At 67.9% G+C, this 227,820-nt stretch carries 209 protein-coding genes, 3 tRNA genes and 1 pseudogene (2 of these 213 running past the window's edge); 104 read left to right on the forward strand and 109 right to left on the reverse strand.

Annotation, left to right across the window (positions count from 1 at the left end):
* Positions 1-771 carry the 5' portion of a hypothetical protein gene (locus tag VEC57_03600; protein HYB98199.1) on the reverse strand. It extends 702 nt beyond the left edge of the window, so the window shows 771 of its 1,473 coding nt (coding positions 1-771); it begins with the start codon at positions 769-771; its stop codon lies off the left edge, out of view.
* Positions 772-962: 191 nt separating this feature from the next.
* Between VEC57_03600 and VEC57_03605 the strand changes: the two genes are divergently transcribed.
* The 3 genes from VEC57_03605 (at position 963) to VEC57_03615 (ending at position 3,812) form a co-directional block, all read left to right on the forward strand.
* On the forward strand, positions 963-2,060 hold the full coding sequence (locus VEC57_03605) for an O-antigen ligase family protein (protein HYB98200.1): 1,098 nt from the start codon (positions 963-965) through the stop codon (positions 2,058-2,060).
* A 4-nt stretch (positions 2,061-2,064) separates the two neighbouring features.
* Positions 2,065-2,838, forward strand: coding sequence for a CpsB/CapC family capsule biosynthesis tyrosine phosphatase (locus VEC57_03610; GenBank protein HYB98201.1), 774 nt, complete (start codon positions 2,065-2,067; stop codon positions 2,836-2,838).
* Between the two features lie 146 nt (positions 2,839-2,984).
* Positions 2,985-3,812 carry a class I SAM-dependent methyltransferase gene (locus VEC57_03615; protein ID HYB98202.1) on the forward strand — a complete coding sequence of 276 codons (828 nt, stop codon included), beginning with the start codon at positions 2,985-2,987 and terminating at the stop codon, positions 3,810-3,812.
* On the opposite strand, the gene VEC57_03620 is transcribed toward VEC57_03615, so the two are convergent.
* The 4 genes from VEC57_03620 to VEC57_03635 form a co-directional block, all read right to left on the reverse strand.
* Positions 3,809-5,077 carry a tetratricopeptide repeat protein gene (locus tag VEC57_03620; protein HYB98203.1) on the reverse strand — a complete coding sequence of 423 codons (1,269 nt, stop codon included), beginning with the start codon at positions 5,075-5,077 and terminating at the stop codon, positions 3,809-3,811. The two genes, VEC57_03615 and VEC57_03620, sit on opposite strands and share 4 nt — an antisense overlap.
* A gap of 10 nt (positions 5,078-5,087) precedes the next feature.
* Entirely contained in the window at positions 5,088-7,463 is a 2,376-nt protein-coding gene (locus tag VEC57_03625; protein HYB98204.1) for a polysaccharide biosynthesis tyrosine autokinase, read from the reverse strand.
* A gap of 43 nt (positions 7,464-7,506) precedes the next feature.
* Positions 7,507-8,523 (reverse strand): SLBB domain-containing protein, encoded by a 1,017-nt coding sequence (locus VEC57_03630; protein ID HYB98205.1) that lies wholly within the window; start codon positions 8,521-8,523, stop codon positions 7,507-7,509.
* A 110-nt stretch (positions 8,524-8,633) separates the two neighbouring features.
* Positions 8,634-9,404 (reverse strand): hypothetical protein, encoded by a 771-nt coding sequence (locus tag VEC57_03635; protein HYB98206.1) that lies wholly within the window; start codon positions 9,402-9,404, stop codon positions 8,634-8,636.
* Positions 9,405-9,667: 263 nt separating this feature from the next.
* Here VEC57_03635 and kdsB point away from each other — a divergent pair, with 263 nt between their 5' ends.
* The 14 genes from kdsB (at position 9,668) to ahcY (ending at position 22,566) form a co-directional block, all read left to right on the forward strand.
* Positions 9,668-10,432, forward strand: a complete 765-nt coding sequence (kdsB, locus tag VEC57_03640; protein ID HYB98207.1) for a 3-deoxy-manno-octulosonate cytidylyltransferase — start codon at positions 9,668-9,670, stop codon at positions 10,430-10,432.
* Positions 10,433-10,510: 78 nt separating this feature from the next.
* A complete protein-coding gene (locus tag VEC57_03645; protein HYB98208.1) occupies positions 10,511-12,184 on the forward strand; it encodes a CTP synthase in 1,674 nt (557 codons plus the stop codon).
* The gene (gene kdsA / locus VEC57_03650; GenBank protein HYB98209.1) at positions 12,177-13,034 is read left to right on the forward strand and encodes a 3-deoxy-8-phosphooctulonate synthase; all 858 of its coding nucleotides are present in this window, start codon (positions 12,177-12,179) and stop codon (positions 13,032-13,034) included. The genes VEC57_03645 and kdsA overlap by 8 nt, the downstream gene beginning before the upstream one ends.
* Entirely contained in the window at positions 13,031-14,011 is a 981-nt protein-coding gene (locus VEC57_03655; GenBank protein ID HYB98210.1) for a KpsF/GutQ family sugar-phosphate isomerase, read from the forward strand. The genes kdsA and VEC57_03655 overlap by 4 nt, the downstream gene beginning before the upstream one ends.
* An 8-nt stretch (positions 14,012-14,019) precedes the next feature.
* On the forward strand, positions 14,020-14,607 hold the full coding sequence (gene lptC, locus VEC57_03660; GenBank protein ID HYB98211.1) for an LPS export ABC transporter periplasmic protein LptC: 588 nt from the start codon (positions 14,020-14,022) through the stop codon (positions 14,605-14,607).
* Positions 14,604-15,305, forward strand: a complete 702-nt coding sequence (locus VEC57_03665; GenBank protein ID HYB98212.1) for an LptA/OstA family protein — start codon at positions 14,604-14,606, stop codon at positions 15,303-15,305. The genes lptC and VEC57_03665 overlap by 4 nt, the downstream gene beginning before the upstream one ends.
* On the forward strand, positions 15,302-16,066 hold the full coding sequence (gene lptB, locus VEC57_03670) for an LPS export ABC transporter ATP-binding protein (GenBank protein ID HYB98213.1): 765 nt from the start codon (positions 15,302-15,304) through the stop codon (positions 16,064-16,066). Before VEC57_03665 ends, lptB begins: the two co-directional genes overlap by 4 nt.
* A gap of 113 nt (positions 16,067-16,179) precedes the next feature.
* On the forward strand, positions 16,180-17,658 hold the full coding sequence (rpoN, locus tag VEC57_03675; GenBank protein HYB98214.1) for an RNA polymerase factor sigma-54: 1,479 nt from the start codon (positions 16,180-16,182) through the stop codon (positions 17,656-17,658).
* Positions 17,659-17,697: 39 nt separating this feature from the next.
* Positions 17,698-18,249: a ribosome-associated translation inhibitor RaiA gene (gene raiA, locus VEC57_03680; protein ID HYB98215.1), complete on the forward strand. Its 552-nt coding sequence runs from the start codon at positions 17,698-17,700 to the stop codon at positions 18,247-18,249.
* Between the two features lie 8 nt (positions 18,250-18,257).
* Positions 18,258-18,731, forward strand: coding sequence for a PTS sugar transporter subunit IIA (locus tag VEC57_03685; GenBank protein ID HYB98216.1), 474 nt, complete (start codon positions 18,258-18,260; stop codon positions 18,729-18,731).
* Positions 18,728-19,666, forward strand: a complete 939-nt coding sequence (gene rapZ, locus VEC57_03690) for an RNase adapter RapZ (protein ID HYB98217.1) — start codon at positions 18,728-18,730, stop codon at positions 19,664-19,666. Before VEC57_03685 ends, rapZ begins: the two co-directional genes overlap by 4 nt.
* Positions 19,667-19,673: 7 nt before the next feature.
* The gene (locus VEC57_03695; protein ID HYB98218.1) at positions 19,674-19,943 is read left to right on the forward strand and encodes an HPr family phosphocarrier protein; all 270 of its coding nucleotides are present in this window, start codon (positions 19,674-19,676) and stop codon (positions 19,941-19,943) included.
* Positions 19,944-19,987: 44 nt separating this feature from the next.
* Positions 19,988-21,145, forward strand: a complete 1,158-nt coding sequence (gene metK, locus VEC57_03700) for a methionine adenosyltransferase (GenBank protein HYB98219.1) — start codon at positions 19,988-19,990, stop codon at positions 21,143-21,145.
* A gap of 107 nt (positions 21,146-21,252) precedes the next feature.
* On the forward strand, positions 21,253-22,566 hold the full coding sequence (ahcY, locus tag VEC57_03705; protein HYB98220.1) for an adenosylhomocysteinase: 1,314 nt from the start codon (positions 21,253-21,255) through the stop codon (positions 22,564-22,566).
* Between the two features lie 79 nt (positions 22,567-22,645).
* Here the strand turns inward: ahcY and VEC57_03710 are convergent, their stop codons facing one another.
* The gene (locus tag VEC57_03710; GenBank protein ID HYB98221.1) at positions 22,646-24,262 is read right to left on the reverse strand and encodes a phosphotransferase family protein; all 1,617 of its coding nucleotides are present in this window, start codon (positions 24,260-24,262) and stop codon (positions 22,646-22,648) included.
* Positions 24,263-24,421: 159 nt separating this feature from the next.
* Between VEC57_03710 and VEC57_03715 the strand changes: the two genes are divergently transcribed.
* Positions 24,422-25,360 (forward strand): VOC family protein, encoded by a 939-nt coding sequence (locus VEC57_03715; GenBank protein HYB98222.1) that lies wholly within the window; start codon positions 24,422-24,424, stop codon positions 25,358-25,360.
* 90 nt (positions 25,361-25,450) lie between these two features.
* On the opposite strand, the gene VEC57_03720 is transcribed toward VEC57_03715, so the two are convergent.
* The 4 genes from VEC57_03720 to VEC57_03735 form a co-directional block, all read right to left on the reverse strand.
* Positions 25,451-26,071 carry a Fe-Mn family superoxide dismutase gene (locus VEC57_03720; GenBank protein ID HYB98223.1) on the reverse strand — a complete coding sequence of 207 codons (621 nt, stop codon included), beginning with the start codon at positions 26,069-26,071 and terminating at the stop codon, positions 25,451-25,453.
* 182 nt (positions 26,072-26,253) lie between these two features.
* The gene (locus VEC57_03725) at positions 26,254-27,495 is read right to left on the reverse strand and encodes a chromate transporter (protein HYB98224.1); all 1,242 of its coding nucleotides are present in this window, start codon (positions 27,493-27,495) and stop codon (positions 26,254-26,256) included.
* The gene (locus VEC57_03730; protein ID HYB98225.1) at positions 27,495-27,701 is read right to left on the reverse strand and encodes a chromate resistance protein ChrB domain-containing protein; all 207 of its coding nucleotides are present in this window, start codon (positions 27,699-27,701) and stop codon (positions 27,495-27,497) included. The genes VEC57_03725 and VEC57_03730 overlap by 1 nt, the downstream gene beginning before the upstream one ends.
* A gap of 149 nt (positions 27,702-27,850) precedes the next feature.
* Positions 27,851-27,927 (reverse strand) — tRNA-Val (locus VEC57_03735).
* Between the two features lie 247 nt (positions 27,928-28,174).
* On the opposite strand from VEC57_03735, the gene VEC57_03740 reads away from it, so the two are divergent.
* Both VEC57_03740 and VEC57_03745 read left to right on the forward strand, forming a co-directional pair.
* Positions 28,175-30,766, forward strand: a complete 2,592-nt coding sequence (locus VEC57_03740) for an ATP-binding protein (protein HYB98226.1) — start codon at positions 28,175-28,177, stop codon at positions 30,764-30,766.
* A gap of 54 nt (positions 30,767-30,820) precedes the next feature.
* A complete protein-coding gene (locus VEC57_03745) occupies positions 30,821-31,621 on the forward strand; it encodes an enoyl-CoA hydratase/isomerase family protein (protein HYB98227.1) in 801 nt (266 codons plus the stop codon).
* Between the two features lie 54 nt (positions 31,622-31,675).
* Here VEC57_03745 and hemQ read toward each other — a convergent pair whose 3' ends face one another.
* Positions 31,676-32,557 (reverse strand): hydrogen peroxide-dependent heme synthase, encoded by an 882-nt coding sequence (gene hemQ / locus VEC57_03750; GenBank protein ID HYB98228.1) that lies wholly within the window; start codon positions 32,555-32,557, stop codon positions 31,676-31,678.
* Positions 32,558-32,731: 174 nt separating this feature from the next.
* Here hemQ and VEC57_03755 point away from each other — a divergent pair, with 174 nt between their 5' ends.
* Complete coding sequence (locus tag VEC57_03755) at positions 32,732-33,106, forward strand: hypothetical protein (protein HYB98229.1); 375 nt, start codon at positions 32,732-32,734, stop codon at positions 33,104-33,106.
* A 172-nt stretch (positions 33,107-33,278) separates the two neighbouring features.
* Here the strand turns inward: VEC57_03755 and VEC57_03760 are convergent, their stop codons facing one another.
* The 4 genes from VEC57_03760 to infA form a co-directional block, all read right to left on the reverse strand.
* The gene (locus tag VEC57_03760; protein HYB98230.1) at positions 33,279-34,817 is read right to left on the reverse strand and encodes a HAMP domain-containing sensor histidine kinase; all 1,539 of its coding nucleotides are present in this window, start codon (positions 34,815-34,817) and stop codon (positions 33,279-33,281) included.
* A gap of 15 nt (positions 34,818-34,832) precedes the next feature.
* Positions 34,833-35,708, reverse strand: coding sequence for a hypothetical protein (locus VEC57_03765; GenBank protein HYB98231.1), 876 nt, complete (start codon positions 35,706-35,708; stop codon positions 34,833-34,835).
* A gap of 55 nt (positions 35,709-35,763) precedes the next feature.
* A tRNA-Gln gene (locus VEC57_03770) sits at positions 35,764-35,839 on the reverse strand.
* Positions 35,840-35,948: 109 nt separating this feature from the next.
* Positions 35,949-36,170, reverse strand: a complete 222-nt coding sequence (infA, locus tag VEC57_03775; protein HYB98232.1) for a translation initiation factor IF-1 — start codon at positions 36,168-36,170, stop codon at positions 35,949-35,951.
* A 148-nt stretch (positions 36,171-36,318) separates the two neighbouring features.
* On the opposite strand from infA, the gene VEC57_03780 reads away from it, so the two are divergent.
* The gene (locus VEC57_03780) at positions 36,319-37,101 is read left to right on the forward strand and encodes an enoyl-CoA hydratase-related protein (protein HYB98233.1); all 783 of its coding nucleotides are present in this window, start codon (positions 36,319-36,321) and stop codon (positions 37,099-37,101) included.
* A 178-nt stretch (positions 37,102-37,279) separates the two neighbouring features.
* A complete protein-coding gene (locus VEC57_03785; GenBank protein HYB98234.1) occupies positions 37,280-37,462 on the forward strand; it encodes a hypothetical protein in 183 nt (60 codons plus the stop codon).
* A gap of 57 nt (positions 37,463-37,519) precedes the next feature.
* On the opposite strand, the gene VEC57_03790 is transcribed toward VEC57_03785, so the two are convergent.
* Positions 37,520-38,101, reverse strand: coding sequence for a hypothetical protein (locus VEC57_03790; GenBank protein ID HYB98235.1), 582 nt, complete (start codon positions 38,099-38,101; stop codon positions 37,520-37,522).
* Between the two features lie 6 nt (positions 38,102-38,107).
* A complete protein-coding gene (locus VEC57_03795) occupies positions 38,108-38,362 on the reverse strand; it encodes a hypothetical protein (GenBank protein HYB98236.1) in 255 nt (84 codons plus the stop codon).
* 105 nt (positions 38,363-38,467) lie between these two features.
* Between VEC57_03795 and VEC57_03800 the strand changes: the two genes are divergently transcribed.
* The gene (locus tag VEC57_03800) at positions 38,468-39,865 is read left to right on the forward strand and encodes a TldD/PmbA family protein (GenBank protein ID HYB98237.1); all 1,398 of its coding nucleotides are present in this window, start codon (positions 38,468-38,470) and stop codon (positions 39,863-39,865) included.
* A 51-nt stretch (positions 39,866-39,916) separates the two neighbouring features.
* Entirely contained in the window at positions 39,917-41,272 is a 1,356-nt protein-coding gene (locus VEC57_03805; protein HYB98238.1) for a metallopeptidase TldD-related protein, read from the forward strand.
* Positions 41,273-41,306: 34 nt separating this feature from the next.
* On the opposite strand, the gene VEC57_03810 is transcribed toward VEC57_03805, so the two are convergent.
* Complete coding sequence (locus tag VEC57_03810; protein HYB98239.1) at positions 41,307-43,310, reverse strand: sulfatase-like hydrolase/transferase; 2,004 nt, start codon at positions 43,308-43,310, stop codon at positions 41,307-41,309.
* A 118-nt stretch (positions 43,311-43,428) separates the two neighbouring features.
* Here VEC57_03810 and VEC57_03815 point away from each other — a divergent pair, with 118 nt between their 5' ends.
* Both VEC57_03815 and VEC57_03820 read left to right on the forward strand, forming a co-directional pair.
* A complete protein-coding gene (locus VEC57_03815) occupies positions 43,429-45,447 on the forward strand; it encodes a hydantoinase/oxoprolinase family protein (protein HYB98240.1) in 2,019 nt (672 codons plus the stop codon).
* Positions 45,444-47,129, forward strand: a complete 1,686-nt coding sequence (locus VEC57_03820; GenBank protein HYB98241.1) for a hydantoinase B/oxoprolinase family protein — start codon at positions 45,444-45,446, stop codon at positions 47,127-47,129. Before VEC57_03815 ends, VEC57_03820 begins: the two co-directional genes overlap by 4 nt.
* Positions 47,130-47,256: 127 nt before the next feature.
* Here VEC57_03820 and VEC57_03825 read toward each other — a convergent pair whose 3' ends face one another.
* The 5 genes from VEC57_03825 to VEC57_03845 all read right to left on the reverse strand — a co-directional run bounded on the left by VEC57_03825 (position 47,257) and on the right by VEC57_03845 (position 50,490).
* Positions 47,257-47,727 (reverse strand): hypothetical protein, encoded by a 471-nt coding sequence (locus VEC57_03825; protein ID HYB98242.1) that lies wholly within the window; start codon positions 47,725-47,727, stop codon positions 47,257-47,259.
* 237 nt (positions 47,728-47,964) lie between these two features.
* The gene (locus VEC57_03830) at positions 47,965-48,243 is read right to left on the reverse strand and encodes a zinc ribbon domain-containing protein (GenBank protein ID HYB98243.1); all 279 of its coding nucleotides are present in this window, start codon (positions 48,241-48,243) and stop codon (positions 47,965-47,967) included.
* A gap of 134 nt (positions 48,244-48,377) precedes the next feature.
* Positions 48,378-49,187: a pyrroline-5-carboxylate reductase gene (proC, locus tag VEC57_03835; protein ID HYB98244.1), complete on the reverse strand. Its 810-nt coding sequence runs from the start codon at positions 49,185-49,187 to the stop codon at positions 48,378-48,380.
* 20 nt (positions 49,188-49,207) lie between these two features.
* Complete coding sequence (locus tag VEC57_03840; GenBank protein HYB98245.1) at positions 49,208-49,912, reverse strand: YggS family pyridoxal phosphate-dependent enzyme; 705 nt, start codon at positions 49,910-49,912, stop codon at positions 49,208-49,210.
* Positions 49,909-50,490 (reverse strand): Maf family protein, encoded by a 582-nt coding sequence (locus VEC57_03845; protein ID HYB98246.1) that lies wholly within the window; start codon positions 50,488-50,490, stop codon positions 49,909-49,911. The genes VEC57_03840 and VEC57_03845 overlap by 4 nt, the downstream gene beginning before the upstream one ends.
* 42 nt (positions 50,491-50,532) lie before the next feature.
* On the opposite strand from VEC57_03845, the gene VEC57_03850 reads away from it, so the two are divergent.
* Positions 50,533-52,704, forward strand: a complete 2,172-nt coding sequence (locus VEC57_03850) for a lytic transglycosylase domain-containing protein (protein HYB98247.1) — start codon at positions 50,533-50,535, stop codon at positions 52,702-52,704.
* 37 nt (positions 52,705-52,741) lie between these two features.
* Here the strand turns inward: VEC57_03850 and VEC57_03855 are convergent, their stop codons facing one another.
* The 3 genes from VEC57_03855 to VEC57_03865 all read right to left on the reverse strand — a co-directional run bounded on the left by VEC57_03855 (position 52,742) and on the right by VEC57_03865 (position 56,368).
* Positions 52,742-54,199: a Mur ligase family protein gene (locus VEC57_03855; protein HYB98248.1), complete on the reverse strand. Its 1,458-nt coding sequence runs from the start codon at positions 54,197-54,199 to the stop codon at positions 52,742-52,744.
* 85 nt (positions 54,200-54,284) lie between these two features.
* Entirely contained in the window at positions 54,285-55,442 is a 1,158-nt protein-coding gene (locus tag VEC57_03860) for a serine hydrolase domain-containing protein (GenBank protein ID HYB98249.1), read from the reverse strand.
* On the reverse strand, positions 55,439-56,368 hold the full coding sequence (locus tag VEC57_03865) for an LD-carboxypeptidase (protein HYB98250.1): 930 nt from the start codon (positions 56,366-56,368) through the stop codon (positions 55,439-55,441). Before VEC57_03865 ends, VEC57_03860 begins: the two co-directional genes overlap by 4 nt.
* A 94-nt stretch (positions 56,369-56,462) precedes the next feature.
* Between VEC57_03865 and VEC57_03870 the strand changes: the two genes are divergently transcribed.
* From VEC57_03870 to VEC57_03920, 11 genes are all read left to right on the forward strand, one after another.
* Complete coding sequence (locus VEC57_03870) at positions 56,463-56,735, forward strand: hypothetical protein (GenBank protein ID HYB98251.1); 273 nt, start codon at positions 56,463-56,465, stop codon at positions 56,733-56,735.
* Positions 56,736-56,751: 16 nt separating this feature from the next.
* Positions 56,752-57,027 (forward strand): DUF507 family protein, encoded by a 276-nt coding sequence (locus VEC57_03875; GenBank protein HYB98252.1) that lies wholly within the window; start codon positions 56,752-56,754, stop codon positions 57,025-57,027.
* Positions 57,028-57,205: 178 nt separating this feature from the next.
* Positions 57,206-57,493, forward strand: coding sequence for a co-chaperone GroES (gene groES / locus VEC57_03880; protein HYB98253.1), 288 nt, complete (start codon positions 57,206-57,208; stop codon positions 57,491-57,493).
* Between the two features lie 37 nt (positions 57,494-57,530).
* Complete coding sequence (gene groL, locus VEC57_03885) at positions 57,531-59,171, forward strand: chaperonin GroEL (GenBank protein ID HYB98254.1); 1,641 nt, start codon at positions 57,531-57,533, stop codon at positions 59,169-59,171.
* Positions 59,172-59,359: 188 nt separating this feature from the next.
* Entirely contained in the window at positions 59,360-59,605 is a 246-nt protein-coding gene (rpsP, locus tag VEC57_03890) for a 30S ribosomal protein S16 (GenBank protein ID HYB98255.1), read from the forward strand.
* Positions 59,533-59,853 (forward strand): KH domain-containing protein, encoded by a 321-nt coding sequence (locus VEC57_03895; GenBank protein ID HYB98256.1) that lies wholly within the window; start codon positions 59,533-59,535, stop codon positions 59,851-59,853. Before rpsP ends, VEC57_03895 begins: the two co-directional genes overlap by 73 nt.
* Before the next feature lie 46 nt (positions 59,854-59,899).
* Positions 59,900-60,484, forward strand: a complete 585-nt coding sequence (gene rimM, locus VEC57_03900; GenBank protein ID HYB98257.1) for a ribosome maturation factor RimM — start codon at positions 59,900-59,902, stop codon at positions 60,482-60,484.
* The gene (gene trmD, locus VEC57_03905; protein HYB98258.1) at positions 60,481-61,167 is read left to right on the forward strand and encodes a tRNA (guanosine(37)-N1)-methyltransferase TrmD; all 687 of its coding nucleotides are present in this window, start codon (positions 60,481-60,483) and stop codon (positions 61,165-61,167) included. The genes rimM and trmD overlap by 4 nt, the downstream gene beginning before the upstream one ends.
* A gap of 4 nt (positions 61,168-61,171) precedes the next feature.
* Positions 61,172-61,735, forward strand: coding sequence for an RNA methyltransferase (locus tag VEC57_03910; GenBank protein HYB98259.1), 564 nt, complete (start codon positions 61,172-61,174; stop codon positions 61,733-61,735).
* A 35-nt stretch (positions 61,736-61,770) separates the two neighbouring features.
* Entirely contained in the window at positions 61,771-62,118 is a 348-nt protein-coding gene (gene rplS / locus VEC57_03915) for a 50S ribosomal protein L19 (protein ID HYB98260.1), read from the forward strand.
* 38 nt (positions 62,119-62,156) lie between these two features.
* The gene (locus tag VEC57_03920) at positions 62,157-62,921 is read left to right on the forward strand and encodes an endonuclease/exonuclease/phosphatase family protein (protein HYB98261.1); all 765 of its coding nucleotides are present in this window, start codon (positions 62,157-62,159) and stop codon (positions 62,919-62,921) included.
* On the opposite strand, the gene VEC57_03925 is transcribed toward VEC57_03920, so the two are convergent.
* The 9 genes from VEC57_03925 to VEC57_03965 form a co-directional block, all read right to left on the reverse strand.
* Positions 62,889-64,991, reverse strand: coding sequence for a VTT domain-containing protein (locus tag VEC57_03925; protein ID HYB98262.1), 2,103 nt, complete (start codon positions 64,989-64,991; stop codon positions 62,889-62,891). The two genes, VEC57_03920 and VEC57_03925, sit on opposite strands and share 33 nt — an antisense overlap.
* A 154-nt stretch (positions 64,992-65,145) precedes the next feature.
* Complete coding sequence (locus VEC57_03930; GenBank protein HYB98263.1) at positions 65,146-67,827, reverse strand: hypothetical protein; 2,682 nt, start codon at positions 67,825-67,827, stop codon at positions 65,146-65,148.
* 117 nt (positions 67,828-67,944) lie between these two features.
* Complete coding sequence (locus VEC57_03935; GenBank protein HYB98264.1) at positions 67,945-68,970, reverse strand: dipeptide ABC transporter ATP-binding protein; 1,026 nt, start codon at positions 68,968-68,970, stop codon at positions 67,945-67,947.
* The gene (locus VEC57_03940; protein ID HYB98265.1) at positions 68,967-69,956 is read right to left on the reverse strand and encodes an ABC transporter ATP-binding protein; all 990 of its coding nucleotides are present in this window, start codon (positions 69,954-69,956) and stop codon (positions 68,967-68,969) included. The genes VEC57_03935 and VEC57_03940 overlap by 4 nt, the downstream gene beginning before the upstream one ends.
* 43 nt (positions 69,957-69,999) lie before the next feature.
* Positions 70,000-70,830: an ABC transporter permease gene (locus VEC57_03945; GenBank protein ID HYB98266.1), complete on the reverse strand. Its 831-nt coding sequence runs from the start codon at positions 70,828-70,830 to the stop codon at positions 70,000-70,002.
* Positions 70,827-71,801 carry an ABC transporter permease gene (locus tag VEC57_03950; GenBank protein ID HYB98267.1) on the reverse strand — a complete coding sequence of 325 codons (975 nt, stop codon included), beginning with the start codon at positions 71,799-71,801 and terminating at the stop codon, positions 70,827-70,829. Before VEC57_03950 ends, VEC57_03945 begins: the two co-directional genes overlap by 4 nt.
* Positions 71,802-71,805: 4 nt before the next feature.
* Positions 71,806-73,452: a peptide-binding protein gene (locus VEC57_03955; GenBank protein HYB98268.1), complete on the reverse strand. Its 1,647-nt coding sequence runs from the start codon at positions 73,450-73,452 to the stop codon at positions 71,806-71,808.
* Positions 73,445-74,206 (reverse strand): DUF4292 domain-containing protein, encoded by a 762-nt coding sequence (locus tag VEC57_03960; GenBank protein ID HYB98269.1) that lies wholly within the window; start codon positions 74,204-74,206, stop codon positions 73,445-73,447. The genes VEC57_03955 and VEC57_03960 overlap by 8 nt, the downstream gene beginning before the upstream one ends.
* Positions 74,207-74,243: 37 nt before the next feature.
* Positions 74,244-76,067 (reverse strand): tetratricopeptide repeat protein, encoded by a 1,824-nt coding sequence (locus VEC57_03965; protein HYB98270.1) that lies wholly within the window; start codon positions 76,065-76,067, stop codon positions 74,244-74,246.
* A 97-nt stretch (positions 76,068-76,164) separates the two neighbouring features.
* Here VEC57_03965 and VEC57_03970 point away from each other — a divergent pair, with 97 nt between their 5' ends.
* Entirely contained in the window at positions 76,165-76,950 is a 786-nt protein-coding gene (locus VEC57_03970; protein HYB98271.1) for a hypothetical protein, read from the forward strand.
* Between the two features lie 7 nt (positions 76,951-76,957).
* Here the strand turns inward: VEC57_03970 and VEC57_03975 are convergent, their stop codons facing one another.
* The 4 genes from VEC57_03975 to VEC57_03990 form a co-directional block, all read right to left on the reverse strand.
* Positions 76,958-78,919, reverse strand: coding sequence for a DUF3300 domain-containing protein (locus VEC57_03975; GenBank protein ID HYB98272.1), 1,962 nt, complete (start codon positions 78,917-78,919; stop codon positions 76,958-76,960).
* A 119-nt stretch (positions 78,920-79,038) separates the two neighbouring features.
* Positions 79,039-79,512 carry a molybdenum cofactor biosynthesis protein MoaE gene (locus tag VEC57_03980; GenBank protein HYB98273.1) on the reverse strand — a complete coding sequence of 158 codons (474 nt, stop codon included), beginning with the start codon at positions 79,510-79,512 and terminating at the stop codon, positions 79,039-79,041.
* 3 nt (positions 79,513-79,515) lie between these two features.
* Positions 79,516-79,767: a molybdopterin converting factor subunit 1 gene (gene moaD / locus VEC57_03985; protein HYB98274.1), complete on the reverse strand. Its 252-nt coding sequence runs from the start codon at positions 79,765-79,767 to the stop codon at positions 79,516-79,518.
* Between the two features lie 10 nt (positions 79,768-79,777).
* Positions 79,778-80,293: a molybdenum cofactor biosynthesis protein B gene (locus VEC57_03990; GenBank protein HYB98275.1), complete on the reverse strand. Its 516-nt coding sequence runs from the start codon at positions 80,291-80,293 to the stop codon at positions 79,778-79,780.
* 103 nt (positions 80,294-80,396) lie between these two features.
* Between VEC57_03990 and miaB the strand changes: the two genes are divergently transcribed.
* The gene (gene miaB, locus VEC57_03995) at positions 80,397-81,740 is read left to right on the forward strand and encodes a tRNA (N6-isopentenyl adenosine(37)-C2)-methylthiotransferase MiaB (protein HYB98276.1); all 1,344 of its coding nucleotides are present in this window, start codon (positions 80,397-80,399) and stop codon (positions 81,738-81,740) included.
* 129 nt (positions 81,741-81,869) lie between these two features.
* Here miaB and VEC57_04000 read toward each other — a convergent pair whose 3' ends face one another.
* From VEC57_04000 to VEC57_04015, 4 genes are all read right to left on the reverse strand, one after another.
* Complete coding sequence (locus tag VEC57_04000; protein HYB98277.1) at positions 81,870-82,274, reverse strand: hypothetical protein; 405 nt, start codon at positions 82,272-82,274, stop codon at positions 81,870-81,872.
* A 342-nt stretch (positions 82,275-82,616) separates the two neighbouring features.
* Positions 82,617-83,372, reverse strand: a complete 756-nt coding sequence (locus VEC57_04005; GenBank protein HYB98278.1) for an alpha/beta hydrolase — start codon at positions 83,370-83,372, stop codon at positions 82,617-82,619.
* Positions 83,363-83,842 (reverse strand): Mov34/MPN/PAD-1 family protein, encoded by a 480-nt coding sequence (locus VEC57_04010; protein HYB98279.1) that lies wholly within the window; start codon positions 83,840-83,842, stop codon positions 83,363-83,365. Before VEC57_04010 ends, VEC57_04005 begins: the two co-directional genes overlap by 10 nt.
* Positions 83,843-83,984: 142 nt before the next feature.
* Positions 83,985-84,920, reverse strand: a complete 936-nt coding sequence (locus VEC57_04015; GenBank protein ID HYB98280.1) for a 2-dehydropantoate 2-reductase — start codon at positions 84,918-84,920, stop codon at positions 83,985-83,987.
* A 116-nt stretch (positions 84,921-85,036) separates the two neighbouring features.
* Here VEC57_04015 and VEC57_04020 point away from each other — a divergent pair, with 116 nt between their 5' ends.
* Positions 85,037-87,079: a hypothetical protein gene (locus tag VEC57_04020; GenBank protein ID HYB98281.1), complete on the forward strand. Its 2,043-nt coding sequence runs from the start codon at positions 85,037-85,039 to the stop codon at positions 87,077-87,079.
* Here the strand turns inward: VEC57_04020 and VEC57_04025 are convergent.
* Entirely contained in the window at positions 87,060-88,082 is a 1,023-nt protein-coding gene (locus VEC57_04025; protein HYB98282.1) for a lysylphosphatidylglycerol synthase transmembrane domain-containing protein, read from the reverse strand. The genes VEC57_04020 and VEC57_04025 overlap by 20 nt on opposite strands.
* Positions 88,083-88,252: 170 nt before the next feature.
* Here VEC57_04025 and VEC57_04030 point away from each other — a divergent pair, with 170 nt between their 5' ends.
* The 3 genes and pseudogenes from VEC57_04030 (at position 88,253) to VEC57_04040 (ending at position 89,861) form a co-directional block, all read left to right on the forward strand.
* Complete coding sequence (locus VEC57_04030) at positions 88,253-88,534, forward strand: hypothetical protein (protein HYB98283.1); 282 nt, start codon at positions 88,253-88,255, stop codon at positions 88,532-88,534.
* 12 nt (positions 88,535-88,546) lie between these two features.
* Positions 88,547-88,969: pseudogene (locus VEC57_04035) on the forward strand (thioredoxin domain-containing protein).
* Positions 88,970-89,096: 127 nt separating this feature from the next.
* Positions 89,097-89,861, forward strand: a complete 765-nt coding sequence (locus VEC57_04040; GenBank protein ID HYB98284.1) for a thioredoxin domain-containing protein — start codon at positions 89,097-89,099, stop codon at positions 89,859-89,861.
* Positions 89,862-89,979: 118 nt separating this feature from the next.
* Here the strand turns inward: VEC57_04040 and VEC57_04045 are convergent, their stop codons facing one another.
* Positions 89,980-91,191: a lysylphosphatidylglycerol synthase transmembrane domain-containing protein gene (locus VEC57_04045; protein ID HYB98285.1), complete on the reverse strand. Its 1,212-nt coding sequence runs from the start codon at positions 91,189-91,191 to the stop codon at positions 89,980-89,982.
* 184 nt (positions 91,192-91,375) lie between these two features.
* On the opposite strand from VEC57_04045, the gene VEC57_04050 reads away from it, so the two are divergent.
* From VEC57_04050 to VEC57_04065, 4 genes are all read left to right on the forward strand, one after another.
* Complete coding sequence (locus VEC57_04050; GenBank protein HYB98286.1) at positions 91,376-91,663, forward strand: DUF1330 domain-containing protein; 288 nt, start codon at positions 91,376-91,378, stop codon at positions 91,661-91,663.
* Positions 91,664-91,772: 109 nt separating this feature from the next.
* Positions 91,773-93,164 (forward strand): tetratricopeptide repeat protein, encoded by a 1,392-nt coding sequence (locus VEC57_04055; GenBank protein ID HYB98287.1) that lies wholly within the window; start codon positions 91,773-91,775, stop codon positions 93,162-93,164.
* Complete coding sequence (locus tag VEC57_04060) at positions 93,164-93,964, forward strand: CbbQ/NirQ/NorQ/GpvN family protein (GenBank protein ID HYB98288.1); 801 nt, start codon at positions 93,164-93,166, stop codon at positions 93,962-93,964. Before VEC57_04055 ends, VEC57_04060 begins: the two co-directional genes overlap by 1 nt.
* A 2-nt stretch (positions 93,965-93,966) precedes the next feature.
* On the forward strand, positions 93,967-97,128 hold the full coding sequence (locus tag VEC57_04065) for a VWA domain-containing protein (protein ID HYB98289.1): 3,162 nt from the start codon (positions 93,967-93,969) through the stop codon (positions 97,126-97,128).
* A 50-nt stretch (positions 97,129-97,178) separates the two neighbouring features.
* Here VEC57_04065 and nth read toward each other — a convergent pair whose 3' ends face one another.
* Positions 97,179-97,907, reverse strand: a complete 729-nt coding sequence (gene nth / locus VEC57_04070; GenBank protein HYB98290.1) for an endonuclease III — start codon at positions 97,905-97,907, stop codon at positions 97,179-97,181.
* Positions 97,908-97,993: 86 nt separating this feature from the next.
* On the opposite strand from nth, the gene VEC57_04075 reads away from it, so the two are divergent.
* From VEC57_04075 to VEC57_04095, 5 genes are all read left to right on the forward strand, one after another.
* Complete coding sequence (locus VEC57_04075; GenBank protein HYB98291.1) at positions 97,994-98,992, forward strand: Gfo/Idh/MocA family oxidoreductase; 999 nt, start codon at positions 97,994-97,996, stop codon at positions 98,990-98,992.
* A gap of 224 nt (positions 98,993-99,216) precedes the next feature.
* On the forward strand, positions 99,217-100,122 hold the full coding sequence (locus VEC57_04080) for a hypothetical protein (protein ID HYB98292.1): 906 nt from the start codon (positions 99,217-99,219) through the stop codon (positions 100,120-100,122).
* A complete protein-coding gene (locus tag VEC57_04085; protein HYB98293.1) occupies positions 100,119-100,664 on the forward strand; it encodes an NUDIX hydrolase in 546 nt (181 codons plus the stop codon). Before VEC57_04080 ends, VEC57_04085 begins: the two co-directional genes overlap by 4 nt.
* A 4-nt stretch (positions 100,665-100,668) precedes the next feature.
* On the forward strand, positions 100,669-102,165 hold the full coding sequence (locus tag VEC57_04090; GenBank protein ID HYB98294.1) for a DASS family sodium-coupled anion symporter: 1,497 nt from the start codon (positions 100,669-100,671) through the stop codon (positions 102,163-102,165).
* A 6-nt stretch (positions 102,166-102,171) separates the two neighbouring features.
* Entirely contained in the window at positions 102,172-102,600 is a 429-nt protein-coding gene (locus VEC57_04095) for a VOC family protein (protein HYB98295.1), read from the forward strand.
* A 16-nt stretch (positions 102,601-102,616) separates the two neighbouring features.
* Here VEC57_04095 and VEC57_04100 read toward each other — a convergent pair whose 3' ends face one another.
* Entirely contained in the window at positions 102,617-103,633 is a 1,017-nt protein-coding gene (locus VEC57_04100) for an MBL fold metallo-hydrolase (protein HYB98296.1), read from the reverse strand.
* Positions 103,618-103,977 carry a hypothetical protein gene (locus VEC57_04105; protein ID HYB98297.1) on the reverse strand — a complete coding sequence of 120 codons (360 nt, stop codon included), beginning with the start codon at positions 103,975-103,977 and terminating at the stop codon, positions 103,618-103,620. The genes VEC57_04100 and VEC57_04105 overlap by 16 nt, the downstream gene beginning before the upstream one ends.
* Positions 103,978-104,100: 123 nt before the next feature.
* On the opposite strand from VEC57_04105, the gene VEC57_04110 reads away from it, so the two are divergent.
* Together VEC57_04110 and mgtE are read left to right on the forward strand one after the other, a co-directional pair.
* The gene (locus tag VEC57_04110) at positions 104,101-105,870 is read left to right on the forward strand and encodes a glycosyltransferase family 39 protein (protein HYB98298.1); all 1,770 of its coding nucleotides are present in this window, start codon (positions 104,101-104,103) and stop codon (positions 105,868-105,870) included.
* Positions 105,833-107,185: a magnesium transporter gene (mgtE, locus tag VEC57_04115; GenBank protein ID HYB98299.1), complete on the forward strand. Its 1,353-nt coding sequence runs from the start codon at positions 105,833-105,835 to the stop codon at positions 107,183-107,185. The genes VEC57_04110 and mgtE overlap by 38 nt, the downstream gene beginning before the upstream one ends.
* Before the next feature lie 119 nt (positions 107,186-107,304).
* Here the strand turns inward: mgtE and VEC57_04120 are convergent, their stop codons facing one another.
* The 7 genes from VEC57_04120 to VEC57_04150 all read right to left on the reverse strand — a co-directional run bounded on the left by VEC57_04120 (position 107,305) and on the right by VEC57_04150 (position 114,725).
* Complete coding sequence (locus VEC57_04120) at positions 107,305-108,144, reverse strand: ChbG/HpnK family deacetylase (GenBank protein HYB98300.1); 840 nt, start codon at positions 108,142-108,144, stop codon at positions 107,305-107,307.
* A gap of 143 nt (positions 108,145-108,287) precedes the next feature.
* Entirely contained in the window at positions 108,288-110,126 is a 1,839-nt protein-coding gene (locus VEC57_04125; GenBank protein ID HYB98301.1) for an exonuclease domain-containing protein, read from the reverse strand.
* Between the two features lie 20 nt (positions 110,127-110,146).
* Positions 110,147-110,998 (reverse strand): 4Fe-4S dicluster domain-containing protein, encoded by an 852-nt coding sequence (locus tag VEC57_04130; protein ID HYB98302.1) that lies wholly within the window; start codon positions 110,996-110,998, stop codon positions 110,147-110,149.
* Positions 110,999-111,081: 83 nt separating this feature from the next.
* Positions 111,082-112,023, reverse strand: coding sequence for a hypothetical protein (locus tag VEC57_04135; protein ID HYB98303.1), 942 nt, complete (start codon positions 112,021-112,023; stop codon positions 111,082-111,084).
* A complete protein-coding gene (locus VEC57_04140) occupies positions 112,020-112,658 on the reverse strand; it encodes a CDP-alcohol phosphatidyltransferase family protein (GenBank protein ID HYB98304.1) in 639 nt (212 codons plus the stop codon). The genes VEC57_04135 and VEC57_04140 overlap by 4 nt, the downstream gene beginning before the upstream one ends.
* Positions 112,622-113,821, reverse strand: a complete 1,200-nt coding sequence (locus VEC57_04145; GenBank protein HYB98305.1) for a hypothetical protein — start codon at positions 113,819-113,821, stop codon at positions 112,622-112,624. The genes VEC57_04140 and VEC57_04145 overlap by 37 nt, the downstream gene beginning before the upstream one ends.
* A 130-nt stretch (positions 113,822-113,951) precedes the next feature.
* Positions 113,952-114,725 carry a Smr/MutS family protein gene (locus VEC57_04150; GenBank protein HYB98306.1) on the reverse strand — a complete coding sequence of 258 codons (774 nt, stop codon included), beginning with the start codon at positions 114,723-114,725 and terminating at the stop codon, positions 113,952-113,954.
* A 236-nt stretch (positions 114,726-114,961) separates the two neighbouring features.
* Between VEC57_04150 and VEC57_04155 the strand changes: the two genes are divergently transcribed.
* Positions 114,962-115,900 carry a TIGR03560 family F420-dependent LLM class oxidoreductase gene (locus tag VEC57_04155; GenBank protein ID HYB98307.1) on the forward strand — a complete coding sequence of 313 codons (939 nt, stop codon included), beginning with the start codon at positions 114,962-114,964 and terminating at the stop codon, positions 115,898-115,900.
* A 172-nt stretch (positions 115,901-116,072) separates the two neighbouring features.
* On the opposite strand, the gene VEC57_04160 is transcribed toward VEC57_04155, so the two are convergent.
* Positions 116,073-116,975, reverse strand: a complete 903-nt coding sequence (locus VEC57_04160) for a LysR family transcriptional regulator (GenBank protein ID HYB98308.1) — start codon at positions 116,973-116,975, stop codon at positions 116,073-116,075.
* A 248-nt stretch (positions 116,976-117,223) separates the two neighbouring features.
* Between VEC57_04160 and VEC57_04165 the strand changes: the two genes are divergently transcribed.
* From VEC57_04165 to VEC57_04175, 3 genes are all read left to right on the forward strand, one after another.
* A complete protein-coding gene (locus VEC57_04165; protein HYB98309.1) occupies positions 117,224-118,303 on the forward strand; it encodes a D-alanine--D-alanine ligase family protein in 1,080 nt (359 codons plus the stop codon).
* Between the two features lie 176 nt (positions 118,304-118,479).
* Positions 118,480-118,911: a hypothetical protein gene (locus VEC57_04170; GenBank protein ID HYB98310.1), complete on the forward strand. Its 432-nt coding sequence runs from the start codon at positions 118,480-118,482 to the stop codon at positions 118,909-118,911.
* Positions 118,912-118,994: 83 nt separating this feature from the next.
* Complete coding sequence (locus VEC57_04175) at positions 118,995-120,443, forward strand: hypothetical protein (protein ID HYB98311.1); 1,449 nt, start codon at positions 118,995-118,997, stop codon at positions 120,441-120,443.
* 52 nt (positions 120,444-120,495) lie between these two features.
* On the opposite strand, the gene VEC57_04180 is transcribed toward VEC57_04175, so the two are convergent.
* Together VEC57_04180 and coaE are read right to left on the reverse strand one after the other, a co-directional pair.
* Positions 120,496-122,046, reverse strand: coding sequence for an AMP-binding protein (locus VEC57_04180; GenBank protein HYB98312.1), 1,551 nt, complete (start codon positions 122,044-122,046; stop codon positions 120,496-120,498).
* A 7-nt stretch (positions 122,047-122,053) separates the two neighbouring features.
* Positions 122,054-122,674: a dephospho-CoA kinase gene (gene coaE / locus VEC57_04185; protein ID HYB98313.1), complete on the reverse strand. Its 621-nt coding sequence runs from the start codon at positions 122,672-122,674 to the stop codon at positions 122,054-122,056.
* A 129-nt stretch (positions 122,675-122,803) separates the two neighbouring features.
* On the opposite strand from coaE, the gene VEC57_04190 reads away from it, so the two are divergent.
* Positions 122,804-124,282, forward strand: coding sequence for a hypothetical protein (locus VEC57_04190; protein ID HYB98314.1), 1,479 nt, complete (start codon positions 122,804-122,806; stop codon positions 124,280-124,282).
* A gap of 1 nt (position 124,283) precedes the next feature.
* On the opposite strand, the gene gloB is transcribed toward VEC57_04190, so the two are convergent.
* The 5 genes from gloB to VEC57_04215 form a co-directional block, all read right to left on the reverse strand.
* Positions 124,284-125,066: a hydroxyacylglutathione hydrolase gene (gene gloB / locus VEC57_04195; protein ID HYB98315.1), complete on the reverse strand. Its 783-nt coding sequence runs from the start codon at positions 125,064-125,066 to the stop codon at positions 124,284-124,286.
* Between the two features lie 4 nt (positions 125,067-125,070).
* Positions 125,071-125,853, reverse strand: coding sequence for a hypothetical protein (locus tag VEC57_04200; GenBank protein HYB98316.1), 783 nt, complete (start codon positions 125,851-125,853; stop codon positions 125,071-125,073).
* A gap of 17 nt (positions 125,854-125,870) precedes the next feature.
* The gene (locus tag VEC57_04205; protein ID HYB98317.1) at positions 125,871-126,518 is read right to left on the reverse strand and encodes a hypothetical protein; all 648 of its coding nucleotides are present in this window, start codon (positions 126,516-126,518) and stop codon (positions 125,871-125,873) included.
* A gap of 138 nt (positions 126,519-126,656) precedes the next feature.
* Positions 126,657-127,394: an SIMPL domain-containing protein gene (locus VEC57_04210; GenBank protein ID HYB98318.1), complete on the reverse strand. Its 738-nt coding sequence runs from the start codon at positions 127,392-127,394 to the stop codon at positions 126,657-126,659.
* Entirely contained in the window at positions 127,391-128,002 is a 612-nt protein-coding gene (locus VEC57_04215; GenBank protein ID HYB98319.1) for an RlmE family RNA methyltransferase, read from the reverse strand. The genes VEC57_04210 and VEC57_04215 overlap by 4 nt, the downstream gene beginning before the upstream one ends.
* 70 nt (positions 128,003-128,072) lie before the next feature.
* Here VEC57_04215 and VEC57_04220 point away from each other — a divergent pair, with 70 nt between their 5' ends.
* Entirely contained in the window at positions 128,073-130,331 is a 2,259-nt protein-coding gene (locus tag VEC57_04220) for a UvrD-helicase domain-containing protein (GenBank protein ID HYB98320.1), read from the forward strand.
* Positions 130,332-130,398: 67 nt separating this feature from the next.
* Here the strand turns inward: VEC57_04220 and VEC57_04225 are convergent, their stop codons facing one another.
* The gene (locus VEC57_04225; protein HYB98321.1) at positions 130,399-130,698 is read right to left on the reverse strand and encodes a hypothetical protein; all 300 of its coding nucleotides are present in this window, start codon (positions 130,696-130,698) and stop codon (positions 130,399-130,401) included.
* Positions 130,699-130,832: 134 nt separating this feature from the next.
* On the opposite strand from VEC57_04225, the gene VEC57_04230 reads away from it, so the two are divergent.
* Entirely contained in the window at positions 130,833-131,681 is an 849-nt protein-coding gene (locus VEC57_04230; protein HYB98322.1) for a 2-oxo acid dehydrogenase subunit E2, read from the forward strand.
* Here the strand turns inward: VEC57_04230 and VEC57_04235 are convergent.
* A complete protein-coding gene (locus tag VEC57_04235; GenBank protein ID HYB98323.1) occupies positions 131,623-132,354 on the reverse strand; it encodes a polyphenol oxidase family protein in 732 nt (243 codons plus the stop codon). The genes VEC57_04230 and VEC57_04235 overlap by 59 nt on opposite strands.
* Before the next feature lie 118 nt (positions 132,355-132,472).
* Between VEC57_04235 and uvrA the strand changes: the two genes are divergently transcribed.
* Positions 132,473-135,235, forward strand: a complete 2,763-nt coding sequence (uvrA, locus tag VEC57_04240; GenBank protein HYB98324.1) for an excinuclease ABC subunit UvrA — start codon at positions 132,473-132,475, stop codon at positions 135,233-135,235.
* 113 nt (positions 135,236-135,348) lie between these two features.
* Entirely contained in the window at positions 135,349-136,083 is a 735-nt protein-coding gene (locus VEC57_04245) for an SDR family NAD(P)-dependent oxidoreductase (GenBank protein ID HYB98325.1), read from the forward strand.
* Between the two features lie 73 nt (positions 136,084-136,156).
* On the opposite strand, the gene VEC57_04250 is transcribed toward VEC57_04245, so the two are convergent.
* Positions 136,157-136,621, reverse strand: coding sequence for a dCMP deaminase family protein (locus VEC57_04250; GenBank protein ID HYB98326.1), 465 nt, complete (start codon positions 136,619-136,621; stop codon positions 136,157-136,159).
* Positions 136,622-136,682: 61 nt separating this feature from the next.
* Positions 136,683-137,387 carry a DUF4336 domain-containing protein gene (locus VEC57_04255; protein ID HYB98327.1) on the reverse strand — a complete coding sequence of 235 codons (705 nt, stop codon included), beginning with the start codon at positions 137,385-137,387 and terminating at the stop codon, positions 136,683-136,685.
* Positions 137,388-137,460: 73 nt separating this feature from the next.
* Between VEC57_04255 and VEC57_04260 the strand changes: the two genes are divergently transcribed.
* From VEC57_04260 to VEC57_04300, 9 genes are all read left to right on the forward strand, one after another.
* Positions 137,461-137,535, forward strand: a tRNA-Gly gene (locus VEC57_04260).
* Between the two features lie 22 nt (positions 137,536-137,557).
* Positions 137,558-138,424, forward strand: a complete 867-nt coding sequence (locus VEC57_04265; protein ID HYB98328.1) for a crotonase/enoyl-CoA hydratase family protein — start codon at positions 137,558-137,560, stop codon at positions 138,422-138,424.
* 310 nt (positions 138,425-138,734) lie between these two features.
* Positions 138,735-139,130 (forward strand): cytochrome c maturation protein CcmE, encoded by a 396-nt coding sequence (locus VEC57_04270; protein ID HYB98329.1) that lies wholly within the window; start codon positions 138,735-138,737, stop codon positions 139,128-139,130.
* A 4-nt stretch (positions 139,131-139,134) separates the two neighbouring features.
* Positions 139,135-141,123: a heme lyase CcmF/NrfE family subunit gene (locus VEC57_04275; GenBank protein ID HYB98330.1), complete on the forward strand. Its 1,989-nt coding sequence runs from the start codon at positions 139,135-139,137 to the stop codon at positions 141,121-141,123.
* Positions 141,120-141,602, forward strand: a complete 483-nt coding sequence (locus VEC57_04280) for a cytochrome c-type biogenesis protein CcmH (GenBank protein HYB98331.1) — start codon at positions 141,120-141,122, stop codon at positions 141,600-141,602. The genes VEC57_04275 and VEC57_04280 overlap by 4 nt, the downstream gene beginning before the upstream one ends.
* The gene (locus VEC57_04285) at positions 141,599-141,988 is read left to right on the forward strand and encodes a hypothetical protein (protein HYB98332.1); all 390 of its coding nucleotides are present in this window, start codon (positions 141,599-141,601) and stop codon (positions 141,986-141,988) included. The genes VEC57_04280 and VEC57_04285 overlap by 4 nt, the downstream gene beginning before the upstream one ends.
* 55 nt (positions 141,989-142,043) lie before the next feature.
* Positions 142,044-143,408 (forward strand): glutamate-cysteine ligase family protein, encoded by a 1,365-nt coding sequence (locus VEC57_04290; protein HYB98333.1) that lies wholly within the window; start codon positions 142,044-142,046, stop codon positions 143,406-143,408.
* Between the two features lie 18 nt (positions 143,409-143,426).
* On the forward strand, positions 143,427-144,227 hold the full coding sequence (locus VEC57_04295; protein ID HYB98334.1) for a hypothetical protein: 801 nt from the start codon (positions 143,427-143,429) through the stop codon (positions 144,225-144,227).
* A 183-nt stretch (positions 144,228-144,410) separates the two neighbouring features.
* A complete protein-coding gene (locus VEC57_04300; GenBank protein ID HYB98335.1) occupies positions 144,411-144,827 on the forward strand; it encodes a hypothetical protein in 417 nt (138 codons plus the stop codon).
* Between the two features lie 58 nt (positions 144,828-144,885).
* Here the strand turns inward: VEC57_04300 and VEC57_04305 are convergent, their stop codons facing one another.
* The 24 genes from VEC57_04305 to dnaA all read right to left on the reverse strand — a co-directional run bounded on the left by VEC57_04305 (position 144,886) and on the right by dnaA (position 172,829).
* Positions 144,886-145,869: a L,D-transpeptidase family protein gene (locus VEC57_04305; GenBank protein ID HYB98336.1), complete on the reverse strand. Its 984-nt coding sequence runs from the start codon at positions 145,867-145,869 to the stop codon at positions 144,886-144,888.
* Positions 145,870-145,905: 36 nt separating this feature from the next.
* The gene (locus VEC57_04310) at positions 145,906-147,963 is read right to left on the reverse strand and encodes a thioredoxin domain-containing protein (protein ID HYB98337.1); all 2,058 of its coding nucleotides are present in this window, start codon (positions 147,961-147,963) and stop codon (positions 145,906-145,908) included.
* Between the two features lie 80 nt (positions 147,964-148,043).
* Positions 148,044-148,436, reverse strand: a complete 393-nt coding sequence (gene atpC, locus VEC57_04315; protein HYB98338.1) for an ATP synthase F1 subunit epsilon — start codon at positions 148,434-148,436, stop codon at positions 148,044-148,046.
* Positions 148,437-148,438: 2 nt separating this feature from the next.
* Positions 148,439-149,845: a F0F1 ATP synthase subunit beta gene (gene atpD / locus VEC57_04320; GenBank protein ID HYB98339.1), complete on the reverse strand. Its 1,407-nt coding sequence runs from the start codon at positions 149,843-149,845 to the stop codon at positions 148,439-148,441.
* Positions 149,846-149,859: 14 nt separating this feature from the next.
* Positions 149,860-150,708 (reverse strand): ATP synthase F1 subunit gamma, encoded by an 849-nt coding sequence (atpG, locus tag VEC57_04325; protein HYB98340.1) that lies wholly within the window; start codon positions 150,706-150,708, stop codon positions 149,860-149,862.
* A gap of 6 nt (positions 150,709-150,714) precedes the next feature.
* A complete protein-coding gene (atpA, locus tag VEC57_04330) occupies positions 150,715-152,226 on the reverse strand; it encodes a F0F1 ATP synthase subunit alpha (GenBank protein ID HYB98341.1) in 1,512 nt (503 codons plus the stop codon).
* Between the two features lie 68 nt (positions 152,227-152,294).
* Entirely contained in the window at positions 152,295-152,828 is a 534-nt protein-coding gene (atpH, locus tag VEC57_04335) for an ATP synthase F1 subunit delta (GenBank protein ID HYB98342.1), read from the reverse strand.
* Positions 152,825-153,403, reverse strand: coding sequence for an ATP synthase F0 subunit B (locus VEC57_04340; protein ID HYB98343.1), 579 nt, complete (start codon positions 153,401-153,403; stop codon positions 152,825-152,827). Before VEC57_04340 ends, atpH begins: the two co-directional genes overlap by 4 nt.
* On the reverse strand, positions 153,400-153,837 hold the full coding sequence (locus VEC57_04345) for an ATP synthase F0 subunit B (protein ID HYB98344.1): 438 nt from the start codon (positions 153,835-153,837) through the stop codon (positions 153,400-153,402). The genes VEC57_04340 and VEC57_04345 overlap by 4 nt, the downstream gene beginning before the upstream one ends.
* 176 nt (positions 153,838-154,013) lie before the next feature.
* A complete protein-coding gene (locus tag VEC57_04350; protein ID HYB98345.1) occupies positions 154,014-154,895 on the reverse strand; it encodes a ParB/RepB/Spo0J family partition protein in 882 nt (293 codons plus the stop codon).
* On the reverse strand, positions 154,892-155,695 hold the full coding sequence (locus VEC57_04355) for a ParA family protein (protein HYB98346.1): 804 nt from the start codon (positions 155,693-155,695) through the stop codon (positions 154,892-154,894). Before VEC57_04355 ends, VEC57_04350 begins: the two co-directional genes overlap by 4 nt.
* 272 nt (positions 155,696-155,967) lie before the next feature.
* Positions 155,968-156,609 (reverse strand): 16S rRNA (guanine(527)-N(7))-methyltransferase RsmG, encoded by a 642-nt coding sequence (rsmG, locus tag VEC57_04360; GenBank protein HYB98347.1) that lies wholly within the window; start codon positions 156,607-156,609, stop codon positions 155,968-155,970.
* On the reverse strand, positions 156,606-158,468 hold the full coding sequence (gene mnmG, locus VEC57_04365; protein HYB98348.1) for a tRNA uridine-5-carboxymethylaminomethyl(34) synthesis enzyme MnmG: 1,863 nt from the start codon (positions 158,466-158,468) through the stop codon (positions 156,606-156,608). Before mnmG ends, rsmG begins: the two co-directional genes overlap by 4 nt.
* Before the next feature lie 22 nt (positions 158,469-158,490).
* Positions 158,491-159,843: a tRNA uridine-5-carboxymethylaminomethyl(34) synthesis GTPase MnmE gene (gene mnmE / locus VEC57_04370; protein ID HYB98349.1), complete on the reverse strand. Its 1,353-nt coding sequence runs from the start codon at positions 159,841-159,843 to the stop codon at positions 158,491-158,493.
* A 16-nt stretch (positions 159,844-159,859) separates the two neighbouring features.
* Entirely contained in the window at positions 159,860-161,359 is a 1,500-nt protein-coding gene (gene jag / locus VEC57_04375) for an RNA-binding cell elongation regulator Jag/EloR (protein HYB98350.1), read from the reverse strand.
* A gap of 9 nt (positions 161,360-161,368) precedes the next feature.
* Positions 161,369-162,961 carry a membrane protein insertase YidC gene (gene yidC, locus VEC57_04380; GenBank protein ID HYB98351.1) on the reverse strand — a complete coding sequence of 531 codons (1,593 nt, stop codon included), beginning with the start codon at positions 162,959-162,961 and terminating at the stop codon, positions 161,369-161,371.
* Positions 162,962-163,006: 45 nt separating this feature from the next.
* A complete protein-coding gene (gene yidD / locus VEC57_04385; protein ID HYB98352.1) occupies positions 163,007-163,249 on the reverse strand; it encodes a membrane protein insertion efficiency factor YidD in 243 nt (80 codons plus the stop codon).
* 4 nt (positions 163,250-163,253) lie between these two features.
* Positions 163,254-163,649, reverse strand: a complete 396-nt coding sequence (gene rnpA, locus VEC57_04390) for a ribonuclease P protein component (protein HYB98353.1) — start codon at positions 163,647-163,649, stop codon at positions 163,254-163,256.
* The gene (rpmH, locus tag VEC57_04395; protein HYB98354.1) at positions 163,612-163,773 is read right to left on the reverse strand and encodes a 50S ribosomal protein L34; all 162 of its coding nucleotides are present in this window, start codon (positions 163,771-163,773) and stop codon (positions 163,612-163,614) included. The genes rnpA and rpmH overlap by 38 nt, the downstream gene beginning before the upstream one ends.
* A gap of 136 nt (positions 163,774-163,909) precedes the next feature.
* Positions 163,910-164,911 (reverse strand): NAD(P)H-dependent glycerol-3-phosphate dehydrogenase, encoded by a 1,002-nt coding sequence (locus VEC57_04400; GenBank protein ID HYB98355.1) that lies wholly within the window; start codon positions 164,909-164,911, stop codon positions 163,910-163,912.
* A gap of 7 nt (positions 164,912-164,918) precedes the next feature.
* Positions 164,919-167,378, reverse strand: coding sequence for a DNA gyrase subunit A (gene gyrA / locus VEC57_04405; GenBank protein ID HYB98356.1), 2,460 nt, complete (start codon positions 167,376-167,378; stop codon positions 164,919-164,921).
* A 4-nt stretch (positions 167,379-167,382) separates the two neighbouring features.
* The gene (gene gyrB, locus VEC57_04410; protein HYB98357.1) at positions 167,383-169,839 is read right to left on the reverse strand and encodes a DNA topoisomerase (ATP-hydrolyzing) subunit B; all 2,457 of its coding nucleotides are present in this window, start codon (positions 169,837-169,839) and stop codon (positions 167,383-167,385) included.
* Between the two features lie 248 nt (positions 169,840-170,087).
* Positions 170,088-171,203, reverse strand: coding sequence for a DNA polymerase III subunit beta (gene dnaN, locus VEC57_04415; GenBank protein ID HYB98358.1), 1,116 nt, complete (start codon positions 171,201-171,203; stop codon positions 170,088-170,090).
* 288 nt (positions 171,204-171,491) lie between these two features.
* Positions 171,492-172,829 carry a chromosomal replication initiator protein DnaA gene (gene dnaA / locus VEC57_04420; GenBank protein ID HYB98359.1) on the reverse strand — a complete coding sequence of 446 codons (1,338 nt, stop codon included), beginning with the start codon at positions 172,827-172,829 and terminating at the stop codon, positions 171,492-171,494.
* A 322-nt stretch (positions 172,830-173,151) separates the two neighbouring features.
* Between dnaA and hemL the strand changes: the two genes are divergently transcribed.
* The 6 genes from hemL (at position 173,152) to VEC57_04450 (ending at position 176,901) form a co-directional block, all read left to right on the forward strand.
* A complete protein-coding gene (gene hemL, locus VEC57_04425; protein ID HYB98360.1) occupies positions 173,152-174,426 on the forward strand; it encodes a glutamate-1-semialdehyde 2,1-aminomutase in 1,275 nt (424 codons plus the stop codon).
* A 5-nt stretch (positions 174,427-174,431) separates the two neighbouring features.
* Positions 174,432-174,671 (forward strand): AtpZ/AtpI family protein, encoded by a 240-nt coding sequence (locus VEC57_04430; protein ID HYB98361.1) that lies wholly within the window; start codon positions 174,432-174,434, stop codon positions 174,669-174,671.
* Positions 174,671-175,078, forward strand: a complete 408-nt coding sequence (locus VEC57_04435) for a hypothetical protein (GenBank protein ID HYB98362.1) — start codon at positions 174,671-174,673, stop codon at positions 175,076-175,078. The genes VEC57_04430 and VEC57_04435 overlap by 1 nt, the downstream gene beginning before the upstream one ends.
* 15 nt (positions 175,079-175,093) lie before the next feature.
* Entirely contained in the window at positions 175,094-175,867 is a 774-nt protein-coding gene (atpB, locus tag VEC57_04440) for a F0F1 ATP synthase subunit A (protein HYB98363.1), read from the forward strand.
* A gap of 104 nt (positions 175,868-175,971) precedes the next feature.
* The gene (gene atpE / locus VEC57_04445) at positions 175,972-176,322 is read left to right on the forward strand and encodes an ATP synthase F0 subunit C (GenBank protein ID HYB98364.1); all 351 of its coding nucleotides are present in this window, start codon (positions 175,972-175,974) and stop codon (positions 176,320-176,322) included.
* Between the two features lie 105 nt (positions 176,323-176,427).
* Positions 176,428-176,901: a hypothetical protein gene (locus tag VEC57_04450; protein HYB98365.1), complete on the forward strand. Its 474-nt coding sequence runs from the start codon at positions 176,428-176,430 to the stop codon at positions 176,899-176,901.
* Between the two features lie 10 nt (positions 176,902-176,911).
* On the opposite strand, the gene pyrE is transcribed toward VEC57_04450, so the two are convergent.
* The 3 genes from pyrE to VEC57_04465 are packed head-to-tail and all read right to left on the reverse strand — an operon-like array spanning position 176,912 to position 179,509.
* Complete coding sequence (gene pyrE / locus VEC57_04455) at positions 176,912-177,469, reverse strand: orotate phosphoribosyltransferase (protein ID HYB98366.1); 558 nt, start codon at positions 177,467-177,469, stop codon at positions 176,912-176,914.
* Positions 177,466-178,359 (reverse strand): alpha/beta hydrolase, encoded by an 894-nt coding sequence (locus tag VEC57_04460; GenBank protein HYB98367.1) that lies wholly within the window; start codon positions 178,357-178,359, stop codon positions 177,466-177,468. Before VEC57_04460 ends, pyrE begins: the two co-directional genes overlap by 4 nt.
* Positions 178,360-178,366: 7 nt before the next feature.
* Complete coding sequence (locus VEC57_04465; GenBank protein HYB98368.1) at positions 178,367-179,509, reverse strand: acyl-CoA dehydrogenase family protein; 1,143 nt, start codon at positions 179,507-179,509, stop codon at positions 178,367-178,369.
* A 133-nt stretch (positions 179,510-179,642) separates the two neighbouring features.
* On the opposite strand from VEC57_04465, the gene VEC57_04470 reads away from it, so the two are divergent.
* Complete coding sequence (locus tag VEC57_04470) at positions 179,643-180,548, forward strand: peptidyl-prolyl cis-trans isomerase (GenBank protein HYB98369.1); 906 nt, start codon at positions 179,643-179,645, stop codon at positions 180,546-180,548.
* Positions 180,549-180,627: 79 nt separating this feature from the next.
* Positions 180,628-181,797 carry a HupE/UreJ family protein gene (locus VEC57_04475; GenBank protein ID HYB98370.1) on the forward strand — a complete coding sequence of 390 codons (1,170 nt, stop codon included), beginning with the start codon at positions 180,628-180,630 and terminating at the stop codon, positions 181,795-181,797.
* A gap of 68 nt (positions 181,798-181,865) precedes the next feature.
* Here the strand turns inward: VEC57_04475 and VEC57_04480 are convergent, their stop codons facing one another.
* Entirely contained in the window at positions 181,866-185,189 is a 3,324-nt protein-coding gene (locus VEC57_04480; protein ID HYB98371.1) for a penicillin acylase family protein, read from the reverse strand.
* Between the two features lie 380 nt (positions 185,190-185,569).
* On the opposite strand from VEC57_04480, the gene VEC57_04485 reads away from it, so the two are divergent.
* The 3 genes from VEC57_04485 to VEC57_04495 all read left to right on the forward strand — a co-directional run bounded on the left by VEC57_04485 (position 185,570) and on the right by VEC57_04495 (position 191,535).
* Positions 185,570-189,124, forward strand: coding sequence for a CehA/McbA family metallohydrolase (locus tag VEC57_04485; protein ID HYB98372.1), 3,555 nt, complete (start codon positions 185,570-185,572; stop codon positions 189,122-189,124).
* Between the two features lie 8 nt (positions 189,125-189,132).
* Complete coding sequence (locus VEC57_04490; GenBank protein HYB98373.1) at positions 189,133-190,524, forward strand: HEAT repeat domain-containing protein; 1,392 nt, start codon at positions 189,133-189,135, stop codon at positions 190,522-190,524.
* Positions 190,525-190,587: 63 nt separating this feature from the next.
* A complete protein-coding gene (locus tag VEC57_04495; protein ID HYB98374.1) occupies positions 190,588-191,535 on the forward strand; it encodes an alcohol dehydrogenase catalytic domain-containing protein in 948 nt (315 codons plus the stop codon).
* 9 nt (positions 191,536-191,544) lie between these two features.
* Here VEC57_04495 and VEC57_04500 read toward each other — a convergent pair whose 3' ends face one another.
* Positions 191,545-192,567: an adenylate cyclase regulatory domain-containing protein gene (locus VEC57_04500; protein ID HYB98375.1), complete on the reverse strand. Its 1,023-nt coding sequence runs from the start codon at positions 192,565-192,567 to the stop codon at positions 191,545-191,547.
* A gap of 186 nt (positions 192,568-192,753) precedes the next feature.
* Between VEC57_04500 and VEC57_04505 the strand changes: the two genes are divergently transcribed.
* The 3 genes from VEC57_04505 to VEC57_04515 all read left to right on the forward strand — a co-directional run bounded on the left by VEC57_04505 (position 192,754) and on the right by VEC57_04515 (position 196,275).
* On the forward strand, positions 192,754-193,944 hold the full coding sequence (locus VEC57_04505) for an acyl-CoA dehydrogenase family protein (GenBank protein HYB98376.1): 1,191 nt from the start codon (positions 192,754-192,756) through the stop codon (positions 193,942-193,944).
* A 227-nt stretch (positions 193,945-194,171) separates the two neighbouring features.
* The gene (locus tag VEC57_04510) at positions 194,172-195,200 is read left to right on the forward strand and encodes a M48 family metallopeptidase (GenBank protein ID HYB98377.1); all 1,029 of its coding nucleotides are present in this window, start codon (positions 194,172-194,174) and stop codon (positions 195,198-195,200) included.
* A gap of 268 nt (positions 195,201-195,468) precedes the next feature.
* The gene (locus tag VEC57_04515) at positions 195,469-196,275 is read left to right on the forward strand and encodes a Crp/Fnr family transcriptional regulator (GenBank protein HYB98378.1); all 807 of its coding nucleotides are present in this window, start codon (positions 195,469-195,471) and stop codon (positions 196,273-196,275) included.
* A 175-nt stretch (positions 196,276-196,450) separates the two neighbouring features.
* Here the strand turns inward: VEC57_04515 and VEC57_04520 are convergent, their stop codons facing one another.
* Entirely contained in the window at positions 196,451-196,843 is a 393-nt protein-coding gene (locus tag VEC57_04520) for a hypothetical protein (GenBank protein HYB98379.1), read from the reverse strand.
* A gap of 210 nt (positions 196,844-197,053) precedes the next feature.
* Complete coding sequence (locus tag VEC57_04525) at positions 197,054-197,833, reverse strand: MerR family transcriptional regulator (protein HYB98380.1); 780 nt, start codon at positions 197,831-197,833, stop codon at positions 197,054-197,056.
* 143 nt (positions 197,834-197,976) lie between these two features.
* Here VEC57_04525 and VEC57_04530 point away from each other — a divergent pair, with 143 nt between their 5' ends.
* Genes VEC57_04530 through VEC57_04545 form a run of 4 tightly spaced genes read left to right on the forward strand, consistent with a single transcriptional unit; the run spans position 197,977 to position 203,138 of the window.
* A complete protein-coding gene (locus VEC57_04530; GenBank protein ID HYB98381.1) occupies positions 197,977-199,608 on the forward strand; it encodes a glycerol-3-phosphate dehydrogenase/oxidase in 1,632 nt (543 codons plus the stop codon).
* A gap of 27 nt (positions 199,609-199,635) precedes the next feature.
* Entirely contained in the window at positions 199,636-201,036 is a 1,401-nt protein-coding gene (locus VEC57_04535) for an FAD-binding oxidoreductase (GenBank protein ID HYB98382.1), read from the forward strand.
* A gap of 9 nt (positions 201,037-201,045) precedes the next feature.
* On the forward strand, positions 201,046-202,494 hold the full coding sequence (locus VEC57_04540) for an FGGY family carbohydrate kinase (GenBank protein HYB98383.1): 1,449 nt from the start codon (positions 201,046-201,048) through the stop codon (positions 202,492-202,494).
* 23 nt (positions 202,495-202,517) lie between these two features.
* On the forward strand, positions 202,518-203,138 hold the full coding sequence (locus tag VEC57_04545) for an HAD family hydrolase (GenBank protein ID HYB98384.1): 621 nt from the start codon (positions 202,518-202,520) through the stop codon (positions 203,136-203,138).
* A gap of 3 nt (positions 203,139-203,141) precedes the next feature.
* Here VEC57_04545 and VEC57_04550 read toward each other — a convergent pair whose 3' ends face one another.
* Positions 203,142-204,401 (reverse strand): hypothetical protein, encoded by a 1,260-nt coding sequence (locus VEC57_04550; protein HYB98385.1) that lies wholly within the window; start codon positions 204,399-204,401, stop codon positions 203,142-203,144.
* Positions 204,398-205,450, reverse strand: coding sequence for an LOG family protein (locus VEC57_04555; protein ID HYB98386.1), 1,053 nt, complete (start codon positions 205,448-205,450; stop codon positions 204,398-204,400). Before VEC57_04555 ends, VEC57_04550 begins: the two co-directional genes overlap by 4 nt.
* Here VEC57_04555 and VEC57_04560 point away from each other — a divergent pair.
* From VEC57_04560 to VEC57_04570, 3 genes are read left to right on the forward strand one after another with little or no spacing between them, the layout of a single operon-like run.
* The gene (locus tag VEC57_04560) at positions 205,431-206,198 is read left to right on the forward strand and encodes a hypothetical protein (protein HYB98387.1); all 768 of its coding nucleotides are present in this window, start codon (positions 205,431-205,433) and stop codon (positions 206,196-206,198) included. The two genes, VEC57_04555 and VEC57_04560, sit on opposite strands and share 20 nt — an antisense overlap.
* A 20-nt stretch (positions 206,199-206,218) precedes the next feature.
* On the forward strand, positions 206,219-207,154 hold the full coding sequence (locus VEC57_04565) for a TonB family protein (GenBank protein HYB98388.1): 936 nt from the start codon (positions 206,219-206,221) through the stop codon (positions 207,152-207,154).
* A gap of 9 nt (positions 207,155-207,163) precedes the next feature.
* Positions 207,164-207,700 (forward strand): hypothetical protein, encoded by a 537-nt coding sequence (locus tag VEC57_04570; protein HYB98389.1) that lies wholly within the window; start codon positions 207,164-207,166, stop codon positions 207,698-207,700.
* A 21-nt stretch (positions 207,701-207,721) separates the two neighbouring features.
* Here the strand turns inward: VEC57_04570 and VEC57_04575 are convergent, their stop codons facing one another.
* From VEC57_04575 to VEC57_04605, 7 genes are all read right to left on the reverse strand, one after another.
* Positions 207,722-208,564, reverse strand: coding sequence for a hypothetical protein (locus tag VEC57_04575; GenBank protein HYB98390.1), 843 nt, complete (start codon positions 208,562-208,564; stop codon positions 207,722-207,724).
* 55 nt (positions 208,565-208,619) lie between these two features.
* A complete protein-coding gene (locus VEC57_04580) occupies positions 208,620-209,129 on the reverse strand; it encodes a methylated-DNA--[protein]-cysteine S-methyltransferase (GenBank protein HYB98391.1) in 510 nt (169 codons plus the stop codon).
* Positions 209,126-210,769 carry an AlkA N-terminal domain-containing protein gene (locus tag VEC57_04585; protein ID HYB98392.1) on the reverse strand — a complete coding sequence of 548 codons (1,644 nt, stop codon included), beginning with the start codon at positions 210,767-210,769 and terminating at the stop codon, positions 209,126-209,128. The genes VEC57_04580 and VEC57_04585 overlap by 4 nt, the downstream gene beginning before the upstream one ends.
* Before the next feature lie 92 nt (positions 210,770-210,861).
* On the reverse strand, positions 210,862-211,251 hold the full coding sequence (locus VEC57_04590) for an MAPEG family protein (GenBank protein ID HYB98393.1): 390 nt from the start codon (positions 211,249-211,251) through the stop codon (positions 210,862-210,864).
* A 120-nt stretch (positions 211,252-211,371) separates the two neighbouring features.
* A complete protein-coding gene (locus tag VEC57_04595; protein ID HYB98394.1) occupies positions 211,372-212,790 on the reverse strand; it encodes a (Fe-S)-binding protein in 1,419 nt (472 codons plus the stop codon).
* A 23-nt stretch (positions 212,791-212,813) separates the two neighbouring features.
* Complete coding sequence (locus tag VEC57_04600; protein ID HYB98395.1) at positions 212,814-214,082, reverse strand: FAD-binding oxidoreductase; 1,269 nt, start codon at positions 214,080-214,082, stop codon at positions 212,814-212,816.
* A gap of 61 nt (positions 214,083-214,143) precedes the next feature.
* On the reverse strand, positions 214,144-215,574 hold the full coding sequence (locus VEC57_04605) for an FAD-linked oxidase C-terminal domain-containing protein (GenBank protein HYB98396.1): 1,431 nt from the start codon (positions 215,572-215,574) through the stop codon (positions 214,144-214,146).
* A 126-nt stretch (positions 215,575-215,700) separates the two neighbouring features.
* Here VEC57_04605 and VEC57_04610 point away from each other — a divergent pair, with 126 nt between their 5' ends.
* Both VEC57_04610 and VEC57_04615 read left to right on the forward strand, forming a co-directional pair.
* A complete protein-coding gene (locus VEC57_04610; GenBank protein ID HYB98397.1) occupies positions 215,701-216,822 on the forward strand; it encodes an alanine--glyoxylate aminotransferase family protein in 1,122 nt (373 codons plus the stop codon).
* A 178-nt stretch (positions 216,823-217,000) separates the two neighbouring features.
* Positions 217,001-218,935 (forward strand): ATP-binding protein, encoded by a 1,935-nt coding sequence (locus tag VEC57_04615; GenBank protein HYB98398.1) that lies wholly within the window; start codon positions 217,001-217,003, stop codon positions 218,933-218,935.
* A 49-nt stretch (positions 218,936-218,984) separates the two neighbouring features.
* On the opposite strand, the gene VEC57_04620 is transcribed toward VEC57_04615, so the two are convergent.
* Together VEC57_04620 and VEC57_04625 are read right to left on the reverse strand one after the other, a co-directional pair.
* A complete protein-coding gene (locus tag VEC57_04620) occupies positions 218,985-219,989 on the reverse strand; it encodes a beta-propeller fold lactonase family protein (protein HYB98399.1) in 1,005 nt (334 codons plus the stop codon).
* A 21-nt stretch (positions 219,990-220,010) separates the two neighbouring features.
* Positions 220,011-220,994, reverse strand: a complete 984-nt coding sequence (locus VEC57_04625; protein ID HYB98400.1) for an LLM class flavin-dependent oxidoreductase — start codon at positions 220,992-220,994, stop codon at positions 220,011-220,013.
* Between the two features lie 113 nt (positions 220,995-221,107).
* On the opposite strand from VEC57_04625, the gene VEC57_04630 reads away from it, so the two are divergent.
* The 7 genes from VEC57_04630 to mauD form a co-directional block, all read left to right on the forward strand.
* Positions 221,108-222,238 carry an MltA domain-containing protein gene (locus VEC57_04630; protein HYB98401.1) on the forward strand — a complete coding sequence of 377 codons (1,131 nt, stop codon included), beginning with the start codon at positions 221,108-221,110 and terminating at the stop codon, positions 222,236-222,238.
* Positions 222,239-222,299: 61 nt separating this feature from the next.
* Positions 222,300-222,956 carry a TetR/AcrR family transcriptional regulator gene (locus VEC57_04635; protein ID HYB98402.1) on the forward strand — a complete coding sequence of 219 codons (657 nt, stop codon included), beginning with the start codon at positions 222,300-222,302 and terminating at the stop codon, positions 222,954-222,956.
* A gap of 9 nt (positions 222,957-222,965) precedes the next feature.
* Positions 222,966-224,042 carry a ferritin-like domain-containing protein gene (locus tag VEC57_04640; GenBank protein ID HYB98403.1) on the forward strand — a complete coding sequence of 359 codons (1,077 nt, stop codon included), beginning with the start codon at positions 222,966-222,968 and terminating at the stop codon, positions 224,040-224,042.
* A 126-nt stretch (positions 224,043-224,168) separates the two neighbouring features.
* Positions 224,169-225,602 (forward strand): aspartate aminotransferase family protein, encoded by a 1,434-nt coding sequence (locus VEC57_04645; GenBank protein ID HYB98404.1) that lies wholly within the window; start codon positions 224,169-224,171, stop codon positions 225,600-225,602.
* Between the two features lie 97 nt (positions 225,603-225,699).
* Entirely contained in the window at positions 225,700-226,956 is a 1,257-nt protein-coding gene (locus VEC57_04650; protein ID HYB98405.1) for an amine dehydrogenase large subunit, read from the forward strand.
* 7 nt (positions 226,957-226,963) lie between these two features.
* Positions 226,964-227,497 carry a MauE/DoxX family redox-associated membrane protein gene (locus VEC57_04655; GenBank protein ID HYB98406.1) on the forward strand — a complete coding sequence of 178 codons (534 nt, stop codon included), beginning with the start codon at positions 226,964-226,966 and terminating at the stop codon, positions 227,495-227,497.
* Positions 227,494-227,820: the 5' portion of a methylamine dehydrogenase accessory protein MauD gene (mauD, locus tag VEC57_04660; GenBank protein HYB98407.1), read on the forward strand. 288 nt of this gene lie beyond the right edge of the window; only the first 327 of its 615 coding nucleotides appear in the window; it begins with the start codon at positions 227,494-227,496; its stop codon lies off the right edge, out of view. The genes VEC57_04655 and mauD overlap by 4 nt, the downstream gene beginning before the upstream one ends.

A 227,820-nucleotide genomic window follows, 5' to 3' on the forward strand; every position in this document is an offset into this window, starting at 1 on the left:
GAGGCTGAAGAAAACGACGAGCGCAATTCTGCGCATGGCCCAAGGATCGGCCAGCGCTGCACCGACGACGGCAGCGAAGTACACACATTGTTCGTGGTAGATGTGCTTCAGGTCCACCATCCGCACGCCGAGTCGCCACAGACCGAGGATGACGACCATGACCACAGCGGCCAGCACCAGGACGACGGCGAGCCTTCGTTCCAGGTACCGTTTCTCCGTCGGCAAATACATGGCCATGTAGGATGGCAGGAACGGCAAGGCGCACAGCCCCCGGCCCAGGAATGAATCGGACAGCTCCGCGCCGTACTGGAAGATCGTGTAGACACTGCCGGCGATGACGAAAACGGCGAACGAGAGCACGGACAGGAAGGGAAGCGTCGCCAGCGGGAATCCCCGCGCACCGAGCCAGTAGAACGGTAGTGCGAGCGTCGCCAGGAACGCTGGAGCGTACTTGGCCGGCGCAAACCGCTGTAGTCCCCACTCGGTATCGGACGGGTCGACCGCGAAGGCCGTCGCAAGCACCAGCGCAGCCAGCAGCAGGTTGGTTCCGAAGCGCACCAGCGGCCGGCTCCGAATCGTGATCCGGATCGGCTTGACGCGCCTCATGACGTCGAACTGCCTGAGATCCGCGGAAACGGCAACACGGCCGCCTCGTCTTCTCGCGCGATCCCGCCTACGATGGGTCCGATGCGTGTCGATCGTTCTATGGCTACGCCGGTTCGATGAATCCTGCAGTGTCCGCCATACCGTGGCGCCGCTCCGCGCTGCCACTTCTCCTTGCCGCCTTCCTCGCAGCCACGTTTCTGGCTCTGGGCGCCAATTCGGATGTAGGCCGCAACTTCGTCACGGTTGGCTGCGGTGCATTAGCCGTCGCTGCCGTCACCGTCGCCGGACGCTACGCGACGGCTACGATCTCTCCTCCTTTCCTCGTACTCGCGTTCGCTCTGCCGATACAGGCGGTCGTGCAGACGATCGCCGCGTTGACGGGCGTCGTCTCGGACGATTTCGCACCGGTCGCGACACTGGCGGACGCGTCGGCACTGTACGTTGCCTATGCGCTGTTCCTGGTTGCGGCCCGCCTGGCTCTACCGACGCTGGGCGACGTGCGAACGATCGTGACCGCTTTGGTCACGCTCGGCCTGTTGGAAAGCGCCTACGGTGCGCTCAACCTGCTGGCGGGAAACGAATACCTGCTCGTGTTCAAGCGCCTCGCCTACCACGACTCGGCAACCGGGACGCTCGTCAACCGCAATCACTTCGCCTACGTTCTCGAGATGACGATTCCTCTCGCGGTCACCACCGCGATCGCTTCGCTGCCAGCGCGATACTCGGGGACTATCGCCGCTGCCGAAGAGAAGGCCAGGGCAGGCATCGTCATGGTCGCGGTCGCCGTCATGCTGCTGGCGTTGCTGCTCTCGCGCTCCCGCATGGGGCTCGCCAGCCTTGTCGCTGCCGCCGTCATGATGATCGGGTGCGAGCGGGTTCTCCGGCCGGCGGGCGTCTCGCCAAGTGCGTTAGCTGGCCGAGGCGCGGTGGCGATTCTGGTGGCAATCACGTCGGTCTTCGTCGCCGGCGTCGGCTTGGACGTCGCGATCGAGCGCTTCTCCCACGCGAGCTCGGACCTGGAAGTGGGCCGTCTGCCAATCTGGCGGGATAGCTGGCCGATGGCGCTGACGCATCCGTTGTTCGGGAGCGGCTTCGGCGGCTACGGTGAGTTGATCGCCTCCTATCGCGACGGGCCTTCGGGCTTCAGCTATGGCCATGCGCACAGCGATTATCTGGAGACGGCGATCGAGGGCGGCATCGTGGCGGTGCTGGTCGTGGCCGCGTGGATGACCTTCTTCGTCCGCCGCCTGGTGCGCGCTCTCCGTATGACCGTTTCGCCCGAACGTCGCATGATGATCGTAGCGGCCGCGACGGGGATCACCTCGGTCGCGCTGCACTCCACCCTGGACTTCGGCTTGCGCATTCCGGCCGTCGCGTTGACCCTGCTGCTGCTCGTCGCTGTCTTCCTCCGTCTGACGGACGGCGAGGAAGCGCGACCCGTTGTTCGTGCGTGAAACGATGATCGACCTCCATTGTCATCTGCTGCCTGGGATCGACGACGGTCCGCGGACCTGGGGGGAGTCCATCGATCTTTGCCGCGCGATGGTCGACGATGGCATCACCCGTGCCATCACGACGCCGCACCTGATCGACGGCGTGTACGAGAACACGCTGCAAGTGACGCGGCCGCTGGTAGCCGAGCTCCGACAGCGGCTTGGTGACAATGGCATTTGCCTGGATGTCGATGCGGCGGCGGAAATCGACATTTCCTCGCGCTTCGTTTCGGGCGACGGCTCCGACATACCCACCCTGTGCGGCACTGCCGCGCTGCTGGAGATGCCCGTCGCGGTCATCCCTCATGCCATGGAGCGAATCCTGTTCGCTGTGCGGTCACGGAGCCTGCTGCCGGTGCTGGCTCACCCCGAGCGCAATCACCTCGTGCAGGAGAATCCGGAGGTCGTGGCGTCGTGGGTTGAGTTGGGTGCCATCTTACAGCTCGACGCAGAATCTCTGCTCGGCCTCTGGGGCAAGAGCGCTCAGCGCTGCGCCGAGCAGCTGCTCATGAAAGGCATCGTCGGCGTGGTGGCAAGCGACTCCCATTCCTGCCGCAAGCGGCCGCCGCGCATGTCGGCGGCCGCGGCCAGGACTCGCGCACTGCTCGGAGATTTCGCATCGCATATGTTCACCGCCACTCCTGCCGCGATCCTCTCCGGACAATTCCGCGATCTGCCGAACCTGGAAAGGGATCCGGCACGATCCCGCTCGTTCTTCGGACGCTTGTGGAAGCGCTGAGGCCGGTGACGATCAAAACGTCATTGCAAAGTCTGCTCCCCGCGCTGGACGTCGTGCTGGCGCCGCTCGTAGCGCCCGCCGCAGTCTTGCTGCGACTCGTGCGGACCGCGGGGCTGCACCGCCTGCCGCTGTGCCGGCGAGTTCTCGTGAGCATCGGTCTGCTGCCGGTACGCCGGCACTATTACGAGCCGTTGTTCCATCCACGCGACCTTCGCGCGTCCTTCGACAGAGACCGGCCGCTGCCGGGCGTCGATCTGCGCGTTGACGAGCAGCTTTCGTTGCTGCGCGAGCTGCGCAGCACGAGGGAGGAGATCGCCGACCTCAGCGTGACTCCGACCACGGATCTGTCTTTCCACTTTGGCAATATTGCCTTCGAATCGGGCGACGCCGAGATATGGTATGCGGTCATCCGTCATCTCCGTCCGCGGACGATCATCGAGATCGGATCGGGATATTCGACGCGGCTCGCGGCGCGGGCAATCGAGCGCAACAGCCTCGACGATGCGTCCTACCGCTGCCGTCACGTGTGCATAGAGCCGTACGAGATGCCGTGGCTCGAGAAGCTGGGCGTAGAGGTGGTGCGCCGGCGGGTGGAAGACGTCGGAGCGGAATTCTTCGCTTCGCTGACGTCGGGCGACATTCTTTTCATCGATTCCTCGCACATCATCCGCCCGCAGGGGGACGTGCTGTTCGAGTTCCTCGAGCTTCTCCCGACGCTTTGTCCTGGCGTGGTCGTCCACGTTCACGACGTGTTCACACCCCGCGACTACCTCGAGCCGTGGGTGATCCAGCAGGTGCGGCTATGGAACGAGCAGTACCTTCTGGAGGCGTTCCTCACGCACAACGCGAATTGGGAGGTGATGCTGGCCCTGAACCACTTGCACCACCACCACTACGAGGAACTCGCCGGAGCGTGCCCCTTCCTGACTCGCGATCGCGAGCCGGGCTCCTTCTACATCCGCCGCGCTGCCTAGGAATTCGGGTCCTGGTTCCCACGGGCGGGTTCGAGCCGCACATCGTCCACCCACAGCTCGCCCCCGAGGAATTTGTTGGGCGCGCTCGTCGACTGTCTGGCGACGAGGATGCGCACGCCGTCGCAATCGTCCGGAACGCGGAAAGGGATTCGCACATCCGTCCACGGGGACGACAGCTTCCAGTCGGGAGTGGCCGCCCACAATGCGCAGGCGCCGTCGCGATTCCGCTGCGGTATGCCCCGCACCGCGAGCCTCGGTCCGCTGGCCGACGTGATGTGAGCGGCTTTCACTTTCGCGTGCAGGACGTAGCTGGCTCCCGGCGTCACGGGTACGTCCTGCCACATGCCTCCGAACTGCGGATTGGACTTGCCGTCGAATGCCAGCCGCAATGCACGCTTTCCTTCGGGACACCCGTCGCACTCCTCGATCGTTGCCGTGATGCCGTCGGCAGAATTGAGGTACCAGCCGAACGGTCGCACGTCATCGTCGGTCTCGAAGCCGCCGGCGATCACCGTGCCCGATGGAACAGCGGCAGTCTCGAAGAATACCGCCCACGCATCCGCGACGAAGCCTTCGGCGAGGAGGCGTTGCGCGTACGCCTTGCGCTGGTCCGCACCCTGGTCCGGAGCGTGGTGACGGTAACGCTCCCATACGACCTTCGCCTCCTCGACGGGTCGATTCATTCTGACAAAGGCGAAGTACGTACTCAGGGCCGAAGACTCGACGACGTGATCCAGCATGAAGCTCACGTCATAGATGCGATGCAGCATCGCGTAGAAATCGTGCAGGTCGTCGCTCATCCCGCGTTGAACGGCGCTGAATTCCCGGCCGGCGTCGGCGTGGCGGTCAAGTCGCGCGTACAGCGTTCCGGCACGCATCCGGATCGTCGTCTCGGAGCGGCCGAACCGGATTGCCTGCTCGATAGCCTCCGACGGATCCTGGCGGAGCGCCGCCTGTGCCTCTGCAAGGCCGATCCAGCACCGGCTGCACGCAGGGTACCTGGCGATGGCGGCGCGGTACTCGGTGATGGCCTCCGCGTGGCGACCGAGTCCCGACGCAACATCCGCCAGCTTCAATCGGTACCACCAATGCTCCGGCACGATCGCCGCCGCGCGCGACATTCCCTCAATGCGCTCGACTCCGGGGCGCGCGGACAGATAGGCCGCTGTCAGGCCGCGGCTGCCGTAGAGCATGCACAGAACTGCCGCCAGCACGACGGCGGAGCGTAGCGACCACTGGCCAGCGGCAGGGGTGGTCACGGACACGACCGGGGTTTCAGGCGGACGTACCGCTGCCCAAGCGTCCTACCTTGGCCTGATCCGCGCTGCTGTAAGGCACGCCGTAGTGGCTGCCGTACCCGTAGCCGTAGTAGCCACCGTAGTACGAGTAGCTCGAGCCGCGCGTCGAGACCTTGTTCAGGACCACGCCCAGCACCTTGGACTGCATGCGCAAGAGATATTCCGATGCATGCTTGAGCACGTGACGCGGAGTCGAGCCGGCTTGTGCCACCAGCAGACATGCGCCGCCTGCGCGATTCGCGAGCGTCGGTACGTCAGCGAAGCCGAGGGTCGGCGGCGCATCCAACAGGATGAGGTCGTAACGAGCCTCGAGCTCGTCCAGTAGCTCGGCGAGCAGGGGCGAGCCGAGAAGATCGACCGGATTGGGCGCGGGAGGCCCGCCCGTGATCACGTGCAAGCCTGGGTGACCGCTCTCGCGGATGATGTCTGCGAGCTGCGCGTTTCCCGTAAGGTAGCTGCTCGTCCCGGCGGCGTTGTCGAGGCCGAGCGCGTTATGGACGCGCGGCTTGCGCAAGTCGCAGTCCATCAACATGACGCGCTTGCCCATCTGGGCGAAAGCCAGCGCGAGATTGGTGGTAAGGCACGTTTTGCCTTCGCCTGGAGCCGAGCTCGTGACGAGGAGGCGCGTCGGCAGGCCGCCCGAAGCTGCGAGCATCAACGACGCTCTCAACGTACGCACAGCCTCGGCACCGGCCGATGTCGGCAGTACCGCAACCTGCCGATCCGGCGAATAGGTCGTCATAGCGGCCGTGTCTTCCGGGGCGGCAAAAACGGGAACGGCGGCCAGCGTGGCGAGCCTCGCGGCCCGTTCCACGTCCTCGGGACTCTTGACCGTATCGTCGAGGTACTCCTGCGACACCGCCACTCCGACTCCACCGAACAAGCCGACCACGAGCGCGAGCGCGAGATTGAGCGCGAGCAACGGACGGTGGTGCTTGAGCGGCACTTCCGCCTGGTCGAGCACCGTGATGTTGGAGGCGCGCATCGCTCCGGCGACCTCGATTTCCTTGTAGCGCGACAGCAGGTTCTCGTAGAGCTGCCGGTTGGTGTCGATGTCGCGCTTCATGATGTTGAACATGACCGACTTGGCCTCGAAGTCCGCGACTGCCGCCTGGTGCTCATCCAGGGTCTTGCGCAGATCCTTCTCGCGCTGTACCGCCGTCTGGTAGGCGCTGGCCACGCTGTTGACCAGTCCCTGCTCGGTCTCCTTGAGCTGCTTCTGCAGTGAGGCCACCTTCGCGGCCATGCTGCGGACGTCTGGAAACTCGTTGGAGAAAGTCTGGCGGAGCAGCGCGAGCTCGGCCTCGGCCTCGGACAACTGATCCTTGAGTGTCTTGAGCAGGGGGTTGTCGATGATTCCCGGCATGCTCGCGCGCATCGGCCCCTGGACCTGCAGGTGCTCCGCCTCCAGCCGGATTCGCTCCGCTTCGGCCTCGGTCACGCGCTTGCTCAGATCGTCCAGGCGATCACGCAGGACCTTATCCTCCTCTTCGATCGCGTAGATGTCCTTGCCCTTGGCAAACGCCTGCAGTGCCACCTCGGATTCCTCCAGGCGGCTCTTGGTGACGGTGAGTTGCTGCTCGATGAAGTCCTTCGCCGTGGCAGCCGAGCCGATGCTCTGGTCCATCGTCAGCTCGACGTACTGCTTGGCCATCGTCGATACGATCCGCTGCGCCAGCTTCGGGTCCTCCGCGATGTACGCGACCTCGACGAGGTAGGATTCCTCCTTCGGTGAAACGATGACGTTGCTGAGCAGAAGGTCGACGAGCATCTTGTGTTCGCGCTCTGCCGCAGTCTTCTCGTCCACCTGTTCGTCGGCGCTATCGTCCGGCAGCAGCGCGACGAGCCACTCCTTGAAGGAGCCCAGGGCGCCTTTTTCCTTCAGCTGAGGATTGAAGAGCGGCTCTTCCGCAAGGCGCAGCGCGTCGACCGTCCTGCTGGCAAGTGCGCGGCTGGAGAGCACCGAATACTGGGTCTGAAAAAAATCCTTGTAGGCTTGAACCTGGTTGATGCTCTGCTGGATGCTGGAGGCGAAGTCGACGATGTTCGGCCCGTTGGGCTGAATCTGCAGCACGGTCCGGGAGCGGTATGTCGGCGTGGCTGCGAGCGAGTAGATCAACGCCGTGACCAGGCATACGGTGGTTGCGGCGGCGATTGTCCATTTGCGACGCAGCAGGAAGTCGAGGTAATGGCGGTACGAGACCTCCTCCTCGACGACCATGTAGCTTTCGCCATAGCGGAAGGCATCTGGGGGGCCGGCTTGGTAGCCCCGCCAGGGGCCCGGAGGATCAGCGCCTGGGTTGACGGGCGGATCGTTCCGCGGCGTCAGGCTCCTTCCGTCGTTCCTGTCCATCGTCGTCAGCTCTCCATGTCCGGCGCGCGAGCCGTCCGCGAAATCAGAAGGTAGCGGCGCTCACGCCTACCCGGAAAAGTCCCATGAACTTGTCGACTACCAGCTTCGCGCCCGACATAGGAACCACGATCACATCGTCTGCGGTAACGACCATGTCGGGGGCCCGGCCGGCTTGGATCGCTGCGATATCGATCGCAATGGCCTCGCGCTCGCCATCGGGTCGTTTGCGATAAACCGTGGTTCCCGACGCCCGTGACAGGTCGAAGTCGACGCCACCGGCCACCACGAGCGCCTGTGTGACCGTCGTCTCCGTCAGGAGCGGGTAGGCGCCGGGTTTGTTGACCATGCCCTCGACGTAGAAGATGCCGGCCTTCGGCACGTTGATCACGTCACCGGGAACGAGTGACGGGTTCAGGCGCGCATCGCCGGTCTGTGCGAGTTGATCCAGATCGATCAGCACCGATTGCGCATCCTGGTTGCCGACGCGGGTCAGCCGCACCGAGCGACCGGCGTCCGGGTCTAAGCCGCCCGCCATTGCCAGTGCCTCGAGCAGAGTTTTTCTGCCGCGCAGTTCGAGCACTCCCGGCGTCTTGACGTTGCCGACGACGGAGACGCGAAAGCTGCGGTACTCCTGGATGTGGACCGTGATCTGCGGCTCGTGGATGAATCGCTTGTACTGGACCCGGAGCGCCTCCTCGAGCTCGATCGGATCGTAGCCCGCGGCCTGCGCTTTCCCGATGTAGGGCAACGTAATGAAGCCCGAATTGGATACGCGGGCCGTCACGACGCGAGGATCGCCTGCGGTGTCCTCGATATCGTAGAAGGTGACCTCGATCAGATCCTCCGGACCGATCTTGTACTCGCCCGAAACGTGAGCAGCCTGCGCCGCGAGGAGCTGAAGCGAATCGTTGAAATTGTCGATCTCGGTCTGCTTGACTGCCTCGTTCGACCGAGCCAGTGCCGTTCGTGGGTTTTGAGGTGCGCACCCGCCGCAGATGGCTGCAAGCAGCGCGATGGCGAGCGTGGATGCGAGTGGCCAGCGAGGCGTGGATCGAGGCATCGATATCAAACGACCTCCGGAACTAAGCCCACGGGAGTGCCACAAAAAAAAGCGCGCCGCCACCGTTCGTACAGTGGCGGCGCGCTGTGTCTGAATCAGCTTGCGCTTACTCAGTCGTTATCGCAGGGCGGGCTCGCGCAGTTGTCGTCGTCGTCGTCGTCGTCATCCAGCGTAGTCGCCAGCACCACCGCGGCCACGGCCGCCAGGGCCACGCCGCCGATGATCCAGACAGCGACCATGCCCTTCTTCTCTTCCTCGACGACGGGCTCGGCCGCCGGAGGGGGAGGAGGAGCCGGAAGCTCCTCGGGGCGCTCGGGCTCGCCGTAGGCGCCGGCGACCTTGACCGGCTCGTCGAGCCACACGCGCTCACCGGCCTTGACCTGAATCTGCTTGCCGCTGGCCATCGCGACCTGGAAGGTGCCGCTTTCGACAGTCAGCGTGGGGCGGCCCTGGATCGTGTCGACATAGCCGTCGGCGGCGCCGGTGGCCTTCACCTGCGCGTTGCCGGCCGCCACCTGCAGCGGCGAGGCCTCATTGACGTGGAAGGCGACCTTGCCCTTCTCGACGCCGACCACGGCGGCATCGGCGGTGCCCGTCGTGCGCACCTCGGCGCCCGAGTACATGCCGATGGTGCCCTGCGAGCCGAGGTCGGCGAGCACGTAACCCTGATCACCCGTTTTGATGCGATCACCCGCGAGAAGCGGACGGGTGGAAGAAACCTTGGACCATTCCTGCGAATCGGCCGCCACCCAGGCCGGGCCGGCCACCTTGACGGTTCCATACACGGACGCGCTCGCGCCCGCCGTCGGAACCTGCGCAGCCACCAGACTTGCCGAGAGAACGGAAGCCAGCGTGCGTTTCCAGAGAGCGTTCTTCTCCATCAACCTGTACTCCTTCATGAATCCGCCAAGCGCCACGAGAGGCTGCCTAGGACAATGGCGGCAGGCTAGGTCCCGTTCCCGCCCCCTCATTCGAACGATCAGGCGCAATCTAGCCCTGCATGGAAGACGGTGTCAAGGCGACCGCCCATATGGGAGGCGACGCAAAGCGCCTGATTTTTCCTGCCCAATGGCCGCTTTGACATGCCGGCGAGGCGGTCGCTATAGGCGTGTGCGTTCCCTCGGCCCACGCCGAGCACCCGTCCATGCTTTCATCGACCAACGACGTCGCGGTCGTCGTCATCCCAGCCCGGTACGGGTCGACGAGACTGCCGGGCAAGCCATTGGCCGATCTGGCCGGCCGCCCGCTGATCGAGCACGTCTGGGCGCGCGCTCGCATGGCCGCTCTGCCGCAGCGCGTCCTCATTGCCACCGACGACGCCCGCATCGCCCAGGCCATGCCCGAGGCCGCCGAGGTCGTCATGACCGCCGCGCACCATCGCAGCGGCAGCGATCGCGTGGCGGAGGTCGCCGCCACCCTCGACTGCGGGATCATCGTCAACGTCCAGGGAGATCTGCCCATGCTCGATCCGGCCCTGGTCGACGAGCTCATCGACTGCCTGCGCGCCGATCCCGAGCTCGGCCTGGCAACGGTGGCGGTGCCCATCGAGAGCGAGGAGGAATTCCGCAATCCCTCGGTGGTCAAGGTCGTCTGTGACGCGCGCGGGCGCGCGCTCTACTTCTCGCGCGCGCCAATCCCGCACCACCGCGACGATCCAGGCAGTTTTCGCGGCGCCTACCGCCACGTCGGCATCTACGCGTACCGCCGCGGCACCCTGCTCGGGTTCGCCGAGCTGGCGCCGACGCCGGCCGAGCAGGCCGAGAACCTGGAGCAACTGCGGGCGCTGGAGAACGGAATCGTCATCGGCGTGGTACGACGCGCCGCCGGCGTGCCGATCGAAGTGGACACACCCGAGGATCTGGCGACGGCGCGGCGCATGCTCGCGGCCACGGAGCCGAAAGGTGTATGAGGCCGAGCAGCATCGTCGTTGCGCGGCGCCTGCAGGGGCGCGCCCGACCGCCCCGAACGCGATGAGAGGATGACCATCATGAGCACGACGGAAGGCAGACCCACCAAATACATCTTCGTCACCGGCGGCGTGGTCTCGGCGCTCGGCAAGGGGTTGGCCTCGGCATCGATGGGCGCGCTGCTGGAGAGCTCGGGCCTGAAGGTCTCGATGCTCAAGATGGACCCGTACATCAACGTCGACCCGGGCACGATGAGCCCGTTCCAGCACGGCGAGGTCTACGTCACCGACGACGGCTACGAGGCCGACCTCGACCTCGGCCACTACGAGCGCTTCATCACCAACGGCATGGGACGGCGCAATAACGTCACCACCGGCAGCGTCTACTACGAGGTCATCAAGAAGGAACGCCGCGGCGATTATCTCGGCGCCACCGTGCAGGTGATCCCGCACATCACCGATGAGATCAAGAGCCGCATCCGCACCGCTGCCGAAGGGTGCGACATCCTGCTCGGCGAGGTCGGCGGCACCGTCGGCGACATCGAGAGCCTGCCCTTCCTCGAGGCAATCCGGCAGATGCGTGCCGAGGCCGGACACGACAACGTGCTGTTCGTGCACCTGACGCTGGTGCCGTACATCGGCGCCGCCGGCGAGATCAAGACCAAGCCCACGCAGCACAGCGTCAAGGAGCTGACGGGCCTCGGCATCCAGCCCGACATCCTGCTGCTGCGCTGCGACCGCCCGCTCTCGGACAGCGTCAAGGAGAAGGTCGCGTTGTTCTGCAACGTCGACAAGAAGTCGGTCATGGAGGCGCGCGACGTCGACAGCATCTACAAGCTGCCGCTGGCGCTGCAGGAGCAGGGCCTGCACAACCGCATCACCGAGAAGCTGCACATCTGGACCGGCGCACCCAAGCTGGTGGCGTGGGAGCGCGTGGTGCACACGCTCGAGAACCCGAAGGACCGCGTGCGCATCGCGATGGTCGGCAAGTACGCCAACCTCGCCGATTCGTACAAGTCACTGAACGAGTCGCTGACGCACGGCGGGCTGGCCAACGACTGCGCCGTCGACATCATCCACATCGATTCGGAAGAAGTGGAGACCAAGGGCATTCTCGCCGAAGTCGCCATGGCCGACGCCATCATGGTCCCGATGGGCTTCGGCCCGCGCGGCACCGAAGGAAAGATCGCGGCGGTGCGGTATGCGCGCGAGAACGGTGTGCCGTTTCTCGGCATCTGCTACGGCATGCAGATGGCGGTGATCGAGTTCGCCCGGCACGTCTGCGGCCTCGAGGGCGCGCACACGACCGAAGCGGACCCGAAGACACCGCATCCCGTGATCGACCTGATGGTCGCGCAGCAGGCGCTGGCCGACAAGGGCGGCACGATGCGACTTGGCGCCTATCCGTGCGCGATCAAGGAAGGCACGCTGGCGCACCGCACCTACGGCAAGCGCAAGATCAGCGAGCGCCACCGCCACCGCTACGAGTTCAACAACGCCTATCGCGAGGTGATCGAGAAGAAGGGCATGACGCTGTCTGGCACCTCACCCGACGGCAACCTGGTCGAGATGATCGAGATCCCGGCACATCCATGGTTCCTGGCCTGCCAGTTCCATCCCGAGTTCAAGAGCAAGCCGCTCGATCCGCACCCGATCTTCAAGGGCTTCATCCGCGCAGCCCTGCACCACAAGCAGCACCGCCGCGAGACGCCGCCGCTCAAGGGCCTTCGCGTCGTCGGCAGCACCGATGAGTGAAGTCCGGCCTTTCCGCATCGGCGATGGCGCGCGCTCGGTCGAAGTGGGCGCGGGCAGGCTCTTCCTGATCGCCGGCCCCTGCGTCATCGAATCGCGCGACTCGGTCATGCGGCATTCGTCGGCGCTCGCCGAAATCAGCGCGCAGGTGGGAGTGCCCATCATCTTCAAGGCCTCCTTCGACAAGGCCAACCGCACCTCGCACGCCTCTTTTCGCGGCATCGGCATGGAGGAGGGACTGAAGATCCTGGCCGAGGCGCGCGCGAGCAGCGGCTTGCCCGTGCTGACCGACGTGCACGAGACGTCGCAGTGCGCGCCCACCGCCGAGGCCGTCGACGTGCTGCAGATCCCGGCGCTGCTGTGCCGGCAGACCGACCTGGTGCAGGCGGCGGCGGCCACGGGCAAGGCCGTCAACATCAAGAAAGGGCAGTTCCTGGCGCCATGGGACATGAAGCACGCGCTCGGCAAGGCGCGCGAGGCCGAGCGTGGTGCGGACGCGTCGCGCATCATGCTGACCGAGCGCGGCGCGACGTTCGGCTACGGCAACCTGGTCAACGACTTCCGCTCGCTCGTGATCATGCGCGCCCTCGGCGCACCGGTGATCTTCGATGCCACGCACTCGGTGCAGCTTCCCGGCGCCGGCGGCGACAAGTCGGCCGGCGAGCGGCGCTTCATCGCGCCGCTGGCGCGCGCTGCCGTCGCGGTGGGCGTCGACGGCCTGTTCATGGAGTGCCACGAGAACCCCGACCAGGCCCTCAGCGACGGCCCCAACTCGCTGCCGCTGGCCGATCTCCCCGACCTTCTCCGCTCCCTTCTGCGCATCCACGAGGCGCGGCATGACGGCGCTCCATGAATAGGCGCAGCGATCCACAAACCGCGCTGGCCACGGCGCGCCGCGTTCTGTCGATCGAATGCCAGGCCCTGCAGGAGATGGGCGAGCGGCTGACCGAGGACTTCGCCCGCGCCGTCGATCTGATTCTCGCCTGCAACGGCCGCGTCGTGGTCACGGGCATGGGCAAGTCCGGCCAGATCTGCCGCAAGATCGCCGCAACGATGTCGTCGACCGGGACCTCCGCGTTCTTCCTGCACGCCGGCGAAGGCGTGCACGGAGACCTCGGCATGTTCGCTCGCGGCGACGTCTGCATCGCGATCTCCAACAGCGGCACGACGCAGGAGGTGCTCGCACTGCTGCCGGCGATCAAGCGCCTTGCGCTGCCGCTGATCGCGATCACCGGCGGCACCAGGTCGCCGCTGGCGCAGGCGGCCGACGTCGTCCTCGACGTCAGCGTGCGCATCGAAGCCTGCCCGATGAATCTGGCGCCGACGGCGAGCACCACCGCCACGCTGGCGATGGGGGATGCGCTGGCGGTGGCGGTGCTGGAAGCCAAGGGCTTCACCGAAAGCGATTTCGCGATGCTCCATCCGGGCGGCGCGCTCGGCCGCAAGCTCCTGCGCGTCGAAGAGGTCATGCACGCCGCCGACGCGATCGCGCTGGTGTCCGAGAGCATGCCGCTCCTGGAGACGCTGCGGCTGATCACCGAAGGCAAGCTGGGAACGGCCGGCGTGGTCGACGGACACGGCGCGCTGCTCGGCGTGATCACCGACGGCGACGTCCGCCGCGCCTTGCTGCGCCACGGCAACCTCGCCGACAAGACCGCCTGCGACGTCATGACGCGCAATCCCAAGACGGTGAAGGCCGCCGCGCTGGCCGAGGAAGCGCTGGCGACGATGGAGCGGCACTCGATCACCTCGCTCTTCATCCTCGACGGCGCGCGGCGTCCGGTCGGGCTGGTGCACCTGCACGACCTGCTCAAGGCCGGCGTGGCCTGAGTGATCGCATGAACCGTCGACTGTGGCGCTTCGTCCTGGCGGGGCTGCTCGTGGCGGGGCTCGTCGCCGTCGGACTATCGATGGGACGGCCCGGGCGCCTGGAGTCCGTGCTCGATGCGAGCCGTTTCACCGCCGAGGCGCTGCCGCAGCTGCTGCAGCGCATCCGCAACTTCCATCGCGTCATCACGCGCGAGGGGCGCAAGGTCCTGGAGGTCTCGGCGAGCGAAGCCAGCTACTACAAGAACGACAAGGCCATCGAGATCATCGAGCCCAAGGTCGTCTTCTACGAAGGCGGCGAGCGCGCCGGCGAGGTGGCGGCCGACAAGGGCCGTCTGTACCTGGACGGCACCGACGTCCAGGCGGTCGAGGTCATGGGCAAGGTGCGCTTCGAGCTGGGACGGCTGCGGCTGGAGGCCGAGAACCTTTCCTACGAGCGCGCGACCAATCGCATCCTGGTGCGCGGGCGCGCCGATCTCGAAGCGGCGGAGATGAGCCTGTCGGGTACAGACCTCACGATAGACATGGTAGAACGCCACGTCGTCATGAACGGAGACGTCAGCATGACCCTGCGCCCCCGCGACGGAGGCCAGGGGTGAGAAGGGTGCGCGACTTCGGCGCGAGCGCCCGCCGCGGCTCGCGCTCGTTGCGCGGGCGGCGGCTGCGCGGTTTCATGGTGCTTCTATCCGCTGCCGCTCTCGCAACCGTCACGGCGGGCGCGCGCGCGGAGAACGCGGTCAAGAACACGGACGAGGCGCTGTCGTCGATGGCGGGCGTGGCGCGCAACCTCAAGCTCGCCGACGTGCCCTCGCCCATCGACGTGACCGCCGACCGGCTCGAGTTCGATTACAACAAGGGGCTGCTGCTCTACTCCGGCAACGTCGAGGTCAAGCATGCGGGCGTCGTCATCAAGGCGCGCGACATCAGCGTCGCCTTCGAGCCGGAGGGCGAGCGCAGCCTGAAGAAGATCACCGCGCGCGGCAACGTCGAGGTGCTGCGCGAGGACGAGACCGCGCGCGGCGAGCTGGCCGAGTACGATCCGGCTGCCGGCACCATCGTCCTGTCGCAGAACGCGCGGCTCGGCAGCGGCAACAACGTGCTGTCGGGCGAGCGCGTGGTCGTCTACCTGAAGGAAGGTCGCGCCACGGTGCAGGGCGGCCCCGCCACCACGCCGGCCGGCAAGACGGCCGAGGGCGCCGCGCCTCCCGGCCGCGTACGAGTCGTGATCATGCCCGACGGCGGCGGCAAGAAGGGCGGCAAGGGCGAGGATTCCGCGCCCGCCGGGAAGAACCCGTGACCACCGCCGAAGCCGTCCATCCCGAGCACGCCGGCCAGGGCCAGGTCCTGCGCGCCGACGGCCTGCTCAAGCGCTACGGCGGCCGGGTGGTGGTCGATCATCTCTCGCTGCAGGTACGCCAGGGCGAGGTCGTGGGGCTCCTGGGGCCCAATGGCGCGGGCAAGACGACGACGTTCCACATGATGGTCGGCTTCGAGCGGCCCGAGGGCGGCTCGATCGTGCTCGGCGACCACGAGCTCTCCAGCATGCCGATGTACGAGCGTGCGCGTGCCGGCATCGGCTACCTGCCGCAGGAGCCCTCGGTGTTCCGGCGCCTGAGCGTCGAGGACAATCTCCTGGCAATCCTGGAGACCCTGGATCTGGACGAAGCGCAGCGCCGCGAGCGCCTCGAGGCGCTACTGGAGGAGCTCGGCGTCACGCACGTCCGCAAGACGATGGGCGCCGCCCTGTCCGGGGGCGAGCGACGCCGCGTCGAGATCGCTCGCGCTCTGGTGATCTCGCCGAAGTTCATGCTTCTGGACGAGCCGTTCGCCGGCGTCGATCCAATCGCCGTCCTCGACATCCAGACGATCATTGCGCAGCTCAAGAAGCGCGGGATCGGTGTGCTGATCACCGACCACAACGTCAGCGAGACGCTGCGGATCTGCGATCGCGCCTATATTCTCAACGAGGGCAAGGTGTTGGAGGAAGGTACGCCCGAGTACATCGCGTCGAGCCGCCGCGCTCGCGAGATTTATCTCGGAGAACGGTTCCGCCTCTAGCAGGAACCGTGCTAGGAACCGCGTAGCGGGATGAAGCTCGACACGTACGGCCGTGGTGGCCGTCGCAATCCAAGGTCGGGCAATCCCGGGACAGGATCCCAGACGTAGACGACATGGCTCTCGAGCAGCGCTTACAGCTCAAGCAGACCCTGCAGCTCAGGATGACGCCCCAGCTTCGGCAGGCGATCAAGATCCTGCAGCTTTCCCGTCCCGAGCTCGAGATCATGATCGCCGACGAGCTGTGCCAGAACCCGGTTCTGGAGGAGGCCGCCGAGGGCGTGCGCGAGCTGGAGCTGCGAACCGGCGACCTGGAGACCACCGAGAGCGAGGCCGCCGAGCTCCCCACTGCCGACCATGAGCCCGAGGCCGCGGCCGAAGTAGGCCAGGTCGACATCGACGAGTACCTGGACCGCTACAGCGCCGGCGACATCCACGGCTCGGTCGGCGCCGGCTCCGACCGCGACGACAACCGCGACCGCCTCTTCGAGAACGCCACCGCCCCGCACGACTCCCTTACCGAAGCGCTCCTGGATCAGCTCGGCCTGATCATGATGAACGATGAGGAGCGCCGCATCGCCACCATCATCGTCGGCAACCTCGACGAGGACGGCTACCTGGCCTGCACGATCGAGGAGCTGGCCTTTCTGGCCGAGGCCACGGTCGAGCAGGTCGAGGAGGCGCGCGAGATCGTCCAGGAGCTGGAGCCGCCCGGCTGCGGCAGCCGCGACCTGCGCGAATGTCTCCTGGTCCAGCTCAAGCTGATCGGCTACGAGCCCGACGACTACTGCGTCCTGGTCGTGGACCGGTACATGAAGGAGCTGGAGGCGCAGAAGTACGACCGGATCGCGCGCGACCTGGGAACCACCCAGCACGAGATCGTCGAGGCCCATCGCATCATCCGGTCGCTCAACCCGCGGCCGGGCCGCAATTTCGGCGCCTCCGAGACGCGCTACATCACGCCCGACGCCTACATCGTCAAGATCGGCGACGACTTCCAGGTCGCGCTCAACGACGAGGGCGTGCCCGCGCTGCAGGTCAACTCGCACTACAAGGAGATGCTCACCGGCAAGTCCGAGACCGGCCTCGGCGAAGCCAAGGGCTACCTGCAGGACAAGGTCCGCTCGGCGATGTGGTTGATCAAGTCGATCGAGCAGCGCCAGCGCACGCTGCGCAAGGTCGTCGAGAGCATCGTGCGCTTCCAGAAGGACTTCCTCATCCACGGCGTCAGCGAGCTGCGGCCGATGGTGCTCAAGGACGTGGCCGCCGACATCGGCATGCACGAGTCCACCGTCAGCCGCGCGACCTCGGGCAAGTACGTGCACACGCCGCAGGGACTGTTCGAGCTCAAATGGTTCTTCACGAGCAGCCTGCGCGCCACCGACGGAGGCGACGTCTCCTCCGAAAGCGTCAAGCAGAAGATCCTCACCATCCTGTCGCAGGAGGATCCGCGCTCACCCTTCAGCGATCAGTACATCTGCGAGCAACTGGCCAAGGAAAACGTTGACATCGCTCGCCGTACCGTGGCGAAATACCGCGAGAGCCTGGGAATTCTGCCTTCGTCCAGACGAAAGCGTCTCATCGCGCTCGATTGAGTCTCGACGGGAACCGATTGCAGCCAGCGAGGTGATAACGTGCAGATCTTGGTCACCTTCCGACACATGGACGCCAGCGATGCGCTGCGCACCTACGCAACCGAGAAGGTCGAGCGGGTTGCGAACAAGTACCTGAAGAACGCCGTCGAGGCGCACGTGATCCTGGAGGCGTCGGGCCACCGCAAGCGTTTTCAGGCCGAGATCAACATCCACGCTTCCAACTTCGACATCTCGGCCCATTCGGAATCCGATGACATGTACTCAGCCATCGACTTCGCCGTCGACAAGGTCGAGGCGCAGCTTCGCAAGCACAAGGACCGCATCAACGACCGCAAGGGCCGCGCCAGCGCGCCGGAGGCCGCCACCAACATCCCCGTAGATGTGCTAGGACCGCACGACGACGAGGGCGGGCCGCGCGTGATCGAGACCGACAGCATGCCGGCCAAGCCGCTGTCGGTGGAAGACGCGGTGTTGCAGCTCGATCTTTCGCACTCCGAGTTCCTGGTGTTCCGCAATTCGGCCACCAACAGCATCAGCGTCGTCTACCGCCGGCGCGACGGGAACTACGGCCTGATCGTGCCCAACAGCTGAGAAGCACGGTGCGGCTGGCGAGCATTCTTTCGCCGTCCTGCATCGTGCTCGACGTTGCCGGGGCCACCAAGCGCGAAATCCTCTCCAAGCTGGCGGCGCCGATCGCCGCCGATCGCGCCGACATCTCCTACGAGGATCTTCTCGACGCGCTGGTGCGGCGCGAGGAGGCCAGCAGCACGGCCATCGCCGACGGCATCGCGATCCCTCACGCCAAGATCACCACCGGCAACCAGGTGATCTGCTGCTTCGGCCGCTCGCGCGAGGGCGTCGAGTTCGAATCGGTGGATGGGCGGCCGACCACGCTGTTCTTCGTGCTGGTGTCGCCGGCGGCCGATCCTTCGCTGCACGTGCAGTGGCTTTCGCACATCGCGGGCCTGCTCAGCAACGGCGGCCTGCGCCGCCAGCTGCTCGAGGTGCGCTCGCCCGAGCAGGTGCTGGCGGCGCTCGAGGAGGAAGAGAGCGTGCGGGAGGCAAGGGCGTGAGCGCCGGCTCGGGCGACGAACGGGCGCACGAGGCGTCGCGGCCGCACGAGCGCGAGGCCGGCCGTCGTGCGGTCGAGGTCATCGTCGTCACCGGCATGTCCGGCTCGGGCCGCTCCACCGCCATCCATGCGCTCGAGGACCTCGGCACCTACTGCATCGACAACCTGCCCACGGCGCTGGTCTTCCAGTTCGTCGCGCTGTGCAGCGATGCGCGAGCCGGCAAGCCCAAGGTCGGCCTGGGCCTGGACGTGCGCGATGCCGCCTACGTCAAGAGCTGGCCAAGCGTGCGCCAGGCGCTCGAGAAGGCCGGCCATCGGGTAACCGTCGTCTACCTCGACGCTTCGGACGAGGTGCTGGTGAGGCGCTATTCGGAGACCCGGCGCGTGCATCCGCTGGCTGGCGGCCGCGACGTGCCCGAAGCCATTCGCGCCGAGCGCGAGATGCTCGCGCCGCTGGAGCGCACGGCCGACCTCGTCATCGACACCAGCGGTCTGACCGTGCACGAGCTCAAACGCCGGCTGCAGGAGTTCGCCGCCGGGACCGCCACCTATCGCGGGCCGGCGGTGACGCTCAAGAGCTTCGGCTTCAAGTACGGCACGTTGCCCGACGCCGACATGATCCTGGACGTGCGCTTCCTGCCCAATCCGCATTTCGTCGACGAGCTGCGGCCGCTGACGGGGCGCGACGAGAAGGTGGCCTGCTACGTTCTGGAGCCGGCCGTGGCCGGCGAGTATCTGGAACGGGTAATGAACTTGCTCGAATTCGTGCTACCTCATTACGGCGTGGAAGGTCGTCCCTACATGACGATAGGCCTGGGTTGCACGGGTGGGCGTCATCGCTCGGTGTGCATCGCCGAGGAGATCGGCCGCCGCCTTCGCCAGCGCGGCGTGGACGTCAGCGTGCGTCACCGCGACGCAGATAGGGAGGATCGGTAGGCCGGCGATGGGAACTGCTTCGGCGGAATTCGTGGTGAGCAATCAGCTCGGCCTGCACGTTCGTGCCGCGGCGATGGTCGTGCGCACCGTCACTCCGTTCCAGTCCACCATCACCATCCGCACCGACAGCGGCAGCGCCGATGCCCGCAGCGTGCTCGATCTGCTGACGCTCTCGGCCAACAAAGGCACCAAGGTGACGGTGGCTGCCGAAGGGCCCGATGCCGACGCCGCCGTGGCCGCTCTGGGCGACCTGATCATGCGCAACTTCGCGGAGTAGCGAACGTTTGACCCCCCTTCCCGTGCCCTGTAGCTAAGCCGGCCATGTCCGTGGACGAGTTCATTTTCACTTCGGAGTCCGTCTCCGAAGGCCATCCCGACAAAGTTTGCGATCAGATCTCCGACGCCGTCCTCGATGCGCATCTTGCCGGCGACCCTCACAGCCGCGTCGCTTGCGAAACGCTCGTCGCCACCGACCTCGTGGTGATGGCAGGCGAGATCACCAGCAAGCACGAAGTCGATTACGAGAAGATCGCACGCAGCGTCATCGCCGACATCGGCTACATCGACACCGACGGCTTCAAGGCCGACACCGCCGAAGTGATGATGCGCCTGGTTGCGCAGTCTCCCGACATCTCGCAGGGCGTCACCGTCGGCCAGGGCCTGCACGAGGAGCAGGGGGCTGGCGATCAGGGCCTCATGTTCGGTTACGCCTGCGATCAGACGACCGAGCTCATGCCGCTGCCGATCTCGCTCTCGCATCGCCTGGTCGCGCGCCTGGCCGAGCTGCGCCACAGCGGCAAGCTCGCCTACCTGCGCCCCGACGCGAAGTCGCAGGTCAGCATTCAGTATCGTGACGGCAGGCCCGCCCGCGTCGCCACCGTGGTCATCTCGACTCAGCACAAGGAGTCGGCGACTCTCGAGCAGATCACTGCCGACGTGCGCGAGCACGTCATCAAGCCGATCATCCCGCCCGAGCTGCTCGATTCCGACACCGTCTATCACGTCAATCCGACCGGCCGCTTCGTGGTCGGCGGCCCTTCGGGCGACTCGGGGCTGACGGGACGAAAGATCATCGTCGACACCTACGGCGGCTGGGGCCGTCACGGGGGCGGCGCGTTCTCGGGCAAGGACCCTTCCAAGGTCGACCGGTCGGCCGCGTACATGGCGCGCTATCTGGCCAAGAACGTCGTGGCCGCCGGCGCCGCCAGCGCCTGCGAGGTGCAGCTGGCGTACGCCATCGGCGTCGCGCAGCCGGTCTCGGTGCACGTCGATACGTTCGGCACCAGCCGTCAGGATCCCGCATCGATCGCGCAGAAGCTGCGCAACGAAGTGGACCTGCGGCCCGCTTCGATCATCGAGCGTTTCAAGCTCAAGCGACCGATTTATCGCAAGACGGCCGCCTACGGTCACTTCGGCCGGCCCGCCGTCGATGGCTTCTTCCCCTGGGAGAATCTGGATCTGGCAGCCAAGCTGGGCTGAGAAACTCACGACGGGCGGCGCGGCATGCGCGCCAAGGCGCGCGGCTGCCGCCCCGTTCCCTTTCACCTCGAAATCATCAACGGCCTTCGGGCCGATCGGAAGCAATCATGGCCAAAAACGCGGCACGAAACGGCTCGAAGAACGGAAAGAACGCTCCTTACGACATCAAGGACCCCAAGCTCGCACCCGAGGGCAAGAAACGGGTGGACTGGGCCGGGCGCGACATGCCCGTGCTCAATATGATCGCCGAGCGCTTCCGCAAGGAGAAGCCGCTCAAGGGCGCGAAGATGACGGCGTGCCTGCACGTGACGGCCGAGACCGCCAATCTGATGCGCACGCTCAAGGCCGGCGGCGCCGACGTGCTGCTGTGCGCTTCCAATCCGCTTTCGACCCAGGACGACGTGGCGGCCACGCTCAGCCTGGACGACAGGATCCCGACGTTTGCCATTCGCGGCGAGGACTCCAAGACCTACTACAGCCACCTCACGCGAGGCATCGAGCACGAGCCTAACCTGACCATGGACGATGGCGCCGACCTCGTCTCGCTGCTGCACACCTCGATGTCGCAGTACGCCGGCCGCGTCATCGCGTCGATGGAGGAAACCACCACCGGCGTCATTCGCCTCAAGGCGCTGGAGGCCGACGGCCGCCTGACAATTCCGGTGGTCGCGGTCAACGACGCCGACACCAAGCACCTCTTCGACAACCGTTACGGCACCGGACAGTCCACGATCGATGCCATCATCCGCGCCACGGACGTGCTGATGGCCGGCAAGGTCGTGGTCGTGGTGGGCTACGGCTGGTGCGGCCGCGGTGTGGCTGCGCGGGCGGCGGGATCGGGCGCCCAGGTCGTCGTGTGCGAAGTCGATCCGATGCGCGCGCTCGAGGCCGCAATGGACGGCTTCCGCGTCATGCCGATGGCCAAGGCTGCGAAGGAAGGCGATATCTTCGTCAGCGTCACCGGCGACATGCACACGGTGAACGAGAAGACGTTCCCGCTGATGAAGAACGGGGCGGTGGTCTGCAACGCCGGCCACTTCGACATCGAGATCGACGTCAAGGCGCTGACCCGCATGGCCAAGAAGATCAACCGCAACGTGCGCAACAACGTCGACGAGTACATCATCGACGGCGGCAAGAGCATCTTCCTGCTGGCCGAAGGGCGCCTGGTGAACCTGGCGGCCGCCGAGGGACATCCTGCCTCGGTGATGGACATGAGCTTTGCCACGCAGGCGCTGGCGGCCGAGTGGGCGTACAAGCAGGGCGCCAAGGGCAGGCTCGAGGTGAAGGTGCACAAGGTTCCGCGCGAGATCGAGGAGCAGGTCGCGTCGCTCAAGCTGGCCAGCATGGGCATTCAGTGCGACAAGCTCACGCCTGCGCAGAAGAAGTACCTGACAAGCTGGGAGCACGGGACGGAGTAGCTCACCGCAGCCATCGCTTCCTCGAATGAAACGCCCGGCGGCCTTCTGGCGCCGGGCGTTTTCGTTCCACCCGACGGCTCTACGGCCGTTGCCGGCTACCGCCCAGGCGCGCGGGATTGTCGATGGCCAGCTTCTCGTCGACGGTGGCGCGAAGATGAGCGAGGACCTGCTCGCGCCATGGGCCGGCGTCGGCGTGGCCGGCCTCGATGCGACGGCACAGCGCGAAAGACAGTTCACGCGCCATCGGGTCGTGGTCGCGAGGCTGATGCGGCTCGACGTCGTGCTGCAGCAGACTGGCCAGCCGCTGCGCCTGCGCCGCCGCATGATGCGGGCGCAGCGCGATCTCGCGCGCGACGATGCCGGCGACGTTGGCGCCAACCAGCGCCTTGAAGTGCGCGCTGCCCTCGAGCCTGCCGGCGAGCTCGTGCTTGAGGAAGGCGCCGAGCGCTTCGAGCAGCTCGATGGCGGAGGGCTCGTCGAGGATGCCGGATGGTGTGGCGGCGATGGCCAATGGCGCGGCGGCGGTCGCTGCCGGTGTGCCGCCGGGCTTGGCTGACGCTGCTCCCGCGGTGCGAACCTGCGTGTCGCCGATCTCCGCGGACGCCGCGCCGGCAGTGCGAGCCTGCGTGTCGCCGGTCGTCGCTTCGGCGAGATGCTCAGATGCAAGACCTGACCCCACTCCGAGGAGGTTGAGGATCTCGTCTTCCGTTTCCGCCAGGCGGCGGCCGATCGCGGCGAGCTCGACGTCGGGGTGCTTGCCGCCCTTGTGACGCTCCGCCTGCATGCGGCAGATGATGGCCCACTTCCAGTTGCCGAACAGTTCCCAGAACAGAAGGTGCGATGGCTCGACGTCCGCGCCGCCTTCCTCGCGATAGTGCGCCAGCAGCTCCTCGCGCGAGCACAGACCGCCAGCGGCCAGGTCGTCGTTGCCGAAGCGCCACGTGCGCACGCACAGCCAGCCGAGGTCCTCGACGGCATCGCCGACGTGCGCGAGCTCCCAATCCAGCACCGCCGTCAGCCCGCGCTCGTCGAACATCACGTTGCCGACACGGTAATCACCGTGCACGAGGGCAGGCCGCAGCACGCCCGGCGCATTCTGCTCGAGCCAGCGCGCGGTCAGCTGCAGCAGCGGGTAGGGATGATCGCAAGAGAAGGCCGCGAGGATCTGACGGTACTTGTCGATCTCGGCCATCGCGTAGCGGCGCGGATCCTGGCCCGACGGCTCGCGCGCGCGAAGGAACGCCAGTGAAGGCGCGGTCAGATCGACGTCATGAATGCGGGCGGCCTCGCGTGCGAGCTGGCGCGGCAGCACCGCTCGCGTCTGCGCATAGCGCTCGTCGCGCAGCAGGCGCCGTGCGATGGCCTCGCCCGTTACGAGGTCCATGACGAAAAAGGCGCCGCCGAGGCCTTCGGTCGCGTCACCGCACCAATGAACCGCAGGCACCGTGACTCCCGAGCGCGCTGCCGCCGCCAGCAGCACGAACTCCTCGCGCCGGTCGCTACGGACGGCGCCGCCGTCGGCGTCCAGACGCAGCACGAGCGTGCGGGGCGCGCGACCGTGCTGGCGCGCCTCGAACGAATAGACGCGGCACGAGGCGCCGCCGGCAAGCTGGCGGATCGAGCCGACCTCGACGGGCGCTGCTGAACGCCGGGTCAGAAAGGAAGCGAGAGCGCTGGACAGGGAGTGCTCGTCCACGTTGCGGCGACGAGGCGGAATCGCGCAGCGATAGCGGCCGAATGCGCGCGCAGCCTGCCTTGTCTTTGCGCTGGGTAAAGAGTTACATCCCGCCAGTCAACCATGTCGAGCGCGCCTGGACTTGCGCGCTCACAGCGATGATCGAGTTCCGTTCCGTCGATGAAGCTGCCGTTCTTCAAGTCGAAAAAGCGCAAGGAGCTGGAGCCGACGGCACCCGCCGCGCCTGCAGCCGACATTGCGCTTCGCAGCGAGCCGGCGCCGCCGCTTCCGGCATCGGACAAACCGAGAAAGCTTCCTGCCGAGCACGTCGTCGACTCCTTCGGCTATGCTCTGGCGGCCGTGCCATCGCTCGGGCCGACATCGAAAGCATGGCGCAAGCTGGGCTTCGAGGTGTCGGCGCCTTACGAGTGGCTTGGATGTCAGGCCGCGCACATCGACCTCGGCGGCGGCGGCGTGCGTTTCCTTGCCGCCGCCGATTCGGGCGCGGAGCCCACGGCGCTGGTCGAGCTGGTCCGCGCGCGTCTGGTGGTGGGCTCGGGACTGTTCGGCTGGACGTGGGCGTGCGCCGACCCGCACCGTTCGGCGCTGGCGGTGGCGCAGCTCGCCGAGAGCGACTTTCATGAAGGCTGCGAGGCGTGGGGCGAGCCGCTCGTGCAGATTCCGATGGAGCTGACGCCGGCTGCCGCGACCTGGCTCGAGAAGCAGACACCGCCGCCGGTACCCAAGCACGCCAACTGCGCCATCCGGCTCGATCATCTGGTGCTCAACGTCAGCGCGTCCAAGGCCGTGTCGCAGACGTACGAACGTCACTTCGGCTTGCGCTCCCGAACCGCGGCGATGAACGATCGCTACTACGCGTTCCTCAAGATCGGGCCGTCTCTTCTGGAAGTCGTCGGGCCCGCCAAGCCAGGCGCCGGCGCCGTCAGCGGCGGTCCGTGGGGACTCGCCTTCGGCAGCTCCGACCTCGACGCCACCATCGCCTATCTGCAGAAGGCGGGCGTGGAGTGTAAGCCCGGGCAGCGCGCAGTGCAGGGCGGGCGCATCGCCGGCATTCCCATCGCCATCGGCGGGATCAACCTGGCGTTCATGGGCGACTAGCCCGCTGCCTGCATCGAACGTCTTCCTGACAATGAAGCGCGAACACGCCGCCGCCGCCTCAGCCGGCGGATTGATCGCGATGATCAGCGGCTACGCCGGCGCACTCATTCGTCTGGCGACCTCTTCCCATCGGATATTGCGGAAGAACGCGTCGACGTAGCTCTTGGCGTCGGCGCCATAGTCGATGTGGTAGCTGTGCTCGTACATGTCCATGACGAGCAGTGGCCGTGCGCCGGCCGGGAAGTGCCCGTGGTCCCAGCTCCAGGCGTTGAACAGCGTGCCGGTGGCAGGATCACTGCAGAGAAACACCCAGCCCGAGCCGCCGCCGAGAGACATCCCCGTCAGACGGAAGTCCTTCTCCCAGGCCTGCAGGGATCCGAAGCTCTTCTGCAGCGACTCCGCCAGAGCGCCGGTGGCACCGCCCGATCCGCCGAGGTTGGCGAAGTACAGCTCGTGCAGCACCATCGAGTTGCGTGCAATGAGCTGCTCGCGCTTGAGTGAACCCATCTGAAACGGAGCGGCGTCGGCGGGAAGCTCGCGGATGCGCTGCTCGATCAGGTTCAGCCGCTTGACGGCGCCCCCGTAGTTGTTCTGGTGATGCGAAACGAGAAGGCGCTCCGACAGGCCTTCGATGCGTGCGGGATCGAAGGGCAGCGGCTTGATGACGTGCTCGGCGGGCGAAGGCGCGGCAGATGCGGCTTTTTCCGGCATGGCGGATTCTCCTTTGGTCGGGGGTCCGGTCACCGCGGCGGTCGCGGTCATGGCCATGAGGCGAAGCGTCTCCCTTCTCGTCATCGTCGTTGCTCCTTGTTCGATCGCGAGCGGCTGCGGGCGATCGGCGGAACGGGATGCCGGTGCTGGCGGCTTGTCGCGCATCGCCCCCGCCCGTGCAGCTACTGCATGACCATCGTGACGACGACGCCGAGGACCCCGGCGCCGACGATCAACAGCGGCTCGGACACGCCCTTGATGCGCGTGAGCGCGAGCAGGGTGCCGGCCGCGATCAGCAGCGTCGGCACGTCCACGATTGCGCGCCGTCCCAGCACCACGGCGGCGCCGGCGATGGCCCCTGCCGCGGCGGCCGTGACGCCGTCGACGAACGCGCGCACCCGCACGTCGTGGACCGCTCGCTTAAAGTAGCGCGCCGGAATGACCGTGAAGAGGTAGCACGGCAGAAACACCGCCACCGCGGCGATGGTGGCGCCGGCCAGACCGGCGACCAGATACCCGATGAACGCGACCGTGATCACCACGGGGCCAGGCGTGATCATTGCCACCGCCACGGCGTCCAGGAACTGGCGCTCGTTGAGCCATCCGAACTCGCTGACCACGCCTCCGTGCAGGAAAGGGATGATGGCCAGGCCGCTCCCGAAGACGAACGCTCCCGCTTCCGAGAAATACCAGGCGATCGTCCACAGCGTTCCTCCCGTGGCCTCGCCATGGATGCCCGAGAACAGCACGGGCCACGGCCAGATCGAGGCGGCTGTGGCAGCGTCGCGCATCGTCAGCGTGCGTGCGAGCGCGATGACACCGGCAGCGAGGAAGAACCAGACGATCTCGGACTCGGTGACGATGGTGGAGACGGCGCTGACGGTGAAGAGGATCCACAGCAGCCGGTCGCTGCCGAGCGTGCTTCTGGTGAGCTTCCACGCGCTGCGTCCGATGATGGCGATGACGGCGGCGCCGATCCCATAGAACGCGCCCTGCATCCAGGTCAGGCCGCCGTAGGCGACGTAGACGGCCGAGACCACCAGCACCATCAGGAACGAGGGCAGAACGAAGGCCAGCGCCACCAGCGATGCGCCGCGCACACCGTAGTCGATCCAGCCGAGATAGATCGCCAGCTGCGCCGCCAAAGGACCCGGTGCGAGCTGCGCCAGCGCCAGACCCTCCTTGTAATCCGCGATCGAGAACCAGCGGCGCGATTCGACGAGGTCTCGCTGCATGTAGCCGACCAGCGCAATGGGTCCGCCGAAGCCGGCGTAGCCGAGGTAGAGGAAGTAGGCGACCAGCTCGCGCAGCGTATAAGGCACGAGTTGCTCGCTGCGCGCGGCGCCGCCCCTGGCACCGGTGCCGTCCCCGCGAGCGCCCGCCGGCTCACCCTGCGCCGCTTCTTTGTGCGACAGGCCCGCCATCAGCGCTGCTCCGCTTCGAGGTAGGAGTGCAGCGCATCGAAGATCGCGCTGCCCTGCGCGAGGCGCGCTCCATCGGCGGCCGGCGCGTACCGCTCGGACTGCACGAAATGAAAGACCGCGCCGGAAGCGATGAAGCGCCGGATCAGCGATGCGCTGGCGATGCGATCGATGCGCCGCCAGCTCGCGGTAATCCTCTTCGCCGGCATGGTTGAAAATCTCCTCGAGCTCCGAGTCCGTCGTGCCCTCCAGGAGCGCGGCCTAGCACAGCGAAGCTTCGCCGCCCTCGGCGCGGATCTCGCGGACGATCCGCTCGAGATCCTCCCGGGCCTGGCGCAGAAAAGGTGACGGAGAGCGCTGGTGGTCGCACCTGGATTCGAACCAGGGACCTCCTGCATGTGAGGCAGGCGCTCTAACCAGCTGAGCTATGCGACCGTAGCGCCGTCTGCTAACCGCTTCGCCGGCCGAAGTCCACTCTCTGGACACCTCGTGGGGGCGTGCAACGACGCATTTTCCCGTTCTCGCCACGCCCGTACGAAGCGCGGCGTCTATCCGGCCTCGGCAAGGGCCGCTACAGTCATCATGGGCGAACGCCTTGCGGGCGGGGTGGCAAGCATCCCGTAAGGCCGAGGGACAAGCAGGCGACGTCGCGGATTGGAGGCCGTGGCCGCCGGCCGAAACGATGCTTGCGCCATACCATCAGGACCTCGCTGCGCCGCCGAAAGCGGCCAGCACCGAAGGCGAGGCGGCCGATGGAGAAGTCCACTCCGGCAGCGTCCCCACGAAGCTCGGGGAGCTGCGCCTCTTCCGAACGTTCCTGCTCCTCACCGCCGGCTTCGTCATCCTGAGCCTGCTGATACTGGGCTCGCACCTGAACGACTTTCCGGCGCTGCACGTCCTCCTCGATGCGTCCAACTTCGCGTTGCCGCTGCTGGCGGCCCTACTGCTGTACGAGATCGGCCGCCATTCCGGCGACGAGCTGCTGCCCGCGCTGGCCATGAGCTTCGGCACGTGTTCGTTGCTGCACCTTCTGCACCTGGCCAGTGGTCTCGAATGGTGGGGCTCCCTCGAGTGGATCGCCCAGTCGGCTGCGGTCCTGCGGCCGAAGATGTGGACGCCCTCTGCCTACTTCCTGCCTCTGGCGCTGATGATCGTCCTCGCCCGCGTGCGCAGCCCCCGCGAGTCGATGCGTGGTCTCGGCATCATCCTGGGCACCCTGGCGGTGGCACTGGTGGCGACGTTCTGGAACCTGGCGCCGTACGCGGAGCCGACGCTGTACGGAATGCACCGGCCGCTGCTGCTGGCCGTTCCCGTATTCTGGGCGCTGGTGGCGGTGCAGGCTTCGTGGCTGCGCCCCCACCATCCCATCTGGCAGGCTGTCCCGCTGATGGCGGTGCTCATGATCGTGGGCGAGGCAGTCATGCTCCGCTCCTCGGCGCCCAACGATTCGGCCGCGATGATCGGTCACACCGGCAGCGTCACCGCTTTCCTCCTCCTGCTCCTCGCCGCCATTCGCCTGGCGGCGATCGACACGCGCCGTCGCATCGAGGTGCAGAACGAGCTGCGCGCGCTGACGCAAACACTGGAGCGACGCGTTGCCATGCGCACTTCCGAGCTTCAGGCCAACCTCGCCGACCTCAAAGCGTACGAGCGTGCGCTGCAGCGCCAGGCGCGTTACGCGACGCTGCAGGCCGAGGTGCTTCTCGGCTTCGCGCGACGCGAGGAGCTGCGAGACATCCTCGTGCACATTGCATCGTCCGTGGCGCGCGAGCTGGACGTCGACGTTGCGCAGATCTGGACGCTCGAGCCGGGCAGCCAGGAGCTCGAGCTGCGCGCCCACGTCGGCACCGACGACATCACGACGGATCGTCTGTTGCCGCTGCGCAAGGCAGGCATCGCCACCATCGCAAGACGCGGTGAGCCGCTGTTCACCAATGAAGCCATCGGCGACGAGCGCATCGAGGAGCAGGAATGGTTGGCCAGGCACGGCTTCACCGCCTTCGCCGGATACCCGCTCGAGCTCGAGGGCGACGTCAAGGGCATCATCACCGTCTTTGCCAGACGCCGGCTGGAGGAGTCGGAGCTCGCGGCGCTGGAGTTCGCGGCGTCGGCCATCGCTCTCGGCATCGCGCACAAGCAGTATGAGCGCGAGCTGCCCGACCTCTACGACCACGCACCGTGCGGTTACCACTCACTGGACGAGAACGGCCTGATCGTGGCGATGAACGCGACCGAGCTGTCGTGGATCGGCTATACGCGAGAGGAGATCGTCGGCCGCAAGCGCTTCCCCGAGATCCTGACTCCCGACAGCCGCCGGACCTTCGCCAGGACGTTCCCACGCCTGAAGAAGACCGGCGTGGCCAGAGACGTCGAGTTCGAGCTGGTGCGCAAGGACGGCACCACGTTCCCGATCCTGCTCAACGCCACCGCCGTCGTCGACCGTCACGGCCGCTTCCTGGCGAGCCGTGCGATGACGTTCGACATCACCGAGCGCAAGCGGACCGAAGAGCGTACCGCCAAGCTCAATCACACGTTGGCGCGCCGCTCACGCGAGCTCGAGGAAGCCAACCGCGAGCTCGAGTCGTTCTCGTACACGGTGTCGCACGACCTGCGCGCTCCGCTGCGCCGCATCCGAGGCTTCGCGGAGCTGCTCAGGGAGGACGCAAAAGGCAAGCTCCCCGAAGCGATGCAGAAGTACGTGCAGGTCATCACCGAGAGCAGCGTGGAGATGGGAAAGCTCATCGACGACTTCCTGCAGTTTTCGCGCACGGGTCGCGCCGAGATGCGCGAAGGCCGCGTGGATCTCGGCGAACTCGTGCGCGAAGTCATCGGCGATTATGAGCTGCCGGCGCGCAAGCGGGGAGTGACGTGGCACGTTCAGCCGCTGCCGGAGGTGATCGGCGACCGCGGGCTGCTCAAGCAGGTCATCGCCAACCTCATCGACAATGCGCTGAAGTACTCGCGGGATCGAAGCGAGCCGCGCATCGAGATCGGCACCGCCGGCTCCGATTCCGGGCAGGTCGTCGTCTTCGTGCGTGACAACGGCGTGGGCTTTCGCATGGAGGAGGCTACGCGCCTGTTCGGCGTCTTCCAGCGCCTGCCCAATGCACACGACTACGAGGGCAACGGTGTCGGCCTGGCCACCGTCCAAAGGATCCTGCATCGCCACGGCGGCAGGATCTGGGCCGAGTCCGCCGAGAACGAAGGCGCGACCTTCTACTTCACGCTGCGCCCGGCCGGCGGAGCCGAAGCCGGCGCGGGCCGCCGTCAGTAGAACGCGCTTTGGCTCTGGCCGAAGCCTTGGGCATGTAGGCGAAAGGAGCCTGCCATGCCCGACAATCTCTTCGCCACCGACAACCTCCGCTTGACGCTGGATGCCGAGATCGCCGAGCTGACTCTGACGCGGCCGGCGCGCCTGAACGCGTTGTCGCCCGCTCTGGTCGACGACCTTCACGCGTGCGTCGACGTGCTCGCGCGCGAACGCCGTGCCCGTGTGGTCATTCTGACTGGCGAGGGCCGCGGCTTCTGCGCTGGTCTGGATCTGCAGGAGTACGGCAACTGGACCATCACCGAGGGCCTCGATTCGGTCGAAGGCGGCCTTGCCGTGCAGGAGCGCATCGCCAGCCTCATGCCGCGCATTCGCGAATTGCCGCAACCTTGGATCGCAGCCGTCAATGGCGCTGCGGCCGGCGGCGGACTGGCGCTGGCGCTGGCGTGCGACGTTCGCTACGCCGCACCGGCGGCGCGCTTCAGCGTTGCGTTCGTCAAGCTCGGGCTTTCGGGCTGCGACGTTGGCGTGTCCTTCCTGCTCCCGCGCGTGGTCGGCGCCGGCCACGCCTTCGAGATGAGCCTGACCGGACGGCTGATCGATGCCGAAGAGGCCCTGCGGATCGGCCTGGCGAACCGGCTCGTGGGTGAACAGGAGCTGCTGCCGGAATGCCAGCGCCTGGCCGAAGAGATCCGCGCCAATACCCGCTACGCGGTGGCGATGACGAAGCAGGTGCTCGACCGCAACATCGATGCAACCTCGCTGCGGGCGGCCATCGAGCTCGAGAACCGAACGCAGGTGCTCGGCACGCACGCCGCCTCCACGAGAGAGCGGATGATGAATTGGAAGCAGACGCGCTGAAGGATCGGCAGGTCTGGCGGCGACGGCATCGGCCGCCACCGTGCCCGCGGTGGATCAGTGCAGCCCCGGCCGGCGCTGCCTGGCATCGTCGGGCAGACGGCCTTCGAGCAGGTCCTCGACCGCCGGCGGGTCCACGCGTACGCCGACGTAGAAAGGCCCGAACTCGCCGAACCACGACGTGGTTGGATCGAAGCGCATCTCGTAGACGAGCTTCTTGAATGCGAGCGGGTCGTCGGCGTGCAGGCTGACGCCCCACTCCCAGTCGTCCAGCCCTACCGATCCGCCGATCACCTGCGTGACCTGCTCGGACCACTTGTGGCCGATCGAGCCGTGGCCGCGCATCATCGCACGGCGCTCGGCCAGTGGCAGCGCGTACCAGTTGACGCTCTCGCCGCGCCGCTTGCTCATGGGGTAGAAGCAGATGTAGCGCTGCGGCGGAATCGTGCGGAACAGACGCTCGTTCATCCGAGCCTTCTGCGTCTCCATCTCGCCGGTCAGCGCCTGGTCGTATTCGGTCGTGCCCGGCTTCAGCCCGCGCTCGGCCAGCCGGCGCGCCGCCATCGCCTGCACTTCGTACAGACTGACCTCGATCACGGAAAGGTAGGAGTAGGCCGGCGAAAGGAACTCGTAGAGGCGCAGCGTCCGCAGCGTCAGCTCGACCTCGTTGAGCGCGGCCGGGCTCTGGCGGTAGTGGCAGAAAAGCAGGTCGCCTTTCTGGGAGACCACGCTGTAGAGCTTGCTGTCGCCGCGGCCGGCCGCTTCCTGCACGTTGGCGGCCGCCGCCCGGCCCAGCCACGCGCTCGCCTCCTCGGCAATGGCCTTGCGCTCGGATTGTGACCGGGCACGCCAGCGCGGCCAGTTGAGCGCGTAGACGTCGTGGAGCGTGTACCAGCCTTCCAGTGTCTGCGGCGCTTCGACGGCAACGAATTCGGGCACGGGTCCTCCGTAGAAGCGCATTTGAACCCGATCCCGCGCCGCTGTCCAGGCGGTGCGGGCGCCTATGCGACCGGCTCTGTCGTTGGCAGTGCCGGCCTTGCCCGGCGACGCCGCCCTCGTCCATGCCGGCGCGATGGCCTTCTCTTTTTGCGATTCCGCTGCGATGCTGCGGTCGTGAGCGATCGCCGCAAGTTCCTCGTCGCTGCGATCGTCGCCGTCGTCGGCGCGATCGCCTTCGGCGCATTCAGCTTCCGCCGTGAGGTTGCCAGCATTCAGCGGCGCCAGGGGCTGCAGGCGGCCCAGTGCAGCACGCTGGTACGCGAGGCACGCGAGCTGGTGGACGAGGGCCGCGAGCTGGGCAGCCAAGGCGGCGACTACTGCCGGGCGCGTGATCGGATCGCGCAGGCGGTCTCGCGCATGCAGGAAGCCCAGCGGATCTGCCGTCAGGCTCTGGACCAGGACCCGATGCTGACCTCCGACGCCGCCATCGCACGCATGAAAGCGTCCCGTGCGGATCTGGCCGACAAGTGCACCAAGCAGGGACTCTGACCGCGCCTGCCGCCGGAGCATGGCTGCCAACACTGCGGCTGCGATGCGCAGGGCGAGCCCCGCTGGCGCTGATCGCGAACCGCACGGCCGCATCGGTGCGGGCTGAACGGACGCGGTCGGCCGCCGTCGTCACCGGGCCGGCGCCGGATCGAGGCGTCCCGTGCCGCGGAGGCTACGAGACCGCGGATGTCAGCGAGCGCTGCGCCGGCCGGCCGAGGGAGAAGTAGAACGTCGTACCCACGCCTTCGGCCGATTCGCACGAGATGTGCCCGCCGTGGCGCTCGACGATCTTGCGGACGTACGACAGTCCGATGCCTTCGCCGGGAGCGGCATCGACGCGGAACCGGCGGAACGGCAGGAATGCCTTGGCAGCCTGATCGGCCGACATGCCCATGCCGGTATCACGCACGAAGTACTGCAGCTCGCCATCGACGGAACGGCTGCCGATGACGATGGAGCGGCGTGCACCTTCACCCATGTACTTGATGGCGTTGTCGATGAGGTTGCGGAACACCGCTTCGACCTGCACGCGATCGCCCATGACGTCGGGCAGCTCCTCCACGCGTGCCTGGATCCCGCGCTCCCGGATCTGGTAACTCAACGAGTCGAGCACGCCCTGCACGAGCTTGGTCATCTCGAGCGGCTCGAAGTGATAATCGAGGCGGGCAACGCGCGAGAAATCGAGCAGGCGCTGCACCATGCGATTGAGCTTCTCGACACTGCGCACGCCGTCCTCGAGCGGCTTGGCGATGCGCTCCCCGCGCTCGTTCCAGCCGCCGTCGCTGCGCATGTGCTCGAGCTCCTCGAGCGCCATGTGCATGAAGCCGTACATCGCCGTCATCGGCGATCGCAGGTCGTGCGAGACCACGTGCACCATCTCTTCCATGTCGCGCGCCTGCGCGCTCAGCATCTCGTTCTCGACCTGCAGGCGCGTGGCCTCGCGCTCGCGACGCAGAGTGTGCACGTTCTCGGCAGCGATGCTGACGATCTGGGCGGCGGCGCCGAGCATCTTCAGATCCTCGGATGTGATGCTCGCCTGCCGCCGGAACGGCACGAGCAGATAGCCATAGCGGTCCTTGTCGGTGGCGATGCGCGTGACGGCCAGGGACTCGCGACGTCCGAGCAGCCGCTCGCATTCCTCTGCCAGCACGACGTCCCCGCCGTCGGCGTCGATGAGCACCACGTCCTCGTTCATGTCCTCGAGCGCAGGAATCGAGCTCGGGTTGACGCGCATCTGCCGGTCCAGCCCGAACAGCGAGTACGCTTCGTCGCCCGGAACGCGCAGCAGCCCGCAGCCGCGCTGCAGATTCGTCGAGTGGGCGAGCACGCCGAGCACGCGCCCGAGCATCGCGCCAGGCTCCAGGGCAAGGCTCGTGCTCGCGCTCATGCGCAGCAGCGCATTGGTCTGCCGCCACAGACGCGCGGTCGCGTCGGCCATGTCGTTGATGACCACCTGGTGGGCGAGCTCACGCTCGCATGCGGCCCAGCACAGTCGCATCGTCTCGGGCGTGGGGCCGCCGCAGCCATTGAGACGGCCTACTGGAACGCCGTCGGCGGTCAGGCGATGGCGGACTTCACTGGGACGATCGGGGCTGACGGTGCCGGCAAGGACGTTGCCGTCCTCGTCGTCGATGAAGAAGCTGACCTTTCCCTGCGAGGAGTCGGAGAAGTCGCGGAAGATCGCTTCGAAGGCGGACCAGCGGATGCGCATGACCGATCCACACCTTCAGGGACGATGCCAGAGCCCGTCGCGCAGGACCAGACGGTTGACGGCGCGGCCGGCCGGCTCGCTGGCCTCTCCGCTCGGATAGTCGGCATCGCCCGGGTAGAGGATCGTGATCGTCTCGCCGCACATCGTGATCTTCGGAAGGATACGTGGGATCGGTGCGCTGAGGAACGCCCCCAGTGCGTCCTCGACGCTGGTGTAAGCCGCCAGACTCTCGAGCGTGGCGATGGTGGGCGGCACCAGCTCGATCTCGCGGTCGCGATAACGCTGCAGAGCGCGCGACGGCGTGATCCATTCGCCTTCCGACGACTCCACCGCGCAGTGCTGCGCCAGCTGTCGTTCGGGGGCGCGGGCCAGGAAGAAGCGGGTGTCGAAGCGCTTCTTCTCTCGCTGCGGCGTGATCCAGTGGGCGAAGTAGCGGAGACCCGACACGTCCAGGCGCAGACCCTCGCGGCGCACCGCGTCCACGAATCCGCCGCGGCCGTGGCTCGATGCCTCGCGCGCGTCGCGCAGGCGCCTGGCTCGCTCGCTGCCGTCCTGCAGATCCACCCACTCGCCGGCCTCGTCGCGCGCGAGAAGAATGCCCGACTCCTCGAACAGCTCGCGCACCGCCGCCAGCAGCAGCGCGCACGATGTCGCAGGATCCTCATGCAGCCGATGCCCTGCTCCCATCTCCTCCACGCCCGCCAGCAGCTCGCGCGCCGCTTCGCTGCGATCGCCCTCGTCGACGGCGCCGCCGGGAAAGACGTGCGCGCCGCCGAGGAAACCCAGCCGGGAGTCACGGCGGACCATGAAGACCTCCACGCCCCGCTCCTGCTCGCGCAGAGCGAGGACGGTGGCGGCATCTCGAACGGCAGCGGAGGTGGGATCGGGCATTCGACGCGTCAGACGCGGACGCGATGGGTGGAAACGAGCGAACGGCGGCAGTGGGTGGCTGGGGAGGAAGGACTCGAACCTTCAATTCCCTGATCCAGAGTCAGGTGCCTTACCAATTTGGCCACTCCCCAGTGCGTTTTGCGGGTCCGGTCACCATCGCAAAACCGGACTTCGGAGTCTACCCGGAAGCCGCGACCACGAGCCCCGCCGGCGCGGCAGCGGATGCTCGAACCTCGCGCCTCAGTTGTTCTTTTCGCGCCAGGTGATGCGGCCGCGAGTCAGGTCGTACGGCGAGAGCTCCACCTTGACCTTGTCCCCCGGCAGGATGCGGATGTAGTACTTGCGCATCTTGCCCGAGATGTGGGCGAGCACGGTGTGGCCGTTCTCGAGCTTCACTCGGAAGAACGCGTTGGGCAGGCTCTCGACCACCTCGCCGTTCACCTCGATTCCGTCTTTGGCCATAGTCTCCTTTGCAGAACGCGCCGCTTGCCGCGGCGGAAGGCCGGCACGCTAGCAGCGCATCGGAACGCTCACAACCCAGGCAAAAACGCCGCGCCACGCCGTTTCGCGAGGCTGTTGTGACGGCAGGCCCTCGCCGCTAAGCGGAGGCATGGGCACCAGCGAGAACCTGCGAACCGAGGTCGACGGCACCATCGGCTGGCTGACCGTGGACCGACCCGAAAGCCGCGGCGCGATGACGCGGGCGATGTGGGAGGCGATGCCGGCGAAGCTCGCCGAGCTGGCAGGGGCAGCCGGCGTGCGACTGATCGTCGTGCGCGGCTCCGCGGGAGGGTTCATCGCCGGCGCCGACATCACCGAGTTCGAGAAGTACCGTTCCAATCCCGAGCTGGCGCGCAAGTACGATGAGGGCAGCACTGCCACTCTGGAAGCTCTGGCCACGCTTTCGGTGCCGAGCCTGGCCATGATCGATGGCGCCTGCGTCGGCGGCGGATCGCTCATCGCGTTCGGCTGCGATCTTCGCGTGGCTTCGGATCGCGCGTTTCTGGCGATCCCGGCCGGCCGCCTCGGCCTGGCATACCCGCCCCACGGGCTGGAGCGCCTGGTGGCGGTGGTCGGGGAGGCCGTTGCGCTCGACCTGCTGCTGACGGGCCGGCGCATTCCCGCGCCCGAGGCGCTCTCGCTCGGGATGATCCATCGCTGCTTCCCCGCAGCTTCGCTGGAGGCCGACACTCGAGCGTTGGCCGCCGAGGTCGCGCGCATGGCGCCCCTTGCGCTGCGATATGCGCGCCTGGCCGTGCGGCGGCGTCTGGAGAGCCGGCTGTCGGCGCAGGAGGTAGCCGGCCTGGTCGCCGACTGCTTTGCCAGCCGCGACTATCAGGAAGGCGTGACCGCCTTTCTGGAAAAGCGCGATCCCGTCTTCCGCGGCCGCTGAGCTTCCGGCAAACGCACCCGTCGCCGTACAGGCTCGAACCGTCTGGTTCACCCTTGTCCGAACGGCGGCCGGACCTGCTCGAGAAAGCGTTTGAAAAACGATGATTTACGCTCCGCGGCCGCGGGGCACGCGACTGGCTTTGTCACTGGCGTTCGCAACTACGCCAGGAGGCAACGCCATGAGCATTCGCACCAAGACCACCGACTCCAGCAGCAAGAACAGCACGCGCCTGGTCCTGACCGGCAAGCGCGTGGAGGGGACCTGGGTGATGGAGTCCAAGCTGCCGGTCCGGGTGCGCCGCAGCGACCTGAACGACGCCGTCGTCGTCGCCGACAATCGCCGCGTCCGGACCTTGCACTGAGACCGGCGACCTGAGCGTCGGGCGCCGCTTCGGAAGATGCGGCGTCCGGCCTCGCTCTCAAGCCCTCTGCCAGAGGTAGCGGCGGTTGACCACGATCGCGATCGCCACCGAGGCGACGCCCATCGTCAGGTTCCACACGTGCAGGCCTAGGACGGCGGGGGCAGCGCCGACCTCGTAGCTCTGCAAAGAGGCGACGAACGCGCCGCAGACCAGCAGCAGCAGGCCCAGCCAACGGTACAGCGACAGGCGCGTGCGCCATCCCCACATCGCATATGCCGATCCGACCGCCAGCAGCCACAGCGGCTGCACCAGCGCAGGCCGCCCCGTGGCGATCAGGAAGATGGTCCCGCCGAAGCCGATCAGCAGCAGCGGCGCCCACAGCCTGGCGGCAGGGAAGACGGCATCGCCGGCCGGACCGACCATCTTCGCCACGCGCCGCTCGTGCACGGCGCCGGCGATGAGACCGGCTGCGAAGAATGCGAGCGTGTAGCCGCCGGCGCTCAGCGGCGCCCATGCGGTGCCGGCTGCCATCGCATAGGAGGGAACGCTAAGAGCCATGTTGACGACGGCCCAGGTGGCCATGTTGTAGGCGCTGGTGCGAAGGAAGGGGTCGCGGCAGAAGGCCTCGGAGTCGAGCATGGTCGCTCAGGCCGGTGCGAAGCCGGTGACGCGGGTGCGCATCTTGCCGTCGAAAGGCACTTCCTCGGCCAGGTTGCGGCCGCCGCAGCGGGGACACGGGAAAAACGCCACATCCCCATCGCGCTCGGCAAGCTCGATCATGTTTCCGAGCAGGTAGCCTTCCTCCGTCTCTTCATAGGCGAGCAGCGCCCGGCACTCCTGCGAGCGGCAGCGCAGGACGTGGACCTTCACCTCTTTCTTCTTCGCCGGCGCCTCGCTCATCCGCGACGGTTAGCCGACGGCCGCGAGCCTGGCAACCGCGAGCGGACCCGCTCGAACGAGGAGATTGCAGGTAGACGCTGGGACGGTCCAGGTTAGAATCCTTCGATGACACAGGCTCTCGACATCCTTCGTGACATCGCGGCGGGGCAGGACGGCTTCGTCGAGCTCCGCTACCACGCCAAGACCTCGCGCAGCATCGGCGTCGACAAGGGAAAGGTGGAACGCTCACAGATCCGGCACCGCAAGGGCGTGGGCGTGCGAGTGTTCGAAGCGGGCGGATGGGGATTCGCCTCCACCGGCTCACTGGATGCGGCATCGATCCGGCGCGCGATCGACACCGCACGGGCCGGCGCGCGCTCGACCGCTCGAGCCGCCTCCCATTCGCTGACGCAGCTTCCACAATGCGAGCTGGCGCGCGGGGTCTTCGACCAGGAAGGCCTCGAGGATGTGGCGGTGCGCACGCTGGAAGAGAAGATCGGCATGGCCGCCGGCCTGGAAGCTCGCGTGCGCGGCGCATCCTCGGCGATCCGTTCGGCCAGCTGCACGTACAACGAGATCTTCGAGGAGAAGGCCATCGTCACCACCGACGGTGCCGCCGCCGCGTTTCGCCTGGTACGGCCCGAGCTGCGCGTGCAGGCGGTGGCCGAAAAGGATGGGCAGCTCTCGACCGGCAGCGAAGCCGTCGGCGCCACCGGCGGCTGGGACTGCCTCTTCCGCGGCGCCACCGGCGAAGCGCTTGCCGCGCGCGCCGCACGACTGGCGCAGGATCTGCTGTCCGCGCGCCATGCCGAAGGAGGACGCTCGGTCGTCATCCTGGCGCCGTCCATCGTGGGCCTTCTGGTGCACGAGGCGATCGGACACACGGTCGAAGCCGACTTCGTGCAGGCCGGCTCCGTCGCCGCCGGCAAGATCGGCCAGCGCGTGGCCAGCGAGCTGGTCACGCTGCGCGACAGCGGGGTCTCCGAGCACTACGTCGGCGCCGGCGGCACCATTCCCGTCGACGATGAAGGCGTCGTTGCCGGCCGCACCACCATCATCGAAAACGGCCGTCTCGTCTCCTACCTGCACAACCGCGAGAGCGCCGCGAAGTTCGGCGTCACGCCCACGGGCAACGCGCGCGCGTGGGAGTATTCGGACCAGCCGCTGATCCGCATGCGCAACACATACCTGGAGCCGGGCGACAAGAGCCTCGACGAGATCATCGCCGACACCGCCGACGGCTATCTGCTCGAAGGCCCGCGCAACGGCCAGGCGGACGCCACGGGTGAGTTCATGTTTGGCGTGCAGGAAGCCTACCGGATCAGGAACGGCAAGCTCGGCGAGCTGGTGCGAGGCATGACGCTGTCGGGCATCGCCTTCGACGTGCTCGGCACCGTCGATGCGGTCTCGCGCGACTTCCGCTGGGATCTCGGCGCCGGCTACTGCGGCAAGGGACAGCCGGCCAAGGTCGATGCCGGTGGGCCGTATGTCCGCTGCCGCGCTCTGCTAGGCGGCGAGCAGTAGGACGGGCGAGCAGTAGGACGAAGGAACGGCAGTCGCCAGCAAGGAGCATTCGTGAACGAGCGCACCCTTCTCGACATGTGCCACACGCTCGTGGAGCACGCGCGCAAGGCCGGTGCCGATCAGGCCGAGGCCGCCGCGGCCTGGCAGCATGTCGTCGAGACGCACGTCGAGAACGGCGTGCCGCACACGGTCCACAGTCGTGAGGAGACGAGCTTCGGCCTGCGGGTGATCGTCGGCAGCTCGCAGGGATTCGTCACGGCCAACGACGTCGAGCCCGACCTGCTCGCCGAGCGCGCCGCCGAAGCCGTCGCGCAGGCGCGAGTCACGCCCGCCGATCCGGCCGTGGGACTGCCCGAGTCGCGGCCGGTCGCACCCGTGCCGGGCCTGTACGATCCCGAAGTCGGCGACGTCGGCGCCGAGGAGACCGCGCGGCTGGCGGGAGAGATGCTCGCGCGAATTCGCGATCTCGACCCACGCGTGCGCGTCGACTCGGGCTCGGTCTCGGCCAGCGTCACGCTGGCTGCGCTGACTTCGACCAGCGGCATCGTGGTCAGCGAGGCCAGCTCGCTGATGGATGCCAGCGCGTTCGGCATGGCCGTGGACGGCGACGACGTGGCAAGCTTCGATTACGACAGCGCGATCGCACGCCGCGTGCGCGGCTTCGAAGACGAGATCGCCGAAGCGTGCGCGCGCTTCGTCTCCAAGTGCACGGCAGGCCTCGGCGCCGGGCGCGGCGAGAGCTTCCGCGGCCCCATCGTGCTGTCGCCCGAGGCAGTGGCCGAGTTCCTGCTGCCGACGCTGATCTCGGCGCTGACCGCCGATGCCGTGCGAAAGGGGCGCAGTCCGCTGGCCAATCGCATCGGCGGCTCGGTCGCCTCTCCTCTTCTGTCGCTCTGGGACGACGGGCGCGTGCCGGGCGGCGCCTCTTCCAGCGCATTCGATCGCGAGGGCCTGCCGACGGCGAGGCGCGCGCTGATCGCGTCCGGGATGCTGCAGGGCCTTCTCTACAACCATTACGAAGCGCGCGCGGCCGGCGGCGAGGCGCGCAGCACCGGCAATGCGGTCGGGTCGGTCACTTCGCTGCCGAGCGTGGGACCGCACCGCCTCGAGGTGGAGCCGGGCTCCACGGCGATGGATGCGCTCGTCGACGGCCATGAGCGGGCAGTGTGGGTCGGGCGCTACTCGGGCAGCACCAACGCGGTGACCGGCGATTTCTCGGGTGTGGTCAAGAACGGCTTCCTCATCGAAGCCGGAGAGCGCCGGCCGGTGCGCGAGGTCCTGATCGCCGGAAACGTCTTCGAGCTGCTCGGCAGGATCTCGGCGATCTCGCGCGAGCGCCGAGACGTCAGCGGCAGCGTGCTGGTCCCGGCGATGCGCGCCGAGGACGTCTCGATCACGGCGGGCTGAAGCGTCGCGCGCTCCGCGCCCCGATCCGCCGACCTTACTGCAGATAACCGAGCGACTGCAGGCGGCGCCGATTGATGGGGCTGAGGTTGGCCGGAGGCGCCGGTGCGACGCGCCGCAAGGAAGCATGATCCCGGACCGCATCGGCCAGCTCCTGAGCCCAGCGCGGTCCCCTGCCGGCCTGCATGAGATTGCGCGTCTCGCGCGGGTCCCTCGAAAGATCGTAGGCCTCGAGCGTGCCGGCGGCCGGATGGAAGATGACCTTGCGGTCCATCTCGCGCACCGCGAACGCCGGCGCACCCCAGTCGATGAGGCTGCCGTCGTCGAGCAACCGCAGCGGGCGCCGCGCCTCGATGAAACGCCTCGGCATCGCCGCCTCCTCGTCGCCCGTCAGAAGCGACGCGAACGAGCGTCCCTGCATCGACGCCGGCGCATCGATGTCGAGTAGCTCGAGCACCGTACGCGCGAGGTCGACGAGGCCGACCGCTGCGTGCGCCGCTCTGGCGCGGCCGATGCGCTCGTTGCGCAGGAGCAGAGGCACGCGCACCGCTTCCTCGTACAGATGCGTCCCATGGCCGCCGGCGCCGTGCTCGAAGAACTCCTCGCCATGGCCCGAGGTCAGCACGTAAAGCGACTCGTCCTGGACGGTGCGGCCGTCGAGGATGCCGAGCAGCTTGCCGAGCGCCTCGTCGGCGCTTCTGACCTGCTCGACCATCGAGGCCAGCTCGCGGCGGCGCGCGGACTCGCTGCGTACGTCGGCTCCGGTGTGCACGGGGCGCGTACGGTAGGTGTGCACGAACAGGAACAGCGGCTCCGCGCTGTGCTCGTCCAGATACGCGGCTGCGCGGGCCAGGGCGTCCGCGTTGGCCGGGGAAATGCGCTCGGTCTTGCCTTCGTCGTAGAGGTCGAACCCGCGCGCGAAGCCTGCCTCGGCCGCCAGCGCGCCGCCTTCGGTGAATGCGGCCGTGCGCCAGCCCCGCGCCTGCAGCACGCGCGCCAGCGTTTCCACCGATGACGACAGGCGGTGCCGTTCGTCGACGACTCCGTGCGCCGGCGGCGTCAGCCCCGTCAGCAGCGTCATGTGCGCAGGCAGCGTCGTCACCGACTGCGTCACCGCCTGCATCATGACGGCGCCGCTGCGGAAGAAGCGGTCGATGGCGGGAGTGGCATCGCCGCCCGAATAGAGGCCGACGCTGTTGACGCGAAGCGAATCCAGCGACACCAGCAGGAGCAGAGGGAACGCGCGCCGCTTCTCCTCGCGTTCGAGTTCGGCGGCGCCCCAGACCACGCCAGCTGCGGCATCGGTCTTGTCGGCGGGCCGGCTGCGGAACGCGAAGCGCACCCGACGACCAGCCACGTCGGAGACACTCTCGACCGCTTCCTTCCAATCGGTGCGGCCGGCGCCGGGTCGGACCCGGCGCCGGAAGATCGTCGCGGCCGGCCTGGATGGGTCGAGCTCATCGCGCGTCTCCACGACCAGATCCATCGGCGTGTCCTGCCGCTCATCGCCGCGCAGCGCGAACGAGAAGCGCAGCCGCGACCCGCGCGCCACCTCGACCGGCTGCGTGACGATCTCCTGCCAGTCCGAACCGTGCGCACCGCGCGCGTGAACCTCGGTGACCACGGGTCCTTCGGGCAGGTCGGGGAAAACGAACGTCTTTGCGACGAGCAGACCTTTGCCGGGCGTGTAGCGCAGCGTGCCACGCAGACTCATCCGCTTCCCGTCCTGCACGTAGACGTCGAGCTCGTGCGGCTGCGCCGCCATCGACTGCGGAAGGCGCGCCTGCACGAACAGCTGGCCCTCCTCATCCACCCATACCGTGCGTCGGGAGATTCCCATGCTGCCGGTGACTCCCAGCGTGTCGCGCTCGTCCTCATCCAACGGCTGGCGCGGCGCCGTCAGACGATGCCCGGTGGCCGGATCGACGGCGTGCAGCGGCTCGCGCCAGGTGTAACGGAACGTCTGCGCGGCCGGCGCAGGAGACGCGCCGACAAGACAGGCAGCGAGCATGGCGAGAAGTGCGGTGGCGATTGCAGGCATGCGGACCGCGCTGCGGCGGATGATTCAAACACGGCCGCGCGCGCGCGTCACATCGTGCTTGCGTGTCGGCCATCGCGCTGCAACAGTCCCGGCGCCGCCGGGTCGGGCGGCAGCCGGCATGAAGCGCGCGCGTCCCAGGCTGCTCGTCATCGGCGTCGATACCGGCGGCACCTTCACCGACATCGTCTATCGCGACGGCACGCGTGGCGGCCGCCTCAAGCTGCTTTCGACGCCGCAGGATCCCGCCGAGGCCGTGCTCGAGGGCTTGCGGCGGCTGTTCGGCCAGCGGCGCCCCGATCTGCTCACCTACGGAACCACCGTGGCCACCAACGCCATGCTCGAGCGCCGCGGTGCCCGAACGGCCCTCGTGACGACGGCCGGCTTCGAGGACGTCCTCGAGATCGGCCGCCAGGCACGGCCCGACCTCTATGATCTGGAGCCGCAGAAGCCCGAGCCGCTGGTCGAACGGGGCCTGCGGCTCGGCGCGGCCGAGCGCAGCCTCTTCGACGGGCGCGTGCTGCTCGCCCTGAGCCAGGCCGAGTGCCGCCGCATCGTCAGCGCGATTCGGGCGAGCAGGGCCGAGTCGGTGGCCGTCTGCTTCCTCCACTCGCACGTCTCGCCCGCGCACGAGCGCCGGATCGGACGGGCGCTGCGAGCGCTGCGCGTGCCCGTGACGCTGTCGCATGCGCTGTCGCCGGTGGCCGGCGAATACGAGCGTACGAGCACGGCGGTCGCCAATGCCTACGTGCAGCCGAAGGTGCAGGGCCACATCCGCGCGCTGGCGCGCGACAGCCGGGCAGCGACGTTCCGCGTGATGCAGTCCAACGGCGGAGCCGTCGGCGCCGCCACGGCTGCGCGCGAGCCGGTGCGAACGATGCTGTCCGGCCCGGCCGGCGGCGTCGCTGCCGCCGCCGAGGCCGCAAGGCGCGCCGGCATCGCACGCATCGTCACGCTCGACATGGGCGGCACATCCACCGACGTGGCGTTCGTGCAGGGCGAGCCGGCGCGGCGTGCAGTTACCGAGATCGGCGGCCTGCCGCTGCGCGTGCCGTGCCTCGACATTCACACGGTGGGCGCAGGCGGCGGCTCCATCGCGCGCGTCGACGAGGGCGGAGCGCTCGTGGTCGGGCCCGAGAGCGCCGGCGCCGACCCCGGCCCGGCCTGCTACGGCCGCGGCGACAGGGCCACCGTCACCGATGCCAACGTCGTGCTGGGGCGGCTTCCGGCGCAGCATTTCCTGGGCGGCACCATGCAACTCGATCTCGAGCGTGCCCGCCGTGCGGTCATGGCGGTGGCTGCGCGCATGAACGGGAGCAGGGGCCGCAGCAGGTCGACCGGCAGCGTCGTCGAGGAAGCGGCCGAAGGAATCGTCCGCGTGATCGAGGGCAACATGGAGCGCGCCATCCGCGTGATCACGGTGCAGCGCGGCGAGGACCCGCGCACGTGCACGCTCCTTCCCTTCGGCGGTGCGGCCGGTTTGCACGCCTGCGGCCTGTGCGAGCAGATCGGGTTCGCCGACATCTTCATTCCGCCCGATCCGGGGCTGCTGTCGGCGCACGGCGTTCTCGGCGGCCGCGTCATCGTCGATCGCATCGTCTCGCTGCATGCGGTCGATCCGCAGCTCGGATGGCTGCAGCGCAAGGCCGCGCCCGCCGAGGCCGCGGCGCGACGAGCGCTGGCGAATGAGGGATTCGGCGCTGGCGAGATCGGGGTGACCACGGTGGTGCGCGCGCGCTACCGCGGTCAGGCCATCGAGCTGGAAGTTCCGCTCGACCGGGAGCTGCGCCGGCGCTTCGACGCGCAGCATGCGGCGCGCTTTCACACGAGCGACGACACGCGCCCGCTGGAGGTGGTCGGGCTGCGCGTCACCGCCAGCAGCAGCGCGCGCCGACCTTTCGCGCCGCGTGCATCTGGCGCGGCAACGGCGCGTGCGGCGGCGCACGTGCAGGCGTTCGTGGACGGCCGCCCCTGTCAGGTGCCGCTGTTCGTGCGCGAACAGCTCGGCGCGGGCGCCACCATCGTCGGGCCCGCCGTCATCGCCGAATACAGCTCCACCACATACGTGGCGCCGCTGTGGCGTGCGCGTGTCGATGCGGCCGGTGCGCTGCGACTGTCGCGGCAGAGGAGGGTCCGATGAGAGGGCGCAGCGGAAACGCCCGCGGCGCAACGCAGCAGGGGCACGCGTTGTCCGCCGTCGATCTGGAGCTGTTTGCCAACCGCCTGATCGGCGTCACCGACGAGATGGGGGTCGTTCTGCAGTCGGCGGGACTCTCTCCCAACATCAAGGAGCGGCGAGATTTCTCGTGCGCGCTGTTCGACGCCGGAGGCGAGATGGTCGCGCACGCCGCGCACATCCCGGTGCACCTGGGGTCGACGCCGCTGGCCGTGCGGGCGGCGCTGGATCACGCATCCATGGCGCCGGGGGACATCGTCATCCTCAACGACCCCTACGCCGGCGGTACGCATCTGCCCGACGTCACGCTGGTAGCGCCGGTCTATCTTCCGGGCGGCGATCGCCCCTTCGCCTATGTCGCCGACCGCGCGCATCACGCCGACATCGGCGGCGGCAGCCCCGGCTCGATGGCGCTGGCCACCGACGTTCACCAGGAAGGCTTTCGCATGCCGCCGGTGCACCTGTGCCGCGGCGATCGCTACGTCGGCGACACGCTCTCGCTGTTTCTTGCCAACACGCGCGTCCCGGACGAACGGCTGGGCGATCTGGACGCGCAGGTCGCGGCCCTGCGAGCGGGCGCGGCGCGCACGCTCGACCTGGCGCGGCGCTTCGGTCCGGACGTCCTCACGCGCGCCATGCACGAGCTGCAGCGATACTCGCAGCGACTGATCGAGGCGCTGATCGCCGAGCTTCCGCGCGGACGCTTCCGCGCCGTCGACCATCTCGACGACGACGGGGCCGGCAGCCGCGACATCGCCATACGCGTCGAGCTCGAGCGGCGCGCGCGCGGGCTTCACTTCGATTTCACTGGCAGCTCGCCCCAGGTTCGCGGACCCGTCAACGCGAATCTTGCCGTCACCACCTCGGCCGTCTTCTATGCGATTGCGTGCGTAGCCGGCCGGCGGGTGCCCGCCAACAGCGGCATGATGGCACCGGTGACGATCAGCGCGCGCGAGGGCAGCGTCGTGCACTGCCGGTTTCCTGCAGCCGTGGCCGGCGGCAACGTGGAGACCTCCCAACGCATCGTCGACGTGGTGCTGCAGGCGTTCGCTCTCGCCCTGCCGGACCGCGTGCCGGCTTCCAGCTGCGGCACCATGAGCAACCTCGCGATGGGAGGCTTCGATTCGGTGCGCAGGCGCCACTTCTCCTACTACGAGACCGTCGGCGGCGGCGCCGGCGCCGGGCCGAGCCGCAACGGCGCGCACGCGCTGCAGACGCACATGACCAACACGTGGAACACGCCGGTCGAAGCGCTGGAGGCGTACTATCCGCTGCGGGTGACGCGCTATTCGGTGCGACGCGGATCGGGCGGACCCGGCCTGCACACCGGCGGCGAGGGCATCGTGCGCGAGGTCGAAGCGCTGACCGAGATGCGGGTGACGCTGCTCGCCGAGCGCCGCCGCCGGCGACCGCCGGGTCTGGCAGGCGGCGGCGGCGGCGCGCCTGGCCGCGATGCGGTGATTCGCGCCGGCGACAGCAGGCAGCGGGAAATCGAGGCAAAGAGCGAGTTGACGCTCGGGGCCGGCGATCGTGTGATCATCGAAACACCAGGCGGTGGCGGCTGGGGCGCCGGACGTGGGCGGAAAAAGAAAGGGCGTGAGACCTTGCGGAAGGTGTCACGCCCTTCTGCCCCAGGAGGAGAGTGAAGCGTTGACCGGACGCTTCACAGCGGGCACGGTCGGACGCGGCAGCCGAGGATGAAGAGGATGCCGCCGCGCCCAGTCGGTGGCCGTCGCTTCAGCGGCATGCGCGCGCCGCAGCGACGGCGAGTGATCAGGCCGCTTCCTGGACTTCCTTCGCCAGCTCGTCCAGCTTGCGCTCAATGGCGCTGATGCGGCGCTTGAGGCCGTCGAGGTCGCTTCGCTGCAGGACGCCGAGGTTCTTGAGGAGACGCTCGATCTGCCGCCGAGCTTCCTTCTCGATCTGGGTCAGCGCCTTCTGGCTGACGCTGGTGGTGTCCTTGCGCAGGGCCTTCACCTGCTTCTCCACGCTGCCGCGAAGATCGCTGACGCGTACTTCGACATCGGCGTAGACGTTGTCGACGGTCTTGGTGACGGTGCCGGAAAGCTCGCTGACGCGGTCAACGAGCACGTCGAGCTGGCGGCGGCCCTGCTCAGGCAGGTACCGGGTTGCTTCGCGCCGAACGCGCTCGACGGTGCGTTCGACGTCTTTTCGGATGCGGCCGACCCTCCTGGTCAGGTCGTCCATCATCGGAATGGTCGTCGCTTGTTTCTTCGTAGCCATGTCCTCTCCTCCTTTCGTTGATCCACCCGGATGAACCGGATGCATGGCCTTGCGTCGTTCCTCCCCGACGCCGCCACGACTCCTGCTTAACACGCCGCGTCAACATGTCAACGCAGCGCGGCACGAATTTGCGCGTCAGGAATTATTGGCATCACGACACGGGCTTGCCGCGGCCCAGTCGAAACCGGCGCGTGCGGTCACCGATGCGGAGCGGCGCCAGGAGACGGAGGGGGCGTATCAGTCGGCCGCGGCAGCAGCCTTGGCCGGAGCGGCGGATTCGGTTTTCGAGCCGCCATCACTGGAAGGGCTACTTTCTGCCGTTGCAGAGCCGTTGCCGCTCTTCTTCTGATACCCATCGGAGTACCAGCCACCGCCCTTCAGCTGAAAGGCGGCTGAGCTGATGAGCTTGGTGACCTTGGAGCGGCACTTGGGGCAGCGCGCAAGTGGAGAGTCCTTGATGGACTGGGTGAACTCGAACTCGCCGCACTTGGGACAAGCGTACTCGTAGATGGGCATTGCTCGGACTCCTCGGCTCGGCGCAGCATGGTCGGCCGGGCCGACAAAGCAGGCGGAACCTAGGCAGCGGCCTGCCGGTTGTCAACGCGGCGCGCCGCTTCTTCGAGCGCCGGCGCAGCGTCGCCGCGGCGGACTCACGACCTCGCCAACTCCACCGACCGCTTCGCGGCCGCACGAACCGCCGCCGCCACCGTGCCGGGCAGGTCCGCCTCTTCCAGAACCGCAAGCCCTGCCAGCGTCGTCCCGCCCGGGCTCGACACAGCCTTTCGCAGATCAGCCGGGTCCTGCCGGGTCTGGACCATCATCTCGGCGGCGCCGGCAATGGTGGCCAGCGTCAGCGAGCGCGCGAGCGAGGCCGACAGGCCGGCCTTCTGACCCGCCATCATCATCGCCTCGGCAAAACGGTAGACGTAGGCGGGGCCCGAGCCGCTCAGCGCCGTCACTGCGTGCATCGCCTTCTCGTCTTCGACGACGTGCGCTTCACCGACCGCCGCGAACAATCGACGCACCTTGGCCACGTCGGACGCCTTTGCCGACGGTCCTGCACACAAGACCGAGGCGCCCTTGCCGACCAGGCACGGCGTGTTCGGCATGACGCGAACGATGCGCGTCTCCTTCCCGAGCGCCTTCTGCAGGCGGCCGAGCGGAAATCCTGCGGCGATCGAAACGAACAGCTTCGTGCGCTCCGCCGCCGGCGCCAGCGCTTCCAGAACCTGCGGCAGGATCTGCGGCTTGACCGCCAGCACGACCACGTTGCTGGCCGCCACCACCTCCGCATTGTCCTCCGTCACCGGCACGCCGTAGCGCTTGCGCATGAACGAGCGCCGCTGCGCCACCGGCTCCGAGATCATCATCGCCGGCGCTTCGTGCCCGGCTGCCAGCAGCCCGCGTACCAGCGCCTCGGCCATGTTGCCGCCGCCGATGAAACCGATCGTGTCCGCCATCGAGTCCTCCTCTTACCGCGTCATCGAGCGCCGAACAGCGCCGTGCCGATCCGCACCATCGTCGCGCCCTCGGCGACGGCGTCTTCGAAGTCGCCGCTCATGCCCGCCGATATCTCGGTCATCGGCGCATGCTGCCATTGCAGCGCACGAAGGCGCTGCGCAAGTTCGCGCAACCGCGCGAACTGCGGCTGCGCCGGCCGCGCCGGGTCGGCCACTCCCATGACGCCGACGAATCGCACGCCCGGACAGGCGGCGGCCTGGCGCAGGAACGTCTCCGCATCGGAAGGATCGATCCCGCCGCGCACCGCCGCACCGCCGAGCTTGATCTGCAGAAGCAGGTCGGCCACCGGCGCTCCCTCGCCGGCCGCTCGCGAGACCGCACGCACCACGCTTAGCGAGTCGACCCCGTGAATGAACGCGAATGCACGCGCGGCACGCGCGGCCTTGTTCGATTGCAGGCGGCCGATCATGTGCCAGCGCAGTTCCGTGCCGCCGGCCCCCAAGGCGTCCGCCACGGCCTGCTGCTTGGCCATGGCCTCCTGGACGTAGTTCTCGCCGATGTCGGTCGCGCCCGCGAGCGCGGCGGCCACCACCGCTTCGGCCGGCAGCGTCTTGGTCACCGCGATCACGCGCACCTCGTCGGCGGTGCGGCCGCTGCGCCGTGCAGCGGCCTGCACGCGCGCGCGCACCTCGGTCCAATTCGCCGTAAGGGAACCGAAGCTCACGAGGTCGGGCTGATTCGCGCTCGCGCCAGCGCCCGCGAAACGGGCGCCATGGGCAGGCCGATGACGTTGTCGAGCGGACCGATGATGGCGCCGATGAAGCGGCGGCCCTGGCCCTGCGCGGCATAAGCGCCGGCCTTGTCCAGCGGCTCACCGGAGGCCGCATACGCCCGCGCCTCCTGCCAGCCGACCTCGCGCATGCGCACCGTCGATCGCGAAACGCCGCTCTCACCACCACCGGCATGCAGGACCGCCCACGCCGTCAGAACGTGATGATTGCGGCCCGACAGCGACATCAGCATCTGCGCCGCCTGCTCGGGCCCCGCGGGCTTGCCGAGGATCTGTTCGCCGACGACGACGGTGGTGTCGGCCGCCAGCACGACCGCCTCGCTGCCGCAGCGAGCCAGCACGGTGGCCGCCTTCTCGAGCGCCAGCCGCGTCGTCGCTTCGAGCGCGCGCTCCTGCTTGCTCATCGTCTCGTCGATGTCTGCAGGATCGATGACGAAGTCGTAACCTGCCTGGGTGAGCAGCTCACGCCGGCGCGGGGATGAGGACGCCAGCACGAGTCGCGACGCAAGCATCGCTGCATTCTTCGAGCCGCTGCGGTAAAGTCAACGACCTGCATGAAGACCAAGAGCCGCCGTCCCGCCCGCACACGCATCGCTTTGTGGACCTGCTTCTGCGCGCTCGGTGCATGCGGCGCCGGCGGCGAGGGAGCGGTCGCCGCGGAGGCGGGTCGCCCGGTCGTCCGCCTCGCGCAGGCGAGCACGGCGGCGGCGGAGAGCGTTTCCCCGCGCGCCGCCAGCAGCATTGCCAACGTGCAGCGATCCGAGCTCGGTCGCGCACTGGCCTTGATGGACACCGACGCTCCCGCGAGCGCGGCGGCGCTCGAGGCGCTGCAGGAGAAGCTGCCGTTCCTCGAGGACGTGCTGCTGTACTACGGAGCCGCCGCTCGCGCGCGCTTCGACAAGGTTGCCGCGCGCGAGCGCCTCGAGCGCTTTCTCGACAAGCATTCGTCCTCGGTGCTGGTGCCGGAGGCGGTCGAGATGCTGGCCGAGCTCCTGGAATCGCAGGAGGACGTCGAGCACGTGCTCGACTTGGCCGACCGCCACGGCCGCACGGGCAAGCCCGACCGCGGATCCGCCCGCGCGTGCCTGGCCGCCGGCCGCATGCTCGCCGCCGAGCAGCCGCAGGACGCCGTTTCGTACCTGGAATGCGCCCGCGCACGCGCGCCGATGAGCAGCATCGGGCGCAGCGCCTTCGAGGCCCTCAGCGCGATCCGCAAGAAGCACGCGCAGCTGCGTCCCACCTCCGAGGCCGCGATGATGGCCGAGGTGCGGCAGCTGGGGCGCGAAGGCCGCACCCAGGAACAGGCGCGCATGATCGAGGAGCTGCTGTCAGCCTACCCCTCGACCTCCCATCACACCGAAGCGGTGCTGGCGTACGCGCGCACCATCGTCGCCAGCACGGGCAAGCTGGCAGCGGCCGAATATCTGGACCGCCGCGTGGACGAAGCACGCAGCGACAACGCGCGCGCGCGGCTGCTGTACGAGGCGGCGACGTACCGGTGGAACGACAATCACGATGCGGCCGCGCGCGTCGGGTTCGAGCGCATGCTGGCGCTCGGCACCGGCATTCCCGAAGAGCAGCAGGCGCTGTACGCCATGGCTCGCATCGATGATGCGGCCGGCCGCAACGCGCAGGCCATCGACGCGTACGGCAAGGCCGCGGCGCGTGCGCACGGTGCGACCCGCGCCGAGAGCCTGTGGCGGCAGGGCTGGGTCGCCTATCGAGCGAAGGACTGGGCGCTGGCGGAGAAGTTCTATCGCGCGATGGCCGCATCGGCTGCACCCGGCTCCGAAGACGATGGCCGAGCCGAAGCGTTGTACTGGGGCGCCCGCTCGCTCGAGCGGCTGGGACGACGCGACGAGGCGATTGCCAACTACGAAGCGCTGCTCAGCGAGTTTCCGCTCGGCTACTACGCCTCCCTGGCGGAGAAGCGGCTTGGACGACGCATGCCGCTGACGCCGGTGGCCGAGCCCGAGGAGGCGACGCTCGGCTCGCTGCCGCGGGACGCCGACGCGGCGCTGCAGCGGGTCCAGACGCTGCGTCAGGCTGGCCTCGAGACGCTGGCCGCGCGCGATCTGCAGGCCCGCCTTGCCAGGTTCGACGGCAGGACGCGTGCAGCCCTGCTGCCCTCGCTCCAGCGCGTCGGCGCCTACGACACGGCGCTGCAGCTGGCCGCCGAGCTGCACAAGAAGGGCGACATCTCGCGCGAGCAGGCGCGGCCGTATCTCTATCCGCGCGCGCACGCGGAGATCGTCGAGCGCGAGGCCACTCGCGCCGGCATCGACCCGGTCATGGTCTACGCGCTCATGCGGCAGGAGTCTGCGTTCGCGCCGCAAGCTGTCTCCTCGGCCAATGCGCTCGGCCTGATGCAGCTGCTCGAGAGCACGGCCACGCGCGTGGCGAGCAAGCGCGGCATCAACCCGCCGGAACGCTCGGACCTGTTCGAGCCGGCGGTCAACATCCGCCTCGGCGTGGCCTACCTCGCCGAGCTGTCGCAGCAGTTCGCCGGCAATCCTCCGCTCATGCTGGCCGCCTACAATGCCGGCGAGAATGCGGCGCAGCGCTGGCAGAGCCTCGTGGCAGCGTGGGACGAGGACGAGATGATCGAGCAGATCTCGTATCGCGAGACGCGTGCGTACGTGAAGTCCGTGCTGCGCAACATGCGCAATTACCGGCGGCTGTATCCGGACGTCGCAGGGGGGCTGGCGCGCGGCGGACGCCGATAGCGGACCGACTGCTGCGTCCCGTGCGCTCAGGCCTGCATCATGCGGAAGCGGCGGCTGCGGGGGCGGATGCCTGCTCGGGCTCGAACGCCTTCAGCAGATTTCTCGGGAGGTTGCCGAACGCTCCGTTGGACATGCAGATGGCAACGTCGCCTGGGGCCAACTCGGTGGCGAGGCGGGCCAGGATCTCGTCGGGGCCCGCGGCAGTCCAGGCATGGATGCCGCGCGTGCGAAGGTCCTCGACGATGCGTGCCGTCGAGAGCATCTCGTGCTCGGCCAGAGGATCGTTGTCCTTGCGATAGACTTCGCTGATCGCGACGGCGTCGGCCTTGGCCAGCGCTTCGGTGAAGTCCTGCTGGAAGACGGCGCGGCGGCTGGTATTGGAGCGCGGCTCGAAGACGGCCACCAGCCTTCTTCCAGGAAAGCGGCCGCGGATCGCTTCCATCGTCATCGCCACGGCGGTGGGGTGATGAGCGAAATCGTCGACGACGGTGACGCCGCCCGCCTCGCCGACAATCTCCTGTCGGCGTGCCGCGCCGCGGTAGGAAGCCAGACCCTTCTCCATCGCAGAAGCGTCGACGCCGAGCTCGCGAGCCAGCGCATACACGGCCGTGGCGTTGAGCGCGTTCATCGAGCCGACCAGCGACAGGCGCAGACGTGCCTGCGGGCGGCCCTTCCAGCACGCGTCGAACGCGGTTCCGGCCGGCGTGACCTGAATGTTGCGCGGCTGCCAGCCGCCTTCGGCGCTCAGCCCGTAAGGGACGAAGCGATAGGTGCCCGCCTCGGCGATCGCTTCGAGCAGGTGCGGATAGTCGACGCAGCCGACCAGCGGCGCATCGCTCGGCAGAATGCCGGCCAGGCGCCGGAACGAGCTCTTGACGTGCTCGAGGTCCGTGTAGATGTCGGCGTGGTCGAACTCGACGCTCGTCAGGATGACGGCCGAAGGGTCGTAGTGCAGGAACTTGGGCCCCTTGTCGAAGTAGGCGGTGTCGTACTCATCGCCTTCGACGACGAAGAACTCGCCGTTGCCTGCCGATGTCAGCTTTCCGAGATCCCGGACCAGGCCGCCGACGAGATACCCCGGCTCCAGCCCGGCCACGTTCAGGCAATGCGCGAGCATCCCGGTGGTCGTCGTCTTGCCGTGAGTGCCGGCAATCACCAGCGAGCGCTTGCCGGCAAGGAAGAAGCGCTTGAGCGCGGCGGGAAAGGAGGTCTTCTCGATGCCCAGCGCCTCGACGGCCATCGCCTCCGGGTTGGTGCGCGGTACGGCGTTGCCGATGATCACGAGGTCGGGGCGCGGATCGAGGTTGGCTGCGCTGAACCCCAGCTTCACCTCGATGCCGGCATTGCGCAGCATGTCGCCCATGGGCGGATAGGCGGCGTTGTCCGATCCCGTCACACGCATGCCCGCATCGCGAAGCATGACGGCCATCGGCGCCATGCCGACGCCACAGATTGCGATCAGGTGTACGTGGCGAATCTGCTTCTCGTCGTTCATCTGCGAATCCATCCTCTCCGCCGCCTCACTCTTGGATGACCATTGCTGCGCGGTCAGCCGGTCGCCGCGCCGTCTCGTCCGCGCCTCACGCGCGGCTCTTCTTCCCCGCCCGCTCCGCGTCGACCGCCGCGAGGACCGCGTCGTGGAATCGCGGACGCAACGCGCGAATACCGCTCCCCGTTGTATCGGATGCGACGCGGTTCGTCAGCAACAGTACGTGCACTGCGCGACGCCGGTCGATCCAGACGGAGGTCCCGGTGTACCCGAGATGCCCCACGGCCTGAGCGGAGATCCTCGTTCCGGCCGAGCTCGCACCCGCGGATGGCGTGTCCCAGCCGAGCACCCACGTGCCGGGCTCGTCGGAGAACTGGCGTCGCCACGCATAGCGCACGACCCGCGCATCCAGAACGCGTCCGTGGTCGTAGCTGGCGTCGATCCATTCGCGCGCCAGCCTCTCGGCGGCTGAGACGGTCGCGAAGAGGCCGGCATGCGAGGTGATGCCGCCGAGCGCATAGGAGTTCTGATCCTGCACGACGCCGTGGACGAGGCGGCCGCGCCAGGCGCAGTGGCCGGTGGCAGCGGTTCGTTGCAGCGGCAGCGGAGAGCGGCCGGCGGCGGCGGCGGCCACGTCGACGTACCAGGCCTCGCCAACGCCGAGCGGCTCCAGCAGCATCTCCCTGGCCAGCACGTCGATTCGCTTCTCGGTCACACGCTCGAGCGCGCAGCCGAGAACGAGAAAGCCGATGTCGCTGTAGACGCTGCCGCTGCCGGGATCGCGCTCGAGCGGCTCCTGCAGGACTGCAGCAAGGATCTCTTCACGGCGCCGCGCGGCACCCGAAGCCGACGAGACGTCGGGCGCGAGGCCTTCGTAGAAGCGCCGATGTGCCGGCAGACCCGAGTCGTGCCGCAGAAGGTGGCGGATGGTGACGTTGCCGCGACGCGGGTCGTCGCTGCGCGCGAACTGCGGCACCAGATCGACGATGCGGTCGGTGAAGCGCAGCAGGCCGCGCTGTGCCAGCAGGATCGTGATTGCCGCCGTGATCAACGGCTTGGTCAACGACGCAAGGTCCCAGACCGTATCGATGCCCACCGCCGCGTCGGCGCCGGGAATCGCCAGAGTTCCGGTGGCATGCTCGAACACCGTTCCACGCCGGTCGCTCACTCTGGCGCACGCACCAGGAAAGACGCCGTCGCCAACGGCGGCATCCAGCATCGCCGCGACCTCGCACCAGAGCGCGCTCACGGACGCTCGAACGGCGACTCGAGCAGCGAAACTGCGGCACTCTTCACGCTCGCGTCGATCCCGACCATGCAGCCCATGGGCAGCACCGTATTGCCGGTGCCGTGGCCCGCATCCAGCCCCACCACCACCGGGCAATCCAGGCCGGCGACGGCCTCGAGCGCGATCTCGCGCAGGATATCTTCGCCCTGCCCGTCGTCGCAGTCGTGGAAGGAGCCGAGGACGATGCCGGCGACGTGGTCGAGCTTGCCGGCATTGCGGAGGTGGGTGAGCATGCGGTCGATGCGGTAGGGCTTCTCGGCCACGTCTTCGAGGAACAGTACCGCGCCGTCGGTGCGGACCTCGTAGGGCGTTCCCAGCGTCGTCACCAGAACCGACAGGCAGCCGCCGATCAGCGGGCCGCGCCCCGAGCCCGGCCGCCATGTCTGAAGGCGCTCACCGTCCCACCAGCCATCTTCGTCGAACAGCGCCGAGCGGAAGCGCTCCCGCTGCAGCGCGGTCAGCCGCGGAAGGTCGGCGCCAACCATGGGACCGTGGAAACACACCAGGCCGGCCTCGGCCACGAGGCGGCCGAGCAGCAACGTGACGTCGCTGAAACCGACGAAGATCTTGGGATGATCGGCGGCAACGGCCGCATCGAACAGGCCGTGCAGGCGCGAGGAGCCGTAGCCGCCGCGGACGCAAAAGATGGCCGCGACGTCGGTCCGCGCGAACAGCTGGCTCAGGTGGGCGGCGCGGGCGGAATCGGTTCCTGACAGGTACCGGACCGGCTCGGGCGGCGGGGGCGGCTCCACGCGAAGCCCCCAACCCTCCAGAATCGCGATGCCTCGTTCGAGGCAATCGGCGTCGGCAAAGCCCGCCGGCGCGGTCACCGCCACCGTGTCGCCCTGTCGTAGCGGGCGGGGTTTGCGCTGCGCGCGCACGGGCATTTCGCTCACGGGAGGAGCCGTTGTAACGGCCGTTCCCCAGGCGGTCAACGGGCCGGGTTGATCGCGTCGGCGACAAAATCCATGTTCTGCGACCGTGGCGAGCCGCGAGGAGATCCAGAAGCTGGCGGTGGCGATCGCGACCGACCTGTGTCGCGAGGACCCGCCCGTGGTGCGCGGCGAGATGTCCAAAGTGGCGGCGGCCGTGGCCAACGCCATCGCCGCCAATTTCGCCGAGGAAGCCCGGATCGAGCGCGAGGTCGAGGAGACGCTGCAAGCGATGGGGCGCCAGGCGGCCGACCTCGATCCGGCCAAGCTGCGCCGCGGCGTTCGCGAGCGCATCGCCAGGCAGAAGGGTTTCGTACTGTGACGGCGGAGGCCTGAGGATGGAGCGGCAGCTGAGCGAGGCGCGCGTCGAGGCGCTGTCCATTGCCATCGCCAAGGCGCTGGCCGCGGCGCCCGGAGTGCAGGTGCTCGACCATGGCGGCGCCGTCCGACGCATCGCGGCCCGCCTGCAGGCGAGCGTCGGGGCCGAAGGCGAGTCCCTGGACAAGGCGGTCCGGGCACGGATCGCTTCGTTGTCGCGTTCGGTCCCAGAGGGAAGCCGGGAATGGGACGTTCTCTACCGGCAGTATTCCCAGCAGCTCTCCCGGCGGCGATAGGAGGCCCGGCGCGAGCTGCCGCGGCCGTCATGCGGCCGCGGAATTTTCAAGAGCTACACCTTGACAGAACAGGGCCCGGCCTTAGCTGAGCCGTGTCTACCCACTCGCAACCCGTCTTTCGGGAACTCAAATTTCGATCGGCCAAGGCCGAAAAACAGTCAGGAGGCTTCGAGAAGCGATGAACATTCGCCCACTATACGACCGGATCCTGGTTCGTCGGGTCCAGGAAGAAGAAAAGACCGCCGGCGGCATCATCATCCCCGACACCGCGAAGGAAAAGCCGCAGGAAGGCAAGGTGGTTGCGGTCGGCGACGGCCGCATCGATGACGACGGCAAGCTCCGCAAGCTGACCGTCAAGAAGGGCGACCGCATCCTGTTCGGCAAGTACTCCGGCAGCGAAGTCACTCTCAATGGGGTCGAGCACCTGATCATGCGCGAGGATGACGTCCTCGGCGTCCTCGAATAACCCCGAACACGAAATTCCACGGAGGAAGATTCCAGCCATGCCCAAGATCGTAAATTTCAGCCAAGAATCGCGCGACAAGCTCCTGCGCGGAGTCAACATCCTCGCTGATGCCGTCACCGTCACCCTCGGACCACGCGGCCGCAACGTCTGCCTCGAGAAGTCCTGGGGCGCTCCCACCGTCACCAAGGACGGCGTGTCGGTCGCCAAGGAGATCGAGCTCGAGGACAAGTTCGAGAACATGGGGGCGCAGATGGTCAAGGAAGTCGCTTCGAAGACTTCCGACGTCGCCGGCGACGGCACCACTACCGCCACCGTTCTCGCACGCGCCATCTTCAGTGAAGGCGCCAAGATGGTCGCCGCCGGCCACGACCCGATGTCGCTCAAGCGCGGCATCGACAAGGCGGTCGAAGCAGTGATGCAGGAGCTGAAGAAGCTCTCCAAGCCGACCAAGAGCCGCGAAGAGATCGCGCAGGTCGGCACCATCTCGGCCAACTCCGATCGCACCATCGGCGACATCATCGCCGAGGCCATGGACAAGGTCGGCAAGGAAGGCGTCATCACTGTCGAGGAGAACAAGGCCCTGGAAACCACGCTCGACGTGGTCGAGGGCATGCAGTTCGACCGCGGCTACCTGTCGCCCTACTTCGTCACCGACCCCGAGCGCATGACGGCCCAGCTCGATGACGCGCTCATTCTCATCAACGAGAAGAAGATCTCCAACATGAAGGAGATGCTGCCGGTGCTCGAGGCGATCGCGAAGGCCGGCCGGCCGCTGCTGCTGATCGCCGAGGACATCGAGGGCGAGGCTCTGGCGACCCTGGTCGTCAACAAGATCCGCGGCACGCTCAGCGTGGTTGCGGTGAAGGCCCCGGGCTTCGGCGACCGCCGCAAGGAAATGCTCAAGGACATCGCCACGCTCACCGGCGGCAAGGTGATCTCCGAGGAGCTCGGCCTCAAGCTCGAGAATGTCACGCTGCAGGACCTCGGCCGTGCCAAGCGGATCTCGGTCGACAAGGACAACACGACCATCGTCGACGGTGCCGGCAAGAAGGCCGACATCGAAGGCCGCATCAACACGATCCGCAAGCAGATCGAGGAGACGACCTCCGACTACGACCGCGAGAAGCTGCAGGAGCGCCTGGCCAAGCTGGTTGGCGGCGTGGCGGTGATCAAGGTCGGCGCGGCCACCGAGGTGGAGATGAAGGAGAAGAAGGCGCGCGTCGAGGACGCACTGCACGCCACGCGTGCAGCCGTCGAGGAGGGCATCGTGCCGGGCGGCGGCGTCGCTCTGGTGCGCTGCCAGGCGGCGCTCGAGAACCTCAAGGGCGCCACGGACGAGGAGAACGTCGGCATTCGCATCCTGTCCCGATCCATCGAAGAGCCGACGCGCTGGATCGCTCGCAATGCGGGAGCCGAGCCCTCGATCGTCATCGACCGCATCCGCAACGGCAAAGGCGCCTACGGGTACAATGCCGCCACGGGTCAGTTCGAGGATCTGATCAAGGCCGGCATCGTCGATCCGACCAAGGTCGTGCGCACGGCGCTGCAGAACGCGTCCTCGGTCGCCGGCCTGATGCTGACCACCGAGGCCGCCGTCGCCGAAAAGCCCAAGGAAGATAAGGGTGCCGGCGCTGGAGCCGGAGCCCATGGCATGGGCGGCGGCATGGACATGATGTAGGAGTGGTCCGGCGCTTTGCTGCGGTTGGCTTGTGCGACCGTAGCGGCTACCTAGCAAAGCCCCCCGCCGCAGGCGCGGCGGGGGGCTTTTCGTTGGGATCCCGTCCCCACCGAGCCCCGCTGATTCTTTACAAAACCGGCGGATAGTGGTGAAAAACGTAATTCGTACTCAGGAGTAGAGGAAGTCGAATGTCCGTCAAGATCCGCCTCTCCAGGCATGGCAGCAAAAAGAGACCGTTCTACCGTGTGGTCGTCGCCGACGAGCGTGCACCGCGGGACGGCCGCAACCTGGTACAAGTGGGAACCTACAATCCGCTTGTGAATCCTGCCGAGGTGAGGCTCGACGCGGAGAAGATTGGCTCATGGCTCAAGAAGGGCGCGAAGCCGACACCGATCGTGGCCAAGCTTATGAAGCAAGCGGGCGTTCCGGCGTAAACGGAACCGTCTCCCTGCGAGAGCTGGTCGAATTCCTGGCCCGGAACCTCGTAACGCATCCGGACGCGGTCGAGGTCCACGAGAGCGCTAGCGAGCACGCGACGACTCTCGAGCTGCGCGTACACAAAGAAGATCTGGGAAGAGTCATCGGAAAGCAGGGCCGAACCGCCAAATCCCTGCGCACCATTCTCAACGCTGCCGCCTCGCGAACCAACCATAAAGCCGCCCTCGAAATCATCGAGGAGTAGCACCGACCGGCCTGCGGCCGGTCGATCGGCTTCGTCGGGCCCGCCCGTGCGCGCGGAAACGTCGCCCGACACCGCGGCCGGCGAGCGCGAGCTCGTCACCATCGGAACGATCGCGCGCCCCCATGGGCTGTCCGGCGCTGTTGTCGCTCACATCGACCCGACGATGACCGACGAGCTGCGTCGCGGCCTGCGCCTCGAGCTTCGGCACGGCCAGCAGAGCACGCAGGCGCGCGTGCGCAGCTTCGCTCCTGCACGGTCGGGCGTGCGGCTCGTGCTCGATGCGCTCGGCGACCGTGACGCCGCCGAAGCCGCCGTCGGGGCGGCGCTGCTGGTGGCGCGCTCGGATCTGCGCGGCGTCGGCAACCAGGTGTATCTGGACAGCGACATTCTCGGTTGCCACGTCTTCACACGCGACGGCGTGCCGCTCGGCGCCGTCGCCGAGATCCTGACCACCGGAGCCAACGACGTCTACGTCGTCCAGGGTGCCGGCGGCGAGATCCTCGTGCCCGCCATCGCCCGCGCCGTGGTCGCCGTGGATGTCGCCGAAAGGCGCATCACGGTCGAAGCCGACGCCCTCGAGTATCCTGCAGCCGCCGACCAGAAGGCGTCGCGCCGCGAGCCGCAGTCGTGATCGCGTTCGACGTCATCACGCTGTTTCCCGAGTTCATCGCCGCCGGCGCCGCGGTCGGCGTGCTCGGCCGCGCCGCCGAGCGCAACATCGTGGCGGTGCGCGCGCATCAGCTTCGCGACTATACCGGCGGCAGCCCGCATCCCGTCGACGATTCTCCGTACGGAGGCGGGCCCGGCATGGTCATGCGACCCGAGCCGATCTACGCCGCGGTCGAAGACATCGGCGCGCAATTCGCGCCCGCGCGGCGCATACTGCTGACGCCGCAGGGTCAGCCGTTCAACCAGGCGGCCGCGCGCAGGCTGGCCGCCGACCACCACTCGATCCTGCTGTTTTGTGGCCGCTACGAGGGCGTAGACGAGCGCGTGCGCGTGCTGTTCGACGAAGAAATCTCCATCGGCGACTACGTGCTCACCGGCGGGGAGCTCGGTGCGCTCGTCATCATCGATGCCGTCTCGCGCCTGGTCCCCGGCGTGCTCGGCAGCGAGCAATCGCCGGCCAGCGAGAGCTTCAGCGAGGCCGATCTTCTCGAGTATCCGCAGTACACGCGGCCGGCCGAGTTCCGCGGCATGGCGGTGCCTGCCGTGCTGAGCTCCGGCAATCATGCGGCCATCGAACGATGGCGGCGCGAGCAGGCGTTGGAGCGCACTCGCAAGCGGCGCCCCGACCTGGCGCGCAAGGGCTGAAGGCGTGGGCGCCCGGCTGCACGTCGCGCTGCTGCACCATCCCGTCTACGACAAGAACCGGCAGGTCGTGACGACGGCGGTCACCAACATCGATGTGCACGACATCGCGCGCAGCTGTCGCACCTACGGCGTCGAGCGCTTCTACGTCGTCACTCCGGTAGACGCGCTGCGCGGGCTGGTTCGCCGGATCATCCGTCACTGGGACGAAGGCGAAGGGCGCAGCTACAACCCGAACCGCGCCGAGGCGCTGTCGCTGGTGCAACTGGAGGCCTCGCTGGAGGGCGTGGAAATCGACATCGAGCGCCGCCTCGGCGTGCTGCCGCGGCTGCTCGGCACCTCCGCGCGCCGCACGGGCCCGGTCTCCACGTTTGCGCAGGTGCGTCGCGAGCTCGAGTCCGAGGACGGCGCCTACCTTCTTCTGCTCGGGACCGGATGGGGACTGACCGAGCAGGTGCTCGGCCGCTGCCACGCGATCATCGAGCCCATCGTCGGCCCCACGCCCTACAACCATCTGTCGGTTCGCGCCGCCGCCGCAATCCTCCTTGACCGCCTGAGAAGTCCGGGCTAGTAGAGGCGGCTCGACTTTCCCAAGGAGCCCGCCCCGTGGACGTCATCAAGAGCCTCAACTCGGAGCAGATCCGTTCCGACATCCCGTCGTTTCGACCGGGGGATACGCTGCGGGTGCACGCGAAGATCGTCGAGGGCGAGAAGGAACGCATCCAGGTTTTCGAGGGCATCTGCATCCGCCGCACGCGAGGCGCGATGAACGCCTTCTTCACCGTCCGCAAGACCTCCTACGGCGTGGGCGTGGAGCGAACCTTTCCCATCCATTCCCCGCGCATCGACAAGATCGAAGTGAAGAGCCGCGGCAAAGTCCGCCGCAGCCGGCTATTCTATCTCCGAGACGTCAGCGGCAAGGCCGCGCGCATCAAAGAGCTCAAGACGACCTGACTCGGCGCGCCTCGCGGCCGGCGCCGGGAGCTTCTCCGGTGCCAACGCCACTCAAGCTTCTCACCTACAACATCCATCGCGGCATCGGCTGCGACGGGCGTTATGATCTCGGGCGCGTCGAGCGCATCCTGCGCGAAGAACGCCCCGATGTCGTGACGCTCCAGGAGGTCGACTGCGGCCTGGCGCGCAGCGACTTCGACGATCAGGTCGAGATCCTGTCCTCCCGTCTCGGCTTGCGCGGCAGCTACTGGGCCACCTCGGCAATGGCCGAGGGGCATTTCGGGCTGGCGATCCTGAGCCGTTTCCCCGTCGCCTTTCTTCGCGAGTACGACCTCAGCTATCGCCCCAGGAACGAGCCGCGCTTCTGCCTGCGTGCCGACCTGGAGATCGAGCCTGGCGCGATCCTGCACGTCTTCAACTGCCACCTGGGACTGGCGACGATGGAGCGGCGCTTTCAGCGCCGGCGCATGCTCAGCGACGCGCTCCTGCTGAGCGAGGAGCTGCATCACCCGGTCGTGCTGATGGGAGACTTCAACGACCGGCCGCTCACCGTGGTGCACCGCCAGCTTCGCCGCCACTTCGTCGACGCCTACAAGTGCAGCGGCCAGCGCGGCGGGGCCACGTTCCAGTTCGGTCCGCTGGCCTGGCGTCTCGACCACATCTACGTGAGCGACGACGTGCGTGTACTCGACTGCTGGGTGCGCCGCGACGAACTTGCGCGCGTCGCTTCGGACCATCGCCCGCTCATTGCCACGGTCGAGATCGACACCTCACGACGGAGCGACGCGCAGGCGGCGTCGTAACCACACCACCGCCGACGCGACCACCGCCGTCGTCAGCGCCAGCACTGCAAGGCTGGTCACGCTCGGGCGGCGGATCGCAGCGGCGAGCTGGGCCTGCAGCAGCGAGATTCCGAGAATCCCCGGCATCATTCCGAGCACGGTCCCGAGCGCGTAATCGCGAACGCCGACCCCGGCCGACCCCAGAACCATGTTCACGACCGTGAACGGCGCGATCGGCAGGAGGCGGATGACGATCATCGTGATCAGTCCGCGGTTCTTGAGCGTGTCGGCGACGCGGCGAAAGCGCGCCCCCGTCATCTGCTCGACCGTGCTACGGCCGACGACGCGGCCGATCCAGTACGTCACCAGCGCGCCCGCCAGGCTGCCCACGATGGAATAGGCGATGCCGAGAACGGGCCCGAACACCGAGGCTGTGGCCAGGATGACGACCATGATCGGCACCATCAGCATCGAGGCTGCCAGGTAGATGCCCAGCACCAGCAGCGGCGTGGCCGGCGCCTCCCGAAGGCGCTGCACCGTCGCCGCCATCGCCTCCGGCTCGATCCACTCGCGCAGCGGGGTCAGCTGCCAGACCGCACCCAGAGCCGCGATGACCGTCAGCGCCAGCGCAATGCGCAGCAGACGCGGCCTGGCGTGCTTGCGGATCTCGCGCGGCGCATAGCACTCGATGATGGTCTGCGCGGTGATCGGCTCGCGCGGATCGATCAGCGAGCCGTCGCCGAGGTCGGGGCCAGGCTGGACGTCGGGACAGATCTGCGCCAGGCAGCGCGGCTGCTCGGCGCGGGAATCGTACAGCTCGATCATCGAACCGCCGCCGTCGAGGGCGCGCTGCACCTCGTGCGGCGCCAGCGCCAGGTGCTCGCCGAGCAGACGCGCCCGGATTGCGGCGATGCCGGCGCCGATTCGCGCATCGCCGTGAGCCTCGATCGAAAAATCGCATTCGGTGTCCAGGGCCATCGACCGGTTGGTCAGGTTGCTCGATCCCACGCGCAGCAGCTCATCGTCGATGATCAGCACCTTGGAGTGCAGATTGATCTGCTTGCTGCCGATGTCGGGCACTACCGGGTAGCAGATGCGCAGGCGCCCGTAGCGGTCGGCCTCGCGCAGGCGGCGAATCGCCTGGAAGTGGAGAACCTGGATCGTGCGCGTCTCGAACCAGCCGAAGTTGTTCTGCGGCAGGATGATGACGACTTCCGGGCCGTCGCTCTCGCGCAGACGTTCGAGCAGGACGCTGACGGCACGCGTGCACGTCAGGTACTGGTTCTCCATGAAGATACGCCGGCGCGCCGCCCTGAGCGCCGCCAGATGGAGCGCCTCGATCTCCTGCACTGGCTCCTGGCCCGGACAGGCGGGCACGGTGCGCGAGATGCCGACGCCGACGTCGGCGAAGTCGACGCCGACGCGGTCGGGCCAACAGTCGTGCGTGTCCTCGACGGGCGCGCGCGGCTCCTCGCCAGTGCACCGCCTCCAGCGCTCGCGCACCAGCTCGCCCATGACGCGGGCGACCTCGCCGTCGGCGACCATCATGACATCGTGCGCGGGTACGTACTCGCGCCAGCCGGGGTCGTTGCGGCGTTCGTCGCCGATCCGGTGCTCGGTCGTGTCCCAGCGGCCCAGCCCGAGATCCATCCCGCCGTTGAACACCACGTTGTCGTCGACCAGCACGATCTTCTGGTGGTGGCTGGCGCCGCTGGGGTGCACGTTGTCGAAACGGAACTGGAAACGATCACTGCGCGGCCAGCGCGTGCGCCAGCGCCATCGTGTCTCGCGCTCGTGCTGGAAAATGATGAGGAAGTCCCACACCAGCACGTACACGTGCAGCTGCGGGCGGCGCCGGAGCATGGCGCCGAGACGCGGTCCAAGCCGGACCGGAAGGTTGTCGGAATGGCCGTTTCGCAGCAGCGCGATGCGGCTGTGCGCGTCCCAACCGATGATGAAGATGGAATGTCGGGCCTTGGCGATGGCCGAAGCGACCGCACCGTAATACGCCTCGCCGTCGGCGAGAACCGAGGCGCGCCGGGCCTGCGCGATACGCCAGACCGTGCTGCCGGGTTGAAGAATGCTGCTCATGAGTGGGTTCGGAAGGACCGTGGAACCCGTCCATGATTACCGGCCGGTGGCAGCGAGCAAGACGGTACGCGGCATCCGCGGCGGACGCGGCGCGGCTGCGCGCATCTGCGCGTGCGGAAAAAAGAGCGGCTGCGCCGCGCGCGGCCTCACCCGATCATGGGTCGGTGCAGCGCACCGTATAGCGTGCGCTGCCGCTGCCGTTGAGGGCAGCCGAACATGATGGACGCGTGGACGCGCATTGACCGATCCCGGCGGGTGGACACGTCAGCGGCTGGCAGCCGTCGCCGTCCTCGCCGCCGAAGCCGACGCAGCCGGCGAAACCGGAGAAGTCGGTGACGCCGAAATTGTCTCCAGTGCTGCCGACCGTGTCGATCCTGCCGCTGGGGCGCCGGATCGTCACGGTGCAGCCGCCGGTGCTGCTCTGACTGACGGTTCCGCCTGGCCACGTCGCTGCCGTGAAGGCGCCGCCGGTGCTGCTCGTGATGGTGAAAGCGAAGTCGACGGTCCCGCAGCAGACGCCGCTTCCGGTGCATTGGCCAGCCAGGCAGTTGTCGAGACCGTTGCATCCCTGGCCATCGTTGCACTCGGCGCCGTCGGGATCGGGCGCCGTGCACGCGTCGGCACTCTCGTCGCATTGCTCCGAGCAGTCGCCGTCGCCGTCAGGGCCGGCGCAGGGGTCGCCGGCATGGCTCTGGCAGAAGCCGTCATCGCAGGTGTCGGTGCCGTTGCAGAAGATGCCGTCGCTGCACGCGGATCCGTCGGGATCCGCGCCGCACGTATCGCCCTGCTCGTCGCATGTCTCCGAGCAGTCGCCGTCGCCGTCGACGCCGGAGCACGGGTTGCCGGCGTGAACGCTGCACACACCGCCCGAGCACGTGTCCGCGCCGTTGCAGAACACGCCGTCATTGCAGGAGGCGCCGTTGGGATCCGGGGAGATGCACGCGTCGGCGGCCTCGTTGCACGACTCGGAGCAGTTGCCGTCGCCGTCGGCGCCCGGACACGGGTTGCCGACATGGACGGTGCAACTACCACCCACGCACGTATCCGCCCCGTTGCAGAAGATGCCGTCGGTGCAGGCGCTGCCGTCCGGGTCGGCGCCGAGGCAGTTGTCGGCGGCCTCGTTGCAGCTCTCGGCGCAGTTGCCGTCACCGTCGGCACCGGCGCACGGGCTGCCCGCGTGAATCGAGCACGAGCCGCCCGCGCACGTATCGGCGCCGTTGCAGAACCTGCCGTCGCTGCAGGGAACGCTGTTGTCGTGGTGCTGGCAAGCACCGGCGCCGTCGCAGACGTCGGTGGTGCAGACGTTGAAATCGTCGTCGCAGCCGCTGCCGGCCGCCGCGTGGTTGACTCGGCAGCTGCCGGCGCCGTCGCAGGTGTCGGGCGCCGAGCACGAGGTCGACTGCGGATCGCCGCATGCGCTGCCGGCGGCAAGGTTCGTATGGAGGCAGTTGCCGGCCGCATCGCAGAGGTCGGCCGTGCACGGGTTGCCGTCATCGGTGCAGGCGCTGCCTGCGGGCATGGACGGATGAGCGCAGGCGCCATTTCCATCGCAGACGTCGTGGGTGCAGGGGTTGCCGTCGCTCGTGCAGGCGGTGCCGGCCGCCAGCGCATCATGCACGCAGCTGCCGGCGCCGTCGCAGGCATCGCCGGTGCATTCGCTACCGTCGTCGGTGCACGGCGTGCCGCTGCTCGTGAAGCAGTGGCCGGCGCCGTGGCACTGATCGTTGCATTCGGAGCCGGCGGTGCACGGGTCGCCGGAATGCACCGAGCAGGACCCGGCCGAGCACTGGTCGGTGCCGTTGCAGAAGGACGCGTCGTCGCACGCCGCGCTGTTCGGGGTATGCGCGCACGTCCCGGCAGCGCTGCAGCGGTCGTCGGTGCAGGCGTTGGAATCGCTGGCGCAGGGGCTGCCGATCGCCTCACGAAGACAGGCCGGAGTGCAGCAGTCGCCGGACGCGTGGTTGCCGTCGTCGCACTCTTCGCCCGGCTCCACGACGGCATTGCCGCAGCGGCGCGCGTCCACGCAGCTCGCATTGGCCGCACCGTCGTCGATCTGGTCGCAGTAGGCGTACAGGTCGTCGCTGCGGTTGAGCGTCAGACAGACCCCGCAGAGCAACGTCTGCCGCACGCAATCCGTGAAGTCGGCGGCCGAAGCGCAGCGGCCGGGAAACGCTGAGGCCAGGCTCAGCTGCGGACAGGCCTCTTCCATCGTGTCGGCGAGCTTGACTGCGAGCTTGCCGACGACGCGGAACGCATCCCCCTCGATGGCGCCGACGCACGCCTCCAGTCCTTCCGCCGAGGTGATGGCCACGCTTCGCAGGCCCGCGCTCTTGCACGCCTGGAATGCGCGGTACTGGAGCTGCTCCATCTTGGCCATGGTGCGGGCCACGGCGCCCTGGCAGCGAGCGCGCGCGGGATCGGCCGTCGCGCTGAGAATGGCGGCATCGAGACTGTCGCCGAAGATGCGCGCGTACGTATCGAGGCTCTGGTCGATGACGGCCTCGGCAACGACGTCGGCGACGTCGAACCCGAAGTCTGGAAGCGAGGCGCAATACGATGACTGCGCCAGCACCAGATTCGCACGTGCCTTGGCGACCTTCCCGCGCGCGTCGGCCGTCAGGCAGCTTTGCGCCGTCTGTCCCGCCGGGAGGCGGTCATGAAGAGCCGCGATGAGACAGGCGCTGGCGGCACGGCCCTGCGCCCTGGCCAGTGCCGCCGCGCCCGCGTTGGTCTCGACGATGCAACGCTGCTGCGCGGCGCTCTGCGGCTGCGCGAGCGCAGCTGCCGGTGTGAGCAGGAGCAGGGCGGTGACGGCCAGGCCGGTCGTGGCATGCATGAGCTTCCCCCAAGCGACATCCGTTCGCCGAGCTCGCGGCGCCGGGTCCCGCCCCGCTGACGTGAGCGACGCTTATCCCGGGCCTGAGGAGGTGTGTCAAAACAGGCGGCCGAGGCCTCAAGTAGACGCCGGATCGAGCGTCCCGGGCGGATCCAGAAGATGGCACGCGGTGGCATGGCCGCCACGATCGAGCAGCGGTGGCACATCCACGCGGCAGCGAGCCACGGCCACGGGGCAGCGCGGATGGAACGGGCAGCCGCTCGGCGGGTTCACCGGGCTCGGCACGTCACCGGCCAGCACGATGCGCTGCTTTCGCGCAGCGCCTTCGACGGTCGGCACCGCCGAAAGCAGCGCCTGCGTGTACGGATGCTGCGGCGCCGCGTAGATCCGCTCCGCCGGCGCCAGCTCGACGATCCGGCCGAGATACATCACCGCCACGTCGTGGCTGACGTGCTCGACCACGCGCAGGTCGTGCGAGATGAATGCGAATGCCAGGCCGCGCTCTTCCTGGAGATCCATCAGCAGGTTGAGGATCTGCGCGCCCACCGAAACGTCGAGCGCCGAGACCGGCTCATCGGCGACGATGAAGCGCGGCGACAGCGCGAGCGCGCGTGCGATGCCGATCCTCTGGCGCTGCCCGCCGCTGAACTCGTGCGGGTAGCGCGAATAGGCGTCGGCGCCGAGGCCGACGCGCCCAAGCAGCTCGATGACGCGATCGCGCAGGTCACGCCCGCGAGCGATACCGTGGACCTCCAATCCCTCGCCGACGATGCGGCCGATGCGCATGCGCGGGTTGAGCGAAGCGTACGGGTCCTGAAACACGATCTGCATGCGCCGGCGCATCGCGCGCAGCTGCGACGGCGACAGCGACGACAGATCGACGCCCTCGAACTCGACGCGGCCCGAGGTCGGCTCGAGAAGCCGGAGCAGGAGGCGGCCGAGCGTCGACTTGCCGCAGCCCGACTCGCCGACGATCCCGAGCGTGCGGCCGGCGTCGATGGCGAGGTCGATGCCTGCCACTGCCTTGACGGTACGCGCCGCACCGAACATGCCGCCGACGCGAAACTCCTTGGTCAGGCCGACGGCACGCACCAGCGGCTGCGACCGGCCTGCCGCGTCTCCTCGCTCGCCCGCCACGCTCACTGCGGCAGCCCTCCATCGCGCGCCGAGACGATGCACGCCGCGCGCTGCCGCGCGCTCGTCACCGGCTCCAGTGGCGGATCGATGCGCGCGCAGTCGTCGATCGCGAACTGGCAGCGGTCGCGGAAGCGGCAGCCCGAGGGAAGCGCGGTCAGGCGCGGGACGACGCCGGGGATCGTGGCCAGGTGGCCGCGCGTGCGGCCCAGGCGCGGCACCGAGCGCAGCAGGCCCAGCGTGTAGGGATGATCGGCGCGCTCGAAGACCTCGGCCACGGGTCCATCCTCGACCACACGTCCCGCGTACATGACCAGCACACGCGAGCAGCGCTCGGCGACGACGCCCAGATCGTGCGTGATCAGCAGCAGCGCCATGCCCAGGCGCGCGCGCAGGCTGTCGAGCAGCTCGAGGATCTGCGCCTGAATCGTCACGTCCAGCGCAGTGGTCGGCTCGTCGGCGATGAGCAGGCGCGGACTGCACGAGAGCGCCATCGCGATCATCACGCGCTGGCGCATGCCGCCGCTGAGCTGATGCGGATAGGCACGGGCGCGTTCGGCAGGATCGGGAATCTCGACCAGGTCGAGCATGCGCACCGCTTCTTCCCATGCCTGACGAGAGGACAGGCGGCGGTGGATCTGCACCGCCTCGGCGATCTGGTAGCCCACCGTGAGCACCGGATTGAGCGACGTCATCGGCTCCTGGAAGATCATCGCGATCTGGCCGCCGCGCACCTGCCGCATCTCGGGCTCGGGCAGCGCCAGCAGATCGGTCCCCGCAAGCTCGATCCGTCCACGCTCGATGCGTCCGGACGGAGGCTGGATCAGGCGCATGATCGACAGAGCCGTGACGCTCTTGCCGCAGCCGGATTCGCCCACCAGCGCGACCGACTCGCCCTCGTCGACGTGGAAATCGACGCCGTCGACGGCGCGCACCGTGCCTTCACTGGTGTCGAAGGCGGTGATCAGCCCGCGCACGTCGAGCAGGCGCGTCATCGCACGGCCTCGCCCGGTCGTCGAATGCGTCGCAGCGTGCTCATCAGCGCGCCTTGAGCCTCGGATCGAGAACGTCGCGCAGCCCTTCGCCGAGCAGGTTGTAGCCGAGCACGGTCACCAGGATCGCCAGGCCCGGGCACACCGACAGCCACCAGGCCACGCCGATGGTGTCCTTGCCCTCGGTCAGGATGTTGCCCCAGCTCGGATCGGGCGGCTGGACGCCGATGCCGAGGAAAGACAGTGCGCTCTCGAGCAGGATCGCGCCGGCAACGCCGAGAATGGCCGTGACGAATACCGGCGCCATCGCGTTGGGCAGCGCGTGACGAAGGATCACGCGCGAGGGCGGCATGCCGAGGGCCTGCGCCGCGGTCATGAAATCGCGCTCGCGCAGGCTCATCACTTCGGCCCGCACCAGACGGCACACTCCCATCCAGGAGGTCAGGCCGATCACGAGCATGATGTTCCAGATGCTCGCATCCAGGTACGCGATCACCGCCAGGATGAGGAAGAACGTCGGGAAGCACAGCATCACATCCACGAAGCGCATGATGACGGCATCGACGATGCCGCGGAAGTAGCCGGCCACTGCGCCCAGCGAGACGCCGATGGCGGTCGATATGCCGACCGAGACGAAGCCCACCAGCAGCGACACGCGCGCGCCGTAAAGCATGCGGCTGAGCAGGTCGCGGCCGAGGCTGTCGGTGCCGAGCCAATGCGCGGCGCTGGGCGGGTCCAGGACGTGGCGCGAGTCGATGTGGTGCGGATCGTAGGGCGCCAGCCACGGCGCCAGCAGCGCGACCAGGAACAGTGCCGCCACGACGATGCCGCCGCTGAAGGCCAGGCCGTTCTGCCGCAGCCGCGCCAGCACGCTCACCGGCTCCTCAGGCGCGGATCGACGGCAAGGTACATGAGGTCGGCCAGAAGGTTGCCGAGCAGCGTCAGCACGGCCCCGATCAGCGTGATGCCCATGACGACGGGATAGTCGCGCGACATGACACCGGTGAAGAAGAGGCGGCCCATTCCAGGGATGCCGAAGATCGTCTCGGCGATGACCGAGCCGCCGATGAGGCCGGGTATGGAAAGGCCGATGATGGTGACCACGGGCAGAAGCGCGTTGCGCAGCGCGTGCCGGTAGATGACGACGTTCTCGTCCAGGCCCTTGGCGCGCGCGGTCTGGATGTAGTCCTGGCGCAGCACCTCGAGCATGCTCGAGCGCATGTAGCGCGACATGCCCGCCAGCCCGGTCAGCGTCGAGATGGCCACCGGCAGGATGAGGTGTCGGATGCGGTCGAGGATCTTGCCCCCAACGCTGTAGGAATCGTAGTCGAGCGACTTCAGGTCCGAGATCGGCAGCCACCCCAGCGTCTCGCCGAACAGGATCATGCCGAGGAGCGCGAACCAGAAGCCGGGCATGGCAAAGCCGATGAAGACGAAGACGGTGGTAGCGCGGTCCAGCCAGGAGTGCTGGTTGGCCGCCGAGAACACGCCGATGGGAATGGCCAGGACCAGGATCAGCACCAAATCGATCGCGCTGATCAGCAGCGTGATCGGGATCGCCTCCATGATCTTGTCCAGGACCGGGCGCCGATCGCGCGAAAACGACGTGCCGAGATCGCCCTGCACGATGCGGCCCAGCCAGAGCCCGTACTGAACGTAGAACGGCTTGTCGAGGCCGTAATACTTCTCGAGCTTCTCGCGCGCCTCCGGGCTTGCCTTCGGGTTCATGTCGGTCATCAGATCGACCGGGTTGCCCGGCGCCATCTCCATGACCAGGAACGACACCAGCGTGATGCCGATCAGGAGCGGAACGAAGGCCGCGATGCGTCTGGCGACGTAGACGAGCATCGTCCTACTGCATCACCGCGTAGCGTTGCAGGGGCCGCGGCACGTACCACCGGATGAAGTTCCATTCGATGCCCCCAGGCGCCTCCTCGATCCCGCGGAAACGGGCGGAGACGATGGGCAGCGCATCGGGCACGTACAGGAACGTGTAGGGCTGGTCGGCCGCCAGCAGGTCCTGCACGCGGTCGTAGATGCGTTTGCGCTCGCCTTCGTCGAAGACGCGGCGCCCGCGCTCGAGCAGCTCGTCCACTTCCGCATTGGCGTAACCCACGAAGTTGAACTGCTTGACGCCCGTCTTGCTCGAATGCCAGATGTCGTACTGGTCGGGGTCCAGCGACAGGCTCCAGCCGAGCATGACCACGTCGAAGCGGCGCTTGTCGACGAAATCGTTGATGAACGACGACCATTCGAGCACGCGCACGCCCACGTCGACGCCGATCTCGCGCAGGCGCCTCTGCACGATCGTCGCCGTCTTCAGCCGCTGGTCGTTGCCCTGGTTGGTGATGATCTTGAACGAGAAAGGCTTGCCGTCCTTGTCCAGGATGCCGTCGCCGTCGCTGTCCTTCCATCCGGCCTGCGCCAGCAGCTCGCGCGCCCGCGCCGGATCGTGCGCGTACTTGGCGACGTTCTCGTTCAGCCAGACCGTGCCGGGACGGTACGGGGTGTCGGCGGGCTGCCCCAGCCCGAACAGCACCACGTCGACGATCTCCTGCTTGTCAATGGCGTAGGTGAAGGCACGGCGCACGCGCACGTCGGCGAACATCGGATTGGACAGATTGTAGCCGAGGTACGTGTAGCTGTTGGAGACGTAGCGGTACTTGCGGAAGGACTTGTCGAAGAACGGCGTGGAGGTCTGACGCGAGTACTGCAGCGGGGCCAGCCCCATCATGTCGATGCCGCCCGACTTCAGCTCGAGGAACTGCGTGCCTTGATCGGGGATGACGCGGAAGGCGACGCGCTCGATGTAAGCGCGGCCGCGATAGTAGGCGGGATTGGCGCGCAGCGTGAAACGCGTGTTGCGCTCCCACGATTCGAACATGTGCGAGCCGAGGCCGACCGGCTTCTGGCCGAAATCGGTTTCGTTGATGTTCTTCCCCTCGAGCAGATGGCGGGGCAGGACCACCATGTTTCCCCAGGATGCCAGCGCGGGCGCGAACGGCTTTTCGTAGGTGACGCGGAAGCTGTGATCGTCCAGCAGCTCGAAGCTCTTCACCTGCATGTAGTCTTCGGCATAGGACGTCAGCGTGGCGGGATCGCGAATGGTGTGGAACCCGAACTCGACGTCGCGCGCCGTGAACGGCGCGCCGTCCGTCCATTTGACGTCCTTGCGAAGGTGGAACGTGATCTGCAGCCCATCGCTCGAGACCTCCCACCGCTCGGCCAGGCGCGGCTCCAGGGTGCTCAATGTCTTGTCGTACGTCAGCAGGCCGTCGAAGATGTAGCCGGCGTATTCGTGGGAGGCGCTGTCGGAGGAAAGCATGGGGATCAGCGTCGAACCGTCGCCGATGCTGCCATGCACGATGGCGTCGCCATACGCGGGCACGTCCTGGGACGGGTCGAGCTCGGGCACCACGGCAGCGCTCTCCTGGCGCTGGCCGCACGCGGCGCACAGCAGCGCCAGCAGCGCGGCCACCAGCCACGTTCGTTCAGCCACCGCCGCGCCTCGTATCGATGTCGACCACGCGCGCCTTGGGCGGCCGCTCCAGCACGAAGGCATCGGGCTGGAGCGCGACGCCGCGCTGCACCGACTTGTACGTCAGCGTAAGGCTGCTGCCGTCGGCGAAGGTGACGTAGATCCAGAACGGCACGCGCACACCCGCCACGTCGCGATAGTCGCCGAAGGCAGCCTCCACGTCCTGGCTGCCGGGGGCGCCGCGCATTCGCAGGCGCAGCGGCTCGAGGTGCTCGAAGTCCACCACCATGTCGAGAGTGGCACCACCGGGAAGCTGGCGCGTCCACTCCCAACCGTCGTTCGCCTTGGTGACCGTGCCGTCCGCCGATCCGATCGTGGGCGGAAGCCCGCGGATGAGCGCCGCAAGCTCGGCCGCGCCGAGCGGCACGCCGGTGAAGCGGTGAAAGCTGTCGGCGTGCGCGCTGCCTTCGTAGAAGACCTTCTCGCGACGATCGAACGCTGCCAGCCGCCGACCATCGGTGGCTACCGTGTAGCTGACGCCAAAGGGATTCATGACGTCGATGCGAATGCTCTGCGGCGCCTGCACCGCGACCACCTGGGAAGAACGGAAGCGCTGCTTGCTGCCCTGGTAGTCCAGGCGCGCCTGTCCGCGAAACGTGGCCAGATCGTGGTCACGCTTGGAGATACGAGCGGCAATGCGCCACGGCTCGGGCGCTCGCGCGTCGGCGAAGGAACGCTGCTGCGGCGCCGCCAGCGGCGCACAGGAAGACAGCAACAGGGCAACGATCAGCGCCGCCGGTGCGCCGCTTCGTCTAGGTCCCCCCGCCGGCCGTTTCGGAGCCGGCGCCACCGCTGTTGGTCTGAATCGCATGAATCTTACGCTGCAGCCGCGCCCGCTGCTCCGGATCCTCGCTGCGCGCCTCGGCGTCGCGATAGACGCGAACGGCATCGGCACGGCGGCCCAGCTTCAGATACGCATCGGCCAGATGCTCGACGATCACCGGGTCACGCCCGCCCAGCTCGGCGGCCTTTTCGAGCTCGCGGGCCGCGGCCTTGTAGTCGCCGCGCTGGTAGTAGACCCAGGCCAGGCTGTCGATGACCGCGCCGTTGTTGGGATGCATCTGCAACGCCCGCTTGATCAGACGCTCGGCCTCGTCGAGGTTCTCGCCGCGCTCGGCGTAGGTGAAGCCGAGATGGTTGAGCGCATCGGCATTCTGCGGATTGATCTCGAGCACGCGGCGCAGCAGCTGGATCGATTTGTCCTTGTCGCCGGCCTCGTCGTACAGCCACGCCAGGCCGTACAGGTACATGTCGTTGTTCGGATCCGAAGCCACCAGGCGGTGGGCCGCCGCGATGGCCTCGTCGTAACGCTTCTGCGCGCGGTAGAGCGCGATCAGGCGGCGCAGGCCGTCGGCGTTGTCGGGCGCATTCTCGAGCAGGCGGCGCACGGACTCGGTCGCGCCGGCAAGATCGTTCTCCTCCTCCTGCACGCTGGAGAGAAACAGACGCGCGTCCACGTATCGTGCTGCATCCGGAGAGATCTGCGACAGCTCACGAACGGCCGCCTCGGTCTCACCGACCTTGTCGTAGGCCAGCGCCAGCCAGTAGCGGATCTCGTCGTCCCCGGGCTTGGCACCCAGCACGATGCTGAAATCGTCGATGGCGCGAAGGTAATCGCCGCGCTGGAAGTAGATCAGACCGATCTTGGCGCACGTGGCCAGCGGGTCCTCGCCGAAGTCGACCAGCTTCTCGTAGCGCGCCAGCTTCGCCGAAAGATCCGGATCGTCTTCGGAAAGCGCGCCGATCTGGGCGCGCGCCGGCTCGAGCGCCGGGTTGAAATCGATCGCCTTGTTGAAGCTTTCGACGGCCTTGCGGCGAAGACCGAGGCGGTCGTAGACGAAGCCCATGTGCAGGTGCAGCTCGGCGATCGACGGATTGAGACGCGCGGCGTGGCGGAACGAGCGCAGCGCATCCGCGTAGTTGCCCGAAGCCGCCAGCGCCTTGCCGAGACCGAAATTGGCCATGAACGAATCGGGGCTGAGCGCGGTCGCACGCTGGAGCACCTCGACCGCCTGCTGCGGCTTGCCGACGCGGCTGTAGAGCGCGCCGAGCATCACCAGCGACTCTTCGTTGTTGGGCTCCATCTCGAGCACCGCCGCGTACTGCGCGATCGAGGCTTCATGGCTCTGCAGCGCGAGCAGCAGGCGCGCCGCGAGCAGGCGATGCTCGGGATCGGCCGGCTCCAGCGCGACCAGCGCCTGCACGTGCTCGAGCGCGCGGCGCAGCTGGCCATCGCGGATGTACAGCTGCGCAAGCTCGAAGCGCAGGCGCGGCTGGCGGGGATCGAGCGACACCGCCCGCACGGTCTCGCGGGTTGCAGCCTCGTAGTCGCCCTCGAACCGCGCCATCAGCGCAGCCAGAAAGTGGCCGGCGGCGCGGTCGCTGTCGGCGATCGACGGTTTGGTGATGAATTCGCCGCCCAGCTGGTGAGGGGATCGGGTCTTGCCGATCTTCCCGCTGGAGCCGGGCTGCATTCTCGCGCCGGCGCTGCAGCCGGCAACCATCAGCGCGATCGCCAACGCGGCGTACGGGATTCGGCGGTGGATGGGACGCGCGGTGAAGGGGATGGCGGACATGCGTGAGACGGCGAACCTACCACGCGCAAGACTGCAGGAACAATTGCCTGATTCTTGCGCATTTGCTCGTGGCGACCTCGGCGGTTAAGGCCTCCTCGTGTTCCTCAAATGGCTGATGGAGGTGTTCCCGCGCGACATGCGGCGCGGCTGGGCGCTGGTGCGTCGCGACCTCGTCCTGTGGGTCGCGATCTCCTTCCTGCTGTCGCTCGCGATCGTTGCCCTGCCTCCGGTGGGGAGCGAGCCCACCTCGCAAGGGCTGCTGCCGGCACTGATCGGGCTGGTGGCATCGCTGGTGACGTTCATGCTCCCGCCCTTTCTTTTCGCCGTCGAGGCACAGCACCGTGAAGTGTCCTGGGGGCCGGTGCTGCGCCACCTCGTGGTCCGGATCCCGGCCTTTCTCGCCAGCGTGCTGCTCGCATTCCTGTGCACCGAAGTGGTCGGCATGCTCGCCCACGACGCGGTCGCGCTCGCGCTCGGCACGGGCGAGCCGGCACAGGTTCTGGCCGTGCTCACGCAGCAGATCATCCTGGTGTCGCTGCTCGTGCGCTTCAGCTTCTTTCCTTTCCTGGTGATTCTCTTCCATCGCGCCGACCTGCCGCCGCAGCTCTGGGAGTTGCAGAGGGCGGCGCCGCTTGGCGCGGCCTTGTGGCCTTTCACCGCCAGCTCGCGCCTGACCGAAGGCATCCGCTGGCAGCTGGTGCCCTACACGGTGCTGGGACTGGCCATGCCGCTGCTGGCACCGCTGGCCGGGCCGAAGCTGATCCTGCCGGTCTCGATCGTCGCCCGCATCTTCCTGCTGACTCTGCAGGCCGTCCTGTTCTGCTACTTCCTGGAGCGGCTGCGGGCCCGCGACGCGCCACAGCCGCCCATCCCGCACGACTGAGACCGGCTCAACGCTTGCCGCCGCCGCCGCGCCCCGAGCTCTTTCCGTCGCCGCTCGAGGAGCGCGAGGTCTTCTGGGACGAGGACCCGCGCATGGAGGAGCCGCCAGGGCCCTTGCTGCGGCCACTGATCGATGGACCGCGCGAACGGTCCCCGCTCTTTCCGCTCACCGAAGGCCTGCCAGAGCCGCCCTTGCTGCGGGTGGCCACGCTCTTGTCGCTCTTGCCGCGCGAGCTCGACACCGACTTGCCGCTGCTGGGCTTGCTCGCCGGCTTAACCGACTTCGACGGCGACTTTGCGCTGCCGCCGCGGACGGACTTCGGCGGGGACGCTTTTTCCCGTGACGTCGCCGCGGGCTTCTTTGCCGAGCCTGCGCCCTTCGACGATTTGTCCGCGCCGCCTTTGCGGTCGGCATCGACCTTGCCTGCACGCGCCTGGCTCTTGGAGGAGCCTTTGTCGTCGCGTTCCTGAACGCCGCCGCGCGATCTGGCGCTGCCGCCGCGCACGTCCTTGGCCTTGTCGCCCGCGCCGCGCACGTCCTTGCCCTTGTCGCCCGGGCCGCGCACGTCCTTGTCACCCGAGCCGCGAAGGCCCGTGCGGCTGGCGCCGTGCGCGTCCCTGCCCTTGTCGCTTCCGCCGCGCAGCTCCTTGCCGCCGCCGCGGCCGTCGCTGCCGCGCTCGCGCACCGCCCGGTCCCGATCGCGCACGTTCCGGTCTCTTACGTCGCGGTCGAGGAAGACACCTGCACCGCCGCCGTCACGGATGTTGCCGGCGGCAGGGCGAGAGACGACCGAGTAGCGCCGCGCGATCGTGGCCGTGCGATAGGACACGCCGCGGCGATGGCGGTAACTGTGCCGCCACGGCACCAGCGGCACGTCGGCATCGACGAACATGCCGACCCGCGGACGGTAGTGACGCGGATAACGCCTCACCAGCACGCGGCGGTACGTCCAGTCCACATCCGTCCACAGGAACGCGCCAATGCTCAGGCCAACGCCGAAGCTGATCGCGGCGGTGGCGACGTAGCCGGGCGCGGGAGCGAACAGCGCCGGATAGAACAACGTAGGCGGCGGTGGACCGTAGACCAGGCGCGGGCTGTAAATCGGAACGTGCACCACGGCCGGGTCTGCTGGAAGGATGCGCACGACCTGGTCCGGCGGCGGGACCTCGTAGCGCTGATGCACGGCCGGGGCTGCGACGCCTTCGCCGACCGGCGGCATCGTGGCTCCCGCATCGCTCGGTGGCGCCGGCGCGTCCGCCGGCGGCTGATACGGTTCGCGCACGACCTTCTGCTCCGCCGTCGTCTTGAGGTTGCCCAGGTCGCATGCGCGATTGCGCATGACCTGGATGGCGTTGAGTACGTCGTCCTTCTGCGCGAGGAACGCGTCGCCGAGGTCGCGCGTCCAGTCCAGGTTGTTGGCCAGGCGCGAGAGCACGTCCGGCAGCCGCACCAGCGCCTTGACGCTCTCGTCCCAGTTCTGCTCGGCCAGCGCCTCGTCGAGCTTCTCGCCGGTGAGCTCGCGGTTTTCCTTGACCCACTGATCGGCAAGGACGACCTCGGTCGGATAAGTCGCAGCCACCAGGATCTGCATCATCAGCGAATCGGGATACAGCGCGATCGGCGCCACCATCTGCTCGAGCCGGTCGGCCTTGAAGATGGTTTCGGTCTGCGCCGGCTCCGCGCCGGCGTCATCGTATTCGTAGGGCTCGTTGCCGGAAGCCTGGTCGCTGGCGGAGACCTGGTCGTACGCGGGCGGATCCTGGCGGTCGCCGCTCTCGGCGACCGGCGGCTCTTCGTTCCACTCGTCGTGGGCTTCGCTGTGTGGCGAGCCGAGCGTCGTGGCCTCTTCGCCCGTCTCGGTTCCGGCGCCGACGTTGCCGTCGCAGCCTGCTCCAGCCGCGGCCAGCAGCGTCGTGCACAACACCACGATCAGACGTGGCAACCTTCCTGCTCCGGCCTCGCGTTTCATCTCGATGCTCCTTGGCGCCGCAGCGATGCAGCGCGCACGTCCCGATCTTCGACGATGGGGCGACTATGCTGCAGGTGTCAAGACGAAGGAGCGCGGCCGGACAGGCGGCTTGTGCCGCATCAGTCGTGGCGGTGCGTCGATGGGGAGCAGCCAGCGTCGGCCTCCCCATCTTCGTGATCGCAATCGGCGAGCGAGCCGATCCAGACCTCGCCGCCCTCGAAATGCTCTTTTTTCCAGATCGGGGCCACCATCTTCAGGCTGTCGATGCAGTAGTGGCATGCCTCGATGGCCTCCCGGCGGTGAGGGGCCGATACGGCGATGCCGACGCTCGCCTGCCCCAGCGGAACCTCGCCGACGCGATGCACGATCGCGATGCTCGTCAGGTTCCACCGCGCGCGCGCCGCGGCGGCGATCTTCTCGAACTCGCTCACGGCCATCTCCGCATACGCCTCGTATTCGAGTTTGAGGACGCGCCGCCCGCGATTGGTCTGGCGCGTGGTGCCGAGGAAAGTGGCGATGGCGCCGGCCGCCGGATCGCCGACGCGCTCGCAGAGCTGCTCGATGGAGATGGGATGATCGACGATGGCGAACACCTGCTACCTCGCGCCGCCGGCAACCGGCGGAATGATGGCGACCTCGTCGGAATCGGCCAGGGCGTGGGCGGGATCGACGTACTCGCGATTGACCGCGACGCGGATGGAGCCGGCACCCAACGCGAAGATGTCGTGCCGCGATGCCAGGAGCCCCAGCAGGTCACCCACGGTCGAGCCGGCGTCGCATTCGACATCTTCGACCCGCCTGCCGAGCCGCTCGCGCACGATGCCGAAATAGAGCACTCGCAGCTTCACGGCACCGCGCTCAACCGCCTGCGGCCGACGGGCCGCGCGCCAGCGCCACCGCATGGCCGAGCTGCGGAACGATGAGCTTCTCCATCGCGAGACGGCATGCGGGAGTCGAGCCGGGCATCGAAAACACGCAGGTGCTGCCGACCAGGCCGGCGACCGCTCGCGAGATCATCGCGGCCGCTCCGATCTCGTCGAAGCTGAGCATTCGGAACAACTCGCCGAAACCGTCGATGCGTTTGCCGAGGACTCCCTCGATCGCCTCGTAGGTGCTGTCGCGCGCGCCGATGCCCGTACCGCCGTTGATCATCACGGCATCGACGTCACCGCGGCCGCACAGTTCGACGACGACATCGCGTACCACCGCCGGCTCATCGGGCACGATCCGGTAGTCGACGACGGCATGGCCGGCATCTTCGAGGCGGCGTCGCACTTCGGCGCCGGAGGTGTCGGTCTCGACGGTGCGCGTGTCGGAGACCGTGACGATGGCGCAGCGGACGACGCGCCGGTCGCCTTGATGGTGCTCGCCCATGGCCTCTTCATCCCACAACGACCGCGCCGGTCAACGGCCGTCGCCGCGCGCGGCCACGGCCGACCACCCTTGTTCCGCACCAAGTTCCCGCTATATCGAGCCGATGGCCTCGATCGCCGCACCCACGGCCGCGCACTCCGCGGCGCCTGGCCGCGCCCTGTATGTGGAGACCTACGGCTGCCAGATGAACGTCGCCGACAGCGAGCTCATCCTCGGCTCGCTGGCCGCTCGCGGATATCGCGCGGTGCGCTCGGCCGACGAGGCGGACGTCATCCTGCTCAATACCTGCGCGATCCGGGAGCACGCCGAGGAGCGCGTGGCGCAGCGCGTGCGCCAGCTCATTGCCGAGCGGCACGGGCGGCGCGTGCGCGTGGGGCTTGCGGGCTGCATGGCTCAGCATCACCGCGACCGCCTGCTCGAGGCGATTCCGGGCCTGGACTTCGTGGTCGGACCCGACGGCTACAGGCGCCTGCCCGATCTGCTGGACGCCGATGAGCCGGTGGCGGCGGTCCAGCTCGACCGTCGCGAGACCTACGAGGACCTCGTTCCGATGCGCAGCGGCGGCGTGCGCGCGTGGCTGACGATCATGCGCGGCTGCGATCGCTTCTGTACGTTCTGCGTGGTGCCGCTGGTGCGCGGACGCGAGCGCAGCCTGCCTGCCGCCGTCCTGATCGAGGAGCTGCGCCGCATCGCGCATCAGGGATTTCGCGAGGTGGTGCTGCTCGGTCAGACCGTGAACGCGTACCGCCACGGCAACGTCGGCTTCGGCGAGCTGCTGAGGATGGCGTGCGAGGTCGAGGGCATCGAGCGCATCCGCTTTACGTCGCCGCATCCGGCCGACTTCGACGAGGCCTCGATCGCGGCGATGCGTGATTGCAACAAGCTCTGCCCGTACGTGCATCTGCCGCTCCAGAGCGGATCCGATCGCATTCTGGAGGCCATGCAGCGCGGCCACACCGTGGCGCAGTACGTCGATCTGGTCGCACGCCTGCGCGAGGCGATGCCGGGCGTCGCCCTCTCGACCGACATCATCGTGGGCTATCCCGGGGAGACCGACGAGGATTTCGAGCGCACCTCGGCGTTGATGGAGAGCATCGGCTTCGACCACGCGTTCCTCTTCAAGTACTCGGCACGCGAAGGGACGCGCGCCTTCAAGCTGGAAGAGACCGTTTCCGAGCAGGAGAAGGGGCGACGGCTCGAGCGGCTCATCGCCGAGCAGCAGACGCGGGCGTTGCGCGTTCACCAGGCACTGATCGGCAGCGTCACCGAGGTGCTGGTGGAGAAGCCGGCACGCCGCCAGGAAGGCTGGCTGTCCGGCCGCAACCCGCAGTTCCGGCGCGTGGTGTTCGAACCCGCCGACGCCGGCGCGGCCGTCGGCGACCTCGTGCAGGTGGCGGTGGAGGCGGCGACTTCCCACACGCTGCTCGGCAGGCAGATGACGCCCTAGGCGCCGACCGCGCCGACGCGCGCGTGCACCTCCCCATCGCGCGTCCATCTCCTCATCGATCGTCCGTATCGTTTGCCGCCCGGATGACGCACGCGCGGCGCTGCGCGGCCGGCGCTCAGGCGGCTGAGCTCAGCGGCTGGGGCGGCGCTGGTCGCCGTTGCCCGTTGTCCTGGTCGCCCGCGCGCGACTGGCCGCGCTGGACCGCGCACGGTCGGTCAGGCACGCCGCGCAGATCGGCTTGCCGGACGGCGTGCGCTTGGCCGGCCGCCGCCGGCGCGAGCACACCGAGCAGGGCGCCAGCGCCCGCGAGTAGCAGGCCGCGCAGACCGCCTTGCCGGTGGCAGTGCGCACCACCACCGGCCCCAGCTTTCTGCACCGCGAGCACGGCTCGAACGTCGATGCGTCGCGGTTGCGCTTGCGCTGGTAGCATCGCCCGCAAATGGCCTTGCCCGCTGCCGTGCGCTCGGCCACTGCACCACGCCGCCCGCAGCTCTGACAGCGCTCGTGCTTGCTGGCGTCGTAGTAGCGCTGCATGCGACAGCATCGAGCGCACACCGGCACGCCGCGGTCGTCGCGCGTGCCGACCACGCCGAGGCGGCCACACTGCGAGCACAGCTCGTGGCAGGACGCATCCCGGCGCCGCTTTCGGGCAAGGCAGGTACCGCAGAGAGCGCCGCCGTTCTTCAGACGGGCGGCGACGGCGCGAGTCTGGCCGCAATCGTCGCATTCTTCATGGGTGGACGGGTCGCGGTAGTGCAACCGCCGGTAGCAGGTACGACAAACCTTCCGTCCCGTCTTCCGGTTGACACACACCGGCCGCCTTTGCCGGCAAACACTGCAGATCCCATCAGGCATGCGTCACCGACGGCCTCCTGGTCACGCACGGTCGAGGTGCTGGAGAAGAAAACGCGCCAGACGGTCGGAGAACCAGTCCGGATCTTCCAGATAGATGCCGTGTCCGCGGCCTGGCACGATCTCGAGCTCGGCGCCGGCCAGGGCACGGCTGAGAATCACCGACCCGCCCACGCCCAGAAAATCCTTTTCGCCGACGATGACGAGCGCCGGAATGCGCAGCTCGCGCAGCGGTGCGGTCAGCGGATCCGTGTTCAGCGTGCGCATCGCTTCGATGACGGGCGCCATGCCGGCACCGTCGGGAATCGGGCCACGCTCGGGCTTCATTCCCATCGCCTTCATGACCGCAGCGCCGCCTTCGCTCCTGGCCAGCTCGACGCACCGTCCGTACCAGGCCGACGTCTTGTCGTTGCACTCGCTGGCGGTGCCGACCAGGCCGAGGGCCGTTACGCGCTCGGGAAAATCGACTGCCGTCTGTTGCGCGATGGCACCGCCGGCCGAGTGGCCGACGAGCGCGGACCGGCTGATGTCGAGCGCGTCGAGCAGGCCGATCAGGTCGCGCGCCAGATCATGGCGGGAGCAGGCATCGGTGCATGCGCTGGTGGTCCCGTGCGAGCGCAGGTCGTACCGGAGCACGCGGAACCGGTCGGCGAGGCGCTCGGCCGCGCCGGACCAGATGTCCAGCGAGGCTGCCAGCCCATGAACGAACGTGACGACCGGCGCTGCGGCCGGACCCGTGAGCTCATAATGCACGTTCAGGGCGCCAACCCTCACGTCCATGCCGGCCGCTCCTGCTCGTCCAGCTCCGTTTCCACGTAGGCTCCGCTCTGCGGCGACCAGACGAACGCCTTGATGCGGCGGACCTGCCGGTCGTAGACGGAAACGACGATCTGGATTGCGTCGGGGTAGGAGGGCTCGCCAAAGGGCGTGGCCTGCGCCGTGTCCTCCTCGGAAAAATACGCCTCGTGATCGGGATGGGAGTGGTAGAAGGCGAGCAGCTCGGCGCCCGGCGCGTCGGCGGCGTCCAGAGCCGCGCGCAGGTCGGCGGGGTGGCCGGCATAGGCGGTGCGCGCGGTCCGCGGGTACCGCACCGGGTCCTTGGCGTGCATCTCGTTTTGCACGTTCCGTACGCGCATTACCTTCTGTTCGCCGTCCGGCAGCACGACGACGACGCCACAGCACTCGTCGGGATACTCCTCGCGCGAATGCTCGCGTATGTCGTCCATGGTTTCTCGGAACAGTGTCCGCATATTGCTCCTCGCTCCCGGCGTGTGAGGGCAGCAAGCGGCCAGCCGCCGCAATGATACCCATACGCGCGTTCGAATGAAGTCGTCGTTGGAGATTTCGACGTTGTGTGACCGAGGCCATACACGAGCCGGACGACGCCGACGCTCAGGCTGCTGCGCGCCCCCGCAACAGGGCCAGCAGCAGGCGGTGGGTCGGGACGTCGATCCCCGCCATGTCGGCACGCCGGCAGACCTCGCCGCATATCGCATCGATCTCGGTCGTGCGGCCGCGTTCGAGATCCTGCAGCATCGACGAACGATGCCGCGCCGTCGCCGGCACCAGCTTTTCGTAGAATAGACTCTTGTATTCCCCCGCATCCCGCCAGGGCATGGTCACGCCTTGCGCGACCGCCACGGCAAAGGCTTCCTCGATCACCCGGTCCATCACGCGCCGCCGCAGTGGATCCTCCGCCAGCTCGCCGTAGCGCAGGCCGAGAAGCGCGCCCATCGGATTGAGCGCCGCGTTGTAGAAGACTTTTCCCCAAAGCGCGGCCAGGATCGAATCGGTGGGCCTCGAAGCGATTCCGGCGCGCGAGAAGATTCCCGCCCATGCCGCGGCCTGAGGCTGGGTTTCGGAGGGATGTCCGACCAGCACCGGCTCGGCTTCGACCGTCACGCTGACCATCCCCGGCGCCGCGATCTCGGCACCAAAGATGACGCGGGCGGCGAGCGACCGCCGGCTTCCGAAGGTTGCCGCGATCACTTCCCAGTTTCCGAGCCCATTCTGGAGTGAGATGGCGACACCGTCGTCGCGGACGCGACCGACGCCGAGCTGCCGGACCAGCGCGGAGGTTTGAAAGGACTTGCAGGTCACCAGGATCGCGTCGTACGTGCCGGTCAGGTCGGACGCCTGCTCGACGCTGCGGACCGGACGTCCGTGGTGCTCGCCCCAGATCCCCTGCACGCGGATGCCGTCGGCCGCGACCGCCATCAGATGGCGGCCACGACCGAGCACGTCGACCATGTGCCCGCGCTCGGCCAAAAGGCACGCGAACACGGAGCCGACCGCGCCGCAGCCGGCAACCAGCACGCGCTCAGGCATCGAGGTCTCGAGGCGGCAAAACCGTCGAATTCCCGCGGCTGTGCATTTGACGCACTGCGACGAATCCTATAGGAGCGCCAGTTTTCCCAACCCGTTTTCGCACTACAGGAACGAGCATGGACGAGACCTCAGCCGCTACGCGAATGGAACGCTTTCTCAAGCCCAAGGCCGTGTCCTCGCGCAAGCTGGCGCGCGATGGACACGGGCGCCTCCTGATGGCCGAGGAGAGCGCGCTCGACATCGACCGCATTCGCGACGCCGGAATCACCGTGACCGATCTTGGCCGACGCGTGCGGGTGTACACGTCGGACATGACCAAGCAGATCGCGTCGTACATCATTCCGGTGGAGGTCGCGCAACTCAGCCCCGAGGCGGCCAGGCTCTCCGACGGCGCCAAGGTCCAGATCGGCCGCCTCATCGCCCAGAACGGCCTTTACATCCGCCACAACCCCGGCCTGCGCGAGATCGGCATCAACGATCGCGGGGACGTCATCCTGCGCCAGGACGCCGAGACTTCCGAGGACCCGACCGTCGGTCCCGTCCTCAACTCGCACAACACCACCCAGTCGACGCTGACGGATCGACTGGTCGCCCGCATCGATAAGAAGACGCACGACCGAGACGTCAAGGAGGCGCGGGCCTGGCTGGAGGCGATGACGGTGCTCTCGAACGAGAAGACGCTGCGCGCACGCTTCCTGTCCGCCGGCGTCCAGTGCGAGCACCGCGGCAACGTCGCCCAGCTGTACCGGACCACGCAGGCCAATTTCTTCCAGCTCAACGATCCGGTAGCGCTGGAGCTGCAGACGGCGCTGGAAGAACGTTTCCGTCTGCTCGAGAAGCCGGTGCCGATGGTGCGCGTGATCTCCGTCGTCGGCATCCCGCCTAATGAGCGCGCCTACAAGGAATTCGTCGCCCAGCTGAAGTCGCACAAGCAGAACCCGATGACGCTCGGACTGCCCAGCCGCCTGCGCGACTCTCAGTTCTTCGACGGCGCCTCGAAGTCCATTCCGCCCTCGTGCTTCTTCTATGCGTGCCCTCTCGAAGAGGTCGGGGACGCGATCTACGTGATCACGATCAACACCGACTATCACGGCGAGATCAAGAGCCGCGGCATCCACGCCGGAGTATCCACCGTCATGGCGCGTGCCGAGGTGCTGTCGGCCCACGCTTCGTGCGCCATTCTCAACAGCGCCGGCTCCGGAACCGTCATCATGGGCACCAGCGGCGCCGGCAAGACCCACGCCGCGACGTTCTGGGCCGAGCGCAACTGTCACTGGCGCCGCGAGGAGCTCGAGCGCCGGTACGCCATCGAGCACAAGAACGATCGCAAGAAGGCCAAGGAGATCCTCGGCGTCGTCGGCTACATGTGCCAGGACGACTGGGTCCATATCGTTCCCTCCGGCAAGTCGCAGTGGGATGCGTGGCCGTCCGAGCGCTTCTTCTACGTCCGCTCGCGCGGGCTGCTCAGCCGCGACTTGGTGCTGGCCGAGACGGAGCCGATCCTGGAGAACGCCACGGCCGATTACGGCGCCGCCGGCGAGCGCGACTCACTGGGCCGGGTCACCCATGAGTATCCCGACGAGCGCCTGTTCTACGATCCGGATTCGGACACGTTCTTCTGCGACCGCGACGTGCACCAAATCTCGACGGTGGTCATGCTCGAGCGCGACGCCGAGTACGACTTCGCGATCCGCCGCTTGACGCCGAATCAGGCGGTCGAGTTTCTCATGAAGGGCGGCGCGCACGACGGCAGCTTTCAGCCGTTCTACAACGACTACACCGACCTCAGCAGCCTGCTCATCAGTCAGGGCGTGGTCGGCGACCGCCTGCTGTCGGCCTACGACCAGGCCAAGCGTGGCGACGTGGCGGCGCTCATGAACGGCGACGAGGCGCTCGGGCGGATCGTGCTCGATCGGCTGGAGGCGCAATCGGACATCTGGAAGTTCTTCCTGACCGACGTTCCCGTCTTCGTCGTCAACGGCGCGCACGGCGACGATTTCACGCAGGACCTGATCTGGTACGCGTCCGAGCATCCGACCTTCCTGAAGGCGGGCAAGGAGAAGTCGGCGGCCGACATGCGCGAACTCATGCGTTCGACGTACCAGGTCGAGTACGACGAGGACGGCAACTGGGCCAGCATCAAGGCTCCGAAGCCGTAGCGGCGTCGCGGCCGGCCGTTCCCTGGTTGCGAGCCAGCGGCACGGCCGTACCGCTCAGCAGGTAGACGAGGCCGCCGGTCAGGGAGCTGACGGTCAGCACGAAGAACCACAGCAGCCCGAACGCGAAGGCGGTGTCGGCCGGCACGCCGTGGCGTTTGAGGAACCATACGTAACCCATCTCGCGGATGCCGAGACCGGCAAGGCTCACCGGCATCGCGCTGAGGACCGTCACCAGCGGGTGGAACACGAAGTAGTAGCGCCAATCCACCTGCATGTGGATGGCGTGGCCAAGCAGGATGAGCGCCAGCACCTGCAGGATGTGAAAGCCGCTCGAGACCCACGCGGCACGGATGAGGAGCTCGCGGTCGTGCCAGAACGGCCCCAGATCCTCCTCGATGAGCCGGAGCGCGCGGCTGCCGCGCGGAAGCACGCGGCGCGCCAGTGGCGGCACGATCCACCAACCCAGCGTCAACGCGGCCCCCGCCGCCGCCGTCAGCGCGACCAGCGGCCACGGAAGCCCGAAACGGCCGAACACGGCCAGCGCCATCACGGCGACCATCACCAGCATTGCCAGGCCCGAGAGCCGATCGAAGAGCACGGTGTGAAGGGCCAGCGTGCGCCGGTTGTCGCGCTGCCCGAGATAGAGCGACCGCACCAGATCGCCGCCCACGGTAGAGACGCCGAAGAGGTTGAAGAACATGCCGATGAAGTAGTAGCGCGTCATCTCACGCAGGCGGTGGCGGAAACCGAGCCGGTGCGCGATCACGCTCCATCGGTACGCCGTCAGCGCCTGGCCTATGAGGTAGAGCACCACGACCACACCGACGAGGAGCGGATCGGCCGACGCGAGGACGCGAAAGAGGTCCTTGGATTCGACCGCGCGCCACAGCACCCACAGCGCAAGCGCCGATACCAGCAGCTTGGCCGCCGTGCCTGCCGCGCGGCGCAGGCTGGAGGGCCGCTCGGGCTCCGGCCCACTCACCTCATCATCCAGCGAAGACACGAAGAGGCAGTGGATAGCAGCGAACGGATCGGGCCACCATCGTCCGCGCGCGGCCGCAGCCGCCTTGACACCCGCCCCTGGCGCCTGAACAATACCGCCCCGTTGCCGTCCCAACCAGTCGGAGGATCCGCATGAGAAGGTCGACTTCCCTATCGTCGTCTCTCGTCGGCATGCTCGCTCTCGCCGTGACCGCCTGCGTCGATCCGCAGGAGGTCAGTGACATGAGGGGCAAGCTCGACGAGGTCCAAGCCCAACAGAAAGACGTTCTGGCCAAGCTCGATGCCCTGGCCAAGGGGCAAAAAGACATCCTGGCCAAGGCCGGAACCGCTCCGGCCAAGGCGCCGGATGCGCCAGACCCGAACAAGCGCCACAACATCCCGGTCGGCAACTCCTTCACGAAGGGGCCGGCCACAGCCGCGGTCACGATCACGGAGTGGTCGGACTTCCAATGACCCTTCTGTGCCCAGGTCACCAGTTTGGTGGACCAAATCATGAAGGCTTTCCCGAACGACGTCCGGTTCGTCTTCAAGAACTATCCGCTTCCCTTCCATCAACAGGCGATGCCCGCGGCCAAGGCCGCGATCGCGGCGGGAAAGCAGGGCAAGTTCTGGGAGATGCACGACAAGATCTTCGAGAAGTACAAGGAGCTCAGCGCCGACAAGTACGAGACGTGGGCCGCCGAGCTCGGGCTGGACGTGGCCAAGTTCAAGGCGGACATGGAGTCTCCGGAAACGGCTGCCCTGATCGCCGAGGAGATGAAGCAGGCCAGCCAGGTCGGCGTGCGCGGCACGCCCAGCTTCTTCATCAACGGCCGGCAGCCGGCCGGTCGCTCCTTCGAGATCTACAAAGCGATGATCGAGGAAGAGCTCAAGAACAAGAAAACCTGATCTTCGTCAGCACGGTCCCCTCCTTCCGCAGCGAGGGAGGGGACCGTCTTCTTCCCACACTTTTCCTTCCCCCCGGGCCCTCGCATCGAGGGCCCTCGTTTAACATCAGCCCCAACTGGAGAGACAGATGACCAACACCACCCGTGTATTTTTTTCGCTGACCGCCGTCGCGGCGATGATGGTCTCGGCGTGCGCCGATCCTCAGCAGGTCAGCGACATCAAGGCAGCGGTCGAGCGAATCGAGGCCCAGCAGAAGGACCTCGCCACCAAGATCGAAGGCATCGAGAAGAGTCAGAAGGACGTGCTCGCCAAGGTTCAGGCGGCGCCGGCGGCCAGGCCCGCAGCCGATGCGCCCGATCCCAACAAGCGGCACGACATCCCCGTCGGCAACTCCTTCAGCAAGGGACCGGCCGACGCGCCGGTGACGGTGGTGGAATGGTCGGACTTCCAGTGCCCGTTCTGCAGCCAGGCAACGGCGCTGATCAAGCAGATCACCGAGGCCTACCCGAACGACGTCCGCGTCGTCTACAAGAACTATCCGCTGCCCTTCCACCAGCACGCGATGCCGGCCGCCAAGGCCGCCATCGCCGCCGGCAAGCAGGGCAAGTTCTGGGAGATGCACGACAAGCTGTTCGAGAACTACCGTACCCTCAGCGATGAGAAGTACATCGAGTTCGCGACCCAGCTCGGTCTGAACATCGACAAGTTCAAGGCCGACATGGCGGCGCCGGAGACGGCGGCGCTCATCTCCGAGGAGATGAAGCAGGCCGGGCAGGTGGGCGTCCGCGGCACGCCTAGCTTCTTCATCAACGGCAAGCAGCCTGCGGGCCGCTCCTTCGAGCTCTACAAGTCGATCATCGATGAGGAGCTGAAGGCGAAGAAGAAGTCGTAACGGCGCGCGCCGAGCGCGAAGCCGGGGGCGGCATCCACTGCGGATGCCGCCCCTTTTTTATTGCGCTGCATCACGGGCGCGGCGTCCCCGCGCCGGCAGCGCGTGCGTCGCTGGAACCTCAGGCTCTTCCGCCGCCCCGCGCGTACGTGGTGTCGCCGGCTCCCGCCTCGCCTCTGCCGGGAGTCTTGCCAAGCAGGTCGACGGCGGCCGCCGCGGCCTGCGCGTAGTCGACCTGCTCGCCTTCGACGCGGCAGTAGGCGGGACGATACGCCTCGGTGCGCATCCACCAGAACACGCCGCCGAGCAGCGTCAGGCCCTCCGCCGCCCAGAAGCCGAGCGCGGCGGACACGATCGCCGCCGCGGGGCCGATCATGTGCCCGAGCGTGACCAGCTGCGCCCATTCTCGCGCGCCCACTCCGCCCATGGTCGGCGCCAGCACGGTGGCGAAGATCTGGATCGACGATCCGAACACCAGCGGCCAGAACTCGGCGCGGTCGCCCGCGCCCACGGCCAACGCCGTGAAGTAGTACATCGCCGCCGTGGTGAAGTGCACGACGAAGGAGAGGAACAGTGCCGTCAGGACCAGCCCCTTCTTGTCGGCGTAGGCGGCGGTCGATCGCGAGATGCGCATGACCAGACCTTCGAGCCTGGCCTTGCCCGGCAGCGGCAGCGCGGTCAAGATCCACTGCACCGCCGTCGGGTACCACAGCAGAGCCAGCAGGCCGCCGATGACGCCGACCGAGATCGGAACCGTGACCAGTGCAACCGTTCCCGCCTGCTCGCCGAAGATCTTGATGCCGAACGGCAGTGCCACCAGGAACGACAGGAAGATGCCGGTCACGCCGAGCACCTTCTCCAGTGCCGTGGCGGCCGTGGCCTCCACCGTCCGGCCGCTGAAGCGTGCGGCATCGTAAAGCTTGTAACCGTCCAGACCCGCCGTGCTGGGAAGAAACGTTCCGATGAAGCGTCCGATGAGGAAGGACCCGAAGATGTGCTGGAAGGGCAGCTCGATGCCCTGACCCGCCAGCAGGATCTGCCATCGCGACATCGAAGCGAGGATGCCGACGAACTTGATCGCCGTGGCCATCAGCGTCCACGTCCAGAACGTGGCCGCGTCGAGCGTCTGCATCTGCTGGACGATGAGCTCCCACGCCACGACCGTGCTGCCGTCCTCGAGCGTGACCGGGTGCTCGAGCAGCAGCCAGAATGCCCGCACCGTGACCCAGGCCTTGAGCACGTTGATGATTCCGCCGCGCGCCGACTTGGGCGCCAGGCGCGACGCAGCGATCCACAGAACCGCAACGACGAGGATCTCGAGAAGAATTTTCATTTCACGACCTTGGTAGTGTACTTCAACCGCCGGCTGCGGGATGCGCGTCCGGGGAAGGCACGCGGAGAGGCAGCGACCGGGAAGTTTCGCAGCGTCGCCTGTCCGTGCAAGCGCGGGCGCGCCGCGCCAGACGTCGCGCCTGCCCCGCCAGCCGCCACAGCCGAGCATCGGCGGAGGCATCGCCATGGCCGCTTACGTCATCGTGCAGGAGAACATCCACGACCCGGCTTCCTTCGAGGAGTATCGAAAGGTGGTGCCGGGAACGCTCGAGCCATTCGGCGGCAGGTTCCTCGTCCGCGGCGGACACCTGACGGTGCTCGAGGGCCAGTGGCCCTACCAGCGAACGGTGATTCTGGAGTTTCCGAACAGAGAGAGCGCCGAGAGCTGGTACCGGTCGGAGGCGTATCAGAGCGTGCTTCCCGTTCGTGCGCGCGCATCCACCTGCAATTTCGTCATCGTCGACGGCGTCTGAGGAGATCCGCTACGGCGCCGGCACGTGTCGCCATCGCGCCGGAGACCGCGCATCGAGGTCTCGCCGTGCCGGTTTCAACGCATGGGTGGCCCTGCTACTACGACCGGCCATGACCAGCACCGGCCCCGCCGCCTTCTGCACACAATGTGGCACTCCGGCTGCCAGCGGCGCCAGATTCTGCACGGCGTGCGGTGCACCGCTCGCCGGCGGCGCGGCGGCCGCGCCCTCGACCGATCGCACCGACGCTGCCGAGCCGCGCAAGATGACGCCGGCCGCAATCGGCGTGCTGGCAGTGATGCTGGCGGTAGGCGGGGTCAGTGCATATTTCGCGTTGCGCGAGGACGCAGCGGCCACGCGCGCCGTACCCGGCGCACCGACGGCACCGGCGCCGGGCGAGCGCCAGCAGCAGCAGGCGGAGGGCTCGCTTCCGCAGGGCCATCCGAGTCTCGAGCTGCCGCAGGAAGTGGTGGCGTTTCTCGATCAGCTGACGGCCGAGGCGGAGAAGAACCCGAACGACGTGGAGGCACATCTGCGCCTCGCGCGTGCGCGTTACCGGGCAAGCGTCCTGAACGCCACCTACCGGCAGGCGGCGCAGCAGGCGCTCGACAAACTGCTCGCGCTCGACCCCGAGCATGCCGAGGGAATCCGGATCGCCGCCAACCTGGCCTACGACCGCGGAGACTTCGCGCAGGCGGAGAAGGGGTTCCTGAAGTTCCTCGCCAGGCATCCCGACGACGCCAGCGCCTTGACCGATCTCGGCTCGACGCTGCTGTTCCAGGACCGGCCGGACGAAGCGGTCGCGCAGTACCGGCGCGCGCTCGAGAAGGACGAGAAGTTCCTGCAGGCACGTTTCAACCTGGGCATCACGCTGCAGAAGCTCGGCAAGAGCGAGGAAGCGCTGGTCGAGCTGAAGAAGGCGGCGCAGGTGGCCGAGACGCCCGAGCAGAAGCAGCACGTCGAGAACGCCATTGCCGAGATCGAAGGTCGCGAGCCCGCCCGCATCGCCAAGGCGCCGACGGACCTGCCCGCGGATCACCCGCCCATTGGAGAAGGTGCCACCTCCTCGCCCGGCGCGGGCGCGGCGCCGGCGGCGTCGTCCGGTAGCGGTGATGGAGGGTCATCGCGCGTTGCCGTGGCGGGCAGCGCACCGGCAGCGCCCGGCTCGGCGCATACGCCCAAGACCAATGCCTCCAGCGACTTCCAACGCGAGGCCGAGGCATTGCTCGTCGCGCATCCGATCATGGGCCAGCGCATCCGATCGTTCGAATGGACGGGAACGGCTGCCGCACGGGTGATGGTCGGCGATTTCCCGATGGACAAGATGCCGCCGGTGGTGCGCAACAAGTTCAAGTCGGGAATGAACGAGAAGCTGACGGCGCTGGCAACGGCCAGAAGCATCGCCGACCCGATTCACCTGGAGCTGGTCGATCCGGAGACATCGCAGACGATGGACAAGCTCGACGGCAAGGAAATGGTCGGCGCCTTCGCCGTGCAACAGTGATGGACGAAGCCCCGTACTACTTGCCGCTGGCCGACGAAATCGAGGTGTTCGAGGCCGCGTTCGAGCAGAAGCTTCCTGTCCTCCTCAAGGGGCCGACCGGCTGCGGCAAGACCCGCTTCGTCGAATACATGGCGTGGAAGCTGTTGCCCGTGACGGCGGCGCGGCCGTTCTCGCTGATCACGGTGGCATGCAACGAGGATCTGACGGGTAGCGATCTGGTTGGCCGCTACCTGGTGCGCGGCGACGAGACGATCTGGATGGACGGCCCTCTTACGCAGGCCGTGCGAATGGGCGCGATGTGCTACCTCGACGAGATCGTCGAGGCGCGCAAGGACACGATGGTCCTGATCCATCCGCTGACCGACCACCGCCGCATCCTGCCCATCGACAAGCTCGGCCAGATCCTGACGGCCAACCCCGACTTCTCGCTCGTGGTCTCGTACAACCCCGGCTACCAGTCGGTGCTCAAGGATCTGAAGCCTTCGACGCGCCAGCGCTTCGTCACCCTCGAGTTCACCTACCCGCCTCGCGACAAGGAGGCCGAGATCGTCGCGCACGAAAGCGGCGTGTCCATGGAGATCGCGATGGACCTGGCGCACCTCGGCGAGCGCGTGCGTGAGCTCAAGTCCGGCGGCCTCGAGGAAGGCGTGTCGGCGCGGCTGCTCGTCTACGCCGGCCAGCTCATCGCGCAGGGGATGTCCCCGCGGCGCGCATGCGAAGCCACCGCCGTGCGCGCGCTCAGCGACGACCGCCAGACGCAGGCTGCCATCGCCGAGCTCGTCACCGCGATCTTTCCCTAGCCGTGGCCGGCCGGCGCGCCTGGATCGAGAGCCGCCACTTCCACGGCAGCAGCGAGGGCGCCGCCGCGCTGCAGACGCTCTCCAGCATCGAGCCCGGCCTGCGCGAACGGATCCTGTCGCGCGGCGACGCGATCGCCACGCTGTCGGTGAGCCTGGCGCATACGTATGCAATCCAGGCGGCGCGCGCGGCAGCCGCGGGCGCCAAGGCGCACGACGCCTGGGAAGCGCTGCTGCTGCGCCTGCTCGGCGAGCAGGCTGCGCAGCGCGAGCTCGCGCTCGCATTCTTCCGCATCGATCCGGCGGCGGTTGCCCGCTGGAACGCGGCCGCGCGCGGCGCCTGGCTGGACGCGGCGCTCGACCTGGCCTCGGCGTCCCGCCGGCTCGCCACAGCGTTCGTCGATGCGACAGCGGCGGCCGTCGCGGCCGACGCGGCCGAGGCCTGGCCGCAGCCGGAGCTCGCGCGCGCATGGACGTCGCAGGCGCTGTCGCTGCTGACGCGCGGCGGATGGAGAAGCGAGTTCCTCGCCGAAGCGTTTCTGGCTTCCGGCGGCCGCCTGATGCCGCTGCTCGACGAGGCTGGCGTGCATCCGTGGGCGGCGCTGGTGGCGAGCATCGGAACGCACGGCCGCAGCCCGCGGCCGCCCGATCCACCGCCGTTGCTGGCCCGCCTGCCGGCGGCCACGCGCACGCAGGTGCTGGCACTGTGTGCAGCCGCGGGCGCCGACAATCCGCGTCGGGCCATGCGCCTGCTGGAGACGCTGCCGGCAGCGATGTCGAGGCTGCCCGAGCAGGTCGCGCGGCCGCTCCTGGACGCGATCATCCTCGCCGCGACGTGCGAGGATCTGCCCGATGCAGTGCCGCTGCTGCCCGGCGTGCTGCACGCTTTGACGCCGGGCCAGCTGGCGGTGGTCCTGGAGCTGGCGCGCACGGTGGCGCAGGAAGCGCCGGCGCTGCTGCCCTCGTATCTGCGCACGGTCGACCGGGCGATCGAGGCCGGCGGTCAGCAGGGTGTCGAGCTGTGGGTATGGCACGGCCTGGAGCTGGCCCGCACACACGTCGCCGCCGCGGCCGCGCACTTCCGCCTGGAAAGCCGCACCTCGCACAAGCTGCTCGTGCAGCACACCAGCGCCGTCACGTTCGCCGAAGTCGAAGGAATGCTGCGACGATACCTGACGATGATGTCGCGCCGCTCTTTCCAGCTCACCGGTGCGCCCGGCCTGTGGATGCGGCCGCCGCTGGCGGCGCCCGAAGACGTCTCGGTGCGCCTGCCCGAGCGCATCGACGTCTTCCCGAGCTCCGAAGACAACCAGTGCCTGTACAAGGTGCTGGCCTCGCACATCGCCGGCCGCTTCGAATATGGCACCTACGACTTCGACCTCGGCGAGCTCACCTCGCGCGGCTGGACTCCGCCGGGCATCGACGAAGCCGAAGGCGCCGACATCGTCTCGTTCCTCCGCTGTTTCCCCAATCCGTTGCTGGCCAGCGCGCTCTTCGTGCTCCTCGACGGCATTCGCATCGACGCCTGTCTCGAGCGCGACTTTGCCGGGCTGCGCGCCGACCTGCGCCGCCTCGGGCGTGCCTACGCCGACGCCGCCGTGCCGGCCGCGCACGACCGGCACGACGAGCGCATGCTCGAGACCCTGTTCCAGATGGGAGTGGCGCGCCGCGCCGCCGATGAGCTCGAGCCGAGGCTGCGTGCGCAGGCCTCCGTGCTGTCTTCCAGCCTCGAGCTGCTGCGAAGCGAGGCCGCCACCGTCTACGACAGCGCCGCGCTGACGATCGCGTACTACTCGGGCCTCGCGTTCGCGCAGGCGCGCGCGATCGAGGACGCCGAAGAGGCCGGCATGGTCGAGATGGGCGGCGCCACCGTCGTCGATCCGTTCGAGCACCTCGACGACGCGCAGCGCGCCGACAACACGGCGCCCTGGAGACCCGATCCGGCGCGAGCCGAGCCGACCGACCGGGCAGCCGGCCACGTGCGCCTGCAGCTCTCGGACGACGAAGGCGCGCCGCCATCGGCCGGCCGCCCGTTGTCCCTCGAAGAGCTGCGCTCGCTGCTGGAGCGCGGCGGCGACCTCAAGATCACCGAAGCGCACGGCCGCATCGAAGAGGGCCTCGGTCTCTACATCACCGACCTGCTCGGCAAGCTGCCTGCCGAGCAGCTGCGCGAGCTGCGCGAGAAGATCGCCGCCGGCGACGCCGACGCGGTGCGCGCATGGCTGTCGCGGCAGGCCAGCGGCACCCATCTCTATTACGACGAGTGGGACTACGGCATCGGCGACTACCGGCGGCGCTGGTGCCGTCTGGTCGAGGTCGAGGGCGAGGAGGATGCAGGCGAGTTCTTCGCCGCCGCCCTCGAACGCTCGGGCGAGCTGGTCCAGCAGATCAAGCGCGACATGCAGCTCATCCGTCCCGAGCAGCTGCGGCGCGTGCCGCGGATGGAGCATGGCGAGGAGTTCGATCTGAACGCGCTGGTCGAGGCGCACGCCGACCGCCGCACGCGCCGCACGCCGAGCGATCGCCTGTACGTTGCACGCAAGCCCGAAGAGCGCGACGTCGCCACGCTGTTCCTGCTCGACATGAGCGCTTCCACCGACGAGCCGCTCCCCGGCTCCGCCGGTGACGGCGAGATCCGGCGCGTCATCGACCTGACCAAGGACACGCTGGTGGTGCTCGCGCAGGTGCTCGACGAGATCGGCGACAGCTATGCCATCTACGGCTTTTCCGGCCACGGCCGCGACAACGTCGAGGTCTACCACGTCAAGTCCTTCGGCGAGCGCCTCAGCGACAAGGTGCGAAGCCGGCTCGGCGGCATCCAGCCCAAGCGTTCGACGCGAATGGGCGCGGCGCTGCGCCATGCGGGCGAGAAGCTGGCCCGCACCACCGCACGCGCGCGCCATCTGATCCTGCTCAGCGACGGGTTTCCGCAGGATTTCGATTACGGCGAGGACCGCCGATCCAACGTCTACGGCATCCGCGACACGATGCAGGCGCTCAAGGAGCTGGAGAAGCGCGGCATGCAGACCTTCTGCATCACCGTCGATCCTGCCGGGCACGACTACCTCGGCGAGATGTGCCCGACCGCGCGCTACGCCGTCATCGAGGACATTCGCGAGCTGCCGCGCGAGCTGGTGCGCATCTACCGCAAGATCACGCGCGCGTGACCGGCGCGCTCCTCCACATCGCCGTGACGCCCGCCGCCACCGCCATGCAATCAGCGGCTCTGCGTCACGCCGATGCGGGGACACCACTCCCGCAGCGTACAGGTGCTGCACAGCGGCGAGGTGGGCTTGCAGACGGTCTGTCCGAAGCTGACCAGCAGGTCGTTGTACTGGAGCCAGTAACGCGGCGGCAGCTTCTCGCGCAGCGCCATCTCGGTCTTGTCCGGCGTCTTGGTTTTGACGTAGCCGAGGCGGTTGGAAATGCGGTGGACGTGCGTGTCGACGCAGATGGCCGGCTTCTCGTAGCCCGCGCCCACGACGAGATTGGCGGTCTTGCGGCCGACGCCCTTGAAGGTGAGCAGCGTATCGATGTCGTCGGGCACGCGGCCGCCGAATTCCTCGACGATCCGCCGCGCCATCTCGACCAGGCGCGGCGCCTTGGTGCGGTAGAAGCCCACCGGGTAGATCGCCTTGGCGATCACGTCGGGATCGGCGGCCGCCAGAGCCCCGACGTCGGGCGCGATCGCGAACAGCCGCTCGGCCGCCTTGGCGGTGGTCGCGTCCTGCGTGCGCAGGCTCAGGATGCACGAGGCCAGCACGCGGTAGGGCTCACGCGTCGTCTCGGCGATCAGCGTGACGATGGGCGCCTGGGACACACGATAGGCGGCGCGCAGGCGCCGCACGACCTGAGGCAGCACTTCGTTGGTAACGGCCGCCGGTCGGTGGCGGCTGGAGCGGTTGGCGCGAGCAGCGATGCGCCGGCGTGGTGGGGAGACGGGCATGCGCTGCTCGATAGGGAGCGCCGCCAGTGGATGCAAAATCGGCCGCCGGGCTTTGCGAGCACGCCTCTGCCGACTAAGCTTCGAGCATGACGATGACGAAGCTGCGAGTAGGGATCGTCGGCGTCGGCCGCCACGGGAGCCGTTACGCGCGCCATGCCGCCAGCGACGTCGACGGAATCCAGCTGGTGGCGGTTTCGCGCCGCGATCGAATCGAAGGCGAGAAGATCGCGCGCGAGCTGGGATGCGATTTCGTTGCCTCCGCATCGGAGCTCGTGCGGCGCGACGACATCGACACCGTCATCTTCGTCACCGTCCCCAGCCTGCTGCCGGATCTGGTGGAGGCGGCGGTGGGGGCCGGCAAGCGTCTTCTCATCGAGAAGCCCGTCGCAGCGAACCTCACCGACGGTCGCCGCATCCGCGCCGCGATCGCACGGCGGCCCACGTACTGCTTGGCAGGCCACACGCTGCGTCTGAATGCCGCGGTGGCGGCCGTGCGAGCCGCGCTGCCGGCGCTGGGTCGCATCGATTCGTGGCTGTTCAGCCAGCGATTTCCGCCACAGCTGTCGATCCCCTGGCTCGACGACGCCGCACGCTCGGGCGGCGGCAACGTCCTTCACACCGGCGTCCACTGCTTCGATCTGCTGCAGTGGCTGTCGGGACATCGAGTCGAAAGCGTGTGCGCGGCGGCACGCCGCATCCACACGCGCGGCACCGAAGACAGCTTCGTCGCGTCGATGACGCTGGAGGGCACGAGCGCGCTCGCGCAGGTCACGTGCTCGCGCTCGACCAACAGTCGCAACGGCCTGATCGAGGTCAGCGGCGAACACGGGCAGATCGTCGTCGATCACGTGCTCGGGACCGGCTACCGCATCGGCCCCGCCGGCCGCGAGGAGCTTGCGCTGGAGCCGCCGCGCATGACCGTCCGCGCCATTCTGGAGCAGCTCGTCCGCGATGTCCGCTCCGGCTCCGCACCGTGGATTCCGTACGACGACGGGCTGTCGGCCGTCGCGGTGGCGCAGGCATGCTACCGCTCCATCGCGTCGCACTCGTTCGAGAGTGTGCCGTCGGTGACGGGCGCAGAATGACGAAACGCGTCGCAGATGCCGCGACTGTGAAAAATGCCCACTTGCCGCTGCAAATGTTGCGCGGCCAGCCCGTCGAATGGGTTATGAAAATGTGCCGTACGGGGTGGCGAATTAGCTCGTTGTCTTCTGGCAACGAGACGGTAGAGTTGTGACTTATGCCTGCTGGACGTCGCGTAACAGTTGTCAGTCATGGACCCAATTGCCTGGACGGGCTCACCTGCGCGGTGGTCGCCGCGCGCTACTTCGCCGGCCGCCCCTACCAGGCGATCTTCGCGAGCAATCGCCAGATCGACGAAACCCTCCAAGGGTACTCGCCCGAACGCCCGGACAATGAGGAGCTCTGGATCACCGACATCTCCTGGCGCTCCGAGGACACGACCAGCCATCTGAACGCGCTGGTCGAGCGCGGGCTCGAGCTGTACTGGGTCGATCATCACAAAACCGCGCTCGAGGCCCGCAACAAGGGCGGCCTTCGCGCGAACTTCACCGATCATGTGCTCGACATGAAGTATGCGGCCAGCCGCCTGCTCTACGAGTACTTGTGCCGCCGCGCCGCCGAGCGCGGCGAGTCCAAGCCCGGCCTGCTCGCGCTGCGCAATCTCGTTCTGGCGGCCGACGACATCGACCGCTGGGTCCTGCAGATCGAAGGGTCGCGCGAGCTGGCGCTGACGGTTCGGGCCATGGAGCAGGCCGACGCCTTCAAGGCGCTGCTCTCGATGGATTCGAACCTCACCTACGGTCCCGAGCTGCGGCGTGCGCGGGATCGCGTCGAGCGCGACCTCGAAGCGACCATGCGACTTGCCGACGGAACCCGCCGCGTACGCGAAGTGCCGGGACGGGATCTGACCGTCGTCGCTGCCGAATGCGACGGCTATCCCGGCGAGATCGCCGACCGCTGGCGCGGGCGCTTCCGCCGCGCGGTCTTCGCGCTTTACGACCGGAGGGGTGGCGGTATAAGCTTCCGCCGCACTCCGGATTGTCCCATCGATCTTTCGCGCTTGGCGGCGAATTTCGGCGGCGGCGGCCACGAGGCCGCTTCCGGCTGCGAGATGGATGTTCCTGGTCCGGGGCGTGCTGATTGTCTGGCCGACATGGCGGCCGATGCCCTGAACCGGGAAGTCGACTTGTGAGCCAACTCGAGACTCTTTCCGCCAAATACGGACCGCCCAAGAACATCATCTGCCCTCTGCCCACGTTGCACTTTCCGCCGGTGCGGGAGCGCAACGAGGGCGAGGTGTGCATGTGCATCCTTCGGCCCAACGGCCGATTCCTCCTTCAGACCAAGCAGAGCTATCCGGGTCAGGTGATGCGGCTGCCCTCGGGCGGCATCCAGCGCGGCGAGAACGTCGACGATGCGCTGCTGCGCGAGATCTGGGAGGAGACCAACCTCACCGTCCACGTCGAGCGCTTCCTTGCGCGCATCTGCTATGAATCAGGCGGCATGCGCGCGCGCTTCTGCACCTACATGTTCATGGTCCGCGAGATCGCCGGCGAGCTGCGCAGCAACGACCCCGACGAGAAGATCACCGACTGGAGGGAGGCGCTCCCGCAGGAGCTGCCCGGCTACGCCGACGCGCTGCGCCGCATGCAGCCGTCGTGGAAGAGCTGGGGGATCTTCCGTGCTGCCGCCCTCGACACGCTCTTCCAACACTGTGGCGACCTGAAGGCCTGACCTGGTGGTCGCCCGCCTGGGACTGCTGGCCGGCCCGGTGGCCTTTCTCGTCCTGGGGCTGATGCCCGCACCGCAGGGTCTGCCGCCGGCAGGCCAGTGGGCCGCCGCCACGGGCGTGCTCATGGCCATCTGGTGGCTGACGGAAGCGCTGCCGCCGGCCGTCACCGCCATGGCTCCGGTCGTGCTGCTGCCGCTGACCGGCGCGATGCAGGCCGACGACATCACTCGCCCCTACGCCAGCGAGACGAACTTCCTGTTCCTGGGCGGCCTCATCATCGCAACCGCGGTGGAGCGATGGGAGCTGCACCGGCGGATGGCGCTGTGGATCATCGATTCGTTCGGCACCTCGCCGGCCGGCATCGTGCTCGGATTCATGGTCGCCACCGCCTCGATCTCGGCATGGATCTCCAACGCCGCGACCACGATGATGATGCTGCCCATCGCAACGGCGGTCGTGGCGCAGCTGGCGCGGGTGGCGCCGAGCCTGGAACGCGAGCTGGCTCCGCCGCTGCTCCTGGCGGTCGCTCACGCCGCCACGATCGGAGGGCTGGCCACGATCGTGGGCACGCCGCCCAACGCGATTTTCGTCGGTTCGGTGGCCAGGATCTTTCCGGAAGCTCCTCCCATCGGTTTCCTGCAGTGGATGCTGGTGGGCACGCCGGTGACGCTGCTGCTGGTGCCGGTGACGTGGCTTTACCTGGTACGGGTCGCTTCGCCCCTGGCAAAACGCACCGTCGTCATCGACCGCACCGTGGTGCGCGAACAACGCTCCGCCCTCGGCCCGATGAACGCGGCCGAGCGCCGGGTCCTGGCGGTCTTCGCGGCGACGGCGTTTCTGTGGATGTTTCGCAGCCCCATCGATATCGGCGCGTTCGCCGTCCCGGGCTGGTCGCAGTTGCTGCCGGCGCCGTCGCGCATCGGCGACTCCACCGTCGCCATCGCGATGGCGCTGGTGCTCTTCCTGATTCCGTCTGGAAAGAAAGGGCAGCGCCTGATGGACTGGCCCTCGGCCGTCAAGCTGCCCTGGGGCGTGCTGCTGCTTCTCGGCGGTGGCTTCGCGCTGGCGGATGCGACACGCGCCACCGGCTTGGCGCAGTGGATCGGGGGCAACCTCGGCGGAATGGAGCAGGTCAGCGCTCTGACGAAGGTGCTGCTGGTATCTCTGTCGATCACGTTCCTGACCGAGGTGATGACCAACACCGCCCTTGTCAGCATCATGATGCCGATCATGGCTGCCAGCGCGGCAGCGGCCGGCACCGACCCGATCCTGCTGATGCTGCCGTGCACGCTGGCCGCCTCGCTCGGCTTCATGCTTCCTTCGGGAACGGCGCCCAACGCGATCGTCTTCTCCACGGGGCACCTCAGCGTCGGCTATATGGCGCGCGTCGGTTTCGCCCTCAACGTCATTTCGGTCATCGTCGTCACGGCCGTGACGTTCCTGATCGCGCGCCCGGTCTTCTCGATCTCGCTGGACGGGCCGCCGCCGTGGTCGTTACACTGACGCCGCATGCGAGCCACCTGCACGCACATCGCGCTGCACTGCCGCGACATCGAGGCCTCGGTCGCATTCTACATGCGCCACGTCGGCCTCCACGAGGTGCACCGCCGCTGCGACAGCGACATGACGGTGGTGTGGCTCGGCGAGCACGATCGGCGCGATCCTTTCGTCATCGTCCTGCTCGGCACCGAGCACGGCGACTCGGCGGAGCCGCCGCCGGTGGCACATCTCGGCTACGCCGTGGCTGCTCGCGAGGATGTCGATCGCATCGCCCGTGACGCCACCGACCAGGGGCTGGCGGTGGTAGGCCCCGTCTACGCAGGCGCCATCGTCGGCTACTTCTGCATGATCCGGGATCCGGACGGCAACTGGGTCGAGTTCTCGTTCGGCCAGTCGCTCGGGCAGGAGCTCGAGAAGGGCTCCCAAGAGCACGGGTGATTCGCCGGACTCGCCCTCACCGCACGGTCGCGCCACGGGCGGCGGCAGCGGCAGAGTTCTTGGGCGGGACCTGCTCGATCTCGTGCGTGACGAAGGAGGCGATGCCAATCGCGGCGACCGCCTTGTCGTCATGGCCCGGAACCACGATCAGGCGCGGCTCGAGCAGCGAGAACTTCTTGATCCGCCAGATCTGCTCCCACCACATGCCCATGTCGTAGGCCGAGATCGGCTGCGCGGCCCACCGCCAGCTTTTCTCGGTCCAGGCAGCGTCGCCGGTCAGCAGCACAGGCGCCTCCGGCGTGCGCACGAGCATCCCCTGGCTGCCGGGCGTGTGCCCGGAAAGGTCGATGAGGAAAATGCTGCCGTCGCCGAAGAGATCGTGCGCACCGATGAACGTGCCCAGCGATTGCTCGGTGCCGTAATCGACGACGCTCCACCGCGCCAGCCCGTCAAGAACCTCGGCGTCGACGAAGTCGGTTGCGCGCACGCCCGCCTCCGCCCATTCCTTCTCCGCGCGCGACACGACGACGCGGGCATTCGTGAACGCATCGATGTCGCCGGTGTGATCGAAGTGCAGATGCGAGAGGACCACGGTGCCGACATTGCCGGGGTCGAGGCCAGCGTCGCGCATCTGCGTCGACAGCCCCGCGCGTTCGGGAACGTCGAGCATCCGGAGCCTGGCTCCGAGCCAGCCCACGTAGCGCTCGGGCTCCTCGTGCGCGCGCTCGGCCATCCCGGTATCGAAGACCACCAAGCCCCTGGACGGATGCTCGATGACGAAGGCCCAGGCGCCCATGTCGATGCGCGCGGTCCAGCTGCCGCCGGCCCACACAGCGCCCTCGACGCTGTTGACGTCACCGGTACGAAACGCGTGAATTCTCATGCCGGGAATTCCGGCATACGGCTGCTGCCATCGGTCGGTCGACGGCTCGATGCGCGGAACGGGAAGGGGCTGGTGACAGGCCGCGACCGCCACCGCCAACGATGCCGTTGCGGCAGCGAGGGCGGCGCGTCCGCTCACGACCAGTAGCATCCGAACGGATCGCGCGAGATCTCGGACAGACAATCGGCGATGGAGCCGCAGAAGGTATCGCCGCCGGCGTGGCAGTACGCGGTCCAGCGGCCGTTGCCCTTCTTCCAGAAGAGCTGGTAGCGATCGCCCTGCGGCCGCAGCTGCGCGATGCGTTGATCGACGACGTCGCAACCGCACGCATCAGGCGCACGATGTACGACGGTGATCACGCCGGCGCTGGCACGAGCCAGAATCTCGCCGCGCGTCCCTACACGCCATCCGAGCTGTCGACGTACGAGAAAAGGGAGGAAGTCGAAGACGGTGGCACCGTGCTGCGTTTTTTCGGAGACGGAGCTGCGTGCCATGACGCGCGAGAATAATCGCGAGAAAACCGAATTGGCAAATGCGCACAGGTCCGGAAGAGGGAGCGCGCGCGATGTTTGCGCCGTCGACATCGCGTCTCGTTTCGAGGCGGTGTAGTGAGCGGGATGCGCCAGCGCAGTGAGACGTTCCCGGTCGCGCTGCCGGCCGCGCTCATCGCCGCCGTCATCACGGGTTTCGCGGTGCTTTCGTGGCCGGCGCTGACACGTGTCCCGTTCTACACCAAGGGCGAGCCGCGTGAGGCGCTCGTCGTGCAGTCGCTTGCTGGCGGTGACAACGTGATCCTGCCGACGCGCAATGGCAACGAGCTGCCTTCCAAGCCGCTCCTGTTCCACTGGCTCGGCGCGGCCATCAGCATTCTTGACGGCGGCGTCACGGAAGCGACGGTGCGCATGCCGTCGCTGATCGCATCCGTCGTCACGCTGGTCGCCACTGCGGCGGCGGCATGGGCATGGGCCGGACCTTCCACCGCTGCGGCGTCGACGGTGGTTCTGGCCACATCGCTGCAATGGCTGGCCTCTTCGGTCACCGCGCGCGTGGACCTGCTGCTGGCCGCCTGCATCGCGCTGGCGCTGTTCGCGTTCGCCCGGGCCTACCATGCGGGCCGGCCGATCCCGCTCGCCACGTACGCGCTGATGGTCGCGGCGACGTTGACCAAGGGACCGGTCGGGCTGGTGCTGCCGTCGATGGTGGTGCTCGCCTTCCTGTGGGCGCGTCGAGATCTGGCCTACCTCCGCGCGGCCGACGCACGCCGTCTGGCGGCGGCATGCGCCGCCGCCAGCATCTGGTACGTGGCCGCCTTCGTCGTGGGCGGCGAGGCGTTCGTGGCCAAGCAGATCCTCAAGGAGAACGTCTTGCGCGTTCTCGATCCCGACAGTGTCGATGCAGGTCACGTGCGGCCGTTCTGGTACTACGTGCCGCTCCTGGCGGCCGGCGCCGCACCGTGGACACTGTTCGCGCCGGCGCTGGCGGTCTCGTGGCGGCGCCGGCGCTCCGAGCTCCTCGAGGGGCCGATGCTGCTGCCGCTGGTATGGCTGGCGGTGACGGTGGGGCTGTTCTCGCTGGCCGGCTCCAAGCGCTCCGTTTACCTGCTGCCGGCCTATCCGGCGATCGCCCTGCTGGTGGGCCGGGCGTGGGCCACGCTCGATGAGGATTGCACCGAGCCGTCGCGCGCTCGCGAAGTCTCGATGACGATCGGTGCGGCTGCCATAGGCGTGCTCGCGACGGTCGCGGCCATGGCCGTGGCCGCGCACCTTGCCGGAGCGCAGGTCGCGCCGATGCTGGCACCGCTGATGAGCGAGACTGACAATGCCAATGTGCCGGCCGCGCTCGCATCGATCGACGCGCATCAGGGCCTGGCGGCGCTGTGGGCGGCGCTCGTCGTCGCAGCCACGGCGGGGATGGGTTTTGCGCTGCGCGGCGGCCGCTGCCGCGCCGTCATGGGCTGCGCCGCCGCGATCGTGATGGCCACGGCGGTGTTCGCGTCCACCACGCTGCTTCCTGCGTTGGCGGAGCGCCGCAGCAGCCGCGGCTTCCTTTCGCGCGCGGAGGCGGTGCTGCCGGCGGACGCGCCGTTGTCCTTTTTCGGAGGCATCGATTATGGGGCCGTGTTCTACCGGGGAAGGCCCATCCCGACGCTCGAGAGGCTCGCGGATCTTTCTCCAATCGACGGAGCCTGGCTCCTTACGCGGCGCGCCAGCCTGCCGGCTCTGGCAACGCAGGCGCAAGAATGGAAGACAGGGCACGAGGCGTCGGGGACGTATGACGTCGCCGAAGTGCTGGCAGACCAACCATCGCAATCGTCGCTCCTACTGGTGCGCATCGTGAGGCGGCCGAGAGATGAGCGCTCCAGCGGAAATCGAGAAGCCCGACCGTGACCTCATCACGGCGCTGCTGGAAGCAGGCGACGAAGGCGCGCTGCGCGAGCGCCTGACCGACCTCCATCCGGCCGACCTCGGCGACCTGCTCGACTCGCTGGAAGATCCCGAGCGCGCGCTTCAACTCTTTCGTCTGCTCAGTCCGGAGACCGCCTCCGAAGTCATTCGCGAGGTCAACGAGCATACCCGTGGATCGCTGGCCGAGATGCTCTCGGACGCGCGCCTGACCGCGGTCCTGGAGCGCCTCGACACCGACGACGCCGCCGACCTGCTCGGCAAGCTGCCCGAGGACCGGCTCGATCGCCTGCTGCGGCGGGCTAGCCCCGAGGTACGGCGCAACGTCGCCGGCCTGCTCACCTACCCCGAAGACAGCGCCGGCGGCATCATGAAGACCGAGGTGGCGACGGCGCCTGCCGACTCCACCGTGCGCGAGGTCATCGACTATATCCGCAAGCGCGCCGACGACTTTCACGACGTCAACGACGTCTTCGTCGCCGACGCACAAAGACGTCTGGTCGGGCGCGTGCCGCTTCGTTCCCTCCTGCTCTACGACGATGATGCTGTGCTCGCCGACTTCATGGAGCCCGAGCCCGCCTCGGTCGAGGTCGACGTCGATCAGGAAGAAGTCGCGCGCATGTTCGAGAAGTACGACCTGCTCACGCTGCCGGTCGTGGATGCGCTCGGCCGCGTGGTCGGCCGCATCACGGTCGACGACATCGTCGACGTCATCGCCGAGGAGGCCACCGAGGACATCCTCAAGCTGGCCGGCGTCGGCGAGGAATCCATCACCACCGGCGGCCCGCTCCAGGCGGTGCGCTCGCGGCTTCCGTGGCTGGCGTTCAACTTCCTCACCGCGGCCTTGAGCGCGTTCATCATCGCGCAGTTCGAGGACACCATCCGCGAGGTCGCGATCGCCGCCGCGCTGATGACGGTGATCTCGGCGCTGGCCGGCAACGCCGGAACGCAGACGATGACGGTGCTGGTGCGCGGCATCGCCCTCGGCGAGGCGGGGCGCGCGCAGGCTCGGCGCCTGCTGCTGCGCGAGGCGCTGACCTCCTTCATCAGCGGCGCGCTGCTGGGACTGTCCTCGGCCTTGATCGTCTTCGTCTGGCGCGGCGACGCGCGCCTCGCGCTCGTCATGGGGCTGGCGCTGCTGATCAACCTTCAGGTTTCGGCGGCGGTGGGCACGCTGGTTCCGCTGATGCTGCGCGGGATGGGCCTGGACCCGGCGGTGTCCTCGTCGGTGCTCGTCACCGCAGCGACCGACTGGGGCGGCTTCTTCGTGTTCCTGGGTCTGTTGACGCTGATGCTGTAGTTGACGGCCGGGCACAGCGTGCCGTCTGCGGCGTTGCCGACCGCGTGCCCGCTCCGCCAGCTTGCCCGCTTGCGCGGCGCGCGCCTTGCAGCGGGGCACACTCTGCGCGACCTGCAAGACTAGAAATCTTCGATGAGGGACCGATAGGAGATCGGATCCACGCCCGACTCCGTAATCGCTTCGCGCACGATGCGGCTGCTGATGACGGCTGCCTCGCCCACACCGTCGAACTGATGGAACATCGAGCCGGGACGGCATACGAGCTCGGTGACGCCGTTCGGGAGGGCCTTGATGCGCGCAGCCACCGCGTGCTCGGTGGCAGGCCGCTGCAGGCTCAGAGGCTCGACGCGGTCGGGCCGCACGAACGACCTGGCACGCAGCCCGCCCCAGCGCACGATCATGCCGAGCACGCGTGATTCGGCCGCCGCCTGCACGACAGGGAGGCCCGAGCGCTGGTCCATCGGGACCAGGCGCGAGCACGGCATGCGCAGCGCGTGGATCGGATACTCCTCCGCCAGCTCCTTGATCACCGACAGCACCGTCGGATGGAGATGCAGGTGATAGTGCGAAGAAAGGAAGTTCAGGTTGAGCCCCGTAGCCAGGAACTTCTCGATCTGCGCCCGGATCTCGCTCTTGAGCTCCTCTCGCAGCCCGGCGCGCTTGCGGTACAGCCAGGCCGCTTCCAGCGGCCGGTCGACGAAGCGGCCGGCGCCATCGACGAGGTTGGGGATGTGCCGCCGGGGCAGCGTGGAGACGCCGTCGCACAGCACCAGCTGCAGCCCGACGCCCAGTCCCGGGCGCATCGAGGCTGCCACCGTCGCCGAATGCGAGGCCGTCGCGGTCACCCGCAGCGACGCGCTGGTGACGATGCCGCTCTCGTAGCCGGCGATCACCGCGTCGTTGACCTCGGGCAGCAGGCCGAAGTCGTCGGCCGTGATGATGACACACCGTCGTTTCAAGGGAGGTCCGGGGCCTTGGCGATATCAGCCGAGGAGGACGCGGGCAAGCCGGCGGCGCAGCGGCAAACGCGCGGAATTCTGTGGCTTTGGCTGTCTGCGATGGCCGCCTCGTCGGGCGGGCGCCGCGCGCGCCGGTGTGCAGGTCAGCGAAGCGCGGCGTGCAGGCGCGAGCGCGCGTCGGTGAGCGTGGCCTCGTCGGATTCCTCCAGGGCGATGAGCTGCTCGCCCGTGGCCGTCTCCGGCTCCTGAAGCCAGAATGCCAGGATGGTGCTGGCGTCGGCGGTGGGGAGCTCGTCGCGCGGAGGCAGCTGCCCCGCCCACGCCCGCCGCACGGTCGCCAGCAAAGCGTCCACATCGTCGTCGCCGCGAACGCTCCATGTGCCGATGCATCGACCGGCCACCACGGCCGCGACGAAGGCGCCACTGCCGAGCGGCGCCGGCGCCAGCGCCAGGTAATGCAAGGCGTTGATCAGCCAGTGCGAGCGCTGCGCCAGACGCTCGAGACGGCGCGCGGCCGCCTGGTAGCGGCCGTAGTCGGGGCTGCCTTGCGGCAGATGCAGGTTGGCCAGCAGCTCGCGTGGCCCGAAGCGGCTGCGCAGGCATCGTGACAACGCCTCGACCTGCTGCGCATAGCTGTCGGCATCGACCAGGGCGTTGCACGGGCTGGAGCAGCGCCCGGCCGGTCCCAGCGAACAGGGCTGATACTGCGGATCCGGCTTGAGCGGCCCCGGACACGTGCGCAGGCGGAAGGACGCCGCCACCAGCTCGGCGGCGTCGTTGGCGAACGCACGTCCCCGCAGCGGTCCTACGTACAGCGAGTCGTCGGGTGCAACGCGCGGAGCGACGAACACGCGCGGGAACGGTGCGCGCGTGGACACCTTGACGAACGAGCCGCGCGGCAGGTGACGGTCGCCGCGGTTGTAGCTCGGCTCGAAGCGGTGGATGTCGGCCGCCTCCAGCAGCGCCGCTTCCAGGGTCGAGCCGCAGCGCGTGAACGAGATCTCGTAGGTTTTGGAGATCATCGCCAGCTGCCGGTCGCTGGCGTGATCGGCAGCCAGAAAGTACTGCAGCACGCGCTCGCGCAGATTGTCGGCGCGGCCGATGAACAGCGGCTCCTCCTCGCGACCGATCAGGCGGTAGACGCCGGGCGCCGCCGGCAGCTCTTCGAGGTCCGACTGCCGTACGTGGATCTCGAGGCGGCGCGGCGCGGCCGGATCCGCCTGCGCTTCGATCAGCTCGTGCACGCGCCTGGCGCCGCGCTCCTGCAGCATCGGGACGAAGCGGGCGAGCAGTTCCACCGTCATCTCCGCATCCGCCATCGCGCGGTGGCGGCGCGACGGCGCCAGGCCGAAGTGCGTGCACAGCGCTTCGAGCGACGTGCGGCGCTGGTCGGGCATCAGACGCTGCGCCAGCTTGACGGTGCATAGCGTGGGCAGGCCCAGCGGGCGCCCGACCCATCGCTGGCAGGCGTGGTCGAGCAGCCGCGCGTCGAAGGCGGCGTTGTGCGCCACCAGCACGGCGCCCTCGGCAAAGGCCGCGAACTGCGCGATGACCGTGCGGATCGGCGGTGCCTTGGCCACCATCGCATCGGAGATGCCGGTCAGCTTGGTGACGAAGCTCGGGATGGGCCGCCCGGGATTGACGAGCGACTCGAAACGCCCGACCTCGCGAAGCCCTTCCAGACGGATGGCGCCGATCTCGGTCACGCCCTCGTCATCGGGTCGGTGTCCGGTCGTCTCCAGATCGACGACCACGAACGGGGCCGAGGAGATCTCGGCGTCGAGCACGTGCTCTTCGGCCAGCGACCACGCCGCGCCGGCATCGCGTTCGCGAAAGCGCGGATCGTCGGCGAGCAGCGCGCGCAGGAAGCTGCGACCGAATTCGCTGTCGCGCGAGCGGCCATCGAAGAGGAGATCCAGAAGCTCGGCCACCGGCGCAGGCCCGCTGCGCTCGGCGAGAAAGGAATGGAGGCGGTTGCGCACGTGATGCCCGCGAGGGCGCCTCAGCCGAGACCGAGGAACGAGCGCTTCGGCTTGGCGGACATGCGCGAGGTGATGCGGCGGATCTCCCCTTCCACGTCCTCGCGCAGCTCACGCACGCCCTGCTCGAAGCGGCGCTGCTCGGCTTCCTCGGCGCGCCGGTGCCGCTCGATTTCGGCATCGAGCCTGCTGGTGTAGCGCTCCAGGATCTGGCTGACCAGCACGTACATCTGCTGCGTCGGGCTCTGCGAGACGCCGCAGTGCGGACAGCGCAGGTTGATGCCCGGGGTGATGAAGCGGAAGCCGACGGAATACTCGCCTTCGCAGCTCTTGCAGACGATCGGAACGTCGAAGTCCTCGAGCGACGCCGCCTGCGTGGCAGCCGGCTCGGGTGCCGCGGCAGCCGGCTTGGCGGACGGCGCTGGCTTGGCGGCGGGTGCGGCCGGCGAAGGGGCGGCGGCAGACGCAGCGGGCGCGGCAGCGGCAGCACCGGCGGACGCGACAGCGGCAGCATCGCCGCCCGCAGCCGCCGCACTGCCGCCGTCCTTGCGGAACCGCGACGGAAAATCCGCGGCGAAATCCGTGCCCGGGTGAAGCTGCCGGGCGCGTTCGATCAGCTGCGCTTCGGTCTCCGGGATCTTGGGGTCGGGAACGCAGCAATCGACGGGGCAGACGGCCGCGCAGGCTTCGTGGTCGAAGAAGCCGACGCACTCGGTGCACTTGGCGGGAACGATGAAGAAGAAATCATTCGACAGGGGTGCATGCTTGACGCCCTGCCATTCGTACTCGACGCCGCCCTGATAGATGGCGGTGTTCGGGCACTCCGGCTCGCAGGCCCCGCAGTTGATGCATTCCTCGGTAATGACCGTTGCCATCCTCTCCTCCCGTCAGGCGGCGCGGAGTCAAACACATGTCCCACAGCTATGCGAGTCTTTGCGTTCCGCGCTCGAGCCTGTCCTCAGAACTCGACGCTGAAGCCCTCCAACTCCCCGGTCTCGACGTCGGTCATCGTGACCTTGGCACGGTCGTAGTCCCCGACGGGGTAGTAGACGTAGCCGGCCGTCGATGCGCCCGGGCCGAGCCTGGCTCCCGCCAGCGCTTTTTCCGTCATGATCTTGGTCGCCGACGCGACGTTGCCGATGTTCGTCTGCTTGCCACCGGCCCCGGCGGCGGCCGATAGCCTGGCCGCGGCGTCGGCGGCCGACAGCGGATCGGCCGAGGTGCGCGAGCCGCGCACGCGCACCACGATGTCCTTGGGGTCGAATGTGTAGGAACGCGCGGTGCCGTTGCGGATGCTGACCCTGATGGGAAGGATGCCGGCGCTGGCCAGGTCGGCGTCGAAATCGAGAACGGTCGAAAATCCTCGCTGCGGCTCGAGTCGGACGGTCATGCCCGCACCGGCTGGTTCCTGCTCGGGAGCCGAGGCCGCCGCGGTTCGCACCGCCGGCCTGGCGGGAGCGGCGGCGGATAGGCCTGCGCCAGCGCTTCCGTCGGCAGCCGGCGCGCCCGCTCGTCCTTCGATGTTGCCGTGCGCCACCGACAGCCCTGCCCTCCCCGTGACCGACAGGAAGATTCCGCGCTCGAAGGACTTGTCTCCCATCGTGGCCTGGTTCGGATCGATGTGGACGCCGGCGGCGTCGCACGTGATGGAGACGTCGCCGCGGCGATCGGGCCCGACGGCGGTGATCTTTCCGGCGCGGCCCGGAGCGGCCGGGGAGAACGAAGTGACCTTCATTCCCATGTCGCCGATGGAAGCGTAGACGACGCGATTGGCTTCGTCGCAGGTCAGGTCGGCGCTGTGGACGATGTAGGACTGCGAGACGGGCGTGCAGGCAGCGAGCGCGACCGCCGCCAGCCACACCCGTGCCCGCCGCGGAAGGCCACGAGCGAGGATCTTCATGCGGGCATTGTAGGGCTGGCGCTGCCGGCTGGGAACATGAGGCGCACGTTCTCGATGACCGCCGCCAGGTTCAGGAACGAGACGGCGAGCAACGCCACCTCCACCAGCACGGCCGGAAGCGCGATGGCCGGCCATGCCTCGACCGCGCCGGCAACGACGAGGCCGTAGTTGGCGATACCGGCCCCGTGGCCGATTCGCGAGCGCGCCGCCGCGCCGCCGCGCCTTCGCTCGAGCAGCATGCGCGCCAGATAGCTCGAGAACGCCGCCGCGAATGCCGCGAGCGGAAGCTGATGCAGCGCCGCCGACTCGTGAAGCCAGCCGCCCTCCGGCGCCCAGACGCGCGCCGCGCCCATCGACCACAGCGCCAGGCCCAGGAAAAACGCATCGCACAGGTTGTCGACGAGACGTCCGGGGAAGCTCTCGACGCCGCGGCGCCGCGCCATCCGGCCGTCGACGTAGTCGCTGATGCAGGCCAGCACGACGATCGGCAGAGCAGCGTAGGATTCGCCGTCGGCGGCCAGGACCGTCGCCAGCAGCCAGCCGAGAAGGGGCCGCGCCAGGCTGACCAGATTCGGTCCCAGCGCGGAGCCGCCCGAGCTCACATCGCGGCCGTTCTCATTTGTGCGTCCCAGCATGCGAAGTGGCCGGCGGCGAGGCGCTCGACCGGCCGGTCCTCGCAAAGGGAAGCCAGATAGACATTGCTCTGTCCACGCGCCGACACCGCCGCCCGCTCTCCCATGTGCCCGGCGAACACGAGCTGGCTGCCGTCGGGCGAGATCAGCGGATGGGACGCGGCGAACTGATCGAAGAACCACGAGAAGTAGACGAGCTCGCGGCTCGGATAAAACGTGGAACCGAGCAGGCGGCGGCTGCCGCCGTCACGCACGTCCAGCAGTGACCACTGCATGCCGGCTCGCGCATCGAACGCCATCGTCACGATGCGGCTCGAGCACGGCGACCAGAAGAAGCTGACGATCTCGGAATCATCGAGCACGCGCGAGCGGCCGCTTGCGACGTCGACCAGGACGACGCCGGAGTAGACGTGCGGCGAATCGCCCAGCGCCTGCGAGACGGCGAGCGTGCGGCCGTCGGGCGACCACAGCATCACGGTCTGGCCCTGCACCTGCTGCACGACGTCGATGCTGCCGTCTTCCATCCGGTAGAACGACAGGAACTCGCCGCGAGCGTCGCTGCCGTCGATGTAGGCCAGGCGCTTGCCGTCCGGGGACCAGGCCGGCGTGCGAAACTCGCCCGGCGTGAGCTCGACGATACGCGAGCATTCGTCGTCGACGCGGAAGATCGAGAGGCGGGCGTCGTCGTAGATGCTCGAGCTGCCGCCGGTGTGCACCGCGATGTAGCTGGCCTGCGGCGACCATGACCAGAACAAGGGTGCGCCGCGATCGATCGTCACGGTGCGGCCGGGGCGATCGGTGCGGGCAATCTCGAGCTGGAGCTCGTCCTCCCCCTGCAGCAGCAGCGCGATGCTCCTGGAGTCGGGCGACCAGCTCTCGCACACCGGCGCCGCCGATTCGGTCATGCGCCAGACCTCATCCATGCGAACGCCGTCGTTGGCCAGAGTATAGAGGCTGGCTTCGGGAACCGCGCCCGAGCGCACGCCGAAGCAGGCGATCTGGGAGCCGTCGGGCGAGTAGGCCGGCCAGACGTAGTAGAGCCGATCGGGGCTGGCGATCTCGTTCCAGCCCCACGTCAGCTTGCGAGCCTTGCCGCTTCCGCTGCTCTGATAGACGTCGCCGTCGTCTCCCACATAAAGCAGGCGACACGACTCCTCCGCTTTCAACACCACCACCTCCACATCCACCGCCTGCACGGAGGAATCGCCGGAAGGAACACTTTTGTACAGTTGACGAGAGCGAGAGCTCGTCGATCACGAGCTCGATCGAGACGGAGCCGTTTGCCTCGTGGCAAACTCAACTCTCCAGACCACCGACTCCACCCAGCTCGACGTCGATTCGATTTTTACGTGAACTGCCTCTGCGCATCAATACATACAGTGCACCGAGGCCGCCATCACAGGGACGTGCAGTCACGAAGGCGAGGATGCGTCGCGCACTGGGACCACGTGCCAGCCACTCGGGTACCTTCTGTCGAAGAACACCCTGCTGCCGCGGCGAATTGCGACCTTTGCCGGTGACGATCAAGACACACCGGTGACCACGGCGCTGCTGCTCGCGCAGGAATTCATCCACGCTCACGCGTGCATCGTCCAGGACCATGCCGTGCAAATCGATGTGTGCGCTGACCGCGAACATGCCCTTCTCGAGCTGCGCCAGCGTCTCGCGACTGACTCCCGCCGCTCGCGCGCGCACGTAGTGGTCGTGAAAAGCGATGTCGAAATCGAGGGCGCCGAGCTCTTCGAGGTCGTTTCTTCGCGCGGCGATGCGTTCGAGGTCCGGCGTGAACGCACGCCGCACTGCCGAGGCAGGCCGGCTCAGGGGCGCAACGCCTGCGGTCGCCTGTGCAAAAGCTTCTTCGTCCGTGATCTCAGGAATCTCGCGCGGCCGCTGTGCCGCCGCAGAAGCCGGCGCCGATGGCACGGCTGCAGCGCGCTGCTTGCGCTTCGCCTTGCCGGCGGCGGCCAACTGCTCGGCGGCCGCGTGGACCAGGTCCCGGAACGGCGAATGGAAGCCGGGCTCGGGTGGAGGCGTTGCGTGGCCGCCCTTCTTCGTGCTGCGCGAGCGCATGGGTCTTTTCGCCGGCATCTGCCGTCGCAATCCTTGCCCCGGCGACGCCTGCCGCCGTCGTTCCTCGCCGAGAATAGGGCCGCCGCGGGCAGAGGCGCAACAGTCGAAGAGGCCGCGCGGTTGCGTGTCATCGCGCTTGTCCGTCGCCCGCGCATGTGCGCAAAGCTGTGCGCAACCTGACGCGTTCGGCCGCCGCGGCTGCGACCAATCCCGGACGCGCAAAAGGAGCTGCACCGATGGCTTCGACCGCATCGCCGACGTTCTTTCTGTTTCTGCCGCAAGCCGGGCTGACCTGGGAGGCGCTGCGCTCGCGCGCCCGCCTGGTCGAGGAGCTGAACTACGACGGACTGTGGCTGGTCGATCACTTCTGGGCCGGAGGCATGCCGGACCTCGACTTCCTCGAGGCGTGGACGGCGCTGGCAGCACTGGCGGAAGCGACGCAGCGCATTCGCATCGGCCAGATGGTGACCTGCAACTCCTACCGCAACCCCGCGCTGGTGGCCAAGATGGCCGCAACGGTCGACAACATCAGCGGCGGGCGTCTGGAGCTCGGAATGGGCGCCGGCTGGATGGAAGAGGAGTACCGTGCCTACGGCTACGATTTTCCGAGCATGCGCACGCGGCTGGCGCAGCTCGAGGAAGGCCTCGAGCTCATGACGAGGATGTTCGAGCAGCCACGCGCAACCTTCCACGGCAGCTACTACCGCGTCGACGACGCTCCCAATCAGCCCAAGCCCCAGCAGTCGCCGCTACCGATCACGATCGGCGGCGCCGGCGAAAAAATTTTGCTGCGCCTGGTCGCCCGCTACGCGAAGCGTTGGAACTGTCCGATGACCAACGCGCCGGAGATCGAGCGTCTACGCGAGGTGCTCGCGTCTCACTGCACCGCCATCGGCCGCGATGTGAGTGAAATCATCGTCAGCGAACAGACAATGGTCGTCGTCGGCGCCGATGAAGAGGCGTTCCAGCAGAAGATGGGTATGGCCAAGGCCGTCCTCGGCGGCTTCGCCGATGTCGAGAAGGTCTCGGTGCAGGGCACTCCCGACCGCGTCATCGCCGGCCTGCGCGAAAAGGTGTCGCGCGGAGTGCAGGACTTCGCCATCATGTTCGGCGACCTCGCCAGCGAAGAAACCCTCGAGCTCTTCGCCACCAAAGTCATCCCCGCCTTCCGCTGACGGCGCCGCCAAGGCCAGCGAGCGAAGGGAGATCGCGCCCATGAGCGGGCGCACAGAGTGGTCGAGATGCGAGGCGCGCGGCGCGCGCACGGCGCAGGCGGGCTGGGAGGCCCGCCGGAGCGAGCACGTGACGCGCAAAGCGGATCGGCCGCTATCCGCGTCCGCTCCGCTCTCAGGCGCTACGCAAATGCCGCTTGCTGTCGGCTTGCAGATACTCGATGAATTTCTCCGCCGCCGGGCTGAAATGCTTGCCGGTGCGGTAGATGATGCCGATGGGGCGGGTGATGCCGCGGTCGGCAAGCTCGATGCGGACCAGGGTGCCGGCGTGAATCTCGTGCGCGCAGGCCTTGTCCGGAATGATGGCCACGCCCGCGCCGACCTCGACCAGACGCTTGACCATCTCGATGTTGTCGAGCTCGGCGACGTACTGCACCGCCACCTGCTTCTCGGTGAACAGACGATCGAGTGCCAGACGCGTCGGTATACCCTTTTCAAAGCCGACGATCTTCTCGCCATGCAGGTCGGCGACCGAGATGCGCGTCTTGTCGGCGAGCGGATGATCGGGCGCACACGCCACGACAAGGCGATCGGTGCGGAAGTCGAGGACGGTGATCTGTGCGCGCGCCGTAGGATAGGCAACGATGCCGAGATCGACGTTGCCACGAAGCACCTGCTCGTAGACGTGACTGGCGCGGTCGTACTCCAGGTAGACGTTGACGTGCGGGAAGTCGGCGAAGTAGTGCTTGAGCGGCTCCGACAGCTCGTACAGGCCGATGCTGTGCACCGTGCCCACGCGGATGCTGCCGGTGACGACGTTGCTGAGGCCCTGGAGCTGCGCCTCCATCTCGTTGAAGAGGTGCAGGATCTCGCGGCTGGCACGGTGGAGAATCTCGCCGGCCGCCGTAGGCCTCACGCTTCCTCTTTTGCGCTCCAGGAGCCGTTTGCCGTAGCGCTCCTCCAGGCCGCGAACCTGCTGGCTGACGGCGGACTGGGTGATGAAATTTTGCGATGCGGCCAGCGAGAAGCTCTGGTTCTCGACCACGTCACAGAAGATCTTCAGGGTCTCGATGTGCATCGCGCTCCATTACGGACCATGAATTTCGCCGGTCCGTCGTTTCCGTCTGCTTATAGCCACGCCGGGAGTAGCAGCAAACACGAACGTGCTTGCGCCAAAGATAAGATGTCCTACACCATTGCGCCGTGCGCGCCGCCGGCGCCGGAGGCCCAGGTTGCTGGGCCATCGACGGGCGCGGTGCTACACAGGCGCGAGTCGGATCGGTCCGCCATGCCGCTCGCATGGCGCTGGCGCGGTGGGGGTGGCCCGTGAAGGGATCGCGAAGTCTTCATGTCCTGGTACTGGTTGGCGGGCGCTCGGCCGAGCATCCGATCTCTCTTCGCTCGGGCGCAACGGTAGTAGCGGCGCTGGCGCAGACACCCCACCGCACCACCGTCGTGGGCATCACCCGTGACGGCGTCTGGGTGCACGGCGATCTCACCGATCAGTTGGAAACCGCCCGCAACGCGATCATCGACCTCGACGGACGGGGCATGCGACGGGTAACGGTGGCCTGGGACGGAACCAGCTGCCGCCTCTACGCGCTGGACGGGTCCGACCTGGGCGACGCCGGTGCGGCGGTCGATGTGGTCTTTCCCGTCCTGCACGGCCCCAACGGCGAGGACGGCACGGTGCAGGGCCTGCTGGAGCTGGCGCGCGTGCCGTACGTTGGCGCGGCAACGACCGCCAGCGCTCTGGCGATGGACAAGCTGGCGATGAAGACGCTCTGCGCCGGAGCGGGCCTGCCGCAGGTCGAGTTCCTTTCGGCCGGTGACGACGACGCGGCCGCGCTGGATGCGCGCGTTCGATCCGCGTTCGGCTATCCCTGCTACGTCAAGCCCGCGAATCTCGGATCGTCGGTCGGCGTTTCGCGTGCGCGCGATGCAGACGAGCTCGCCGCCGCCCTGGCCGAAGCGCGCCGGCACGACGAGCGGGTGCTGGTGGAGCGCGCGGTCGATGCGCGCGAGATCGAGATCGCCGTCCTCGGCAGCAAGCCGCCGCGCCTCTCGCCCGTCGGCGAGATCATGCCTGCGCAAGGCTTCTACGATTTCGACAGCAAGTATGTCGACGCCACTGCCGGGCTGCGCGCGCCGACCGAAGTGCCCGAGGACGCGCTGGTACGTATCCAGGAAGTTGCGGCAGCGGCCTGGGAACTGATCGGCGGACGCGGAATGGCCCGCATCGACTTCTTCCTGGAGCGCGGCAGCGGCAACGTGCTCCTCAACGAGATCAACACGATCCCCGGCTTCACGCAGATCAGCATGTATCCGCGGCTGTGGTCGGCCGCCGGCCTGGAGCTGCCGGAGCTGGTCGAGACGCTCCTGTCGCTGGCGCTGGAGAGACGTTGAAGCGAGCGCTCGTCGCGCTGTTCACCGTAGCGGTCGTTGCAGGCGCGTGGATGTTCTCGGACCGCCCATCGCCATCGCCATCGCCATCGCCGCCGCCGGCGACGACGCGTGAGCAAGCGACGAACGCGCCCGGCCCACCCGCGCATGCGCCGCCGCCGCCAGCACTCCCGGATGCAGTGGCGCCGCCACCCGCTGCGGCCGCTCCGGTGCCGGCGCCGGGATCGCCGGAGGCGGCGGCCGAAGGCGCCCGGCTTCGCGAGGAGGGCCTTCGGCTCCGCGCCAGGATCAAGGTCGAAGAGGCCCTGGCGGTTCTGAAGCAGGCGGTCGCCGTCGATCCGTCGGCGGAGAACCACGCTGCCTATGGCCGTCTGCTGCGTGATCTGACGGTGATCGACAAGGCGCTCTACCACCTGCGCGCCGCCGCCGAGGCCGATCCCCGCAATGCCGATCGCTGGATCGAGCTGGCCAATGCGTACTACCTCAAGCCCGATCCCGGCCTTGCCTGGCAGGCCGAAAAACGCGCCAGGGAAGCCGAGCCCGGCCTGCAGCTGCGACGGACGCGCGGACAGCTCGAGCGGGCGGATGACTCGACGGCGCCAGCGCAATAGAAAGCGGATATAGGTCGTTGACCCGAGGCGAAACCCCGTGTTAGGCGGGTGCGTCCGGCTGCATCTTCTCTGGGGAGGTTCCGATGAAATTGCGTTCCTGGGCCGCGCTGACCAGCGCAGTCGCCGTCATTTTCTGTGCCGGCACCGGCATGGCTTTCGAGGATTGTCCTGTGGGCGTCCCGTGCACCGAATACACTGGGAGCGGCAACGGCTCCTACTTCCGCATCACCATCCCGCAGGATTGGGACGGCGATCTTGTGATCATCAATCACGGCTTCGATCTGAACAGGCGCAGCATCCGCGGCCACGAAACGTGCCGGCAGACCGGAACGCCTGTTCCATGCCAGTCCGACGCGGATTGTCCCGTGGACGTCACCTGCAACAACATTTCCTATTTCGGGCTCGAGCAGCTGCTGCTGCCAATGGGCAAGGCGGTCGCCGCCAGCACCTACAGCGAGACCGGCTGGGCCGTCTTCGACTCGCGAAAGGATCTCAAAGAGATCCTGAAGTTCATGAAGAAACAGCCGGCCATCGGCAACCCCGAGCGCGTCATCGTCACGGGCTTCTCGCTCGGCGGCGCCGTGACCGCCGACGCGGTCATGCGCATGAAGATCGACGGAGCCATCCCTCTTTGCGGCGCCGTCGGCGGCGGCGTCCAGACCTGGGATACGGCCAATGAAGTCCGTCTGGTGTACGACTTCCTCTGCGACGGCATCGAGGGAGCCGAGTTCACGTCGCGGCCCGACGTCGGCGAAGCCACGACGTTCGACAGCGACACCGACGCCATCAGGATGGCGCTCAAGGTCAACGCCTGCTTCGGAGTTCCCATCGGGCCGAGCGAGGATCCGCAAGAGGCGGCGGCGCAGGCCGAGCGCCTGGCGGACTTCTACGAGATCACGCAGTTCTCGGGCAGCAATTCCGAGGTGGCCATCGCGATGGGATTCGCGACTCTCGGCATGGGCGACTTCGTCCGCGATGACGACCGGCTGGGCGGCAAGCGCATCGGCTGGAACTCCGAGCCCGATCTCGATTACAGCACTCTCGGCGACAACCCCGTGCTGGCGGCCGACTACGACGCCAGCGTGCAGCGGCTGACGCGAGGCCCGGGCCGCAGCCGCCTGGCCAAGGCCACGCTCATCGATTTCACCAAGGGGAAGGGCAAGTCCGCCGAATATCCGATCCTGTCGATGGCCGGGAGCGCCGACTGGCTGGTGATCCCGGAGTTCCAGCGCGTGTTCACGGATGCCGCCGCGATCGGCGGCAAGCTGCTGACACAGACCTGGATCAGCACCTATGGCCATTGCACGTTCACCGAGGAGGAGACGACGGCCATATTCCTCGAGTACTTCGACTGGCTCGACAGCGGCGACCTGGTTGCCAACCAGCCCTCCGAGAACGATATCGCGGCACGCTGCGTGGCCGAAGGCGGCATCGAGGGCGACACCTGCAACTTCGATCTCGGCTATGTCGCCGCCGAGCTGCACGAACGGATTCCGCCGCGGCCGGACTGGGTGCCCGGCGCGCAGCCCTAGCGGCGAAGACCGCGGGCGCTGCCACGGCGGGCGCCAGGAAGAGCCCTCGGCCTCAGGCCGGGGGCTTTTCCTTTCTCAGGTCCCTGCGCAGCACCTTGCCTGCCGCATTGCGCGGCAGCTCGCGGACGAACTCGATGGAACGGGGCTTCTTGTACCCCGCCGTTCTCGCCTCGACGTGCGCCGCCAGCTCCTGCTCGCTCGCGCTCGCGCCGGGCCGCAGCACCACCGCCGCGTGCACGCGCTCGCCCCAGACCGGATCCGGGCGGCCGACCACTGCCGATTCCAGCACGGCCGGATGGCTCGACAGCGCATCCTCGACTTCGCGGGGATACACGTTGAATCCGCCGCTGACGATCATGTCGTGGAGGCGATCGATGATGGTGATGAAGCCGTCGCGGTCGCGAACGGCGACGTCGCCCGTGTGCATCCAGCCCTGCTCGTCCAGACCCTTGGCGTCGCTTGCGCTGCAGCGCCAGTAGCCGCTCATCGTGTTGCGGCCGCGCAGCAGGATCTCGCCGGCGACGCCGTCGGCCACATCGTGGCCGTGCGCATCCACGATGCGCACTTCGCCGACCGGCGTGGGGCGACCGCAGCTGGCCAGCCTGCGCATCGTCGCGTCCTCTGATCCCGGCACGATGTGTTCCTCCCGCAGCAGCGCCGTCGCGGGCCAGTTCGACTCGGTCAGGCCATAGATCTGGACGAACACCGGCCCGAGCAGCGACAGGCCGCGACGCAGGCGATCCACCGGCATCGAGGCTCCGCCATAGACGATGGTGCGCAGGCTCTGGAGCGGGCGCGGATCGTCGATCGCCTCGATGAAACGCACGAGCATCGTCGGCACGAGAAAGGCAGCCGTCACCTTCTCGCGCGCAACCAGATCGAGGAAGGCGACCTCGTCGAAACGGTCGGCCAGCAGCGCACGCGCACCGACGGCAGCGTGAGGCAGCCACATCGCCCCGGCCGCGTGCGTCATCGGGGCGACCTGTGCGAGCACGTCGGCGGGAAGGACCGGGGCAAGGACGCCGCGGACGGTTTCGACGGATGCGTCGTAGCAGCGGCGCGGCAGCACGGCGCCCTTGGGCCTGCCCGCCGTCCCGGACGTGTAGCGCAGCCGCACGGGATCTTCCGGGCCGGGCGGCTGCGGCCGCTGCGGCTGACCCGACGCGAGAAGCTCGCGCCATTCCTGGCCTGTCGCGATCACCTCGCACCCGGGCGGCATCGCGGCCGCGTCGACATGGCCGGCGTATCGGTTCGAAAGCACCAGCACGCGCGGCTCGCTGTCGGCGAGAATCTGCGCATGCTCGCGCGCCGAGGAGCGCGCGTTGAGCGCCACCCAGACGTAGCCGGTGAGCAGGCACGCCCATTCCGTGACGACCATCTCCGGCGAGTTCTCGAGCAGCACGGCCAGGCGGTCGCCGCGGCGCATGCCGCGCCGGGCGAGCGCATCGGCGAGGCGCAGTGCGGCCTCGTAAAGGGTGGCGTAGGAAACCGTCGCTGCCGCGTTGTAGCGGCGCGCGCGCTCGTCCAGGAACAGGGAGGTCAGCGCCGGTGCGTCACCGTAGCGCTCGCCCAGCTCGTGGATCAGCTCGCTTACCGAGCCCACGACGCCGTCAGCTGCCGGCCAGATCGAGCTCTTCGTGTAGCTCGATCCATGCGCGATGGACTTCGGCCTCGAGGTCCAGGGGGGTGCCGTTGTTCTCGATGACGCGAGTGGCGATGCGCCGGCGCGTCTCGTTGTCGGCCTGCGCGGCCATGCGCAGCCGCACGTCGGCCGGATCCATGCCCCGCAGGCGAACGAGGCGCTCCCCGACGACCTCCGGATCGGCCAGCACCACCCATAGCCGGCCGCCGCCGCCGCTCCAGCCCGTCTCCGTCATCAGGGCAGCCTCGATGAAAATGACGGCATCGGGCTCATCGATGATGATGTCGCGGATTCGCGCGGCGATCTCCGCGCGCACCAGCGGATGCACGATCCGGTTGAGGTCCTCCAGCGCCGCGCGGTCGCCGAAAACCACGGCTCCGAGCTTTGCCCGGTCGATCGATCCATCCGCACCGACGATGTCGCGGCCGAAGCGTTCGACCACGCGCTCGAACCCGAGCGTCGACGGCGCATAGACCTCGTGCGCGACCGCGTCCGCGTCGAGAACGTGAGCGCCGCGTTCGGCCAGCAGCTGCGCGACCGTGGACTTCCCCGACCCGATGCCGCCGGTCAGACCGATGATGGTTGCCATCGGATCGGATTCTAAACGGACGGCGGACGCGGGCAATGTCCTGCAGCGCCGAAGCCGTCACGGATTGACCTTGCCCGTTCGCGCGGCATTGTTGCCGGCGCGGCCGTCAGCGGCAGACGCGCACCTTGCATGCAAAGCGGCCGTTCCGTCATCTCTTCGTCCGACTCCGGCGCGGCGCGCGCCGCCGATCCATGGGCTGCGGTCGCCGTCTTCCTCGTTGCCTGCATCTATTTCGCGGCGTTCCGGCCTCTGGAGCGGCCGCTGCTGCTCGATGCTGCAACCTGGGACTACATGGCCGTCGAGCTGCCGCGCGGCCTGGTCCCCTATCGCGACGTCTTTCTCCACAAGACGCCCGGCACGGCATTCGTCGGCGCGGTCGCAGCGGCGGTGGCATCGGCCATCGGGGCCGAGCCGGTGCTCGGTGTGCACGCGTTCATTTTATTGCAGGGGGCGCTGGCGCCGGCGTTGCTGTTTCTTCTGTGCCGACCCTGCATGGAACGCGGCGCGGCGGTCGCGTGCAGCCTTTCCCTTCTGGCCTACGACCAATGGGTCGTCGCGGTCCTGGAGGGGAGCCAGCCCAAGGTGCCAACGCTCGTCTTCGGACTGCTATGTCTGGTGGCGGCGCAGCGGCGAAAGGTGGCATGGTCGGGGATTCTCGGCGGCGCCGCCGTGCTGTGCTGGCAGCCGGCCTTGTGCTTCCTTGCCGGCGCGCTCATGCCGCTGGTGGCGCGCGAAACGACGTGGCCATCCCGGCTGCGCGTGACGATGCGGATGGCGGCGATGTCGCTCGTGCCGACGGTGATCCTGCTTGCGTGGCTGGCGCTGCAGGGCGCGCTGCAGGCGTTCGTCGACCAGGCCATCCTCTTCAACGTCGACTACATCCAGCTCAAGGCGCGCACGTTGCCGGGCACGCTGCGCGCGCTCGGCTGGAACTTCGCCGACTGGGAAGACGTCGAAATGCTCATGCTGCCGGCGGTCATCGCCGGCCTCCTGCTGCGACCCCAGCGGCTCCCGGCCTCGCTCCTCCTCTCGACCGCCATCTACTTCGCCATGCTGTTCGTCAGCATGCAGTCGTGGCCGGACCTGATCCTGCTGGGCCCGGGCCTGGCGGCCATCTTCGGCGCCGGCCTTCACGGACTGCTGCGCGCCGCGCTGCGGCCGATGGCAGCGACGGTGCTGGCGCTTGCGCTCGTGGCAGCGGCGGCCGCGCCGGATGCACGCCCGAAGTATCGGCCAGGCCTCGATTTCACGCAGCAGCGCGCCAGAATGCGGCAGCTGGCGTCGGAGGTCGGGCCACACGAGCCGATCATCGGCGTCAGCGTGCCCGAATTCTTCCTGCACACCGGCCGCCGCAACGGTTGGATGTGGCCGTATCTCTGGTTCGGTGTCGATGCGTTCGCCGCCGCGCACACTGCCGGCGGCTTCGAGGGCATTCTGCGCGATCTGGAAGCGTCCGACCCGCCGATGATCCTTCTCGGCAGGCACTGGACGGGCCCGCTGCGCGCACGTTTCGAAGAGTGGGCCGCCGCCCGCTACGAGGTCAGCGAGGTGAAGATCTTCCCGCACACGCAGCGGCCGATGCGCGTGTATCGCCGCCGCAGCGGCTAGCTCACCAGTTGTCCTTCAGGCGACGCGTCGCCGCCAGGATCGAAACGGGATCATCGCCCGCCTGCGCATCTCGGGCCTGCACCGAAGCACGCAGCTCCTGGCTGTGCGTGCGCAGGAAAGGATTCGTGGCCTTCTCGATCTCGATGGTCGAGGGAACGGTGGGCAAACCCTGCTCCCGCAGGCGGGCGACCTCCCGCCGCCGCTCCGCCAGGGCGGCATTGCCGGGCTCGAGCAATGCGGCGAATTCCAGGTTCTTCTGCGTGTACTCGTGCCCGCAGTAGACGCGCGTTCGGTCCGGCAGGGCGGCGAGCCGCGAGAGCGACGACATCATCTGCGCGGCGTCGCCTTCGAACAGGCGCCCGCACCCGCCGGCGAACAGCGTATCGCCGGTGAAGACCGCGTCATCGGCGGCGAAGTAGTAGGCGAGATGCCCGCGCGTGTGGGCGGGAATGAAGATCGCCTGCGCGGTCAGCGTGCCCAGCGAGAACGTTTCCCCGTCCGCAAGCGGCCTGGTCATTCCAGGAATGCGGTCGGCGTCCTCGCGGTAGCCGTAGACCTCGACGCTGCCCGGCGCTGCCGCCTGCAGCAGCGCCTGATTGCCTCCGACGTGGTCGAAATGGTGATGGGTCGAGAGGATCGCGGCGATGCGCACGCGCTCGCGCTCGGCCGCCGCAAGCACGCTATCGGCTTCGGCAACATCGACGACACCGGCAACACCGCTTCTCTCGTCGACGACGAGATACGCGTAGTTGTCCATCAGCTGCTCGACCGGAACGACGCGCATGGAGCTACGGCGCAGCCTGGCCTGCAGGCGCAGGCGGCGATGCTGGAGGATTGGCTGGTCCCGCGGGCGCAGCGGCCGGCCCAGAGGGCGCCGCGCCCTGCGGCTTTGCGCCTGCAGCGGCCGGTGCCGAGGACGCCGCGCCCTGAGGCTGCGGGGCTGCGGCCGCCGGCGCGGCGGGCTTGCCCTGGTCGCCCTCGCCCTCGTCGCCTTCGTCGGCGTCCTCCGGGAGGGCGGGCGGACTGTACGTCTGCGAGCCCTCGCTGGTTCGAATGACCTCTCCGGTAGCGGGATCGATGTCCTCGACCTTCAGCCTCATGACCTTGGCCGCATCGTCGTTCGTGACGTATTCGCGCGCCACGAGCTTCTCGTCGCGATAGCCTTCGCGATACTCCGGCCAGTACAGGCCGTCGCGAATGATGCCGCGATGCGCGCCCACCAGACGCCCATTGGCCCAGACCTTGTACTCGAAACGGTCACCGTCGCGCTTGACGCCGAAGATGAGGCCGCGGCTCGGCGGCTGCGCGACCTCGCCCTGGAAGTCGGTGATGCGGTAACGGCCGTAGGGGTCCTTCTTCATGACCGGCCCCGCCACGTAATATTTGTATCCTTCCAGGATCGGGATGTTGCGCGGGCGGGCGTCCTCTTCTGCCGCAGGCTTGCCGCCATCGGCCTTGGCCGTTGGAGTGGGCTTTGTTGGATCGGCGGCCTTTTCGTCGGACGTGCAGGCTGCGAGTGCGAAGGCCAGCGCCAGGGACATGGCTGCCAGCGAAAGCTTGTGTGGCGTCATCCAGAACTCCCGGTTGTTCAACGTGCCGTCGGTTTGGCGGCCGCGGCCGAAACGTCGCCGCCCGCGTCGTGCTCGGTTCGCGAGGCACTGTCGAGGCTGCGGATCGCGCGCGTCGCGCGAGGCCGTGCCAGCAGCTTGGGCTCCGGCGACGCAGCCGCTTCGAGCACCATCTCCTCGAGGCGCTCGATGCGGCTCTTGAGGGAATCGACCGCCTCCAGCTGCTGCATGCGCCGTTCGAGCGCCTGCTCGAACGCTTCCGATCTTTCTTCCAGGCGCGACATCACGCCCTGCGCCTTTCCCTGCAGCCGCGCCATCGCCGCCGCCGCGCCTTCCAGCCGGGCGATCGATTCCTCCAGGCGCTCGATGCGTGCAGCCCCATCGGCATCGCGTCTGCGTAGCCGCGCCACCTGTTCGAGCAGCGAGCGCACGTCGCGGCCGAGCGACTCCATGGCGCGCGCATCGGCCAGACCGAAGGCCTGCGCAGCCTGTCGCGCGACATCTGCCGATACCAGGCCCACCACGTCGAGCGCACGCCGCAGGGTGCCACCATCGACGCCGAAGCGATCCATGAGCACAGCGACCTCGCGCTCCAGCATCGAGACCGCTTCGAGCAGGCTCTGGATGTTCTTGTCGTAGCGGGACTGATTGCGGGACTCTTGCGCCATGACCCAGAAGCCTCCGATCGGGCGCGCAGACGAGCACGAAGGCTCGACAGCGAAGTGCGCACTATCAGCCGTGCGGCGCCTGCAAGCAAACCGCTATGCCGTCGCCCTCGGCCCCTCCGGTGTGATGGCGCGGCCGCCTCAGCGAATGCCGAAGGTCACGCTGACGGTGGCGGAGATCTCCAGCGTTCCGGGCAAGACGGCAGTGGCGGCATCCGCGCCGGCGCTTTCCATCATCGCCATGCGGTTGCGGCCGTATATCGGAATCGGCCCGCCCCGTGATTCGCTGCTCGCGTCGACCAGCGGACCGAGCGCAACGCCGAGAGACTCGGCCACAATTTCGGCCTCGGCGCGCGCACGACGGCCCGCTTCGAGCAGCGCCTGCCTGCGCGCAGCGTCTTCGTCGTCGAGGTAGAACGAGATCGATTCGATCTCGTTCGCGCCCGCTTCTACCGCCGAGTCGATCAGCGCTCCTACCTGTGGAAGGTCGTCGGTGACGACGAGGAGACGGTTGCTGGCCACATATCCGAGCAGCCGCCTCTGCGCTGCTCCCGGCCTCTCCTGGTAGTCGTACTCGGCGCTGAGATCGTAACCGGCGGTGCGCACCTCGCCGGGCGCCTTGACCAGCGATTCCAGTTTTGCGAGCAGGCTCTGACTGGCCGTCGCGTTCGCTTCGGATGCGGCCTTGGCCGTAGGCGCGCGCGACACAACTGCCACGGTCAGGCGCGCACGATCCGGGCTCGCCTTGACCGTGGCCGTTCCCGAGACGCGGATCACGCGCGGAGGATCGGACGGCTGCTGCGCTTCCGCCGGGACGGCGGCCGCCGCGAGCAGACACATACTCGTTGCCATTGCATGCACGACCATTCGTCGCTTCATTTCCCGATCTCCCTCGCCTCTTCGCGCCGGCCACGAGCAAACGCATAGATCTCCGACGAGCCCTTGCGGGTGGACGGCGGCCTGTAGGTGCTGACGATACGAAAAACCGCGCGCAGCTTCCTCATCGCCTCCGCTTCGACGCGCGAGAACAGCTTGACCAGCAGCTTCCCGTCGCGCACCAACAGCTCGCGCGAGACGTCCAGCGCCAGCTCGACCAGCGCTTCTTCGCGGGCATCGTCGGCATCGCGAATCCCTGTCAGCTTGGGCGCCATGTCCGAGAGCACGACGTCGGCGCGGCCGCCGGTTCTCTCGCGCAGCTGCGCACGAATCCCGTCATCCGCAACGTCTCCGCGCAGCACGTCGACGTTGGGCAGGCCAAGCGGTGCGACCTCGACGAGATCGACGCCGACGACGCGCCCGCGTTCGCCGACGGTGCGCGCCGCGACCTGCAACCACGCTCCGGGCCAGCAACCGAGATCGACGACGGTCTGTCCTGGAGCAAACAGGTGGAAGCGCGCATCGAGATCTTCGAGCTTGACGCCCGCGCGCGAGCGCAGCCCTGCCTGTCTGGCAGCACGATACGCCGCGTCCTTGCGCTGGTAGCTCAAATCGCCCGATCCTGCGCGCAATGCTCGGTTGCCCGTCGTGTGGCGCTGGGGCACCATCGCAGCTTTCCTGATGACTCTCAACGCACAGCAGCTCGAAGCCGTCGCACACGACGAAGGCCCGTTGCTCGTCCTCGCGGGCGCCGGCAGCGGCAAGACGCGCGTGCTCGTTCACCGCATCGCAAGGCTGATCGAAGAGGGCCGTGCGGCCCCGTACGAGATCCTCGCCGTGACGTTCACGAACAAGGCGGCACGCGAGCTGATCGAGCGCTGTCGCGCACTGGTCGGACCCGACGCCGACGATCTGTGGGTCGGAACCTTCCATGGGATCGGCGCCCGTCTGCTGCGCCGCCACGGCGCACTGCTCGGCTATCCGGGCTCGTTTTCCATTCTCGATACCGACGACCAGATCCGGCTGCTCAAGGATGTGCTGGCGGCAGCCAACATCGACGAGACACGGTTGCGGCCCGAAGCGCTGCGCGCCTTCATCGACGCAGCCAAGAACGAGGCGCGAACGCCAGCCGACATGGCCGAAGCCGCGGACTCGCCCTTCGCCGTGGACGCCGCAGGGCTCTACGCCAGCTACCAGCAGAGGCTGCTGGCGATGGGCGCCGTCGACTTCGGCGATCTCATCACGGGCGTTCTGCGGCTGTTCCGCAGCCACCCCGAGGTGCTGTCACGCTACCAGCAGCGCCTGCGCTTCCTGCACGTGGACGAGTACCAGGACACCAACCACGCGCAGTACCTGATGGTCAGCATGCTCGCGTCCGCTCACCGCAATCTGTGCGTCGTCGGCGACGACGATCAGTCCATCTACGCGTGGCGGGGCGCCGACCCTCGCAACATCCTCGAGTTCGAGCGGGACTTTCCCGGCGCCAAGGTGGTGCGGCTGGAGCAGAACTACCGCTCCACGCGTAACATCATCGATGCGACGGCCGCGCTCATCGCCAACAATCGCGAACGTCATGCCAAGACGATGTGGACCGCGGCTGATCCGGGCGCGAAGATCACCGTCTATCACGCCTCGGACGAGAAGGACGAGGCGCGCTACGTCATCGCTGGCCTTCGCGCTCTCGGCAGCGCGCGTGGCCGCGCAGCAGTCTTCTACCGAACCAACGCGCAGTCCCGCGCCATGGAAGAAGAGCTGGTGCGCAACCAGATGCACTACGTCATCGTCGGCGCCACCCGCTTCTACGAGCGCCGCGAGGTGCGCGACCTGATCGCGTACCTGCGCTTCGTCGGCAATCCGGCCGACGACATCAGTCTCGACCGCATCATCAACGTGCCGACGCGGGGAATCGGACGCACGACGTGGGAGCGGCTGCGCGTGGAGGCCGCGGCGCGTGCCGTGCCGGTATGGGAAGTGATCGGAGACGACGCCGTGCTGGCTGGCCTCGGCAGCGCCGCGCGGTCGCGCCTGCTCGCTTTCCGCGCCACCGCGCGCGCCTGGCTCGACGGAATGTTCGAAGGCGTTGCGCAGCTGCTGCTGCGCATCCTCGACGACACCGGCTACATCGGTTACCTGGAGAGCCGCCCCGACGACGATCCGGGCGGACGCAGCGACAACGTCAAGGAACTGGTGACCGTGGCTCAGCTCTTCGACGAGGAGTATGGGGCGCTGGTACCCACACCCGAAGATCCGCTTCCGCCTCCTCTGGTGGCCTTCCTCGAGCGGCTGGCACTGGCATCGGACGTCGACCAGTACGAGAGCCGCGAGCAGGCGGTCACGCTGATGACCGTCCATAACTCCAAGGGCCTCGAGTTCGGCCACGTCTTCCTCATCGGCATGGAGGAAGGAATCTTCCCGCACTCACGGTCGGTCGACGAAGAGGGCCGTGGCGTCGAGGAAGAGCGCAGGCTCTGCTACGTCGGCATGACGCGCGCGATGACGCGGCTGTGGCTGACGCACGCCCGGCGCCGGCACGTGTTCGGGTCGACGCAATACAATCTCGCCTCGCGCTTCCTCGACGAGCTGCCCCCCGGCCTGCTGGTGCACGAACGCAGCGCCGTCGAACGTGGCGAGTACGAGCAGCCGCGCATCAACCGCGGCGGCACCGACTATGCGGACGACTTCCACGACACGTGGGAAAGCCGCGCCCGCCCGATGCCGGCGCCGGTGCGACCGGCATCGGGTTTGTCGAGCAGGCTGCCGTCATCGCCGCAGTCGGCGGGACGGTACAAGCCGGGCATGCGAGTCGTGCATCCGATGTTCGGAGTGGGGACGGTGCGGGAGTCCGACGGAAGCGGAGAAGCCGAGAAGCTGATCGTCCAGTTCCAGCGGTTCGGCGTAAAGAAGCTGGTCGCGCATCTGGCGCGGCTCGAGATCGTCTGACGGGCGGCCAGCCGGCGGGAGGCGCGGCCTCGCGCTGTCGGATTCGAGGCGGCCGCAAATGCTGCCGTCAGCGCGCCACCGACGTGCAGACCCTCGCCGAGCGCTCGCGCGCGCAGAGGCGCGACTGCGGTTCGTCCACTCCGTGGTGCGGAGCGATGTACCGGCCGGCGGCAGCCAGCGGCCGCGTCACCGTCAGCTCCAGGAACTTCCCGACCGGATAGACGAAAAGGTAGGCGATCTTGAGAGGATGCGCGTCCTCGGAGTCGCGGTACTGATCCGCGCGCGCAGCGGGAGCCGCTGCCATGCCGGTCAGGATGACGAGTACGGCAATGGCCGCGCGTACGGATGCGGTGATCGGCTTGCGCATGAAGCTCTCCCTGGGCGTGCCCTTGCCTGCAACGATGCCGGCAGCTGCGCCCGCTCGCAACGACCTTGCCTGAAAACCGCGGTCTTATACACCACTGGCGGGCGTTTTCGCGCCGCGGAGGACACGGACACGTGGTGAGCTTCGTTCCTGCCAGACCGCGCCGCTTCACCAGGGCCACACGGCTTTCGTCGTGGCGGCGTCTGTCGCTGCACGTCTGGGGGCCACCGCGGGATCCGACCGTCTACGGCACGCTCGAGATCAACATGCGCAAGGCGCTCGTTTATCTCGATGAGCTGAACGCGGCGGGTGGACCTCGCGCCACCGTCACGCATCTGGTCGTCAAGGCCATCGCGAAGGCCCTTTCCGAATATCCCGAAGCCAACGCGCTGGTCGCCCTGCGGCGCGTCTACCTGCGCAGCACCATCGACGTGTACTGCCAGGTCGCCACCGACGGCGGGCGTGACCTTTCGGGCGTCAACATCCGCCAGGCGGACTGCAAGTCCGTCGCCGACATCGCCGACGAGCTCATGAAGGCGGCCGCCGCGGTTCGCTCCGGACGCGACCGCGGGTCCGAGCAGACCAAGCGGACGCTGGCGCGAGTGCCGGACGCGCTGCTCGGCATCCTGCTCAAGCTGACGGGATTCCTCACGTACGACCTGCGCCTCGATCTCAGCGCATGGGGCATCGCGTACGATCAGTTCGGCGCGGCGATGGTCTCCAACGTGGGCGGCTTCGGTCTCGGCAACGGGCTGGCGCCGCTGGTGCCGGTCAGCCGTTCTCCCATCGTCCTGCTGGTTGGAGAGGTCGTGCCGCGCCCGGCCGTCGAAGACGGGCGCCTGGTCGTTGCGCCGATGGTCACGATCGGCTGCACCTTCGATCACCGCGTCATCGACGGCTACCAGGCATCGCAGATGGCACGCATCGTCATCGAGTCGGTGTCGGATCCGCAGGCCGCGTTCGGCCCTGCCAGCCGATCCAGCTGATCTGCCGGCCGGGCGACCCTGGCTGCGCGCGGAAGGAATGGTAGCGGTCGCACGCGCAACGCGTGCACGGACCGCAAGACTGGATATGGGCGGCTGGAACGCCGGCCGAGACCAGAATGGCGGTGTTGATCGCGCGCAGGTCCAGATGCGGCTGTTGCCCGTCGCGCTCGACGACTGCATGCCCCTGGTCGCCGAACCGACGCGCCAGCTCGGCCGACACCTCGTAGCAGCACGCGCCGATGCTGGGGCCCAGCGCCGCGTGAAGGTCTGCGGCGGCCACTCCCGCGGCGACGGCCCGCTCCACCGCGCGCGCCGCAATGGCCGCGATCGTCCCTCGCCATCCCGCGTGGACCGCGGCGGCCCAGTGGCGGTGCGGCGCCACAAGCAAAATCGGCACGCAATCGGCCGTTCGCACGCCGGCCACGCAGCCGGCGCCGGTGACGACGACGGCGTCGGCGTCGGCATCGAGCCTGGCGTAGCCGTCTCGGCAGCCGTTGCCCTCGCGTATGGGTGTGGCGTCGGCGTCGATGACGCGGTCGCCGTGCACCTGCTCTCGCAGCAGCACGGTCGAGGGTGGGGCCGCTACGCGGCGGTCGCCGAACCCGCACAACAGACCGTCGATGCGGTCCCAGCCATGCGGCACCAATGGCAGTTTTGAATCGAAGTTGGTCACCGCGACAGCGGCCTTGCCGGCCGGCCGCTCTATGATAGCCTCGCGCGTTTGTCGGTAGCCAGCGGCCGTCCATGGGTGAGCCGCAGCGGGAATCGGCGGTCACGACCAAGGCAATCGCTTGAAACGCGCGATCAAGATCGTCGGCGCACGCACGCACAACCTCAAGGGAATCGACTGCCAGATCCCCGCTCGTAAGATCACGGTCGTCACCGGCGTATCCGGCTCCGGAAAATCGTCGCTCGTCTTCGATACGCTCTATGCGGAGGGCCAGCGCCGATACGTGCAGTCGCTTTCGACGTACGCCCGGCTCTTCCTCGAGCAGATGCAGCGCCCCGATGTCGACTCGATCAGCGACATTCCGCCCGCGCTGGCGCTCGAACAGAAGAACGCGATCAAGAACGCGCGCTCCACGGTCGGCACGATCACCGAAGTCCACGACTACCTTCGGCTGCTCATGGTGCACGCCGGCACGGTGCATTGCCTGGACTGCGATGGCGTGGTGGCTGCCGAAAGCGTCAGCAGCGTCACCGATCACCTCCTGAAGGAGATGGCCGGCAGGCGCGTGGCGGTTCACGCTCGCGTGCAGCTTCACGGAATGGAGCCGGCCGAGGCCCTGCAGACGCTGATCAAGCAGGGGTACAATCGCATCCTCGTCGGCGGCCAGGCCGTTGCGCTCGAAGAGGCCGGAGAGCAGGCGCTGGCCGGCGGTGGAGTCGAGGTCGTCGTGGACCGCTTCGCCATCAGCACCGACCGCGCCACGCGTATCGCCGAGGCGCTGGCGCGGGGCTTCCAGCTCGGTGCCGGCACGGTCAAGGCCACCGAGCTCGATGGCGGTGGAGAGGCGGCGACGTTCTCGACCCGCTTCGCGTGTCGCGGCTGCGGGCGCGAGTACACGGTGCCGACGCCCCACCTGTTCAGCTTCAACAGTCCGCTCGGCGCGTGTCCGCGCTGCGAGGGCTTCGGCCGGGTGGTCGACATCGACTACGACAAGGTGGTTCCGAACAAGCGCTGCTCGCTGCGCGATGGCGCGGTGGTGCCGTGGAGCACGCCGGCCTACGTCGACTTCCAGCAGGACTTCCTCAAGAGCGCGGAGCGCCGCGGCATCTCCACGCAGGTGCCGTTCTCCCAGCTCACCGATGCCGAGAAGAAGTGGATCTTCGAGGGCGACCGCGAGAATCCGGGAGTGAAGGGGTTCTTCCAGTGGCTGGAGGAGCGGCGCTACAAGACCCACGTCCGCATCCTGCTGGCGCGCTATCGGAGCTACCGCACCTGCCCCGAGTGCCGCGGGGCGCGGCTGAAGCCCGAAGCGCTGGCCGTGCGCGTGCAGGGTCGCAGCATCGCCGAGCTCAGCGCCCTGGCCATCGAAAAGCTGGCGCGCTTCATGGCCAGGCTGGAGCTGTCGGAAACGGCCGCGGCGCGAACCGAATCGGTGCTGCGCGAGCTGCGCGCTCGCCTCGGTTATCTCGAAGAGGTCGGGCTGGGCTACCTGACGCTCGATCGCCAGGCGCGCACGCTGTCGGGCGGCGAAGCGCAGCGCATCCATCTTGCGGCGGCGCTCGGCAGCGCGCTGACCGACACGCTTTACGCCCTGGACGAGCCGACGGTGGGCCTGCACCCGCGCGATGGCCGGCGTCTGCTCAAGGTGCTGCGACATCTGACCAAGATCGGGAACACCGTGGCGCTGGTCGAGCACGACCCGACGCTGATCGAAGGTGCCGACCACGTCATCGACCTCGGGCCGGCAGGCGGCGCCGGCGGCGGGCAGGTGATGTACGAGGGAAAGCCGTCGGGCCTGCCCGGCCGCGAGAGCGCAACCGGCAGGCTGCTTCTCATTCGCACGCTCCACCGGCAGAAGAAGCGCGCCACGAAAAGCATCGACCGCGGCGCGCTCGTCATTCGCGGCGCGCGCGAAAACAACCTCAAGGTGGATCGGATCGAGATCCCGCTCGGGCGCCTGGTGTGCGTCACGGGCGTCTCCGGCTCCGGCAAGTCCACGCTCGTCGAACAGGTGCTGTACGAGAACTGGCTGCGCGAGAAGGGGCTCGGCGGCCACGACGCGGGCGCCTGCGACGGCATCGACGGGCTGGAGCGGCTCGATGACGTGATGATGATGAGCCAGGCCGCGATCGGCCGCTCCCTGCGCTCCAATCCGGCCACGTACCTCAAGATCTACGACGACATCCGCAAGCTGTTCGCCCAGACCTCAGCCGCGCGCCGCGCCAAGATCACTCCGGGCGCGTTCTCGTTCAATACTCCGGGCGGTCGCTGCGAGCACTGCCAGGGCACCGGGACGACCACGCTCGAGATGCACTTCATGGCCGACATCGAGGTGCCCTGCGACGAGTGCGAAGGCCGCCGCTTCAAGCCCGGAATTCTCGAGATCCGTTATCACGACAGGAACATCAACGAGGTCCTGGCCATGACGGTGGACGAGGCCGGCGCCTTTTTCGCCGACCGCGCGCCGATCGCCTCCAAGCTGGCCTGTCTGCAATCGGTCGGCCTGGGATACCTCGCGCTGGGGCAATCGACCTCGACGCTGTCCGGTGGCGAAGCGCAGCGGCTGAAGCTGGCCGGTTTCCTGGCCGAGGAGAAGCGCGGCAAAGGATCTCTTTTCATCTTCGACGAGCCGACGACGGGCCTGCATCTACAGGACGTCCATACCCTGATCGGCGTGCTCGACGGGCTCGTTGCACGCGGGCATTCGGTGCTGGTGGTCGAGCATCACACCGATTTCATCTCGCATGCGGACTGGGTCATCGATCTGGGGCCCGAAGGCGGCGACAAAGGCGGTCGTCTCGTGGTCGCCGGCCCGCCCCTGGAGGTGGCGCGCTGTCCGAAGTCGCACACGGGTGCCGAGCTCAAGCAGCTGCTGGCGATGTAGCTGCAACGAACCGTTTCGGGCACGGACGGTCGAGCTCGCATAGTTGCCCGTGCGGCGAAGCCGCGGGCTGCGTGACCGTTTCGGCCGCCACTGCTGCCGGAAAGGAGCTGAGAATGACTGCAAATGGCAAGGCTGTCATCGTCGGTGTCGGGCCTCGCGCCGGCCTGGGCGGCGCGCTCTGCGAGCGGGTGGCGCGCGAAGGAATGCATGTCTTCGTCGCCGGCCGCACCGCCGCAAAGCTGGATGCGTTGGCGGAGACGATTCGATCCTGCGGCGGCCGCGCCACCGCCATCGCTGTGGATGTGACGGACGAGCGGCAGGTGGCAGGCATGTTCGAGCGCGTCGACGACGAGAGCGGCGACCTGGAGCTCGTGGTCTATAACGCCGGCAACGCTGCCATGGGGCAGCTTCACGACATGGAGGCGTCGTTTTTCGAAAGCGTGTGGCGGGTCGGCTGCTTCGGTGGCTTTGTCGTCGGTCGCGAAGCGGTGCGGCGCATGCTGCCGCAAGGGCGCGGCACCGTGATTCTCACGGGCGCGACGGCCTCGCTGCGTGGCAAGGCGGCCACGACGGCATTCGCTTCGGCCAAGGCGGGGCTGCGATCATTGGCGCAGTCGATGGCGCGCGCTTACGGGCCGGGCGGCATCCACGTGGCGCACGTCGTCATCGACGGCGGGATCGGTGGCGACAAGATCGTTCAAGGGCTTCCCGACTTTGCCCGCGCGATGGGAGAAGATGGGCTGGTCAGCCTCGACGGGCTTGCCGACGTCTACTGGTTCCTGCATCGCCAGCCGCGTGCGGCATGGACGCATGAGCTGGACGTGCGGCCCTTCAAGGAATCCTGGTAGATCTTCGGACGCATTGGCAACGTCAGCAGTCTCGCCCCTGTCGTGGCCGCTGCCCCGCCCGGCGGGACGCGCGTCAGACGCGCGGGAGCAGGCTGACCTGGATCAGCTCGACGCCTGCACGCTCGCGCAGCTCGGCGATGGTCTCGAGCTTGTACGGCTTCTCGTAAAAAACGCGTCGGATGCCGGTGTTCACGATCGTCTTGAAGCAGTGGATGCACGGCGTGTGCGTCACGTAAATGTCGGCATCCCCGATCGACGTGCCCTGGCGCGCGGCCTGTGCGATGGCGTTGATCTCCGCGTGAATGGTCCGAAAGCAGTTCTCGACGACCTCGCCGTTCGGATTGCGCGATTCGTACATCTCGCATCCGACGTCCAGGCAATGCGGCATGCCGGCGGGAGCGCCGTTGTAGCCGGTGGCCAGAATGCTGCGGTCGCGCACGATGAGCGCGCCCACCTTGGCGCGAAGACAGGTCGAGCGCTCGGCCACCTCGCGGGTGATGGTCATGAAATATTCGTCCCAGCTCGGCCTGCGATCCATGCGGGCGCATGTAGCAGATGCGCCGGCCCGGGAACAGGCTGCGCGGACGCCGGCTGTAGGGTCATTCCTCCAGGAGCCAGGCGTACGCCTTGCGCAGAACCTCGCGCCCTGCGATTTCGACGATCCTGCCATGGGCGATGATGACGCGGTCGAAGTCCCAGCCAAGGATGCGCTCGAAGCTCCGGCGCGCGGCCGCACGGTCGCGGAGCAGCAGCCATTCCAGCCACGTCGTGCCGTATTCACCGCGCACGCCCGCCAGCGTCAGCGCCAGCCGTGTCATCCACGGCGCCTCGGCGCCCGCATAGAACAGCAGATCCGCCGTGATCAGCGTGCGGCTGGCGGCGTGGAAGAACACCACCTCATTCATCGCGGGAACCCCGGCCACCAGCTCGTGCTCGAGGTCGGGCGACCACGGGGCATCCAGCATCGGGCCGAGGACTTCGTACGCGGGAAGGTCCGGCCGTTTTTGCGGCAGACCACGCGCCACCCAGAGCGCAGCGGCGGGATAGGCGCGTTTCCAGTCCGTGACCCACAGATGATGAAATCGATTGGGCGCGACCACCCAGCGGACCGTTCCGAGCTTGTCCAGGTGGCGCCGCAGCTGGTCGTCCAGAGCGACGGGCGAATGGACCAGCAGCTGGCGCCGCTGCGTCCGCACGACGGTCATGCGCGTGCCTAGCTCGATACCGCCGGCGCGCAACGCCTGATGACGGCACCACAGGTTCTCGCCGACGCTGGCCAGCACGCCGCCGAATACTCCACGCATCAGCGGCTGTCGAGGTCGGATCGCGAAGCCACGGTTGACCGGGACGCAACCCTCGCCCATCATCGCGTCACGAGCGGGTGTAATTCAGTGGTAGAATGCCAGCTTCCCAAGCTGGACGTCGCCGGTTCGACCCCGGTCACCCGCTCCACTTCTTCTCCAGGTCGGAACGCATGGGCGAAACCCTTCGCACCGAAACGGTCAACGGCGTCGGGCACATCGTCCTGACGCGCGCGCAGCAGTACAACACGATCACGCCGGGCCTGCGCGATGAGCTCGCTGCAGCCATCGACGACGCGGATCGGGACGAGCGGGTGCACGTCATCCTGCTGCGCGCAGAGGGGCCGGCGTTCTGCGCCGGTTACGGTCTGGACTGGTCCACGAGCGGACAGGCTCGCGAAGATGCGGCCGCCAGTGCAGGACAGAGCAAGGCTTGGGACTCGGTGGCCGACATGGCGATGATCGGCCGCTTCGTCGACACGTATTTGAAGCTCTGGTACGCGCGCAAACCGACCATCGCGGCGGTGCAGGGCTGGTGCATCGGCGGCGGCACCGACATGGTGCTGTGTGCCGACATCATCGTCGCGGCCCATGGAGCGTCTTTCGGGTACCCGCCCTCGCGAGTGTGGGGAACGCCGACGACGGCGATGTGGGTCTATCGGATGGGGCTGGAGCGGGCCAAACGCTATCTGCTGACCGGCGACGAGATCTCCGCCGCCAAGGCGGTCGAGCTCGGATTGATTCTGGAGGCTGTTCCGGACGAGCAGCTTCTGTCGCATGCCACGGCGCTCGCCGAGCGCATGGCGCAGGTACCGACCAACCAGCTCGTGATGCTCAAGCTCCTCTGCAACCAGACGGCAGAGAACATGGGCATGGCATCGACCCGGACGTTGGGCGTCCTGTTCGACGGCATCGCCCGTCATACCCAGGAAGGCCTCGACTTCGTCGCACGGGCCGAACAGGTGGGTTTCCGCCAGGCGGTCCGGGAGCGGGACGATCCGTTCGGCGACTACGGGAGCAAGGCGGCCAAGCGACGCTGACGCGCATTGAATCCGGCATGGCCGGCCCGTAGCATTCGCTCGTGCGTTGCCCGACGTGCAAACAGCCCGTCGATCGCGAAACCAGCCCCTACCGGCCTTTCTGCTCCAGGCGGTGCAAGCTCGTGGATCTAGGTCGCTGGCTCGATGGGAGCTACGCCATACCTGGCGAACCTGCATCCGAAGAAGAGTTGGCCGCGGAATTGCAAAAGCTCGCCGAGCAAAAGCAGCGCGAGCACTGAGTGGGCGGCTCCGAACCCGGGTTGTCCGCTGTCCCGCCTCGCGTTAGGGTGCCACCTCTGCGGAAACGGTCATGAATCGCTCATACAAGTTCCTCGTCGGCATCGCCGTCATCGTCGCCACCGTCGGCTTCCTGATGTGGACCGCGGTGGATCAGACCAAAATGTACATGATCACCGTCGCCGAGTTCCTGAGCGCGGGGGACAGCTACGCCGGCGAAACCGTGCGAATCGCCGGACGCGTCGCCCCCGGGACGATGAAGTGGGACGCCACCAGCCGCGACCTGCGCTTCACGCTCAAGGACATTACCAGGGAAGGGACGGTGGACGTCCACTACAACGGCCTGCTCCCCGACATGTTCGCCGAAGACCGCGACGTGGTGGTCGAAGGCCCCTACACGGATGAAACTCCTTTCCGGGCCACGACCGTCCTGACCGCGTGCCCCTCCAAGTATCAGGCAGAAGAGTGAATTCGTGATCGAGATCGGCAACCTCGCGCTCTATCTGGCGCTCGCCACTGCCGCGTACGCCGTCTTCGCCTGCGTCTACGGCGCACAGACCAGGCGCCGGGACTTCATTGCCAGCGGCGAGCACGCCGCCTACGCCTGCTGGGGCCTCGTCTGCATCGCCACGGTCGTGATGGTGCATGCACTGATCACGCACGACTTCCGCATCAAGTACGTGGCCGGCTACTCCAGCACCACGCTGCCGCTGCAGTACCGGATCACTGCCCTGTGGGGCGGCATGGAGGGGTCGCTGCTGTTCTGGGCGCTGATCCTGACCAGCTTCGTGGCCCTGGCACAGTTTCAGAACCGCAACCGCAACCGCGAGCTGATGCCGTACGTGACGGCGACCAGCGCCACCGTGGCCGCGTTCTTCCTGAGCCTGCTCGTCTTCGTGACGCCGCCGTTCGCCGTGCTCAGCCGCCCGCCGGTTGAAGGCACCGACCTGAACCCGCTGCTGCAGAACTACTGGATGCAGATTCATCCGCCTTCTCTGTACCTGGGCTACGTGAGCTGGACGATCCCGTTCGGCTTCGCCATTGGCGCGCTGGCCACAGGACGCCTGGACGACCTGTGGATCCGGACTTCGCGCCGCTGGTGCCTTGCGGCGTGGTTCTTCCTGTCTCTTGGGAATCTCTTCGGCGCGAGATGGGCCTACGAGGTTCTCGGCTGGGGCGGCTATTGGGCCTGGGACCCGGTCGAGAACGCGGCGTTCATGCCGTGGCTGACGGGGACGGCCTACCTCCACTCGGTGATGATCCAGGAGCGCAAGGACATGCTGAAGGTCTGGAACATGACCCTCATCATCCTGACCTTCGCGCTGACGATCTTCGGCACGTTCCTCACCCGGTCAGGCGTCATCTCCTCCGTGCACTCGTTTACGCAGTCTGGACTCGGGCCGTACTTCCTCTGGTTCCTCGCGCTGATCGTGGTGGGCTCGGGCATTCTGGTGGTCCTGCGGATCAGGGAGCTTCGGCCGCGCCACAAGCTCGACAGCATCCTGTCGCGCGAGTCCGCATTCCTGTTCAACAACCTGTTGCTGCTCGGGATCGCGTTCGCGACGTTCTGGGGGACCCTGTTCCCCGTGCTGTCCGAGGCGGTCCGCGGCGTGAAAATCACGGTCGGCCCGCCCTTCTTCAACCAGGTCAACGCCCCGCTCGCCATTGCTCTGCTGCTGCTGATGGGCATCGGCCCCATCATCGCCTGGCGGCGCGCCTCGGCGCGTCATCTGATGGAGAGCTTCCTCTGGCCGGCGCTGTTCGGGCTCCTGGTCGGCGGCGCGGCCTTCGCGCTCGGCATGCGCACGCTGCAGGCACTGCTCGTGACGTCGTTCTCGGCATTCGTGCTGTACACGGTGGTTGCGGAGTTCCATGCCGGCGCGCGCGCTCGTATGTCGATGGTCGGCGAAGGGTACGGCGCGGCGCTGCTGGGGCTGATGCGCAAGAACCAGCGGCGCTATGGCGGCTACATCATTCACGTCGGCGTCGTGTTCATGTTCCTCGGCGTGACGATGTCGTCGGTCTATCGCCTCGAAGAGATTCATACGGTCAAAAAGGGCGAAGAATTCGGCGTCGGCCGCTACACGATCCGCTACGATGATGCCGCCAGCAGCGAGAACGCGCACATGGCGCGGCTCACGGCCACGCTGACGGTCTTCGAGAACGGACAGCAGATCGACGTGCTTCATCCGGAGAAGCGCTTCTACAAGCGGCCGGAGCAGCCTGCCACGGAGGTCGACCTGCGTTCGACGATGCGCGACGACCTCTACGTGATCCTCGGCAGCATCGACGACAAGGGCGTGGCGACGATCCAGGCTTACGTCAATCCGCTGGTCTGGTGGCTGTGGTGCGGCGGCGTGGTGCTGGTTCTGGGCACCGCCGTCGCCGTCTTTCCGACCCGCCGCGCTCGCGTGCTCGAGCGTGCGCGCGAGACCGCAGTCGGGCGACGGCAGCAAGCGTGAAACTGCCGGCAATGGCGCTCGTCGCGCTGCTCGCCTTCGGCGTGGGCAACGCTTCCGCGCAGGAGCTCCCGATGTCGCGTGGCGACGTCGAGGAGGGCCTGACCTGCCAGTGCGGCTGCGGCCTGACGGTCCACGCGTGCAATCATCTGCAATGCAGCTTCGCCATCCCCGTGCGCAAGGACATCGCCGAGTCGCTGGAGCGCGGCGAGACGGGCCAGCAGATTCTCGACCGGTACGCGCAGAAGTACGGCGAGAAAGTCCTTTCGTCCCCGATCGCCACCGGGTTCAACGTGCTGGCATGGATCGCCCCGTACGTTGCGGTGGCGGTGGGAGGCATCCTGATCGTGTTCGCCATTCGCCGCATGGCCCATCGGTCGGCCGAGCTGCCCCACGCGGCGCCGGACGAGCACAGCTCGGATCCGGCCTCGCAGCAGCAGCTCGCCCGTCTGCGTGAAGAGATCGAGGAGTTCGAGCGGTGACAGCCGTCTTCGCAGTGTTGATCATCCTGACCGTGGCCGCACTGATCGCGGCGCCGCTGCTGCAGGCGGGGCGCGAGGTAGCGTTCGAGAGCGGCGGCCGCGGAGAGCTGTGGCGCCGCGAGAAGGCGGTGGCTCTGATGGCGATCAGCGAGGCGGATTTCGACCGCGCCACCGGCAAGCTGAGCGACGACGACTACCGCGTGCTGCGCCACGATTACGAGGGCCGCGCCGTACGCGCGATGGACGAGCTGGACGAGCTGGACGCGCTGGTGCCGCAAGCGTCCGCGGGCGGCGGCGCTCCATCCTTCCGCTTCTGCCCATCGTGCGGCCGCGCCTTTGCCGAACCCGACCGTTTCTGCGCCGGCTGCGGCCACGCTCGCGCCTGATCCTCGCCGGCCGCGCACGGTTGGTAATCCGCCTGCGCTGAGCTAGCGATAGCGCGTGGCAACCGACGACGCTTCTTCCACGCCGGTACGATCCATCGACGATCTCGAGGCGACGTTCCACGCCGGCGCCAAGGCACGCGACCTGTGGCGCATCGGTGTCGAGTACGAAAAGCCGGTCGTGGACGCTTCCGGCGAAAGCGTGCCGTACGAAGGGGCCGTCGGCATCCGCCGGCTGCTCGACGGTATGCGCGAGCGTTCGTCGCAGTGGGAAGGCGTCTACGAAGGGCGTCACCTGATCGCACTGCAGGACGGGCTGGCTTCGATCACGCTTGAGCCGGGCGGCCAGTTCGAAATGTCCGGGCAGCAATGCGACTCGCTGCATTGCGCAGCCGATGAGCTGGAGAGGCACGTTCGCGAAATCGTCACGGTAGGTCGCGAGATCGGCGCACGGTTTCTTGGCCTGGGCATCGTCCCGAAGACTCCGCTTTCGCGCATCCCGTGGATGCCCAAGCATCGCTACGAGATCATGCGCAGGATCATGGCCCGCACAGGCACGCTCGGCCTGCGGATGATGGGACAGACAGCCACGGTGCAGTGTAATTTCGACTACGGCGACGAGAAGGACGCCGCCGACAAGATGCGTGTTTCGATGGCAATGGGGCCGGTGCTGGTTGCAGTCTCCGCCAACTCGCCCGTTGTGGACGGCAGAGCCACCGGTTTCCAGAGCTTCCGCTCCCACATCTGGACCGATACCGACGCCGACCGCTGCGGCGTGCTGCCGTTCGTCTTCGAGACCGACGCGCTGTTCGGCGCCTACACCCAGTACGCCCTGGATGTACCGATGTATTTCATCAAACGCGCCGGCCGTTTGATCGAGGTCGGTGGCATGACCTTCCGGCGATTCCTCGAGCTCGGCTGGGAGGGCGAGCGGGCCACGCTGGCGGACTGGACGCTGCACCTGACGACGCTGTTCCCCGAGGTGCGACTCAAGACGTACATCGAGGTCCGGTCTGCCGACAGCCAGTCGGTGGATCTGATGCTGGGGACGCCAGCCTTGATGAAAGGCATTCTCTACGACGCAGACTGTCTGGCTGCAGCCTGGGACGTCGTGAAGGCGTGGCCGGCCAACGAAATCTCGGAGATCCAGGACCAGGCCGCGAGGAAAGGACTGGCAGGTCGAGCCGGCCGCCATAGCCTCGGCGACATCGCCCTGGAGGTCCTCGCCATTGCCGAGGAGGGGCTGGCGCGGCAGCACAAGCGAAACAGCGCGGGCCGCGATGAACGGCTCTATCTGGAGAAGCTCTCCGACGAGGTCCGCGGACGCCGCAACCCCGCCACCCGCATCATCGAGCAGTGGGAAGGACCCTGGAACGGTGACGTCGACCGCCTCATCGACTATGCCGCCTACCGCTTGAGCTGAAATTTTTTGCCGACCCCGTTGAGTTTCGGCGTTTCTTCGCCTAAACAGGGTTTCATGTATAGCGAAGGAACGGCGAATCGGGTGCAACGGCCCGTTGCCCCCCGCGAAGAGGAAGACGCATCGACGGCAGCGCTTGCCCCAGCCCCTGCCGGTTTGTCCGCAAGGCGCGCCGAGCATTGGCTCGATCTGCCCGCGGGCGCCTGGCAGAAGCGGCGGCTCTATGCCCTGCGTGCACGCACGGACGCATTTCGCTCCGTCGGCGTGGGCATCGGAGACGTGGTGGTCGTCGAGCCGGGCGCCCGCGAGCAGCCCGGGCAGATCGTCCTCGTGCGCGGCCCCAACGGACTGGCGCTGCGAAGGCTGGCAAACCATCCGCGCGGCACGATGTCGTCCGTCCTGGAGCTGCCGCTGCGCGACCGCGACGAGCGGGACTTTCACAGGGTCGTCGGGACGGTGCTGGCCGTGCTGCGCCCTACCGGCACGGGGGCGCTGAGGCCCGCTCGACCAAGCGCCCGCCGGCCGCATGCCACCGTTGGCGCACGCGCGCCCTCGCGCACCACCGCAATGCGCGCACCCAACGAGAGCGGCAGCGAAATTGAGGACCTGCGGCGGTCGCTCCAGCGGTCCCGGCTGCGCCTCGATGCTGCGTGTGGGCACATGGACCCACACGACTTCGCTCGTGCGAGCCGGCTCGTGGCCGGATTGTCAGCGCTCGTCGACTGTCTCGGCCACGCTCGCTCAACGGGGCTTCGAGCGGCGCTGCTCGCTGAGGCGAAGGCGACGGCGCAGATGGTGACCGCCGATCTTGCGAGGAAGTGAGGGCGCGACCGCGCGACTAGGGACAGGGAGACGGGCGCGGTGGACGCCCGGATTAAGGTCGATAATGGCTGCCCTCACTTTATTTCATGGCCGTGAATCTTCCATCCGTCGCTGCATGTGTGTTATATGACGCCCTGCATCAGGCACTGATGGCCTGAATGCTCGTCCCAAAAAGAGGAAACCATGGCCGACCGATTTGTGAACCTTTTCGAGCCGGACACCCTGCTGCCGGCACAATACTTCGCCGCCTTCTCGCGTGAAGGTGGTCTCGTTCGCGAGCGGCGCCTGATGCTCGCCGTGTTGCAGGACGCGGTCGAGTGCTACCAGAAGTACGCTCTTGCGCGAGACCCTCGCGGAAGACTCCTGTTCGAAGATGCTCAGGAATGGATCGAGTCGCGCGAGCGGGAATGGCCGTTCGCTTACGAGAACATCTGTGAAGTGCTGAGCCTGAACGCCGAGTACATCCGCCGTGGTCTGTCGAAGTGGCGCCAGCAGCGCGGTCCGGTTCGCCGTTCTGCTGCCAAGATCGTCCCCTTGGCCGAACGTCGCGCGATGGATCCGATGGAAGTCCTCCAGGAGAGCCTGCAGCAGGCCTGCTGATTCCGTCCCGGAAGCTGTGTCCTCGAAGGCCCGCCTCTCGCTCGAGAGGCGGGCCTTCTCATTTTGAGACGTCGCCGGCGACGGCGACCGACGCGTCGACCATTCCAACGTCGGTCGGAACTCCGTTTTGCGCCTCGACGACAGCCGCCAGCAGTTCTGCGTCCACCAGCGACGTCCACCCTCGCTTCGCGATCAGCGACTGCGCCTCGGCATACAGGCTCGGCTGCAGGCCGTAGATGTCTTCATGGACCTCGAGCAGGACTCGACCGCGGTGCATGGCGACCTTGACCGGCTGATACAGGAACACTCCGGGCGTGCCTACCGGCACGAGAGGGAACAGCGACGCGATGTCTTCATTATATAGCCGCAGGCAGCCGTGGCTGACCTGCATGCCCACGCCCCAGGGCTTGTTGCTGCCGTGGATGCCATACGCCGGCAGTGACAGCTCGAGGCGGTAACGTCCCAGCGGGTTCTCGGGGGTGCCGCCGGGAATCACGTATTCGCTGAAGCCGTTCTCGGCGATGCGTTCCTTGCGGATCGACTCCGGGATGGTCCACTTCGGGTTGACGGTCTTGCTGGAGACGCGGAAGGAGCCTTGCGGCGTCTGCCAGTCCTCACGCCCGAGTCCGACCGGAACCGTGACCACGCCGCCGTCCTCCGGAAAGTAGTAGAGCCGCATCTCCGGAATGTTCAGCACGAGCCCCTGCCGCGGCGCTTCGGGCAGGATCCAGCGCGTCGGCACGACCAGCGGCTCGGCCCCGGCCGGCACCCAGGGATCAATGGTGCGATTGGCGGAAACCATTTCGTTGAAGCCGAGATCGTAGTGGCGTGAGATGTCCAGGAACGTCTCGCCCTTGACAGCGGCGTGGGTACGCAGCCGCCCGACCACCTCGGTTCCGGGCGCAAGGTCGTGCCGCACAAGAGCACGCCGCTCCTCCCCCGGCGCCTGCGTCGGCCCTTCCAGATCGGCGGCGACGGCGAGCCGCGGCGCCCCGGCCAGCAGCACCACGACTGCTGCGCGAGCGATCTTCGCGAAAGTCATCAGCGCCCCGACCTGTGCTCCCCGCGATGCCCTTCGTCAAGCGCGGGATTGTTCCAGAAGCGCAACGAGCTCGACGGGGTCGTGAGCGGGCGGGCTGCACGAGGTGCCCCGACAGACATAGACCGTGGGCCGTCCTGAAATCGGCCGCTTGTCGCGAAGCGCCGGCGGCAGCTCGCTCTGGTCGGCGTCATCGTCCAGGCAGATCACCGTCAGTGCCGGCAGGTAATCTTCCACGGCGCACCGCTGGAGCGGCGCCCGCCCTGCGGGATCTCCAACCACGACGGCGCTGATCCACCCCTGGCGATGGCGGTCCGCGATGCACAGCAGATGCGCGGCGCCATAGGGGTTGCGAAGTGCGTCTGCGGCAAACGCATCGATCACCGCCTGGCCTGATCGCCGGAACGCTTCAGTCCCCGTCAGCTCCCACAACCGCAGCAGCAGCTCGGCGGCCACCGAGTTGCCCGCCGGGATTGCCCCATCGGTCAGATCGCGCGTGCGAGCGACCAGAGGCTCGCCGTCGCCTGCGGTGAAGTAGAAGCCGCCGTGCTGCGGGTCCTCGAAACGCTCGAGAAGCACGTCGGCGCACATCTGCGCCGACTGCAGATCCTGCGGGCGTCCCGCAGCGGCGAACGCGTCGAGGCAGCCCCGGCCGAAGAAGGCGTAATCATCGAGGAACCCATCCACCTTGGCCTGCCCCTGCGCATGCACGTGCCGCAGACGGCCCCCATCGAGGAGGTGCTGCCGAACGAAGTCGATGGCAGCCAGCGCCGCTTGCACGAAGTCCGGGCGCTGCAATCGCTGCCCTGCAGCGGCCATGGCGCTGATCATCAACCCGTTCCAGTCGCTGACGATCTTCTCGTCGCGGCCTGGCGCTACGCGAGTCGCGCGGCGATCGAACAGAAGCTTGCGGCACCGGGTCAGGGTCGCCTCGGCAGCGGCGGCGTCGGGACCGAGCTCCTGGATCAGCTGACGCGACGTCACCGCACGATGCAGGATGTTCTCGCCTTCGAAATTGCCGCGTTCGGTGACGCCATAGACGCGACAGAACAGGGTCGCATCCTCTGCGCCGACGACGTCGACGATCTCGTCGCGGCTCCAGACGAAGAATTTGCCCTCGACGCCCTCGGAGTCGGCGTCCTGGGTGGCGTAGAAGCCGCCCTCGGGCGAGGTCATTTCCCGCAGCACGTAGTCGAGAATTCCCGCCGCGACCGCGCCGTAGCTGCTGTCGTGGAAGAACGCGGAAGCGTCGGCGTACATCCGCGCCAGCAGCGCCTGGTCGTACAGCATCTTCTCGAAGTGCGGGACGAGCCACTGACGATCGACGCTGTAGCGGTGGAAGCCACCGCCGAGATGATCATGGATGCCGCCGTCGGCCATGCGGTCCAGGCTCAGGCGAAGCAGATCGCGGCGTCGCGTGCTGCTCACGGAGGCATCGGCGTCCATGAGCAGCGTCAACGCCATGGACCCCGGGAATTTGGGCGCTTGGCCGAATCCCCCATGATCAGCGTCCATGACGGCGACAAGAGACTCGGCGGCGCCGGCGATCGCCTCGGCGGTGATGGCTGCGGCGGCAGCCGGCGCGAGCTCGCGCCGGAGGAAACCCGCGACGCGGTCGGCGCTCGCCGTGACTTCTTCACGCCGCTCGCGGTACGCGGCCGCGACGCCGGCAAGCACGCGCGGCAATCCTGGCATCCCTCCGCGATCCTCGGGAGGAAAGTACGTCCCGGCGTAGAACGGCTTGCCGTCGGGCGTCAGGAACACGGTCATTGGCCAGCCGCCGTGCCCCGTCATCCCCTGCACCGCCTTCATGTACAGGTGGTCGAGATCGGGACGCTCTTCGCGATCGACCTTGATGCAGACGAAGAGCTCGTTCATCTGGCGCGCGATCTGCTCGTTCTCGAAGGACTCGCGCTCCATGACGTGGCACCAGTGACACGCCGAATACCCGATGCTCAGCAGGATGGGCTGGTCCCGGTCGCGTGCCCGTGCGAGGGCTTCCTCGCCCCATGGATACCAGTCCACCGGATTGGAACCGTGCTGGCGCAGATACAGAGACGGCTCATCGGCCAGACGATTGCGATGCGAGGAGGTCACCTCTGTCGCTTATACGCCTCGATGATCGCGCAACAAGCTGCGCGGCCCGGGCACGGAAATGGAGAGCCCGTTCGGGCGGTTCAGGCCGTTGCAGCAGCCAGGCGCGCCCGCGCCACCGACAGATCCCGCAGGATCTGCTCGATCCGCGCCGGGTCGTCGGCTCCCGCTGCCGCGGCCTGCTCCAGCCGAGTGACGTCGGCGCGAGCACTTGCCGCGTCGATCTGCGAAGGCAGCTCGGCCGAATCGGCGAGGATGGTGATGACGTCGTCGCGAACTTCGGCGTAGCCGCCGTCCACCACGACGCGCTTGCGCGTCCCGCCTTCAACGTAGGTGAGCAGTCCGGGGGCAAGGGCGCCGAGGAACGTGACGTGCAGCGGCAGCACGCCGAACTCGCCTTCGGTTCCGGGCGCCGTGACTTCGGAAACCTCCGCGTCGACGATGGCGGCGGCGGGCGTGACGATGCGGAGTTTCATCGTCAGGCGGCCATCTTTCGCGCCTTCTCGATGGCCTGCTCGATGGTGCCGACCATGTAGAAGGCCTGCTCGGGAAGATCGTCGTGCTGCCCGGCAACCAGCTCGCGGAAAGCGCGAATGGTGTCTTCGCGCTTGACGTACGCGCCCGGCGTGCCGGTGAACGACTCCGCGACCGTGAATGGCTGCGACAGGAAGCGTTGGATCTTGCGCGCGCGAGCGACGAGGAGCTTGTCGTCCTCCGACAGCTCGTCCATGCCGAGAATGGCGATGATGTCCTGCAGGTCCTTGTAGCGCTGCAGCACCTGCTGCACGTCACGCGCGACCTTGTAGTGCTCCTCTCCGACGATGTTCGGATCCAGGATGCGCGAGGTTGAATCGAGAGGATCGACCGCGGGATAGATGCCCAGCTCGGCGATCTGGCGCGACAGCACCGTCGTCGCGTCCAAATGGGCGAACGTCGTGGCCGGCGCCGGATCGGTCAGGTCGTCTGCCGGAACGTAAATCGCCTGCACGGACGTGATCGAGCCTTTGGTCGTGGTGGTGATGCGCTCCTGCAGGCCGCCGAGGTCGGTCGAGAGCGTCGGCTGGTAACCGACCGCCGAGGGCATGCGGCCCAGGAGCGCCGAGACTTCCGAGTTCGCCTGCGTGAAGCGGAAGATGTTGTCGATGAACAGCAGGACGTCCTTGCCCTCGCTGTCGCGGAAGTACTCCGCGCACGTCAATGCAGTCAGTGCCACGCGCGCGCGCGCCCCCGGCGGCTCGTTCATCTGGCCGTAGACAAGCGCGGCCTTGCCGATGACCCCGGACTCCTTCATCTCGATCCAGAGATCGTTGCCCTCGCGTGTGCGCTCGCCCACACCTCCGAACACGGAGTAGCCGCCATGCTGCGTCGCGACGTTGTTGATCAGCTCGAGGATGATGACGGTCTTGCCGACGCCGGCGCCGCCGAAGAGTCCGATCTTGCCGCCCTTGGCGTACGGGCAAAGCAGATCGACCACCTTGATGCCAGTCTCGAAAGCCTCGACGGTCGTCGCCTGCTCGGTGTAATCGGGCGCCTGGCGATGAATGGGAAGATAGTTGTCGGTCTTGATCGGCGGCCCGCCGTCGACGGGCTTGCCGATGACGTTGATGATGCGGCCGAGGACGGCATCACCTACCGGCGTGACGATCTTGTTGCCGGTGTCCTTGACCTCCGAGCCGCGCACGAGCCCTTCGGCCGAGTCCATCGCGATCGCGCGGACGGTGTTTTCGCCGAGGTGCGCGGCCACCTCCAGCACGAGGTTGTCCTGCGTCTCATCGATGGCCGGGTTCGTTACCGTCAGCGCCTGCAGAATCGGCGGGACCTGTCCGGGCGGAAATTCCACGTCCACGACACCACCGATGACCTGTGTGATTCGACCCGTCGCCATGAATGTTCGACTCCTTAACCTTTGAGCGCTTCTGCGCCGCCGACGATCTCCATCAACTCCGTCGTGATGCTCGCCTGGCGTGCGCGGTTCATCTGCAGCGTCAGGCGCTCGATCATCTCCGACGCGTTGCGGGTGGCGCTGTCCATTGCCGTCATGCGCGCGCCATGCTCGCTCGCCGTGGCCTCGAGGAACGCCTGGAAGACCTTCGTTTGAATGTAGCGGCCGAGCAGCGACTCCAGCAGCTGCGCCGGCTCGGGCTCGTAGACGTACTCGACCGAGGGACCGGCGGTCTGCGTGCTCTCCACCGGCAGAAGCCTCTCCACCACCGGCAGTTGCGAAATCGCCGACCGAAAGCGCGAGTAGACGAGATAGACGGCGCCAACCTCTCCCGCCAGGAAGCGATCGGCCGCCTCGCTGGCGATGGAACGCGCCAGCGCCAGGTCGCCCGTGCCCGGATATCGGCCGCGAATCCGGTCCGGGTATCGCTTGCGAAGATAGTCGCTGCCGTTGCGGCCGCACGTCACCAGCGCCGCTCCCTGTCCTTCGTCTGTGCGAAGGAAGGTCTCGGCCTTCTTGATGAGGTTGGCGTTGTATCCGCCGCACAGGCCGCGATCCGACGTGATCACGATGACTTCAGCAGGCGCGTCGGCGCCCTTCTGCAGGAACGGGTGCGACGATTCACCGGCCGCCGCAGCGATTCCGGTGAGCAGCTCCTGAAGCCGCTCGCCGTAGGGACGCGCACTTTGCACCGCGTCCTGCGCTCGACGCAGCTTGGCCGCCGAAACCATTTTCATGGCCTTGGTGATCTGCTGCGTGTTGCGCACCGAAGAGATGCGCTTGCGGATGTGCTTGAGGCTCGGCACGGCAGGTCAGGCCCCGAACACGCCCTTGAACTCGGTGAGAACGGCCGTCAGGCGCGACTTCACCTCGTCAGTCAGCTCCTTTTTCTCGCTCACCAGCTTGTAGACGTCCGGGTGCGAGCGCTGCATGAAGCCGCGCAGCTCCTCCTCGTAGCGTCGGATCTTGCCGACCTCGACGCCGTCGAGGAAGCCGTTGATGGCGGCAAAGATGGTGACGACCTGCTGCTCCGCGGGCTGCGGCACGTACTGGTCCTGCTTGAGGACCTCCACCAGTCGCTGGCCTCGCGCGAGCATGCGCTGCGTTGCCGCATCCAGATCGGATCCGAACTGCGCGAATGCCGCCATCTCGCGGTACTGAGCCAGGTCCAGGCGGAGCGAGCCTGCGACCTGTCGCATGGCCTTGATCTGCGCCGATCCGCCCACGCGCGACACCGAAAGACCGACGTTCACGGCCGGGCGGACGCCCGAGTAGAACAGGTCGGTTTCAAGATAGATCTGGCCGTCGGTGATCGAGATGACGTTGGTCGGAATGTACGCCGACACGTCGCCGGCCTGCGTCTCGATGATCGGCAGGGCCGTCAGTGATCCGCCGCCTTCGGCGTCGCTCATCTTGGCGGCGCGCTCGAGCAGCCGCGAGTGCAGGTAGAAGACGTCGCCGGGATAGGCTTCGCGGCCCGGCGGACGGCGCAGCAGCAGGGAAAGCTGGCGATAGGCGACGGCCTGCTTGGACAGATCGTCGTAGATGATCAGGGCGTGGCGGCCGGTGTCACGGAAGTACTCGCCCATCGTGACGCCGGCGTAGGGCGCGATGAACTGAAGGGGGGCCGATTCGGACGCGGTCGCCGCCACGACGATCGTGTAATCCATGGCGCCGTGCTTCTTCAGCCGGTCGACGACCTGCGCCACCGTCGAGCGCTTCTGACCGATCGCGACATAGATGCACAGGACGTCGCCGCCCTTCTGATTGATGATCGTGTCGATGGCGATGGCGGTCTTGCCGGTCTGGCGGTCACCGATGATGAGCTCACGCTGGCCGCGGCCGATCGGGATCATCGAGTCGATGGCCTTGACGCCGGTCTGAAGAGGCTGCTTCACGGGCGCGCGAGAGACGATGCCCGGGGCTTTCACTTCGATGCGGCGTCGATGCGGCGTCTTGATCTCGCCGAGGCCGTCGATGGGCTGGCCGAGCGCGTTGACGACGCGCCCGAGCATTGCCTCGCCGACCGGAACATCGGCGATGCGGCCGGTGCGCCGCACTTCGGATCCTTCGCGCACCATCTCGGGATCGGCGAAGATCGCCGCACCGACGTTGTCCTCCTCCAGGTTGAGCACCATGCCGAGAACGCCGTTCTCGAATTCGAGCAGCTCACCCGAAGCGGCACGATCGAGGCCGTGAATTCGCGCGATTCCATCACCGGTGGCCAGAACCCGCCCAGTCTCGCGAACCTCGACCTGGCGGCCGAAGTCGCGAATCTGCTGTCGGATGAGATCACTGATCTCGGATGCCTTGATCTGCTGCACCAGAATTCTCCCGTTTCCCTTTACCCGGCCCCCGCGGGCAAGGTCGTCGTCCCCGTCTGTGCCGGCGCTCAGGCCTGGCCTGCCATCAGCCGCTCTAGGCGCTGAAGCTGCGTCCGCACGCTTCCGTCGTACACTTTCCCTTCGGCCTCGACCGTCACCCCGCCGATCAGCGACGGGTCCGATTCCACCTCGGTCAGCACTCCCCGGCCCGTCACGGCCTGGAACCGGGAGCGGATCGAATCCAGCTGCTCGTTGCTCAAAGGGCCGGCGCTTCGCACGCGCACGCGCACCCTGCCAGCCGCTTCGTCCTGCAGGCGCTGAAACCATTCGTGAATGCGCGGCAGGTGCTCGAGGCGATCGTTGTCGGCGACCACGGCGAGGAACCGGCCCAGCAGGGACCCCAACCGCGAGGAAAGCGCCTTCGCGAGCTGCTCGCGCTGCTCGCGCGTAAGCAATCCAGGCGCCAGCGTCCCCGGCGCCTGCTGATCAACGGCCGTTGCCAGCTCGGCCAGCGCCGCGGCCACGCCCTCGATCTCGTTCGCCTCACGAGCGAGGTCGAAAAGAGCGCGCGCATACCTTCGTGCGATCGATCCGCCGATCACTGCGACACCCCATCCACGAACTCCCGCACCAGGCGAGACTGGTCGGCATCGCCGAGCCTGCTGCGGATGTCGCGCTCGGCGATGTCCGCGGCAAGCCGTGCGGCCTCCGCACGCAGCTCGCGCCGCGCACGGGCAAGCTCCGATTCTGCCCGGCGCTCCGCGTCCAGACGCAGCCGCTCGCCGGCCAGGCGCGCTTCCTCGAGCAGCCGTTCACGATCACGCGCCGCGCCTTCGCGCAGCTCCTCGATCATCTTCCGTCGGGTTTCGTCGAGCGCCGCTTCCTTGGCGGCATACTCGCGGCGGATCTTGTCGGCTTCTTCGCGCGCCTTGGCGGCAACCGACATCGCCTCACGCAGCTCGACGCTGCGACTGACGAGGAAATCGCGCACCGCCGGCCACGCGAATCGGTACATGAGAAAAGCGAAGATGAAGAAGTTGACGAACGAGAAGCACAGCGCCAGCCAGGCGGCCGTGGAATGGCCCTCGACATGATCGGCCCCGGTCGCCGCCGAAACGACAGCGGGATAGGCGGCGATTGCCGTCATCGGCAACAAGCTGACGGACCATGCCTTCACGCGTTGCTCCCTTTGCCGAGCACGGCAGCGACCATCTGATCCGCGAGTGCCCTGGCATCACCCGCCAGCGTCTGCCGCGCCTCGGCGGTTGCGGCTGCAACCGAGCTGCGCAGCTCGCCGAGCCGTCCGGCGGCGTCTGCCTGCGCGCGTGCGAAAATCTCCCGCTCTTCTTCCTTGGTCTGGCGCCGCATCGCATCGACTTCCGACATCGTTTGCGCGCGAACCTTGGCGAGCTCCTCATCGATGCGCGCGGCCAGCGCCTGCGCCTGGACCGTCTGCTCGGCGGCGGCCGCCGCGTCGCCGACCGTTCGAGCGGCGCGCTCGTCCAGCAGATCGAGGAACGGCGCGAAAAGGAGCCGAGCCAGCACGAAAAGCAGGCCAAAAAAGGCCACGAGCTGGATCAGGAAAGTTACGTCCGGCGGAAAGGTAAGCATACGACGCGCGTGATGGCCCCTATCGATTCCCAGCCTCGCCTGCACGGCGGACGGAAGCATGCGACCTGGCCAAGCGCGGTCCTCTGATTCGCAGCCGGCATGTGATGCTGCGAATGGACGATGGTGGTGGCCGGGAAGCGCCCTCCGCTACCATCGCATCGGAAGGTTGTCAAAATTCAGCGCACCGCGACTGACGTCAGCAGATCGATTAGCCGCGTTAATTCTTCGCGGGAGTAGAACTCGAGCTCGATACGGCCTTTGTTGTCACTGCCGCGCAGGCGCACCTTCGTGCCCAGACTACGGCTCAGCGACTGCTCCATGAGCGACGATGGACGTTTTTTCTTCGCTGCCGCCCCCTGCGTGCTGATCTGGCCATCGACCTGCGTCCAATCCTTCACCAGCTGCTCGGCATCGCGGACGGAAAGGCCCCGGCGAACGATCGCCTGCATGGCTTCGATCTGGCGAGCCGCCGTAGGCAGCGCCAGCAGCGGCCGCGCATGGCCTTCGGTGATCAGACCCTGCTCCAAACCTTCGAGCACCGGCTGCGGCAACGCGAGAAGGCGCAACGTGTTGGCAATTGCGGACCTCGACTTCCCGATTCTGCGCGCGATGTCATCCTGGGTGTGGCCATGGGTCTCCAGTAGCCGCTCGTACGCGCGTGCGCGCTCCAGCGCTCCGAGGTCTTCGCGCTGAATGTTCTCGACCAGCGCCAGCTCCAGGTGCTCGGAGTCCGACGACGCCTCTCGCAGCACCACCGGAACCTTCTCCAGGCCTGCGCGCGCCGCTGCGCGCAACCTTCGTTCGCCCGCAATGAGCTCGTAGCTGCCGCCGCGGGCAACGACCACCAGCGGCTGGAGGATCCCATTCTCGCGGATGGACGCTGCCAGGTCGTCGAGCTGAGCGTCATCGAACCGCCGCCGGGGCTGACCGCGACCGGCAACGACCCTCTCGATCGGCACCAATAGCGGCTTCCCTGAATTTACGCCCCCATCCCGGGGCTGCCCCTGCTCGTTCCCAGCAAAAATCGCATCCAAGCCTCTGCCCAATGGCTGCCTCATCCCAACTGCCCTCCCTGCATCCGCGCCTCGCCCTGGCGACGCGCGGCCATCTGAAGAATCTCCCGTGCGACCTGCCGATAGGCGGCCGAACCCGTCGACGCGGGATCGTAGACAACGACGGGAATGCCATGCGAGGGGCTTTCGCTGATCCGGACGTTGCGAGGCACCATCGCGTGCAGCACCTTGTCGGCGAAATGGCCGCGCACCTCCTGGGCGACCTGACGGCTGAGGGAGGTGCGTGAGTCGTACATCGTCAGTAGGATCCCGAGAACCTCGAGCTGCGGATTGAACGCGGCCCGCACCCGCTCGATCGTCTCTAGCAGGGCGCCCAGGCCCTCGAGCGCGTAGAACTCGCACTGCAACGGTACGAGGACGCCGTCGGCGCAGGACAGCGCGTTCAGCGTCAGCATCCCAAGCGCAGGCGGGCAATCTATGAGGACGAACTCGTACGCTTCTCGGGCGGGGTCGAGCTTCTCGCGCAGGCGCCACTGCCGGTCCTTGGCCGCGACCAGCTCGATCTCGGCCCCAGCGAGGTCGCGGGTGGCGCATACGAGGTCCAGCCCTGGAACAGCCGTCGGCTTGGCAGCCGCGTGCACCGACAGGTCGGCCGTCAGAAGCTCATAGGAGGAGGCGCCGGACTGGCGCGCCTCGCCGAGCCCGCTGGTCGCGCTTCCCTGGGAATCGAGATCGATCAGCAGGGTTCGGTGCTTCTCGAGCGCAAGTGCCGCGCCGAGGTTGACGGCCGTCGCCGTCTTACCGACCCCGCCTTTCTGATTGGCTACGGCAATCGTCAGGCCCATACCACCACCACAACCGCAACGACATCCGATGCCGCGGTTCTTCGCTGGCTACCACAGCACCCGACCGAAAGCTAAAGACCGTCGCACAGCCGATCGATGTTTCACGTGAAACACACGGCGGCCGGCATAGGCCCGTGTCCGGTACGGGCACGCGGAAAGGCGAGACGATGTTTCACGTGAAACGTGCTGGACCCGCCGACCCCGGCAGCATCGAACTTTGGGAGCGCCGGGACGGCCGCTGCGCCTTCCGTAGGCAGGTCGCCGCGTCGCGGCTACGTCTCTCGGCGCAATTTCACGAGCAGCCGCGCTTCGTTGCCGCCGGGCAGCACGTAGCGGCGTTCCTCCGCAACCCGCAGCGACGCGGTCGCCTTCATGGCCTCCACGTCGGCGGACGAGCTCGGCGCGGACATCACGATGAGGCTGCCCCCGGCGCTCAGCAGCGGCTCCGCCAGCGCGGGCATCTCGTCCGGCGCCCGGAACGCGCGCGAGACGACGGTATCGAATACCCGGCCGGTAGCGGTCAGGCCGCCCACGTCCATCTCCACGATCTCGCACGGCACGGCGATCTCTCGCACCGCCTCGCTCAGGAAGCTGCAGCGGCGCCGGTTCGACTCGACCAGCGCGACTTGCACGTCATCTCGCGCGATGGCCAGCGGGATCCCGGGCAGGCCTCCACCGGTGCCGAGGTCGGCCACAGAGCCGGCCGAAACCACGGGAACGATCGCTAGCGAGTCCAGCAGGTGGAGCCGAACGGCGTCCTCCGGAGCGACCCGCGTCAATCGTGCCGTTCGATTCCAGGCGTAGAGGAGGTCCAGGAACGCAAGCAGCTTTTCGACGGCCGGCGCCGGCAGCGCGACCGCGAGCTCGGCCGCTCCACGCTCCAGCTGCTCGCGTCGTTGGACACGGCTCGTCACGAGACCTGACGCCGTCGCTTGAGGTGAAGCGCCAGCGCAGTCACTGCCGCCGGAGTGATCCCACTGATCCGGGCCGCCTGGCCGAGCGAGCGTGGCTCCAGCCGCTGCAGCTTCTCGGTGGCCTCGGCAGAAAGCCCATGGACATCGCCGTAGCTCATCCCCTCGGGGATGCGTGCAGCTTCCAGCCCCTGAAGCCTTTGCACTTCGTCCTGCTGCCGGCGGACATATCCGTCGTAGGCCGCGTCGATCTCGAGCTGCTGCTCGACGGCGCGCGTAAAGCGCGGCAGGCCCGCCAGCGGCGCCAGCGCTGCATACGTCATGCCCGGACGCTTGAGCAGCTCGAACGCGGAGGACGTGCCGACCAGAGCCGCCTGGCCCATCGCTTCCAACGCACCGTTGGTCTGCTGCGTCGGGCGGACGCGGGTAGAGCGCAGCGCCGCAACGCCAGCAGCGATTTCCTCGCGCTTCCGACGCATCCTGCGCACGCGATCCGCCGGAAGGAGCCCGACGTCCGCTGCGTGCTCGCCGAGCCGAAGGTCCGCGTTGTCCTCGCGTAGCAGAAGCCGGAACTCGGCGCGGGACGTGAACATCCGATATGGCTCGCCGTCGACGCCGCGCGTGACGAGGTCGTCGATCAGAACGCCGATATAGGCAGCGCAACGGTCCAGAATGAGCGGCTCGCGGCCCTGAAGCTCGAGCGCCGCGTTGATCCCCGCCATCAGTCCTTGCGCCGCGGCCTCCTCGTAACCGGTGGTGCCGTTGATCTGGCCCGCCAGGTAGAGCCCCGGCACTTCCTTGACGCATAGCGCGGAGGTGAGCTGGGTCGGCACAACGTAATCGTACTCGATGGCATATCCGGCACGCACGATGATCGCCCGCTCCAGCCCCGCGATCGTGCGGACGAAATCCTTCTGCACCGCCAGCGGCAACGAGGTCGACAGGCCGTTGGGGTAGACCTCGCTGGTGTCGAGCCCTTCGGGCTCCAGGAAGATCCGGTGCCGGTCGCGATCCGGGAACTTCATCACCTTGTCTTCGATCGAAGGGCAGTACCGCGGCCCTCGTGATGAGATGGTCGCGTTGTAAATCGGCGACTTATCGATGGAATCCCGGATGACGGCGTGCGTGTTTACATTCGTGTACGTAACATGGCACGACACCTGCGGCAGCCCGGGCCGTTCGCCGTCGAACGAAAAGCCCTCCGGCTCGCACTCGCCCGGCTGCTCTTCGAGCCGAGCGTAGTCGATGGTGCGGCCATCCAGACGCGGACACGTGCCGGTCTTCAGTCGGCCCGTCACCAGCCCGAGCCGCTCGAGAGCTGCCGTCATTCCCGTCGCTGCCGCGTCCCCGGCCCGGCCTCCGCTTTGCCGGCGGTCGCCGACGTGCATGAGACCATTCAGGAACGTTCCCGTGGTCAGAATGACTGCGCGCGCACCGATGCGCTCACCGTGCTCGGTCTGCACGCCACGCACGCGGCCGTTGCTGACGATCAGATCGATGGCGTGCGCCTGCATGGTCACCAGATTGGCGGTGGATTCGACCACGCGCTTCATGCGAAGGCGGTAGCGCGCCTTGTCCGCCTGGGCGCGCGACGCCTGCACGGCCGGCCCCTTGCGTGTGTTGAGCTTGCGGAACTGGATGCCGCATTCGTCGATGGCACGGCCCATTTCACCGCCGAGCGCATCGATCTCGCGCACGAGATGGCCCTTGCCGATCCCGCCGATGGCGGGGTTGCACGACATCTGTCCGACGCTATCCAGGCTCATGGTCAGCATCAGCGTGCGCTGCTGCAGCCGCGCACACGCCAGCGCCGCCTCGATTCCCGCATGCCCGGCCCCGACGACGATCACATCGAAATCCATGTTGGTCCCTCGTACCCGTGCTTCACTTTCCGATGCAGAACTCGGCGAAGATGACGTCCAGCACCTCCTCGTTGTCCGTCGGCTCCGTCAGCGATGCCAGCGCGTGGAGAGCCGTCCGCAGCTCCAGCGCGGCAATCTCGGCGGCGGTCTCTCGCTCCATGGCGGCGCACGCAGCGTTCAGGCTGGCTCGCACGTCGGCGAGCGCGGTGCGATGACGAACGCGGCTGATGCACGTCGGCTGCGCCTCCAGCAACTGCGCCGTCAAGTGCTTGAGCCGCTCCGCCAGCTCCTCGCACCCTTGTCCGGTAAGAGCGCTGGTAGCCACCGCCGTCACGCCATCGCAGACAGCGCCTCGGCCAGCCATCGCCGGCAGATCGCTCTTGTTCTGGACGAGCAGGTGCGGCCTGCCAGCGAGCTGCGACAGCCAGGCCAGGTCCTGCGGCGCCACCGGCCGCGAAGCGTCGACGACATAGAGCACGATGTCCGCCTCATCGACCGCGCGGCGCGCTCGTGAAACCGCCTCGTTCTCGGCAATGCTGCTCGAGTCGCGCAGCCCCGCGGTGTCCGTCAGTACCAGGGCCAGCCCGCCCAGATCGACCGTCTCCTCCACCACGTCGCGAGTGGTGCCGGCCTCGTCGGTCACGATCATGCGCTGGCTGCCGAGCAGACGATTGATGAGGCTGGATTTGCCGGCGTTCGGCCGTCCAGTGACTACGACACGCAAGCCCTCGCGGTGGCGTCGCGCGGCATCGAAGCCGGCCAGGAGCGCGTCGATGTCGGCCGCGATCTCGGCGACCGCGGCGCGCCGGTTCGGCCAGTTCTCGTCGGGAAGCTCGTCGTCGGAGAAATCGACGTGCGCCTCCACGTCGGCAAGCACGGCCACGATGCGCGAGCGGATTTCCATCATCCGCCGCGACAGCGCTCCCTGAAGCTGCTCCCAGGCCGCGCGGGCGCCGGCAGAGATGCGCGCGTCGATCAGGTCGGCAACCGCCTCCGCCTGCAGCAGGTCCATTCGGCCATTGAGCACGGCGCGGCGGCTGAATTCGCCGCCCTCTGCGGCACGCGCCCCGCACGTCATGGCCGCCTGCAACACCTGCTCGACCACCAGCGGCGAGCCATGGCACTGGAGCTCGAGCATGTCCTCGCCCGTGTACGTGCGCGGAGCCGGGAAGAAGACGGCCAGCGCTTCATCGATGGGTCGCTCGGCCACGATCGTGCCGTGCCGCATCTGCCAGCCACGCCAGCTGCCGGCGCGCGTCGGGCGGAAGATGCGGTCGGCGATCGTGCGGCAGTCGGGCCCGCTCAGGCGAACGATGGCAATGGCCCCTCGTCCCGGCGGCGTGGCGCACGCGACGATGGTGTCGGCGCGGTACATGCGCCGCGCCTGCGCCTCAGCGCTCCTGCTCGGGGTCGGCCGAAGAATCGTGCAGGTCGCCGGGCCCTTCCTCATCTTCCATCGAGCCGGCACGCTCGGCCTCGGCCATGGCGGCCGCACCCATTCCGGCTGGGGCCACGATCATGCGTCGGTAGAACCCGGCGCCGAGCGCGCGCACCTCCACGTCGGCTTCGGCGGCGAGCGCCTGCTGGAAGAACTTACGGTCGCGTGGGCTCATGGGACTGACCTGCACGGTACGCTGCTCGCCGAGCGCCCGCCCGCGCAGACGCTGCGCGAGATCGATGAGCGCTTCGCGCCGCCGGCGCCGATAGTCGCCGATGTCGAGCAGCACGCGCCCGTCCCCGGAGCCTTCGCCGCGCATGACCATGCGATTGACGATGTGCTCGAGCGAGTCGAGCGTCTGGCCGCGGCGTCCGATGAGCAGGCCTTCGCTATCGGCACGAACGGAGACGACGACCTCTCCGACGACGTCGTCGATCTCGGCGGCCACGTCGCAGGGGAAGCCCATCCGGCTCATCAGATCCTGCACGATCTGCAGAGCCCGCTCACGCGCCGTTTCAAGATCGACGCTCTCGCCGGCGGCGCCGCGGGCCTCCTCGGCGTCGCTGCCCGGCTCCGGTCCAGGCTCGGCACTCGACATTCCGCCGAGACTGGAGGCCGGCGTCGGCTCGGCTGCAGCGCCTTGGCCGGCTGCACCCTCTGCGGAGCTGTCGTTGCGCGTCCAACGCGGCAGTTCGGCTCGCTGCGCCGGCTCCGGCAGGTGCTCTCGGTTTTCCGATTCCGCGCCGGGTGACGCCGCATCCGCCTGTCTCGTTTCGCCGCGCGGACGTTCGCCGCGCGGCTCCTGCGAGCGGCCGCGTCTGTCGCGGCCCTCGCCGCCCTGGCCGCGGCCGCCCCGTCGATCGCGACCGCCGCGTTCACCACGGCCGCGCTCCTCTCGCGGGCGCTCCTCTCGCGGCCGCTCCTCTCGCGGGCGCTCCTGGTTCTGACGCTCGTCCCTGCCGCGCTCGTCGCGAGGACGGTCCTCGCGGCGCTGGTCATCGCGACCGCGGCCGCGCTGCTCCTCTCGCGGCCGCTTCTCACGATCGCGGTCGCGCTGCCGCCCGCGCTGGTCTTCCCGGGGTCGTTGCTCTTCGCGGCCGCCACGCTGCTCGCGGCCGCCGCTGTCGGCTCGCCGCTCTTTCTCTTCGGGCGCGCGGGTCTCGCCGCCCTCGGCGCGAGTCCCTCGGCCGCGGCCGCCGCGGCGGCGCCGGCGCCGCGGTTTCTCCGACAGGTCGCTGGAGGCCGACATGTCGAACTCCTCTCCGTCCAGCATCACTCCGCGGCGCAGCGTCGCACGCACCTTGGCACGCCGTGCGCCGATACCGAGAAACCCGGCGCGAGGATGATGGACGATTTCGATGTCGACTTTGTCGCGGCTGGTGCCGAGCTGGTTGAGCGCCACTTGAATGGCCTCATCGATGGTTCGGCCCTGCGCTTCGATGGTCGTGGACATGACGGTACCCTAGCTGGCCTGACGGTTGGACAGGTATTGCTGCCCGATCGACAGGATGTTGTTGGAGAGCCAGTAGAGCACCAGACCGGCGGGGAAGTTCACGAACATCACCGTGAAGATCACGGGCATGAAGAGCATCATGCGCTGTTGCGTGGGATCCGCCGTACTCGGCGTCATCTTTTGCTGAACGATCATGCTGGCGCCCATGAGCAGCGTCAGGACCGGTATGCCCGGCGGCGACAGGAATGGAATGGCCAGGTGTCCGAGCCTGTCGGGTTGGGAGAGATCGTCGATCCAGCCGAAGAACGGTGCGTGCCTGAGCTCGATGGCTTGTAGCAAAACGTTGTAGAGGCCGACGAAGACCGGCAGCTGCAGCAACATGGGCAGGCATCCCGCGAGCGGGTTGACCTTGTGCCGCCGGTACAGCTCCATCATCTCGCGATTGAGCTTTTCGCGATCGTCCTTGAAGCGCTCCTGGATCTTCTGGATCTCGGGCTGGATGCGCTGCATGCCCTTCATGGCCTCGATCTGCCTCTTGTTGACCGGGTAGAAGAGCAGGCGGACTGCGATGGTGAGCAGAATGATGGCCCAGCCGTAGTTGCCGACGACGCGCTCGATCAGCAGCAGCGCCCACATCAGCGGCTTGGCGATGATCCAGAACCATCCGAGGTCGATGGCCTGGTCGAGGTCATGCCCGAGCTTCTCCAGCTCGGGCATGCTCTTGGGCCCGATGTACATCTGGTACTGGACCCGCTCGGTTGGCGCGGTCGACCACAGCGTTGCCTGGCCGGCGCCGTCGCCCGTGGCCGCGATCAGCTTGGCCGGCACCGGCTCCTCGGGGACGTACGCCGCCAGGAAGTAGTGCTCGGCATAGCCGGCCCAGGAGAAGCGGCCCTCGAGCACCGCCGGCTCCGTCAGGCCATTGGCGGCGAAGAACTGCAGGTCCATGTCCACGTAGGCGACCGGTCCCTCGTTGGCTGCCTGGCTGCTGTCGGCCGTCAGTCCGCGCGACCACGAGACGCCGATCGGCGTGGCACCCAGGCCCTTGGCCTCTACGGTATACCCGAGAAGGTAGCTGCCGCCGCGCAGCTCGAGCGTCTTCGAGACCGTCCCGCCCGAGGCCGTGCGGCCAACCATCGTTACCGTGGCGGTCTGTCCTGGACCGACCTCGGTCGCCGTGGACTTGAGCTCATAGGCAATGGCCCGGTCATCGACGACGCCGCCCGTCGCGCTGCGCCACACCACGGCGAGCGGTTTCGCGCCATCGGCGTGAATGAGATCGTAAGGACCGCTCTCGGGGTCGGCGGTGGCAGGATACTTGTTGAGCTCAAAGCTGGTCAGGCGGCCGCCGCGCGAGACGAAGACGGCACGGTAAAGGTCCGTGCGGACCTCGAGCGTCGGGCCGGGCGGGGCGGCGGCATCAGCGGCCGGCTCGGGGGCGCCGCTGGCAGCGACGTCCGAAACCGCGTTCGGTGCTTCGGGCGAGCTTGCACTGGTGGTCTGCTGCGCGTCCGGAGCAGGCGGCGGCGCAGGGACCAGGAGCTGGAATCCGACCAGGATCGCCAGCGACAGGGCAAGGGCCAGGACTAATCTCGTTTCCACGCAGCCGCCTCCAGCGGCTGCAGCCTGTCCTCGTGGTCCCTGGTTCTACTGAACGGGATCATAGCCTCCCTCGCAAAAGGGATGGCATCGGGCGATGCGCCCGAGCGCGCGCGCGGTGCCGCGCAAAGGTCCGTATCGACGGATCGCTTCGGCAGCATAGCTTGAGCAGGTTGGATGGAATCGACAGCTCGGCCCCAGCACGGGCGAGATCAGCGTCCTGTAGATCGCGATGATCGCGAGAAGGAGGCGGCCGAGCATCTCCATGGGCAGACGACGCGCGGCGAACATCGCATCATCGTTCGCCGCCGCTGTCGGTGTCCCGCTGGAGAACGGCTGCCAACTCGCGTTCCACATCCTTGAAGCCCAGTGTTTCCGCGCCGGCTCTTACGATGACCACGATGTCGGAGCCCGGCTGCAACTTTGTCCGGTGCAATCGAAAAAATTCGCGGACTCGGCGCTTCACTCGGTTCCGCTCCACCGCGCCACCGACCTTGCGGCTCGCGGTGATTCCCAGGCGGGTCTCTCCGGTGGGACTCGGTCCCTGGAGGACGAGGAAGTGCTCTGTCGCTTGGCCGCGTCTGCCGCGCTGGAGTTTGAGAAAGTCCCTGCGCGAGCGGATGCGGTGCGCCCTTGTCAGCCGCTGGTCCGTGCTACCGATGCGCGCGCTTGGCCGGGGTCGTAACGGCAAGCCGCTTGCGTCCCTTCGCCCGACGACGCTTGATCACCAGCCTGCCGCCTGGCGTGGCCATGCGAGCCCTGAAACCATGACGGCGGCGCCGTCGGACATTGCTAGGCTGGTATGTTCTCTTCACGGTGGCAGTTCCCTTGGCGGTGCACCCTGACGGGCGCGCGGTCCCATGACCGCAGCCAGGGGTTTTTGTCAGCGAAGGGTACGCTTGTCAACGCACATCACCGGCTGGACATGGCGGCGTAGGAGGCAGGCGCCTGTCAGTCGAACTCGGGCTTGAGGCGCCGCCGGAACAGTTCCTCGAGCGCCTGGGTGGGCGGCATGTTTTCGTAGAGGACCTTGTAGGCGCACTCGACGATGGGCATCTCGACTCCCTGCCGGTCCGCCAGGTTCTTGACAGATCGCGTATTGCGAACGCCTTCGGCCACCATCCGCATGCTCGAAAGAATCTCGCCGATCGACTCGCCGCGCCCGAGTCTCAGCCCGACCTGCCGGTTTCGCGAGAGGTCGCCCGTGCAGGTGAGCACGAGGTCGCCGATGCCCGACAGCCCCGACATCGTCTCCGGGCGCGCGCCCATCGAAACGGCCAGCCGCATGATCTCGGCCAGCCCGCGCGTGATGGTCGCGGCTCGCGCATTGAGCCCGTAGCCGAGGCCGTCGGATACTCCGGTGGCGATGGCCATGACGTTCTTGACCACGCCGCCGAGCTCGACGCCGACGACGTCGGTGCTGCGGTAGACGCGCAGCATCGGCGCGTGGAAGTAGTGCTGGATGCGTTCGGCGACCTCGTCGGTCTCGGCGGCGGCCACGACCACCGCCGGCTTTCCCGAAGCGACCTCGACCGCGAAGCTCGGCCCCGACAGGCATCCTACACGCGTGCCGTCGCCGACGGCGTCGGAGATCACGCCGTGCATCGTCTTCAGGCTGTCGTCCTCGATGCCCTTGCTGGCCGAAACCACCAGCGCGTCGGGCCGCGTCTCCGACGCAGCGCGCTTCATCGTCTCGGCCATCGCGTGCGAAGGAACCACGGCCACGACCAGCTCGGCCTCGGCCACGGCCTCACGGAGATCGGTAGTGGCGCGCAGCCGCCGACAGAGCGGAACGCCGGGCAGATAGGCGCGGTTCTCGTGGTGCTCGTTGATGGCGCTGGCGACTTCGGCGCCGCGTGACCACAGTGCGACGTCGTAGCCTTTCTCCGAGAGCATCGTGGCCAGGGCAGTTCCCCAGCTGCCCGCTCCGATCACTGCCGCACGCGTGGTCACCGATGAATCACTCCTCGTCGCCGCCGCTTTCCTTCTCCGCTACCGGCGCAACCGAAACCACGTGCTCGCCGGCCTCGACGTCGAGCTTGACGAGCGTGACGCCCTGGGTGTTGCGGCTCATGATCCGCACGTTTTCCATCGCGATGCGGATCATCTTGCCGTCGCTCGTGACGATCATGACCTCGTCCTCGTCGCTGAGGATCTGCAGCACGCCCACGACCGGACCGGTCTTCGGCGTCAGATTCATCGTCTTGACGCCGCTGCCGCCGCGATGGATCAGACGGTAGTCGTCGACCGGGCTGCGCTTGCCCATGCCGTTGGCGGACACCGTCAGCAGCGTCGCGCCGGGCCGCACGATCTCCATCGCCACGACGCGGTCATCCTCGTCCACGTTGACGCCGCGCACGCCGCCGGCGCCGCGGCCCATCGGCCGCACCTCGCTCTCGTTGAACCGCGCGAGCTGTCCGCTGCGCGTCGCGAGCGCCACCTGGTCGTCGCCTGCAGTCAGGCGCGCGGCGATGAGCTCGTCACCGTCGGTCAGGTTGATGGCGATGATGCCGCTGGCTCGGGGGCGGGAGTACTCGAGCAGCGGGGTCTTCTTGACAATGCCCTTGGCGGTCGCGAACAGGACGAACGTATCTTCCGAAAAGTCCCGCACAGGCAGGAACGTCGAGAGCTGCTCGCCGGGCGCGAGCTGCAGGAGGTTGACGATGGCCTTGCCGCGCGCGGCACGGCCCGCCTGCGGAAGCTCGTGCACCTTCTTCCAGTAGACGCGCCCGCGATTGGTGAAGAACAGCACGTAGTCGTGCGTCGAGGCCGTGAACATGTGCTCGACGAAGTCCTCGCCCTTCGTCGTGGCGCCGACCTTGCCGCGGCCTCCGCGGCGCTGCGCGCGATAGAGCGAGACGGCGTTGCGCTTGATGTAGCCTTCGTGGGAGACGGTCACGACCATCTCCTCTTCCACGATCATGTCTTCGATCGTGATCTCGCCGGTCGCGTCCTCGATCTGCGTGCGGCGCTCGTCGCCATACTGCTTGCGCAGCGTCTCCAGGTCGGTGGCGATGATCTTGACGACCTCACGCTCGTCGGCGAGGATCTGCCGCAGCCGTTCGATAACCTTCTGCGTCTCGCGGTACTCCTCGAGAATCTTGTCGCGCTCCAGCCCCGTCAAGCGCTGCAGACGCATGTCGAGAATCGCCTGCGCCTGGATGTCGCTCAGGCCGAAGCTCTTCATCAGGCCGTCCTTGGCGGTCGGCGTATCCTTGGAGCCGCGAATGAGCTTGATCACGGCATCGAGGTTGTCGAGCGCGATCTTCAGGCCTTCGAGCAGATGCAGCCGCGCTTCGGCCTTGCGCAGGTCGAAGACCGTGGCGCGAGTGATGATCTCCTTGCGATGCGCGATGAACTCCTCGAGCATCTGCTTGAGATTGAGGAGCCGCGGGCGGCCCCCGACCAGCGCCAGCATGATGATGCCGAACGAATCCTGCATCGGCGTCTGCTTGTAGAGATTGTTCAGCACCACCAGCGGCACGGCATCGCGCTTGAGCTCGATGACGATGCGCATGCCCTCGCGGTCCGATTCGTCGCGAAGGTCGGAGATCCCGTCGAGCTTCTTGTCGTTGACCAGCTCGGCGATCTTTTCGATCAGCCGCGTCTTGTTGAGCTGGTAGGGGATCTCGGTGACGACGATGCGCGTGCGCCCCGTACGCTCTTCGGTCTCGGTGTTGGCGCGCGCGCGGACGGTCAGGACGCCGCGGCCGGTCTTGTACGCATCGACGATGGGCTGGCGGCCGTAGATGATGCCGCCGGTCGGGAAATCAGGACCCTTGACGATCCGCAGCAGCTTCTCGATCTTGATGTCGGGATCATCCATGACGGCGAGCAGCGCGTCACAAATCTCGCCGAGGTTGTGCGGTGGAATGTTGGTTGCCATTCCCACGGCGATGCCGGCCGATCCGTTCACGAGCAGGTTCGGGAGCCGCGCCGGCAGCACCGCGGGCTCGTGCGTCGTCTCGTCGTAGTTGGGGACGAACTCGACGGTCTCCTTGTCGATGTCCGCCAGCATGTCTGCGGCGATGCGCGCCAGGCGCACCTCCGTGTACCGCATCGCGGCCGGTCGGTCGCCGTCGACGGAACCGAAATTGCCCTGACCGCTGATCAGCGGGTAGCGCAGCGAGAAGTCCTGCGCCATGCGCACGATCGTGTCGTAGACCGCGGTGTCGCCGTGCGGATGGAATTTGCCGATGACGTCGCCGACGACGCGCGCCGACTTCTTGGGCGGCTTGTTCCATTCGTTGCCGAGCTCGCTCATCGCGTACAGGACGCGGCGGTGCACGGGCTTGAGTCCGTCGCGGACGTCGGGCAGGGCGCGCCCGACGATCACGCTCATGGCGTAGTCCATGTAGGACGTACGCATCTCGTCCTCGATGGTGACGGGAACCGGTGGGAACTTGCCGATCGGTGCCATCGGCTCAGACGTCGAGGTTACGGACGTTCAGGGCATTGTCCTCGATGAAGCGGCGACGGCCTTCGACTTCCTCGCCCATCAGCTTGTCGAACATCTCCTGCGCCTCGTATTCGTTGTCGAGCCGCACTTGCAGGAGCGTGCGCATCTCGGGGTCCATCGTCGTCGCCCACAGCTGCTCGGGATTCATCTCGCCGAGACCCTTGTAGCGCTGGATGTCCGTGCCCTTGCGCGCGTTGGCCATGATGGTGTCGTGGAGCTCCTTGAGCGTGGCCACTTCCTGCTCCGTCTTGCCGAACGTGACGACGTAGGGGGCCTTGCCGATGCTGGAGATGCCCGTGATCAGGCGCCGCAGGCGCAGGAACTCGGGTGACTCGAGCAGCGCCTTGTCGACCAGCGTACGCGAAGCCGCGCCGTTGAGGCGGCAGACGACAGTGAAGCGCTCGCAGTTGTGCTCGCTGTCCTGCGAATACTCGGCGTGCGCCGGTTCCAGCTCCGGGTGCTGCTGCACGAGCTCGGCCAGCATCGCGTCCACCGCCGTGCGCAGCGCCTGAGGGTCGGCGAGCAGCGCCGGGCCCATCGCGTCGGTGCCGGCCAGGATCGAAGTGACGTCGCGGTGGCGGCGCTTTTTCTCGAGGAGCTCGAGCAGACGGTCGATCTCGGCGAGTTCCTTGAGGACTTTCTTGAGTTGGTCGCCGGCGACGCTGCGTCCCGCGCCCTTCGACTTCACCTTGACGTCCTCGACGCCGAGGTCGATCAGGTAATCCGCAAGCGTTCCCTCGTCCTTGAGGTAGCGTTCGGACTTGCCGCGGCGCACGCGGAACAGCGGCGGCTGTGCGATGAAGACGTGGCCCTCGGCAATGAGCTCGCGGAAGTGCCGATAGAAGAACGTCAGCAGCAGCGTGCGGATGTGCGAGCCGTCCACGTCGGCGTCGGTCATGATGACGATCGTGTGGTAGCGAAGCTTCTCGACGTTCTTCTCGTCGCCGTCGCCGATGCCCATCCCGAGCGCGGTGATCAGGACGCGGATCTCTTCGGAGGAGATCGTGCGGTCGAAGCGGGCGCGCCAGACGTTCAGGATCTTGCCCTTGAGCGGCAGGATGGCCTGGAAACGGCGGTCGCGGCCCTGCTTGGCCGACCCTCCTGCGGAATCGCCCTCGACGATGTAGAGCTCGCTGCGCGAAGGATCGCGTTCCTGGCAGTCGGCGAGCTTGCCGGGCAGCGATGCGGAATCGAGCGCTCCCTTGCGGCGCGCCAGCTCCTTGGCCTTGCGTGCGGCCAGGCGCACGCGCGCAGCCTCGAGCGCCTTGTTGGCGACCTTGCGCGCATCGCCCGGGTTTTCCTCGAAGTACGTCGCCAGGTGCTCGTTGATCAGCGCTTCCACGAGGCCCTTGACCTCGCTGTTGCCGAGCTTGGTCTTGGTCTGCCCTTCGAACTGCGGCTCGGGAACCTTCACCGACAGCACCGCCGTAAGGCCTTCGCGGCAGTCGTCGCCTTCGATAGCCTCGTCACCCTTCTTCACGATGTTGTTGGCGGTGGCGTAGTTGTTGATCGTGCGCGTCAGCGCCGACCGGAAGCCGGAAAGATGCGTGCCGCCTTCGATCGTGTTGATGTTATTGGCGAAGGTGTAGACGTTCTCGGAATAGCCGGAGTTCCACTGCATCGCGATTTCGATCTCGATGCCCGAGCGCTTGCCCGAAAGGTAGATGACCTTGTTGTGGATCGGCTGCTTCTTTCCGCCCAGATGCTCGACGAAGGAGACGATGCCGCCCTCGTAGAAGAACTCCTGTTTCTTGGCGCCCGCACGCTCGTCCTCGAGCGAGATGCGTACGCCGCGATTCAGGAACGCGAGCTCACGCAACCGGCTGGCCAGCAGGTCGAAGCTGAACTCGGTGGTCTCGAAGATGTCGCTGTTGGGCAGGAAGTGCACCGTCGTGCCACGCTTGGTCGTCGTGCCGACTTCGGCGAGCGGCGCTTCGGGAACGCCGATCTTGTAGCGCTGCTGCCAGACCTTGCCGTCGCGCCGGATCTCGACCTCGAGCCAATGCGACAGCGCATTGACGACGGAGACACCGACGCCGTGGAGGCCGCCGGAGACGGCGTACGACTTCTTGTCGAACTTGCCGCCCGCGTGCAGCTTGGTCAGCACGACCTCGGCGGCCGAGACGCCTTCGGTCGGATGAATTTCGACCGGTATGCCGCGGCCGTTGTCGGTGACGGTGATGCTGTTGTCGACGTGGATCTCGACTTCGATCGTGTCGCAGTGGCCGGCGAGTGCTTCGTCGATCGAGTTGTCGACGACCTCGAACACGAGATGGTGGAGGCCGCGCTCGCCGGTGTCGCCGATATACATGCCGGGGCGCTTGCGGACGGCCTCCAGGCCCTCCAGCACCTTGATGGCATCGGCGCCGTAGTCGTTCGGGCCGGCCGTCTTGCCTATTTGCGCTGCCTTCTCTGCTGCCATTCGCCAATCAGCCTGGGCGCTGCCTGCATTGCGACGAGCCACCGTCGCCACAGGCCGCCATGGGGACCCGAACTCTCCTCGGAGAATTGATCGTAGGTATCAGTGACCCGCGCTGAAGTAAAGCCGAGACCTGCGCGCAGCCTCAATGATTCCTACTGTATTTTCAGCAGGTTACGCGCGAGCTGGCGGCCTGGGCGCAGACTAAGGCGGCTTCCCCGCCGGTGCCCTGTGCAGGCGGCGGCGGCGCCTCAGATGCGCATCGGCATGACCACGTAGCTGTAGCTCGGGTCGGCCCCTCGGATGACGCCGGGGCTCAGCTGGTCGCCGAGCCCGATCTCGACTTTGGAGCCTTCCGGCAGCACCTGCAGCACCTCCTGGAGGTAGCGGGCGTTGAACCCGATCTCCAGAGCGGCACCGCCGTACTCGACCTCCAGGTCCTCGCGCGCCTCGCCGACATCGGGATCATTGGCGCTGATTTCCAGGCGGCCGGGGCTGACACCGAAGCGGATGCCGCGGGCGCGCTCGCTCGACAGCAGGGATACCCGGCGCACCGTCTGCAGAAGCGCATCGCGATCGACCTGCAGGAGATTGGGGCTCTCCTTCGGCACCACCTGCTTGTAGTCGGGGAAGGTCCCCTCGACCAGGCGCATGCTCAGCGTGCAGCCCGGAAGGTCGAGCGTGGCCTCGCTCGCCGAGACCTTCAGCGTCACCGTCCCTGTCGTCTCCGGCAGCAGCTTGAGAACTTCGCTGAGCCCCTTGCGCGGAAGGATCACGCCTTCCTTCAGCGCCCCGCCCTTGGTCTTGCGGTCGATCATCGCGAGGCGGTGGCCGTCGGTCGCGACCATCCGCAGCATTCCCTTCTTGGCGCCGGCGTCCAGGTGCACACCGGCCAGGTTCGAGCGCGTGTCGTCGTGGGAGACCGAAAAGACCGTCTTGGTGATCATCTCGGCGAGCTCGGCGGCGTCGAGCTCGAAGGTCGGAGCGTCGGCGCCGTTCGGGCCTCCCGAAGGCATGCCCGGGTGATCCGCTGGGTCGATGCCGGCCAGCCGGAAGTTGGAACGGCCGTAGGAGACGCCAACCCAGTTGTTGTCGAGACTGCGGACGGTGATCTCGGGCGAGCTGGACTCGCGGACGATCTCGAAGAGCTTTCTCGCCGAGAGGGCGATGGCGCCGGGCTCGCTCGTCTTGGCGGGGCAGGTCTGGCGCAGGCTGACCTCGAGGTCGGTCGCGACGACGGCCAGCCCGTCGGCTCCGGCCTCGATGACCAGATTGGCCAGAATGGCCATCGCATGACGCCGATCGACCACACCCTGAGTGCGGCCGAGGAGTCGCAGAAAGTCTTCGCTGCCGATCGTGATGTTCATGGCCTGCGTCCGGATCCGTTCCTCATAAAAAAGGATCTCTTCTTATTTGCTGTTAATGGCTGGCCGCCAGCCCGGGGATATCCGGCTGAAGGGCTCGATGTTGCGAAGGAAATTCGCGCAGAGCCCTTGTGCGGTCACGCGCAAGGGCAGGTGCATAGCCCTTCCGCCTCGGCATGGGAAGCCGCTACCGCACCAGCCAGCGACATCTTCTGCAAAGCTTGTCCACGGCGGACGCGCACGGTGCTCTGCGCTCATGGCTCGCGCCGGCGCGGGACGCGCCGCAGCGGTTCAGACGCAGCCGATCCGCTTGCTGACGGTGTCCAGAAGAAGACGGAAGCGTGCATCCTCGCGACGTCGGCGCTCCACGGACTGGCAGGCATGAATGACCGTCGAATGATCACGGCCGCCGAGGTGGTTGCCGATCGCAGGATAGGACGCGCCGCCGAACTGTCGCATCAGGTACATCGCGACCTGTCGCGCTTCTGCAATTTTCTTGGTGCGCCGTCTCGCTTTGAGATCACCGGCGCGCAACCCGAAGTGAGAGGCGACGCCCTTCTCGACGGCGTCGAGAGTGATGACGCGTGCCTCCTCCGGATAGATGCCGGCCAGGAGCTCGGAGGCCAGCTGTCGGTCCAGGAGCCGCCCGTTGAGCGATGCATGGGCGCTGATGCGCGTCAGCGCGCCCTCCAGATCGCGAATGTTGGTGTCGACCTTGCCGGCAATGAATGCCGCGACGTCCATCGGCAGCTCGACGCCTTCGGCGCGCGCCTTGCGCTCCAGAATCGCGATGCGGGTTTCGACGTCGGGCGTTTGGATGTCGGCGACGAGCCCCCAACCGAAACGGTTGCAGAGACGCTCCTCGACTCCTTGCAGCTCGTTCGGGAACTTGTCGCAGGTCAGAACGATCTGGCGGCCGCTTTCGTAGAGCGCGTTGAAGACGTGGAAGAACTCTTCCTGGGTCCGTTCGCGCCCGGCCAGGAACTGGACGTCATCGATGATGAGCAGATCGACGCGGCGCAGCCTGTTCTTGAACGCGGGCGCCTTGTTGCGCGCGATCGCCTCGATCAGCTGGTTGGTGAAGTGGTCGGCCGACAGGAACAGGACGCGCGCGTCTGCATCGTTGGCCAGGACGGCATGCCCGATTGCGTTGGCGAGGTGCGTCTTGCCGAGGCCTACGCCTCCGTAGAGAAAAAACGGGTTGTACAGAGTGCCCGGCTGCTGCGCCACGGCCATGGCTGCCGCCCGGGCGAACTGGTTGCTGGGCCCGATGACGAAGTTCTCGAAGTCGTAACGGTCGATGAGCCCGCTCGGATTGGAGCTGCGCTTGAGCGTGATGCGCTTGCTCTTGTCGTCGGCATACTCCTTGAAGAGCTCGCCCTGCTGACCGCTGCCATCCCACGTGAACGTGAACGTGGTTTCCTTTCCATGCGCCTCGACCCAGGCGGTAGTGAGGAGCTCGAGGTAGTTCTCCTCCAGCCAGGATGCGAACAGCCGATTGGGGACGGAGATTTCGAGGTTCTCCCCGCTGAGAGAGACCGGAACCAGCGGCCGGATCCAGCTCTCGAACTCATCGTGGTCCAGTTGCCGACGAAGCGAGCTAACAGCCCGATTCCAAACGTCTTCCAACTGGCTACGTGAAGGAATCTGCACCTTGCATCCCGCCGGTTGCACACAGCTTTATCGACAGGTGTGGATAGCCAACGCCCGCGATGCTGCTCATTGCTTCGGATGATCGCCTCGGCGGTCCAATTTGCCGAGCCAGGGGAAGCTCGGCATCCATGCGGTTCTTACGAATCCGCCCCGCGTCGACAGAGGCGCTGTGTAATGTTTCGAAAAGCGTGATGCAAGGGATGCGAATGGAATTTTCGTAACGCCGCGAGATAACGACGTGTTGCCGGTGCATGCGCGTTGCGTGCGACGCTTACGAAGCAAGGGTGATCGAAAACCGATGCACGAAGACAAGCAGACATCGGAGATGTTGTTCGCGCGTGCACGCCGCGTGATTCCCGGCGGCGTCAATTCACCGGTTCGTGCGTGGTCATCGGTCGGTGGCGCGCCGCGCTTCGTCGCGCGCGCGAATGGATCACGCATCATCGATGTCGATGGACGCGAGTACATAGATTATGTCGGCTCGTGGGGCCCGATGATTCTCGGGCACGCCGATCCCGACGTGCGCGACGCCATCGTTCGTGCGCTCGACGACGGCACCAGCTTCGGCGCCGCGACGGCGTTGGAAGTGCGATTTGCCGAAGAGATCTGCGCGCGATTTGTATCGATCGAGCAGGTTCGCCTGGTCAGCTCGGGGACCGAAGCCACGATGAGCGCGCTGCGGCTGGCTCGCGCAGCCACGGGCCGCGACGCGATCATCAAATTCGCCGGCTGTTATCACGGACATAGCGATTCGCTGCTGGTGCGCGCGGGGTCGGGCGCCACCACCCACGGCGTTCCCGACAGCCCCGGAGTGCCTGCGCAGATCAGCAGCCTTACCCGCGTCGCTCGCTACAACGATCTGGAATCGGTGCGTCGGGTTTGCGATCGCGAGGTGGCGGCAATCATCGTCGAGCCGGTTGCCGGCAACATGGGCGTCGTTCCCGCCAAAAGCGACTTCATCGAAGGTCTGCGCGCCATCGCCGACGAAGTCGGCGCGCTGCTGATCTTTGACGAAGTCATCAGCGGCCTACGATTGGGGCCGGCGGGCTTCCAGAGCTGCAGTGAGGTACGGCCCGACCTCACCTGCCTCGGCAAGATCGCCGGAGGTGGATTGCCGTTGGCCGCGTACGGCGGGCGCGCGGATCTGATGCAGCAGATCAGCCCGGCCGGACCCGTCTATCAAGCCGGCACACTGTCCGGGAACCCGCTCGCCGTCGCCGCCGGTCTTGCAACGCTGCGCCAGTTGACGCCGCAAGTCTACGAAGAGCTCGAGCAGCGATCGGCAAAGCTCGAAGCGGCTTTGCGTGGCGCGCTCGGCACCCGCGCCGGCTGCGTGCAACGCGTCGGGTCGATCATGACTCTGTTCTTCGGTCCCGACCGCGTCGAGAACTACGACCAGGCGCTGACCTGCGACACCGAGCGGTTTGGCAGGTTCTTCGCCGCTCTCATCGACGAAGGCATCTGGGCGGCGCCGTCGCAGTTCGAGGCATGGTTCGTATCGCGAGCCCACAGCGACGAGGACCTCGAGCGGACGGCAGCGGCGGCCGCGCGCGCCATGGCCGCGACCGACTGACGACGATGGCAGCCATGCGTGGAAACGGCGACGGCCCCGAGCGCAAACGTGCGGCCTACCAGGCGATGGCGGTTGCCTGGAGCCTCGGGTGGCCGATCGCAGCGGGGGTCCTGATCGGATCGTGGCTGGACGGCTACTTCGACACCTCGCCGCTGTTCATCCTGGTGTTCGGCCTCGGGGCGTTGGCCGCGGCGGTCCGGCAGCTGATCGCCATCGGCACCGGCGCGCCGCGCGACCGCCGCTGATGCAGCGCCGCGCCGATCTCACGCGCATTGCAGTGGTGGCGGCCGCGTTGGCAGCGGTCGTTTCCGCGGCGGGGGCCGTCACCGGAATCGGCTCTGCCGCCGGCATCGCGCTCGGCGCAGCGTTCGCGCTGGCCAATTTTTATTTGCTTCGGTTGCTGGTTTCGCGCCTTATTACGCCCGCCGCCAGCGGGAAAGTGACGGTTTTCCTGCTCGTTGCGAAATTTTTTCTGCTGCTCGCGCTGCTCGCCGCCGTCTTCTATCAGGTGCCCGTCGCCCCCCTCTCGTTCGCGGTCGGCGCCAGCACTTTGGTGGTCGCGATCGTCGTCGAGGGGACGCTTCTCGGCGCGCCCATCGCTGCCGACGACAGCGATGCCGCTCGAGACAGCGACGCAGCCGAAGGCCGCTGAGGCTCAGAGGACCCGATGGAGCATCATCCGATCACGTGGCACAGCCTGATCCCGGGCATCAACGCGATTCCCGGGCACACCTTCCATGCCCTGTTCGCCATGGTGATCCTGATTGCCTGGGCGTGGCGCGCCAACCATCAGCTTGCCGCGGCGCGTGCCGCCGGAACGCACCTGGTTCCCGACAGCAGGCTGAGCGCGCGCAACCTCGCCGAGATCTTCGTCGGTGCGATGAAGTCGATGGTCGACGGCGTGCTCGCCGACCGCGGCCGGCCCTACATCGCGCTGTTCGGCAGCTTCTTCATTTTCATCCTGATCGCCAACCTGCTCGGTCTGCTGCCGGGGTTCTCTCCGCCCACCAGCAACTTCAACATCACGTTCGCGATGGGCGTGGCCTCCTTCATCGGCTTCAACGTCATCGGCATCCGGACGCAGGGGATCGTCAACTACGCCAAACACTTCGTGGGCCCGGTCTGGTGGCTCGGCGTCCTCATGGTGCCGCTCGAGCTGATCGACAACGCCGTGCGTCCCGTTTCGCTCGGCCTCCGACTCTTCGGCAACATGACCGGCGACCACCTGGTGCTCGAGATCTTCACCGACCTGACCAAGCTGGTCATTCCGGTGATCTTCTACTTCCTGGGCGCCTTCGTCTCGCTCATTCAGGCTTTCGTGTTCACGCTTCTCAGCATCATCTACGTCTCGCTGGCCATGGGCCACGGCGACCACGACGATCATGGCCATGGCCATGGGAACGCTCACGGCGATGCCCATATGGCGCCGGCGCATCACTGAGGGCCGACGGACACGCACGATCTCGCACCGCTCGCCGTTGTGGAAGAGGAAGAGGATGCGGTGACAGGCGAAACAGAAACGGTGTGGGGAAAATGGAGACAACGATGAAGAGGATCAAGACGTTTCTGATGACGACGGCTGGCGCCTTGCTGGCGAGCCCGCTGCTCGCGTCGATCGCACAGGCGCAGGATCACGGCGATGCGGCGGTTGCCGCAGCGGCCGGCGCCGGCGCGGCCGGCATGATCGGTATTGGCGCAGGCATCGCCATTGCCGGCGCGGCCTTCGGCTGCGCGCTCGGCCAGGGCCGGGCGGTGGCTTCGGCCATGGAGTCGATCGGCCGCAACCCCAACTCGGCCGACCGCATCCAGACCCCAATGATCATCGGTCTGGCCATGATCGAGGCCCTCGCGATCTACGCTCTGGTCATCGCGTTCTTCCTGCAGGGCAAGATCTGATTGCCCGGCGCCGTCGCGGCCCGGCAGAGCCGACATCGCCGGCGCCCGTCCATCTGCCGCGGGAGGTCCTGATCGGGCCTCCCGCGCTTTTTTTGAGGTGACGCCATGACCGCCGACCCCACCACCGCCCTTCGCGACTTCAAGCGCGAGTGCCTGCTCGACGAGCACCGCTCGCTGTCCTCGTTCGTCGAGAAGGAGATCGTGATGACCACCGTGACCAAGATGGTCACGATCTTGGCGTGGCTGCTTGGTGTGATGGTCGCTGCGCGCAGCGACGACAGCGCCGCGCTGCTTCCGCCAGTGGCGATCGCCGTGCTGGCGTTCTGGTCGGTCGATGCCCTGTACGCATACTACGGGGTCATCTACAAGATGCGGCGCCTGCGCGTGCGCGAGTGGCTCGAACTGCTGCCGCGCGCCAACGAGACCGAGCTGGCCGCGTGCCGGACGCCGGCCAATCCGTTCGACGGCCTCTCGCGAGATGAGAAGCTCGGAGCTCTGACGTCGACGGTGGCGAGCCCGGCTGTATCGGGCCTGTACCTGGCTCTGCTGTTGTTGCTGCTGCTGCAGCTCGCGCTGTGAGCGGCCGCAACTAGCCCGCCGCCGCTACGATCTGCTCGCGCGTCGTCAGAGCCTCGACGCGCGCACCGCGTGCAGCCAGCCGCTCCAGCCCGTCCTCCTCCTGCCGGTCGACGACCGTGACGATGAGAGAGACCTTGCCGCCTGCGGCCTCGACCGCATCGATGGCGGCCAGCGTCGAACCGCCGGTGGTCACGACGTCCTCGAGCAGCGCGATCCTGGCGTCGGGGCGGAAGCGTCCGTCCAGGCGCTGCGCAGTGCCGTGGTCCTTGACATCCTTCCGCACGAAGAAGCCATCGAGGGCATAGCCACGAGCGGCGGCAGCCGACAAAGCAACGCTGACAAGTGGTACCGCACCGACGGCCATCCCACCGACCAGCGTGATCCCGTCAGCGATCAGACGGTCGCAGAGAAGCTCACCGACGACTCGGGCACCTTCGGCGCGGAAAACGGTCTGCTTCACGTCGACGTAGAAGTCGCTCTCGCGTCCGGAAGCCAGGCGAAAGCGGCCCTTCCTGTACGAGAGCTGAGCGATCAGTCGCGGCAGCGATGCGGCGTCGATGCTGCTCATTCGCCGACGCCCAGGAAGCTTTCCAGGTGGCCCATGAAGACCTCGAATCGATCGTGATGCACCCAGTGGCCGGCCTTCTCGACCTCGGCGTAGGTGTAGTCGTGGAAGAAGGCGGCGCGGCCGTCTTCGACAGGGTTGGATGCCCAGCTTTCGGCGCCGCGCACCAGCAGCACCGGGCAGCGGATGCGGTCCCACAGCCGCTGCACGCCTTCGACATCGTAGCGATAGGGGCCCCACGCGCGGACGTAATTGTCGAACTTCCAGGTGTAGTTGCCGTTCTCCAGGCGCATGACGCCGTGGATCGTCAGATGCTTGGCCATCGCCGCCGACAGGTGCGGGTTGGCCTCGCGCATGCGCGCTTCGGCTTCGGCCAGCGTGGAGTACTCGCGCGGCTTGCGCCCGGGCAGGCTCTGCATCGTCTTGATCCAGTCCTGCATGCGCTCCTCGATCGGCTTGCTCTGCACGTCCTTGATGAGCTGCGGCGGCGGCCCGAGACCTTCGATGGCGCAGACCTTGACGAGGTTGTCGGGGTAGATGCCGGCGTAGTGGAGGACGATGGCGCCGCCGAGCGAATGCCCGACCAGCGTCACCGGCGTCTCCTCGACGTGCCGCAGGAGCTGCGCCAGATCCAGGACGTACTCGGGCATTCCGTACTGCGAGCCCACGGCCCAGGCGGAGTCGCCATGGCCGCGAAGATCAGGCGCGATGACGTGGTAGTGGCGGCGCAGCCGCTGCGCGACGAAATCCCAGTTGCGGCAGTGGTCCTGCCCGCCGTGGACCAGCACCAGCAGCGGCTTGCCCTCGCTGCCGTAGTCGACGTAGTGCAGGCGCAGCCGCTGGGAGAAGAACGAATGCGAAGTCGGTCCCATGCCGCCGGCTGCCTCTGTCATGGCTTCCTCAGCTCTTCAGCAGGTTGCGCGCGATGACCACGCGCTGGATCTGCGAGGTACCCTCGTAGATCTGCACGAGCTTGATGTCGCGCATCAGCTTCTCGACCGGATATTCCTTGAAGTAGCCGAAGCCGCCGAAGATCTGCACCGCGTTCACGCAGTGCTGCATCGCGTGGTCGGCGCCGAATGCCTTCGAAAAGCTCGAGACGATGGAGGAGCGCTCGCCGCTGTCGATGAGCCAGCCGGCCTTGTAGGTGAGCAGCCGCATCGCCTCCAGGTCGATCGCCATGTCGGCCAGCATGAACTGCACCGCCTGGAACTCGGCGATGGAGCGGCCGAACTGCTGGCGCTCCAGCGCATAGCGCGTGCATTCGTCGAGCGCGCGCTGCGTGACGCCAATGCAGATCGCGCCGATCTGCGGCCGCGTGCGATCGAACGTCTGCATGGCGATCTTGAATCCCTGTCCCTCTTCGCCGACCAGCGCCGACTCGGGCACGCACACCTCTTCCAGCACGATCTCGGCAGTGTCGGAGGCGCGCTGCCCCAGCTTGCCCTTCATCTTGTGCGCCGTGATTCCCGGCGTGTCGGCCGGGAGCACGAAACAGGAGATGCCGCCGTGCCGCATGGCCTTGTCCCTGGTCGCGAAGACGACGTACCACTCGGCCACGGTGCCGTTGGTGATGAAATGCTTGACGCCGTTGATGACGAACTCGCTGCCGACCTTGCGATAGGTTGTCGACAGACTGGCCGCGTCCGAGCCCGAGCCCGGCTCCGACAGCGCGTAGGCGGCAAACGCGCACTGGCGAGTGAGCGCTCCGAGGTACCGGTCCTTCTGCTGCTCGCTTCCGGCGATCAGCAGCGGGGTAGAGGCCAGATCGTTGGCGGCCATGATCGTGGCCATGCCCGCGCAGCCGTAATTGATTTCCTCCAGCACCAGGATCGAGTCGAGCACCCCGAGGCCGATGCCGCCGTGCTCGGGCGGCACCTCGAGGTTGAGCAGCCCGACCTCCCACGCCTTGCGCATCACGTCATGGGGAAATTCCTCCGCCTCGTCGTACTTGCCGGCAACTGGAATGATCTCCTGCTCCGCGAACTCGCGGGCAGTCTGCTTGAGCTGTTCCTGTTCGGTGGTCAGATCGAAAGAGAGCACGATGCGGGATGGCCTCCTTGCAGCCGCCGGCCATGTAGGCCGAAAATCCCACCGTGTCCATTTTCGCGTTCGTGATGGAAGTTGCGACGGCGCCCGCTTACGCTCGCGCCGCCGGGACGAGTGCGGCAGCGACATGAGCCCCACCCGAAGAACGAATCTGCTCTTGCTGCTCGGCCTCGTCGCCGGCGCAGGGCTGGCCGCAGTGGGCATTCTGCGCGACGCTCACACGCAGCTGCCCACGGCCGCGACCGACGCCGTCGCGATCGTCAACGGGCGCGCCATTCCGCGCACGCGGCTGGAGCAGGCGCTGGCGCTCCTCGAGCGCGACCGGGAGCGGCCGGTGACGACGCAGGAGCGCCAGCGCGCTCTGGATCGCATCGTCGACGAGGAGCTGCTCGTGCAGAAGGCGCAGGAGCTCGGCATTCCCGAGTCCGACCGCAAGCTTCGCGCGGACATGGTAGCCGCGGTTCTCGACGCCGTTGCCGCGCAGTCGGACACCGAAGAGCTGCCCGACGAGCGCGAGCTGCGGCGCTTCTTCGAAGACAACCGCGCCGTCCTCGCTCCTCCGGCGCAGCTTCGCGTCGGCGTGGTGTTCGTATCGGCCGAACGCCATGCGGACGCTCGCGAACGCGCCGCCGCCGCCGCCGCTCGCCTTCGCGATGGCCTGCCGCTGCAAGATGTGCGCGCCGAGCTGGGCGATCCGCCGGCGCTGGAGGCGCCGGACTCTGCGTTGCCGCCATCTCGCCTGGCGGACTACATCGGCCCGACCGCAGCCACGCTCGTGCAGCAGATGTCCGTCGGCGACATCAGCGACCCCATCGGCGGCAGCGACGGCTACCGCGTGGTCGTGCTGCTCGAGCGCCTCGCGCCACAGGCGGACTTCCAAACGATGCGCGAGCAGGCGCTGGCCGAATACAGGCGACGGCAACGCGAGGAGAGGGTGCGCCTCTATCTGGATGAGCTCCGGCGGCAGGCGCGCGTCGAAGTGACACGCGACGTCGTCGAAGGAGCCAAGGTCGGGCTTGGGCCAGGACGATGACTTCCTCCAAGCAGCCATGAGAACCGGAGGCGCGCGGACATGGCGCACGAGCGTGTGCATAGGCGCCTTTGCACTCGTCATGACGGGGGCAGGCGGCGCCGCGGCGCACGAACGCAGCGTCAGCTACTCGACATGGGAGCTCAGCGGCGACGGTGCGAAGATCACGCTGCGAATCGGCGAGCGCGAGCTGACGCGGCTGCCTGCGGCCGCTCTGCCGTCGCCGCAACGTGAAGCCGGCCTGGCCGAGGCCGTGGCGAGCGCCCTGCGATTGCACCGCAGCGGTCAAGCCTGCCTCAACGGTACGCCATCGTTCCAGCATGCCGCGCCTCGCGCGACCGTAGCCGTGAGCTGGCAGGCGCGCTGCGCTGCGGCCACTGGCATGGTGGCGATCGAAAGCGCGCTGGCGCAGACGCTGGCGGCGCCGCACCACCATTTCCTACGCGTCGTGGGCGAGGACGGCGCCGCCCACGAGGCGCTGCTGCATGCCGAGCGGCCGCTTTGGCGACAGCGGTCCGCCGCGCCTCCAGCCACGGCCGTCTGGGCGCGCGCGTTCTCGCTCGGCCTCGACCACATCCTGAGCGGCTACGATCACCTCGCGTTCGTGGCCGGTCTGCTGCTGGCGGCGACGATGCTCTCGCAGGTGGCCGCCACCGTCACCGGCTTCACCGCCGCGCATAGCATCACGCTGGCGCTTGCGACGCTGGGATGGGTGCGGCCGGCGGGCGCGGGCGTCGAAGTGATGATCGCTTTCTCCATCGCCGTGCTGGCGGTGGAAAACCTGACCGTGGCCACGGCGCCGCGCGCCAGTGGCGCAGCGATCCGGACGATCGTGCTGCTGCTGCTGCCGGCCGCTGCCCTGGCCACGCTCGCAGACGCCGCAATATCGCCGGTACTGCCGCTGGGGATGGCGCTTTTCTCGGGCTGCTACCTCGCCCTGGTGGCGCGCTCGCCAATGGCAACGCGCCTGCGATGGCTCGTCGCTTTCGCGTTCGGGCTGCTGCATGGCTTCGGTTTTGCGGGTGCGCTCGTCGAAGCCGAATACTCGCGCGCGACGCTGGCGACTACGCTGATCGGCTTCAACCTCGGAGTCGAAGCCGGTCAGCTGCTCGTCGTCGCGCTGCTGTGGCCGCTGATCGCACTCATGCGCCGGCGGCTCCAGCGGCGCTATGACCGTGTCGTCCTGGAGCCGGCGTCCACCGCGCTCCTGGCCGCATCGACCTGCTGGTACCTGACGCGCGCGTTCGGCTGAGACGGTCCGTCCGTCGTGCCAGGCGCGGCCTCGAAGTCTGAACGCGTGCCGGCCGGTGCGCGCGGCCGTCAATCCAGCGTCACCCGCGCCGGGACGCACAGCCGGTCGGCCTTGCGCAGCGTCTGCTGCTCGCTGCCGAGCTCGCTGTCCACGTCCACGTCGGCGGGCTGGAACGGCGCAGCGCCCGGCACCTTTCGCGTGCGGAAGCAGGCGAGCGCGGCGGCGGCGTCGGCGATCGGGCCGGCCGCGGTTGCGGTCGGCACGCACACCGAGTCGAGCCGCGCTATACGTGCATCGCGCGCTCCGAGTCCGTCTTCGAGCGACACGGTGGCGCGGTCCAGCTCGCCCTCCAGCGCGGCGCGGAAGCACTGCAGGCGATTGAGATCGCCGTCGTAGGCCTGGCCGTCCACGCTCGCCGGCACGCAAAGGCCGGTGCCCGCGGCCAGAGTGACGGTCCCGTTGGCGAACTCGCTCTGCAGCGACGCGGTCTGGGCCTGCAGCGGATCGGACTCGCGCGAGCGGCGTGCCTGATAGCAGGCGAGGTGTGCGCCTTGCCGGCGGATGCCGCGGCCGTCCTGATCGGCAACGTTGCAGACGCTCTGCGCTTTCTGCACGACCAGCTCGGCGCTGTCGGCCTCGCCATCGACCTGCACGCTGACGCCCTGCAGCGGTTCGGTGCCGCGCGCCGTGCGCGAGTCGTAGCAGGCAAACGAGTCGACGTCTCCGATCTGCACCACCTGCTGGAACGTCGGACGGTTGATCCAGTGGATGGCGGGCGCGGTGGTGACGCCGGCGGCGCTGTGCCGCACGTCCTCGTCGGCGATCGCTCGTTTCCAGTCGGCAACCGTCGGGCTGCCGAACTCGGCCTCCAGAGCTGCCGCCGCATCCGACAGCGAGTCCCAGAGCGCGGCCCGGCAAGCATCGAGGTTTCCGCCGCCGCAGTACGTGCGCGAGAAGCTGCCTGCGACCGGCATGCCGAGCACCTGGCGCAGGTCCTTCAGCACGTGGCCGTAGGTGCCGTCCTGGAACGCCGAACCTACGTGGCCGCGGCGGTTGCCGTCGTCGAAGCCGATGCCGAGGTGGTCGATGGCGTGCCCGCTGCTCTCGTCGAGCACCGCACGCGTCAGCAGCGGCCACCATGCGTCGATGATGGCCGGCGACTGCGGATCGTCGTACTCGCCGCTGGCGTCGAAGTCGCGGCGATTGGCGCCGCTTTCCACCCACGCCTCCAGACGATCGCGCATGTCCTGGGCACGCGGATCGGCGCCCACGGGCGCCGTCTCGCCGAGCACCTGCAGCACGATCGGCAGCACGTCCTGACCGCGCAGGTCGCAGGTGCCGGCGTCCTCCATCGCATCGACCATGTCGGTGCGGTCGGTATTGCCGGCGGCCACCAGCGGCTCGATCCGGACATCGAACATGCGGCTTCGATACGTCGGCCCGTACGAGAAGTTGCGGTCGTTGACGCGGAAGCCCGGCGCCTGCTTGTTGTTCCACGAGGTCAGGTAGCCCTCGGGCGGATTCAGGGCCATCGGCTGCTCGGCCAGCGTCAGAAAGCCGGTCCAGTCGAAGCGGCCGTCGCCCCACGCCGGCAGGTACGGATCGACGCCCTGCGCACGCTTCGGGCACAGGCACGAGTGCTGGTACCCGATGTTGGTCGCGTCGATGTAGAACCAGTTGAACGTGTAGTCGACGTCGTCGCCCATGGCCTGGCGGAACGCCTCGAAGCCGCCGGCCATGTAGTCGGGGTCGTTGATGTTTCGAAAGCCCACCGCCGAGCCGAGCTCGTTGCGGTAGGTCGAGCGCAGCGTCGCGATCGCGATCGGCGTCCCGTCCTCGAGCGTGCCGCGCGCCATCAGCGGGCCGTAGTGCTCGGTTCGCTCCACGCGCCACGAGAAGACGAGCTGCGTCGGGCCTTCCGGCATGCCGCCCGCGGTCGGCTTCGTGACCTGCACGTGCTGGTAGGTCTCGATCGGCTCGCACACGCCGTTTCGCAGGTAGCCCATCGAGGAGGTCGTCGCGGTGCCGCCGCCGGGCTCGCACAGGCGGAGGACGAACTGGTCGACGTTGTCGCCGCCGGCCGAGGTCGCCGACCACGCGTAGTCGCGTCCGCGCCCGAGCTGCACGAACAGATCGGTGCCGGCGAAGGACACGCCGCGCGCGCTGATGCCGGGCCCGTGCACGTCCTTCTCGACCAGGAGCTGCGGGATGAAGTAGCCGGTCTGTGGGCCAAAAACCGCGATGGGGCGGCCGTTGCGGGTGTGCGCTCCCGAGATGAGCATCGCGTTGCTCATGCCGCCCGCGCCCAGGCCGAGGCCGTCGAGCCCGTCTTCGAGATCCTCGAGCTGCTCTTCCACCGGTGGCGCTTCCGGATCGATCGGCACGAGGCTGTCGCAGTCGACGTCGGGATGGGCGTCGGCGTCGACGGGCCCGAGGTCGTGCATGTAGGGCGTTGGCGTGCGCGAGGTCGTCGGCGCCTCCGGATCGTCGATGAAGTGCAGATCGTCGAAGATCGCCCGCGCTTCGGAGGCGCTGCCGAGCTCGGCCGCCATGCGCTTGAGGCCGCAGTGGTTGCGCAGCTCGCCGCCGCCGCCCTTGCCGAAGACGCCGCCGACCAGCGCCGCGATCGCCACCACGTCTTCGGGAACGAAATCCTCGAGCGCGATCTGGAGCGCCTCGTACTCGGCGGGACGCTTGCTCGCGTCCACGCGAGCCTCGCCGATGTAGGCGTTGATGCCGGCGATGTAGTTGAGCAGATCCTGCTCCATCGCCGGGCCCAGCGGCGAGCCGTTGCGAATGGCCAGAAGCTGCTCCGTGAGGTCTTCTTCCTTGTACGGCGCGATCGCCAGCTGCTCCATGTCCATGTGAAGGTTGGCCGGGGACGGGCCGAGAAACTCGGCCATGCGCGCACGGCCGACGTGGCGCAGGATGTCCATGAGGAACAGGCGGTCCTCGGCGGTGGTGTAGCCCTGCGCGAACATCGTCGCCTCGCGCGTCTCGCCGTAGATGTGGGGAACGCCGAAGGTGGCGTCGCGGATGACGGTGACGCCCGGCGTCGGAGAGTAGGTGCGGCCGATGTCATCCTCGCGCACGCCGAAGCTTGCGTCCTTGAAGAATTCGAAGATGCGGTCTTCGGTCAGCCCCGGCGAGTTGTAGACGAGGTCGCCGTACATCGAGAGCTGATCCAGCACGTGCGGCGGCAGCGATCCGCCTTGAGCCGCAATGGCCTCGGGCCCGTTGAGCACGCCGTCCTGGCCCGGCGGGAGGATGTTCAGAAAGCCGCCAGCGTCGCCGAAGCCGCGATAGCTGCCGGAGACCTGGGCCACGGCGCTCGTGACGAGGATGGGCGCCAGTACGGCGGCGAGCGCGATCGCGGGAATGGGTCGGTTCATCGGGCACCTCTGGAGAAAGGTTGTGTCCGTCGAGTCTTGGTGACCTCCCGACACGGCTGTCAACAACCCTCCTTCTGCGCCCGGTACCCTTTCGGGGTCATCGCCCTCAGCTGCTCCAGTCGCCCCGCCGCCTGCGCGTCCCCCGAGCAAGTGGCTGAAATCAAACCGAAAATATGGTCGCAGCCGAACCACCCCGGAAACGCATCCTAAAACGGCTCGAACGGCTGTAGCGCCTCCCGACCCCCTTGCTAGCGGCGAAAAATGCCTCTTACAGTCGTGTCAGCCGAGCTCCAGGCGAGGTTGCTCTCATGGGGGGGCCGGGGGCGGCTGGTTCGCCCGCGGCGGTACCGCGGAAACGAAACGAACGGAGGGGTTCTCCCATGACGACCGGCTCTGCCCTGCGTCGCGCGGCCATGCTGGCCGCTGCCATTCTTCTGCTGCTCGCGCCTGCCGATCCTGGCCATGCCGGCTGTCCCGGCGACTGCTCGGTCCCGGGCGGCGGCAGCGCGCTCACCGACTGCATCCTCGAACTCAATGGCCTGGGGCTCGACCCCGACGGCAACGGCAAGTCGGTCACGTGCACCGACGGCGATCCGGCCTGCGACAGTGATTCATCCGCCGACGGCGTCTGCCGCGTGCGCGTGGCGCTGTGCCTGAACAACGACGATCCACGTCTGGCCGAGTGCGCACCGTCGGATGTCAGCTCGGTGCTCGTGCGCAACGCGCCGCCGACCAGTGCTCGTCACGATGCAGGGCTTGCGGCGCTGCAGGCGGACGTCGATGCGATCGCGCCGACCGAGCAGGCCCGATGCACCGAGCTCGAGACGGTCGCGGTAGCCGTCAAGACCAGCTCTTCCAGGATCAAACCCGGGCGCAGGAAGATCGGCGTCCGCGCCTCCACCAGCGACGGCCGCATCGACTCGGACAAGGTGCGCGTGACGTGCCTGCCTGCCGCGCCGGCACCAGCGGTGCCGGCCTGCGCGCGCGCCAAGGTCATCGAGAACGCGTCCGAGCTGATTGGCGGGCAGCTGGCGCGCGGGCGCGTCGGCGACTACCTGCTCGAGAACGATCAGGTGCGGGTGATCGTGCAGAAGCCGGGCCGAGTCTTCTTCGGAATCGGGACCTACGGCGGCAACATCATCGACGCAGATCTGCAGCGGCCGGGCGAGCCGGGCCGAGACGCGTTCGAGGAGCTGATTCCCGGCATCAACCTGGAGAACACGTCGCACTTCACCGACGCGATCGTTCTGTCCGACGGCGCCGACTGCTCCCCGGCGACGGTTCGCATGAGCGGCGTCGACGACATCTTCGACTTCGTCAACGGCAGCTCCGCGATCCGCGACATGGGATTCACCTTCCCCGAAAGCGCGGACGACCGCGATCTGCCCGTGGAGGTGCAGACCGACTACACGCTGGAGACCGGCGACCGCTACGTGCGCATCGACACGACCATCACCAACCTCGACCCGGAGCCGCTCTCGATCTACTTCGCCGAGTACATCAACGGCTCCGGGCAGATCGAGATGTGGCGGCCGGCGTACGGATTCGGCGAGCCGCTGGCGACTACATCGTGTCCGGCTTCCACCTACCACCCCTGCGATACCGGCAACTGCGATCCCTGCAACTACATCGCGTTCTCGGGGGACGACGACGCCGCGGGCGTCTCCTACGGCTACATCCACACGGCCAACGGCACGACTGCGGTGACGGTGTCGGGCGTCGTCGTCCCCGCCCTTGGCCAGGAGGTCGCGGCCGTCTTTCTCGGTGCCGGCGCGCCCAACTTCCACATGGCGCCAGCAGGATCGGTCGGAGACGCGATCACGATCACGCGCTACTTCGCCATCGGTGATGGAACCGTCGCCTCGATCGCGGATGTGCGCAACGAGATCCAGTCGGTGCCGACCGGAACGCTCGCCGGGACCGTCACAGCGGGCGGGGTGCCGGTGGCGAACGCCGACGTCGCGGTGATCGGCAGCAATTATCCGTCGGGGCCCGACAAGAACATCGTGCTGCATTTCCGCACCGGCGCCGACGGCGCCTACAGCGGAACACTGCCTGCCGGCGTCTACACCGTCGAAGCGAACAAGGACGGGCGCCTGCAGGCCTCGCCGTCGCCGGCCTCCGACGTCCTGGTGGTGGCGGGCAACACGACGATGCAGCACTTCACGCTGCCCGAGCCTGGACGGCTGGCCGTCGCCGTCACCGACCAGAGCGGCGAGCCGATTCCGGCCAAGGTCCAGCTGGTCGGGTTCGACCCGAGCCCCGATCCCGAGAACGTGCAGGACGTGGCCGGTGCCATCACCAATACCACCGGCGTCTTCGGCGACGATGGCCCGGACGGCAGCACGCACGGCATCGCGTTCGTCGCGTTCGCGGACAAGAACGGCAGCACCGGCGTCCTCGACGTGGAGCCGGGGCAGTATCAGCTCGTGGTCTCGCGCGGGCCCCGCTATTCCGCCTTCAAGCAGCTCGTCACGGTGACCGCCGGCGCGACCACGAGCGTGGCGGCGCAGATCGCGCAGGTCGTGGAGACGCCGGGCTGGATTACGGCCGACTGGCACGTGCATTCGATCGACAGCCCCGACTCGGAGGTGACGCGCGCCGAGCGCGTGGCGACGCAGATCGCCGAAGGCACCGACTTCTTCACGCCTTCCGATCACGACTACCGCTCCGACTTCGGTCCAACCATTGCCGCCATGGGCGTCGGCGACCTCATCGCCACGGCGCCGGGCGCCGAGATCACGACGTTCGACTACGGCCACTTCAATGCCTGGCCGGTGCAGATCGTGCCGGGCGCGCTGCACGGCGGCGGCGTCGATTGGGGCGGCGCGGTGGCGGAGGCCGGTCAGGATTTTCCGCAGTACGGCAACTACAGCCTCTCGCCCGTCGACATCTACGCGATGGCGCACGCGGACACGCCGGGCAACGTGGTGCAGATCAACCACATGTACAGCCATTTCGACACGCTCGGGCTCGACATCGACACGGCCGAAGGCGACACCGGCCCGCCGCAGTCGCACAAGGATCCGCTCGCGCGGCGCCTCGATCCTTCCATCGCCAACCACTTCAGCGCCGACTTCGATGCGCTCGAGGTCTGGATCGCGTGCAACGGCCGCGCCGGCTACGAGGAGGAGTTCCTCGACGTCAACCTCGGCGATTGGATCAACCTGCTCAACCAGGGAATTCGCCGCACGGGCGTGACGAGCTCGGACACGCATGACCGCAAGCTCACGCAGATCAACGCGCACTCGTTCGTCGCGATGCCGCCGGAGCTGACTTCACCGTCCGCACTCGGCAACGCGGCGGTCGACGTAGCGGCCTCGGTGCGCGAAGGCCGAGTCGCCGGCAGCAACGGCCCGTTCGTCGAGGTCTCGTTGACCGCGGCATCGACCGGCGAGACCGCCAGCCTGGCCGTGACAGACAGCCTGCTGGCTTCGACCAGTGATGGAGCGGTCACCGTCGGTGTCCAGATCAGGAGCCCCCTGTGGGCGGAATTCGATCGCGTCGACTTTTACGTGGGAAGCGCCACCGAGCGTTACGACCATGACGGCGACGCGGCCACGCGCGAGCGCTATCGCGTCACGCCGACGGTCTCGAAGCTGGCCGGCACTGATTTCATGGTCTCCACCGTCAACGACTACCCCGCCATACCCGATGCCTCGCACCTGGAAGCGTCGGTGTCGCTGGAGCTGACCGGCTTGACCGAGGACACTTGGGTGATGGTCGCGGTGCGCGGAACCGACGGCGTCTCACGGCCGCACTTTCCCGTCTACCCCAACAGCCTCGACGTCGAAGGCAACGACAGCCTGGCGGCCTTGACCGACGGAAATCTCGGCGAAGGCGGCATGCTATCGTTCGCGTACACCAATCCGCTGTTCATCGACGCCGACAACGACGATTCGTGGACGCCGCCGGGCGTGCAGCTGGTGCCCTGAGGTCGCGCATGAGCTCGCGCAACCCAGCCCGTGCCTCGATCGCGCTGACGTTTTGCCTGCTACTGGTTGCGGCGGCGCATGCACAGGACGGCGCACGCGTCGCGGCGGTCGGCGGCGCGGCGGCGCCGTTCGTCGCGCCGGCCCCGCCTGGCGAGCCGTCGCTTCCCGATCCGGGCGCGCCGGCGGACACCGGCATCGCATCCGATCCGGAAGGACGGCAGACGGCGCCGTCGCCGCCGCGTACGCTGCGGCAGCTCGCCTCGCAGGCCCCACTGATCGCAACGGTGCGTGCCGGAGCGCTCCAGGAGCGCGAGCAGGGCCGCATTCGCGTCTACCCGCTGACCGTGGAGCGGGTGGTGCACGGGGAGAGACTGCCGTTTTCGCAGATTCTGCTGGTGGAGCTTCGCGGGGCGTCGACGCGGCCGCCTCTGCTCGTCGACGCCGGCCGCGCGGTGGTTCTGCTGCGACCGCTGCCGCAGGTGTCGTATCTGCGCGAGCACGTGACCGAGGCTCATGCATACGAGGCCGTCGGTGGACGCGACGGCGTCGTGCCGTTTGCCGGCAGCGAACAAGGCATCGAAGTGGCGGCTTCCATTCTGCGTGCGCGCGAGGCGCGGACCCCGCAGCAGATCCGAAACCATGCCTTCTCGCAGCTGGCCTCGTCCAACGGGCGCCTGGTGGAGGACGCGGTCCAGGAGCTCGCGGCAATGCCGGCGCTGGATGCGCTGACCCAGCGCGAGCATGCGACGCTTGCCATCCAGCTCAGCAACACTTCCATTCCGGGACAGACCCGGGTGCTGCTGATGGAGGCGCTGTCACGCGGAAGCGACCGGCGTCTGGCTTCGCTGCTGGCCGGCGCCTTCACGGAGACCGCGCGGCTGCTCGAGGCCGCCTTGCGGGCGCGTGCGCGGCTCGGCGCGCCGGCCGGCGCCAATGAGCTCAACGTGCATCTGGGCTCGCCCGATGTCGGGGTGCGCGCGGCCGCCGTGCGCACGCTCGCCGTCAGCGGCCATCCTTACGCCACCGCGATCCTCGCCGACGCCATTGCCGAGCACGAGCCTCGGCAGGTGCGTCTGGCCGCCATCGATGCGCTTGGGGAGATGCAGGACGCATCTGCCCTCGGCGCGCTGGCCGCAGGCTTCGAATCCGACGATCGCGGCATCAAGCAGGCCAGTGCACGCGCCATCCTGGCCAAGGGCGACGCGGCCGACGACGCCCTGATCGAGCTGGCTCTGCGAGGCACGTCGAAGGAGACGCGAACCTACGCAGCGATGCTTCTGCTCACGCGCCGCCCGCGCACGCATCCGAGCGTCCAGCGGCTGGCGTCCTCGCGTCCCTCGCCTGATGTCCTGGAGGTTCTCGAAAAGGGCATGCAGGACACGCACGCGCACGAGCACTGATCGCCTTGGCGCCCGCGGCCCGGCTGTTGCCACCGGGTCCGTCGATGCTAGAAGGCAGCCTTCATGCTCGCCTTCGTCATGGATGAGCACGGCCCGCGCCTGCAGCGCGATCGTCCTGCACCACAGCCGCGCGACGGATTCGTCCGAGTGCGTCTGATCGCCGCCGGAATCTGCAATACCGATCTGGAGATTGCGCGCGGCTACATGGGCTTTCGCGGCGTGCTCGGACACGAGTTCGTCGGTGAGGCTCTCGACGGTGCGATGGCGGGCCGGCGAGTCGTCGCCGGCATCAACTTCGGCTGCGATGCCTGTCGCTGGTGCGATCATGGTCTGTCGCGCCACTGCCCCGACCGCATGGTGCTCGGCATCCTCGGTGCCGATGGCGTCCTGGCCGAGCAGTTCGTCGTTCCCGAGCGCAACCTCCTCGAAGTTCCCGAAGGCGTCTCGGACGAGGCGGCGGTCTTCGCCGAGCCGGTGGGCGCCGCCTGCGAGATCCTCGAGCAGCTCGGGCACCTCGAGCGCGGGCCGGCGCTGGTTCTGGGGGCCGGCAAGCTCGGATCGCTCGTTGCGCAGGTGCTCACGGTAGGCGGCTTCGAAGTCGATCTGGTTGGACGCCATCTGCACTCGCTGCAGTGGATGAAGGAACGCGGCGTTCGTCTGGTGGGCGAAAGGCCCGACCGTGACGGATATGCCGTCGTCGTCGAAGCCACCGGCACGACGGAAGGATTGAAGACGGCCATCGCGTGCACGCGGCCGCGAGGGCACGTCGTGCTCAAGACGACGGTGGCGGGTGTGCACGAGATCGACCTGTCGCCGGTAGTGATCAACGAGATCTCCATCGTCGGATCGCGCTGCGGCCAGTTCGATCCGGCCCTTGATCTGCTCGCCGATGAAGCCGTCACGGTCCAGCCTCTGGTCGAGGCCCGCTACGGGCTGAGCGAGGTAGAAGCGGCATTCGCCCACGCCGGACGGCGCGGCGTGCGCAAGGTCCTCGTTCATCGCGACGTATAGCGGCCGCCGTCAGCGGCGTGCGCGCGCATCGTCTTGCGGTCGATCGTCGGCGCCGCGCAGCACCCAGCAACGCGTCCGGCCGAGGCCCTTGAGCTTGACCGGCCGTATCTCGCGCACGATGAGATCGGGCGCCGACGTGATCCGCAGCGCCAGCTCCTCCGACACCAGCACCGTGCCGGGCCGCGCCGCGCCGACCAGGCGGCTGGCCAGGTTGACCGTCTTCCCGTAGACGTCGCCTTCCCACGCCAGGATCGGGCCCAGCGCCAGACCCACCCGTACCTCGGGCAGCACGCTGTCGGCGGCGCAGGCTTGCGACAGGGCCAGCGCCGTTCTGGCGCCGGCAACGGCGTCGCCGTTGTGGAACATCACTTCGTCGCCGAGGATCTTGACGACCCTCCCGCCACGATCGGGAATTTCCGCGTACGCAATCGCTTCGAAGCGATCGACGATGCTGGCCAGCTCGCGCTCGGAGAGGCGCTCGCTCATGGCGGTGAAATCCACGAGGTCGGCGAATCCCACCACCGCGCCATCTTCCTCGCCCGCCTTCTGGCTGGCGGTGGCGGCGGTCTGCGAGATGGCGGCGAGCAGATGGCGGCGCCAGATGTAGCCGAGGAACGGCTCGTGGCTGGCAACGATCTGTTCCGCGATCGCTGCCACGCAGTCGGCCGCGTCGCTGTCGGAGAGGTCGGGAGATTGGACCGCCGCCTCGATCTCCGCCGCCGCCGACAGGACGTGCATGTTGGCGACGCGCGCGAGCGACTGCCCGGTGGCCCGCGCCATCTGCACGAGCACTTCGGGGTCGACGCTGCCTTTCTCGAACATCCCGTGCACGAATCGGAGGACGTCGACGTCGCGCCTCGTGAACAGCCGCTCGTCGTCGGCGACGGCCGGAAACCCGAGCGCCTGCCAGAGACGCGCCGCCTGCTCGACGGGGATCCCCGACATCGCTGCCACATCGCGCGCGCTCAGCGCCGGTTTGCCGAGCACGGCACTGCTGACGGCAGCGCGGACGCTGGTGGTGCGCAGGGTCATGCGCGCACGTTACCGCGCGCGCCGCGCACAGCGAAGGTGCGCGGCGCGAGCAAGATGGCGAGGCCGAGTGACGGCCGGGCCCTCCGCGGCGCGGACGGACCCGCCGGCTCGCGGCCCGGTGGCTGCGGTGGTAGAAGCCGGGCGCGCCGCAGCGGCCATGCGGCAGCGCCGACGCGAGGAGAAGCGATGGATTTCGCCTACACTGCCGAGCAGGAACGCTTCCGCAGCGAGCTCCGCGCCTGGCTGGAGCACAAGAAGGCGGAAGGCTCCTTCGCCACGCGGGAGCACAAGAGCCTGGATCAGGCCGTTGCCGACGGGCGCCGGTGGCAGAAGACGCTGTACGAAGGCGGCTGGTGCGGCATCCACTGGCCGCGGGAGTACGGCGGGCGCAGCGCCAGCCTTCTCGAGCAGATCATCTTTCAGGAGGAGCTCGCCCGCGCCGGGTCGCCACAGCTCATCAATCTGCTGGCTCTGACGATGGTCGGCCCGGTGATCATCGCCTACGGCACCGAGGAGCAGAAGAGCCGATATCTGAAGCCGATCCTGACCGCCGACGAGATCTGGTGCCAGGGCTACAGCGAGCCCGGCGCAGGCTCGGATCTGGCGTCGCTGTCCACGCGAGCCGTCATGGAAGGCGACGATTATCTCATCAGCGGCCAGAAGGTCTGGACCAGCTACGCCCAGTACGCCGACTTCTGCATCCTGCTGGCGCGTACGAACCCCGACGTGCCCAAGCACAAGGGCATCACCATGTTCATCGTCGACATGCACAGCCCCGGCATCGAGGTGCGGCCGCTCAAGCAGATGAACGGCGACAGCGAGTTCAACGAGGTCTATCTCGAGGACGTGCGTGTTCCGCGCGCCAACATCATCGGAAAGGAAGGGGCAGGCTGGGACATGGCTGTCGCGTTGCTGATGCACGAGCGCGCAACGCTGACGTTCCAGCGGCAGCTCCAGTCGCGCGTTGCCCTGCAGGATCTGCTCGACTTTGCCAGGACCTGGGACGAAACCGGCTCGCGCCCGGCCGACGATCCCATCGTGCGCCAGAGGATCGCGCAGGCCTACATCGACAGCGAGGCGATCCGTCTGACCGCCTTGCGCAACCTGACTCGCCAGCTTCGCGGCGGGCATCCCGGACCGGAAGGATCGATCGAGAAGCTGTTCTGGAGCGAGATGTTCCAGCGCATGCTGTGGAATTGCGTGGCGATGCTCGGCCCGTACGGCAATCTTGCACCGGAGGATCCGCTCGCTCCCGCGCAAGGCCGCTGGCCGCATCTCATGCTGTACTCGCGCGGGCGGACGATCGCGGCCGGTACTTCCGAGATCCAGCGGGGCATCATCGCGCAACGCGTTCTCGGCATGCCCAAGGACCGCTAGCGCCGGCCGTTTTCTCGCCTTGAGACAGCCTGCGCCCGGCAGGGTGTGGCGTTCCTGGTCCGCCGCGCGCCGTGCGCGAATGTCGCGCCTTTTCTACCCGCGGCAGCTCTCGACGGTCGCATGGTTCGGTCGTATCATCCGGTGCGCTTTCGGTCTGGTGGGGCCGTCGCCGCTGAGGGGCGACGGAAGCCAGGCCAGAAAGACGATTCTTGGTCGGGGAGTTTCCTTTGCGGTTCGAGACCATCGCGGCGCACGCAGCAGGCGTGGCGCCCGCTCTGCGAGGATGGAAGCTATCGTCGCGGCTGCCGTGGGCGGCCATGGTGGCGTCGGTGCTGTCGGCGTCGGCGTGCTCGATGTCGGCGCGACCAGCCGAGGACGTCGCTGCGGTGTTGAGCGAGGCCGAGCTGCAGCTCGTCGCGCAGTCGATCGACGAGAAGGTCGTGCAGGACGACCTGGTCCTGGCGGACTCGCGGCTGGACGCCTATCTGCAGCGAGTCGTCGCGCGCCTGCTGGCCGCGTCGGGCGAGAGGGTCGATCGCGTGCGCGTGCGTGTCATTCGCAATCCCGTGCTCGGCGCCTCCGCCCTCGCCAACGGAGTGCTTCACGTCCACACCGGTATCCTTGCCAGGCTGGGCAACGAAGCGCAGCTGGCGACGCTGCTCGGCCACGAGCTCGAGCACTTCCTCGGTCGTCACGCGGTGCGCGAGATGCATCTGCGCAGCAATCCGACGATGGCCGCCAGCGCGGTGGCCGGCGACGAAGGCAGCGAGCGGAGGGATGTCGACGCGGCCATCCGCCGCTTCGAACGCCAGCTCGAGCGCGAAGCCGATGAAGCCGGTCTGCGGCGCATGGCGGCCGCCGGCTACGAGCCGTCGGAAGCGCCGAGATTCTTCGAAATGCTGCTGGCCGACGAGATCGAGGCGGGAATCACCCGCGACCACCAGCGCGGAAACCATCCAGCCGCGCACGAGCGGCTGACGCGTTGCCAGCTGCAGGCGGCTGAGCTTTGCAGCGCGAATGCGCAGCGCCGGACGATCGTGGGGCAGGAGGAGTACGAGCAAGCGATCGCCGACATGCTGCTGGAGAACGCGCGCATGGACCTCGACCTCGGACGCATCGACCTGGCGCAGGCCGCCATCGAGCGCCACCTTCGCACCCGGCCTCAAAGCCGCCGCGGCCATCAGATGGCCGAGATTCTCGCCGAGGCGCGCGCGGCCAAGGCTGCGGCAAAGCTGCGCGCAGGCCTCGGCGGCTGACCGCGCTCACAGCATCTCTCGACTCTGTCGCGTGCCGCAGTGTCCTCTGCGCAGGACACGGCCGACTCTTCGGTGTCCGCGATAGTGGTCACCGTCACTTTTCCCGCCAGTTCGTGCCTTTGCGCCTCCTCGAGTGAAATCCGCTGCATTTCGCGCGGATCCGCTCGCGACGCCGGCGGCCCGGCGCGCGCAACCCTGGTGGTCCGGTCGTTGCAGAAGTCTGCTCCGGTCAGCGGCGATCCAACGACCGCTGAGCTTGGGGAGCAACATGAAACCGAGGAGCAACGATCCGACCTCACTCGCGTCCACATCGGCGGGCCACGGCGTGGCGGTTGCCAACCGGCTCAAGGCGCTCGCTTCGATGCAGGTCTTCGAAGGGCTTTCCGAAGACACCCTTGCGCACCTCGCCACGCGCGCACGCTGTCGGCGGTTCACGCGAGGACAATTCCTGACCGATGACGGCAACGAGCCGGCTGCCGTGCACGCGCTCGTCGCGGGCACCGCGAAATGGACGATGACATGCCCCAGCGGACGTGCCGATCTGCTGCTGGAGATCCTTCATCCGGGCGAGCTGTTTGGCGAAGCCGAGATTTTCGGCGGTGCATCCGGATCCTGCCAGGCCGTCGCGCTCACGGATGGCGAGATGCTCGTCCTGCCGGCGGGCGATCTGCCCGAGCTGCTCGCGCGAAATCCCGAAGTCGCCGTTCGCTGGCTCGAGCTCGTATGCCGGCGCCTGCAGCGCATGCGCCAACTCGCCGCGGACGCCGTCTTCCTCGACATCGGCGGCCGTCTCTACCGGCGCCTGCTCGACATCTGCCGGCTGGAGCCCGCGTCGATCACGCCCGGCGAGCGCCTGCATCACGGGCTCAGTCAGCGGGAGCTGGCATCCAGCATCGGAGCTTCGCGCGAGTCCTTGAACAAGATCCTGGCGACGTGGCAGCGTCAAGGCATCGTCACGGTCGGACGCGGCGTGCTGGTCATCAGGAAGCCGTCGGCCCTGGCCAGAGCTGCCGCATCCATCCAGGCTCACCCGTCGATGACCGGGCCAGGCGATGACGACAGGGAAAGCCTCTGATTCGGGAGGCCCGCGATCCAGCCCTCGCTGATCCGCCGCAGCGCTGATTCAGCGCCGACACGTCCGGTGACACGGTCAGCACCGACGGCTGCCCGGTACGCTCGCCGGCGGAAAAAACGAAGGGGCGCAGCCACGGGCCGCGCCCCTTCCTGATCTGCTCCGCTGCTAGGCGCCCTCAGCTCGCCTTGCGAATCCTGCGGCGCTCACGCTTGGCGTTGATGCTGTGCCGCCGCCCGTTCACGCGCCGGAACGGGAAGCGGTAGACCTGACCGGTCATTCCGCACTGCTGCGCGCGCGCGCGCCAGTCGCGCAATCCCGTGCGCAGATACTCCGGTTCCATGTCGAGTGCCTGACAGATGCTGGCGAACGAGAATGGCCAGCTCATGTCGTCGGATTCGAGCCAGGCTTCGACGTCGTTGTCCTCGAGCTCGTCGGTCATCATGCGCGGCTGGATGAATGCGCGCTGGAAAGACGCGATCGCATCCTCCAATACGGCCAGCATCAGCCGCTTCTCCGGAACCAGACAGGCTTCGGCGAAGATGCGATCGTAGAATTGAAGCGGCGTCATCGTGTCCGGCTCCACCATCGTCAGTGCCGGATCTTCGACGCATACCGTTTTGGATTTTTTCTGTTCCTGTACTGGCTGAGTCCCCGCTGCTTGTACGCTCATGCTCCTTTTTCTCCCCGCGAACCGCGGTCGCCGCGCCCCAGCAGCGAACCGTGGTCAGAACGAACCCCACGAACCCCAATCTTACCGTCTTACCCCGAGCCTCCCCCGCTAACCGGCAGCCTTCGCTTTCTGTCCTTCTTCCTTCTCCTGCCGCAGCTCCTGGATCAGCCGCAGCAGGAGCTTCCTCCGAAGCAGGACGATGAAGCGCTCGACCAGCTTGACGCCCGCAAGCGCCATGGTCGCCACCGTTCCCTCCTCCACCTTCCCCGTCACCCCGCGCGTGAACATCTTGAGCTCTTCGCGCGCGAGCCTTTCGATGGCATCGACGTAGATGGGGAGCGAGACGTGGTGCGGGATCAGTTCCTCGCGCAGTCCGGCTCTCTCCAGCTCGGACATCGTCTCCACCATCAGGACGTCGTCGCCCTCGATGTACAGCGTTCCCCCTCGCTCCACCGGCTCGAGCGCGCCCAACCGGACCGCGAAATCGAAGTCCTCGCGCTGGATGCCGTAACGCTCCAGGGCCTGTTCCACCGTGATCGGCAGCTGCCCCGGCGTGAAATGGATGGCCTCGTAGAACGTGCCTTCCAGGCCGAGCAGCGTATCGACTTCGCTCGGGCTGATGATGGCATCGTTCTGGTCGAGGATGGCCTTGATGACGTCGAGGGGGAGGAAGCGCTTCTGCTGAAGCTCCTTGATGAAGCGGATGCGCGTGACGAAGGACCGGTCGTAGTAGGCCATGTTGCGGCCGGTCTTGAGCGTGGGCGGAGGGAGCAGCCCCTCACGGATGTAGAACTTGATCGTCGCCGTCGAGACCGCCGTCTCTCTGGCGAGGTCCGAAATCCGAAGGAGACCGTCCGTAGACGGCTTGCTACGCAGCGTCGAAGGCATCCGAACAGCACTCACCCAGAAGGTGAGCAGGCCCGCCTACTTACTGAAACGTCTTCGAGGCTGTCAAGGAAAATGTCAGTGTTTGACCATTGCTGCGAGGCGTCATGATTGACTCGGCCCAGGCACGCGTCTAGGCGGGCTCGATGCCCACGGCCGCCTTCGATCTCGAGATCCGTCGCCGCAACCTGGAACGCGCCGCCGAGGGCGTCGCCGACGTGGTCATCATCGGCTGCGGCATCACCGGTGCCGGCGTGGCGCGCGAAGCGGCGCTGCGTGGCCTCGCCACCGTGGTCCTCGACAAGGGCGACTTCGCCAGCGGCACCAGCAGCCGGTCTTCGAAGCTGATCCATGGGGGCCTGCGATATCTGGCCCAGGGCGACATTGCGCTGGTGCGCGAGGCAGCGCGAGAACGTGCGGTTCTTCGCCGGCTTGCGCCACACCTGGCGCGTCCCACCACGATGTTCATTCCTACCGCCTCACGCGCCGGACGCATGAAGATGCAGGCCGGCCTGTGGAGCTTCGAGAAGCTCGCGGGCGATCAGGCGGGCGAGAAGTACGGCGTTCTCGATCGCGACGAGGCGCTTGCCGCCGAGCCGGGCCTCAAGAAATCGCCGCTCGCCGGCGCCGTCACGTTCCAGGAATACATGACCGACGATGCGCGCCTCGTGCTGGAAACCGTCCAGTCCGCGGCCGATCACGGAGCGTTGGCGGCGAGCTACGCCGAGGTTGTGTCCATCGACACCGACCCTTGCGGCCTTCGGCTGGGCGTCCGCGATGAGGTTTCGGGCCAGGCGCTGGTGGTGCGCACGCGCTCGGTCGTCAACGCTGCCGGCCCCTGGTTCGACAGGGTACGGGGGCTGTCCGGAGCGGGCGCGGGCAGTTTGCTGCAGCTGACGCGTGGCATACATCTCGTCGTGCGTTCCGAGCACCTGCCGGCGCGGCACAGCGTCGTGCTGAAATCGCCAGATGGTCGCTCAACCTTCGTGGTGCCACGCGGGAACACCGTTTACATCGGCACGACCGACACCCATTACAAAGGGGATCCCGAAGAACCGGGCGTGTCCGAGCAGGACACGGACTATCTGTTGCAGTCGGTGGCGGCGACGTTCGAGCAGGCGCCTGCCCGATCCGACATCGTCGGCTGCTGGTCGGGCGTGCGGCCGCTGCTGGCACAGGAAGGCAAGTCGCCTTCGGAGATTTCCCGCCGCGACGAGATCATGATCGGCCCCGGCCCCGTGGTCGCCATCGCCGGCGGCAAGCTGACGACCTATCGCCGCATGTCCGAGCGCGTGTGCATGGAGCTGCTGCGCCTGCTCGGTCGCACGCTCGATCCCAAGGTCGACTCGGCCAGGGTGCCGCTGGCCGGAGGCGGGGAAGCCGAGCAGCGCGCCGCGCGGGACGGCGCGCCCGGTCTCGCCGACGGCCGCCTTCAGGCGCGGCTGTGGGAGACTTACGGCGCCGCAGCGCGTGACATCGTCGAAGCCATCGCCGCCTCACCGGCGCGCGCAGAATGTCTCGGGGATCGCTGCGAGCTGACTCTCGCCGAGATCGAGCATGCCGTGCGGCGCGAGATGGTCGTCTCGCTCGACGACCTGCTGCGCCGCCGCTCGCGTCTGGCGATGTTCGACACGGCTGCCGCCATCGACGTCGCGCCGCGCGCGGCCAGGGTGCTTGCCAGCCTTCTTGGATGGGACGATGCGCGCACGCGCCAGGAAGTGGAGCGGGCGACGGGATTGTGGAGCAGCGAGCTGCGCACCGTGCGCGGCGCGCCGTAGCGCCGCTTGCACGGCAGAGGGGAACGCATGAGCAATTCGCAAGAGCTGGCCGCCGCGCTCCGGCGTGATGTGGCCGGCCTGGAGGTGGTCGAGGATCCTTCGGCCATCGAGGCGCGCAGCCGTGACTACTGGATGCGCTCGCTGCTCGAGTCGCGGCTGCACGGCGCACCGCGCGCGGCCGCGCTCGTGCGGCCGGCCAGCGCGGCTCAGGTAGCCGACGTGCTGGCGTTCGCCGATCGCACGCGCACGCCGGTGACGCCCTACGGCCTCGGCTCGGGCGTGTGCGGCGGTGTGCTCGCGCAGGGCAACGAGATCATCCTCGACCTGTCGCGCATGGATCGCCTGCTGGCCGTCGACGAGAACACGCTGACCGCGACCGTGCAGCCGGGCATGCGCGGCTCGGACTACGAAGATGCGCTGGCTGCGCGCGGCTTCACGATGGGGCACTGGCCGCAGTCGATCGCGATCTCGTCGGTCGGTGGGTGGTGCGCGACGCGGGCATCGGGCCAGCTGTCGACGTTGTACGGCAACATCGAGCAGATGCTGCTCGGAGCGGAGGTGGCGCTGGCCGGCGGCAAGCTGCTGCGCCTGCCGCCGGTGCCGCGGTCGGCCACCGGGCCGGATCTGAAGCACCTGTTCCTCGGCAGCGAGGGCACTTTGGGAGTCTTCACCGAGTTGACCTTCCGCATCCATGCCGCTCCCGAGAAGAAGCGCGGAAGCGCTTTTGTCCTGCCGAGCGTGCGCGCCGGCCTGGAGGCGCTGCGCAAGGTGATGCGTTCGGGATGGACGCCGGCCGTCACCCGCCTCTACGACGAGATCGAAGCCGGCCGCAATTTCGCCGGCGTCGCCGGCGGCAAGCCGGTGCTGCTGATCATGAGCGAAGGCGCCGCATCGCGAGTCGACGCCGAGGCGGCGGCCATCGCCGCCATCGTGGCCGGCGAGGGCGGCAGCGATCAGGGCGAGGAGCCGGTGCTGAGCTGGCTCGAGCATCGCAACAAGGTGCCGACGTTCGAGCGCCTGCTCGATCAGGGCCTCGTCGCCGACACCATCGAAGTGGCGATCGACTGGAACCGCATCGGCGACCTGTTCGAGGCCGTGACCGCGCGCGGCGCCCGCATCGAGAGCGTCTTTGCGATGTCCGGCCACGTCTCGCACTGCTACACGCAGGGCGCGAACATCTACTTCACGTTCGTGGCCGCCCAGAGCGACCTCGCGGCCGCCGTGCGCACGTACGACGAGGCGTGGAAGACCACCATCGAGACGACCATCGAGCTTGGCGGGACCATCGCCCATCACCACGGCATCGGCCGCGTGCGCAAGCCGTACATGACGCGCGAGCTGGGCGAGGGCGTCGAGCTGCTGCGCGCGTTGAAGAGAACCTTCGACCCCAACGGCATCCTCAACCCGGGAGTGCTGGTGGACGCGTAGAGGCGGGAGATGTCGCACTTCGTCATGGCGATCGACGCCGGGACGACCGGAGTGCGCGCGGTCGTCTTCGACCGGGCGGGTCATTCGGTCGCATCGTCCTACCGCGAGCTGCGCGCACACTATCCGCGCCCGCAGTGGGTGGAGCAGGATCCTTTGGAGCTGTGGGAATCGACGCGCACGGTGATGGGCGAGGCCATGACCAGGGCGCGGGCGGTTCCAACCGACATCGCAGCCATCGGCATCACCAATCAGCGCTCCTCGGTCGTCGCCTGGGACGGCCCGTCCGGGCGCCCGCTCAGCCCGTTGCTGGTCTGGCAGGACACGCGCACCGGCGAGCGCTGCGCCGAGCTGCAGGCGCTCGGCTTCTTCATCACGCCGATGATGGCCGCCTCCAAGGCGGAATGGATCCTGCGCAACGTGCCCGAGGCGGCTTCGGCGGCCGCGCGCGGGCACCTTCGCCTGGGCATGCCCAACAGCTTTCTGGTCGCGTGCCTGTGCGGCGACATCAACGTCAGCGATCACGGCAACGCCAGCCCGACCGGAATGTACTCGTACTTCCACAACGTCTGGGACCGCGCGCCGCTGGCGGCGCTCGGGCTCGAGGAAAGCTGGCTGCCGCGCCTGGTGGACTCGAGCGGTGAGATCGGACGCACGAAGGACGGCGTCTTCGGCGCGTCGGTTCCGGTGGCCGGCATGGCAGGCGACCAGCAGGCCTCGCTGTTCGGCCTGGCGTGCGTGGAGGTCGGCCAGACCAAGTGCTCCTACGGCACCTCGGCCATGATCACCGTGAACTCGGGCGAATCCGTCGCGCTCGGCGGCCCCGGAACCTATCCGGTCGTTGCATGGTGCTACGACTCGCGCACGTTCTTCAGCCTGGAGGGGCAGGTGGTGACCTCCGGCGCCGCCATCCAGTGGCTGCGCGACGGGCTGGGCCTGGTAGCAAACGCCTCGGAGACCTCGGACCTCGCCTTCAGCGTGCCCGATTCGGCCGGCGTCTGGGCCGTCCCTGCATTCCAGGGCCTGGGCACACCGGTCATGCGAGCCGAGGCCAAGGCGATGATCGGCGGCCTCTCTCGCGGCACGACGCGCGCCCACATCGTGCGCGCCATGCTCGAAGGCATCGCGCATCGCGTGGCCGACGTCGCCGACAGCCTGCACGAAGGCGTACCCGCCGCCGACACCGTGCGCGCCGACGGTGGCGCCAGCCGCAACGATTTTCTGCTGCAGTGCCAGGCCGACCTGCTCGGCGTGCGCGTCGAGCGCTCGCTGGTCAGCGACGGAGCGGCGCTGGGCGCGGCGCGCCTGGCCGGCATCGGCGTGGGGTTCTGGCCGCGCGAGGAGGCGGCGCACTGGGAGACCGAGCGGGCGTTCGAGCCGCGCATCTCCGCCGACGAGCGGGCCGAGCGCCGTGAAACGTGGAAGAAGCGAGTGGAGCTGGTGCTGAGCGCCATCGACTGACGCCGGCGGCGGTACGCAACCCAATGCCTCTTCAGCTGGTCATCTTCGACTGCGACGGCGTGCTCTTCGACTCCGAGCACGCCAACGTCGCCTTCTACCAGGAAGTGCTGCGCCTGTGCGGCGAGCCTCCGCTGTCGCAAACCGATGAAGCCGAATGCCACGCGCTGGCCACCGCCCAGCTGTTCGAGAAGTTCTACGGCGATCGGCCCGAGCTGCTCCAGCGCCTCGTGTCCGCGGCGAGGCAGCTCGACTACGGTCCGTTCTATCCGCTGATGCGCCCCCGACACCGCCTGCGCGAGATTCTGACCGAGCTGCGCACCAGCTACCGCACTGCCATGGCCACCAATCGCGGCATGACCACCAGGGGCGTTCTTGCGTTCTTCGAGCTCGCCGACCTGTTCGATCTGGCCGTCGGCGTCCTCGACGTGCCACGCCCCAAGCCGCATCCGGACATGCTCGAGCGCTGCCTGGAGCATTTCGGCCTGCGGGGGCAGGACGCCGTCTATATCGGCGATCAGCCCGGCGATCAGCAGTCCGCCGTCAGCGCGGGCATCCGCTTCATCGGCATCGGCCCGATGGCGGAGCGCGCCGAGCTGTCCATCGCCTCTCTCGCAGAGCTGCCCGAGCTGCTCGCGCGCCTCTAGCCGTCACGGCTGGAGATGGACGATCCGATAGATGCGCCCGCCGCGATCATCGGCGACGTAGAGCGAGCCGTCCGGTCCGACTGCCAGGCCCGTCGGCCGATGCGGCCCGGCGGGATTGACGCCGAAGCCGCTGGCGAAAACCTCGTGCGCGCCGGTCGGCTTTCCGCCTTCGAACGGCACGTAGACGACGTTGTAGCCCGCCTGCGGAAGCGGTGCGCGGTCCCACGAGCCGTGGAAGGAGACGAAGGCGCCGGCGCGATACCTCTCGGGAAACTGCTCGCCGGTGTAGAACTCGATCTCGATCGGTGCCCAGTGCGCCGGCAGCGCCACGGCGGCGTCCTTCCTCTGTGCGCAGCGGCCGACGGTCTTGCCGTCGCCGCCGTATTCCGGAGAGAGAATCTTCTTGCCCAGCTGCAGGTCGTGGAAGCAGTAGGGCCATCCGAAATCGTCGCCTCGCTGCAGGTGCACGAGCTCCTCGGCCACCTTCTCCGCGTTCTGCTGCGGCGTGTAGAGCGTCGGCCACAGCATGCTCAGGCTGTCGCGCCCGTGCGTCACGCCCCACGGCTCGCCGGTTCCCGGCTGCACGGTCAGCGCCACGGTGTTGCGCAGGCCCGTCGCGAAGCGCTCGCCGTCATCCTGGCGCTGGCCGGTTCGCATTGCATCGAATCGCCAGATGCCGCCGCTTCGGCCCAGCAGCGGACACGGGTCACGGCCAGGCACGCCCGGCGCCCGGTCGGGATCCTGGCAGGAGTTGGACGGCGCGCCGATGTTGACGAAGAGGGAGCCCGCGTGCGGTCCTTCGGCAGCGATCGCGATCGATTTGGCCGCGTGCTGGCGCAGGTTGACGAGCCCTCCGACCACGACCTCCCCGGCGCCGGTTGGCGCATCCTGGCCCGGTTTCCACGGCCAGCGCAGCACTGCATCGTCGCTTGCGAAGTACAGGTGGTCCGCGTGCAGCGCGATGCCCGTCCCGCCGGCGCCCGGCACGCGCGAGCGCTCCTCGGCCTTTCCGTCCCCGTCACGATCTCGAAGGATCAGCACTCCGCCGTCTGCGTCGGCTGCAACGATCTCTCCCACCGAAGAAACCGCGAGGTGACGAGGCTTGCCGACTGCATCCGCGACGACCAGCGCGCAGAAACCGGAAGGAAGAGTCAGCCCGGCATTGTCTCCGTCGCACGCCGGTGCGGCTGCGGCGCCGGCGCCGGCCACGACCGATGCGCCCGCAATCAGAGCGGCGCCCAGGAGGCGAAAAGAGTGCTTCATAGGCCGCGCGCGCCGAGCTCGTTGAGGCGATCGATGAGCTTGCGCAGGCGGCCGAAGCCGTGCTTGTCGAAGTCGAGCGCCAGACGGGGCAGCGACGCGTGGCGCGGCTCGTCGGCTTCTTCCTTCATCGCGCGCACGCGCCGTATGGGCCTTCCGCCCAGAATGTCGCCGAACTCGCTCGACAGCGTGGCCAGCACCTCGTCGCCGACGTCGTGCTGCAGCCTCATGATCGTGCGGCCGCGGATCGTGCGCGTGGAGTGGTAGACGCTGTAGAACCGGGTGATCTCTCTGACGGCTGCATCCACGCTGTCGGCAAGCCTGTAGAGGTTCAGATCGTACTCGCTGATCAGGCCGCGTCCGAGCAGATCGCGCCGTATGTACCGGTCCCACTCGACCCAGTAGCTGCTGCCGGGGACATCCAGGCACACGATCGGAACCGGCCGGCTCTTGCCGGTCTGCACCAGGGTCAGCGTCTCGAAGCCTTCGTCATGCGTGCCGAGGCCGCCGGGGAACAGCACCACCGCCGAGGCCTCCTTGAGGAAGAACAGCTTGCGCGTGAAGAAGTATTTGAACTCCAGGAGCTTCGGGTCGCCGCGCAGCGGTTCGGCCGGCTGCTGCTCGAACGGCAGCCGGATGCCGACGCCGAAGCTGCGGTCGGGACCGGCGCCTTCGACCACGGCCGACATGATGCCTGGCCCGCCGCCGGTGATGACCATGAAGCCCGCCTGCGCGATCTGCCGGCCGAACTCGATTGCCATCTGGTAGATCGGCTCTTCGCGCCGCGTCCGCGCCGAGCCGAACGCCGTCACCTTCCGCTCGTGAGGAAACGGCCGAAAGATCGCCATCGCGCGGCGAAGCTCCGAGACCGCGGCCGCCAGGAGCTTCAGATCCGCGACGTCGGTGCCGTCGGCGACCAGCCCGATGGCATCATCCAGCATCGCCTCCAGGATGCGCCCCGCACGAGGGTCGGCGTGATCGGTATGGGCGGACACCATGCGCTGGAGCAGCGCGACGTGAAGCGGATTTCCGATGTTCTCGTCCGAAGCCATCGAGGACCTGGGCAGGCGGCCGCCGGAGGAACCATTGTTCGCCGCGGCCGGCAAGGGTGCAATGCGGTTCGAGCCTGATAGCATGCGAGAGGCCGCGCTGCGCCATCCGGTGGCCGCGCGCGCACGCAGCGCATCAGTGGATCGTTCCTCGGCAGTGGTGCTGGTCGCCCGTCTTCTGGTGTACGCCGCGCTTGGCGCCGGCGCGTTCCAGATGCTCGTGATGGCCGGCAGCGGCGGCGACATCCGCTGGCTGGTTCGTGACGACGGACCTCTGGAGCTTGCCGAGCTGGTGGCCATCGTCCTCACCGCCGTGCTGTTGTTCCTGCTCGCGCGCGAGCGCGAGCACATCGCCAGCATCCTGCGGGTGATGGGAGCATTCGCATTGATGGCGGCAGCGCGCGAGCTCGACAACCTGACGCTGGAGCTGGGCTGGCGCCACGCCTACAAGGTCCTTGCCCTGCCTGCGGCCGCCTACGCTGCTTGGCTGCTGGTGGCCAAGCGGTCGGTGCTCGGGCGCGAGCTCATCACGTTCGCTCGCAGCCCTGGCTTCACGCTGATCGCCACCGGCTTCTTCGTCGTCGTCATCTACTCGCAGATCCTCGGTCAGAAAGTGTTGTGGCAGGCGGTCGTGGGTGCCGACGCCTACCGGCCCGTCAAGGATCTGGTCGAGGAAGCCTCCGAGCTTCTCGGCTATCTCCTCATCGCTTTCGGCGCCGCCGAGGCTTGTCTGAACGGCGACGCGGATTGACGGCGTACCTCGGCACGACGATGCAACGCGAGCAGACGGCGGCGGCCGCAGCGCTGGCATTCTCGCTGGCGCTGCACGGTCTGGTGATGGCTCTGCTGGCGATGATGCGATCGCAGCCGGTGCCGCTTTTCGACGCGCGGCCGGTCCCGATCCAGGTGGCGATCCTCGATGCCGGCACCGAAATCGCCGGCCCGGGCAAGAAAGGCGCGATGCTCATCGACGGCGCGCCGCCTGCGCCTGCGCCGCAGGCGCAGGCAGCGCCGATCGAGCAGGCGTTGCCGGAGCCGGCAGAGCAGCAGCCAATGCCGCCGCCGGTTGAGGTGCCGCCGAAGGTTCCCGTCGAGACGAGCGAGCCCGCGCCGAAGCCGGCGCCAGTCAAGATGCCCGCCCGAAAGCCGAAATCCGAGGTGGCGTCTCCCAAGGCTCCAGCCGCGTCCAGACCCGCCGGCGACGCACGGCCGCTGCCGCTCAAAAAGCCCGCGGCGCCGCCAACGAGCGGCCCGGCCGCTCCGGGCTCAACCGCCGTGCCGCCGCCGGCAGGGGCCGCGTCGTCCGCGCCATCGGCTGGCGCACCTTCGGGCGCGCCGCTGCCGCCTGGCGCGATCGCCGGAGGAGGCGGGAGCGGTGTGCGCGGAGGCACGGCGACCGCGCCGCAGTGGGCGCCATCGGCGCGCGCCAGCTACGAGCAGCGCTTCTCGGCGTGGATCCAGCGCTTCAAGCAGTATCCCGTGCTGGCGCAGCGTCGTCATCTGGAGGGGTCGGGCCGGATGATGATCCGCATCGACCGCCGCGGGCGCGTCGTCTCCCGGGCCATCGAGCAGTCCAGCGGCGAGCGGCTGCTGGACAACGCCGCGCTCGAGATGGTCGACCGCGCCAATCCGTTCCCGGCACTGCCGGACGAATACCCGCACGAGACATTCGTGGTGCGGTATTCGTTCGATTTTCATCTCCGCTAAGGTGGCATCATGGAGATCAAGAGCTCGGCCCACTGGAAGCGCTGCGGCGTCTGCAAGCGCGACATCGGCTTCGACAAGCTGTTCTACGAGTGCAGCGTTTCCACCTGCAACACGGGCAAGCACCCGCCGGCCTTCTGCTCCATCAATTGCTGGAACCAGCACGTGCCGGTGATGCGGCATCGAGATGCGTGGGCCGATCAGAAGCGCTCGCCGACGCGCGACGAATGGGAGCGCGACCAGGCTGCCGAGGCACGCGACGACACGAGCAGCCGCGATGCACCCGCGCCCGCGCCGGTGCGGCGAATGATCATCGAGAAGAAGCCGGAGCCGGCGCTGCCGGCCAAGCAGGAGGCCGAGCTCGAGATCCTGGTGGTGGCGTCCAAGGTGAAGGCCTACATCCGCGCACGCTCGGGAATGAATACGTCGGATGCGGTGATGGAGAAGCTTTCCGACGCCCTTCGCGACATGTGCGACAAGGCCATCGATCACGCCCGCTTTGCCGGTCGCAAGACCGTCATGGATCGCGACTTCACCGGCCCGCGCTGAAACCGGCGCTGTAGGCTGCGATCAGTAAACCGCCGCGACCTGGACGCGCGCGGTCTCGAATCTCGGCAGCTCGGCGGAGACCAGGATCATCCGAAAGCTGTCGCGCGCGCCGGGCGGCAGCGGCTCGACCTCGCCGGCATCGCCATCGCCGGGCGCAGCCAGCGCTTCGGCCGCGCGATTGAATCCATCTTCGCGATACACGACCTGACCGCGCTCGTCGACCAGCTCGAAGCGCAGCCGAACGTGATGCACTTCGGCGCGTGCGGTGTTGCTCAGGCTGCCCGAGATGACGAACAGGCCCTGGCCGGCGCTCTCGCCTGCGGCAACGACCGATTGGCTGAGCGCGCAGCTGATGGCGGTCGCGTAGCTGCGGGTTTCCTCGATGCGCACGTCGGTCAGCGGCCGCGATGCTGCGGTCGCGGCGTCTCCCGATGCACGCCACAGCGAGGTGTCGCGATGCAGCGCCGACCACGTCGCCCAATTCTCCAGGTGCCAGTCCTGGATGCGGACTCCGTCCCGGCTGGCAACCGGCGTCGCGCCGGTGGCCGGAATGTCGATGACGACGGTGGTCCCGCCGACGACGTCGATCACATGCCCGCCTGCGCGCGAGAGATCGCGCAGGGAGTATGCGCGCGGCTCGCCTCCGACGATGATCGCGAAGACGCGCTCGTCATCGGGCAGGCGCGAGTCGCCGCTGCCCTGGATGCCGGCGACCTCGGCCGGCTCCGCCAGTGCCATCGCCGCTTCGATGGCGGCGGCTGCGTGAAGTTGTTCCTGATCGAAAGTGGCGGCGTGCGAAGGCGTCGAGCATGCGATCACACCCGTGATCGCGCCCCACCACATCCAATGCCTTCGTTCCTCCATGGCCGCGCATACTACTACAGAGGCGGCAGCAGCGGTTGGAGAAAATGCTTGTGCGTCAGCCGAGCAGCACGCCTTCGTGCGTGAGCAGCCAGCGCTTGCGGTCCAGCCCGCCGCCGTAACCGGTCAGGGATCCGTCGGAGCCGATGATGCGGTGACAGGGAAGGATGAGGGAAACCGGATTGCTGCCGTTGGCAAGCCCCACGGCGCGCACGGCAGCCGGATTGCCGATGCGGCGGGCGATGTCGGCGTAGGAGGCCGTGCGGCCAGCCTTGACCGAGCGCAGCGCACGCCACACCGCCCCCTGAAAGGGCGTTCCCTCCACATCCACCGGCAGCTCATCGAGCGCGTCGATGCGGCCGTCGAAGTACGCCTGCAGGCAGCGGCGGTGCTCGGTCAGACGCGCCGCCCGCAGCGGAAGGCCGGCGAAGCGCTTCTCGAGCCGTGCCTGGACGCGCCCCCAGTGCTCGCCGAGGGCCAGGCCGCAGACTCCGCCGTCGGTGACGGCGAACGTGATCCTTCCTATTGGCGAGGAGACCGAGTCGTAACGCAGCGTCGCTGTTTTCATGCTGCCCTCCTGCTGCGGGTGCGCGCGCCGGGCCGGCTGCGGCGAGCACGCCCATTGCTCGCGTCGGCCGTCGTCGAGAGCTCGCAACCATCGTGGCTCCATAAGTGGATCGCCGCGTACGCGCGCCATGGGCGCCAGGCGTGGGAGTGAGCCTCCAGTCGCGCGGCATTCATCTCCGGCAGCGCCTTTCGCATCGCGCGCAGCAGACCCAGATCGCCGTAGGGCATGGCGTCGGGATCGCCGAGGCCGCGCATCGCCACGTAACCTGCGGTCCACTGCCCGATCCCGCGCACCCGCAGCATCGCCTCGCATGCGTGGTGCGGGTCGCTCGTGTCATCGAGCGGCAGCTGCCCGCTGACAACGGCTCGCGCCAGCGCCTTCAGCGTCTCGATGCGCGCGCGCGGCATACCGATGTCGTCCAGGTCCGCCTCCGCCAACTGCTCGGCGGTCGGAAACACGCAGGCGGAATCGATGCCCTCGCGTTCGATTCGCGTCCCGAACCGCTGCGCCAGACGCGCCAGGATCGTGCGTGCGGCAGCGACGCTGATCTGCTGCCCGACCACTGCACGCACCGCCGCTTCGAACGGCTCCCACGTCACCGGAGCGCGAAGTCCCGGCCGCTGCTGGATGCGGCTGCGCAGGTGCGGATCGCGCCCGAGCACGGACGCGATGACATCGGGATCGGCATGACAGTCGAAGCTGCGAGCAAGACGCCGCGAGATCACCGCCAGCGCTGCGGGATCCTGGATGGCAAGCGTCGCCACCAGCTCGCGTCGTTCCTCATCGCAGCCGATCTCGATGCTGCCGACGACGTCGCCGGCGCGGACGGTGCGGCGATACGTGCCCGACTGAACGCTCTCGACGCCGGCGATGGCGCGCGCGCCGAGGAACGACAGCATCCACGGCCAGTCCATCGGCGGGCGATAGCCCAGGCGCAACGTCACCAGCGTGCTGGTGGGAGCGGCGACCTGCGCGAAGGCGGTGGCCGCCGCCTCGCCGCCACGCGGCGCGCGCCCGCGCAATGCGGCCGCCGAGCGCGCGCGCTTCGGCAATGCAATGCGCCGCAAGTGGCTCGGGGCATCTCCGAACGAAGCCTGCATCGCGGCGTTGAAGCGGCGGATGCTGCCGAACCCGGCAGCCAGTGCGATCGCGGCGATGGACAGATCCGTATCGTCGAGCAGGCGGCGCGCAAGGTGCAGCCGCCGCGTCAGCGCGATCTGGTTGGGCGCTGCTCCGAGGTGCTGCTCGAACAGCCTGCGCAGATGACGCTCGCTGACGCCGAGCCGGCCGGCGAGGTCGCCGACGCTCGCACCGTCGAGCGCGCCGGCATCGATGAGCCGCATCGCGCGTGCGACCGTTGCCGACGTTCCCTGCCACGCTGCCGAGCCGGGAGCGGTTTCGGGCCGGCAGCGCCGGCATGCGCGAAATCCCGCCTGCTCGGCGGCGGCCGCGCAGGGATAGAACACCACGTTCTCGAGCCTCGGCAGCCGCACGCGACAGACGGGCCGGCAATAGATGCCGGTGGTGCGCACGCCGATGAAAAAGCGGCCGTCGAAGCGCGCGTCGTGGCTGGTCATGGCGCGGTAGCAGCTCTGGCGATCCAGGGTCATGCCGCGGGTATAGCCTCCGCGCCGTGCCATGTCTGGTCGTTTTCGGACATCGTCATCGCCGCGGCGCGAGCGTGCCACGGGCGACGCGGCGGGCGTGGTCGGGGACGGGACCGGCGGCCCCGCTACTGCTGGAAGATCGCCGCCACCGCCAGAAGAATGCCGACGACGTAGGTGCCGATCGCACCCACGAACCGCAGCGGGTGCGCGTGCTCGAGCGACTGGCACACGATCATTCCGACTGCATGCATGTAGCGGAACACCACCGCCAGCACGAAGAGCCAGCGCGTCATGCCGGAGGCACCGCCGCTGGCGAGCGCAAAGATCAGAATGGCCAGAATCGGTGCGTACTCGCAGGCGTTGCAGTGGGCACGCACGAACTTGTGGAGCGGGTCGGTGGGATCGGTGCTGCAGCCGATCGAGACGTTCGAGGCCCGTCGCAGCATCGAGACGCGCAGTCCGAGCACGATGCACAACAAGCCGAGCAAGCCGATGCAGTTCATCGCCAGATTCATGGGACCTCCAGGACCGGCGCAAGAGTGGGGGGAGCCGGCCGGCGCATTATGCGGCGAAGCGGCGCCGGCGCCAGTGCCGGAACAAAATGTCTCGCCAGGCGCCGGCGGTGCGCTCGCAGGTCACTCCTGGCGATACGCCGCCGCGAGCAGCTGGACCGGATGCGCGACCCGCGTGGACAGCCCGGCCAGCGCCACGTGCCGCGCGATCTGCATCATGCAGCCGATGTTGCCGACGGCGATGACGTCCGCGCCTCGCTCGCGTGCGAGGCGCGCCTTGTTGCGGCCCAGCTCCTCGGCCAGCGCGGGCTGATCGAGATTGTAGCTGCCGGCGCTGCCGCAGCAGATCGCGTTCTCCCCGAGATCGACCGGCATGCGGCCGGTGGCCGCTTCGACGAGCAGCCGCGGCGGCCGTGCCACGCCGCGCGCATGCAGCAGATGGCAGGCGTCGTGATACGCGACGGTGCCGAGCTCGAGCGGGCGCGAGGGACGCTCGATGCCGATCTGCACGAGCACCTCGCTTACGTCGCGGCAGCGCAGGGCGAGCGATGCGGCCGTGGCGGCTGCGGCGGTGCCGGCGAGCACGTGCGCGTACTCGTGCATCATCGCGCCGCAGCCTGCCGCGGTGGTCACGACGAAATCCAGATCGCCGGCGGCGGCGAACGCTTCGGCATTGGCAGCGGCCAGGTCCCGCGCTTCCTGCGTGCGGCCCGAGTGCAGCGCCAGCGCGCCGCAGCAGCCCTGACCTTCGACGTCGACCACCTCGATGCCATTGCGCTGCAGCACCTCGACGGTGTCGCGGTTGAGCTCGGGCGCGAGCTGATCACCGACGCATCCGGTCAGCACGGCCACGCGCGCCTTGGCGCGCAGAGGCTGCGGCGTGCGGCTGCGGCGAAGTGGCGATACCGACGGATCGGCAGCCTCCTCGCTGCCTGCCGCCGGCAGCAGCCCGAGGCCGCGAATGCGCCGGCGCAGCGGCGCCAGGCCGATGCGGTCCATCGCATGAGCCGCGCGAATGCCCATGCTCACGAGTCGCGGACGGACATACATCTGCTGCGCGACGTTCTTGCGCAGCGCCTCCGCGCGCGAGCGCTGCGCAATCAGCAGCGGGCGGAACTCCTCGATGCGCCGGCCGAAGGAGACGCCGGAGGGACAGGCCGTTTCGCACGCCAGGCAGCCGAGGCAGCCCGACAGGTGCTGCGCAGCCTCGCCCTGCAGCTCGAGCTCGCCGCGACGCACCGACTCCATGATGTAGATGCGGCCGCGCGGCGAGTCGGCCTCGGTTCCGAGCACCCGATAGGTCGGGCACGTGTCCAGGCACAGCCCGCAGTGCACGCACGGCAGGCCGACGGCATCGAGCCGCGTCTCATCCGCCGGTTCGAAAAGCGGCGTGGCCCCACGCTCGAGCGAGGCCTCGCCCGCCGCTTTGCGCCCGCCGGCCGCGCCGCTCGTGACGCTGCACCCGCCCGACGCATCGGCCGTGGCACGGCGCTCGCCCGCCGCTTCGCCGTCGCCGCCGCGCTCGGCACCGTCGCCGGCCACCGAACCCTCCTCCTCGCGCAACGTTAAAGCCCTCCCACCAGGCGTCCCGGCGCGAGCACGCCGTCGGGATCGAAGCGGCGCTTGAGCTCGCGCATCAGATCGAGCGAAGCCGGCACCGGCGACCAGACATCCATGCCGCGCCTGGCCGCGGTCGGCGCTCGTTCGATGACGCGAGTGCCGGCGCCGGCGGTTGCACTCATCAACGCCGACAGCGCTGCCTCGCCGCCGGCGGGCACGTGAATTCGCGCGATGCCGTCGCCGAGATGCCCGCCGGCAAACACGGCGTGGCCGCGCGCGGCGGCGACGGCGTCCTGCACGAGCATCAGCAGCTCGGCCGGAGCGGTACCGACGCGGATCGTCACGCCGTCGCCGCCATCGACGTGGGCCGGGCTCAGCCATTCCTCGAGCGCTTGCGCCGGATCGCGCCGCGCCAGCTCGCAGACGCGATCGCCCTGATAGGCGACCTCGGCCTCGGTGCCCTCGATGCGAACCACCAGCGACCAGACGGCCGTGTCGGCGCCGGCGTCGACGGCGAAATCGAGCGCGGCCAGCGGCAGCGGGGACGCGACGAGGCGTGCCCGAGCGGCATCGAGCTCGGAGGCCGCGGCGTAATCGAACACCAGCGTGGCCGCGGCATCCGGCTGCGGGTGCGTGCGCAGCGTCATCTCCATCACGATGCCGAGCGAGCCGAGCGAGCCGGTGAACAGCCGCACGAGATCGTAGCCGGCGACGTTCTTGACCACGCGGCCGCCGGCGTGAACGGTGCGCCCCGCGCCGTCGATCACGGTCATGCCGAGCACGAGATCGCGCGGCGTGCCGAAGCCGTAACGCAGGCCGCCGGCGGCATTGGAGGCCACGATGCCGCCGAGCGTGGAGCGTTCGTCCACGGCGACGTCCACGCACAGGCGCTGGCCGGTTTTCGCCAGGTTGCGCTGCAGGCGAAGAAGCGAGACGCCGGCCTCGCAGGTCACCGTCATGTCCTCGGGATTCTGCTCGACGATGCGGCCGATGGCGGTGGTCGAAAGCTTGATGTCGAACGAGCGCGGCACGTTGCCCACGTGAAGGCGCGTTCCGCCGCCGCTGACGACGATGCCGAGCCGCTTCGCGCGCGCCTCCTCGACGGCGTTGCGCACCTGGTCCGGATCACGCGCCGTCACCACCGCCTGCGGAACAAGGCCGTCGAGGGCGTCGGTGCTGCGGCCTGGGCGAAGCTGCCCGGGACCGAGCGCGGCGAACGCACCCGTGTCCATCCGGACGTTCGGCCGCGCGGCTTCCGTGCGCGCCACGCTCATTGCCGGCCTCGATGCGGCAGTGGCGCCGTCGCGCGGCGGCCACGGAAAGGCGCGCGCGCGATCACCCGCCGCCTCGCGGTCGCGGCCGCACCACCTCGATGCATCCGCGATCGGTGGGAACGACCTTTTGCGGGTTGCACAGGCCGCGCGGATTGAATGCGTCGCGCACGTCGGCCATCGCCGCCATCGTCTCGGGACTGAAGGCGACGCCCATCAGCCCGAGCTTCTCCACGCCGATGCCATGCTCGCCGGTGATGGAGCCTCCCAGCTGCAGGCACGCCGACAGGATCTCGTTGCCGGCCTCGATGACTCGCTCGACTTCGCCGGGCTTGCTCTCGTCGTAGAGGATGAGCGGGTGGATGTTGCCGTCGCCGGCATGCATGAGATTGGCGATGCGCAGCCGGTAGCGCGAGGCGATCTCCGAGACGATCGCCACGATCTCGGGCAGGCGGCTGCGCGGCACCACGCCGTCCTGCGTGCAGTAGCTCGGCGTCAGACGGCCCATCGCTCCGAACGCGCGCTTGCGCGACTTCCACAGCAGCGCGCGCTCGGCGTCGTCGGCCGCGCGGCGCACTTCTTTGGCTCCATTCGCGACACACGCCGCGCTGACGCGCTCGGACAGCTCATCCAATCCCGCAGTCAGGCCGTCCAGCTCGATCAGCAGCACCGCGCCGGCATCGGTGGGAAAGCCGAAGTGGTATGCCGCCTCCACCGCCGCGATCACCAGATCGTCCATCATCTCGAGCGCTGCCGGCACGATGCCGGCAGCGATGATGGCGGAGACCGCGCGGCTGGCATCGGCCACGCTCGAGAACACCGCCAGCAGCGTCGTCACCGACTCGGGCTTCCGGAGCAGGCGAACGCGCGCCGCCGTGACCAGGCCGAGCGTGCCTTCGCTGCCGGTGACCAGACCGACCAGGTCATAGCCGGGCGCGTCGCCGCCGCGGTCCAGCCACACCATGCGACCGTCGGGCAGCACCAGCTCGAGCGCGAGCAGATGATTGACCGTCACGCCGTACTTGAGCGTGTGCGGGCCGCCCGAGTTCTCCGCCACGTTGCCGCCGATGGTGCACGCCGACTGGCTCGATGGGTCGGGCGCGTAGTAGTAGCCCTCGCCTTCCACCGCGCGCGTGACCTCCAGATTCACGACGCCTGCTTCCACTTCGGCGACGCAGTTGGCGAGGTCGATGCCGCGGATGCGCTTCATGCGGCTGGTGCCGATCATCACCGGCGCCTCCACGGGCAGGCATCCGCCGCTGACGCCGGTGCCGGCGCCGCGCGGCACGTAGGGAATTCCTGCTTCGGCGAGAAGGCGCACCACGCGCGCGGTCTGCTCCGCCGTCTCCGGAAGGACGACGAGCTGCGGCGCCGCCTTCTCGAGCGTGTATCCATCGCACTCGTAGACCTTGAGCGAGGCTCGGCCGTCGACGATGCCGCGCTCGCCGACGATGGCACGCAGTCTGGAGGCGATGTTCTTGTCGAGCGGCATCATCGGCTCCTATAGCGGGCCCAGCGGTGCGGCGGTAGCTGCGTGTCCGTTGGATTGCGCCTGCGACCACGCTACTGCTCGCGTATGACCCCTCCTCCTCCTCGTCTGCTCCTCGGTCCTGGACCTTCCATGGTCAATTCACGCGTGTACGCCGCGTTGTCGCGCCCGCTGGTCGGGCACCTGGACCCATACTTCCTGACCGTGCTCGATCAGGTGCAGGACGGCCTGCGCAGGATCTTCGGGACCAGCAACACGATGACCCTGCCGATCTCGGGAACGGGCTCGGCGGGCATGGAGGCGTGCTTTGCCAATCTCGTCGAGCAGGACGACGAGGTGGTGATCGGCGTCAATGGCGTGTTCGGCACGCGCATGGCCGAAGTGGCCACGCGCCTCGGCGCCCGCGTGGAGAGAGCCGAGGCGGAATGGGGGCGCATCGTCGAGCCCGACCAGATCGCCGCGGCGATCGGCCGCTGCAGCAATCCCAAGATCGTCGCCGTCGTCCACGCCGAGACATCCACCGGCGCGTGGCAGCCGCTGCACGAGATCAGCCGCCTGGCGCGCGCGGCCGGAGCGTTACTGCTGGTGGACTGCGTCACGTCGCTCGGCGGTTGCCCGGTCGAGATCGACGATCTGTGTATCGATGCCGCCTACAGCGGCACGCAAAAATGCCTGAGCTGCCCGCCGGGGCTGTCGCCGGTGACGCTGAGCGAGCGTGCGATGGAGGCGGTGCGCGCGCGCAAGAGCCGGCCGCGCAGCTGGTACCTCGATCTCGGCCTTATCGGCGCGTACTTCGGCGAGCAGCGTCTGTATCACCACACGGCGCCGGTCTCGATGGTCTATGCGCTGGCCGAGGCCGTGGCCATCGTGCTGGAGGAAGGGCTGGAGGATCGTTACGTCCGGCACGAGCGGAATCACCAGGCGCTGATGGCAGGGCTCGCGCGGCTCGGCCTGCAGGCGGCTGCGCAGGAAGGCCACCGCCTCTGGATGCTGAACAGCGTGCGTGTGCCCGAAGGCATCGCCGAGGCGGCCGTGCGAAAGCGGCTGCTGCTCGATCACGGAATCGAGATCGGCGCGGGCCTGGGGCCGCTCGCCGGAAAGACCTGGCGCATCGGGCTCATGGGCGAGTCGAGCCGGCCGGCCAATGTGCGACGCCTGCTGCTGGCCCTGGAGTCGGAGCTGAGGCGGGAGGGCATCGCTGCGCCCCCGGGTGAGGCTGTCGAAGCGGCCGACGCCGTCTACGCACAGGGTTAGCCCGCGGGCGGCTCGTTTGGCCGATCCGTTTTCGCCTCGGCCCCGGCCGCCGGCGCCGCAGGGGCTGGCACCTCGGGCCGCGTTTCGTACCACCCGTATTGCTGGCGCAGGGAGGCTGCGCCAATGTTCAAGAGCTTTCTCCATGCCAGCCTCGAATCGACACCGGTATGCGACGGCGATGCTTGCCGTGGCTACGGCCGCGCTCATTCGATGGCTGCTGACCCCTCTGCTGGGGTACGGTCTGCCCTACGTCACGTTCTACTTCGCAACCATTGCCGCCGCATGGGTCGGGGGCATCTATCCCGGTCTCTTGTCGGTCGCGCTTGGAGCCTTGCTCGGCGCCGCCTTCTTCACGGCTCCTGATTTCTCGTTCACTTCCACGGATCCCGCCAATCAGATCGAGGCCATCCGTCTGGTCGTCTTCATCCTGGCCGGTACCGTCATCAGTGTGCTCAGCGGCTGGCTGCACTCGTCCGTTCGCGCTGCCGAGCTGCGAGCGCAGGACGCGGAAGCGAGCCGGCAGCGGTTGCAGGAGGAAGTGGAGAACCGTCGTCGGGCCGAGCAGGAAGCGCGCGACCAGCGCGAGACGCTGCGTCTGGCCATCGCCAACGTCGACGACGGCGTCATCGCCACCGACACGCAAGGGCTCGTCACGCTGATCAATGGAGCGGCCGAGTCGCTGATCGGGCGAAAGGCCGCCGATGTGATCGGCAAGCCGGTGGAATCGATTTTTCTGACGGTCAACGAGACCACGCGCCGGCGCGCGGAGAATCCGGTGGTGCGGGCGCTGAGGGAAGGCGGGACCGTAACCGCCGGTGCCGACAACATTCTCGTTCGCAGGGACGGAAGCGAGCGCGCCATCGAGGAAAGCGCTTCGCCCATGCGTGATGGCAGCGGGCGCGTCACCGGCTGCCTCATGGTCTTCCGGGACATCACGGAGCGCCGCAAGCACGAGAGCATGATTCGTGAGGGCGAACGCAAGAAATCGCAGTTCCTGGCCACGCTGGCGCACGAGCTTCGCAACCCGCTGGCCCCGCTGTCGAATTCGCTCGAGGTCATGAAGCGTGCCGAGGGCGACATGGCGATGATGCGGCAGATTCACGCCACCATGGACCGGCAGGTTTCGCATCTGGTGCGCCTCGTGGACGATTTGATGGACACGAGCAGGATCAACCGCGGGCGGCTGCAGCTACGCAAGCGGGTAGTCGAAGTCTCCTCTGTCGTGCAGCAGGCGGTCGAGGCGTGCCGGCAGCTTGCCGAATGTTCGCAGATCGAGGTCGAGGTCGCTCTTCCCGACGAACAGATTCTTCTCGAAGGCGATCCCGTTCGACTGGTACAAATCTTCACCAATCTGCTAAACAACGCGTGCAAGTTCAGTCAGACGCGCGGGCGCATCTGGGTGAAAGCCGAGAAGCATGGCGATGACCAGGTCATCATCAGCGTCAGGGACGCGGGCGCCGGCATCGATCCGGAGATGCTCGATCAGGTCTTCGACATGTTCGTGCAGGCCGACAGCTCGCTCGAGCGGACCAAGCAAGGTCTCGGCATCGGATTGACGCTGGTGAAGCAGCTCGTCGAGATGCATGGTGGAAGCGTCGAGGCTCGCAGCGAAGGCATTGGAAGGGGCAGCGAGTTCCTCGTGCGACTGCCCGCATTGACGGGACGGAGCGAGCGCTCGTCATCGGAGGCCGTAGAGTCGATGGAACAGTCATCCAACAATGCACGCCGCCGCATCCTGATCGTCGACGACAATCAGGACTCCACGGAAAGCCTGGCGATGCTCCTCAAGCTGAAGGGCAACGAAACGCATACCGCGTTCGATGGCGTGCAGGCGGTGCAGACGGCCGAGGCCGTCCGCCCTGATCTGATCCTCATGGACATCGGTATGCCCAAGCTCAACGGCTACGACGCCGCCCGCCGCATCCGCCAGGAGCCGTGGGGGAAGAACCTGGTGCTCATCGCCCTGACGGGCTGGGGGCAGCAGGAGGATCTCGAGAAATCGCGTCAGGCCGGCTTCGACGGGCACCTCGTCAAACCGGTGGCACCGACCACGCTGATGGAGCTGCTCGCCACGCTGCCGAAGATCGGCGGCACGCATTCCTCGATCAGCTGATTCCTCACGGCCGCACCGTCCGCCGGTGCGGCGAAGCGCCGGACGAAACTCAGTCGATGAGCGCGAGTCCCCACGGCTTGCTGCCGGCGGGGATTCGGGCACTGACCTTTGCGCTGCCCACGTCGATGACCGACACGTCGTTGGAAGGTCCGTTGGCCGTGTAGATCGTGCTTCCGTCCGAGGAGACGGCGATGCCCCATGGCCTCTCGCCTGCTTCGACGCTCCCGATCACGGCGTTGGTGGCGACGTCGATGGTGACCACCGCCTTGCTGCGGCCGGTGGAGACGTGGACGCGGCGGCCGTCGCGCGAGGCCACGATGCCCATCGGCCGCATTCCCGGCTCGAGCGCGAGCACCTGCGCGGGACGATCCAGCCGCGTGTCGATGATCGCGACCGAGGCTCCGTTCTCCGCAGTTACGTACGCGCGCGTGCCGTCGGGCAGGAATGCGATCGAGCGCGGCCTGGGCGGCACCGCCACGGCCGCAACCACCGCCGCCGTCTGCGCGTCGATGGCCGTGACCTTGTTGTCCGCTTCGGCGGTGACGTAGACGTGGCGACCGTCGGGGCTGACGGCAACGCCCTCGGGCTCTTCGCCGACGGGCGCGCTGGCGATCACGCGCGCCGACTCCACATCGACGACGCTCAGCACGCCGGCATCTTCGTTGGCGACGTAGATGCGCGTGCCGTCGCGGCCGACCGCGACCTGCTCGGGGTCGGATCCGCCCGGCAGCACGCGAACGACCTCGAGCCGCGCGACGTCGACCACCGCAATTCCGTCGGCGCTCTTGTCCGGCGGTGGCAGCGCCTTCTCGTCCACGCCCGGAGGCGCGGCCGGCGACCCGCTCAGTGCCACGAACAGCCAGCGGCGGTCGGGGCTGACCGCGATTCCCCGCGGCCGCTTGCCGAGTGCGACACGTGCGACCTCTCTCCTGCTGGCCGTGTCGATGACCGACAGGTCACCCGACTCCTCGTTGGTGACGAACAGGCGCTGCGCCGGCGCCGCCGCAGGCAACGCCAGCAGCGCCGCCACCGCGATCCATGAAACGACGGTCATGCCGGAGCGTCCGCCGCGGCCTCAGACTTCGGGCGCAATCTGGCGCGCAAATCTCTCCATCAGGCCTTCGGAAGCCCGCGCCGAGAGCACGTAGTGCCGGACGCCCCACTCGCGCTTGCGCCGGCGCAGCTCGGTCACGCATTCCTCGACAGTGCCGATCAGCGTGATGGGCATGCGGCGGACCTCGGCCGCTTCCAGCCCGAACAGACCTCCCAGCATGCCAGCGAAGCCGTCGGCGTCCGAGGGCGAGTCCGTCACCATGGCCGTGAAGATCGTGGACGACAGCTCGATCGCGTCCGGATCGCGGCCGGCGGCGCGTGCCTCGGCGCGAAGGAACTCGGCACGCTCATGGAACGCCGCATCGGTCGTCTTGGCGACCTCCGCACGATCGATGGTGCCGGCCTTGCCCGTATCGACGCCGATGTTCACCATGTCGGCGTGGCGTGCGGCGATGCGAAGCAGGCCTTTGCCGCCTCCGCCGAGCATGACGGGCGGATGCGGCTTGCGGACCGGCTTGGGCACGTGGATGGCGTCTCGCAGATGATAGAACTCGCCGTCGACCGTCGCGCGCTCCTGCGTCCACAACGCCTTGATGGCGACGATGGACTCTTCGAGCATGCGCAGGCGCGGTTTCACGTCGGGAAACGGCGCTCCCATCATCTCGAACTCCGCTCGCGTCCAGCCCGAGCCGAGACCGAGGATCGCGCGGCCGCCGCTGATGTGGTCGAGCGTGGTGATGGCCTGCGCCATCGTGCCCGGGTGTCGGAACAGATTGCAGTGCACGAGCGCGCCGATGCGGGCGCTGCTGGTGACGGCGGCAAGCGCCCCCAGCATCGTCGTTGCCTCCCACGACGCCGTCTGGTCGTCGAGGCCCGCGCCGCCCTGGTGCTCGAGCGCCCAGTGATCGGGAAGGTAGATGGCGCTGTAGCCGAGCTCTTCGGCCTGGCGCGCCGTGGCCAGCATCTGCGAGGCAGGAAGTCCGACGAGGGAAATGCCGACGTCCATGCTGGTGCTCCGTATCGGGCAGGATGCGGCTACTTTGTCCGTCGAGTTCGCGGGGTCAACTTGCCGCGAATGGCGGCGCGCGTGCAAGACGCGCGGTGAAAGGATCGGCAACGATGCGCAGCGGCGGCGCTGCTCGCACGCTGGCACTGCTGGCAAGCCTCGCCTTCGGCTGCAGCCATTGCGCGAACGAGCGGCCGCCGTTCTCGGCCTCGTTTCACGCACGAGCGACGCCTGCCGCCACCGATGACGGCAGCATGCACGATCTGCTCGCGGCGGCACGCGCCACGCGTGCCAGGCTCCAAGCCGGTGGCGACGGATCCGCGCGCAACGCAGCGCTGGCGGCGCAGGCCGCCGCGGTGGAGCGCGCGGCCCGGCGCGGCCCGCAGCGGCTCGCGCGCTTCCTGCAGGATCGCTGCCGCTGGTTCGCGGCCGAGGAGCCGGCCAAGATCACCGCCTACTACGAGCCGCTCCTGCAGGCCCGCCGCCAGCGCGACGACCGCTTCCGTTATCCGCTCTACGCGATGCCCGGCACGGCGGTGCTGGCTGCGCTCGAGAGGCGGCTGGGACATCCGCCGCGGCGCGCCGACATCGACGGCGCCGACGCGCTCTCGGGGCTGGGGCTCGAGGTGGCGTGGCTGGACGACCCGGTCGCACGGTTTTTCCTGCACGTGCAGGGCTCCGGACGGTTGCAGCTCGAGGACGGCAGCGTGCTTCGTGCCGCCTACGCGGGAAACAACGGCGCCGGTTACCGCAGCGTCGGAAGCATCATGCTGGAGCGCGGGCTGCTGCAGCCCGGCAATGCCTCGGCGCCGGCGATGCGTGCGTGGCTGGCGGCGCATGCCGATGCGCGCGATGCGCTGCTGTTCGAGAACCCGCGCTACATCTTCTTCCGTCTGCTCGATCGCGACGGCGACGGGGCGCAGGGGCCGGTCGGCGCGTTCGGAGTGCCGCTGACACCGGAACGCTCGGTGGCCACCGATCCGGTCCACGTCGCCGGCGGCAATCTTCTCCACATCCGCTCGCGCAGGCCGCGCACCGGCGAGGACGGCACTCCGACCCGATGGGAAGCGTTCGAGCGCATCGTCTTCAGTCACGATGCTGGCGCGGCCATCCAGGGACCCTCGCGGGTGGACGTGTTCTGGGGAACGGGTGAGGCCGCAGGCACGGAGGCCGGGCACATGAACGAGAGCGGGCAGGTGCACGTGCTGCTCTGCGGCCGCGCGCGCAGGATGACGCCCAACTGACCGTCGCCACGGCTTGACAGCCGACCGACCGGTCGGTTAAACGTGACCGAACGGACGGTCGATGGCGCAGGCGGCACCCAGACAGCAGGAATCCCGGGACAAGATCCTCGACTGCGCCGAGCCGCTGTTCGCGCGGCGAGGCTTCGCCGGCATCGGCCTGGCCGAGGTCGCCGAGCAGGCGGGCCTGTCCAAGTCCTCGCTGTTTCACCACTTCGCCAGCAAGGCGCAGCTGTATGCGGCGGTCATGGCGCGCATCCTCGACCGCATCGAGGCCGACCTGGTCCGCGCGCTCGCCGATGGCGGCAGCCCCGTGCAGCGCCTCGAACGCTGGCTCGACGTGGTCAACGACGTGCTAGCGGCCCATCCGACGTACGCGCGTCTGCTGTTGCGCTCGCTGTTCGAGGACGACGAGCTCAACGGCGCGCTGCCCGAAGAGCAGGCGGTCAACGCGACGATCGAGCGCATCATCGCCGCCATCGACCGGCTGCTGCGCGAAGGCATAGAGGCTGGCGTGTTCCGGCCCGTCAACGTGCCGCACACCGTGCACAGCATCATCGGCATGATCGTATTCCACTTCGCGTCCGGCGAGCTCGGCGAGGAGCTGCTCGGAAGCGATCCGTTCTCCACCAGCGAGGTGCGCAGGCGCAAGACCGAGGTCAAGAACCTGCTGCGCCACGGGCTCGTCGTCCCGACGCTGAAGGTCGCGCCCAGCCACTGAGGAGCTCCCATGGAAACCATTCTTTCCCATCGCCGTCGCAAGCTCGGGGACTTTGAAGTCGTCGATTTCGTGGACGAAGCCGAGATCTCCGCCCTGCGAAGCCAGATTGACGTCAGCGTGCCGCTCGAGCTGCACTGGACCTGGGACTACGGCAGCCAGGTCGAGGAGCTGCGGGCCCTGTACGAGCGCGGCAAGAAGGGCCAGTGGAACGCCGAGGAAGACATCGACTGGTCGATGCCTATGCCGCGCGATCAGTGGTTCATGGCCAAGGAGGGCGGCGCGCTGCTGCCTTCGGTGCTCCACTCGGCGGGTGCATCCGACGACGTCTGTCGCGAGGCCGCCTGGGACGAGTTCTCGCACCTGATCTCGCAGCTCCTGCACGGCGAGCAGGCCGCGCTGCAGCTGTGCGGCCAGCTGGTCAACACGTGCCCGACGATGGACCAGAAATGGTACGCCGGCTCGCAGGTCATCGACGAGGTCCGCCACGTCGAAGTCTTCGCCAAGTTCCTGCAGCGCAAGATGGGCGTGATCCATCCGATCGATCCGACGCTCAAGGTGCTGCTGGACAAGCTCCTGGCGGCGCCGACGTGGAAGACCAAGGTTCTCGGCATGCAGACGCTGTTCGAGGGCATGGCGGTGGGCATCATGGACCTGGTCAAGCGTTCGACGACCAGCCCGCTCGTCGCCGACATCATCACGCGCGTGCATCAGGACGAGGCCCGGCATGCGGCATTCGGCATCCTGTCGATGCGGCGGATCGTCAGGGAGTCGTCGACCGAAGAGATGGCCGAGATGGAGGACTTCGCCTTCAACGTGCTGGAGACGCTCAACGCGAACCAGCAGCTCGACATGCTGCACGTGTTCGGCCCCAAGTACGGCCTGGATCCCGACAGCACGGTGCAGATGATGCACTCCTACGACGGCTGGGGGTTCTTCAACAGCGAGCCGTTCATGCACACGGTGATCCCGAACCTGAAGCGGCTCGGCCTGATCACCGAGCGCACCGAGCACAAATACCGCGAACGCGGCATCATCCACGGCGACAAGCTCGACTTCGGACGCGACCCGCTGCCGCTGGCCAGCTGACGCGCAACGGCGACGGCACCAACGCTCAGCACGACGGGCGCGCAGGACGCGCCGCCGCGCTGGCGTGCCGGCGGCGCGCAAGGCACAACACCGCTGCGGCGGCCGCCGCTGAGCGGGAGGAATCGAATGTCTGGAGTTCTACAGCGCAGGGGCGTTGCCGCCGCCGAAGTCATCGCCGAGCTGGACGAGCGAGCAGCCGGCGACGCGGACTGGCGCACCGGCAAGATGCTGATGGGCCTGTACGATCCCGGGCCCGGGGCGCACGAGGTGGCGCTGGCCGCGTACACGCGCTTCCTCGCGCAGAACGCGCTGTACATCAACATGTACCCCAGCATCGCGCGCATGGAGCAGGAGGTGGTGGCATCCGTTGCCGACCTGCTGCGCAGCGATGGGGAGGTCGTCGGCAACATCACCAGCGGCGGGACCGAGAGCATCCTGATGGCGGTGAAGGCCTCGCGCGACTGGGCGCGCGCGAACCGGCCGCACATCACGCAGCCGCGGATCGTCGTGCCGATCACTGCCCATCCCGCCTTCCACAAGGCTGCGCATTACCTGGGGCTGCGCGTCGTCGTGACGCCGGTGGACACGACGGGTTTTCGCGCCGACCTGGAAGCGTTCGAGAAGGCGCTCGGCCCCGACGTCATTCTGGCCGTCGGCTCGGCGCCCAATTTCTCGCACGGCACGATCGATCCCATCGCGCGCATGGCGGCGGCGGCCCGTGAGCGCGGCGTGCTCTTCCACGTCGACGGCTGCGTCGGCGGCATCTACCTCTCGGTAATGCGTCGGATGGGCGAGAAGCTGCCCGACTTCGACTTCTCCGTCGAGGGCGTCACCTCGATCTCGGCGGACCTGCACAAGTACGGCTATTCGCCCAAGAACGCGTCGGTGGTCCTGTACCGCAACCGCGATCTGCGGCGTCATGCGATCTTCGTATGCTCGGGCACGACCGAGTATGCCGTCATCAATCCGACCGCGCAGAGCAGCCGCACCGGCGGCCCGGTCGCGGCGGCGTGGGCCATTCTCAAGCATCTGGGCGAAGAGGGCTTCCAGCAGATCGTGCGGGATTCGCAGGCCGCCACCATGCGCATGCTCGAAGGCATCGAGGAGATCGACGGCATCCACGTGCTCGGCGACCCGGAGATGTGCATGTTCACGCTGGCATCGGATGAGGTGAACATCTTCGAGGTCGACGACGAGATGCGCGAGCGCGGGTGGCGCCTGCTGCCCCAGTTCGCATGCGGCGGCGGGCCCGCCAACCTCCACGTCGGCATCAGCCACGGGAACGTGCCGCACACCGAGCAGTTCCTGACCGACCTTGCCGATGTCGTCGGGAATCTCCGGCGCAGCGGGTCGTCGCTGGACCGCAGCGAGCTGGCGGCGGCAGTGGCCGAGGTCAGGGACGCGCCGCTCGAGGCGATCCTCATGCGCATCGCCCCACTGGCCGGCCTGAGCGGCCCGGACCTGCCGCGGCGGATGGCCGCCCTCAACACGATGCTCGATCTGCTTCCCGCTGCCCGCCGCGACGAGCTGCTGACGGCCTACGTGAACATGACCACCTGAGCTGGCACGACCGCGCCCGCAGCCGCGGCAATGGCCTGCGCCGGTGCGTGCGTGTTATAGCCTTCCAACCGTCCGCGACGAGGCGCTCATGCGACCGATGCGACATCTCCTCCGCGCAACGACACCGGCGGCTCTGACGGCCGCTGCGCTCGTCTTCTCCGTCGCCGCCGCCCGGGCCGAACTGCGAGGCGAGGAAGTCGGCATGGTGCGCCAGCTGCCTGCCACGCCGGCCCCGCACTGGTTCTGGATCAGCGACATCCTCCTGCATCGCACGGCACTCTTCGACGGCGACAGCGGACAGCTCCTCGGCACCATCAGCTCGGGCACGGCCGGCATCGGCTTCGTCATCTTTCCGCTGTTCGGCCACCGGCGCGGCGAGATCTATCTCGCCGAGACGTACTGGTCGCGGGGCGTGCGCGGCGACCGCACCGACGTCGTGACCGTCTACGACGCGCGCACGCTGCTGCCGAAGGCGGAGATACCGATCCCGCCCAAGCGCGGAGAGTACTTTCCCGGCAACGCCTCCAACGCCCTCAGCGACGACGAGCGCTTCATGGCCGTGCTCAACATCACGCCGGCAACCTCCGTCAGCATCGTCGACCTGGAGCAGCGCAAGCACACGGTGGAGATCGATACGCCCGGCTGCAGCCTGCTGTTCTCGGCCGGCCCGCGGCGCTTCTTCCTGCTGTGCGCCGACGGCGGCGCGATGGTGATCCACCTCGACGAGCAGGGCGGCGAGGCGGGCATCGAGCGCACCGAGCGCGTCTTCGATGCGCAGAAGGATCCGCTGACGGAGAAGGCCGTGCGCCGCGGCAACGAATGGATCTTCGTCTCCTACGACGGCGTCATCCACACCGTCAACGTCGGCGGCGGCAAGCTCCAGTTCGGCAATCCGTGGCCGCTGCTCGGCGACGCCGACCGCGAGGAGTCCTGGCGGATCGGCGGCCTGCAGCATCTGGCCGTGCACGGTGCCTCGGGCCGTCTGTTCGCGCTCATGCACCAGGGCCCGCGCGACACCCATAAGGACCCCGGCACCGAGGTCTGGGTCTACGACATGGCCACGCAGCGGCGCACGGCGCGCCTGGAGCTGCCGAGCCCGCTGGTCACCTTCGTGGCCGAGCAGTCCAAGCTCGGCCACGAGAGCACGATCGACCGTTTCACACGCTGGCTGCTCGGCGCCGCCTTGCCGAACCCCGGCATCGAGCGGATCCTGGTGACGCAGGACGAGGACCCTGTCCTCATCGTCTCCAGCGGCTATCCACCCACCATCAGCGTGCTCGATGCCGATACCGGCGAGCTGCGGCGCGAGATCTCCGAGCCGGGCATCGGCTTCAGCCTGCTGTTCGCTCCGTGAAGCGGTGATGGACGTCGCGATTGTCATTGCGCTGCGTCTTGCGCTGGCGGTGCTGCTGGCGGCCGCCGCGTTGCACAAGCTGCGCGACGTGGCGCGCTTTCGCCTGACGCTGCAGTCCTACGACGTGCTGCCGGCACCCTTCCTGAACGTTGCCGCCTGGCTGCTCCTTGCCGCCGAGGCCGCTGCTGCCGCGTGGCTGATGTCCGGCCTCGCCGCCGGCGCCGCAGGAGCCGCCGTTGCCGCCTTGATGCTCACGTACGCCGTCGCCATCGCGATCAACCTCCGGCGCGGCCGAACCGACATCGACTGCGGGTGCGCCGGCCCGGCTGCGCGCATTCCGCTCAGCGCGGCGCTCGTCGTGCGGAACATCCTGGTTGCCGCCGGCGCGCTGCTGCTTGCGCTGCCCGTAGCAGCGCGGCCGCTTCACTGGATCGATGCGCTGACGGTGAGCGGCGCCCTGGCAGCGCTGTGCGCCTGCTGGCTCGCCAGCGAGCGCATGCTCGCGCTGGCGCCGGCGCTCTCGCGCCTGAGGCACGCATGACCTCGGCGCTCGTCGCATCGGTCGTCGTCCTGTGGGTCGCCGTGCTGGTGCTGGCTGCGGTGGTGTTCGCGCTGGCGCGGCAGATCGGAGTCCTCTACGAGCGCGTCGCGCCGGCAGGCGCCCTGGTCATCGGCAAGGGCCCGGTGGTGGGCGAGGAGTCGCCGGTCGTGCGAGTGCTGCGCCTGGACGGCGCCACCGAGATGCTCGGCGGCGCCAGCCCCGACGGACGCAGCACGCTGGTGTTCTTCCTTTCGCCGACGTGTCCCGTGTGCAAGGCGCTGCTGCCGTCGCTGCGGTCGATCGCGCGCGCGGAGTCTTCCTGG

The sequence above is a fragment of the Candidatus Limnocylindrales bacterium genome, assembly GCA_035626395.1.
GTDB lineage: Bacteria > Desulfobacterota > Binatia > UBA1149 > CAITLU01 > DASPNH01.

What these genes read in the sequence shown, in the direction of transcription:
- VEC57_03610 (HYB98201.1), top strand. Translation starts at nt 2,065, where the DNA reads ATGATCGACCTCCATTGTCATCTGCTGCCTGGGATCGACGACGGTCCG.
- VEC57_03625 (HYB98204.1), bottom strand. Translation starts at nt 7,463, where the DNA reads ATGGACAGGAACGACGGAAGGAGCCTGACGCCGCGGAACGATCCGCCC.
- VEC57_03630 (HYB98205.1), bottom strand. Translation starts at nt 8,523, where the DNA reads ATGCCTCGATCCACGCCTCGCTGGCCACTCGCATCCACGCTCGCCATC.
- VEC57_03635 (HYB98206.1), bottom strand. Translation starts at nt 9,404, where the DNA reads ATGGAGAAGAACGCTCTCTGGAAACGCACGCTGGCTTCCGTTCTCTCG.
- kdsB (HYB98207.1), top strand. Translation starts at nt 9,668, where the DNA reads ATGCTTTCATCGACCAACGACGTCGCGGTCGTCGTCATCCCAGCCCGG.
- VEC57_03645 (HYB98208.1), top strand. Translation starts at nt 10,511, where the DNA reads ATGAGCACGACGGAAGGCAGACCCACCAAATACATCTTCGTCACCGGC.
- kdsA (HYB98209.1), top strand. Translation starts at nt 12,177, where the DNA reads ATGAGTGAAGTCCGGCCTTTCCGCATCGGCGATGGCGCGCGCTCGGTC.
- VEC57_03655 (HYB98210.1), top strand. Translation starts at nt 13,031, where the DNA reads ATGAATAGGCGCAGCGATCCACAAACCGCGCTGGCCACGGCGCGCCGC.
- lptC (HYB98211.1), top strand. Translation starts at nt 14,020, where the DNA reads ATGAACCGTCGACTGTGGCGCTTCGTCCTGGCGGGGCTGCTCGTGGCG.
- rpoN (HYB98214.1), top strand. Translation starts at nt 16,180, where the DNA reads ATGGCTCTCGAGCAGCGCTTACAGCTCAAGCAGACCCTGCAGCTCAGG.
- VEC57_03695 (HYB98218.1), top strand. Translation starts at nt 19,674, where the DNA reads ATGGGAACTGCTTCGGCGGAATTCGTGGTGAGCAATCAGCTCGGCCTG.
- metK (HYB98219.1), top strand. Translation starts at nt 19,988, where the DNA reads ATGTCCGTGGACGAGTTCATTTTCACTTCGGAGTCCGTCTCCGAAGGC.
- ahcY (HYB98220.1), top strand. Translation starts at nt 21,253, where the DNA reads ATGGCCAAAAACGCGGCACGAAACGGCTCGAAGAACGGAAAGAACGCT.
- VEC57_03715 (HYB98222.1), top strand. Translation starts at nt 24,422, where the DNA reads ATGAAGCTGCCGTTCTTCAAGTCGAAAAAGCGCAAGGAGCTGGAGCCG.
- VEC57_03720 (HYB98223.1), bottom strand. Translation starts at nt 26,071, where the DNA reads ATGCCGGAAAAAGCCGCATCTGCCGCGCCTTCGCCCGCCGAGCACGTC.
- VEC57_03725 (HYB98224.1), bottom strand. Translation starts at nt 27,495, where the DNA reads ATGGCGGGCCTGTCGCACAAAGAAGCGGCGCAGGGTGAGCCGGCGGGC.
- VEC57_03730 (HYB98225.1), bottom strand. Translation starts at nt 27,701, where the DNA reads ATGCCGGCGAAGAGGATTACCGCGAGCTGGCGGCGCATCGATCGCATC.
- VEC57_03740 (HYB98226.1), top strand. Translation starts at nt 28,175, where the DNA reads ATGCTTGCGCCATACCATCAGGACCTCGCTGCGCCGCCGAAAGCGGCC.
- VEC57_03745 (HYB98227.1), top strand. Translation starts at nt 30,821, where the DNA reads ATGCCCGACAATCTCTTCGCCACCGACAACCTCCGCTTGACGCTGGAT.
- VEC57_03760 (HYB98230.1), bottom strand. Translation starts at nt 34,817, where the DNA reads ATGCGCATCCGCTGGTCCGCCTTCGAAGCGATCTTCCGCGACTTCTCC.
- VEC57_03765 (HYB98231.1), bottom strand. Translation starts at nt 35,708, where the DNA reads ATGCCCGATCCCACCTCCGCTGCCGTTCGAGATGCCGCCACCGTCCTC.
- infA (HYB98232.1), bottom strand. Translation starts at nt 36,170, where the DNA reads ATGGCCAAAGACGGAATCGAGGTGAACGGCGAGGTGGTCGAGAGCCTG.
- VEC57_03780 (HYB98233.1), top strand. Translation starts at nt 36,319, where the DNA reads ATGGGCACCAGCGAGAACCTGCGAACCGAGGTCGACGGCACCATCGGC.
- VEC57_03785 (HYB98234.1), top strand. Translation starts at nt 37,280, where the DNA reads ATGAGCATTCGCACCAAGACCACCGACTCCAGCAGCAAGAACAGCACG.
- VEC57_03790 (HYB98235.1), bottom strand. Translation starts at nt 38,101, where the DNA reads ATGCTCGACTCCGAGGCCTTCTGCCGCGACCCCTTCCTTCGCACCAGC.
- VEC57_03795 (HYB98236.1), bottom strand. Translation starts at nt 38,362, where the DNA reads ATGAGCGAGGCGCCGGCGAAGAAGAAAGAGGTGAAGGTCCACGTCCTG.
- VEC57_03800 (HYB98237.1), top strand. Translation starts at nt 38,468, where the DNA reads ATGACACAGGCTCTCGACATCCTTCGTGACATCGCGGCGGGGCAGGAC.
- VEC57_03810 (HYB98239.1), bottom strand. Translation starts at nt 43,310, where the DNA reads ATGCCTGCAATCGCCACCGCACTTCTCGCCATGCTCGCTGCCTGTCTT.
- VEC57_03815 (HYB98240.1), top strand. Translation starts at nt 43,429, where the DNA reads ATGAAGCGCGCGCGTCCCAGGCTGCTCGTCATCGGCGTCGATACCGGC.
- VEC57_03820 (HYB98241.1), top strand. Translation starts at nt 45,444, where the DNA reads ATGAGAGGGCGCAGCGGAAACGCCCGCGGCGCAACGCAGCAGGGGCAC.
- VEC57_03825 (HYB98242.1), bottom strand. Translation starts at nt 47,727, where the DNA reads ATGGCTACGAAGAAACAAGCGACGACCATTCCGATGATGGACGACCTG.
- VEC57_03830 (HYB98243.1), bottom strand. Translation starts at nt 48,243, where the DNA reads ATGCCCATCTACGAGTACGCTTGTCCCAAGTGCGGCGAGTTCGAGTTC.
- proC (HYB98244.1), bottom strand. Translation starts at nt 49,187, where the DNA reads ATGGCGGACACGATCGGTTTCATCGGCGGCGGCAACATGGCCGAGGCG.
- VEC57_03845 (HYB98246.1), bottom strand. Translation starts at nt 50,490, where the DNA reads ATGCTTGCGTCGCGACTCGTGCTGGCGTCCTCATCCCCGCGCCGGCGT.
- VEC57_03850 (HYB98247.1), top strand. Translation starts at nt 50,533, where the DNA reads ATGAAGACCAAGAGCCGCCGTCCCGCCCGCACACGCATCGCTTTGTGG.
- VEC57_03855 (HYB98248.1), bottom strand. Translation starts at nt 54,199, where the DNA reads ATGAACGACGAGAAGCAGATTCGCCACGTACACCTGATCGCAATCTGT.
- VEC57_03865 (HYB98250.1), bottom strand. Translation starts at nt 56,368, where the DNA reads ATGCCCGTGCGCGCGCAGCGCAAACCCCGCCCGCTACGACAGGGCGAC.
- VEC57_03875 (HYB98252.1), top strand. Translation starts at nt 56,752, where the DNA reads ATGGAGCGGCAGCTGAGCGAGGCGCGCGTCGAGGCGCTGTCCATTGCC.
- groES (HYB98253.1), top strand. Translation starts at nt 57,206, where the DNA reads ATGAACATTCGCCCACTATACGACCGGATCCTGGTTCGTCGGGTCCAG.
- groL (HYB98254.1), top strand. Translation starts at nt 57,531, where the DNA reads ATGCCCAAGATCGTAAATTTCAGCCAAGAATCGCGCGACAAGCTCCTG.
- rpsP (HYB98255.1), top strand. Translation starts at nt 59,360, where the DNA reads ATGTCCGTCAAGATCCGCCTCTCCAGGCATGGCAGCAAAAAGAGACCG.
- VEC57_03895 (HYB98256.1), top strand. Translation starts at nt 59,533, where the DNA reads ATGGCTCAAGAAGGGCGCGAAGCCGACACCGATCGTGGCCAAGCTTAT.
- VEC57_03925 (HYB98262.1), bottom strand. Translation starts at nt 64,991, where the DNA reads ATGAGCAGCATTCTTCAACCCGGCAGCACGGTCTGGCGTATCGCGCAG.
- VEC57_03930 (HYB98263.1), bottom strand. Translation starts at nt 67,827, where the DNA reads ATGCATGCCACGACCGGCCTGGCCGTCACCGCCCTGCTCCTGCTCACA.
- VEC57_03940 (HYB98265.1), bottom strand. Translation starts at nt 69,956, where the DNA reads ATGACGCGCCTGCTCGACGTGCGCGGGCTGATCACCGCCTTCGACACC.
- VEC57_03950 (HYB98267.1), bottom strand. Translation starts at nt 71,801, where the DNA reads ATGCTCGTCTACGTCGCCAGACGCATCGCGGCCTTCGTTCCGCTCCTG.
- VEC57_03965 (HYB98270.1), bottom strand. Translation starts at nt 76,067, where the DNA reads ATGTCCGCCATCCCCTTCACCGCGCGTCCCATCCACCGCCGAATCCCG.
- VEC57_03975 (HYB98272.1), bottom strand. Translation starts at nt 78,919, where the DNA reads ATGAAACGCGAGGCCGGAGCAGGAAGGTTGCCACGTCTGATCGTGGTG.
- VEC57_03990 (HYB98275.1), bottom strand. Translation starts at nt 80,293, where the DNA reads ATGGGCGAGCACCATCAAGGCGACCGGCGCGTCGTCCGCTGCGCCATC.
- miaB (HYB98276.1), top strand. Translation starts at nt 80,397, where the DNA reads ATGGCCTCGATCGCCGCACCCACGGCCGCGCACTCCGCGGCGCCTGGC.
- VEC57_04000 (HYB98277.1), bottom strand. Translation starts at nt 82,274, where the DNA reads ATGCAGCGCTACTACGACGCCAGCAAGCACGAGCGCTGTCAGAGCTGC.
- VEC57_04005 (HYB98278.1), bottom strand. Translation starts at nt 83,372, where the DNA reads ATGGACGTGAGGGTTGGCGCCCTGAACGTGCATTATGAGCTCACGGGT.
- VEC57_04010 (HYB98279.1), bottom strand. Translation starts at nt 83,842, where the DNA reads ATGCGGACACTGTTCCGAGAAACCATGGACGACATACGCGAGCATTCG.
- VEC57_04015 (HYB98280.1), bottom strand. Translation starts at nt 84,920, where the DNA reads ATGCCTGAGCGCGTGCTGGTTGCCGGCTGCGGCGCGGTCGGCTCCGTG.
- VEC57_04020 (HYB98281.1), top strand. Translation starts at nt 85,037, where the DNA reads ATGGACGAGACCTCAGCCGCTACGCGAATGGAACGCTTTCTCAAGCCC.
- VEC57_04030 (HYB98283.1), top strand. Translation starts at nt 88,253, where the DNA reads ATGCTCGCTCTCGCCGTGACCGCCTGCGTCGATCCGCAGGAGGTCAGT.
- VEC57_04040 (HYB98284.1), top strand. Translation starts at nt 89,097, where the DNA reads ATGACCAACACCACCCGTGTATTTTTTTCGCTGACCGCCGTCGCGGCG.
- VEC57_04045 (HYB98285.1), bottom strand. Translation starts at nt 91,191, where the DNA reads ATGAAAATTCTTCTCGAGATCCTCGTCGTTGCGGTTCTGTGGATCGCT.
- VEC57_04050 (HYB98286.1), top strand. Translation starts at nt 91,376, where the DNA reads ATGGCCGCTTACGTCATCGTGCAGGAGAACATCCACGACCCGGCTTCC.
- VEC57_04055 (HYB98287.1), top strand. Translation starts at nt 91,773, where the DNA reads ATGACCAGCACCGGCCCCGCCGCCTTCTGCACACAATGTGGCACTCCG.
- VEC57_04060 (HYB98288.1), top strand. Translation starts at nt 93,164, where the DNA reads ATGGACGAAGCCCCGTACTACTTGCCGCTGGCCGACGAAATCGAGGTG.
- nth (HYB98290.1), bottom strand. Translation starts at nt 97,907, where the DNA reads ATGCCCGTCTCCCCACCACGCCGGCGCATCGCTGCTCGCGCCAACCGC.
- VEC57_04075 (HYB98291.1), top strand. Translation starts at nt 97,994, where the DNA reads ATGACGATGACGAAGCTGCGAGTAGGGATCGTCGGCGTCGGCCGCCAC.
- VEC57_04095 (HYB98295.1), top strand. Translation starts at nt 102,172, where the DNA reads ATGCGAGCCACCTGCACGCACATCGCGCTGCACTGCCGCGACATCGAG.
- VEC57_04100 (HYB98296.1), bottom strand. Translation starts at nt 103,633, where the DNA reads ATGCTACTGGTCGTGAGCGGACGCGCCGCCCTCGCTGCCGCAACGGCA.
- VEC57_04105 (HYB98297.1), bottom strand. Translation starts at nt 103,977, where the DNA reads ATGGCACGCAGCTCCGTCTCCGAAAAAACGCAGCACGGTGCCACCGTC.
- VEC57_04110 (HYB98298.1), top strand. Translation starts at nt 104,101, where the DNA reads ATGCGCCAGCGCAGTGAGACGTTCCCGGTCGCGCTGCCGGCCGCGCTC.
- mgtE (HYB98299.1), top strand. Translation starts at nt 105,833, where the DNA reads ATGAGCGCTCCAGCGGAAATCGAGAAGCCCGACCGTGACCTCATCACG.
- VEC57_04130 (HYB98302.1), bottom strand. Translation starts at nt 110,998, where the DNA reads ATGGCAACGGTCATTACCGAGGAATGCATCAACTGCGGGGCCTGCGAG.
- VEC57_04135 (HYB98303.1), bottom strand. Translation starts at nt 112,023, where the DNA reads ATGAAGATCCTCGCTCGTGGCCTTCCGCGGCGGGCACGGGTGTGGCTG.
- VEC57_04140 (HYB98304.1), bottom strand. Translation starts at nt 112,658, where the DNA reads ATGCTGGGACGCACAAATGAGAACGGCCGCGATGTGAGCTCGGGCGGC.
- VEC57_04150 (HYB98306.1), bottom strand. Translation starts at nt 114,725, where the DNA reads ATGCGCTCGCGCAGCACGAAGAAGGGCGGCCACGCAACGCCTCCACCC.
- VEC57_04155 (HYB98307.1), top strand. Translation starts at nt 114,962, where the DNA reads ATGGCTTCGACCGCATCGCCGACGTTCTTTCTGTTTCTGCCGCAAGCC.
- VEC57_04160 (HYB98308.1), bottom strand. Translation starts at nt 116,975, where the DNA reads ATGCACATCGAGACCCTGAAGATCTTCTGTGACGTGGTCGAGAACCAG.
- VEC57_04175 (HYB98311.1), top strand. Translation starts at nt 118,995, where the DNA reads ATGAAATTGCGTTCCTGGGCCGCGCTGACCAGCGCAGTCGCCGTCATT.
- coaE (HYB98313.1), bottom strand. Translation starts at nt 122,674, where the DNA reads ATGGCAACCATCATCGGTCTGACCGGCGGCATCGGGTCGGGGAAGTCC.
- VEC57_04190 (HYB98314.1), top strand. Translation starts at nt 122,804, where the DNA reads ATGCAAAGCGGCCGTTCCGTCATCTCTTCGTCCGACTCCGGCGCGGCG.
- gloB (HYB98315.1), bottom strand. Translation starts at nt 125,066, where the DNA reads ATGCGCGTCGTTCCGGTCGAGCAGCTGATGGACAACTACGCGTATCTC.
- VEC57_04200 (HYB98316.1), bottom strand. Translation starts at nt 125,853, where the DNA reads ATGACGCCACACAAGCTTTCGCTGGCAGCCATGTCCCTGGCGCTGGCC.
- VEC57_04205 (HYB98317.1), bottom strand. Translation starts at nt 126,518, where the DNA reads ATGGCGCAAGAGTCCCGCAATCAGTCCCGCTACGACAAGAACATCCAG.
- VEC57_04210 (HYB98318.1), bottom strand. Translation starts at nt 127,394, where the DNA reads ATGAAGCGACGAATGGTCGTGCATGCAATGGCAACGAGTATGTGTCTG.
- VEC57_04220 (HYB98320.1), top strand. Translation starts at nt 128,073, where the DNA reads ATGACTCTCAACGCACAGCAGCTCGAAGCCGTCGCACACGACGAAGGC.
- VEC57_04225 (HYB98321.1), bottom strand. Translation starts at nt 130,698, where the DNA reads ATGCGCAAGCCGATCACCGCATCCGTACGCGCGGCCATTGCCGTACTC.
- VEC57_04245 (HYB98325.1), top strand. Translation starts at nt 135,349, where the DNA reads ATGACTGCAAATGGCAAGGCTGTCATCGTCGGTGTCGGGCCTCGCGCC.
- VEC57_04250 (HYB98326.1), bottom strand. Translation starts at nt 136,621, where the DNA reads ATGGATCGCAGGCCGAGCTGGGACGAATATTTCATGACCATCACCCGC.
- VEC57_04255 (HYB98327.1), bottom strand. Translation starts at nt 137,387, where the DNA reads ATGCGTGGAGTATTCGGCGGCGTGCTGGCCAGCGTCGGCGAGAACCTG.
- VEC57_04265 (HYB98328.1), top strand. Translation starts at nt 137,558, where the DNA reads ATGGGCGAAACCCTTCGCACCGAAACGGTCAACGGCGTCGGGCACATC.
- VEC57_04270 (HYB98329.1), top strand. Translation starts at nt 138,735, where the DNA reads ATGAATCGCTCATACAAGTTCCTCGTCGGCATCGCCGTCATCGTCGCC.
- VEC57_04300 (HYB98335.1), top strand. Translation starts at nt 144,411, where the DNA reads ATGGCCGACCGATTTGTGAACCTTTTCGAGCCGGACACCCTGCTGCCG.
- VEC57_04305 (HYB98336.1), bottom strand. Translation starts at nt 145,869, where the DNA reads ATGACTTTCGCGAAGATCGCTCGCGCAGCAGTCGTGGTGCTGCTGGCC.
- atpC (HYB98338.1), bottom strand. Translation starts at nt 148,436, where the DNA reads ATGAAACTCCGCATCGTCACGCCCGCCGCCGCCATCGTCGACGCGGAG.
- atpD (HYB98339.1), bottom strand. Translation starts at nt 149,845, where the DNA reads ATGGCGACGGGTCGAATCACACAGGTCATCGGTGGTGTCGTGGACGTG.
- VEC57_04345 (HYB98344.1), bottom strand. Translation starts at nt 153,837, where the DNA reads ATGCTTACCTTTCCGCCGGACGTAACTTTCCTGATCCAGCTCGTGGCC.
- VEC57_04350 (HYB98345.1), bottom strand. Translation starts at nt 154,895, where the DNA reads ATGAGGCAGCCATTGGGCAGAGGCTTGGATGCGATTTTTGCTGGGAAC.
- VEC57_04355 (HYB98346.1), bottom strand. Translation starts at nt 155,695, where the DNA reads ATGGGCCTGACGATTGCCGTAGCCAATCAGAAAGGCGGGGTCGGTAAG.
- mnmG (HYB98348.1), bottom strand. Translation starts at nt 158,468, where the DNA reads ATGGATTTCGATGTGATCGTCGTCGGGGCCGGGCATGCGGGAATCGAG.
- mnmE (HYB98349.1), bottom strand. Translation starts at nt 159,843, where the DNA reads ATGTACCGCGCCGACACCATCGTCGCGTGCGCCACGCCGCCGGGACGA.
- jag (HYB98350.1), bottom strand. Translation starts at nt 161,359, where the DNA reads ATGTCCACGACCATCGAAGCGCAGGGCCGAACCATCGATGAGGCCATT.
- yidD (HYB98352.1), bottom strand. Translation starts at nt 163,249, where the DNA reads ATGTTCGCCGCGCGTCGTCTGCCCATGGAGATGCTCGGCCGCCTCCTT.
- gyrA (HYB98356.1), bottom strand. Translation starts at nt 167,378, where the DNA reads ATGGCACCGATCGGCAAGTTCCCACCGGTTCCCGTCACCATCGAGGAC.
- gyrB (HYB98357.1), bottom strand. Translation starts at nt 169,839, where the DNA reads ATGGCAGCAGAGAAGGCAGCGCAAATAGGCAAGACGGCCGGCCCGAAC.
- dnaN (HYB98358.1), bottom strand. Translation starts at nt 171,203, where the DNA reads ATGAACATCACGATCGGCAGCGAAGACTTTCTGCGACTCCTCGGCCGC.
- hemL (HYB98360.1), top strand. Translation starts at nt 173,152, where the DNA reads ATGCACGAAGACAAGCAGACATCGGAGATGTTGTTCGCGCGTGCACGC.
- VEC57_04430 (HYB98361.1), top strand. Translation starts at nt 174,432, where the DNA reads ATGGCAGCCATGCGTGGAAACGGCGACGGCCCCGAGCGCAAACGTGCG.
- VEC57_04435 (HYB98362.1), top strand. Translation starts at nt 174,671, where the DNA reads ATGCAGCGCCGCGCCGATCTCACGCGCATTGCAGTGGTGGCGGCCGCG.
- atpB (HYB98363.1), top strand. Translation starts at nt 175,094, where the DNA reads ATGGAGCATCATCCGATCACGTGGCACAGCCTGATCCCGGGCATCAAC.
- atpE (HYB98364.1), top strand. Translation starts at nt 175,972, where the DNA reads ATGAAGAGGATCAAGACGTTTCTGATGACGACGGCTGGCGCCTTGCTG.
- VEC57_04450 (HYB98365.1), top strand. Translation starts at nt 176,428, where the DNA reads ATGACCGCCGACCCCACCACCGCCCTTCGCGACTTCAAGCGCGAGTGC.
- pyrE (HYB98366.1), bottom strand. Translation starts at nt 177,469, where the DNA reads ATGAGCAGCATCGACGCCGCATCGCTGCCGCGACTGATCGCTCAGCTC.
- VEC57_04460 (HYB98367.1), bottom strand. Translation starts at nt 178,359, where the DNA reads ATGACAGAGGCAGCCGGCGGCATGGGACCGACTTCGCATTCGTTCTTC.
- VEC57_04470 (HYB98369.1), top strand. Translation starts at nt 179,643, where the DNA reads ATGAGCCCCACCCGAAGAACGAATCTGCTCTTGCTGCTCGGCCTCGTC.
- VEC57_04475 (HYB98370.1), top strand. Translation starts at nt 180,628, where the DNA reads ATGACGGGGGCAGGCGGCGCCGCGGCGCACGAACGCAGCGTCAGCTAC.
- VEC57_04480 (HYB98371.1), bottom strand. Translation starts at nt 185,189, where the DNA reads ATGAACCGACCCATTCCCGCGATCGCGCTCGCCGCCGTACTGGCGCCC.
- VEC57_04485 (HYB98372.1), top strand. Translation starts at nt 185,570, where the DNA reads ATGACGACCGGCTCTGCCCTGCGTCGCGCGGCCATGCTGGCCGCTGCC.
- VEC57_04490 (HYB98373.1), top strand. Translation starts at nt 189,133, where the DNA reads ATGAGCTCGCGCAACCCAGCCCGTGCCTCGATCGCGCTGACGTTTTGC.
- VEC57_04495 (HYB98374.1), top strand. Translation starts at nt 190,588, where the DNA reads ATGCTCGCCTTCGTCATGGATGAGCACGGCCCGCGCCTGCAGCGCGAT.
- VEC57_04500 (HYB98375.1), bottom strand. Translation starts at nt 192,567, where the DNA reads ATGACCCTGCGCACCACCAGCGTCCGCGCTGCCGTCAGCAGTGCCGTG.
- VEC57_04505 (HYB98376.1), top strand. Translation starts at nt 192,754, where the DNA reads ATGGATTTCGCCTACACTGCCGAGCAGGAACGCTTCCGCAGCGAGCTC.
- VEC57_04515 (HYB98378.1), top strand. Translation starts at nt 195,469, where the DNA reads ATGAAACCGAGGAGCAACGATCCGACCTCACTCGCGTCCACATCGGCG.
- VEC57_04520 (HYB98379.1), bottom strand. Translation starts at nt 196,843, where the DNA reads ATGACGCCGCTTCAATTCTACGATCGCATCTTCGCCGAAGCCTGTCTG.
- VEC57_04525 (HYB98380.1), bottom strand. Translation starts at nt 197,833, where the DNA reads ATGCCTTCGACGCTGCGTAGCAAGCCGTCTACGGACGGTCTCCTTCGG.
- VEC57_04530 (HYB98381.1), top strand. Translation starts at nt 197,977, where the DNA reads ATGCCCACGGCCGCCTTCGATCTCGAGATCCGTCGCCGCAACCTGGAA.
- VEC57_04535 (HYB98382.1), top strand. Translation starts at nt 199,636, where the DNA reads ATGAGCAATTCGCAAGAGCTGGCCGCCGCGCTCCGGCGTGATGTGGCC.
- VEC57_04540 (HYB98383.1), top strand. Translation starts at nt 201,046, where the DNA reads ATGTCGCACTTCGTCATGGCGATCGACGCCGGGACGACCGGAGTGCGC.
- VEC57_04545 (HYB98384.1), top strand. Translation starts at nt 202,518, where the DNA reads ATGCCTCTTCAGCTGGTCATCTTCGACTGCGACGGCGTGCTCTTCGAC.
- VEC57_04550 (HYB98385.1), bottom strand. Translation starts at nt 204,401, where the DNA reads ATGAAGCACTCTTTTCGCCTCCTGGGCGCCGCTCTGATTGCGGGCGCA.
- VEC57_04560 (HYB98387.1), top strand. Translation starts at nt 205,431, where the DNA reads ATGTTCTCGTCCGAAGCCATCGAGGACCTGGGCAGGCGGCCGCCGGAG.
- VEC57_04555 (HYB98386.1), bottom strand. Translation starts at nt 205,450, where the DNA reads ATGGCTTCGGACGAGAACATCGGAAATCCGCTTCACGTCGCGCTGCTC.
- VEC57_04565 (HYB98388.1), top strand. Translation starts at nt 206,219, where the DNA reads ATGCAACGCGAGCAGACGGCGGCGGCCGCAGCGCTGGCATTCTCGCTG.
- VEC57_04570 (HYB98389.1), top strand. Translation starts at nt 207,164, where the DNA reads ATGGAGATCAAGAGCTCGGCCCACTGGAAGCGCTGCGGCGTCTGCAAG.
- VEC57_04575 (HYB98390.1), bottom strand. Translation starts at nt 208,564, where the DNA reads ATGGAGGAACGAAGGCATTGGATGTGGTGGGGCGCGATCACGGGTGTG.
- VEC57_04580 (HYB98391.1), bottom strand. Translation starts at nt 209,129, where the DNA reads ATGAAAACAGCGACGCTGCGTTACGACTCGGTCTCCTCGCCAATAGGA.
- VEC57_04585 (HYB98392.1), bottom strand. Translation starts at nt 210,769, where the DNA reads ATGGCACGGCGCGGAGGCTATACCCGCGGCATGACCCTGGATCGCCAG.
- VEC57_04590 (HYB98393.1), bottom strand. Translation starts at nt 211,251, where the DNA reads ATGAATCTGGCGATGAACTGCATCGGCTTGCTCGGCTTGTTGTGCATC.
- VEC57_04600 (HYB98395.1), bottom strand. Translation starts at nt 214,082, where the DNA reads ATGAGCGTGGCGCGCACGGAAGCCGCGCGGCCGAACGTCCGGATGGAC.
- VEC57_04605 (HYB98396.1), bottom strand. Translation starts at nt 215,574, where the DNA reads ATGATGCCGCTCGACAAGAACATCGCCTCCAGACTGCGTGCCATCGTC.
- VEC57_04610 (HYB98397.1), top strand. Translation starts at nt 215,701, where the DNA reads ATGGTCAATTCACGCGTGTACGCCGCGTTGTCGCGCCCGCTGGTCGGG.
- VEC57_04615 (HYB98398.1), top strand. Translation starts at nt 217,001, where the DNA reads ATGCTTGCCGTGGCTACGGCCGCGCTCATTCGATGGCTGCTGACCCCT.
- VEC57_04620 (HYB98399.1), bottom strand. Translation starts at nt 219,989, where the DNA reads ATGACCGTCGTTTCATGGATCGCGGTGGCGGCGCTGCTGGCGTTGCCT.
- VEC57_04625 (HYB98400.1), bottom strand. Translation starts at nt 220,994, where the DNA reads ATGGACGTCGGCATTTCCCTCGTCGGACTTCCTGCCTCGCAGATGCTG.
- VEC57_04630 (HYB98401.1), top strand. Translation starts at nt 221,108, where the DNA reads ATGCGCAGCGGCGGCGCTGCTCGCACGCTGGCACTGCTGGCAAGCCTC.
- VEC57_04635 (HYB98402.1), top strand. Translation starts at nt 222,300, where the DNA reads ATGGCGCAGGCGGCACCCAGACAGCAGGAATCCCGGGACAAGATCCTC.
- VEC57_04640 (HYB98403.1), top strand. Translation starts at nt 222,966, where the DNA reads ATGGAAACCATTCTTTCCCATCGCCGTCGCAAGCTCGGGGACTTTGAA.
- VEC57_04645 (HYB98404.1), top strand. Translation starts at nt 224,169, where the DNA reads ATGTCTGGAGTTCTACAGCGCAGGGGCGTTGCCGCCGCCGAAGTCATC.
- VEC57_04650 (HYB98405.1), top strand. Translation starts at nt 225,700, where the DNA reads ATGCGACATCTCCTCCGCGCAACGACACCGGCGGCTCTGACGGCCGCT.
- VEC57_04655 (HYB98406.1), top strand. Translation starts at nt 226,964, where the DNA reads ATGGACGTCGCGATTGTCATTGCGCTGCGTCTTGCGCTGGCGGTGCTG.